The 172,592-nt window shown below is 68.0% G+C and carries 168 protein-coding genes, 1 tRNA gene and 1 pseudogene; 61 read left to right on the forward strand and 109 right to left on the reverse strand.

Going from position 1 to position 172,592, the window contains the following annotated elements; translation table 11 throughout:
* The 7 genes from EIP85_RS07060 to EIP85_RS07090 form a co-directional block, all read right to left on the reverse strand.
* Positions 1 to 1,277: dihydroxy-acid dehydratase (locus tag EIP85_RS07060; protein WP_127901474.1), on the reverse strand; the 1,277-nt coding region annotated here is incomplete at its 3' end.
* Between the two features lie 28 nt (positions 1,278 to 1,305).
* A complete protein-coding gene (gene araD1, locus EIP85_RS07065) occupies positions 1,306 to 2,277 on the reverse strand; it encodes an AraD1 family protein (RefSeq protein ID WP_127901475.1) in 972 nt (323 codons plus the stop codon).
* 133 nt (positions 2,278 to 2,410) lie between these two features.
* A complete protein-coding gene (locus EIP85_RS07070) occupies positions 2,411 to 4,552 on the reverse strand; it encodes a beta-galactosidase (RefSeq protein WP_127901476.1) in 2,142 nt (713 codons plus the stop codon).
* Between the two features lie 23 nt (positions 4,553 to 4,575).
* Positions 4,576 to 5,697 carry an ABC transporter ATP-binding protein gene (locus EIP85_RS07075; protein WP_127901477.1) on the reverse strand — a complete coding sequence of 374 codons (1,122 nt, stop codon included), beginning with the start codon at positions 5,695 to 5,697 and terminating at the stop codon, positions 4,576 to 4,578.
* Positions 5,698 to 5,719: 22 nt separating this feature from the next.
* Complete coding sequence (locus EIP85_RS07080) at positions 5,720 to 6,571, reverse strand: carbohydrate ABC transporter permease (protein WP_127901478.1); 852 nt, start codon at positions 6,569 to 6,571, stop codon at positions 5,720 to 5,722.
* A complete protein-coding gene (locus tag EIP85_RS07085) occupies positions 6,572 to 7,453 on the reverse strand; it encodes a carbohydrate ABC transporter permease (protein ID WP_127901479.1) in 882 nt (293 codons plus the stop codon).
* Between the two features lie 71 nt (positions 7,454 to 7,524).
* Complete coding sequence (locus tag EIP85_RS07090) at positions 7,525 to 8,790, reverse strand: ABC transporter substrate-binding protein (RefSeq protein WP_127901480.1); 1,266 nt, start codon at positions 8,788 to 8,790, stop codon at positions 7,525 to 7,527.
* A gap of 106 nt (positions 8,791 to 8,896) precedes the next feature.
* Here EIP85_RS07090 and EIP85_RS07095 point away from each other — a divergent pair, with 106 nt between their 5' ends.
* Positions 8,897 to 10,093, forward strand: a complete 1,197-nt coding sequence (locus tag EIP85_RS07095; RefSeq protein ID WP_127901481.1) for an ROK family transcriptional regulator — start codon at positions 8,897 to 8,899, stop codon at positions 10,091 to 10,093.
* Between the two features lie 74 nt (positions 10,094 to 10,167).
* Here EIP85_RS07095 and EIP85_RS07100 read toward each other — a convergent pair whose 3' ends face one another.
* The 3 genes from EIP85_RS07100 to EIP85_RS23435 all read right to left on the reverse strand — a co-directional run bounded on the left by EIP85_RS07100 (position 10,168) and on the right by EIP85_RS23435 (position 12,795).
* Positions 10,168 to 11,235 (reverse strand): ABC transporter ATP-binding protein, encoded by a 1,068-nt coding sequence (locus EIP85_RS07100; protein ID WP_127901628.1) that lies wholly within the window; start codon positions 11,233 to 11,235, stop codon positions 10,168 to 10,170.
* A gap of 135 nt (positions 11,236 to 11,370) precedes the next feature.
* Positions 11,371 to 12,216 carry a carbohydrate ABC transporter permease gene (locus tag EIP85_RS07105; RefSeq protein WP_127901482.1) on the reverse strand — a complete coding sequence of 282 codons (846 nt, stop codon included), beginning with the start codon at positions 12,214 to 12,216 and terminating at the stop codon, positions 11,371 to 11,373.
* Between the two features lie 129 nt (positions 12,217 to 12,345).
* On the reverse strand, positions 12,346 to 12,795 hold the full coding sequence (locus tag EIP85_RS23435) for an amidohydrolase family protein (protein ID WP_422067207.1): 450 nt from the start codon (positions 12,793 to 12,795) through the stop codon (positions 12,346 to 12,348).
* A gap of 570 nt (positions 12,796 to 13,365) precedes the next feature.
* Between EIP85_RS23435 and EIP85_RS07115 the strand changes: the two genes are divergently transcribed.
* The 3 genes from EIP85_RS07115 (at position 13,366) to kynU (ending at position 18,117) form a co-directional block, all read left to right on the forward strand.
* Positions 13,366 to 14,319, forward strand: a complete 954-nt coding sequence (locus EIP85_RS07115) for a glycosyltransferase family 2 protein (RefSeq protein WP_127901483.1) — start codon at positions 13,366 to 13,368, stop codon at positions 14,317 to 14,319.
* Positions 14,316 to 16,220 carry an ArnT family glycosyltransferase gene (locus EIP85_RS07120; protein ID WP_127901484.1) on the forward strand — a complete coding sequence of 635 codons (1,905 nt, stop codon included), beginning with the start codon at positions 14,316 to 14,318 and terminating at the stop codon, positions 16,218 to 16,220. The genes EIP85_RS07115 and EIP85_RS07120 overlap by 4 nt, the downstream gene beginning before the upstream one ends.
* A 703-nt stretch (positions 16,221 to 16,923) precedes the next feature.
* A complete protein-coding gene (gene kynU, locus EIP85_RS07130) occupies positions 16,924 to 18,117 on the forward strand; it encodes a kynureninase (RefSeq protein WP_127901485.1) in 1,194 nt (397 codons plus the stop codon).
* Positions 18,118 to 18,150: 33 nt separating this feature from the next.
* Here the strand turns inward: kynU and EIP85_RS07135 are convergent, their stop codons facing one another.
* The 7 genes from EIP85_RS07135 to EIP85_RS07165 form a co-directional block, all read right to left on the reverse strand.
* On the reverse strand, positions 18,151 to 18,693 hold the full coding sequence (locus EIP85_RS07135) for a flavodoxin domain-containing protein (RefSeq protein WP_127901486.1): 543 nt from the start codon (positions 18,691 to 18,693) through the stop codon (positions 18,151 to 18,153).
* An 80-nt stretch (positions 18,694 to 18,773) separates the two neighbouring features.
* Positions 18,774 to 19,550 carry a gamma-glutamyl-gamma-aminobutyrate hydrolase family protein gene (locus EIP85_RS07140; protein WP_127901487.1) on the reverse strand — a complete coding sequence of 259 codons (777 nt, stop codon included), beginning with the start codon at positions 19,548 to 19,550 and terminating at the stop codon, positions 18,774 to 18,776.
* Positions 19,551 to 19,774: 224 nt separating this feature from the next.
* Complete coding sequence (locus tag EIP85_RS07145; protein WP_127901488.1) at positions 19,775 to 20,284, reverse strand: CarD family transcriptional regulator; 510 nt, start codon at positions 20,282 to 20,284, stop codon at positions 19,775 to 19,777.
* 316 nt (positions 20,285 to 20,600) lie between these two features.
* Positions 20,601 to 20,939, reverse strand: a complete 339-nt coding sequence (fdxA, locus tag EIP85_RS07150) for a ferredoxin FdxA (protein WP_127901489.1) — start codon at positions 20,937 to 20,939, stop codon at positions 20,601 to 20,603.
* A gap of 93 nt (positions 20,940 to 21,032) precedes the next feature.
* The gene (locus tag EIP85_RS07155) at positions 21,033 to 21,347 is read right to left on the reverse strand and encodes an RNA-binding S4 domain-containing protein (protein WP_127901490.1); all 315 of its coding nucleotides are present in this window, start codon (positions 21,345 to 21,347) and stop codon (positions 21,033 to 21,035) included.
* A 1-nt stretch (position 21,348) separates the two neighbouring features.
* Entirely contained in the window at positions 21,349 to 24,267 is a 2,919-nt protein-coding gene (locus EIP85_RS07160; RefSeq protein WP_127901491.1) for a helicase-related protein, read from the reverse strand.
* 13 nt (positions 24,268 to 24,280) lie between these two features.
* Positions 24,281 to 24,880: a tetratricopeptide repeat protein gene (locus EIP85_RS07165; RefSeq protein ID WP_241559916.1), complete on the reverse strand. Its 600-nt coding sequence runs from the start codon at positions 24,878 to 24,880 to the stop codon at positions 24,281 to 24,283.
* 42 nt (positions 24,881 to 24,922) lie between these two features.
* Here EIP85_RS07165 and EIP85_RS07170 point away from each other — a divergent pair, with 42 nt between their 5' ends.
* Positions 24,923 to 25,210, forward strand: coding sequence for an SCP2 sterol-binding domain-containing protein (locus EIP85_RS07170; RefSeq protein WP_127901493.1), 288 nt, complete (start codon positions 24,923 to 24,925; stop codon positions 25,208 to 25,210).
* The gene (locus EIP85_RS07175) at positions 25,210 to 26,148 is read left to right on the forward strand and encodes an alpha/beta fold hydrolase (protein ID WP_127901494.1); all 939 of its coding nucleotides are present in this window, start codon (positions 25,210 to 25,212) and stop codon (positions 26,146 to 26,148) included. Before EIP85_RS07170 ends, EIP85_RS07175 begins: the two co-directional genes overlap by 1 nt.
* Positions 26,149 to 26,176: 28 nt before the next feature.
* Here EIP85_RS07175 and EIP85_RS07180 read toward each other — a convergent pair whose 3' ends face one another.
* From EIP85_RS07180 to EIP85_RS07205, 6 genes are all read right to left on the reverse strand, one after another.
* Positions 26,177 to 27,088 carry an NAD(P)-dependent oxidoreductase gene (locus EIP85_RS07180; protein ID WP_164871662.1) on the reverse strand — a complete coding sequence of 304 codons (912 nt, stop codon included), beginning with the start codon at positions 27,086 to 27,088 and terminating at the stop codon, positions 26,177 to 26,179.
* Positions 27,089 to 27,101: 13 nt separating this feature from the next.
* Entirely contained in the window at positions 27,102 to 27,827 is a 726-nt protein-coding gene (locus EIP85_RS07185; RefSeq protein WP_127901496.1) for an Ntn hydrolase family protein, read from the reverse strand.
* A gap of 34 nt (positions 27,828 to 27,861) precedes the next feature.
* Complete coding sequence (locus EIP85_RS07190; protein WP_127901497.1) at positions 27,862 to 28,674, reverse strand: transglutaminase family protein; 813 nt, start codon at positions 28,672 to 28,674, stop codon at positions 27,862 to 27,864.
* Positions 28,671 to 29,624 carry an alpha-E domain-containing protein gene (locus tag EIP85_RS07195; RefSeq protein ID WP_127901498.1) on the reverse strand — a complete coding sequence of 318 codons (954 nt, stop codon included), beginning with the start codon at positions 29,622 to 29,624 and terminating at the stop codon, positions 28,671 to 28,673. Before EIP85_RS07195 ends, EIP85_RS07190 begins: the two co-directional genes overlap by 4 nt.
* A gap of 4 nt (positions 29,625 to 29,628) precedes the next feature.
* Positions 29,629 to 31,044 (reverse strand): circularly permuted type 2 ATP-grasp protein, encoded by a 1,416-nt coding sequence (locus tag EIP85_RS07200; protein WP_127901499.1) that lies wholly within the window; start codon positions 31,042 to 31,044, stop codon positions 29,629 to 29,631.
* A gap of 324 nt (positions 31,045 to 31,368) precedes the next feature.
* A complete protein-coding gene (locus EIP85_RS07205) occupies positions 31,369 to 32,475 on the reverse strand; it encodes a class II histone deacetylase (protein ID WP_127901500.1) in 1,107 nt (368 codons plus the stop codon).
* Between the two features lie 142 nt (positions 32,476 to 32,617).
* Between EIP85_RS07205 and EIP85_RS07210 the strand changes: the two genes are divergently transcribed.
* Both EIP85_RS07210 and EIP85_RS07215 read left to right on the forward strand, forming a co-directional pair.
* The gene (locus EIP85_RS07210) at positions 32,618 to 32,875 is read left to right on the forward strand and encodes a DUF167 domain-containing protein (protein ID WP_127901501.1); all 258 of its coding nucleotides are present in this window, start codon (positions 32,618 to 32,620) and stop codon (positions 32,873 to 32,875) included.
* Between the two features lie 123 nt (positions 32,876 to 32,998).
* Positions 32,999 to 34,243 carry an SAM-dependent methyltransferase gene (locus EIP85_RS07215; RefSeq protein WP_127901502.1) on the forward strand — a complete coding sequence of 415 codons (1,245 nt, stop codon included), beginning with the start codon at positions 32,999 to 33,001 and terminating at the stop codon, positions 34,241 to 34,243.
* Positions 34,244 to 34,393: 150 nt separating this feature from the next.
* Here the strand turns inward: EIP85_RS07215 and EIP85_RS07220 are convergent, their stop codons facing one another.
* The 5 genes from EIP85_RS07220 to EIP85_RS07240 form a co-directional block, all read right to left on the reverse strand.
* Positions 34,394 to 35,020 carry a CPBP family intramembrane glutamic endopeptidase gene (locus EIP85_RS07220; protein WP_127901503.1) on the reverse strand — a complete coding sequence of 209 codons (627 nt, stop codon included), beginning with the start codon at positions 35,018 to 35,020 and terminating at the stop codon, positions 34,394 to 34,396.
* Between the two features lie 21 nt (positions 35,021 to 35,041).
* Entirely contained in the window at positions 35,042 to 36,172 is a 1,131-nt protein-coding gene (locus EIP85_RS07225; RefSeq protein ID WP_127901504.1) for a CaiB/BaiF CoA transferase family protein, read from the reverse strand.
* A gap of 2 nt (positions 36,173 to 36,174) precedes the next feature.
* On the reverse strand, positions 36,175 to 36,879 hold the full coding sequence (locus EIP85_RS07230; protein ID WP_127901505.1) for a DsbA family protein: 705 nt from the start codon (positions 36,877 to 36,879) through the stop codon (positions 36,175 to 36,177).
* Between the two features lie 97 nt (positions 36,880 to 36,976).
* Positions 36,977 to 37,621: a DsbA family protein gene (locus tag EIP85_RS07235; protein ID WP_164871663.1), complete on the reverse strand. Its 645-nt coding sequence runs from the start codon at positions 37,619 to 37,621 to the stop codon at positions 36,977 to 36,979.
* A gap of 7 nt (positions 37,622 to 37,628) precedes the next feature.
* A complete protein-coding gene (locus EIP85_RS07240; protein ID WP_127901507.1) occupies positions 37,629 to 38,147 on the reverse strand; it encodes a DUF721 domain-containing protein in 519 nt (172 codons plus the stop codon).
* Positions 38,148 to 38,247: 100 nt separating this feature from the next.
* Between EIP85_RS07240 and mutY the strand changes: the two genes are divergently transcribed.
* From mutY to cls, 3 genes are read left to right on the forward strand one after another with little or no spacing between them, the layout of a single operon-like run.
* Positions 38,248 to 39,318 carry an A/G-specific adenine glycosylase gene (gene mutY, locus EIP85_RS07245; RefSeq protein ID WP_127901630.1) on the forward strand — a complete coding sequence of 357 codons (1,071 nt, stop codon included), beginning with the start codon at positions 38,248 to 38,250 and terminating at the stop codon, positions 39,316 to 39,318.
* Between the two features lie 55 nt (positions 39,319 to 39,373).
* A complete protein-coding gene (locus tag EIP85_RS07250) occupies positions 39,374 to 40,516 on the forward strand; it encodes an alkane 1-monooxygenase (RefSeq protein ID WP_127901508.1) in 1,143 nt (380 codons plus the stop codon).
* Complete coding sequence (cls, locus tag EIP85_RS07255; RefSeq protein ID WP_127901509.1) at positions 40,513 to 41,952, forward strand: cardiolipin synthase; 1,440 nt, start codon at positions 40,513 to 40,515, stop codon at positions 41,950 to 41,952. Before EIP85_RS07250 ends, cls begins: the two co-directional genes overlap by 4 nt.
* Positions 41,953 to 42,009: 57 nt before the next feature.
* Here the strand turns inward: cls and EIP85_RS07260 are convergent, their stop codons facing one another.
* The 4 genes from EIP85_RS07260 to EIP85_RS07275 form a co-directional block, all read right to left on the reverse strand.
* Positions 42,010 to 43,128: a site-specific DNA-methyltransferase gene (locus tag EIP85_RS07260; RefSeq protein WP_127901510.1), complete on the reverse strand. Its 1,119-nt coding sequence runs from the start codon at positions 43,126 to 43,128 to the stop codon at positions 42,010 to 42,012.
* A gap of 88 nt (positions 43,129 to 43,216) precedes the next feature.
* Positions 43,217 to 43,852 (reverse strand): ribonuclease HII, encoded by a 636-nt coding sequence (locus tag EIP85_RS07265; RefSeq protein WP_127901511.1) that lies wholly within the window; start codon positions 43,850 to 43,852, stop codon positions 43,217 to 43,219.
* Between the two features lie 132 nt (positions 43,853 to 43,984).
* Positions 43,985 to 44,284 (reverse strand): hypothetical protein, encoded by a 300-nt coding sequence (locus tag EIP85_RS07270; protein ID WP_127901512.1) that lies wholly within the window; start codon positions 44,282 to 44,284, stop codon positions 43,985 to 43,987.
* A gap of 42 nt (positions 44,285 to 44,326) precedes the next feature.
* Complete coding sequence (locus EIP85_RS07275; protein ID WP_127901513.1) at positions 44,327 to 44,611, reverse strand: hypothetical protein; 285 nt, start codon at positions 44,609 to 44,611, stop codon at positions 44,327 to 44,329.
* Between the two features lie 202 nt (positions 44,612 to 44,813).
* On the opposite strand from EIP85_RS07275, the gene EIP85_RS07280 reads away from it, so the two are divergent.
* From EIP85_RS07280 to EIP85_RS07305, 6 genes are all read left to right on the forward strand, one after another.
* Positions 44,814 to 45,125: a hypothetical protein gene (locus EIP85_RS07280; RefSeq protein WP_127901514.1), complete on the forward strand. Its 312-nt coding sequence runs from the start codon at positions 44,814 to 44,816 to the stop codon at positions 45,123 to 45,125.
* Positions 45,097 to 45,801 carry a winged helix-turn-helix domain-containing protein gene (locus EIP85_RS07285; RefSeq protein WP_127901515.1) on the forward strand — a complete coding sequence of 235 codons (705 nt, stop codon included), beginning with the start codon at positions 45,097 to 45,099 and terminating at the stop codon, positions 45,799 to 45,801. Before EIP85_RS07280 ends, EIP85_RS07285 begins: the two co-directional genes overlap by 29 nt.
* Positions 45,802 to 45,909: 108 nt before the next feature.
* The gene (locus tag EIP85_RS07290) at positions 45,910 to 47,007 is read left to right on the forward strand and encodes a carboxynorspermidine decarboxylase (protein ID WP_127901516.1); all 1,098 of its coding nucleotides are present in this window, start codon (positions 45,910 to 45,912) and stop codon (positions 47,005 to 47,007) included.
* Positions 47,008 to 47,045: 38 nt separating this feature from the next.
* On the forward strand, positions 47,046 to 48,284 hold the full coding sequence (locus tag EIP85_RS07295) for a saccharopine dehydrogenase family protein (RefSeq protein ID WP_127901517.1): 1,239 nt from the start codon (positions 47,046 to 47,048) through the stop codon (positions 48,282 to 48,284).
* A gap of 115 nt (positions 48,285 to 48,399) precedes the next feature.
* A complete protein-coding gene (locus EIP85_RS07300; protein ID WP_127901631.1) occupies positions 48,400 to 49,647 on the forward strand; it encodes an AGE family epimerase/isomerase in 1,248 nt (415 codons plus the stop codon).
* A gap of 106 nt (positions 49,648 to 49,753) precedes the next feature.
* Complete coding sequence (locus EIP85_RS07305; protein ID WP_127901518.1) at positions 49,754 to 50,134, forward strand: COG4315 family predicted lipoprotein; 381 nt, start codon at positions 49,754 to 49,756, stop codon at positions 50,132 to 50,134.
* Positions 50,135 to 50,240: 106 nt separating this feature from the next.
* Here the strand turns inward: EIP85_RS07305 and EIP85_RS07310 are convergent.
* Positions 50,241 to 50,316, reverse strand: a tRNA-Arg gene (locus EIP85_RS07310).
* A gap of 67 nt (positions 50,317 to 50,383) precedes the next feature.
* Positions 50,384 to 52,270 carry a tetratricopeptide repeat-containing sulfotransferase family protein gene (locus EIP85_RS07315; protein WP_164871664.1) on the reverse strand — a complete coding sequence of 629 codons (1,887 nt, stop codon included), beginning with the start codon at positions 52,268 to 52,270 and terminating at the stop codon, positions 50,384 to 50,386.
* 331 nt (positions 52,271 to 52,601) lie between these two features.
* On the opposite strand from EIP85_RS07315, the gene EIP85_RS07320 reads away from it, so the two are divergent.
* Entirely contained in the window at positions 52,602 to 53,630 is a 1,029-nt protein-coding gene (locus tag EIP85_RS07320; protein ID WP_241559917.1) for a LacI family DNA-binding transcriptional regulator, read from the forward strand.
* Between the two features lie 84 nt (positions 53,631 to 53,714).
* Here the strand turns inward: EIP85_RS07320 and EIP85_RS07325 are convergent, their stop codons facing one another.
* The 5 genes from EIP85_RS07325 to EIP85_RS07345 all read right to left on the reverse strand — a co-directional run bounded on the left by EIP85_RS07325 (position 53,715) and on the right by EIP85_RS07345 (position 56,581).
* Positions 53,715 to 54,032, reverse strand: coding sequence for a hypothetical protein (locus EIP85_RS07325; RefSeq protein WP_127901520.1), 318 nt, complete (start codon positions 54,030 to 54,032; stop codon positions 53,715 to 53,717).
* Positions 54,033 to 54,299: 267 nt separating this feature from the next.
* Positions 54,300 to 54,746, reverse strand: a complete 447-nt coding sequence (locus tag EIP85_RS07330; protein ID WP_127901521.1) for an NUDIX domain-containing protein — start codon at positions 54,744 to 54,746, stop codon at positions 54,300 to 54,302.
* Positions 54,743 to 55,426 carry a glutathione S-transferase family protein gene (locus EIP85_RS07335; RefSeq protein WP_127901522.1) on the reverse strand — a complete coding sequence of 228 codons (684 nt, stop codon included), beginning with the start codon at positions 55,424 to 55,426 and terminating at the stop codon, positions 54,743 to 54,745. Before EIP85_RS07335 ends, EIP85_RS07330 begins: the two co-directional genes overlap by 4 nt.
* The gene (locus EIP85_RS07340) at positions 55,419 to 55,700 is read right to left on the reverse strand and encodes an NfeD family protein (protein ID WP_127901523.1); all 282 of its coding nucleotides are present in this window, start codon (positions 55,698 to 55,700) and stop codon (positions 55,419 to 55,421) included. Before EIP85_RS07340 ends, EIP85_RS07335 begins: the two co-directional genes overlap by 8 nt.
* Complete coding sequence (locus EIP85_RS07345; protein WP_127901524.1) at positions 55,700 to 56,581, reverse strand: SPFH domain-containing protein; 882 nt, start codon at positions 56,579 to 56,581, stop codon at positions 55,700 to 55,702. Before EIP85_RS07345 ends, EIP85_RS07340 begins: the two co-directional genes overlap by 1 nt.
* Before the next feature lie 242 nt (positions 56,582 to 56,823).
* On the opposite strand from EIP85_RS07345, the gene EIP85_RS07350 reads away from it, so the two are divergent.
* From EIP85_RS07350 to pdeM, 5 genes are all read left to right on the forward strand, one after another.
* On the forward strand, positions 56,824 to 58,083 hold the full coding sequence (locus tag EIP85_RS07350) for a DNA polymerase IV (RefSeq protein WP_127901525.1): 1,260 nt from the start codon (positions 56,824 to 56,826) through the stop codon (positions 58,081 to 58,083).
* 101 nt (positions 58,084 to 58,184) lie between these two features.
* Entirely contained in the window at positions 58,185 to 59,306 is a 1,122-nt protein-coding gene (locus EIP85_RS07355) for a THUMP domain-containing class I SAM-dependent RNA methyltransferase (RefSeq protein ID WP_127901526.1), read from the forward strand.
* 46 nt (positions 59,307 to 59,352) lie between these two features.
* Positions 59,353 to 61,794 (forward strand): ligase-associated DNA damage response DEXH box helicase, encoded by a 2,442-nt coding sequence (locus EIP85_RS07360; RefSeq protein ID WP_127901527.1) that lies wholly within the window; start codon positions 59,353 to 59,355, stop codon positions 61,792 to 61,794.
* A 26-nt stretch (positions 61,795 to 61,820) separates the two neighbouring features.
* Positions 61,821 to 64,013 carry a primosomal protein N' gene (locus EIP85_RS07365; RefSeq protein WP_127901528.1) on the forward strand — a complete coding sequence of 731 codons (2,193 nt, stop codon included), beginning with the start codon at positions 61,821 to 61,823 and terminating at the stop codon, positions 64,011 to 64,013.
* A 130-nt stretch (positions 64,014 to 64,143) separates the two neighbouring features.
* On the forward strand, positions 64,144 to 64,842 hold the full coding sequence (pdeM, locus tag EIP85_RS07370) for a ligase-associated DNA damage response endonuclease PdeM (RefSeq protein WP_127901529.1): 699 nt from the start codon (positions 64,144 to 64,146) through the stop codon (positions 64,840 to 64,842).
* A 41-nt stretch (positions 64,843 to 64,883) separates the two neighbouring features.
* On the opposite strand, the pseudogene EIP85_RS23425 reads toward pdeM, so the two are convergent.
* The 18 genes and pseudogenes from EIP85_RS23425 to EIP85_RS07460 all read right to left on the reverse strand — a co-directional run.
* Positions 64,884 to 65,486, reverse strand: a pseudogene (locus tag EIP85_RS23425) (LytTR family DNA-binding domain-containing protein); the annotation flags it as partial.
* A 220-nt stretch (positions 65,487 to 65,706) separates the two neighbouring features.
* Complete coding sequence (folD, locus tag EIP85_RS07380) at positions 65,707 to 66,609, reverse strand: bifunctional methylenetetrahydrofolate dehydrogenase/methenyltetrahydrofolate cyclohydrolase FolD (RefSeq protein ID WP_127901531.1); 903 nt, start codon at positions 66,607 to 66,609, stop codon at positions 65,707 to 65,709.
* Positions 66,610 to 66,621: 12 nt separating this feature from the next.
* Positions 66,622 to 67,512 (reverse strand): bifunctional 5,10-methylenetetrahydrofolate dehydrogenase/5,10-methenyltetrahydrofolate cyclohydrolase, encoded by an 891-nt coding sequence (locus tag EIP85_RS07385; protein WP_127901532.1) that lies wholly within the window; start codon positions 67,510 to 67,512, stop codon positions 66,622 to 66,624.
* Positions 67,509 to 67,826 (reverse strand): chorismate mutase, encoded by a 318-nt coding sequence (locus EIP85_RS07390; protein WP_127901533.1) that lies wholly within the window; start codon positions 67,824 to 67,826, stop codon positions 67,509 to 67,511. The genes EIP85_RS07385 and EIP85_RS07390 overlap by 4 nt, the downstream gene beginning before the upstream one ends.
* Before the next feature lie 105 nt (positions 67,827 to 67,931).
* Entirely contained in the window at positions 67,932 to 69,608 is a 1,677-nt protein-coding gene (locus EIP85_RS07395; RefSeq protein WP_127901534.1) for a formate--tetrahydrofolate ligase, read from the reverse strand.
* A 179-nt stretch (positions 69,609 to 69,787) separates the two neighbouring features.
* The gene (locus EIP85_RS07400) at positions 69,788 to 70,402 is read right to left on the reverse strand and encodes an MOSC domain-containing protein (protein WP_127901535.1); all 615 of its coding nucleotides are present in this window, start codon (positions 70,400 to 70,402) and stop codon (positions 69,788 to 69,790) included.
* The gene (locus EIP85_RS07405; RefSeq protein ID WP_127901536.1) at positions 70,402 to 71,190 is read right to left on the reverse strand and encodes a methyltransferase domain-containing protein; all 789 of its coding nucleotides are present in this window, start codon (positions 71,188 to 71,190) and stop codon (positions 70,402 to 70,404) included. The genes EIP85_RS07400 and EIP85_RS07405 overlap by 1 nt, the downstream gene beginning before the upstream one ends.
* 390 nt (positions 71,191 to 71,580) lie before the next feature.
* A complete protein-coding gene (gene ftsH, locus EIP85_RS07410) occupies positions 71,581 to 73,491 on the reverse strand; it encodes an ATP-dependent zinc metalloprotease FtsH (RefSeq protein WP_127901537.1) in 1,911 nt (636 codons plus the stop codon).
* A gap of 89 nt (positions 73,492 to 73,580) precedes the next feature.
* Entirely contained in the window at positions 73,581 to 74,852 is a 1,272-nt protein-coding gene (gene tilS / locus EIP85_RS07415; protein ID WP_241559918.1) for a tRNA lysidine(34) synthetase TilS, read from the reverse strand.
* 2 nt (positions 74,853 to 74,854) lie between these two features.
* Positions 74,855 to 75,835, reverse strand: coding sequence for a tol-pal system protein YbgF (gene ybgF, locus EIP85_RS07420; RefSeq protein WP_241559919.1), 981 nt, complete (start codon positions 75,833 to 75,835; stop codon positions 74,855 to 74,857).
* An 11-nt stretch (positions 75,836 to 75,846) separates the two neighbouring features.
* Positions 75,847 to 76,374 carry a peptidoglycan-associated lipoprotein Pal gene (gene pal, locus EIP85_RS07425; RefSeq protein WP_127901538.1) on the reverse strand — a complete coding sequence of 176 codons (528 nt, stop codon included), beginning with the start codon at positions 76,372 to 76,374 and terminating at the stop codon, positions 75,847 to 75,849.
* Between the two features lie 100 nt (positions 76,375 to 76,474).
* Positions 76,475 to 77,806, reverse strand: coding sequence for a Tol-Pal system beta propeller repeat protein TolB (tolB, locus tag EIP85_RS07430; protein WP_164871665.1), 1,332 nt, complete (start codon positions 77,804 to 77,806; stop codon positions 76,475 to 76,477).
* Entirely contained in the window at positions 77,806 to 79,008 is a 1,203-nt protein-coding gene (locus EIP85_RS07435) for a hypothetical protein (protein WP_127901540.1), read from the reverse strand. The genes tolB and EIP85_RS07435 overlap by 1 nt, the downstream gene beginning before the upstream one ends.
* Positions 79,009 to 79,017: 9 nt before the next feature.
* On the reverse strand, positions 79,018 to 79,491 hold the full coding sequence (gene tolR / locus EIP85_RS07440) for a protein TolR (RefSeq protein ID WP_127901541.1): 474 nt from the start codon (positions 79,489 to 79,491) through the stop codon (positions 79,018 to 79,020).
* Between the two features lie 3 nt (positions 79,492 to 79,494).
* Positions 79,495 to 80,190, reverse strand: a complete 696-nt coding sequence (tolQ, locus tag EIP85_RS07445) for a protein TolQ (RefSeq protein ID WP_127901542.1) — start codon at positions 80,188 to 80,190, stop codon at positions 79,495 to 79,497.
* A gap of 105 nt (positions 80,191 to 80,295) precedes the next feature.
* Positions 80,296 to 80,697 (reverse strand): tol-pal system-associated acyl-CoA thioesterase, encoded by a 402-nt coding sequence (ybgC, locus tag EIP85_RS07450; protein ID WP_127901543.1) that lies wholly within the window; start codon positions 80,695 to 80,697, stop codon positions 80,296 to 80,298.
* A gap of 57 nt (positions 80,698 to 80,754) precedes the next feature.
* Positions 80,755 to 81,375: a hypothetical protein gene (locus EIP85_RS07455; RefSeq protein ID WP_127901544.1), complete on the reverse strand. Its 621-nt coding sequence runs from the start codon at positions 81,373 to 81,375 to the stop codon at positions 80,755 to 80,757.
* A gap of 134 nt (positions 81,376 to 81,509) precedes the next feature.
* Complete coding sequence (locus tag EIP85_RS07460; RefSeq protein WP_127901545.1) at positions 81,510 to 82,496, reverse strand: 2-hydroxyacid dehydrogenase; 987 nt, start codon at positions 82,494 to 82,496, stop codon at positions 81,510 to 81,512.
* Between the two features lie 156 nt (positions 82,497 to 82,652).
* Between EIP85_RS07460 and EIP85_RS07465 the strand changes: the two genes are divergently transcribed.
* Together EIP85_RS07465 and EIP85_RS07470 are read left to right on the forward strand one after the other, a co-directional pair.
* Positions 82,653 to 83,156 carry an SH3 domain-containing protein gene (locus EIP85_RS07465; protein ID WP_241559920.1) on the forward strand — a complete coding sequence of 168 codons (504 nt, stop codon included), beginning with the start codon at positions 82,653 to 82,655 and terminating at the stop codon, positions 83,154 to 83,156.
* A gap of 174 nt (positions 83,157 to 83,330) precedes the next feature.
* Positions 83,331 to 84,212, forward strand: coding sequence for a cation diffusion facilitator family transporter (locus EIP85_RS07470; protein ID WP_127901547.1), 882 nt, complete (start codon positions 83,331 to 83,333; stop codon positions 84,210 to 84,212).
* Between the two features lie 138 nt (positions 84,213 to 84,350).
* Here EIP85_RS07470 and EIP85_RS07475 read toward each other — a convergent pair whose 3' ends face one another.
* The 5 genes from EIP85_RS07475 to EIP85_RS07495 form a co-directional block, all read right to left on the reverse strand.
* Entirely contained in the window at positions 84,351 to 86,378 is a 2,028-nt protein-coding gene (locus EIP85_RS07475) for a M3 family metallopeptidase (protein WP_127901548.1), read from the reverse strand.
* Between the two features lie 116 nt (positions 86,379 to 86,494).
* Positions 86,495 to 87,553, reverse strand: a complete 1,059-nt coding sequence (locus EIP85_RS07480; protein WP_127901549.1) for a HesA/MoeB/ThiF family protein — start codon at positions 87,551 to 87,553, stop codon at positions 86,495 to 86,497.
* The gene (gene dut, locus EIP85_RS07485; RefSeq protein WP_127901550.1) at positions 87,550 to 88,017 is read right to left on the reverse strand and encodes a dUTP diphosphatase; all 468 of its coding nucleotides are present in this window, start codon (positions 88,015 to 88,017) and stop codon (positions 87,550 to 87,552) included. Before dut ends, EIP85_RS07480 begins: the two co-directional genes overlap by 4 nt.
* Positions 88,018 to 88,066: 49 nt before the next feature.
* Entirely contained in the window at positions 88,067 to 89,263 is a 1,197-nt protein-coding gene (gene coaBC, locus EIP85_RS07490) for a bifunctional phosphopantothenoylcysteine decarboxylase/phosphopantothenate--cysteine ligase CoaBC (protein ID WP_127901551.1), read from the reverse strand.
* A 78-nt stretch (positions 89,264 to 89,341) separates the two neighbouring features.
* Positions 89,342 to 90,220, reverse strand: coding sequence for an RNA polymerase factor sigma-32 (locus tag EIP85_RS07495; protein WP_127901552.1), 879 nt, complete (start codon positions 90,218 to 90,220; stop codon positions 89,342 to 89,344).
* Between the two features lie 248 nt (positions 90,221 to 90,468).
* On the opposite strand from EIP85_RS07495, the gene EIP85_RS07500 reads away from it, so the two are divergent.
* On the forward strand, positions 90,469 to 91,338 hold the full coding sequence (locus tag EIP85_RS07500; RefSeq protein WP_127901553.1) for a glutathione S-transferase: 870 nt from the start codon (positions 90,469 to 90,471) through the stop codon (positions 91,336 to 91,338).
* 4 nt (positions 91,339 to 91,342) lie between these two features.
* Here the strand turns inward: EIP85_RS07500 and EIP85_RS07505 are convergent, their stop codons facing one another.
* The 3 genes from EIP85_RS07505 to proS all read right to left on the reverse strand — a co-directional run bounded on the left by EIP85_RS07505 (position 91,343) and on the right by proS (position 94,813).
* Positions 91,343 to 92,026 carry an ABC transporter ATP-binding protein gene (locus tag EIP85_RS07505; protein ID WP_127901554.1) on the reverse strand — a complete coding sequence of 228 codons (684 nt, stop codon included), beginning with the start codon at positions 92,024 to 92,026 and terminating at the stop codon, positions 91,343 to 91,345.
* Positions 92,019 to 93,305, reverse strand: a complete 1,287-nt coding sequence (locus tag EIP85_RS07510) for a lipoprotein-releasing ABC transporter permease subunit (protein WP_127901555.1) — start codon at positions 93,303 to 93,305, stop codon at positions 92,019 to 92,021. Before EIP85_RS07510 ends, EIP85_RS07505 begins: the two co-directional genes overlap by 8 nt.
* Before the next feature lie 170 nt (positions 93,306 to 93,475).
* Complete coding sequence (gene proS / locus EIP85_RS07515; RefSeq protein ID WP_127901556.1) at positions 93,476 to 94,813, reverse strand: proline--tRNA ligase; 1,338 nt, start codon at positions 94,811 to 94,813, stop codon at positions 93,476 to 93,478.
* Positions 94,814 to 95,122: 309 nt separating this feature from the next.
* Here proS and EIP85_RS07520 point away from each other — a divergent pair, with 309 nt between their 5' ends.
* The 4 genes from EIP85_RS07520 (at position 95,123) to EIP85_RS07535 (ending at position 100,769) form a co-directional block, all read left to right on the forward strand.
* Entirely contained in the window at positions 95,123 to 96,196 is a 1,074-nt protein-coding gene (locus tag EIP85_RS07520) for an AI-2E family transporter (protein WP_127901557.1), read from the forward strand.
* 1 nt (position 96,197) lies between these two features.
* The gene (locus EIP85_RS07525) at positions 96,198 to 96,890 is read left to right on the forward strand and encodes a P-loop NTPase family protein (protein ID WP_127901558.1); all 693 of its coding nucleotides are present in this window, start codon (positions 96,198 to 96,200) and stop codon (positions 96,888 to 96,890) included.
* Between the two features lie 35 nt (positions 96,891 to 96,925).
* Positions 96,926 to 99,100, forward strand: coding sequence for an RNA degradosome polyphosphate kinase (locus tag EIP85_RS07530; protein ID WP_127901559.1), 2,175 nt, complete (start codon positions 96,926 to 96,928; stop codon positions 99,098 to 99,100).
* A gap of 121 nt (positions 99,101 to 99,221) precedes the next feature.
* Entirely contained in the window at positions 99,222 to 100,769 is a 1,548-nt protein-coding gene (locus EIP85_RS07535) for a Ppx/GppA family phosphatase (RefSeq protein ID WP_127901560.1), read from the forward strand.
* Positions 100,770 to 101,211: 442 nt separating this feature from the next.
* Here the strand turns inward: EIP85_RS07535 and EIP85_RS07540 are convergent, their stop codons facing one another.
* The 3 genes from EIP85_RS07540 to EIP85_RS07550 are packed head-to-tail and all read right to left on the reverse strand — an operon-like array spanning position 101,212 to position 103,043.
* The gene (locus EIP85_RS07540; protein ID WP_127901561.1) at positions 101,212 to 101,892 is read right to left on the reverse strand and encodes a molecular chaperone DjiA; all 681 of its coding nucleotides are present in this window, start codon (positions 101,890 to 101,892) and stop codon (positions 101,212 to 101,214) included.
* Positions 101,893 to 101,949: 57 nt separating this feature from the next.
* On the reverse strand, positions 101,950 to 102,435 hold the full coding sequence (locus tag EIP85_RS07545; protein WP_127901562.1) for a GNAT family N-acetyltransferase: 486 nt from the start codon (positions 102,433 to 102,435) through the stop codon (positions 101,950 to 101,952).
* Complete coding sequence (locus tag EIP85_RS07550) at positions 102,432 to 103,043, reverse strand: VOC family protein (protein WP_127901563.1); 612 nt, start codon at positions 103,041 to 103,043, stop codon at positions 102,432 to 102,434. Before EIP85_RS07550 ends, EIP85_RS07545 begins: the two co-directional genes overlap by 4 nt.
* A gap of 103 nt (positions 103,044 to 103,146) precedes the next feature.
* Between EIP85_RS07550 and nhaA the strand changes: the two genes are divergently transcribed.
* On the forward strand, positions 103,147 to 104,370 hold the full coding sequence (nhaA, locus tag EIP85_RS07555) for a Na+/H+ antiporter NhaA (protein WP_127901564.1): 1,224 nt from the start codon (positions 103,147 to 103,149) through the stop codon (positions 104,368 to 104,370).
* Positions 104,371 to 104,395: 25 nt separating this feature from the next.
* On the opposite strand, the gene EIP85_RS07560 is transcribed toward nhaA, so the two are convergent.
* The 3 genes from EIP85_RS07560 to EIP85_RS07570 form a co-directional block, all read right to left on the reverse strand.
* Positions 104,396 to 106,180: a peptidoglycan -binding protein gene (locus EIP85_RS07560; RefSeq protein ID WP_127901565.1), complete on the reverse strand. Its 1,785-nt coding sequence runs from the start codon at positions 106,178 to 106,180 to the stop codon at positions 104,396 to 104,398.
* A gap of 3 nt (positions 106,181 to 106,183) precedes the next feature.
* Positions 106,184 to 107,497, reverse strand: coding sequence for a biopolymer transporter ExbB (locus EIP85_RS07565; RefSeq protein ID WP_127901566.1), 1,314 nt, complete (start codon positions 107,495 to 107,497; stop codon positions 106,184 to 106,186).
* Between the two features lie 83 nt (positions 107,498 to 107,580).
* Positions 107,581 to 108,129, reverse strand: a complete 549-nt coding sequence (locus tag EIP85_RS07570; protein ID WP_127901567.1) for a gamma-glutamylcyclotransferase — start codon at positions 108,127 to 108,129, stop codon at positions 107,581 to 107,583.
* 74 nt (positions 108,130 to 108,203) lie between these two features.
* Here EIP85_RS07570 and EIP85_RS07575 point away from each other — a divergent pair, with 74 nt between their 5' ends.
* A complete protein-coding gene (locus tag EIP85_RS07575) occupies positions 108,204 to 109,196 on the forward strand; it encodes a DUF2125 domain-containing protein (protein ID WP_127901568.1) in 993 nt (330 codons plus the stop codon).
* A gap of 6 nt (positions 109,197 to 109,202) precedes the next feature.
* Here the strand turns inward: EIP85_RS07575 and EIP85_RS07580 are convergent, their stop codons facing one another.
* The 5 genes from EIP85_RS07580 to EIP85_RS07600 all read right to left on the reverse strand — a co-directional run bounded on the left by EIP85_RS07580 (position 109,203) and on the right by EIP85_RS07600 (position 114,358).
* Complete coding sequence (locus EIP85_RS07580; RefSeq protein WP_127901569.1) at positions 109,203 to 110,120, reverse strand: prephenate/arogenate dehydrogenase family protein; 918 nt, start codon at positions 110,118 to 110,120, stop codon at positions 109,203 to 109,205.
* Entirely contained in the window at positions 110,117 to 111,205 is a 1,089-nt protein-coding gene (gene hisC / locus EIP85_RS07585) for a histidinol-phosphate transaminase (RefSeq protein ID WP_127901570.1), read from the reverse strand. The genes EIP85_RS07580 and hisC overlap by 4 nt, the downstream gene beginning before the upstream one ends.
* 130 nt (positions 111,206 to 111,335) lie before the next feature.
* Positions 111,336 to 111,956, reverse strand: a complete 621-nt coding sequence (gene rpsD / locus EIP85_RS07590; protein WP_127901571.1) for a 30S ribosomal protein S4 — start codon at positions 111,954 to 111,956, stop codon at positions 111,336 to 111,338.
* 416 nt (positions 111,957 to 112,372) lie between these two features.
* The gene (gene groL / locus EIP85_RS07595; protein WP_127901572.1) at positions 112,373 to 114,019 is read right to left on the reverse strand and encodes a chaperonin GroEL; all 1,647 of its coding nucleotides are present in this window, start codon (positions 114,017 to 114,019) and stop codon (positions 112,373 to 112,375) included.
* 51 nt (positions 114,020 to 114,070) lie between these two features.
* Positions 114,071 to 114,358, reverse strand: a complete 288-nt coding sequence (locus tag EIP85_RS07600; RefSeq protein ID WP_127901573.1) for a co-chaperone GroES — start codon at positions 114,356 to 114,358, stop codon at positions 114,071 to 114,073.
* A 335-nt stretch (positions 114,359 to 114,693) separates the two neighbouring features.
* Between EIP85_RS07600 and EIP85_RS07605 the strand changes: the two genes are divergently transcribed.
* The 8 genes from EIP85_RS07605 to EIP85_RS07640 all read left to right on the forward strand — a co-directional run bounded on the left by EIP85_RS07605 (position 114,694) and on the right by EIP85_RS07640 (position 121,740).
* Positions 114,694 to 115,674 (forward strand): TraB/GumN family protein, encoded by a 981-nt coding sequence (locus EIP85_RS07605; RefSeq protein ID WP_164871666.1) that lies wholly within the window; start codon positions 114,694 to 114,696, stop codon positions 115,672 to 115,674.
* A gap of 193 nt (positions 115,675 to 115,867) precedes the next feature.
* Positions 115,868 to 116,785 (forward strand): manganese-dependent inorganic pyrophosphatase, encoded by a 918-nt coding sequence (locus EIP85_RS07610; RefSeq protein WP_127901575.1) that lies wholly within the window; start codon positions 115,868 to 115,870, stop codon positions 116,783 to 116,785.
* Between the two features lie 2 nt (positions 116,786 to 116,787).
* Entirely contained in the window at positions 116,788 to 117,672 is an 885-nt protein-coding gene (locus EIP85_RS07615; RefSeq protein WP_127901576.1) for a TIGR01459 family HAD-type hydrolase, read from the forward strand.
* Positions 117,673 to 118,020: 348 nt separating this feature from the next.
* Positions 118,021 to 118,476 (forward strand): MaoC family dehydratase, encoded by a 456-nt coding sequence (locus tag EIP85_RS07620; protein WP_127901577.1) that lies wholly within the window; start codon positions 118,021 to 118,023, stop codon positions 118,474 to 118,476.
* Positions 118,477 to 118,505: 29 nt separating this feature from the next.
* Positions 118,506 to 119,459 carry a bifunctional riboflavin kinase/FAD synthetase gene (locus EIP85_RS07625; RefSeq protein ID WP_127901578.1) on the forward strand — a complete coding sequence of 318 codons (954 nt, stop codon included), beginning with the start codon at positions 118,506 to 118,508 and terminating at the stop codon, positions 119,457 to 119,459.
* Between the two features lie 57 nt (positions 119,460 to 119,516).
* Positions 119,517 to 120,098 (forward strand): GNAT family N-acetyltransferase, encoded by a 582-nt coding sequence (locus tag EIP85_RS07630; protein WP_127901579.1) that lies wholly within the window; start codon positions 119,517 to 119,519, stop codon positions 120,096 to 120,098.
* Between the two features lie 121 nt (positions 120,099 to 120,219).
* On the forward strand, positions 120,220 to 120,687 hold the full coding sequence (locus EIP85_RS07635) for a YcgN family cysteine cluster protein (protein ID WP_127901580.1): 468 nt from the start codon (positions 120,220 to 120,222) through the stop codon (positions 120,685 to 120,687).
* Complete coding sequence (locus EIP85_RS07640) at positions 120,688 to 121,740, forward strand: threonine aldolase family protein (RefSeq protein WP_127901581.1); 1,053 nt, start codon at positions 120,688 to 120,690, stop codon at positions 121,738 to 121,740.
* Positions 121,741 to 121,763: 23 nt separating this feature from the next.
* Here EIP85_RS07640 and EIP85_RS07645 read toward each other — a convergent pair whose 3' ends face one another.
* Together EIP85_RS07645 and EIP85_RS07650 are read right to left on the reverse strand one after the other, a co-directional pair.
* A complete protein-coding gene (locus EIP85_RS07645) occupies positions 121,764 to 122,540 on the reverse strand; it encodes an alpha/beta fold hydrolase (protein ID WP_127901582.1) in 777 nt (258 codons plus the stop codon).
* Positions 122,537 to 123,133: a 2-hydroxychromene-2-carboxylate isomerase gene (locus tag EIP85_RS07650; RefSeq protein ID WP_127901583.1), complete on the reverse strand. Its 597-nt coding sequence runs from the start codon at positions 123,131 to 123,133 to the stop codon at positions 122,537 to 122,539. Before EIP85_RS07650 ends, EIP85_RS07645 begins: the two co-directional genes overlap by 4 nt.
* Positions 123,134 to 123,235: 102 nt before the next feature.
* On the opposite strand from EIP85_RS07650, the gene EIP85_RS07655 reads away from it, so the two are divergent.
* The 4 genes from EIP85_RS07655 to EIP85_RS07670 all read left to right on the forward strand — a co-directional run bounded on the left by EIP85_RS07655 (position 123,236) and on the right by EIP85_RS07670 (position 126,854).
* Complete coding sequence (locus EIP85_RS07655; RefSeq protein ID WP_127901584.1) at positions 123,236 to 124,255, forward strand: ribose-phosphate pyrophosphokinase; 1,020 nt, start codon at positions 123,236 to 123,238, stop codon at positions 124,253 to 124,255.
* Between the two features lie 95 nt (positions 124,256 to 124,350).
* Positions 124,351 to 125,226, forward strand: coding sequence for a methylated-DNA--[protein]-cysteine S-methyltransferase (locus EIP85_RS07660; RefSeq protein ID WP_127901635.1), 876 nt, complete (start codon positions 124,351 to 124,353; stop codon positions 125,224 to 125,226).
* A 134-nt stretch (positions 125,227 to 125,360) separates the two neighbouring features.
* Entirely contained in the window at positions 125,361 to 126,011 is a 651-nt protein-coding gene (locus EIP85_RS07665; protein WP_338325341.1) for a YiaD family glycine zipper/OmpA-like lipoprotein, read from the forward strand.
* Positions 126,012 to 126,086: 75 nt separating this feature from the next.
* Positions 126,087 to 126,854, forward strand: a complete 768-nt coding sequence (locus EIP85_RS07670) for a FadR/GntR family transcriptional regulator (protein WP_127901586.1) — start codon at positions 126,087 to 126,089, stop codon at positions 126,852 to 126,854.
* 352 nt (positions 126,855 to 127,206) lie between these two features.
* On the opposite strand, the gene EIP85_RS07675 is transcribed toward EIP85_RS07670, so the two are convergent.
* From EIP85_RS07675 to EIP85_RS22750, 6 genes are all read right to left on the reverse strand, one after another.
* The gene (locus tag EIP85_RS07675) at positions 127,207 to 127,776 is read right to left on the reverse strand and encodes a F0F1 ATP synthase subunit B (RefSeq protein ID WP_127901587.1); all 570 of its coding nucleotides are present in this window, start codon (positions 127,774 to 127,776) and stop codon (positions 127,207 to 127,209) included.
* A gap of 4 nt (positions 127,777 to 127,780) precedes the next feature.
* Complete coding sequence (locus tag EIP85_RS07680) at positions 127,781 to 128,326, reverse strand: F0F1 ATP synthase subunit B' (RefSeq protein WP_127901588.1); 546 nt, start codon at positions 128,324 to 128,326, stop codon at positions 127,781 to 127,783.
* Between the two features lie 58 nt (positions 128,327 to 128,384).
* Positions 128,385 to 128,621, reverse strand: a complete 237-nt coding sequence (locus EIP85_RS07685; RefSeq protein ID WP_127901589.1) for a F0F1 ATP synthase subunit C — start codon at positions 128,619 to 128,621, stop codon at positions 128,385 to 128,387.
* A 45-nt stretch (positions 128,622 to 128,666) separates the two neighbouring features.
* Positions 128,667 to 129,443 carry a F0F1 ATP synthase subunit A gene (locus EIP85_RS07690; protein WP_127901590.1) on the reverse strand — a complete coding sequence of 259 codons (777 nt, stop codon included), beginning with the start codon at positions 129,441 to 129,443 and terminating at the stop codon, positions 128,667 to 128,669.
* Positions 129,406 to 129,747, reverse strand: coding sequence for an AtpZ/AtpI family protein (locus tag EIP85_RS07695; protein ID WP_127901591.1), 342 nt, complete (start codon positions 129,745 to 129,747; stop codon positions 129,406 to 129,408). Before EIP85_RS07695 ends, EIP85_RS07690 begins: the two co-directional genes overlap by 38 nt.
* Positions 129,748 to 129,809: 62 nt before the next feature.
* Positions 129,810 to 129,956 (reverse strand): hypothetical protein, encoded by a 147-nt coding sequence (locus EIP85_RS22750; protein WP_164871667.1) that lies wholly within the window; start codon positions 129,954 to 129,956, stop codon positions 129,810 to 129,812.
* Between EIP85_RS22750 and EIP85_RS07700 the strand changes: the two genes are divergently transcribed.
* Entirely contained in the window at positions 129,955 to 130,308 is a 354-nt protein-coding gene (locus tag EIP85_RS07700) for an ArsR/SmtB family transcription factor (protein WP_127901592.1), read from the forward strand. The genes EIP85_RS22750 and EIP85_RS07700 overlap by 2 nt on opposite strands.
* 43 nt (positions 130,309 to 130,351) lie before the next feature.
* Here EIP85_RS07700 and EIP85_RS07705 read toward each other — a convergent pair whose 3' ends face one another.
* The gene (locus EIP85_RS07705; RefSeq protein ID WP_277749290.1) at positions 130,352 to 131,245 is read right to left on the reverse strand and encodes a DMT family transporter; all 894 of its coding nucleotides are present in this window, start codon (positions 131,243 to 131,245) and stop codon (positions 130,352 to 130,354) included.
* Complete coding sequence (locus EIP85_RS07710) at positions 131,242 to 132,123, reverse strand: LysR family transcriptional regulator (protein WP_127901637.1); 882 nt, start codon at positions 132,121 to 132,123, stop codon at positions 131,242 to 131,244. Before EIP85_RS07710 ends, EIP85_RS07705 begins: the two co-directional genes overlap by 4 nt.
* 121 nt (positions 132,124 to 132,244) lie before the next feature.
* Between EIP85_RS07710 and EIP85_RS07715 the strand changes: the two genes are divergently transcribed.
* Both EIP85_RS07715 and carB read left to right on the forward strand, forming a co-directional pair.
* Complete coding sequence (locus tag EIP85_RS07715) at positions 132,245 to 132,835, forward strand: FMN-dependent NADH-azoreductase (RefSeq protein WP_127901593.1); 591 nt, start codon at positions 132,245 to 132,247, stop codon at positions 132,833 to 132,835.
* A gap of 276 nt (positions 132,836 to 133,111) precedes the next feature.
* Positions 133,112 to 136,444, forward strand: a complete 3,333-nt coding sequence (gene carB, locus EIP85_RS07720; RefSeq protein ID WP_127901594.1) for a carbamoyl-phosphate synthase large subunit — start codon at positions 133,112 to 133,114, stop codon at positions 136,442 to 136,444.
* 198 nt (positions 136,445 to 136,642) lie between these two features.
* On the opposite strand, the gene EIP85_RS07725 is transcribed toward carB, so the two are convergent.
* A complete protein-coding gene (locus EIP85_RS07725) occupies positions 136,643 to 137,071 on the reverse strand; it encodes a BrnA antitoxin family protein (RefSeq protein WP_127901595.1) in 429 nt (142 codons plus the stop codon).
* 182 nt (positions 137,072 to 137,253) lie between these two features.
* Here EIP85_RS07725 and EIP85_RS07730 point away from each other — a divergent pair, with 182 nt between their 5' ends.
* Entirely contained in the window at positions 137,254 to 137,646 is a 393-nt protein-coding gene (locus EIP85_RS07730) for a rhodanese-like domain-containing protein (protein WP_127901596.1), read from the forward strand.
* A 17-nt stretch (positions 137,647 to 137,663) separates the two neighbouring features.
* Here the strand turns inward: EIP85_RS07730 and EIP85_RS07735 are convergent, their stop codons facing one another.
* The 7 genes from EIP85_RS07735 to bcoG form a co-directional block, all read right to left on the reverse strand.
* Positions 137,664 to 139,265, reverse strand: a complete 1,602-nt coding sequence (locus tag EIP85_RS07735; protein WP_127901597.1) for a GMC family oxidoreductase — start codon at positions 139,263 to 139,265, stop codon at positions 137,664 to 137,666.
* 88 nt (positions 139,266 to 139,353) lie between these two features.
* The gene (locus tag EIP85_RS07740) at positions 139,354 to 140,151 is read right to left on the reverse strand and encodes a carnitinyl-CoA dehydratase (RefSeq protein ID WP_127901598.1); all 798 of its coding nucleotides are present in this window, start codon (positions 140,149 to 140,151) and stop codon (positions 139,354 to 139,356) included.
* On the reverse strand, positions 140,151 to 142,148 hold the full coding sequence (locus tag EIP85_RS07745; RefSeq protein WP_127901599.1) for an acetate--CoA ligase family protein: 1,998 nt from the start codon (positions 142,146 to 142,148) through the stop codon (positions 140,151 to 140,153). The genes EIP85_RS07740 and EIP85_RS07745 overlap by 1 nt, the downstream gene beginning before the upstream one ends.
* Before the next feature lie 244 nt (positions 142,149 to 142,392).
* Positions 142,393 to 143,556 (reverse strand): acyl-CoA dehydrogenase family protein, encoded by a 1,164-nt coding sequence (locus EIP85_RS07750; protein ID WP_127901600.1) that lies wholly within the window; start codon positions 143,554 to 143,556, stop codon positions 142,393 to 142,395.
* Positions 143,556 to 145,016 (reverse strand): carnitine 3-dehydrogenase, encoded by a 1,461-nt coding sequence (locus tag EIP85_RS07755; RefSeq protein ID WP_127901601.1) that lies wholly within the window; start codon positions 145,014 to 145,016, stop codon positions 143,556 to 143,558. Before EIP85_RS07755 ends, EIP85_RS07750 begins: the two co-directional genes overlap by 1 nt.
* A 78-nt stretch (positions 145,017 to 145,094) precedes the next feature.
* A complete protein-coding gene (locus tag EIP85_RS07760; RefSeq protein ID WP_127901602.1) occupies positions 145,095 to 145,712 on the reverse strand; it encodes an HD domain-containing protein in 618 nt (205 codons plus the stop codon).
* A gap of 5 nt (positions 145,713 to 145,717) precedes the next feature.
* Positions 145,718 to 146,632 (reverse strand): 3-dehydrocarnitine:acetyl-CoA trimethylamine transferase BcoG, encoded by a 915-nt coding sequence (gene bcoG / locus EIP85_RS07765; RefSeq protein WP_127901603.1) that lies wholly within the window; start codon positions 146,630 to 146,632, stop codon positions 145,718 to 145,720.
* Between the two features lie 71 nt (positions 146,633 to 146,703).
* Here bcoG and EIP85_RS07770 point away from each other — a divergent pair, with 71 nt between their 5' ends.
* On the forward strand, positions 146,704 to 147,669 hold the full coding sequence (locus tag EIP85_RS07770; protein ID WP_127901604.1) for a GlxA family transcriptional regulator: 966 nt from the start codon (positions 146,704 to 146,706) through the stop codon (positions 147,667 to 147,669).
* 195 nt (positions 147,670 to 147,864) lie between these two features.
* On the opposite strand, the gene EIP85_RS07775 is transcribed toward EIP85_RS07770, so the two are convergent.
* The 4 genes from EIP85_RS07775 to EIP85_RS07790 form a co-directional block, all read right to left on the reverse strand.
* Complete coding sequence (locus tag EIP85_RS07775; protein ID WP_127901605.1) at positions 147,865 to 148,653, reverse strand: ABC transporter permease; 789 nt, start codon at positions 148,651 to 148,653, stop codon at positions 147,865 to 147,867.
* Positions 148,650 to 149,315, reverse strand: a complete 666-nt coding sequence (locus EIP85_RS07780) for an ABC transporter permease (protein ID WP_422067206.1) — start codon at positions 149,313 to 149,315, stop codon at positions 148,650 to 148,652. Before EIP85_RS07780 ends, EIP85_RS07775 begins: the two co-directional genes overlap by 4 nt.
* Positions 149,316 to 149,413: 98 nt before the next feature.
* Positions 149,414 to 150,187 carry a transporter substrate-binding domain-containing protein gene (locus tag EIP85_RS07785; RefSeq protein WP_127901607.1) on the reverse strand — a complete coding sequence of 258 codons (774 nt, stop codon included), beginning with the start codon at positions 150,185 to 150,187 and terminating at the stop codon, positions 149,414 to 149,416.
* A gap of 31 nt (positions 150,188 to 150,218) precedes the next feature.
* Positions 150,219 to 151,022, reverse strand: coding sequence for an ABC transporter ATP-binding protein (locus EIP85_RS07790; RefSeq protein ID WP_127901608.1), 804 nt, complete (start codon positions 151,020 to 151,022; stop codon positions 150,219 to 150,221).
* A 115-nt stretch (positions 151,023 to 151,137) separates the two neighbouring features.
* Here EIP85_RS07790 and EIP85_RS07795 point away from each other — a divergent pair, with 115 nt between their 5' ends.
* From EIP85_RS07795 to EIP85_RS07810, 4 genes are all read left to right on the forward strand, one after another.
* On the forward strand, positions 151,138 to 151,782 hold the full coding sequence (locus EIP85_RS07795; protein ID WP_127901609.1) for a TetR/AcrR family transcriptional regulator: 645 nt from the start codon (positions 151,138 to 151,140) through the stop codon (positions 151,780 to 151,782).
* Between the two features lies 1 nt (position 151,783).
* Positions 151,784 to 153,349 (forward strand): 5-guanidino-2-oxopentanoate decarboxylase, encoded by a 1,566-nt coding sequence (locus EIP85_RS07800; RefSeq protein WP_127901610.1) that lies wholly within the window; start codon positions 151,784 to 151,786, stop codon positions 153,347 to 153,349.
* Positions 153,350 to 153,528: 179 nt separating this feature from the next.
* Positions 153,529 to 154,473: a DnaJ C-terminal domain-containing protein gene (locus tag EIP85_RS07805; RefSeq protein ID WP_127901611.1), complete on the forward strand. Its 945-nt coding sequence runs from the start codon at positions 153,529 to 153,531 to the stop codon at positions 154,471 to 154,473.
* Positions 154,470 to 154,802, forward strand: coding sequence for a chaperone modulator CbpM (locus EIP85_RS07810; RefSeq protein WP_127901612.1), 333 nt, complete (start codon positions 154,470 to 154,472; stop codon positions 154,800 to 154,802). The genes EIP85_RS07805 and EIP85_RS07810 overlap by 4 nt, the downstream gene beginning before the upstream one ends.
* Positions 154,803 to 154,820: 18 nt before the next feature.
* Here the strand turns inward: EIP85_RS07810 and EIP85_RS07815 are convergent, their stop codons facing one another.
* From EIP85_RS07815 to EIP85_RS07830, 4 genes are all read right to left on the reverse strand, one after another.
* Positions 154,821 to 156,281, reverse strand: a complete 1,461-nt coding sequence (locus tag EIP85_RS07815; RefSeq protein WP_127901613.1) for a DHA2 family efflux MFS transporter permease subunit — start codon at positions 156,279 to 156,281, stop codon at positions 154,821 to 154,823.
* A 5-nt stretch (positions 156,282 to 156,286) separates the two neighbouring features.
* A complete protein-coding gene (locus EIP85_RS07820) occupies positions 156,287 to 156,616 on the reverse strand; it encodes a hypothetical protein (protein ID WP_127901614.1) in 330 nt (109 codons plus the stop codon).
* Complete coding sequence (locus tag EIP85_RS07825; RefSeq protein ID WP_127901615.1) at positions 156,613 to 157,176, reverse strand: isochorismatase family protein; 564 nt, start codon at positions 157,174 to 157,176, stop codon at positions 156,613 to 156,615. The genes EIP85_RS07820 and EIP85_RS07825 overlap by 4 nt, the downstream gene beginning before the upstream one ends.
* Positions 157,177 to 157,262: 86 nt before the next feature.
* Entirely contained in the window at positions 157,263 to 157,709 is a 447-nt protein-coding gene (locus EIP85_RS07830) for a MarR family winged helix-turn-helix transcriptional regulator (protein ID WP_127901616.1), read from the reverse strand.
* 259 nt (positions 157,710 to 157,968) lie between these two features.
* Here EIP85_RS07830 and EIP85_RS07835 point away from each other — a divergent pair, with 259 nt between their 5' ends.
* The 7 genes from EIP85_RS07835 to EIP85_RS07865 all read left to right on the forward strand — a co-directional run bounded on the left by EIP85_RS07835 (position 157,969) and on the right by EIP85_RS07865 (position 165,511).
* Positions 157,969 to 158,826 (forward strand): arsenate reductase/protein-tyrosine-phosphatase family protein, encoded by an 858-nt coding sequence (locus tag EIP85_RS07835; RefSeq protein WP_127901617.1) that lies wholly within the window; start codon positions 157,969 to 157,971, stop codon positions 158,824 to 158,826.
* 55 nt (positions 158,827 to 158,881) lie between these two features.
* Positions 158,882 to 160,168 carry an organoarsenical effux MFS transporter ArsJ gene (arsJ, locus tag EIP85_RS07840; RefSeq protein WP_277749291.1) on the forward strand — a complete coding sequence of 429 codons (1,287 nt, stop codon included), beginning with the start codon at positions 158,882 to 158,884 and terminating at the stop codon, positions 160,166 to 160,168.
* A gap of 61 nt (positions 160,169 to 160,229) precedes the next feature.
* On the forward strand, positions 160,230 to 161,321 hold the full coding sequence (locus EIP85_RS07845; protein ID WP_127901618.1) for a methylglyoxal synthase: 1,092 nt from the start codon (positions 160,230 to 160,232) through the stop codon (positions 161,319 to 161,321).
* A gap of 161 nt (positions 161,322 to 161,482) precedes the next feature.
* Positions 161,483 to 162,385, forward strand: coding sequence for an ABC transporter ATP-binding protein (locus EIP85_RS07850; RefSeq protein ID WP_206615479.1), 903 nt, complete (start codon positions 161,483 to 161,485; stop codon positions 162,383 to 162,385).
* The gene (locus EIP85_RS07855; RefSeq protein WP_127901619.1) at positions 162,382 to 163,269 is read left to right on the forward strand and encodes an ABC transporter permease; all 888 of its coding nucleotides are present in this window, start codon (positions 162,382 to 162,384) and stop codon (positions 163,267 to 163,269) included. The genes EIP85_RS07850 and EIP85_RS07855 overlap by 4 nt, the downstream gene beginning before the upstream one ends.
* 61 nt (positions 163,270 to 163,330) lie before the next feature.
* Positions 163,331 to 164,383: an ABC transporter substrate-binding protein gene (locus EIP85_RS07860; RefSeq protein ID WP_127901620.1), complete on the forward strand. Its 1,053-nt coding sequence runs from the start codon at positions 163,331 to 163,333 to the stop codon at positions 164,381 to 164,383.
* Between the two features lie 126 nt (positions 164,384 to 164,509).
* Positions 164,510 to 165,511 (forward strand): ABC transporter substrate-binding protein, encoded by a 1,002-nt coding sequence (locus tag EIP85_RS07865; protein WP_127901621.1) that lies wholly within the window; start codon positions 164,510 to 164,512, stop codon positions 165,509 to 165,511.
* On the opposite strand, the gene EIP85_RS07870 is transcribed toward EIP85_RS07865, so the two are convergent.
* The 3 genes from EIP85_RS07870 to EIP85_RS07880 all read right to left on the reverse strand — a co-directional run bounded on the left by EIP85_RS07870 (position 165,478) and on the right by EIP85_RS07880 (position 168,821).
* Positions 165,478 to 166,905 (reverse strand): sensor histidine kinase N-terminal domain-containing protein, encoded by a 1,428-nt coding sequence (locus tag EIP85_RS07870; RefSeq protein ID WP_127901622.1) that lies wholly within the window; start codon positions 166,903 to 166,905, stop codon positions 165,478 to 165,480. The two genes, EIP85_RS07865 and EIP85_RS07870, sit on opposite strands and share 34 nt — an antisense overlap.
* Positions 166,902 to 167,573: a response regulator transcription factor gene (locus EIP85_RS07875; protein WP_127901623.1), complete on the reverse strand. Its 672-nt coding sequence runs from the start codon at positions 167,571 to 167,573 to the stop codon at positions 166,902 to 166,904. The genes EIP85_RS07870 and EIP85_RS07875 overlap by 4 nt, the downstream gene beginning before the upstream one ends.
* A gap of 174 nt (positions 167,574 to 167,747) precedes the next feature.
* Positions 167,748 to 168,821, reverse strand: a complete 1,074-nt coding sequence (locus EIP85_RS07880) for a helix-turn-helix transcriptional regulator (protein WP_164871669.1) — start codon at positions 168,819 to 168,821, stop codon at positions 167,748 to 167,750.
* A gap of 327 nt (positions 168,822 to 169,148) precedes the next feature.
* Between EIP85_RS07880 and EIP85_RS07885 the strand changes: the two genes are divergently transcribed.
* Positions 169,149 to 170,006: a YHYH protein gene (locus EIP85_RS07885; RefSeq protein WP_127901625.1), complete on the forward strand. Its 858-nt coding sequence runs from the start codon at positions 169,149 to 169,151 to the stop codon at positions 170,004 to 170,006.
* A gap of 52 nt (positions 170,007 to 170,058) precedes the next feature.
* On the opposite strand, the gene EIP85_RS07890 is transcribed toward EIP85_RS07885, so the two are convergent.
* The 4 genes from EIP85_RS07890 to EIP85_RS07905 all read right to left on the reverse strand — a co-directional run.
* On the reverse strand, positions 170,059 to 170,472 hold the full coding sequence (locus EIP85_RS07890; RefSeq protein ID WP_338325342.1) for a DoxX family protein: 414 nt from the start codon (positions 170,470 to 170,472) through the stop codon (positions 170,059 to 170,061).
* Positions 170,465 to 171,241, reverse strand: coding sequence for a molybdopterin-dependent oxidoreductase (locus EIP85_RS07895; protein WP_127901626.1), 777 nt, complete (start codon positions 171,239 to 171,241; stop codon positions 170,465 to 170,467). The genes EIP85_RS07890 and EIP85_RS07895 overlap by 8 nt, the downstream gene beginning before the upstream one ends.
* Complete coding sequence (locus tag EIP85_RS07900; protein WP_127901627.1) at positions 171,242 to 172,087, reverse strand: cytochrome b/b6 domain-containing protein; 846 nt, start codon at positions 172,085 to 172,087, stop codon at positions 171,242 to 171,244. It lies immediately after the preceding gene.
* 57 nt (positions 172,088 to 172,144) lie between these two features.
* On the reverse strand, positions 172,145 to 172,592 hold a 448-nt coding region (locus EIP85_RS07905), incomplete at its 5' end, for a fasciclin domain-containing protein (RefSeq protein ID WP_164871670.1).

Genomic DNA, 172,592 nt, shown 5'->3' on the forward strand with positions numbered 1-172,592 from the left:
TTGTAGTCGTCGATGTCCTCGAAGACCACGGCGCGGCCGCGATGCTGCATCAGATGCGGTGAGGCGGCGGAGGGTTTCAGGACCGCGCCCTTCGGCGCGAGATTGCCCTTCAGGACCGCGATCCCGCCTTGTGGGGTCAGGGCCTTCTCAAGTGGACGAATAACATCTTCGTTGTAGTTGGTGACGTCCTTGACCTCTTCCCAGATCGGTCTGCCGGAAACCGTGAGCGCGTCCTTGTGAAGCTGCCCGCCTTCACCGAGCCGCTTCAGGACGACAGGCAGGCCGCCGGCGTAGAAGAACTCCTCCATCAAATATTTGCCGGAGGGCATGAGGTTCACGATCGTCGCAACGTCGCGGCCAAGCCTGTCCCAGTCGTCGAGCGTCACATCGATACCGACGCGGCCGGCGAGCGCGAGGAGGTGGATCACCGCATTGGTGGAGCCGCCGATCGCGCCGTTGCAGCGGATGGCGTTTTCGAAGGCCTCGCGCGTCAGGATGTCGGAGGGCTTGAGGTCGTCCTTCACCATCTGGACGATCCGCCGCCCGCTCATCTGCGCCATGGTACGGCGGCGCGCATCGACGGCCGGGATCGCCGCGTTGCCTGAAAGCGCCATCCCCAGCGCCTCCGCCATTGAGGCCATCGTGGAGGCCGTACCCATCGTGTTGCAGGTCCCCGAGGACCGCGACATCGCCTGCTCCGCCTCGAGAAAATCTGCCTCTGACATCTCGCCGGCCTTGATCGCCTCCGACATCTGCCAGAGAGCGGTACCGGAGCCGACGCGTTCACCCCTGAACCAGCCGTTCAGCATCGGGCCGCCGGAGACAACGATCGAGGGCAGATCGGTCGACGCCGCGGCCATCATTAGCGATGGTGTGGTCTTGTCGCAGCCGACGAGAAGAACCGCGCCATCCATCGGCTGGCCTCGCATCGCCTCCTCCACCGCCATGGCGGCGAGGTTCCGAAACATCATCGCGGTGGGTCGGAAGGTGTTTTCCGAGGCCGAGAAGGCAGGCACCTCAACGGGGAAGCCGCCGGCCTCCCAGACGCCTGCCTTCACCTTTTCGGCCAGCTCGCGCAGGTGACCGTTACAAGGTGTGAGGTCCGCCCAAGTGTTGAGGATGCCGATCACCGGGCGGCCGTCGAACAGGTCATGCGGGTGGCCCTGGTTCTTCAGCCAGCCACGATGATAGATCGCGTCGCGCGAGGTGCCGGAATACCATTCCTGCGACCGCAGTCGGCGGGGCAAGGGCGCCGGGGTGAAGGTCTTCGTGGTCATCTCTTCGGTCTCCCTGTTTTCGTTCGGATCAGAGCGCGCGGATCTGCACCGCACGTTCGGGATCGCCCGGCAGCACCGTCAGCGGGTTGCGCAGTGGAAGCCCAAAGGGCGGCGCCGAGATTTCGAAGACGTCCCCCTCTTGTGCAGTGAAACCTTGCGAGAAGGAGAGCGTCGCCGTACCGAACATGTGGATGTGCAGGTCGCCGGGCCGCCGGAAGGGCGCGTACTTGAAGTGGTGGTGTTCGAGATTGGCGATGGAATGGGACATGTGATCCTCGCCGGACAGGAATGGCGCGTCGAAGATTACCTCTCCCCCGCGCAGCACGCGGGAGCGGCCCTCAATGTGCCTTGGCAGGTCGCCCACCAACAGCTCCGGCCCGAAGGCGGCCGGACGGAGCTTCGAATGCGCGAGGTAGAGGTAGTTGATCCGCTCGGTCACATGGTCGGAGAACTCGTTGGCGAGCGAGAAGCCGATCCGCCAAGGCTGACCGTTCGGCGCGATCAGGTAATGCCCGGCGATCTCCGGCTCCTCTCCGCCGTCGAGCGCGAAGGCGGGCGAGGCGAGGGTCGCACCGGGGGCCACGGCCTCGGTCCCCGGGCCCTTGTAGAACCACTCTGGCTGCGCACCTGCCTGCCCCGGGACCGGCCGGCCACGCTCAAGTCCGATCCGGAACATCTTGAGAGAGTCCGAGGCCTCGGCCGCCTGTGCCGCATGCATCGCGTCGCGCGCCGAGGCAGAGCCGGTATGGGTGAGCCCGGTGCCGGTCAGATACATCCGCGCGGGTTCCGGATGACGCAGCGGCACGTCGAGCCGGTTCGAGGCCGCGAGCGCTGCGAGGTCCATTTTCTCGCCGCCCTCGGGCAGGATCTCAGCGAGCGGCATTGCACGGCGCACCGCCTCCTCTGCCAGCTCGAAGATGGTGGTGGGTCCGGGCAGCAGGCGCGCAGCCTCGCCCTGGCGGCAGATCACTCCGCCGCCGACCAGTTGTGAAAGATGCATCTCTTAGCCCCGTTTCTGCTTGGCGTAGACGTCGAAGATCACCGCCCCAGATGCGGTACGGGGCCATTGACCGTCGCCAGAAAGGTCATGGCGATTCCGGATACCGAGCATTGGGTCATCCCTTTTTGCTGCCCTAAGCTTGCAGGGCAACGACGTGACAGCCGTAGCCCGGCAGGACAGTCGATCCCTCCCCTCTAAGGTCACTCACCAGCACTTTGCCGTCCGGTATCGACCGAATTATCCGCTCCTCTGCGGAAGTATTAAGGACGAACAAAAGGCGGTTAGTTTCGTTCTCTCGCACCGACACCTCGACCCCCTCCGGCAGATCTTGGATCAAGGGTGTCACGCCGGCGGGACGAAGGATCTGCGCCTCAAAAGCTTCGGCCAATTGGTCGGTCAGATAGGTGCCGATGTAGAAAACCCGCCCCTTGCCAATTGATCTGACGCTGATCGCTGGTTCACTTTCAAGAAAGCGGTTCGACCATGTGCCGACCGCTTCGGCGCCGTCCAGAAGCCTCAAACGCTCGTACATATTGGCCGCGGTGTACTCGGTATTCCCGAACAAGAGCGTGTATTTTCGGGTACTTGACTCCGTAGGTGCCGGGCTCTTCCGACCATTGAGCCCGTAGTCACGAGTGTGGGGAAACAGACCGTCACCGTTGATGGGCGCAAGGCGCCCAAACTCTTCAACCGTGACGCCGGCAAGGTCGGAGAGCGACTTGCCCGGGGCCGGGTCCCGAATGACATGGTTGTCGGCATTGCGCGAACCGGTCCGGGCGGACAGGACCAGAGTCCCGCCGGACCGAACCCACTCTTCAACCCTGCCCGTCCATTCATCTTTCCAGATCAGCCAGTGAGGAACGTAGAAAACCTTTATCGGCGTCAGATCGTCCTCGGGATGGATGAACCCGGCAGCGATGCCCTTTCGGTAGCAATGCGCATATAGGACCAGCGCATCCTCGTGCGGGCTCGGCAGCCCCATCGGATAGGTCGGGTGTACCTCCTGATTGTCGAAGTCGCCTCCGGCGATGCCAACATCCATACGAACATGGGATCCGAGCAAATCTTGCTTGATCGACTTGATCTCGGTGGCAAACTGCATCGCCTCCTCGTAACGACGACGAGGGTGATCATCGTGATCGAGGAGACCCATCCAGTAAATTTCGGCTCCGAAATGGGCTGGCCGCCAACGGAAGAACATTAAGCCGTCGGCGCCCCTGGACACCGACGAAAAGGCCATTCGCCGCATTTCACCCGGCTCCGGGGTCAGGGTCGAAAAGGGCGGCTGCGACCCCATGCCCGACATCTGCTCCGGTACGATAAAGTTGCCAGAATGCCCTCGAGCCGTATCGAGCTGCTGAGCCTGCAGGAGTCCGGGGCCGCCCAGACGCTGCATCTCGTCGTGTAGGAGGGGGTAAAAATCGTACCCCATGAAATCGAGCTCGCGCGTGAAAGGGCCACGGAAGTCGATGTCCACCATCTTTCCGATGTTGTGGAAAATGAACCAGTCAGGGTTCACGGCGCGCAGTATCTCGATCTGATCGCTCTGGAACCGGGCCGTCGCCCAAGCAAGGAACCGGTGGTAGTCGAGAACATGCCCCGGGCTGTTGGAAACAGGCGCCATATCGAAGGGCAACACAACCTGATCGAAGTTCTGGTAGGCTCCAGCCCAGAAATCGCCTCCCCAGGCATGGTTCAGCGCTTCGATCTGTCCGTATTTCTGCTCAAGGAAAATCTGGAATTCGCGACGCGTCGCCTCAGAATAACTGAGCGAAGTTGAAGTGTTCAGTTCATTGTCCGTCTGCCAGCCGACAACATTGGGATTGCTGGCAAAGTGCTCCGCCATGGCACGGGTAATGCGGCGGCTATGCATCCGGTAGACAGGGCTGCAAGTGTCGGCGTGTTGACGCGATCCATGGCTGGCCGGACGACCGTTCACGTCGACCCGCAGGACCTCAGGATAGTGATAGGTTAACCACCGAGGCGGCGTCGCCGTCGGCGTGCAGAGCATCGTCGAGATGCCATGTTTTCCAAGAACCTCGATCGCTCGATCGAAAAGCGAAAAGTCGTATTGGCCTTCACGCGGCTCCATGATGTGCCAGGCAAATTCCGCCATCCGGGTCACGTTGAAACCCGCTGCGGCCATGCGCTCGGCGTCGCGCTCGAGATATGACTCGTCGACATGCTCAGGATAATGCGGCGCACCGAGGAGAAACGTGTCGGTTTCGATGGGGCGCCAGACCGAGATAGGCCGCTGGGAACGCTTGAAATGCATGGAGGAAACTCCGGTCATCTTGATTATTTTCTCGCGGAAAGGGTGCGGTCGCCCGAACCGCCGAACAGGTAGACATCCTTGGCGTCAAACCGCAGTTGGACCTCATCGCCGCCAGCAAGGCGTCGGACCTCGGACAGATGGACGGTCACATCGGTGGTGCCAGTGTCGGACCCGGTGCAAACCAAGGGATTGGCATCTGCATAAAGGATCGTCTCCTTGCCAAGGTATTCGACAAGCCTGACCCGCGCACGGACCTCGCTGCCTTCCCCACCGATACTGATCGCTTCGGGGCGAACGCCTACTGTCAGGATGTCACCGGGCTTGACGGAAGCGTCGGGCGCGAGCCGGCCAGTGATCGTCCCTGCGCCCGGTAAATCCACTGCAGCCTCATTGTTTGTTACCTTGCTTGCCGTCCCTTTGAAGAAGTTCATACGGGGGGCGCCGAGGAAGCCCGCGACGAAGAGGTTGCAAGGGTTGACGTAAAGTTCCTGGGGCGTGCCAACTTGCTCGATCGCGCCCTGATTGAGCACGACGATACGATCAGACATCGTCATCGCTTCGGTCTGATCGTGGGTGACATAGACCATCGTTGCCCCAAGCCGCGTGTGAAGTGTCGAAAGCTCGACCCGCATTTGCGTCCTGAGAGCAGCATCGAGGTTGGAAAGAGGTTCGTCGAAGAGAAATACCGCGGGTGACCGGGTGATAGCTCGACCAATCGCAACCCGCTGCCTTTGCCCGCCCGAAAGTTGCCTGGGCAGCTTCCCGAGTTGATCCTCAAGCCTAAGGATCTGAGCCGCTCTGCGAACCGCTGCGTCGATCTCCGCCTTTGGGCGTCGGAGCATCTTGAGGCCGAAGCCCATGTTCTCTGCCACGGTCATGTGCGGGTAGAGAGCGTAAGACTGGAACACCATCGCGATGTTTCGGTCTCCGGGTTCCAAGTTCGTGACGTCACGACCATCGATCGAAATGCGACCTGAGTGGATCGGCTCAAGACCCGCTATCGTCTTCAGGAGCGTGGACTTGCCACAGCCGGACGGACCGACCATGACAATGAACTCACCCTTCTCGACACTGAGGTTGATGCCCTTCAGAGCGTCATAACCGCCATAGGTTTTGTGGATCTGCTGAAGTTCAAGGCTGGGCATAGGGAATTCCGTTCATATAGCGTCAGCCCTTCACCGCGCCCATTGTCAGGCCCGCGACGAAATGGCGTTGCATGAAGTAAAAGAGAGCGACCGGAGGGATCGCCACGACAATCGTTGCCGCGGAGAGAATGTTCCAGGCGGAGTAGTATTGGCCCCTCAACTGGGCCAGGCCTGCGGTTACCGGTTTTGCGGTGTCTGATACCGTCAGCACGACGGCCCAGAAATAGTCGTTCCAGACGAATGTGAAAATCAGGATTGCCAGCGCCGCGAGAGCTGGGCGAACGAGCGGCAACACGACATGCCGGAGGACCTGCGTCGGCGATGCACCCTCTGCACGAGCGGCCTCGAACAATTCCGATGGGAGTGCCGCAATAAAATTGCGCATGAACAGAGTGGCAAATCCGGTTTGGAATGCCGTGTGGAAGATGATCAGCGCGAAGATGCTGTCATACACCCCGAGAGCAACCATGAGATTGCGAACTGGAATCATCATGATCTGCGCCGGCAGAAAGTTCCCGCCAATGAAGATCGCGAAGACCAGCATGTTGCCCCTGAACCGATAACGAGACAGGACGAAACCGGCGAGCGTTGACAAGATCAGCACCATGATGACCGATGGCACCGTCATCAGGATACTGTTGAGGTAGAAACCGGCCATCGGAGTCTGGGTAAACACGTCCGTGTAGTTGGCGATCAACCCGATGCTTGTGGGAACTCCCCAGAAGTTGCCGGCGGCAATGTCGCTCGCCGTGCGCACTGACGTCAGCATGATGGCGAACATGGGGGCGAGCCAGATAATCAGTATGCCCCATACAATGGCCATATACGCAAACCGGCGGCCTCGGGCATCTTCCTGTATAGGACGCGGATACATCTACGCCTCCCTTTCTGCTTTGATGAGGCGGCTGATGTACCAGACGATGAAAAACAGCATGATGATAAACAAAACCGCTGCGATCGCGGCGCCATAGCCGAACCGGTAAGAGAAGATCGACTCTCGATACATGTCATAGGCCAGCACCGACGAGGATCCGAATGGGCCCCCTTGGGTCATAACCGAAACAAGGTCGAAGGACCGGAGAGCACCAATTGCGGTGATCGCAATCGCGATAAACGTAACTTCCTTCAATTGTGGAAGGATCACGTGAACCAGCATCCGCCATCCCCGAGCGCCATCGACCCGACCGGCTCCGATCAAGTCTTCACTCAGACTGTTCAGCCCGGCGAGATAAAGGATCATACAGAACGCGATCTGTGGCCAAAGAGCGGCCCCGACGACCGCAAAGGTAACAGCATTCGGGTCCGAGAGCACCGCCGGAGCAGCGGCACCGAAGGCGCCGTAAACCAAAGAGAGCAGCCCGAATTGCGGCGTATACACCCATGTAAACACCACGCCGACAGCCACTGAGGCGAGCACAAGCGGCGTGAAGAACAGGGATTTTGCAAAGCGCATTCCGGCGATCTTCTGGTTTACGAGAAGCGCGATCCCGAGCCCAATCGGAGGCGCCAGCATGAACAAGACCAGCCAGATGACATTGTTCGTCAAAGAGACGTAGAACTGTGGATCCTGGAACAACTCGACATAGTTGCCCAGCCCCACCCATTTCATCGGTCCCATTCCATCCCAGCTGTGGAGCGATATCCACAGGGTCTGGACCGAGGACCAGACGATTACCACACCGAACAGCACTGCGGCGGGCAAGATGAAGATGACCGGCCAGAGCCAGCTGCGATTTCGTCGCCAGAAGTCTGTCATGGGAAACCAAGGTATCAGAAATCGGGCGACGCGCGGGGAGAGACGCGTCGCCCTGCCATCAGACGATGTGCTCAGATATTGCCGAACACACGCTGCCGCGTTACCTCAAGACGCTTGAGGATGGCTTCCCGCCGATCCGGGAACGCCATGAACTCTTGGAACCCTTTGAGGCCCGCTTGAGCCATCGCCGGGTCGGTGTCGCGATCATAATACTGCGCCGTACCCTTGACCGAACGAAGGCTGTCCATCGCCTGGTTGATCAGAGGGTTGTTGCCTTTGGGTATGTCATTCCGCGGCGGAACAGCACCGGCAGGTCCAATGAACTTCATGAGGTTCTTAGGTTCATAGAAGTAGGCAAGGAACTCCTTACCCCCATCCGGATTCTTGGCCTTGGACGGAACATGGATTGAGTCAGTAGAGAAGTCCTCGTAGCGCGGGATATCCGCAATCTTCGGGAAGGGCGCATAGGTGAGATAGTCTTTGTCAGCCGCCGGCAAGGCGCTGTTCACGAAAGCGCCAAGGTTCATCATCGCAGCCTTGTGCTGACCAAGCAGTGCTGCCGCATCCTGCCACCCGTAAGATGTCGCATCTTTGAGGAAGAATCCGGCCTTAATCAGTTCCTCCCAATGATCGAAGATCGGCTTCAGGACCGGATCAGTGTATTTGATCTTCCCGTCCATAAGCGCCATGTGCTTCTCAAGGCCGATCGTCCGAAGGCTGAACTGGTCGAACATACCGGCTGCGGGCCAAAGCTCCTTGGTCCCGATGGTCATGGGAACAAGTCCCATGCCCTTTACCTTGTCGTTGAAGGCGAACGTCTCGTCCCAAGTCGTGGGTGGGGTAAGCCCCTTCTCCTTGAAAACGTTTGAAAGGTAGAAGTTACCCCAGAGCGTCCCGTTCAGCGGAAGACCCCAGACCTTGCCCTGGTAAGTGACCGCTGAGATGACCCCACCGAGAACGTCGCGGTAACCCTCCTTGTCAACGAAAGCGGTAAGGTCCGTGAAAAGGCCATGCTTGACAAAGGCCTTCATCCGGTTGCCCGAGAACCAGAAACATACGTCCGGCGCATCCGTAACCAGGAAGTTCCGAATGGCGGTCTTGTACGCCTCGTGGTCGGTGAAGCTGAGCTCGACCTTCGTTCCGCTGGCTGCGGTAAAGCCCTTTACGATATCCTTCAGTCCCGCGCGCACGCCGGCCTCGGGCTGGTTCGCGAAGATCTTGATCTTGCGCCCTTGAGCCAGGGCTGGAGTACCGAGCCCCGTGGCAGCAAGGGCTGCCGTGCCGGCGCCGTATTTGATGAAAGTACGCCGGGAAACCCCAGCCTTGTTTGACTGCATCTCACTCCTCCCGAATCGTGGACTTGCGCCCAGAACAGGTGAAGCCTACGTCTTGGCAGATCAGAAAATCAATGGTTAATTTACCTAACTAACAATCGAGGATCACATGAGCGTGAAAGGCTACCAAGGCACGGCACGCGCTATGAACCGGCGCTCAGTTCTGCATTTGCTGCGGACGGAAGCCGGTCTGAGCCGCGCGGATCTTGCCGAGCGGACTGGACTAAGCCGCGCCTCGATCACGGCCGTTGTCGGCGATTTGATAGATGAGGGCCTGATTTGCGAAGGCGAGGCCAACATTGGTGCACCGGGCCGGCGCCCTGTCCCGCTCGAAATCCGATACAGGTCGCGTCTTGCAGTCGGTATTCGCGTTACATCGGATCATCTCGAGTGTGTTCTGACGGACCTCTCAACGGAAGTCATTGAAGCAATCCACGAGCCTCTCACCAGTTCGGATCCTACCGGAGTTGTCGACGCAGCGGAACGTGCACTCGCACGCCTGACCCCCTTGGCCGAGTCCGTTGGATCAAAGATTACCGGAGTTGGAGTAGGCTTTCCTGGTTCGTTTAACATCGAAACAGGCGAGGTCATACGATCGTTTCGGCTCAACTGGCACAACGTCCCGCTGGCGCAACTCTTGGCCGACCGGATCAATCTGCCTGTTTGGATCGATGACGATACACTTGCGTTCGCCCTAAATCAGCAACTCTTCGGGGCCGGCAAGACCCACCGTACCGTTGGTGTTCTCGCCATCGGAGAGGGGATCTCGTGCGGTTCTATTATCGATGGTCGGGTCCGCAGAGGCGCCCATGGGTTGGCGGGTAAGATCGGGCACCTTCAGATCGACCCGAACGGCCCGGTTTGCGAGTGCGGACGCAGGGGATGCCTACAGGCGTTCTATTCCCTCTCAAGTCTGCAAACCCAATGGGAAAACATCAGCCCTGATGCCAGTCACCTGAGCCTGTCCTTGGCGGCGGCAAAAAATCATCCAGATGCTGTTAGCCTTCTCAGAGATGCTGGCGAAAAGGTCGGACATGAAATGGCGATGTATTGCCGTTTCCTTGACCCCTCGATTCTGATCGTTGGAGGTGAGGCTGCTTTGCTCGGTCCAGCGCTGCTTGACCCTCTTCGTGAGATCATTCGGCTTCACGGTCACATGGATAGATGCGACGTCGTCGTCGACTGGGAAGAACGATCCTGGGCCCGCGGCGCCGCGGCGCTTGCAACCCAGAAGCTATTTGACTTCGAAGCTGTGCAAGGCGCCGTCCTGGCAGGAGCTCCCGACTCCTTCGAATTCTCTGAGTGATGGCACACTGCGTTTGTGACGAATGCCTAAACTATCTGAATGAAGCTTTCTGGGTGCCACTCGTGCCCAATAGCCTACCTCAGCCTCTGTTCTTTGCTGTCGAAGAGTCTTAAATCGCTCGGATCAGCAGTGATCCTTATGACCTCGCCTTGCTGGGGCACCCGCCCGCGATGCGCTTCGACGGTGCATGCCGCGCCGGCGCCGATCTCGCCGTAGAGGTAGGAGACCCCACCGAGGTATTCCGTGAACCTGACGGTAAACGGGACCCCCGGCTCGTCGTCTCGCGCCTCGCGCAGATGCTCGGGCCTTGCACCAAGTGTGACCAAAGTATTCTCGGCAAGTGCATTTTGCAGTTTCGGGCCTGGCAGGCGATGAGGACCGATGTGAAGTTCGCCCGCTTGACCTGTCGTCGCGCTCAGGAAATTCATGCGAGGGGAACCAATGAAGCCGGCTACAAATACATTGTCTGGATCATTGTAGAGATCACTGGGTGCACCAATCTGTTCGATCCGGCCAGCTCGCAGGACCACAATCTTGTCGGCGAGGGTCATTGCCTCTACCTGGTCGTGAGTCACATAGATCATCGTATTGCCGAGCTCCTGATGAAGCTTCGCAATTTCGATGCGCATATCGACCCGGAGCTCGGCATCCAGGTTCGAGAGCGGTTCGTCGAAAAGAAAGACATCCGGGTCACGAACGATCGCGCGTCCGATTGCCACCCGCTGACGCTGCCCGCCGGACAATTGACCTGGACGGCGATCCAGATAGGGTCTCAGCTTCAGAACGTCCGAGGCGGCCTCGACCTTGCGCGTGATCTCGGCCTTTGGGCGTTTTGCGACCTTCAGTCCGAAACTCATGTTCTCAGCCACGGACATGTGCGGGTAGAGGGCATAGCTTTGGAACACCATTGCTACGCCGCGATTAGACGGGGTGGCGAAGGTGACATCGCGGCCAGAAATTTGAATCTTGCCGCTGGTCGACTCCTCAAGCCCCGCGATCACACGCAGTAGCGTGGATTTTCCGCAGCCCGATGGCCCGACGAAGACGACGAACTCGCCGCCATCGATCTCGAGATTGATGTCGTGAAGAACATCAACCGCGCCAAAAGACTTCCGGACATTGGTAAGCCTCAACCCGGCCATCCGGTGAAAGGTCTCGAAGGTATCCACCTGTGTCATCAGTTCTGGTCCTTTCGATCCGTGCCGGCTTCGCGCGGCACACAGCTTCCCAGTGGCGCGGACAAAAGTGCACGCCGGAATTACAATTATTCTTTTGATTCAGCCCTTTACGGCGCCGTTGGCGAGGCCCTCTACAAGGTAGCGCTGGAGGTACACGAACCCGATCGCTACAGGTAGAACGGCAAGTACAGAGGCGGCCGACAGCGATGCCCAGTCGGTCTGGTGGGTACCTTTGAAGATCATGATGCCCGGGGTCAGCGTCCGTCGCGCGTCGTTATTGATAAGCACGTAACCGAACATGAATTCGTTCCAGGCTGCGATGAAGGCAAAGACGGCGGTCGCCAATATGCCCGGCGCGGATAATGGAACAAGAATGCGGAAGATGAACTTTAGCCGCGAGCATCCGTCGACGGTTGCTGCCTCTTCCAGCTCCCGCGGCACTCCGTCGAAGAAGCCCTTCAGCAGGAAAGTGACTAAGGGAACCATGAAGGTGCAATAAACGATGATCAGCGCGCTGTAAGTACTGAGCAGCCCGAGATTGCGCATGAGCACATAGAGCGGCACCAGAAGCAGCACCCCGGGGATCATTTGCGATAGGACCAGTGCAGTGCCCACCACCTTGGTAATCGGCAAATACGTCCAGCGGCTGAGCGCATAACTGGCGAAGATGCCGAGGATCACGGTCAAGATCGTCGAGGCGGTCGCCACGATAATGCTGTTGCGGAAATAGACGGCAAACTGACTGTCGAAGAGCACATGGCGGAAGTTCGCAAGCGTCGGGGCCTTGATCACGAATGTCGGGGTCACACTCATCACCTCGACCTGGGGCTTCAAGGCGGTGTCGAGCATCCACAGAAACGGAAAAAGGCAGAAGATCGCGAAGGCAATCAAAACCCCATAGGTGATCGTGGCGGAGACAATACGGGCTTTGCGGGTGACAACCATCTTGGTGCTCTCCCCTTTTGCGCATTGCGTAGAAGTAGACGATGAAGGCTGTGGCGAGGAGCGACATCGCCATCGAGGCAAGAGCACAGGCTTGCCCGACATCGAAGTCTTGCATCGCGTATTTATAGATCATGATGGGCAGGTCTTTCTTTCGTGGCTCGACGGAACGGTATTGCGCCTTCCTGATCCATGCCAGCAGCGTGATACCTTATCAGCCGCAGCCGGATGACTTCGGTAGCCGCTTATGCGACCTTCTACGATTATTATTACTCGCCGCCGAAAGCGCTGACGGAAAAACTTCGAGTAGCCAGAGACCTTTACCCGGACCCGCTCGGTCTGGGCGAGATCGAGAAGCGCGGTGAAGCCGGGCTGAGCGAGGCCAGCGTCGGGGGAGGGCCGGCCACAATGGTCGATCAGCACCCGGACCGGGATCGATCTGATCCAGGGTGCAAACATGCTGATCTGGTCTCCCTCGCCTGCAGGTTCACAGCCTTCTTCTTGTTCTTTCCATTCTGATCTCTGATCTCCACACAGAGACCGACATCCTTCTGACAACGTCTTGGAGCGCGCATCCAGCATTTGCCGCAGTGGGACACCACCGTTGTAACCTATTGATTTCCATTGCCCCTTATCCGTCAGGTCGTGGGACACCTCAACCTTTGTTTCCTTGGGGCTTTGGACGCTTCTGGGATCCCCCTACGGGCTGCCACTTCCAAACGGAAGCTACTGGTTAGCATTAAGCTTTACCCTCTTATGGTCCAACGCCGTAGAATCGTTGGAAAGGACTGAGAGCTTGGCGAAACCGCCATCTGCCAACTGAGCCCGGTTTGCTCTTTGGCTTGGGGTAGGAAGCAGGCACTTCGATGCAATAATCTAGGCAACGGCGGACCGCACATTTCTTACCGCACAAGCCATCGCCGCATCTGAGCAATTTCCTCGGGAGTCACACCGCGTCGCACTTGGCACCGTACTCACCCAATTCCGAGGCATCCCGGAACGACGCGAGACATGTGCCAATTGGGAAACAATCGCCAACTATCCGCATAGTTGTCTGAATTTCGCCACTTGGGAACGCTCTTTCTGGACCTCTATAGCCGTACCCGGACCGCGCCACGGCCAGCCAGGCAGATAGGGGGAAGTGCTCGACAGATGAAGCTCATCATTCAGATCCCGTGCCACAATGAAGAAGCACAGCTTCCCGCGACGCTCGCTGATCTACCACGCGAAGTCGAGGGTTTCGACAAGGTCGAGTGGCTGATCATCGACGATGGCTCCACCGATCGAACGGTCGATGTCGCCCGGGCGGCTGGCGTCGACCATGTCGTCCGGCTTGGCCATAATCAGGGGCTGGCGACCGCTTTCATGCGCGGGCTCGAGGCCTGCCTGAAACTTGGCGCCGATGTCATCGTCAACACCGACGGCGACAACCAGTACCGCGCCCAAGGAATCCCCGCGCTGACGCGGCCAATCCTGCAGGATGGTGTCCAGATCGTGGTGGGCGCACGGCCGATTTCGACCATCGCACACTTCTCGCTTCCTAAGCGAATTCTTCAGAAGCTTGGAAGTTGGGTCGTTCGGCTGGCCAGCGGCACCGATGTGATTGACGCGCCGAGTGGCTTCCGCGCAATCCACCGGGATGCCGCCATGAAGCTCTACGTCTTCAATTCTCACACCTATACCCTTGAGACGATCATTCAGGCGGGCCGGCAGGGAATCCCCATCACCTCTGTTCCGATCGAGGTCAATCCGCCCACGAGGGAGTCCCGGTTGATCCGTTCGATCCGGCAATATGTGACGCGTTCTGCCGTCACGGTGTTGCGGATTCTTGTGCTGTACAAGCCCTTGAAGTCTTTTGCCCTAATGGCCTTCGTACTGGCGCTGCCTGGGCTGTTGGCGGTGCTGCGGTTCGCGCTCTTCTACCTGGCCGGGAATGGCGAAGGAAAGATCCAGTCGTTGGTCATCGGCAGCGGGCTGATTGCCGCCGCAGCAGTAGTCTTCGTCGGCGGTTTGTTGGCGGATCTAATCGCCGCAAACAGGGTTCTATTGGCCGAAATACGTGCCCGCCAGATAACCGCAGAGATCGAGCGAGCGCGCGGCGCATGAATGAGTTTGCCGAACGCCATGGTACGCGGCTTCTGCTGGCACTTGGCGCGCTGATCCTGGCGGCTGTGCCGTTCGTTTCGACCGGCCCCTTCAGCATCGATGAAGTGATCTATGCCCTTGGCGCCAAGACGTTGGCGACCACCGGCCATTTGGGCATCGCCAACGGCTATGACATGTTCCATGCCGAAGCGCTCAGGCTGTGGCTGTTGAGTGCGGGTCCGGATGGACTGGTCCCGCAATATCCGGTTGGCTCTGCTTTGGCCGGAGCGCCGCTCTATGCGGTTTTTGGGATTCGAGGGCTGATCGGTCTGAATGCAGCGGGCATTGTCGGCACGCTGTTCGTCACTCGGGCGCTGGCGCGGAAGCTCTATTCCGACGAGGGAACTTCACTTCTGGCGCCGATCCTGCTGCTCTTCGGGACCTACACGTTGGAATACGCCTACGGCATCTGGCCACACGGCGTGACTGTCTTCTGTACGGTGACGGCACTTTGGCTTGCGCTCCGGGCTCTCGATGCGACCGGGCGAGCTGGCGCTCTCGATGCCTTCGCCTCCGGGCTTTCGGTGGGAATAGGCTTTCTGTTTCGCCTAGACAGCATATTGATACTGCCGGTGATTGGCGCCAGCGTCATTCTGCTCGGCCGGCGGCCGAAGCTGACGTTGGCCTGGGGTTTGGCCGGGATGCTGCCCGGCCTGGCAGTTGCTTCGGCTGCAAACATTGTCAAGTTCGGCTCACCAAACCCTCTGTCCTATGGTCCGACGCAGGGCGGAGACACGAATGTTGCGAAATACATCGGCCTTGGGACGGCGCTCGTCATTGCTTTACTTCTGCTGATCATTCTGCGCCGTTTCCATAAGACCATCATGCGCCATCACCTTACGTTGGCCGCACTCGCTGCCGCCGCGGTGGCTTTGACGTTCTTCGTTGTTCCTTCCTTCCGACATTGGATAGAGGAGATTGCCCGCGGATTTTATGTGCTGGTCCTCGATATCCGACCGGTGCATGACCCACGGCTCGGCGTAGTCCGGGCGCCGGACGGGACGGTATCCTTTTGGGGACTCTACAAAAAGGCGTTGGGCCAAAGCCTTCCATGGTTGGGCATTCTCGTTGCCCTCGGCGCTAGGCGGCACTCCAAATGCGAGTGGCGCGCCCATATCATCCTGCTTGCTGCCGCCATCCTTTGGATGCTGCCCTTCTTGCCGACGGAATGGCATGGCGGGCTTGGCAGCAATATGCGGTATTTCTTGCCCGTTTTGCCTATGTTGTCAGTGCTGGCAGCACGGCTCTGGTTTGGTGTACTGGATGGAACCAGCCTGAAAGCCCGCGAAATACGGGGTTGGGTCCTGATCGGGGCGGCTCTGGTATTGAGTTGGTCCTACGCCCTGCCATCCGGGCTTGGCGGGGCCGAGCAGATTCTGACTAGCTATGGCCTTGTTGGGATGACGGTTCTGGCGGCGACGACCTATCTACCGCAATCGTGGCGCACCGCGGCACTTGCTCGGGTCCTCGGCCAACGCGGCTTCCTCATCGCCGTGGGGATGTCTGTCGTCCTGGGACCAGTTCTCGACTTGGCTCTATCGCAGTCCCGCCGCGCGATGGCGGCCCGATCTGAAAGGCAAGTTCTGGCGCTTCCCACCCCGTCAATTGTGTTCGCGCCACCCGAAATCACCGCGGACCTGATCGGAAGACCGGGATATCTGGCTGCAGTTCCGGATCAAATTACGGACCGGGTTAACGCCAAGCTGGTAGTCCGCGCGCTCGAAAACGGCTACAGGGTCTTTGTCGCTCGTTGGCTCGTTGCCGACCTGCTCGCCTCCCACAGCGGATTGCGGGCTGCGACGCCGGAAAACCAAACCACTTCCTTGCCGGTGACCGAAATTGTTCTGGCGGCTGGTCGCTGAGGGGTGCGAGCGTCCGAGATCGGCGCTATCTCGGTGCTCTTGCGGACCTCGAGGTAGGACAGGAAGCTACTCCCGGTTCCGAGTTTCGAACGATGCTGGCTACCGAATGTCGCGCGACCGGTCCCGGCACCCGTTCCGCAGGGCGCCCGATCGCCGTTGCGCTCGCAGCGCCCTGCCTGTCGACCGGCGCGGAACCGTGCCCCTCGATCGGCCTCCCCAAGGGGGTTCTGACACCGACAATGGGGTCGCCACTGTAAATGCATTTTGGCCCACATATCATCTTCGCGGCAGCACCGTGCCAAGTTGCAATCCGCGAATCCGATTGCCCCCCTGAACAAAAAGGTCAAACGCCGCGCCTACGTCGCCCGCATGCTTTGCTACGGACAAGCGCCAACGTGGGGCTGGGCCCCTTGCACCCCCCTTCGTAAAGGGCCTTCAAGAAGGTCGTTTTTCTTGTGGTCCCCCCGTCTCCTAACCCATTGACCTCAGGGACTCGGCCTCATCCCCTCCATGGTCAACCTCACTTCTTGTCCTATTGGCCTTCGCGCCCCTTCAAGGACTCCCCTACGGGCTGCCAGCGCGTGTCCCCAAAATCCGGGCGTCTCCGCGGATCGTAAGTTGGCGACATGGCCGCTTTCGTACCTCGAATCCCCCTTGCACCCGTCGGCGTCTCCGCCCAGGGTCCCCGGCAAGGAGACCTGCCATGACCGACTTCGCCAAGACCAAGAGCCTCTTCCACCTGCCCGAGGGCGTCATCTATCTCGACGGGAACTCCCTCGGCCCGCTGCCGAAGTCCGTGCCCGCCCGGCTGGCCGCCACCGCAACCGACGAATGGGGCGAGATGCTGATCACCGGCTGGAACCGCGCCGGCTGGATGGAGATGCCGCGGAAGGTCGGCGACCGGATCGCCCGGCTGATCGGGGCGGAACCCGGCAGCGTGGTGATGGGCGACACGCTTTCGATAAAGGTCTACCAGGCGCTCGCCTCTGCGCTTGAGATGAACCCCGACCGCCGGGTGATCCTCTCGGACACCGGCAATTTCCCCTCCGACCTCTATATCGCCGACGGGCTCGTTCGCAGCCTCGGCCGCGGCTACGAGTTGCGCACCGTCACGCCTGAGGACGTGGAGGCCGCGATCGACGAGAGCGTGGCCGTGACGCTGATCACCGAGGTCGACTACCGCACCGGCCGCAAGCACGACATGAAGAAGCTGACCGCCAAGGCCCATGCGGCCGGCGCGCTGACGGTCTGGGACCTCGCGCATTCAGCGGGCGCCCTGCCTGTCCACCTTGCCGATTGCGGGGCCGATTTCGCCGTCGGCTGCACTTACAAATACCTCAACTCCGGCCCCGGCGGCCCGGCCTTCATCTATGTCGCCCCGCGCCATGCCGAAGCCGCCCGCCCGGCCCTTTCCGGCTGGCTCGGGCATGAGTCGCCCTTCGCCTTCGACCTCGACTACCGGCCCGGCCGGGGGATCGAGCGGATGCGCGTCGGCACGCCGCCGATCCTGCAGCTCGCTGCGCTCGATGCGGCGATGGATGTCTGGGACCTGACGACGATGGAAGAGGTCCGCGCCCGCTCCATCGAGCTGACCGAGCATTTCATAGCCAGGGTCGAGGCCACCTGCCCCAGCCTGACGCTGGCCTCGCCCCGCGATCCCGAGGGGCGCGGCAGCCAGGTCAGCTTCCGCCACCCGGAGGGCTACGCGATCATGCAGGCGCTGATCGCCCGCGGCGTGATCGGCGACTTCCGCGCGCCCGATACGCTGCGCTTCGGCTTCACGCCGCTCTACATCGGCCTCGAGGAGGTCAATGGCGCGGTCGAGATCCTGGCAGAGATCATGGGCAAGGCGCTCTGGGACAGGCCGGAATACAAGGTGAAGGCGCGGGTGACCTGAGGGGCCTCGCCTCACCCTGCTCTCCTCCGCCCGCTATCCGGCCTCGACCGCCTGCCCCGCCCACTCGTCCACCAGCCGCGCCAGGACCGGCCAGTCGGTGTATTCCCGATCCTCGTGGTGATGCACCTCCTGCCCCTTCTGGGCGGCGATCCAGCGCATCGCCCAGGCGCGGAAGAAATCGTATTGGGTGAAACGGAACGCCCCGGCCACATGGGCGACCCGCCCCGGGGCCCAGCCGGTGGCGGCGCGAAAGGCGGCCACGCAGTCTTCCAGCCCCTTCCAGTCCTCCGCATCCGTCCCCGCCGCGGCGAGCGAGACCGACAGGAAAAGCGTAGGCATGGCCGCGAGTTCCTTGGCCGAGGCGCGGGCGAAGTCCACCAGCGCCTCCTGGTACTTCCCGATATGGACGGACCCCGCGAGGATCGCTGCGTCGAAACGGGACAGCGCCAGGCCTTCGGCATCCTCGACGCGCATCAGCTCCACGAAATGGCCGGCATCTGCCAGCCGGTCGGCACAGAAACGGGCGATCTTGCGGGTCTGGCCCTCAGTGCTGGCATAGGCGATGAGAAGTTTCACGGATCCCTCCATGGTGGCTTGCGTCGCCATCAGGATCGGTCCGTTTCGCCGCGCCCGCCTTGCGCTCTCGCAAAGCGTGGTCAGGCGGTCTTCCGGTGTGGTTCCGCCGCGCCGGCCGCCCAGGCGCGCACGGCGTCCCCGAAAGCCTGGAACAGCGGGCGGGAGACGGGATCCTCCCCCGCGCGGTATTCCGGGTGCCATTGCACCGAAAGCGTGAAGCCCGGCGCGTCGCGGACATATATCGCCTCGGGCGTGCCGTCCTCGGCCAGCCCGTCGACCACGATCCGCCCGCCGGCGCGCTTGATGCCCTGACCGTGGAGCGTGTTGGTCATCACGCTTTCCGCCCCGAAGAGCCGCGCGAAGGGACCCCCGGCCGTGAAGCTGACGCGGTGGCGCAGGGCGAATTTCTCTTCCAGCGTACCATCGGGCGGCATGCGATGGTTCATCCGGCCCGGAAGTTCGCGGATCTCGGGATAGAGCGTACCGCCCATCGCGACGTTCACCTCCTGGAAGCCGCGGCAGACGCCCAGGAAAGGCTGCCCCCGCTCGACGCAGGCGCGGATCAGCGGCAGGGTGATGGCATCGCGGCAGCGGTCGAAGGCGCCATGGGCCTCGGTTGCCTCCTCGCCGTATTCCTCGGGGTGGACGTTGGGGCGGCCGCCGGTCAGCAGGAACCCGTCGCAGGCCTCCATCAGATCCTCGATCGAGACGAAGCTCGGATCGGCCGGGATGATCAGCGGCACGCAATCCGAAACCTCGGCCACCGCCTCGGTGTTCATCCGGCCGCCGGCGTGGACCCTGTAGGTCTCGTTCAGGACGGTCGGGTTGCCAATGATGCCGACGACAGGCCGCGCCATTCCAGTTTCCCCGATTTCAACGTGTTACCCCGAAGATAGGCCGCAAGCGATGTGCGGTCGAGGGGGCAGCCGCGCGCAGGCGCTGTGCAGGTGGGCCCTGTCGCAAACTTGTGCATGGAATGGCGCGCGCCCGCACGGGGTGCGCATCCCTTGGGCACGTGTTCGGCCAAAGAAAGGACCGCGCGGGTTGCCCCGCGCGGCCCGATTCATCCTTCGCGACGGTCTTACGCCGCGCGCGAGGTCAGCGCGGAATCCACCGTCTTCTGCGCTTTCATCTCGTCGACGCCGGAAACTGCCGCCACTTCGCGGGTCAGCCGCTCCAGCGCCGCTTCGTACAGCTGACGCTCGGAATAGGACTGCTCGCGCTGATCGTCCGAGCGGTGCAGGTCGCGCACCACCTCGGCGATCGACAGCAGGTCACCGGAGTTGATCTTCTGTTCGTATTCCTGCGCCCGGCGCGACCACATCGCACGCTTCACGCGGGCCTTGCCCTTGAGCGTGTCGAGGGCCTTGGTCACCACATCGGGCGACGAGAGCGACCGCATCCCCACTTCGGTCGCCTTGTGCGTCGGAACGCGCAGTGTCATCTTGTCCTTCTCGAAGGAGATCACAAAGAGTTCCAGGCGCAGCCCGGCGATCTCCTGCTCCTCGATCGACATGATCCGTCCCACGCCATGCGCGGGATAGACCACGAAGTCATTGGGGCGGAATTCGGCTTTCTTGGTCTTGGTCATTCGGCGCTTCCTCGCAGAGACCCCGGTCACCAGCGACAAAAAAATCACCCCGGGATGCAGCTTTCCCGGTGGAGAAACCTCATTTGGCGCTGATAAATCCGTCGCGCGAGAGCGCCGCGCTCCGGATGATGGGCAGGCTTCAAGTTCTTTATGACGGTTATATAGCACAAAATAACGTCGAATCAAAGTGGCGCCGCCGCATGACTCGTCGGACTGCCCACCCGACAGCCACATTTTCACGGGAATGTGAGCCTTCCCGCCGCATAGTTTGTACCCCGGCCTGCCCGATCAGGGTTGACCTCGCGGAAACCGATTCTCAGCCGCCCTCGCCCGGCGCCTCGGAGAAATACTTGGAAAGCTTGTCGGGCTCTCCGTCTCGCTCCGTCGCCTCCGGCAGCGGATCCTTCTTGGTGACGATCACCGGCCAGAGATCGGCGTACTTGCGGTTGAGCTCGACCCATTTCTCCATGTCGGGCTCAGTATCCGGGCGGATCGCGTCGGCCGGGCATTCCGGCTCGCAAACCCCGCAGTCGATGCATTCGTCGGGGTGGATAACCAGCATGTTATCGCCCTCGTAGAAGCAATCCACCGGGCACACTTCGACGCAGTCGGTGTATTTGCAAGCGATGCAATTATCGATCACGACATAGGTCATGCGGGCGTCCCTTACCTTTTCGCGGATGGAACTAGACCAGTGGCCCGTATCATTCAAGCGGGACGGCGGCGAAACCTGCCGCGGCGCAGCGAGCTAGTCGCCCGCGCCCCCTTCCCCAGCCCCGCCCTCCGGCGCAAGATCCTCGTAAAGCGCCTGGGCCTCGGGCGCAGGACCGCGCCTGAGGCCGGTGGCCAGAAGCCGGACCACGCGCACGCGTCCGCCCTGCACGAAGGTCAGCGTATCGCCCGGCGTCACCACATGCGCGGGCTTGACCACCCGCACGGAATTCAACCGCACGGCGCCATCCTGCACCGCCCGCGCCGCGATGCCCCGGGTCTTGAAGAACCGCGCCTGCCACAGCCACTTGTCGAGCCGGATGGTCTCGCGCGGGGCCGGGGCGTCGTGCAATTCAGCTGCGGTCCTTCAGCGCCGCCAGGACGGCGAAGGGATTGTCCGGGTCGATCGTCGCCTCGCGCCGGGGCGGGCGGGATTCGAACTGCTTCGGCCGGTCGTCGCGGCGCGGCTTGCCCTTCGCGCCCCGATCGCCCTTGTCACCGCCGCCCTTCTTGCCGCGCGGCCGGTCCTGCTGACCCTCGCCGCCGTTGCGCGCCTTGCGCGGGCCGCGCCCGGCGTTGTCACCCTCTCCGCCCTGCGCGCCGCGGCGCGGGCCGCGCCGCTCGTTGCTCCGGCGCGGGGCCCAGGTGAAGGTGTAGAAGGTCTCGATCTCCACCGGCTCCGACTCTGCCACCGCTTCGGCCTCTGCAGCAGGTTCAGCCTCTGTCGCCGGCTCGGCCTCGGGGACCGGTTCCGCTTCGGGCACGGCCGCCGATTCGGCTTGCTCCGCGTTCGGGGCGGTGTCCGCAGCTTCCGGGGCCGCGGCCACTTCGGTCCCGGCGGCCTCCGGCGCGGCGTCGACCGGCGCGGCCTCGGCCTGCACCTCCGCTTCGGGCCGAGCCTTCGGGCGCTCGCCCTTCTCGGCCTTGTAGCCCAGCCCGCTCATCAGGTCGGCGAACTGGTCGAGCGTCATGCCGGTGATCGACAGCATGTCCGGCGTCGCTTCGAATCCGCCGCGGCTGTCCTTGGCGCGCAGCAGGTCCGCCAGACGCTCCAGCATGTCGATGCGGATCGCGCGCGCCCCGGCCGGGCGGTAGCCCGAAAGGATGTAATGCTCGCGCGGCACCTCGGGCAGGTTGGGGATCGTCACCAGACCCGGCGGCGGGCTGGCGGGAAAATCGTCAAGCCCCTCGGCCAGCGACCACAGGACGAGCCTGAGCCGCGTCGGCGCGGGCTTCAGCAGCGCCGGAAGGAAGATGGTGAACTGGCCGAAACGCAGCCCGTGCTTCCTCAGCGCCGCCCGCGCCTCCTGGTCGAGCGTCTTGACCTCCTCGGCCACGCCCTCGCGCGGCAGGATGCCGAGCGCCTCGACCATGCGGAAGGCGAACCCGCGGGCAAGGCCGGTCAGCGCCTCGTCCCGGCTCATCGCGAGCAGCGGCTCGAACAGGGTCGATACCTTGCGGTCGACGAAATGCTGCAGCCTGCGGCGCACCTTCTCGGCAACATCGGGGCCGGCTTCCTCGTCGACGAAGGCCTCGACCCGCGGCTTCATCGGCTCGGCGCCCTTCACCAGCTTGCCGACGGCAGTGTTGCCCCACATGAGCCCGCCCTGTTCGGTATAGTCGAACTCGGTATCAGGGGCGTTGTAGAAACGGTCCGCGCGCAGCGAGAATTCCGGCTGCAGCGCCTGGACGGCCGCCTGGCGCAGCGTGCGCGCCTCTTCCGGGCTCGCGGAAGCGTCCTGGTGGAACCGGAACCCTTCCAGGCGGCCGGTGAACTCACCCTCGACGCTCACCTCACCCTTGTCGTTCACCTCGGCCACGAGGGTCTCCTTCTGCTTCAACCGGCGCATCAACACGGACGTACGCCGATCGACGAATCTTTTGGTCAGAACTGCGTGAAGCGCATCCGACAGGCGGTCTTCTACCGCGCGAGTCTCGGCGCGCCAATGACTTTCATCACAAACCCAGCCGCGCCGCTGGGCGACATAGGTCCATGTGCGGATATATGCCAAGCGCCGCGAAATCGCGTCGATATCGCCATCGGTCCGGTCGATCCGGGCAATAGCCTTCGCCAACCAGTCGTCCGGCACCTGCCCGCCCTGGTGCAGGAAGCCGAAGATCCGTGCCAGAAGTGTCGCGTGCTCGGTCTCCGATGCGCCGCGAAAATCCGGGATGCAGCAGACATCCCAGAGAAGCCGCAGGTCGCGTGCATCGCGGATCCGGTCGGCCACCTCCGGCATCGCGCTGAGCGCCTTCAGCGCCACCAGGTCGTCCCCGTCCCGAACCCGGGTCAGCCAGGGCTCCGAAGTGTAGCGCTCCAGCGAGGCGATCAGCCGGTCGGGAGATCCGAAGTCGAGATCCTCGTTGCGCCAGTGCAGCTTCTTCACTGGATCGAAGCGATGCGCCTCGATGGCCGAGATGACCTCGTCACCCAAGGGTCGCGCCTCGCCGGTGACGCCGAAGGTGCCGTCGCGCAGGTGCCGCCCGGCGCGGCCCGCGATCTGGGCCAGCTCCTGCGGGAAGAGCCCACGCACCCGGTGGCCATCGAACTTGGAAAGCGCCGAGAAGGCGACATGGTGGATGTCGAGGTTCAGCCCCATCCCGATGGCGTCGGTGGCCACGAGGTAATCCACGTCCCCGTTCTGGTAGAGCGCGACCTGCGCATTCCGCGTGCGGGGGGAGAGCGCGCCCATCACCACCGCGCAGCCGCCCTTCTGGCGGCGGATCAGCTCTGCGATGGCATAGACGTTCTCCACCGAGAATCCGACGATGGCCGAGCGCGGCGGCATTCGGGAAAGCTTCTTGGAGCCGGTATAGGAGAGGTCCGAGAACCGTTCCTTGCTCGCGAAGGTGACGCCCGGCACCATCGCCGCGATCGCGGGGCGCATGGCGTCGGAGCCGAGGAACATCGTCTCCTTCAGCCCGCGCGCGTTCAGAAGGCGGCTGGTGAAGACATGACCGCGGTCGGCATCCGCGCAAAGCTGGATCTCGTCCACGGCCAGGAAATCCGCGCCAATGTCGATCGGCATCGCCTCGGTGGTGCAGACCCAGTACTGGGTGCGCTCCGGGACGATCCGCTCCTCGCCCGTTACCAGCGCCACGACGGAAGGGCCGCGCGCGGCGACGATGCGGTCATAGACCTCGCGCGCCAGAAGCCGGAGCGGCAGACCGATCACGCCGGTCCGATGCGCCAGCATCCGAGTGATCGCGTCATGGGTCTTGCCCGTGTTCGTGGGCCCGAGGACCGCGGTGACCCGCGCCTGCTGCAGCATGATCCGCCCCGACTCAGAGTTCCTGCCCGGCCGCTTTTTCCTGAAGCTGCCGGATCTCGTCCTGCACAGATTTCAGATGCGGGTGAATGGCAATGGCCATCTTGAACGCCGCCAGCGCGTCCCTGGGCGCGTTCATCGTCTCGAAGATCCGCCCGAGCCCGGCCAGAGCCCTGAAATCATTGGGATTCAACGTCAGCGCCTTGCCGATATCCTTGACCGCCGGGCCGAAAAGGCCAAGCTGGAAATACGCCTCCGCCCGGGCGTTGTAGGCGTCCTCGAAGTCGGGGGCATGGTCGATCAGCGCCGTCAGGTGGTCTACGGCGGTGGCATAATCGCCCTTGTCCATCGCCGTCTGCGCCCGCTCCAGCAGCAGATCCATCGCCGGAGAGCCGGAATTGGACCATTCGCGCAGCAGGTCCGCCTCCGCCTTCCGCCAGGTCGCGGTGTCGGGGGATTTCAGATCCTTGAGCTGCTGGGCCTGCTCCGCCGCCCCCTGCTGGCCCGCGGCATAGGCGGGCGCCGCCAGAAGCCAGCCGGCGAAAAGTGCCGTGACGGCATGATTGAGATATCCGGCGCGAGCACCCATAACAGGATCGAATGTAACCTTCGCCACGGGAAATGCGAGTGCTCCCGCGGTCAATTTCGGAGAAGACCGATGAGCGATGTGATCGACGCGGCGGTGTCCGCCCTACGGGCCCGGCTGAGCGGCGGCTTCGACGGGGTGGCCAAGTTCGTCGTCACCGGCGAGGGCGCGCTGATCATCGACGCCTCCGGCGTGCGCGCCGGCGACGATGAGGCCGACGTGACGCTGACCGCTGATGCCGAGACCTTCAAGGCGATCCTCGACGGCGACCTGAACCCGACCATGGCCTTCATGTCGGGCAAGCTCGCCGTGGATGGCAGCATGGGCCTGGCCATGCAGCTCGGCTCGGCGCTGAGCTGATGGAGGCGGCGCCTCTTCACGCCGCCCTGGCCGACGGACCGCCCGGCGGCGCGGCCTACTGGCTGACCACGGCCGACAGGGTGCGCATCCGCATCGGCGTCTGGCCGGAGGGGGAGAAGGGCACCGTCCTGCTCTTCCCCGGCCGCACCGAATATGTCGAGAAATACGGCCGCGCGGCCGTGGATTTCCGCGCCCGCGGCTATGCAACGGTGGTCATCGACTGGCGCGGACAGGGCCTTGCCGACAGGTCGCTGAAAGACCGAAACGTCGGCCATGTCGACCACTTCTCCGATTTCCAGAAGGATGTCGCCGCGGTGCTGGCGGCGGCCGGAACGCTCGGCCTGCCCCGCCCGTTCTTCCTCGTCAGCCATTCCATGGGCGGCGCCATCGCGCTGCGCTCGCTGATCGAGGGGCTGCCGGTCGCCGCCGCGGTCTTCTCCGCCCCGATGTGGGGCCTCCTTCTCGCGCCCGCAACGCGCCCGGTCGCCTGGGTTCTGGCGAAGGCGAGCCGCACCCTCGGCTTCTCGCACCGCTACGCGCCGAGCACCGGTCCCGTCACCTATGTCGCCTCCGCGCCCCATGCAGACAACGTCCTGACCACAGACGAGCCGATGTGGGACTACATGAAGGCCCAGGTCACCGGCGCGCCAGACCTCGCCCTCGGCGGCCCCAGCCTGAACTGGCTGCACGAGGCGCTGGACGAATGCCGCCGCCTGCGCGCCCTGCCCTCGCCCGCCGTGCCCACGCTCACCGCGCTCGGCTCGAACGAGCGGGTGGTCGATGCCGCGCCGATCCACGAGCGCATGGCCCGCTGGCCCGGCGGCCGGCTGGAGGTCGTGCCCGGCGCCGAGCACGAGATCATGATGGAGCGCCCCGAGACCCGCGACCGCTTCTTCGACGACTGCGCGGCGCTGTTCGAGGCAAACACCGGGGCCTGACCGCCCCTGCGCGGAAAGGGGCGGACCCTCAGACCACCCGCCGCGCCGGATCGAGCCGGCCGTCGAGGTGATCGAGAATGTTTCGCGCCGCCTCCATGCCCATCTGCCTGAAGGCCCCGGCGCTCATCGCCCCCGTATGCGGCGTCAGGATCACGTCGTCGCGCCCCTGCAGCGGGTGGTCGGCCGGCAGCGGCTCCACCTCCGTCGCGTCAAGACCGATGCCGCCAAGGTGCCGGGCCGCGGCCAGCGCCGCCTCGTCGATCAGCCCGCCCCGCGCGGTGTTGAGAACGATAGCCCCTTCCGGCAGCAGCGCGATCTCCGCCGCCCCGATCATCCCCTTCGTCTCGGGCGACAGCGGGCAGTGGAGGCTCAGCACATCCGCCATCGGCAGCGCGCCGGCAAGGCTCTCGGCAATACGGTAGCCCTCGGGCGTCCGCGCGCCGGAAACGCTGCGCGCAAGCACTGTCACCTCCATCCCGAAGGCCGCGGCCAGCGCCGCCACCCGCCGCCCGATGGCGCCAAGGCCGATGATAAGGATCCGCCGCCCGGCCAGATCCGCCGCCTCCAGTTCCGGCCCCTCGCGCCGCCCCGTGGCGGCCATCGCCCGCGCCGCGGGCAGCCGCTTCGCAAGCGCCAGCATCAGCATCAGGGTATGCTCGGCCACCGCCGCGGCGTTGGCCCCGGGGGTGTTGGCCAGCACCACGCCTGCCGCGCGCGCCGCGGCAAGGGGGATATTGTCCACGCCCGTCCCGTGCTTCGCGATCATCCGGACCGGCCCCGCCATCAGCGCCTCGGGCAGCGGCCGGGTGCGCACCAGCACGATCTCGGCCGCCGCCAGTGCCTCGGCCGCCGCTTCGGGCGCAAGTTCCGCCGCCTCGGTCACCTCCAGCCCCGCCGCGCGCAGCATCTCCAGCGCGTCGGGATGAACCGGTTCTGTCACATGCACCCGCATCTCAGACGCGGATCTGGCCGAACGCGTCCCGCAGCGCCTGGCTCCAGGCCTGGCTCATCGCCGCGAAGCCTGCATCCCCGGGCTCGATCCGCCGCCGCGTGGAAACCTTCAGCGCATCCTTCTCGATCACCAGAAGATCCAGCGGCATGCCGACCGAGAGGTTGGAACGCAGGGTCGAATCCATCGACAGCAGAACCGCCTTCTGCGCGTCCTCCAGGCTCGTCTCCATCGTAACCACCCGGTCGAGGATCGGCTTGCCGTACTTGTGCTCGCCGATCTGCAGGAAGGGCGTGTCCTCGGTGGCCTCGATGTAGTTTCCCTCCGGGTAGATCAGGAACATCCGCATGCCCCCGCCCTTGCGCTGCCCCGCCACGATCATAGAGGCGGAGGCCCCGGCCTGCGCCGCGGCGAGCTTCTCGTCGATCTCCAGCCGCGTCTCGGCCAGGGTGCGGCCGACGATATCGGCGACCTTCAGCATCGTTTCGGCCTTCAGGATCGACGTGTCGGGCGTCGCCTCAGGGTCGTCGATCGCATCATGAAGCCGTGCGATCGTGGTCTGAGTGACCGACAGGCTGCCCGCCGTCAGGATCGTGATCACACGATCCCCGGGGGCCTCGAAGACGAACATCTTCCGGTAGGTGGATATGTTGTCCAGCCCCGCGTTGGTGCGGGTATCGGACAGAAGGACCATGCCGCGATCAAGCAGCAGGCCAACGCAGTACGTCATGGGGGACACCCGTCAAAAGGCCGTTGGCGCGACACTATTGCTGGACTGACTGGATCGCAACGGTGACGTCGAGGCTCTCCGATCCCGGACCCCGCGCCACCCCCCGGATCGGCGCCGCATCGCGCGCGTCGAAGCCGGACCCGAGGCGGATGTAGCGCGCATCCGGACAGCAGCGGTTGGCCGGATCGAAGCCGACCCAGCCGAGCGCGGGGACATGGAGCTCCGCCCAGGCATGGGCCGCCTCATGCGGCGTGCCATCGTCGGTCGCCATCAGGTAGCCCGAGACATAGCGCGCCGGCACGTCCTGCGCCCGCGCCGCCGCGATCAGCGCCTGTGCATGGTCCTGGCAGACGCCTTCGCCCCGCGCCAGAGCCTCGGCCGCCGAGGTATGGGCATGGGTGGCGCCGGGCTTGTAGACGATGGCCGCCGCCACCGCGGCGGAAAGCAGGTGCGCCGCCTCCAGCGCATCCTGCGCCCCTGCGACTGCGTCCCGGCCGAGCTCTGCCAGCGCCGCATCGGCCCGTGTCGCGGCCGTCCCGCTCAGATAGACCTGCGGCGGCACGCTCTCGCGGTGGCCCCGAAGGACGCCGGCAAGGTCCGTCGTCTCGACCTCGCCCGAGACCCGCACCGCGATCTCCGACACCGGACCGCGGACCGAGACACCCTGCACCCAGTCCCCCGCCCCGTCGCGGAAGCCGCCGCCGGGCGTGCCGCCCGTGGCCTCCACCTGCCAGCTGAGCACCCGCTGCCCGTCGAAGTTCGACGGCGTCAGCCGGTGGCTCTGCACCACGCCGCGGACCGGCAGCTCGTAACGATAGGTGGTGACATGCAGGACCGAGAGGATCATCGCACGTCCCCGCTCAGATAGGTCTCGTGGATCAGCCCGCCGAGGCCCGCGACATCCCCGATGAACCGGGTCAGGAACTCGTGCAGCCCCTCGTCGAAGACATCCTCCACCGTGGTCTCGACCAACTCCGCCAGAAGCGCCCGCGCCTTGCTCTGCGCCTGCCCGCTGGTGCCGTAACCGCGCGCCAGCCGGTCGAGGTGATCCGTCATACCCTCCACCGAGGAACGCAGCGACCGTGGCGACTGGATGTTCAGAATCAGGAAATGCGCGATCTTGCGGGACGTGACCTCTCCGCCATAGGCCCAGTGGAAGGCGCGATGCGCCGACATCGCCCGCAGCAGCGTCGTCCATTGGTAATTGTCGAGGCCCGAGCCCACGAAATCGATCCCCGGCAGCAGCACGTAGTATTTCACGTCAAGCAGCCGCGCGGTGTTGTCTGCGCGTTCCAGGTAATAACCGAGGTTCAGGAAATCCCAGCCGTCCTTCCTCAGCTGCGTGCCGTCGATCGCCCCCCTCAGCAGCGCCGAGTGCCGCATCGTCCAGTCGGTCAGGAACGACAGGTCCAGTTCCGAGCGCGGCCGCCGCTCCAGCGCGCGGACTTCCTGGAACGCGGTGTTGAGCGTGTCCCAGACCAGCGTCGTCAGCGCCCCGCGCACGATCCGCGCATTCTCCCGCGCCTGCGTGATGCAGGACAGGATCGAGGACGGGTTGTCGCGGTCGAAGAAGAAATAGCTCTCGATGTTGCGCTGCACCGGGTCGCCGTACTTGTGCGCAAAGCCCTCGGCGGTGCCGGAGGCCTGCAGCAGGCTCTCCCATTCGCTGTGGAATCCCTCTCCGGTCGAGGGCAGAAGCGCCATCCGCCCGCCCACGTCCAGAAGGCGCGCCATCGTTTCCGCCCGCTCCATGTAGCGAGTGATCCAGTAGAGGTTATCGGCGGTCCGGCTCAGCATCCCATCACCCCGCCAGCACCCAAGTGTCCTTGACGCCGCCACCCTGCGAGGAGTTGACGACAAGGCTCCCTTCCGTCAGCGCCACGCGGGTCAGCCCGCCCGGCACCAGCTCGATCCGCTCGCCGACAAGGCAATAGGGCCGAAGGTCCACGTGGCGCGGTGCGATCCCCTCCTCGACGAAGGTCGGCACGGTCGAAAGCGCCAGCGTCGGCTGGGCGATGTAATTGCCCGGCTTGGCGCGGATGCGCTCGGCGAAGCTCTCGACCTGCGCCTTGGTGGCCTTGGGGCCGACCAGCATGCCGTAGCCGCCGGAGCCGTGAACTTCCTTCACCACCAGCTCCGGCAGGTTGGCGAGGACATGCTTCAGATCCTCCGCCTTGCCGCATTGCCATGTCGGCACGTTCTGCAGGATCGGCGCCTCGCCGAGGTAGAAGCGGATCATCTCCGGCACGAAGGTATAAATCGCCTTGTCGTCGGCCACGCCCGCGCCGGGGGCAGAGCAGATCGTCACGCCGCCGGACCGGTAGACATCCATCAGCCCCGGCACGCCAAGCGCCGAATCCGGCCGGAAGCACAGCGGATCGAGGTAGGCATCGTCGATCCGCCGATAGATCACGTCGACGCGCTTCGGCCCCTCGGTCGTGCGCATCCAGACGAACTCGCCCTCGACGAAGAGGTCCTGCCCCTCGACCAGCTCGACACCCATGAGGTCGGCCAGGAACGAATGCTCGTAATAGGCGGAATTGAAATGTCCCGGCGTCAGGATCACCACCGTCGGGTCGCGGTCGCATTTCGTCGGTGCCACGCTCTGCAGGGTGCGACGAAGAAGGTCGGGGTAGCGGTCCACCGGCGCGATCCGGTTCTCCCGGAAAAGCGCCGGGAACATCCGCATCATGATCTCGCGGTTCTCCAGCATGTAGGAGACACCAGAGGGCGTGCGGCAGTTGTCTTCCAGAACGAAGAACTCGTCCGGCCCGGTGCGGACAAGGTCGATGCCGACGATATGGGAATAGACGCCGCGCGGCGGCACGAAGCCCGCCACCGCCTTCTCATAGGCCTCGTTCTGGTAGACGAGCCGCGCCGGAATGCGGCCCGCGCGCACGATCTCGCCCCGCCCGTAGATGTCGAGGAGAAAGGCGTTCAGCGCCCGCGCCCGCTGCTTGATCCCGCGTTCCAGCCGCGCCCATTCATGGGCGGTGAAGACACGGGGGAACATGTCGAAGGGGATCAGGCGATCCGGATCGCCGCCCTCGCCATAGACTGCGAAGGTGATGCCGATCCGGCGAAAGAGCGCCTCGGCCTCCGCCTGTTTCAGCGAGCGCAGCTCGGCCGGCATGTCGGCCGTCCAGTTTTCCAGCTGCCGGTAAGGCGGGCGCACGGCCCCTTCCTGGTACATCTCGTTGAAATAGGTCGATGCCATCGTACCCCCGCCGCGCACCAGGCCAGTAAAAAGCCCCGCACTCGCGCCGTAAAGGCCCTCCGCGCGGAACTCGGCGGGATCGGGTGCATCTGCACAAGAATTGGGCAGAATGGTCGATGCCAAGGGGAGCCCCGAGGAGGGCTAGCGTCCGTGCGCGGGTGGGCGCTCAGCGCGACTGGGGTCTGTCCGTTTATGGCGTAAAGAACCCCTTAGGCGTTCTCGCCCGTTGCGGCACCAGAAGCGCCCATTCGTCCGGGCGGACGGGCGCTGGCCCGGCGGGCTAGGCCCGCTGTTTCGGGCCCGGGACCCGTGAAGCCCCTCCGCCTAAGCCTCGCGCCAAGCCTCTTCCATCTCCCCAATCAGCCCCGACAGAAACGCGTCGAACCGGGGCCCCGGCTGGCGCGCGGCGAGCGTCTCGGCCAGGGGATCGGGCGCCGAGATCGCGCTGCCCGACAGCGCCTCCAGCACCGCATGGCCGCAGAACGGCACATAGGCCTCGGAATAGCCTCCCTCGTGGACCAGCACGAGCCGCCCGCCGCAAAGCTCCGCCGCCTCGGCCATCACCCGCCGCGTCATCTCGCGGAAGGTCTCCGCCGTCGCCAGCATCCGTGACAGCGGGTCGACCGCCGAGGCGTCGAACCCGCAGGCGACCACGATCACATCCGGCCGGAAGGCGCGCAGCGCCGGCAGCGCCAGCCGGTCCATCGCCTCGAGGTAGCCCCTGTGCCCGGTCCCCGGCGGCAGGGGAATGTTGAGGTTCGCGCCCCGCCCCGCGCCCTCGCCGCGATCCTTCGCGCTGCCGGTGTTCAGCGGATAGTTCCATTCCTGGTGCAGCGAGATCGTCAGGACATCCGGCCGGTCGTAGAAGATCGCCTCCGTCCCGTTGCCGTGATGCACGTCCCAGTCGAGCACCGCCACGCGGCCGGTAAGCCCCGCGGCCAGCGCCGCCTCGATGGCGATGGCGATATTCGCCAGCAGGCAGAACCCGTTCGGCCAGTCCGGCAGGCAGTGATGCCCCGGCGGGCGCGACAGCGCGTAGGCATTGCCCACCCGCCCCTCCAGCACGTCGAACAGGGCCGCCCGCGCCAGCCCGGCCGAGAGAGCCGCGATCTCGTAGCCGCCCCGACCGAAGGGCGTCCTCAGCCCCAGCTCGCCGCCGCCGGCATCCGACATCGTCTTGAACCTGTCGAGGAAATCCGCCGGATGGACCCGCAGCAGCTCCTCGCGGCTCGCCTCCCGCGCGCCAGAGGCCTTCAGTTCGCCCAGAAGTCCCGTCACCTGCATCAGGTTGACAAGGCGCCGCTTCGTCTCCGGCCCCTCCGGCAGACCCTGCGGCATCGGCTGCACCAGCCCGCCCGCCGGCATGGTCAGCACGTAATTCCCGCCATGATGCCAGAAACAGCGCTCGTCCCAGTAAAATCCCGTCGTCATCCCGCCCCCCGATGCGTGCCGGGGCGGAGACTACGGCCTCCGCCAGCCGGCGTGCAACCGCCCCCCGGGCCAGCCGCCTTCACGGTTTCCCCCGCGCACGGTTCCGCCCTAGACTGCCCCCGCCTGAACCATCCCGAGCCCGATGCCCGACATAGACCTCTCCTCCCGCGCCGAACCGGGCACGGACTTCGCCGTCCGGGTCACGCCGAAGGCATCCCGCAACGCGCTCAGCCTGGACGAGACCGGTGCGATCCGCATCCATGTGACCGCCGTGCCGGAGGCCGGAAAGGCGACGGAGGCCGCGCGAAAACTTCTCGCCCGCGCCCTTGGCGTCGCCCCGAGCCGGCTGTCGCTGATCCGGGGCGCCACGGCCCGCGACAAGGTCTTCCGATTGACTTGACGACGAAAAATCACTCCAAGGGGGCGATTTTTCCACCCCCTTTTCCTTTTCGAACTGTTTTCCTAAGCTAGGTTACTAATTCGTAATGGCGCAGACGCGCGAGGAAAGACCCGGGGGGCAAACATGTGGACGAGCCTGCTTGATGGTATGCTCGGCCGTCTCATTCGGAACGGCGAACTGATTGTGACCTATCCTAACGGGAAGGTCAGACGATACGGAAGAGGCGCGCCGCACGCGGCTGTACACCTGAAGGACGAGACGCTTGTGCGCCGTCTGGTGCTGCATCCGGATCTCGCCCTCGGCGAGGGCTACATGGATGGCAATGTCGAGGTCGAGGGTGACGATCTCGAGGGGCTGCTGGCGCTCGCCATGCAGAACATGGAAGACCAGCCCGCGAACTGGCGCGACCGGCTGTTGCAGTTCAGAAGCTGGTTCCGCTGGGTCGACCAGTTCAACCCGATGGGCCGCGCCCAGCGCAACGTGGCGCATCACTACGACCTCTCGGGCGAGCTCTACGACCTCTTCCTCGACAAGGACCGGCAGTACTCCTGCGCCTATTTCTCCGATCCGGCGATGACGCTGGAGGAGGCGCAGGAGGCCAAGAAGCAGCATATCGCCAAGAAGCTGCTGATCGAGCCCGGCATGCGGGTGCTCGACATCGGCTGCGGCTGGGGCGGCCTGGGCTTGACGCTCGCGCGCGATTTCGGGGCCCAGGTGGTGGGCGTCACGCTCTCGACCGAGCAGCACAAGATCGCCTGCCAGCGCGCCAAGGACGCGGGCCTCGAGGGCCAGGTGGACTTCCGCCTGACCGACTACCGCAACGTCACCGAGCGCTTCGACCGCGTGGTGTCCGTCGGGATGTTCGAACATGTCGGTGTGCCGCATTACCGCGAGTATTTCCGCAACGTCCACGACCGGCTGACCGAGGATGGCGTGGCACTGATCCACTTCATCGGCCGGATGTCGCCGCCCGGCTCCACCAGCCCGTGGATCCTGAAATACATCTTCCCCGGCGGCTATGTCCCGGCGCTGTCAGAGACCATGGCAGCGGTCGAGAAGGAACACCTCTGGGCGACCGACGTCGAGGTCTGGCGGCTGCATTACGCCGAGACGCTGAAGAACTGGCGCGCGCGCTTCATGGCCAACCGCGACAAGGCCAAGGCGCTCTACGACGAGCGCTTCTGCCGGATGTGGCGCTACTACCTTTCCGCCTCTGAAATGAGCTTCCGGCATTTCGGGCAGAACGTGTTCCAGATCCAGCTCGCCCGCCGGCAGGAGGCGGTGCCGCTGACCCGGAATTACCTTTACCCGGCCGAGGCCAAGGCCGCCCGCCGCTCCCGCGCGAACGTCACCGAGGCGGCCGAGTAATCCTGCGCCTCGCTGTGAGAAGGGCAAGCGCCCGCCCGCGGGTGGGCGCTTGAAACAGCGTGGCTCTGTCCGTCTATGGCGTAAAGAAACCCTTCGGTTTGCCGGGGCGGCAGACTCACAAGGAGCGCACCGCGGTCTCGGCCCGGGGCCTCAGAACGGCCGCACCACATCCCCGAGATAGAAGAACGCCCCCAGCCCGACCCCGAAGAGGATCCACCCTGCAACCGCGTGCAGCGCCGAGGCCAGCGCGAAGCTTCCGCGCCACTCGTAGGCCCAGGCGAAGATGATCCCGCCCACGAAGGTCATCAGCGAGACGACCCAGCTCCAGAACATCAGATGCGCGAGCGAGAACACCACTCCGTTCAGCACCAGCCCCGCTGCCCCCTTCGGCAGCATCGCGCCATAGCGGCGGAAGTAGAGCACCCGGAACAGCACCTCCTGCGGCAGCGCCGAGAGGATCGGGTACAGCACCACGATAACCGCGAAGAACGCTGGGTTATGCCGCACCAGGCCAAGGAACTGCCCGGGCACGAAGGCCTCGACAATCGCGGTCGAGACCACCGCCGTCAGCACGCCAAAGCCCGCCAGCAGCCGCCAGTCCAGCCCCCGCCAGCCGCCCCTCAGCTCGGCCCAGGAAAACCCCTGCGTCCGCGTCAGGAGCCAGGCCCCCGCCGCCGTCATCGCAAAGAGCACCGGGAAGAACCAGTGATGCGGCATGGCGACGGCCAGCACCACAGGCAGGATGACGTAGAAGGCAATGAACTCGACCCAACGCATTATTGCCCTCCCGCCGGCGCGCTAGTCCCCGGCGATCTCGTCCTGCCCCTCGCCCAGCGCCGGAGAGGCGCGGTCGAGCGACAGCTCCGCTTCCGAAAAGGTGAAGGGCGAGCGCAGCCCCGGCACGCCCTCGGGCGAGATCTGCAAGCCACGGGCAAGGACCTGGGGATCGGCGAAGACCTCAGCCAGGTCGTTGATCGGCCCTGCGGGCACCCCCTGCGCCTCGCAGGCGGCCAGCAGCTCGGCCTTGGTGAAGGCCCGCGTGGCCTCGGTCAGGCGCCGCGTCATCTCTTCGCGGTTCGTGACCCGGTCGGCATTGGTCCGGTAGGACGGGTCCGAGGCCATCCCCTCCAGCCCCAGAAGCCCGCAGAGCCGCCCGAACTGCCCGTCATTGCCCACGGCCAGGATCACCCAGCCATCGGCGCAATCGAAAACGGCATAGGGGGCAAGGTTCGGATGGGCGTTCCCCATCATCCGCGGTGCCGTGCCCGTGGCGAGGAAGTTCATCGCCTGGTTGGCCATGACCGAAACCGCCACGTCCATCAGCGCCATGTCGATCTGCTGGCCCCGGCCCGTCGTCTGCCGCTGGTGCACGGCGGCGAGGATCGCCGTCGCCGCATAGACCCCGGTGAAGATGTCGGTGACGGCGACGCCCACCTTCTGCGGCTGCCCCTCCGGCGCGCCGGTCACGCTCATCAGCCCGGCCATGCCCTGGATGATGAAGTCGTAGCCCGCCCGCGATGCGTAGGGCCCGCTCTGCCCGAAACCGGTGATCGAGCAATAGATCAGCCGCGGGTTCACCTCGGAAAGACTCGCGTAGTCGAGCCCGTATTTCCTGAGCCCGCCCAGCTTGAAGTTCTCGATCACCACATCCGCGTCGGCGACCAGCCGGCGCACCAGCGCCTGCCCCTCGGCGGTGGTGAAATCCGCCACGACCGAGCGCTTGCCCCGGTTCGCCGCGTGGAAATAGGCCGCCGTCCGCTCGCCCTCATGCTCGATGAAGGGCGGGCCCCAGCGGCGGGTGTCGTCGCCCTCCGGGGCCTCGACCTTGATCACCTCGGCGCCGAGATCGGCAAGGGTCTGGCCAGCCCAGGGGCCGGCCAGGATCCGCGCCAGTTCGACGACCTTCAGCCCCTCGAGCGGTGCGGCCATGCCTATTTTTTCTTCGCCAGTTCGGCGTCAAGGATGCTCGCCATGTGGTCGTAGGACATGTTCTTGTAGGTCGTCCCGTCGATCACGAAGCTCGGCGTGCCCTCGATATGGTCCTTCGCCGTGGTCTCCTGGTACTTCGCAACCAGCGCCTGGGCCATCTTGCCGTCGTTCATGCACTGGTTCAGCTGCTGGTCGGTCATCCCCGCGGTCTTGCCGATCTTGCGGATGTTGGCCACGACCTGGTTCGGGTTGCTGGAGGCCGCCCACTGGTCCTGGGTGTCATAGAGGATGTCGACGATGCCGAAGTAGCGCATCGGCCCGCCGCAATGGGCCATCATCCCGGCCCAGAGGCCGTATTTGTCGAAATAGACCTCGCGGAAGGTGAAGCGCACCTTGCCGGTGTCGATGTAGTTCTTCTTGATCTTCGGCCATTCGGTGGCGTGCCACTCGCGGCAATGGGGACAGGTGAAGGAGCCGTATTCGATCACCGTCACCTTGGCGTCGGGATTGCCGATCGACATGTCGGGCACCTTCGGCAGACCCGGATCGGGCGCCGGGGTCGCGGCGCCCGAGTTGTTGGAGTTGTTGATCATCGTCTGGCCGGTATCCGCCCGCGCGGCCTGCGGCGCTGCGGCCACCCAGCCCGCCACCGCCACCGCGGCGACAAGGGCGACGACCGCGCTCAACGCTGCCGATTTCTTTGCCATTCGTTCACTCTCATCTTTGCCTGTCGGCGTTGTTATCGCCGTTCGGCCGCTTCCATCAAGGGCCGAGTGCCGGCCCCACCCTGCCAGGAGGCCGGCGTCAGCCCAGCCGCGCCAGCTCTGCATCGAGGATCTTCGCGAAATCCGCGTAGCCCATGTTTTCGTAATGCTTGCCGTCGATGATGAAGGTGGGCGTGTATTCCACCTTGTCGACGGCGGCATCCTTCTGGAACTTCGCCACCATCGCCTGCTGCATCTTCTTGTCGGCCATGCAGGCCTTCAGCTCGGCCGGCGTGATCCCCGCCTGCTCGCCGATCTTCTCCAGATTCACGGCCGCCTGGTCCAGCGTCTGGACATCGGTCCATTTGTTCTGCGTGTTGAAGAGCACGTCGACGATCCCGAAATAGCGGATCGGCCCGCCACAGAGCGCCATCGTATCGGCCAGAAGGTCGTATCCGTTGCGATAGGCCGAGCGGAAGGTGAAGCTGATCTTGCCGCTGTCGATATAGGCCTTCTTCAGCTTGGGCCACACGGTGCCATGAAACTCCGCGCAATGCGGGCAGGTGAAGGATCCGTATTCGATCACATGCACCTTGGCGTTCGGGCTGCCGACGGTCATGTCCGGCACCTTGGGCGCGGCCGTGGAGGCGTCGCCCCCGCCGCTCGCGCTGGCCGCCAGCGCGCCTTGCCATAGCCCGCCGGCCAGAATCGCCCCGCCCGCCGTCAGAAGGTTCCGCCTGTTCATCATTTCCTCATTCCCCTTGCGGCGGCTTTCGCGCCAATACGTTCTGGCCCAGCGCCTCCAGCGCCGCCCTCAGCCCTGGGTCCCGGACCGGCCCCGCCGCCTCCGCCGCCGCGCGGCTGGCCACCGGATCGGGCGCCGGCTTGGCCTTCGGCTTGGGCGTGAAGGCCATCCGGCCCTCGGAAAACCCCTCCGGGGCGGTCTGCGTCACCAGCACACGAGAGACCGCGGCATAGCCGTAGCACCCGTTCACGCGGTCCAGGATCCGCTGCTTCTGCATCTCGACGATCGGCGCCATCGCTCCGGTCGTCAGCACCGTCAGCGTCGCCCCCATCGCGCCCTTGCCGTAGCCGAGCTTCACCGGAAGGGCGGCGGCGGCGATATCCTCGCCCACGACCTCCGGCCATTGGGTCAGCAGCTTCGACACAGCGAAGCCCCGGCTCTCGCCGGCCACGCGGATTCGCTCCTTCAAGAGGCCCGAGGCAGGTTCGAAGCCGCGCATGCGGCGGGTGGAAGGCGGTCGCGTCATCCTCTGTCCATTCCTGAGGTCCGGACTATTCTAGGGACAGGGCGGCAGGACGCCAGCGGAAGAAGCAACAGGGAGCTAAAAGTTGCGTGACGCGAAAGCCATGGCGGATGAGGTCGCGGGGAAGATCCTCGCCTGGTACGACGTCCATGCCCGCGAGATGCCCTGGCGCATCGGCCCGGCCGCGCGCGCCGCGGGCACCCGGCCCGATCCCTACCGCGTCTGGCTGTCCGAGGTGATGCTGCAGCAGACCACCGTGGCAGCGGTGCGGGACTACTTCCACCGCTTCACCGCCCGCTGGCCAACGGTGGAGGCACTTGCCGCCGCCGAAGACGCCGATGTCATGGGTGAATGGGCCGGTCTCGGCTATTACGCCCGCGCCCGCAACCTCTTGAAATGCGCCCGTGCCGTGGCCTCCGATCACGGCGGGCGCTTCCCCGGCACCCGAGACGCGCTCCTGACACTTCCCGGCATCGGCCCTTATACCGCCGCCGCCGTCGCCGCCATCGCCCATGACGAGCCCGCGGCGGTGCTCGACGGCAATGTCGAGCGAGTCCTCGCCCGCCTCTTCGCGGTAGAGACGCCGCTGCCAGCCGCCAAGCCCGAGCTCGCCGCCCTCGCCGCTGCCCTCACGCCTGAGGCCCGGCCCGGCGATTACGCCCAGGCGATGATGGACCTCGGCGCCACGATCTGCACACCCAAGAGCCCCACCTGCGGCATCTGCCCCCTGATGGAGCCCTGCGCCGCCCGCGCCGAGGCCATTGCGGCGGACCTTCCCCGCAAGGCCCCCAAGGCCCAGAAACCCACCCGCCTCGGCATCGCCTATCTCGCCCGCCGCGCCGACGGCGCCTGGCTGCTGGAAAGACGCCCGGACCGCGGCCTTCTAGGCGGCATGCTCGGCTGGCCTGGCTCGGACTGGTCCGCCGCCCCGGACCCCGCGCCGCCGCTCGCCGCCGACTGGCGCGATCCCGGCTCCGAGGTCCGTCACACCTTCACCCATTTCCACCTGCGCCTCGCCCTTCGCCTTGCCGAGGTGCCGCTGGGCGCCAACCCCGAACGCGGCGCCTTCGTCGCGGCAGAGCGGTTCCGCCCCGCCGACCTGCCCACGGTGATGCGCAAGGCCTTCGACCTCGCCCGCCCTACCTTCGCCGGGACGACCGCCGCCGGGAATTGAGCAATTCCCGAAAACCGTGTTGAATGCACCCCGGATGGGCAGTTGGAGGCAGACCATGATCCCGGCCGAAGAGGTCTCGCGGCCCCGCAACGCCCTGCCCTTCTGGCTGTCGCTCGGCACCCTGCCCCTCGCCGCGATCGGCGCCACGGCAGGCGGTTGGACCGTCGTCCTGCTGCCGCTCTACACTTGGGGCCTCTTCTCGCTCCTCGACGCGATCACCGGCCGCTTTGACGAGAATGCCGATCCGCAGACCCCGGCCGCGGGCCTCGACTGGTATCGCCTCATCACCCTCGTCTGGGCGCCGCTGCAGTTTCTCACCCTCTTCGGGACGATCTTCTACACCACGCGCTTCGGCCATCTCGCCGCGCCGGAGCTGCTGATCCTCTTCTTCGGGATCGGCGTGATCACCGGCACCATCGGCATCACCTATTCGCACGAGCTGATGCACCAGAAGCCGGCGGCGGAGCGCTGGCTGGGCGACATTCTTCTTGCCATGGTGCTCTACAGCCATTTCCGGTCGGAGCATCTGCGCGTCCACCACCCCTGGGTCGGCACCCCGCGCGATGCGGTCACCGCCCGCTACAACGAGGGGTTCCACCGCTTCTTCCCGCGCGTCCTGGTGGAATGCCACGCCTCCGCCTTCCGGGCCGAGCGCGCCATGCTCGCCCGCGCCAAACGGCGCTGGACCCATCGGTCGAACCCATTCTGGCGCTACTGGGCGCTGCAGGCGCTGATGCTGGCGCTGGCTTTCGCCGCCGGCGGGCCGGAGGGGCTGGGCCTCTTTCTCTTCCAGGCCCTGGTCGCGGTCTGGCAGCTCGAACTCGTCAACTACATCGAGCACTACGGCCTGACCCGCCGCCACCTCGGCCAGGGTCGGTACGAACATGTCCTGCCGCGCCACAGCTGGAACGCCACGCATCGCGCCTCGAACTGGCTGCTGATCAACCTGCAGCGCCATTCGGACCACCATGTGAAGCCCGACCGGCGCTACCCGCTTCTGCAGACCTACTCCGGCAACGAGGCGCCGCAGCTGCCCTTCGGCTATCCGCTGATGACCATGGCCGCGATGGTGCCTCCGCTCTGGAAGCGGATCATGAACCGCCGGGTGAAGGCCTGGCGCAAGCGGCACTACCCCGACATCGCCGACTGGCGGCCCTACAACAAGGCACAGAACCCGATGCCGCGCGGCGCGCCATGAGCGTGATGGGCGAGGCCCTGCTGTTTGCCGTCTACCTGGCGGTTCAGATCGGCGCGCTCCTGGCCGCGCGGGCGATCGTCGCCCATGGCCGCACACCGCAGGGGACCGTCGCCTGGGTCGTTTTCCTCTTCGCCGCGCCCTATTTCGCGCTTCCCGCCTTCCTGATCTTCGGTCACCGCCGCTACCCGGGCTACATCGCCACCCGCCGCGCTCTGAGCCAGGAGATGGCCGCGCTGCGCGAGCTGACCGCCGAACACACGCCAACCCCGGCCGAAGACAGCCTCGAAGACCCCGGCCGCATCCGCGGCTTCGAGCGGCTGGCGGGGGTGGAGCTGTCCTCCGGCAACGCCCTGACGCTGCTGGTCAACGGCGAGGAGGCCTTTCCGGCGATATTCGCCGCCATCGACGCGGCCGAGGATTACATCCTGGCACAGTTCTACGCCCTTGGCGCCGACCACCTGGGCACCGAATTCGCCGAGCGCCTGATCGCCAAGGCCAGGGCGGGGGTGCGGGTCTACCTGCTCTACGACGCGATCGGCAGCCACGTCACCCGCGCTTACCTGGAACACCTGCGCGCGGGCGGCGTGAACGTGCGCAACTTCCACGCCATCCGCCGCTCCCGCGGCCGGCTGCAGGTGAACTTCCGCAATCACCGCAAGATCCTCGTCACCGACGGCAAGGCCGCATTCACCGGCGGGCTGAACCTGTCGGACCTCTACATGGGCCGCGATCCCCGGCTCAGCCCGTGGCGCGACACGATGGTGCGGGTCGAAGGCCCCTGCGCCGCCCAGCTGCAGTTCATCTTCGCCGAGGACTGGCTCTGGTCCTCGGGCGAGAAGCTCGCGCTCGACTGGAATCCGCGCGCCGCCGCCGCCGAGAGCCCGGGCACGGCCAATGCGCTGGTCCTCGCCCCCGGCCCGGCCGACCGGCAGGAAAGCGGCAGCCTCTACTTCGTCAACGCCATCGGCGCCGCCCGGCGCCGGATCTGGATCGCCTCGGCCTATTTCGTGCCCGACGTCGATATCCTCTCGGCCCTGAAGGTCGCGGCGCTCCGGGGGGTCGAGATCCGCATCCTGGTCCCCGACCGGCGCGACCACTGGCTCGTCTGGCTCGCCGCCTTCGCCTATTTCGACGAGGTGAAGGCCGCGGGGGTGGAGGTCTGGCGCTACATGGAGGGGTTTTCCCACCAGAAGGTCATCCTGATCGACGACGACATCGCCTCGGTCGGCTCGATCAACCTTGACAACCGCTCCTGCCGGCTGAATTTCGAGATCACGCTCCTGGCAGCCGACCGCCCCTTCGCGGCCGAGGTGGAGCGGATGCTGACGCGGGATTTCGAGTTTTCAAGCCGGACGCTCCCCAGCCTCTCGCACCAGCCGAGCCACCTGATCCGCTGGGCCGCGCCGGTCGCCCGCCTGCTCGCCCCCGTTCTCTAGGAAAGGCCCCCGGCCCGCGTAGGGTGCGCATTCATTGCGCCGCCCTCGCCGAGCGCCTCAGTGCGCCCGGCCCTCGCCTGCATGCATCTCCGCGCGGATCTGCTGGCGCAGGATGTCGATCGGAATGATCTGCCCCTCGCGCTTGAAGTGCCAGTAGGTCCAGCCGTTGCACGACGGCGCCTTCTCATAGGCCGCGCCGACCTGGTGGATCGACCCGGTCATCTCCGCGCCCGAGAGCGTCCCGTCCGCCCGCACCTTCGCCGTCTGCCCGCGCGGGGAGACCAGCGTCTCGCCGGGCCGCAGCATCCCGCGCTCCACAAGCGTCCCGAACGGCACCCGCGGCTCGGACCGCTTGGACCCAGTCACTTCTAGCGCCGAACGGTCCAGCCGCCGCACCCGGGCGAGCCGCGCCTCGGCGACCTTGCGATAGCTCTCCTCGCGCTCGATCCCGATGAAATCGCGGCCCAGCATCTTCGCCACGGCGCCCGTCGTACCGGTCCCGAAGAACGGATCGAGCACCACGTCGCCGGGGTTCGTCGTGCCCAGGATCACCCGGTGCAGCAGCGCCTCCGGCTTCTGCGTCGGATGCGCCTTCTCGCCATTGTCGTCCTTCAGCCGCTCCGAGCCGGTGCACAGCGGGATCACCCAGTCCGAGCGCATCTGGATCCCCTCGTTGAGGGATTTCAGCGCCTCGTAGTTGAAGGTGTACTTGCTCGCCTCTTCCTTCGACGCCCAGATCAGCGTCTCATGCGCGTTGGTGAAGCGCTTGCCGCGGAAGTTCGGCATCGGGTTCGACTTGCGCCAGACCACGTCGTTCAGGATCCAGAAGCCCTGGTTCTGCAGTTCCGCACCCAGCCGGAACACGTTGTGATAGCTGCCGATCACCCAGATCGCCCCGTTGGGCTTCAAAAGCCGCTTGGCGGCCGAAAGCCAGTCGCGGGTGAACTGGTCATAGGCCGCGAAGCTCGAGAACTGGTCCCAGTGATCATCCACCGCATCGACACGGGAATTGTCCGGCCGGTGCAGGTCGCCCTTGAGCTGCAGGTTGTAGGGCGGATCGGCGAAGATCAGGTCCACCGACGCCTCCGGCAGGCTCCGCATCAGCTCGATGCAATCCCCGCCGAGGATCTGGTTGAGGGGAAGCACGGCCTCCCGTTTCGTGGTCTTGGTCGCCATGTTCTGCCTCTTCAACTTGCGCTTCGCGCTTAAGGCAGAAGATGAGTCATCCCTGATTCGCCGTCAATTTCTTTTTTGAATCAAGAGGTTATGAATTTCCCTTGCACAACATCTTGTGGACCGGCGCGAACGAACGCCTATGGTGTGGGGTCACACCCAAATCTTGCAGCGCCTCGCGGTGCTGCTTTGACGGGTAGCCCGCGTTGCGCTCCCAGCCGTAGCCCGGATGCTGTTGCGCCAAATCCACCATGATCGCGTCGCGGGCCACCTTGGCCACGATCGAGGCCGCTGCGATCGACAGAACCCGCGCGTCGCCCTTCACCACGGCCTCGGCGGGAAGGGTCAGGCCGCGGGGGATCAGGTTGCCGTCGATCAGCACGTGATCGGGCGGCCCGGCAAGCCCTGCCACCGCCCGCTCCATCGCCAGGTGGCTCGCGCGCAGGATGTTGAGGGCGTCGATCTCCGCCACGCTCGCATGGGCGATCGATACCTCGGCCACCGCCGCGATCTCCTCCGCCAGCGCCGCACGCCGCGCGGCGCTCAAAGCCTTTGAATCCCGCAGCCCCTCCGGAATGCGCGCGGGGTCGAGCACGACCGCCGCCGCGGTCACCGGCCCGGCGAGCGGACCGCGCCCGACCTCGTCCACCCCTGCCACTCGTGCGGCGCCGCGGGCCTGCGCCGCGGCCTCGAAGGCATAATCGGGGATCGGGGAAGGGCCGGTCATGGCGGCAGATCACCCGATCCGCCGTCCCGCCGCAAGCCCCCCCCCCGCCTCGACCGCACCGATGCAAAAAGGCCCGGGCTGGGGGACCCGGGCCTTGCACTCGCACTACAACTCTCCGTCAGACGCAGCGCCTTACCGGTCGTACCAGTCCTCGTGCCATTCGTGACGGTGGTGCCAACGTTCCCAGCGGCGGTGGTGATGGTGGCGGTGCCAGCGCCGCGGCGGGGCGATGTAATAGGTCCGGGGCTCGTAAACCCGCGTCCGGCCGTAGCCATAGGGGTTGGTGTTGCCGATGATGGTGCCGAGGATCACACCCCCGGCGAAGGCCCGGCCGCGGCCGTCATTGGCCTGGGCGGGACTGGCGGCCACGCCGACGCTGGCGGCGGTCGCGGCTGCAAGGGCAATGGCCGTGAATTTCGTGCGCAGGGTCATCTCATCTCTCCTCTTGATTTGTCTGGGTATCGGGACGCGGGCTCAGTGCCAGTCGCGGTGGTCCCGCCAGTCGCGGTGGCGCCACCAGTCGCGGCGGTCGCGCTCGCGAAAGCGCGGCTCCGGCATCGGGCGCGCATCGCGATAGGCGACGGTGTGGCGGTGCTCGCCACCGTTGGCGGCATTGGCGATGATCGCCACCGCGGCGGCGCCGGCGAGCAGCTTGATGAACGTGCCGTCATCGGCCCGGGCCGGGGCGGCCGCGAAGCCGGACAGCGCGATGGCCGCCGCGGCGGCGGTGGTCAGCGGAAGCATCCTGAGCTTGGTCATCCTGGGTCCTTTCGGTTACCGGCCCTTGGCGCGTCTTTCGCCTGGCCGGTGCGCGGCGTCGCAGCACGCGGTGCCGCCGATGAACCCGAGATGCGCCCCCTCCCCCCCGCCACGCAATAACGGGGCGCTGTTATGCGATAACAGTGCGGGCAACCGCCCATTGTTATTGAATTTCAAATCCTGAACGGGCAACTCTTCGCCCATGACCCGCAAAACCCGCCTCCGCCCGCTCCTCGCCGCCCCGCTGGTCGCGCTCACGCTCGCCGCGGCGGCACCGGCCCACGCGAACTGCTTCGCCGACTACAAGGCGAAGAAGGAAAACCCGCTGCGCCTCAGCTACGGCGTGATCCAGCTCTCCGGCGGCGCCTGCGCCAGCACGGCGGCCGCCCGGCCAGAAGTTGCGCATCGCATCGCCCGAGGGGGCTGGACCTTGCTCGCGGTCCTGTCCATCTTCGGTCCCGATGGGCTTGCGCAAAGGAAGGCCAATGCCGGGGCCAATTACCTCCGCTACTGAAAGCCTCCGCGCGGGCAACCGCGTGGTGGCCTTCGGCATCATCGCCATCGTCGCCATCCTCGGCGCCGCGGCGGTGTTCCTGTTCCTGAACCTGCCCTCGGCCGACGCCTTCAACACGCGGGTCGAGCAAATCTTTACCCAGAACAACGCGCTGACCACCGGCACCGACATCCAGCTGCTGGAGATCCTCGCCCAGTCCGGCACCGCCTTCGCAGGTGTGCTTGCCTCCTACCGCGAGGTGATCTTCGTCCTGCTGGTCTTTTCCACCGCGCTCCTTGTCGCCTCGCTGGTGTTCCTGGTCACGATCATCTCGCAGAACCGCCGCATCTCGGCGATCCAGGCGACCGGCATCCAGGTCTCCTCGCTACTGATCAGCCGGGCGGAGAACACGGTCTATCTCAACAACCTCGAATTCAAGCTGACGCTGGCCGCGATCGAGACGCTGGCCGCCCTCGCGGAGGCCCGGATGGACGATGACGTGCTCTCCGGCGCCGAGCTGGAGGGCCTGATCTCCGGCAGGCCCGCCTCCGACTGCGAGGAGGCGGCCGGCGCAACCCGCATCAAGCGCCTGCGCGACACGCTCGGCAACCAGATCGTATCCGAGCTGCTGGTCAAGAACATCGCCCGGCGCGGCTACATGCTGGCCGTCGACAAGGACGCGATCCGCATGGTCTGACCGGGGTCCGGGGCAGCTCCCCGGCGCCCCCCATGGCTTGCACCGCCCCGGCGATGCCCCTATACGCCCCCCTTCGACTTGGCCGCTCAGGCTCCGGGGGATTCGCCGATGCTCCAGACGCCCTATTACCTTCTCGACCGCGCCGCGATTGCGCGCAACATGGCCGTGCTCGACCGGCTGCAGGCCGCCTCCGGCGCCCGGGCGCTGCTGGCGCTCAAATGCTTCGCCACATGGCCGGTCTTCGACAGCATGCGCCCGCACATGGCCGGCACGACCTCCTCTTCCCTCTTCGAGCTGCGGCTGGGGCGCGAGAAATTCGGCGGCGAGACGCATGCCTATTCCGTCGCCTGGGCCGATCACGAGATCGACGAGGCGGTGGGCTACGCCGACAAGATCATCTTCAACTCGATCTCCCAGCTCGACCGCCACGGCGCGCGCGCGGCGGGCATCGCCACCGGCCTCCGGCTGAACCCGCGCTTCTCCACCTCGGGCTTCGACCTCGCCGACCCGGCCCGCCCGTTCTCGCGCCTCGGCGAATGGGACGTGACGAAGCTCCTCGCCGTCGCCGACCGGATCTCCGGCGTGATGATCCACTACAACTGCGAGAACGCCGATTTCGCCCTCTTCGACGCACAGCTATCCCGGATCGAGGCGGAATTCGCGCCGCTGCTCGAACAGCTCGACTGGGTCAGCCTCGGCGGCGGCATCCATTTCACCGCGCCCGGCTACCCGGTCGACGACCTCGCCGCCCGGCTCAAGGCCTTCGCCGCCCGCTTCGGCGTTCAGGTCTACCTCGAACCCGGCGAGGCCGCGATCACCAACACCGCCACGCTCGAGGTCACCGTCCTCGACGTGCTGGAGAACGAGAAGAAGCTCGCCATCGTCGACAGCTCGATCGAGGCCCATATGCTCGACCTGCTGATCTACCGCGAAAACGCCAAGCTCGCCCCCAACGCCGGCCCGCACCGCTACATGGTCTGCGGCAAATCCTGCCTCGCCGGCGATATCTTCGGCGAATACGCCTTCCCCGAGCCCCTGAAGATCGGAGACCGCCTCTCCATCCTCGACGCGGCCGGTTACACGATGGTCAAGAAAAACTGGTTCAACGGCGTGAAGATGCCCGCGATCGCGATCCGCGAGCTCGACGGCTCCATCTCGCTCGCCCGCGATTTCGGATACGAGGACTACCGCGCGAGCCTCGGCTGAGGCCCGCCCAGAGACAGGAACGCAAGGAGGTTTCGGCGATGAAACGGAACGTGCTGATCATCGGCGCCGGCGGCGTGGCCCAGGTCGTGGCGCATAAATGCGCGCAAGCCAACGACCGGCTGGGCGATCTGCACATCGCCTCCCGCACCCTGTCGAAATGCCAGGCCGTCATCGCCTCGGTGAAGGAAAAGGGCGCGATGAAGGTGCCGGGCACCTTCGAGGCGCATGAGATCGACGCGATGGACAGCACCGCCGTCGCCGACCTGATCCGCACGACGGGGGCCGAGATCGTCCTCAACCTCGGCTCCGCCTTCGTCAACATGCATGTGCTGAGCGCTTGCATCGAGACCGGCGCGGCCTATGTCGACACCGCGATCCACGAGGAAGCCGACAAGATCTGCGAAACCCCGCCCTGGTACGCCAACTACGAGTGGAAGCGCCGCGCCGCCTGCAAGAAGGCGGGCGTGACCGCGGTCCTCGGCGCCGGCTTCGATCCGGGCGTCGTGAACGCCTATGCCCGCCTCGCGGTCGATGAGTATTTCGACAAGGTCGACGAGATCGACATCATCGACATCAACGCCGGCTCCCACGGCAAATGGTTCGCCACCAACTTCGACCCGGAGATCAACTTCCGCGAGTTCACCGGCCAGGTCTGGTCCTGGCAGAACCGGCAATGGGTCTCCAACCAGATGTTCGAGGTCGGCCACGAATGGGATCTGCCGGTCGTCGGGAAGCAGAAGGCTTACATGACCGGCCATGACGAGGTGCACTCGCTCAGCCAGAACCTCGACGTGCCGACGGTCCGCTTCTGGATGGGCTTCGGCGAGCGCTACATCCAGGTCTTCACCGTGCTGAAAAACCTCGGGCTGCTGTCCGAACAGCCCGTCACCACCGCCGAGGGCGACGAGGTCGTGCCGCTGAAGGTCGTCAAGGCCTGCCTGCCCGACCCGGCCTCCCTCGCGCCGACCTACACCGGCAAGACCTGCATCGGCGATCTGGTGAAGGGCACGAAGGATGGCAAACCGCACGAGGTGCTGATCTACAACGTCGCCGACCATGCCGAGGCCTATGCCGAGGTCGGAAGCCAGGGCATCAGCTACACCGCGGGCGTCCCCGCCGTGGCCGCAGCTCTGCTGATCGCCGACGGCACATGGGACACCGGCGACATGCGCAATATCGAGGACCTGCCGCCCAGGCCCTTCCTGAAGCTTCTGGGCGAGATCGGCCTGCCCTCCCGCATCCGCGACGAGGAGGGCGACCGCCCCCTGCCGCTCTGAGCTCGGCCCCCGGATCCGCGCCATTTCGCCGGACACGCTTGCAAACCGCGGCGTGCTGTCCGATCCATGGCGCGGAACCGCGTTGGGGGGGGAGGCCCGGATGAGCGACAGAACCATGCCCTGGATCGGCACGACCGGAAGCGACCTCACCACCCGGGCGACCCACCGCGACTGGCTGATGGGCGAGGCCCGCGGCCTCATCGCCTTCTTCCAGCGCGAGAGCCTGAACCCGAAGGGCGGCTTCTTCGCCCTTGATGACGCGGGCGATCCCCTGCCGCCTGACGCCGAGGGCCGGCAGGTAAGGCATCTGCATGAGACCACGCGCATGGTCCATTGCTTCGCGCTGGCCCATCTCATGGGCCTGCCGGGCGCCGACCGGATGATCGACCACGGGATGGCCTTCCTCGCCTCCCGCCACCGCGACGCGGAACAGGGCGGCTGGTTCTGGTCGGTCGCGGACGACGGGCCGGTGGACGCCTCCAAGCAGGCCTATGGCCATGCCTTCGTCCTCCTCGCCGGGGCGTCGGCGAAGGTCGTGGGACACCCCGACGCCGACACACTGATCGCGGAGGCGACCGAGGTCATCCGCACCCGCTTCTGGGACGACAACGCCGGCGCCATGACCGAGGAATACACCGCCGACTGGCAGCCCCTCGGCCCCTACCGCGGTCAGAACTCCAACATGCATTCGACCGAGGCCCTCATGGCCGCCTTCGAGGCAACGGGCGACCGGATGTACCTCACCATGGCCGAGCGCATCGCCTCGCTCATCATCGACCGCCACGCCCGCGCCGAGGGCTGGCGCGTGGCCGAGCATTTCCGCGCCGACTGGAGCGTGGACCGCGATTACGAGGGTGACCCGATGTTCCGCCCCGCCGGCACCACCCCCGGCCATGCCCTGGAATGGAGCCGCCTGCTCAACCAGCTTCACGAGCTTGGCGGCCGCCGGCACGGCTGGATGATAGAGGCCGCCCGCGCCCTCTTCCTCCACACCTGCGAGATCGGCTGGGACGCGGCCCGCGGCGGTTTCTACTACACGCTCGACTGGAACGACCGGCCAGGCCGGTCCGACCGCTACTGGTGGCCCTGCGCCGAGGGCATCGGCGCGGCGGCGACCCTGCGCCAGACCGGCGGTGATGCGCGGTTCGAGGAATGGTATCGCCGGATCTGGGATTTCACAGCCCGCCACCTGATCGACCCCAGGGGCAGCTGGCACCCCGAGCTCGACGACGCCCTCGCCCCGGTCTCCCGCGTCTTTGTCGGCAAGCCCGACCTCTACCACGCGCTGCAGGCCTGCCTGATCCCGGTGCTGCCCGCGACCGGCAGCGTCAGCCGGGGCCTGGCCGCGATGGCCGAGGGCTGACCGCGCCCCGCCGCCCGCGCAGTCTCCACTTGGAATCGCGCCCGCCGCGCTACTTTCATGGGCAGGCGGCCCGCAATGGCCGTCACCAAACGCGGAGGAGTACCATATGATACGTCACGTCGCCGTCGTTACCGCACTCGCCATCGCCCTGCCTGCCATGGCATTTGCCGACCCAGCCATGGTCATGAGCAGCGCGAAGGGCAAGATCCTGACCGACGCACAGGGCATGGCGCTCTACACGTTCTCCAAAGATTCCAAGGACAAATCCGCCTGCACCGGCGGCTGCGCCGCGCTCTGGCCGCCGCTCAAGGCCTCCGCCTCCGACAAGGCGACCGGGCACTATTCCGTCTTCAAGCGCCCTGACGGGACCATGCAATGGGCCTATGAGGGCAAACCGCTCTATACCTTCGTCCAGGACAAGAAGAAGGCCGACCCCACCGGCGACGGCTTCCGCGGCGTCTGGCACGTCGCCAAGCCTGCCGGCTGACGATCCGCCTGCCCGCGGCGCGCCGGAGCGTGCGCACAGCAAAGTGTCCGGCCGGGGCAGGCCGGACACGCCACCCCTGTCATGGGATCCGACAACTTAGGGAAAATGGCGGCCCCGATAGGATTCGAACCTATGACCTACCGCTTAGGAGGCGGTCGCTCTATCCCCTGAGCTACGGGGCCGCGCGCTGCCCTTGTGCCGTCAAAACGCGCTCGGCGCAACTGCCCGCGTCTCGGCGACGCGAAACGATCAGCGGGCCAGCCCGTCGAAGGCGCCGGCAAGCTGGTCGGCATATCTCTTCCACGAGGCGGAGCTGCCGCGGTAGACCGCCTGCCGCACCTGCCGCTGAGAGCTTGTCAGCACCCCGCGCCGGTTCCGCTGCGGCTGCAGGCAGGCGTCCTGCCAGTCGAGGCCAAGTCGGCAGACGAGCGTCCGCGTCTCCTCCTCCTGATTCTCGGTGAGGCTGTCGTAATCCACGTCGATCACCTGGCCGGGAAACTCTGCCCGCCAGAAATCCATCAGTTCGGCATAAAGCCGGTAATAGGCCACGACGTCCTTCAGATCGTAGCAATAGCCAAGGCCAGTGGTCGAAAAGTAGTGCCGGAAGTTCGACCAGCAGACCGCCGCGGGATCGCGCGTCACATGCACGATCCGCGCCTCCGGCAGGGCGGCCCGGATCAGCCCTATGTACCTGAAATTATTCGGCATCTTGTCGGTCAGGTACGGGGCAGCCCCGGCCGTGGCCGAGGCCCGCTCCAGATAGGCCGCGCGAAAGGCCTGCAGGGCCTCCGCGGTCGGCGGCTGCGCCCCGGTCGCCAGCGCAGCGCCGAAGCGGTCGACATGGGGCAGCTCGCCGCCGCCGGCCAGTTCGGAATGGCAGGTCAGGATCTGCTCGATCAGCGTCGTCCCCGAGCGTGGCATCCCGAGGATGAAGATCGGGACGACCCCGGCGGGCGTTTCCGGCGCCGGCGCCGATCGCAACCCGGCCGCCGCCGCGCGGATCGAAGCGAAGAAGGCGGCATCCTCAGCGAAGTCATACCCCAGAATGTCCTTGCGCAGGGCATTGCCCTCGCTCAGCCGTGCGAAGGCGGTGCCGAGATCACCGATATCCTCATAGGCCTTGGCCAGCGCGAAACAGAGGTAGCAGCGGTCCTGCGGCCCTGTCCCCTCCGCGGCATAAAGCCCTTCCATAGCCGCCAGTTCCGGCCGGTCCGGCTGGAACTGCACAAGCGCACTCAGATGCCTGTAGGTTTCGGCATGGCCGGGCTGCAGCGCCAGAACCCGCCGATAGCAGGCCTCGGCCTCGTCGAACGCACCCATCCCGTCCAGCGCGATGCCGAGGTTGCGCAGGGTCATCGGGTCATTCGGCGCCAGCTCGAGCGCCCGCCGGTAGCTTTCGACAGCGGCCTCCACCGCGCCCATCTCCTTCAGCGTGTTGCCGAGGTTGATCTGCGCCGACACGTGGCCCGGCGCGAGCGCCAGCGCCCGTCGGTAGCACTCCGCCGCATCCTCCAGATCACCGCGTGTCATCAGGGCCGTACCGAGACTGGAATACGCGCCGGCGTAATCCGGCTTCAGCGCAATCGCCCGGCGCGCCGCCTCGATCGCGCCGTCAATGTCGCCCAGCTCCTGAAGCGCATTGCCGAGATTGCCGAGCGCCTCAGCGAAGTCGGGCTTCAGCGCGATGGCCCGCCGGTAGCACTCCACCGCGGCCTCCAGCTTGCCTTGCTCGAACAGCAGGTTGGCAAGGTTGTTCTGGGTATCGCAATCCTCGGGGTTCAGCGCCGCCGCGCGCTGAAAGGCGGCCTCGGCCTCGGCCCGCCGTCCCAGCCGCAGGTTGATCACGCCCCGCATGTTCCAGAGCGTGAAGGACTCCGGATGCCGCGCCGTCAGGGCCTCAGCCTGGGCAAGCGCCGGCCCCGGCCGGCCCATCTGGAAAAGCTGCGCGATCTGGTCCAGCGCGGCGCGCGGCGGGTCCCCCACCGGCCCCAGCCGGGCAAAGGCCTCCCGGGCGCGCGCATTGCCCGGAAAGGCAGCCAGCACGTCCTGATACAGCCGCCGGGCGGCGTCAAGTTCGCCGCGGCGCTCGCAGGCCTTCGCCCGCAGCAGCGTCTCGCTCACGTTCATCCTGGGCATCGCGGCGGCCTCTCGTCGCCCGGGGTTCTGCAGACAGGCTTCTCCCGGTTTTGGCGTCAAACGCGGCGCGCTGCAACCCTGGCGCGGCGCCAGCCGAACGAAGCCGGGGCGGGAGAGAAAGCAGCGGTGGAAGAGGAAGGCAAGGGGGAGTGAATTTGGCCCACCACTCCCCCTCTGGGTCCAGTTCGTCACGGAAAGAGAGCTTGCAGGACGCGCTGGATTCGTTCCGCCCGTAGGCGTTAGCGGTAACATAGCGATACGGATTGGCTTGGACAAGCGGAAGGTTGGCGCTAACAATAAACAATCTTTGCCCCTAGCCCCGGACGGTTCCGTGACCAGCGATCCCCGCCTCGAACGCCGCACGCTGACGCTGCGGGACGTCTCCGAAGCCTCCGGGGTCAGCGAGATGACGGTAAGCCGGGTGCTGCGCAACCGCGGCGACGTCTCGCCGGCCACCCGCGAACGGGTGCTGACAGCGGCCAAACGGCTCGGCTACGTGCCAAACAAGATCGCGGGCGGGCTCGCCTCGCAGCGGGTGAACCTCGTCGCCGTGATCATCCCGTCGCTCTCGAATATGGTCTTTCCGGAGGTCCTCGCCGGAATCTCCGAGGTGCTGGACGACACCGGCCTGCAGCCGGTCGTCGGCGTCACCAACTACCAGCCGGAGCGCGAGGAGCAGGTGCTTTACGAGATGCTCTCCTGGCGGCCCTCGGGGGTGATCGTGGCGGGGCTGGAGCATACCGACGCCTCCCGCGCCATGCTGAAGAACGCCGGCATCCCGATCGTCGAGATCATGGATGTCGACGGTGAGGCGATCGACTCCGTCGTCGGCATCTCGCATCGCCGCGCCGGCCGGGTGATGGCAGAGGAGATCCTCGCCGCCGGCTACCGCCGCATCGGCTTTCTCGGCACCCAGATGCCGCATGACCACCGCGCGCGGAACCGGCTGGAGGGGTTCACGGCGGTTCTGGCCGAGGCCGGCCTTAAGCTGGAGGACCAGGAATACTACTCCGGCGGCTCGGCCCTGCTGAAGGGGCGCGAAATGACGGCGGCGCTTCTCGCCCGCCGGCCGGACCTCGATTTCCTCTATTATTCCAATGACATGATCGGCGCGGGCGGGCTCCTGCACTGCCTCGACGCCGGCATCGATGTGCCGGGCAAGCTTGGCCTTGCGGGCTTCAATGGGGTGGAGCTGCTTGACGGCTTCCGCGTCAAGCTCGCCACGATGGACGCCTGCCGCTGGGAGGTCGGGCGCAAGGCGGCAGAGATCCTTTCCGGCAAGTCCGGCCCCACCCATGGCGTGCGGATCGAACTCACGCCCCGGCTGGAACGCGGCCAGACCATCCGCGCCCGGCGCTGAGGCCGGCCCGGGACAGCATCAGGCCCCCGCCGCGGATGCAGCGGGGGCCGACCGGTTCCCATCGTAGCAATGTCGGAAGCGGGCCTAGTTGCCGGCCGCCGGGGCCTGGGCCCCGCCTGTCGTGGCCGGCGCAGTGCCGCCCGACGCCTTCGGCGCCGTCGCCGGAGCGGACGGCTTGGTCATAGTACCGGCCGGGGCCGCACCCGGAGCGGCCGGCGCCGAAGTCGTGCTCGGCTGCGCCGCCGGGTTTGGCCCGCCCGAGCCGCTGCCGAAGAACAAAAGGGCCGCGAAGAGCAAGACGAGGAATCCCGCCAGGACGATGACCACGAGACCGCCGCCCGCCATTGTCGGGCCGACACCGCGCTCGGGCCGGCTGTGACGCATGAGATCGGTATCCTGCATGACATCCTCCTTTCCGCATGATGTCTGTCCTCTAGCTAGGAAGTCCCCGCAGACCCGCAACCATCAGCCAAGGGACTCGGCCAGGGCTGGCCGGAATCGCTGCCCGAAACCGGCGGAGGACAGCCGGAAAACCCCGCCCGGCGGGGGATGGCCGGGCAGCAGGCCCGACTTAGCGTGCCACCGCGCGTGCAGGCGCGCCTGCGCCCAGCCCGGGTGTGCCGGTCGCGCAAGACGGGGCAGCGTCACGGGCGACCGTGACCGAAACCCTCAGAAAGGCCCCCAGCCGACGCCCGCCAGCGCGCCCCTCAGCCGGTCCTGAAGGAAGGGCACCGCTTGTGGATGACCAAGGAACGTCTCGACCGCCATCATCCGCCAGCCCTGCCCCTCGTCGCCAAAGCGGACGGCGGCGACCTCCTCGGCCGCGATCTCGGCAAGGTAGAAGACCGTCACGCCCCCCGGCATGTGCTGCGAGGGGTGTTCCGACCGCCAGACCAGCCGGCCCGGCGCGATCCTGAGACCGACCTCCTCCTCGACCTCGCGCAGCGCGCAGTCCTCCGGGCTTTCGCCCGGCTCCCGCCCGCCGCCGGGCAGGTCCCAGAAGCCGGGAAAGGGGATCTCGGGGATATCGTCGCGCAGGATCGTCCGCACCGCGCCGTCGCAGATCAGCCCGACCTTGGCCCCGACGTAAAGCGCGTTGCCCTCGTCATCGGTCACGGAAAATTCCGCGCGAAGACGGCCTTCAGCTCCGGCCGCTCCGCCACCGCCTCGGCCACCGCGAAAAGCTCCGGCAACTCGGCGGCAAACCAGGCCCGGCCCGGCTGCCAATGCGCCATCACGCCCATGTAGATGTCGAGCGCGGTGAACCGCCGCCCCAGCATCCAGGGCCCGCCCCGCGCCCGCACCGCCTCGGAGACCTGCGACCAGAGCCGCGCCTTCTGCTCCGCCACCTCGCGCCGGAAGGTCTCCACCACCGCCGGATCGGACAGGTAATCCTCCGCCCGGTCGGAATAGTTCACCGCCGGGTAGACATTGGCGACAAGGAAGACCAGCCAGCGCAGGAAGGCCGCCCGCTCCGCCGCCCCGGGCCCCGGGACAAGCGCGTCGCTGCCCGCCAGATCGGCCAGGTGCAGCGTCATCGCCGCGCTCTCGGTCATCATCTCGCCCGAGGGCAGCTGAAGGACCGGGATCTGCCTCATCGGGTTGATTTCGCCCAGCGCCGCCCGCGCTGGTTCGGAGGTGTAGATGTCCCCCGCCTCCACCAGTGCATAGGGCATCCCGTAGAAGGCGAGCTGCGCCTCCACGATCGCAGAGCCCCAGCCGGGGTTCTGCCACAGCCGGAAGGGGGCGGGACGCGTCTCGGACGCCGCTCTGTCAGCCGCCGCTCTGTCAGCCATTGTCGTTGATATCCTTCTCCCAGACCTTCACCTGCCCGCGCTTCAGCCCGAAGACCGCGACCAGCCCCAGCCAGGCGATCAGCGACAGCACCGCGAAGACCAGCAGATGCCGCGGCATCGAACCCGCCATCCAGGCCATCGCCGGCAGGCCCAGCCAGTCGATCAGCCCGGTCAGCACCGCGCCGATCGCGAAGCCGAGAAAGACGAAGACCGGCACCAGGATCTCCAGCCCCGCCAGCGCGCAGCCCGCGACGATCCACAGCCACCAGGCCATCACGCCTTCCCCTTCAGCATGTTGAAGGCGTTGCCGAAGGCCTCCACCGCCTGCGCCGGCACGATGACCACCTGCTTGGCGTCGCCCTGCCCCACGGCGGTCAGCGCCTCCACCTGCTTCAGGGCAACCTGGTACTGCGCGGCCTCGATCCCGTTTTCCTTGATCGCGGCCGCCACGACCTGGGTCGCATAGGCCTCCGCCTCCGCCGAGATCCGCCGCGCCTTGGCCTTCTGCTCGGCGGCGTAAAGCTCGGCATCCGCCGACAGTTCCACCGCCCGCTTCTTGCCCTCTGCCTCCGTCACCTGCGCGCGCCGCGCGCGTTCGGCATTGAGCTGCTGCAGCATCGCCGCCCGCGTCGCGTCGTCGAGATTGACGTCGAGGATCTCCGCCCGCGTCACCTCGATCCCCCAGTCGTCGACCAGCGCCGCCACGGATTCGCGGATCTTCTCGGTCAGGCCGGCGCGGTTGGACTGCACGTGATCCAGCTCCATCTTGCCGATCTCGCTCCGCACGATCCCGGCCACGGTGGTGGCGATGGCCGCATCGACATCGCGGATCCGGTAGACGGTCTTCTCCGGCTCGGTGATGCGGTAGAAGACGGAGGTCTCGACCTTCACCAGCACGTTGTCGGTGGTGATCGCATCCTGCATCGCGTTCGGCAGCTGCCGCTCCAGGATCGAGATCTTGTGCGCCACCCGGTCGATATAGGGCACGATGAAGTTGATCCCCGGCCCGAGGACGGTCCGCAGCCGCCCGAAGCGCTCGACCACGTATTTCTGCGACTGCGGCACGATCCTGACCGCGAGATAGACCGTGAGTATCACGAGGAGCGCCAGCGCCAGCGTCACCCCGCCACCGCCGATCACGTTCTGTCCGTCCATCGCATCCTCCGGGAAAAAACCTGCCTCAAATCCCTTCCACTATGCCCGTCCCGCGCGAATCTGACCAGAGCCGAGCGCAGTCTCCTCCACCCTCGTAGGGTGCGCATTCATTGCGCACCGCGCGCCGCCCCGGCCCGAAACAGCGCCCTCCCGCGGACGGCCCCTGCCCCTCCTCTCCGGCTCTTCCAACGCTCCGCCGACACTCCCCACCGCTTCACCACGCTGCTATACTCCATTCCATCATGCCCGCCCTCTGCCGCGACTGCCTCGCCACATTCGAGACCGCCCCCACCGGCCGCTGCCCCTCCTGCCGCAGCCCGCGCCTAGTCGCGCATGACGAGCTCTTCGCGCTGCCCATCGCCCATATCGACTGCGACGCCTTCTATGCCTCGGTCGAGAAACGCGACAACCCGGCGCTGCGCGACCAGCCGGTGATCGTCGGCGGCGGCAAGCGCGGGGTGGTCTCGACCTGCTGCTACATCGCCCGCATCAAGGGCGTCCGCTCCGCCATGCCGATGTTCCAGGCGCTGAAGCTCTGCCCCGACGCCGTCGTCATCCGGCCGCGGATGGAGACCTACGTTGCCGCCTCCCGCCAGATCCGCGCGCTGATGGAGGAGCTGACACCGGCCATCGAGCCCCTCTCGCTCGACGAGGCCTTCCTCGACCTCACCGGCACCGCGCGGCTCCACGGCGCGCCGCCCGCCGTCCTCCTCGCCCGGCTGATCCGGCGGATCGAGGCCGAGGTCGGCGTCTCCGCCTCCATCGGCCTCTCGCACAACAAGTTCCTCGCCAAGATCGCCTCCGACCTCGACAAGCCGAAGGGCTTCGCCACTATCGGCCGGGCCGAGACGCAGGGCTTCCTCGCCGCCCAGCCGGTGCGGCTGATTTGGGGCGTCGGCGCGGCCGGGCAGGAGGCGCTGGCCCGCGCCGGCATCCGCACCATCGCCGATCTTCTGCGCTGGGACCGCAAGGACCTCGGCCAGCGCTTCGGGCAGATGGGCGACCGCCTTTGGCACCTCGCCCGTGGCGAGGATAACCGCCGCGTCACCCGCGACGCCGCCCTGAAGTCGATCTCCAACGAGACCACATTCCCCGAGGACACCGCCGACCGCGACCTGCTCGACGGCCACCTCTGGCGGCTGGCCGAGAAAACCTCCGACCGCGCCAAGGCCCGCGACCTCGCCGGCCGCACGGTGACGCTGAAGCTCAGGCGGGCGAGCTTCACGCTCCTCACCCGCCGCCATTCGCTGCGCGAGCCCACCCAGATGGCCGACACGCTCTACCGCACCGCGCGAGAGCTTCTGGCCCAGGTCACGGAACCCGGGCCCTTCCGCCTGATTGGTGTCGGTCTCTCCGATCTCTGCCCCGCCGACCATGCCGACCGCACCCCGGACCTCCTCGACCCGGACGCCGCCCGGCGCCAGAAGGCCGAACGGGCCGCAGATGCCATCCGCCGCAAGTTCGGCCCCGAGTCGATCCTGAAGGGCCGCGCGCTGCGGTGACCGCCGCGGGGGCTTCGCGCCCCCGCACCCCGCGGGATATTTGGAGACAGGAAAGCCAAAGGTCCCTCGCGCCGGGCGCCGATCCGCGCTATCCCCCGGCGATGACAGACGCGCTCGACATTTTCCTCGCCACCGCCCCCGGGCTCGAGGCCACGCTCGCCGAGGAGGCGCGCGAGGCCGGCTTCGCCGACCCGACCCCGGTTCCCGGCGGCGTCACCACGCGCGGGGACTGGCCAGAGGTCTGGCGCGCCAACCTCGTGCTGCGCGGCGCCTCGCGGGTGCTGGTGCGCATCGGCGGCTTCCGCGCGCTGCACCTCGCCCAGCTCGACAAGCGCGCGCGAAAATTCCCCTGGGCCGAAACCCTCCGCCCCGACGTCGCGGTGAAGGTCGAAGCCACCTGCCGCGCCTCGAAGATCTACCACGCCGGCGCGGCGGCCCAGCGTATCTCCCGCGCCATCGCCGAGACGCTCGGCGCCCCGATCGCCAAGCCCGGCGAGGACACCCCGGCCCTGCGCCTCCTCGCCCGGATCGAGGATGACCTCGTCACCTTCTCGCTCGACACCTCCGGCGCGCCGCTGCACCAGCGCGGCCACAAGCTGGAGGTCGGCAAGGCGCCGATGCGCGAAACTCTCGCCGCGCTCTTCCTGCGGCAATGCGGCTATACGGGGACAGAGCCCGTGGTGGACCCGATGTGCGGCTCCGGCACCTTCATTCTCGAGGCGGCAGAGATCGCCCTCGGCCTCGCCCCCGGCCGCGGCCGCCCCTTCGCCTTCGAGGAGTTCGCGAGCTTCGACGCGAAAGCCTGGGCCGCCCTCCGCACCCCCGCTGCGCCCCGCACGACCGGCCTCCTCTTCCACGGCTCCGACCGCGACCAGGGCGTGATCCGCGCGGCGGAGGCCAACGCCGCCCGCGCGGGCCTGAGCGAGGTCACCCGCTTCACCCGCCAGCCCGCCTCCGAGTTGACGCCGCCCGAGGGCCCGCCCGGCCTCGTCATCGTCAACCCGCCCTACGGCGCCCGGATCGGCGAGAAGAAACCGCTCTTCGCGCTCTACGGCAGCCTCGGCCGCACGCTGACGGAGCGGTTCTCCGGCTGGCGCGCCGCCATCGTCACCTCCGAGCCGCAACTCGCCCATGCCACCGGCCTGCCCTTCCTGCCCGCCGGGCCGCCGATCCCGCATGGCGGGCTGAAGATCCGGCTTTACCAGACCAAGCCGCTTCCCTGACGCATCCCCCGTTCCCGCCGCGCCGCATCCATCCTATCTTCCCCCCATGCCCGCGCTGCCGCCCTCCCTCGACACCTGGTTCGCCGCCCGCGGCTGGAGCCTGCATCCCCATCAGCGCGAGATGCTCGACCGCGCCGCCGACCCCGCGCTCCTCCTCATCGCGCCGACCGGGGGCGGCAAGACGCTGGCCGGGTTCCTGCCGACGCTCGCCGAACTCGCCCCCGGCACCCACAAGGGCCTCCACACCCTCTACATCTCGCCGCTGAAGGCGCTCGCCGCCGACATCCGCCGCAACCTCACCCGCCCGGTGGAGGAGACCGGCCTGCCAATCCGGATCGAGGACCGCACAGGCGACACCTCCTACACCAAACGCCGCCGCCAGCGGGCCGATCCACCGCATATCCTGCTGACCACGCCCGAAAGCCTCGCGCTGCTGCTGACCTACGAGGACGCCCCGCGCATCTTCGCCGGCCTCTCCCGCGTCATCGTCGACGAGATCCACGCGCTGGCGGAATCGAAGCGCGGCGACCAGCTGATGCTGTCCCTCGCCCGCCTCTCCCGCCTCGCCCCCGGCCTCCGCCGCGTCGGCCTCTCGGCGACGGTAGAGGACCCGGCCGCCATCGCCCGCTTCCTCGCCCGCCACCCGGAGCCCTGCGCCGTCCTTCAGGCCGATCCCGGCCCCGACCCCGACATCGCCATGCTCCAAACCCTCGCCCCGCCCCCCTGGGCCGGCGGCGGCGGCCGCTACGCGATCCCGGAGGTGCTGGCCCAGGTCAAGGCACACCGAACCACGCTGATCTTCCACAACACCCGCGCCCAGGCGGAGATCTTCTTCCGCGAGCTCTGGCTGGCCAATACCGAGAACCTCCCCATCGGCATCCACCACGGCTCCCTCGCCCGCGAACAGCGCGAACGGGTGGAACAGGCGATGGTTGAAGGCAAGCTCCGCGCCGTCGTCTGCACCGGCTCGCTCGACCTCGGGATCGACTGGGGCGACGTGGATCTCGTCATCCAGGTCGGCGCGCCGAAGAACGTCAAGCGGCTGGTCCAGCGCATTGGCCGCGCCAACCACCGCTACAACGCGCCCTCCAAGGCCCTCCTCGTCCCCGCCAACCGCTTCGAGATCGTCGAATGCACGGCGGCGCTGGAGGCCGTCCGCGCCCATGACCTCGACGGCGACCCGCGCGGCCCCGGCCCACGGGACGTCCTCTGCCAGCACATCCTTGCCACGGCCGCCGCCGGCCCCTTCGACGCGGGCACGCTTTATGCCGAGGTCACCTCCGCCGGCGCCTATAGCGCCCTAACCCGGGCGGAGTTCTACGCCTGCCTCGACTTCGCCGCCACCGGCGGCTACGCGCTGAAAGCCTATGACCGCTACCAGCGCCTCGTCCTGAAATCCGGCCTCTGGCAGCTCCGCGACCCCCGCACCGCCGCCCAGATTCGCCTCAACCTTGGCACCATCATCGACTCCGAGACCCTCGGCGTCCGCCTCCGCGGCCGTGGTGCGCCGCTGGGCGAGGTCGAGGAATATTTCGCCTCCACCCTCACCCCCGGCGACACCTTCCTGATGGGCGGCGAGGTGGTGCGCTACGAAGGCCTGCGCGAGATGACGGTCGAGGTCTCCCGCGCCCCAGGCCGCACGCCCAAGGTCGCGGTCTTCTCCGGCAGCAAGTTCTCCACCTCCACCCAGCTTTCGCACCGCATCCTCGACCTCTTCCGCCAGCCAGACTGGCCCGAGCTCCCGGCTCACACCGCCCATTGGCTGGCGCTCCAGCGCGAGGTCTCGCGCCTGCCCGAACGCGACCGGCTGCTGATCGAGACCTTTCCGCATGACGGCCGCGCCCATCTCTGCCTCTACGGCTTCGCGGGCCGCGCCGCGCAGCAGACGCTCGGCCTGCTGCTGACCAAGCGGATGGAGGACGAGGGCCTGCACCCGCTGGGCTTCGTCGCCACCGATTACGCCACCCTCATCTGGGGGCTGGACGAGGTGACGGACCCCGCGCCCCTCCTCGACCCGGCAGCCCTCCGCGAAGGCCTCGACACCTGGCTCGCCGGCAACGCGGTGATGAAGCGCACCTTCCGCGCCTCGGCGATCATCGCGGGCCTGATCGACCGCAACACGCCGGGCCGCCGCAAGACCGGGCGGCAGGCGACCTTCTCGTCGGACATCCTCTACGACACGCTGCGCAAATACGACCCCGGCCACCTGCTCCTCGACATCACGCGGGAAGAGGCCCTGCGCGGCCTCGTCTCCTTCGGCCGGATCGAGGAGATGCTTTCCCGCATCGCCAGCCAGAACGACGGCGGCATCGACCACGCCCGCCTCGACCGCGTCACGCCGCTCGCGGCACCCCTCCTCCTCGAACACGGCCGCGTCCCGGTCGAGGGCGCGGCGCGCGAGCGGCTGGTGGCCGAGGCCGCCGAAAGCCTCCTCGCCGCCGCCGGCCTCGCAGAGGCGGACTTGCAGCCCTCCGCGCCGATGGGCTAGCGAGGGGCATGCGGGATGGGCCGGCGATGAGCGACAGTCACTTCGAGGAAGGCGCGCGGGTGGCGGTTCTGACGCTGCAACCGCTCGACCGCCTGCTCGACTACCGCGCGCCGGAAGGCGGCTGCTTCACCGGCGCCTATGTCGAGGTGCCGCTCGGCCCCCGCCGCGTGCTGGGAGTGGTCTGGGGACCGGGCGAGGGCAGCTTCGATGCCGCAAAGCTCCGCCCCGTCACCCGCGTCCTCGACGCCGCACCGATGCGCGAGGAGATGCGGGATTTCCTCGCCCGCGCCGCCGAATACACGCTCACGCCGATGCATGCGATGCTGCGCCTCGCCACCCGCGCCCCGGGTCTCGGCGACACCCCCGCCATGCGCCGCATCTACCGCCTGGGCCAGGCCGAGCCGGAACGCATGACCGACGCCCGCCGCCGCGTGCTGGAGGTGCTGCGCGACCACGGCGGCCTCGCCTTCACCCTGGGCGAGCTGGCCGAGCAGGCCGGCGTAACCCCCTCTGTGGTCAAGGGCCTCGTGACGCAGGGCGCCGTGGCGGAGGAGGAAGCCCCCCGCGACCTCCCCTACCCCCGGCTCGACCCCGAGCTTCCGGGCTCCGACCTCTCCCCCGATCAGGCCACCGCCGCCCGCGCCCTGCGCGAGGCCATCGCGTCCCGCGCCTATGGCACGACGCTGCTGAAAGGCGTCACCGGCTCGGGCAAGACCGAGGTCTACCTCGAAGCCGTCGCCGAATGCCTGCAACATGGCCGGCAGGCCCTCGTGCTTCTCCCCGAGATCGCGCTGACGGCGGGCTTCCTCGCCCGCGTCGAGGACCGCTTCGGCGCGCGCCCCGCCGAATGGCATTCCGGCATCACCGTCACCGAGCGCCGCCGCCTCTGGCGCATGGTCGGCGAGGGCGGCGCGTCGCTGGTGGTCGGCGCCCGCTCCGCGCTCTTCCTGCCGTTCCGCGACCTCGGGCTGATCGTCGTCGACGAGGAACACGACACCTCCTACAAGCAGGAGGACGGGGTGCTCTACAATGCCCGCGACATGGCGGTGCTGCGCGCCTCCATCCTCGGCGCGCAGGTCGTGCTGGCCTCCGCCACCCCCTCGCTCGAGACCTGGGTGAACGCCGATACCGGCAAGTACCGCCGCCTCGACCTGCCCGCCCGCTTCGGCGCGGCGGAACTGCCCGAGATGCGCGCCATCGACATGCGGGCGGAGACCTTGCCGCCCAGCCGCTGGATCTCGCCCACGCTCGCGGGCGCGGTGACGGCGCGCCTCCAGGCCGGCGAGCAGTCGCTCCTGTTCCTGAACCGCCGCGGCTACGCGCCCGTCACCGTCTGCCGCGCCTGCGGCCACCAGATCGGCTGCGACAACTGCGACGCCCGCATGGTGGAGCACCGCTTCCTCAAGCGCCTCGTCTGTCACCAGTGCGGCGAGACGAAGCCGATGCCCACCGCCTGCCCCTCCTGCGGGGTGGAAGGCAAGCTCGCCGCCGTCGGCCCGGGCGTGGAACGCCTGGCCGAGGAGGTGGGCGAGGTCTTCCCCGACGCCCGCGTCGCGGTGCTGTCCTCGGACCTCTTCGGCACCGCCCGGGCGCTGCGCGACCAGATCGAGGCGATTGCCGAGGGCGCGGCCGATATCATCATCGGCACCCAGATCGTCGCCAAGGGCCACAATTTCCCCAACCTGACGCTGGTCGGCGTGATCGACGCCGACCTCGGCCTGCAGGGCTCCGACCTGCGCGCAGCCGAACGCACGTTCCAGACCATGCGACAGGTCGCCGGCCGCGCGGGCCGGGCGGAGAAACGCGGCCTCGCGCTCCTGCAGACGTGCCAGCCCGACCACGCGGTGATCCGCGCCATCCTCTCGGGCGACGAGGAGGGCTTCTGGCGCGCCGAGGCAGAGGAGCGCCGCGCCGCTGGCATGCCCCCCTACGGCCGGATGGCCGGGATCGTCCTCTCCTCGCCCAATGTCCAATCGGTCTTCGACTTCGGCGCAGCCCTCGCCCGCGCCGACGCGCCGCTCCGCGCGATCGGCGCCCATGTCTACGGCCCGGCGGCGGCGCCGATCGCAAGGATCCGCGGCCGCCACCGCGTCCGCCTCCTCGTGAAGGCGGAAAAGACCGTACCCCTGCAGGCAGCCCTCGCCCGCTGGGTCGGCCAGCTCAAGCCCCCGAACGACCTGCGCATGGCGATAGACATCGACCCGCAAAGCTTCCTCTGAAGAGGGTCAGCTTCCGTCCGCGGGTGGGCGCTGGCCCAGCGAGCTGCGCTCGCTGTTTCGGGCCAAAGGACCGCGGTCGCCACGACGATCCCCCTTGCCAAACCGCCCCGAAAGGCTCATCGAACGAAGCATGAACAGCTACAGCTTCACCCTCGCCGGCGCGGCGCTCACGCTTCTGCCCAGTGGCGCGCTCCTCTGGTCCGCCGAGGCGATGTTGGTGGTCTCCGATCTCCACCTCGGCAAGTCAGAGCGTTTCGCCCGGCGCACGGGGACCCTGCTGCCGCCCTACGAGACGCGCGAGACGCTGGCGCGCCTCGACGCCGATATCCAGGCGACCGCCCCCCGCACCGTCCTCTGCCTAGGCGACAGCTTCGACGATGCGGAGGCCGCCGCCGCGCTGGCAGAGGAGGATCTTTCCTGGCTCACCCGGCTGATGGCCGGGCGCAGCTGGCTCTGGATCGAGGGCAACCACGACCCGGGCCCGCTGGCGCTCGGCGGCAGCCACCTGGCCCAGCACCGCGCCGGGCCCCTCACCTTCCGCCATATCGCCGAACCGGGCGCAGAGGCCGAGATCTCCGGCCATTACCACCCCAAGGCCCGCCTCGCCGCGCGCGGCGAAAGCCTGACCCGGCCCTGCCTGCTGCATGACGCGGCCCGCGCGATCCTTCCGGCCTACGGCGCCTATACCGGCGGCCTCTCCTGCGCCGATCCGGTCCTCCTGTCGCTGATGCGCGAGGACGCCCGCGCGGTCCTGCTCGGCGCCCCGCCGCGGGCCGTGCCGCTCATCTCGCTCAGCGGCAGGCCGAGGGCCAGCACCTCCTCGCGGTAGCTCCGGCTCACCGGCACCAGCCGCCCGTTCTTCAGCCGAAGGAACAGCCGCGCCGCCTGCCGCTCCAGCCCCGCCATCGCCGAGCGCGCCACCCAATGCGAGCGGTGGACCCGCATCCCCTCGGTCGCGCCCAGCTCGTCCAGCGCATCGGCGAACCGCATCAGCAGGCTCGCCTCGCCGCGGTCCGTGGTCACCTCGACGTAATGGTCACGGACCGAAAGCGCGACCAGACCGCCCCGCAGGCCGGGATCCAGCCGCTGAACCAGTCGCGGCGGCTCCGGCACAGGCTCGGGCACTGGCTCGGGTTCTGCCAGCGGCTGCGGCACCGCCGGCGCGGGCCCGGCGTCCCTCTGCTCCTGCGCCACGGCCCAGATCGCCGTTTCCAGGATCGAGCAGAGGAAGAGCACCAGCCAGAGCGTGATCAGCGGCAGTCCGCGACTGGCCGCCCCGCTCATCACCATCGCATGGAACAGCCGCACCATCGGGGTGAAGACCGTGGCGAAGCCGATCGAGCCTACCACCCCGCGCGTCCACATGTGCGGCCCTGTCAGCCAGCGCCGCACGCCCGGCCGGCCCGGCCGCGGCACCAGCACGGCGGCCCCGAAGACGCAGGCCCAGAACACAAGCCGACCCGAGATCGGCATCTCTACGTAGGTGCCGAAGGGTCCCGCCAGTGCGATGGTCAGTGAAGCGACGGCCCAGATCGCAAGGGTACGGGGCCGGAACGCTTCGCTCAACCATGAGTAAATGTCAAACAGACGCAAGGCGTTAACTTACACTTTGTCCGGGTGCCTGCCTTCGCAGATACCAACCGCAGCCGGGCCGGACAAGCGCATCTTCGCCTTTAGCGAATGATTTGTTCAATCAGGGCGTGAGTCCCGCCGGCTCGGGCAAGCCCTTGGCCCGGCAGCAGGCCGTCAGCGTGTTCGCCAGGAGGCAGGCGATGGTCATCGGGCCCACCCCGCCGGGCACCGGCGTGATCGCCCCCGCCACCTCGGAGGCCGAGGCGAAATCCACGTCGCCCACCAGCCGGCTCTTGCCCTCGCCCTTCTCCGGCGCGTCGATGCGGTTGATGCCGACATCGATCACGGTGGCGCCCGGCTTGATCCAGTCGCCCTTCACCATCTCCGGCCGCCCGACCGCGGCGACGAGGATATCCGCCCCCCGGCAGACCGCCGGCAGGTCCTTGGTGCGCGAATGCGCGATCGTCACGGTGCAGCTGTCGCCAAGCAGCAGCTGCGCCATCGGTTTTCCGACGATGTTCGACCGGCCGACGACGACCGCATTCAGGCCCGCAAGCTTGCCCAGCCGGTCGCGCAGCAGCATCAGGCAGCCGAGAGGGGTGCAGGGAACCATGCTCTTCTGCCCGGTCCCGAGCAGGCCGACGTTGGAGATGTGGAACCCGTCCACGTCCTTCGCCGGGTCGATGGTATTGATCACCAGCTCGGCGTTCATATGGGCGGGCAGCGGCAGCTGCACCAGGATCCCGTGCACGTCGTCATCGGCGTTCAGCTTGCGCACCAGCGCCAGCAGATCGGCTTCCGAGGTCTCCACCGGCAGCTTGTGCTCGAAGCTCGCCATGCCGGCCTCGACCGTCTGCTTGCCCTTGGAGCGGACATAGACCTGGCTCGCCGGATCCTCGCCCACCAGCACCACCGCAAGACCCGGGGTGATCCCGTGATCTGCCTTCAGCCGCTCCACATGGGCCGCCACCTGCTCGCGCACCCGCGCCGCGAAGGCCTTCCCGTCAATGATCTCCGCCGTCATGTCAAATCCCCCTCATTCCGCGGCCCGGTAGGCCTCGCGGTAATGCTCCATCTGCATCCGCGCGGCGAGCACGGCGTTCTTCATCAGCGTCGCGACCGTCACCGGCCCGACCCCGCCCGGAACCGGCGTGATCCAGCCCGCCACCTCGGCGCAGCTGTCGAAATCGGCGTCGCCCACGGTCTTCGGCCCGTCCGGCCCCTCGATCCGGTTGATGCCGATGTCGATCAGCGCCGCCCCCGGCTTCAGCATCTCCCCGGTCACCAGCCCCGGCCGGCCCGCCGCCACGAAGACCGCGTCCGCCTGCCGCGAATGGACCGAGACCTGCCGCGTCATGTGATGGCAGACCGTCACCGTCGCTCCGAGCCCCATCATCAGGAAGGCGATCGGCTTGCCGACGATCTCGCTGTGGCCGATCACGGTCACGTCGAGCCCCTCGATCTTCAGCGGCAGCGTCTTCAGGATCTCGACGGAGGCGACCGCGGTGCAGGGCCCAAGTGCGAGGTCGTTGTAGACGATGTTCCCGATCGAGGCCGGGTGCATCCCCTCCACGTCCTTCAGCGGGTGGACCGCGCGCTGCAGCGCCTTCACGGGGATATGCTGCGGCAGCGGCCGCTGGATGATGATGCCGTTCACGCGCGGATCGGCATTCAGCCCCTGCAGCACGCCGGTCAGCTGCTCCAGGCTGATCGTGTCGGGATAGTTCCGCGCCTCGAAGCCGACACCGGCGCGCTCTGCCTGCCGGCTCTGGTTGCGGACGTAAAGCTCGGCGGCCGCCACGTCGCCGACCGAGATCGAGACCAGGCGCGGCGCCCAGCCCTCGTTCGTCAGCGCCGCCGCCTCTACCCGCGTCGCCGCAAGCATCCGTGCGGCGATAGCCTTGCCGTCAATGACCGTCGCGCTCATGCCGCATTCCCTTCCGGGGCCGAGGCCCCCAGTTCCACTTCCTCGCGCGCGATCGACCATTCGATCAGCGCCCGCCAGACCGTTTCGGCAAGCTCGGGGTCCAGCCCCGCGTCGCCCGCCGCCTCGCGCACGTTGGCCACCACCGCCTCGACCCGGGGCGTGATGCGTGCCTGCATCCCCTCGCGCGGCTTCAGCGCGACAGCCCGGTCGATCATCGCCGCCCGCCGTGCGAGCTGACCGACGATCGCGCGGTCCAGGGTGTCGATCTCGGCCCTGAGCTCTGCCATCGTGCCGATGGTCTCAAGATCTCTCATCGCGTGTCTCCTGTCCGGCCGCGCACGCCCGCACGCGCCCCGGATCTGCCGGAGAAGAGAGGGGACCGCAACCCTTCGGCAGCGGCCCCCCGTGTTGCTCTGACCTCAGAACAGGCCCTCGACGAAGCCCTCGTCGTCGATCCGGATGACCTCCGCGGCCGGCTGGCGCGGCAGGCCCGGCATGGTCATGATCTCGCCGCAGATCGCGACGATGAACCCGGCCCCGGCCGACAGCCGCACCTCGCGCACCGGCACCGAATGGCCCGTCGGCGCGCCGCGCAGGTTCGGATCGGTGGAGAAGCTGTACTGGGTCTTGGCCATGCAGACCGGCAGGTTGCCGTAGCCCTCGTCCTCCCAGGCCTTCAGCTGGGCGCGGACCGACTTGTCGGCCAGCACCTCGTCGGCGTGGTAGATGCGCTTGGCGATGGTCTCGATCTTCTGGAACAGGCCCATCTCGTCGGGATAGATCGGCGAGAAATTGGCGCTGCCGCTCTCGGCAAGTTGAACCACCTTCTTGGCCAGGTCCTCGATCCCGGCGGAGCCCTGCGCCCAATGCTTGCAGAGGATCGCCTCGGCGCCCTGGCTCGCGACGTAATCCTTCACCGCCTGCACTTCGGCCTCGGTGTCGGTGACGAAGTGGTTGATGGCGACGACGACCGGCACGCCGAAGCTCTTCACGTTGGCGATGTGACGGCCGAGGTTGGGGCAGCCCTTCTTGACCGCCTCGATGTTCTCGGTGCCGAGGTCCGCCTTCGCCACGCCCCCGTTCATCTTCATCGCGCGGACGGTGGCGACGATCACGGCTGCGTCGGGCTTCAGCCCGGCCTTGCGGCACTTGATGTCGAAGAACTTCTCGGCGCCCAGGTCGGCGCCGAAGCCGGCTTCGGTCACGACGTAGTCGGCCAGCCGCAGCGCGGTGTTCGTCGCGATGACGGAGTTGCAGCCATGCGCGATGTTGGCGAACGGGCCGCCGTGGACGAAGGCGGGGTTGTTCTCCAGCGTCTGCACCAGGTTCGGCTGCATCGCGTCCTTCAGCAGCACGGTCATCGCGCCATCGGCCTTGATGTCGCGGCAGTAGACCGGGGTCTTGTCGCGGCGGTAGGCCACGACGATGTCGCCCAGCCGCTTCTGCAGATCGTCGAGGTCATTGGCGAGGCAGAGGATCGCCATGACTTCCGAGGCCACCGTGATGTCGAAGCCGGTCTGGCGCGGGAAACCGTTCGCCACGCCGCCGAGGTTCACCACGATGTCGCGCAGCGCGCGGTCGTTCATGTCCATCACCCGGCGCCAGACGATGCGGCGCGCGTCGATCTCCAGCTCGTTGCCCCAGTAGATGTGGTTGTCGATCATCGCCGAGAGCAGGTTGTGCGCCGAGGTGATCGCGTGGAAGTCGCCGGTGAAGTGGAGGTTCATCTCCTCCATCGGCACGACCTGGGCCATGCCGCCGCCCGCCGCGCCGCCCTTCATCCCGAAGTTCGGACCCAGCGAGGCCTCGCGGATACAGATCATCGCCTTCTTGCCGATCCGGTTCAGACCGTCGCCGAGGCCGACCGTCGTCGTGGTCTTGCCCTCGCCCGCGGGCGTCGGGTTGATCGCGGTGACGAGAACCAGCTTGCCGGTCTTCTTTCCTTCCAGCGACTTGATGAACTCCTGGCCGACCTTCGCCTTGTCATGGCCGTAGGGCAGCAGGTGCTCGTCCGGAATACCAAGCTTCGCGCCGATCTCCTGGATCGGCTTCTTCTTGGCTTCGCGGGCAATTTCGATATCGGTTTTCACGGCCATTTCCATCTCCCTGCCGCCCGGCGCCATTGGCGTTCGGGCCCTGAACTGCCCCGGCTATACCGGCCCGTCCGGTGACGGGGAGGGGCGATTCCGACCCGTTCCGCTCCAAATTCGCCAGAGCCGGTTTCCGATCCGACACCGGCGCATCTGATGGAAGATTTATTCCGACAACAGAATTTTTATTCTGCCGCCTGGCGCGCCCCACGCGCCTCGCCGATATACGCCCAGGCGGGCTGATCCGGCACGAAAAGCCGCAGTTGGTCGCCGATTTGCAGCCGCCCCTCGCGCTCCACCCAGGCGGTGATGCCGCGCCGGCCTGCGGCCGCGGGCTTGAAGGCGCGCCCCTTGCCCGGGCGGGCGGCCTCGATCACCTTCGCGGGAAGCTGGCAGGGCCGGTTCTCCATGTCGACGACCAGCGTCACCCCGTCCGGCCCCTGCAGCCGCGCCGAGGGCGGCAGGTGCGAAAGGTCCGGCATCCCCTCGACCACCACCGTCGCGCCCAGCCAGGCCGGGTCGATCGCGTCGAGTTCCATCGCCGCCGCGATCGCGGCAAGGTCCTCGGCCGAAACCACGGTGAGCTGCCGCGTATTGCGGATCGACGTGTCGCGAGGATAGAGCGCCGCGACGCGCGAGCAGGCCGGGCGCGTCAGCCCGCCATGCGCCTCTCCCACGGGGCCGTCAAAGCCCAGCTCCAGCCTCTCGACCGGGGCAGAGGCCAAGGCCGCGTCCCTGTCGGCCACGGTGCCAAGCCAGGTGACGGTGGCGGCGAAGCGGGTCGGGATCAGCGCGGGCATCAGTCGGGCACCCTCAGCGTGAAGAACGTGCGGCGGAACGGGAAGAGCGCGCCGCCGTCCGGCAGCAGCGGATAGGCGACGGAAAGCGCCTCGTCATAGGCGGCCGTGAACGCCGCGGCCTCGGCAGGCTCGAGCCGCTCCAGGAACGGCCGCATCGCAGTCGACTCCGTGAAGCGCCGCACCGGATGCGCGCCCTCGGTGGGGGCGAGGCGCTGGACGTATTCCGTCTCCCAGGCCGTGACCTCGCCGAGCGGCGAGAGCATCCGCCAGTACCCCTCCGCCGGCAGCACCGGCGCCTGCCAGCCGCTGAAGTCGAAACGATCGGGATGGCGCGAGGTGGCGATGTCGCGCAGGAAGCGGTGCGAGGGGGCACCGTATTGCCGGGGCATCTGCACCGCCAGCACGCCTCCCGGGGCAAGGTAGCCTGCCAGCCGCGTCATCAGGGCCTCATGCGCGCCGAGCCAGTGCAGCGCGGCGTTGGAGAAGATCAGCGCCGGCGCGTGGCGCGGCGCCCAATGGGTGATATCCGCCTCCACCAGCACGTCGTATCGCCCGGTCTCCGCCGCCTTGGCGAGCATGGCCGGCGAATTGTCCACCCCGATCAGCGCGTGCGACGAGAACCGGCTCCCGAGCGTCTCCGCCACCGGCCCGTTGCCGCAGCCGAGATCGATCACAGCCCCTTCGGGCAGACCATGGACCTGGGCGGCAAGGTCGCGCGCCGGGCGCAGGCGAAGATCGGCGAAGCGGGCATAGCGCTCCGGGTTCCAATCGAACGAATTCTCGGACATGGCAGCCTCCCCCTCAAGCGCCGCGCGCACTATCGCAGCCCGGGCGGAGAGGTCAACGGGGGAGCAGGATCAACGACCGCCCCCTGCCCGAAACAGCGGGGCGCGAGCCCCGCCGGGCCAGCGCCCGTCCGCCCCCGTCGCACCTTTGGTGCGCCACGAAACATCGGCACGCCTTCGGCGTGACGGCGGGCGCTATTGGTGAGGTCCCGCCCCGGCACGACGAAGGGGTTCTTTACGCCATAAACGGACAGACCCCAGCCGCAGCCAGCTCCCACCCGCGGACGCTCCCTTGCCCTCTTCCCCGCCCGGATCGGTACCTGCGCATTCATTGCGCACCTTGCCCCCGAAATGAAAAAGGCGGGCCCGAAGGCCCGCCCCCTGCCCCGCCGCTCAGGTCAGCGGCTCGGGCTCCATTCCGCCCTCCGCCTTCGGCGGCTTGGGCTTGGTCTTCGGGATCGTCGTCAGGCTCGGAGAGCCCGGCGCATTGTTCTCGTCGTCGCCGCGCCCCAGGGGCTCGCCGCGGATCACGCGGCCGATCTCCGGCCCGGTCAGCGTCTCGTATTCCAGCAGCCCCTGCGCCAGCCGCTCCAGATCCTCGGCCTTGTCGGTCAGGATCTGCTTGGCCCGCGCATAGCCTTCCTCGACGATCTTGCGCACTTCCTCGTCGATCAGCTCCATCGTCTCGGGCGAATGCGCCGCCCCGCCAGAGTAGCTGCCCAGGTAGCTCTGCTGCTCATTGGCATAGTCGATGTTGCCCAGCCGGTCGGCAAAACCGAACTGCGTCACCATCGCCCGCGCGATCTTGGTCACCTGCTGGATGTCCGAGGCCGCGCCCGAGGTCACGTTTTCCTTGCCGAAGATCAGCTCCTCGGCAACCTTGCCGCCCATCGCCATGGCGATCTTCGACTTGTACTTGGTGTAGGTGACCGAAAGCTGGTCCCGCTCCGGCAGGCTGAGCACGAGGCCCAGCGCCCGGCCGCGCGGAATGATCGTCGCCTTGTGGATCGGGTCGTGCTGCGGAACGTTGAGGCCGACGATCGCGTGCCCCGCCTCGTGATAGGCGGTCAGCTTCTTCTCGTCCTCGGTCATCACCATGGAACGGCGCTCCGCCCCCATCATGACCTTGTCCTTCGCGCTCTCGAAATCCTCCATCGTCACGAAGCGCCGCCCGACCCGCGCGGCCATCAGCGCCGCCTCGTTGACAAGGTTCGCGAGGTCGGCCCCCGAGAAGCCCGGCGTGCCGCGCGCGATGATGCGCAGGTCGACGTCCGGCCCCAGCGGCACCTTGCGCGCATGCACGGACAGGATCTTCTCGCGGCCCTTGATATCGGGGTTCGGCACCTGGATCTGCCGGTCGAAGCGGCCGGGGCGCAGCAGCGCCGGGTCCAGAACGTCCGGCCGGTTGGTCGCGGCGACGATGATGATCCCCTCGTTCGCCTCGAACCCGTCCATCTCGACCAGAAGCTGGTTCAGCGTCTGCTCGCGCTCGTCGTTGCCGCCGCCGTAGCCCACGCCACGCGACCGCCCGACGGCGTCGATCTCGTCGATGAACACGATGCAGGGCGCGTTCTTCTTGGCCTGCTCGAACATGTCGCGCACGCGGCTTGCGCCGACGCCCACGAACATCTCGACGAAATCCGAACCCGAAATCGTGAAGAACGGAACGCCCGCTTCGCCCGCGATGGCGCGCGCCAGAAGCGTCTTACCGGTGCCGGGCGGGCCGACGAGCAGCGCGCCCTTCGGGATCTTGCCACCGAGGCGAGAGAACTTCTGCGGGTTTCGAAGGAACTCGACGATCTCCTCCAGCTCCTCTTTCGCCTCGTCGATGCCCGCCACGTCGTCAAAGGTCACGCGGCCCTGTTTCTCTGTCAGAAGCTTGGCCCGTGACTTGCCGAAGCCCATGGCCCCGCCTTTGCCGCCCCCCTGCATCCGGTTCATGAAGAACAGCCAGATCCCGATCAGCACGATGAACGGCAGCCATACGCCGAGGAGCGACATGAAGCCCGACTGTTCCTGGGGCTTTGCATCCACGATCACATGCTTGGCCAGCAGCTTGTCGGTGACGTTCTCGCCCTGCGGCTTGATCGTCATGTATTGCGAGCCGTCCTTGCCGCGCACCATCACCCGCTCGCCATCGAGCGTGACGCTGGACACATCGCCAGCGTCGAGCTTCTGGATGAAATCCGAATAGGCGACGGTCCGGGTGGCCATCGTCGTTTCCGAACCGCTGAACAGGTTGAAGAGTGCCAGGATCAGAAGAAACAGAACGACCCAGAATGCGATATTACGCGCGTTGCCCACGGGGCTCCTCCTTACAGGCGACAGACGGGATCACTCCCGCACGGGCCGCCGTTATGCTTGCCTCTAAAATAGAGATTAGTCCGGGGCGTTCAATGCGATAAAATCGTGGAGAAATAGTCTTCGCCTCCCCGCGCCAGTTCTGCACGCCATCCCAAGGCCTTGCCGGCCAGCGGCGCGGCGACCAGCGCACCCTCCCGCCAGATCGCCGGCGCGGACAGAAGGCTCGCCCGCGGCAGACCCGCCTCCCGCCAGTCTGGGCAGAGCACGATCCCCGCCTCGCCCAGCGCGCCCACTTCGAGGCCCGAAAGGTCGGTCTCCTCCGGTGCCACGACCCGCCAGCGCCGGTCCCACAGCGCGCCGGGCGCCGACCGCAATTCCTTGACCGCCTGCAGCTCGCGGCAGATTCGCAGCGTGCCCCCCTTGCGGAGGATCTGGCAGCCGTGCAGCGTCATCTCGCGGCCCGCCTCGATCGCGCGCAGCCCCTCGGCCAGGCTCTCGTGCCGCGGGCCGTAATCGGCCGAGGCGACCCAGCTCAGCGCATGGCTCAGAAGCCGGCGCTTCAGCTCGGCGGGAAGGGCAAGAAGGCCCTCGCGCGCCATCACCACGTCGCCCGCCTCCACCACGGCGATCCGGCGCGCCGCCGCCTGGGCCGCAAGCTCCAGCGCTTCCCGCGCCTCGCCAAGGCGTTGCGTGGTGGCCAGAAGCGCCGCGGCATCTATGCCGAGGGGTGCCAGCGCCTCAATCACCTGCCGCACCTGCACCCGCAGGAAACGCGGATCGGCGTTGGAGGGGTCCTCGACCCAGCCATGCCCGCCCGCGCGCAGATAGTCGCGCAGCTCCTCGCGGCCCGCGCCAAGAAGCGGGCGCACCCAGTCCACGCCCCCGGCGCGCCGCCGCGCGGCCATTGCCGAAAGCCCGTCGACGCCCGCGCCGCGGGCTAGCCGCATCACGAAGGTCTCGGCCTGATCGTCGGCGGTATGGGCCAGCGCCACGGCGTCGAGGCCCTCATCCAGCGCCCAGTCGGCCAGAAGCCGGTAGCGCGCCCGCCGCGCCTTGTCCTGCAGGTTTCCGCTTCCGTCCCAGCCCGACCAGGTCAGGGTGCGATGGGCCACGCCCATCCCCTCGCAGACCTCGGCCACCATCGCCGCCTCCGCCCGCGCCGCGGGCCTCAGGCCGTGATCCACCGTCGCCGCGCTGACCGAGGCGCCCCCGGCCCGCGCCCAGCCGCGCGCCAGATGCAGCAGCGCCATCGAATCCCCGCCGCCGGAAACGGCAACGCCCAGCCGGTTGATCCGGCCGGGCGGCAGGGCAGCCTTCATCAGGGCGGCAAGCCGGTCCCCCTTGCCCGTCGGCCCGTCCACCGTCACTTACACCCGAGCGACTGCATCGCCTGCGCGGCATCCACCACCGCGCCCGAGCTCGGGTAGCGGACCGAGACCTGTCCCAGCGTCGTGCAGGCGTCCTTGGTCTGGCCCAGCTTGCCGAGGCTGACACCCAGCTTGGTCAGCGCATCGGGCGCCTTCGGGCCCTTGGGGTAGCTCGAGAAGCTGTTCAGATAGGCCCGCGCCGCATTGGCGGTGTCGCCCATCCGGCTCAGCGCCTGGCCGCGCATGTAAAGCGCCTCTCCGGTCAGCTGCCCGCCGGTATAGGTCTGCGCAAAGGAGGCGAAGAGATCGGCCGCCTTCTTGAAGTCGTTGGCCTCGTAAGCGGCCTTGGCCTTGTCGAAATCGGCCTGCTCGCCCACGGCCAGCGGCGGGCCGCTCTGCCCGCTCTGGTCGGTCGCGTCGCCGCCGCTCCCCGCCGCCGGGGCCGCGGCCGTGGTGCCCGTCGCCGCCGCACCCGCACCGGCGCCAGCGGCCGCGCCGGCGGCCGGCATCGTGCCGCCGCCGATCGGGGTCGCCTTGCCGATCTTCGAGGTGTCGCCGCCCAGCGCATCGGTCAGCCGGAACTGCAGGTCGGCGATCCGGTTGGTGCCGTCGGTCACCACCCGGCTGATCCGGTTCTGCAGCGCCTCGGTCTGCGCCGTCAGCTGCTGCAGCTCGGCCTCGATCGCGTTGATCTGGTCCGGCACGGCAGAGCCCGCGGGCAGGTTGATCACGGTCGTGCCGGTGGGCTGAAGCTCCTGCTTCAGCCCCTCGACCTCTGCCTTGACCCGGTTGAGGTCGGCCTGGATGTCGGCCAGCGTCTGTCGGTCCGGCTTGGGCTTGGCCTGGCTCGGGCTCGCGCTCTTGGCCCCGCCGGCCTGCGTCGTCGCCGTCTGGGCAAAGGCCGCGCCCGAAAGCGCGACCCCTCCCGCGAGGGCCGCCATCGCAAGGATGGCGGCTGCCGATCCGATCCGGCGCATCATCCCCCTCCTCAGCCGCCGGCACCCTGTGACAGGACGGTCACTGCGCGGCGGTTCTGCGACCAGCAGCTCTCGTTGTCACAGGTCGCAACCGGGCGTTCCTTGCCGTAGCTGATGGTACGGATCCGGTTCGAGGCCACACCATGCGCAATCAGGAACTGCGCCGCGGCAGAGGCCCGCCGCGCGCCCAGGGCGAGGTTGTATTCCTCGGTCCCGCGCTCGTCGGTATGGCCTTCCTCGATGATCTTGTACTCGGGGAACTTCGCCAGCCAGGCGGCCTGCTTGGTCAGCGTCGCCTGCGCCTCGGGCGAAAGCGTCGACTGGTCAAGCGTGAAGAACACCCGATCGCCGACGCGCTGGTTGAAATACGCGATCGAGGCGGGGTTGTTCACATCGCCGAGATTGCCCGAGGAGATCCCCCCCGCGCCCCCGGCCCCGCCAGCGCCACCCGCGCCACCGGCGCCGTAGCGGTTGGGGTTGTTACAGGCGGCCAGCCCCAGCGCCGCGACCAGGAGAAGTGCCTTGTTCGTCCACTGCATTTCCCATTCCTTTGTGCTACGGGCCTTTCAGGCCACTATACCATGTTTGCGCAGACTTGTTGAACCATCGCTTCGCGACCGCCCGCGCGGCGGCCGCGACCTATTTCCGCAGCGGCCCCCAGGACGGGTCCGAGGCGCCGCCCTGCGTCGGGACGGGCTTCAGGTTGCGTCCGGAGACGTCGACGGAATAGATCTGGGGCATGCTGTCCGATCCCGGTGCCTCGCGCGTGAACATGATCACGCGACCGTTGGGCGCCCAGGTCGGACCCTCGTCAAGAAACGAAGCCGTGAGCAGCCGCTCGTCGCTCCCGTCGGGCTTCATGACACCGATGTAGAACCGGCCCTGATCCTGCTTGGTGAAGGCGATCAGATCGCCGCGCGGCGACCAGACAGGGGTGGCATACTTGCCCGGCCCGAAGCTGATCCGCGTCGCGCCGCCGCCCCCGGCGGACATGACGTAGATCTGCTGCTGGCCCGAGCGGTCACTCTCGAACACGATCCGCGACCCGTCGGGCGAGTAATCCGGCGCCGTCTCGATCGAGGGCGCCTGGGTCAGCCGCTGCGTCTGCCCGGAGGAGAGGTTGATCGAATAAAGGTCGGTGTTGCCGTCCCTCTCCAGCGAATAGACCGCCGAGCGCCCGTCGGGCGAGAACCGCGGCGCGAAGGTCATCGTGCCGGGCTGGTTGTCCAGCCGCCGCTCCTGCAGCGTGGCAAGGTCCATCATGTAGACATGCGGGAAGCCCGACTGGTAGCTGACGAAGATCACCCGCTGGCCGTCCGGCGAGAAGCGCGGCGCCAGCACGATCGAGCGGCCATCGGTCAGATAGCTGGTGTTGGCCCCGTCGTAATCCATGATCGCGAGGCGGCGCACCCGGTTCGTCTTCGGCCCGCTCTCGGCGACATAGACCACGCGGCTGTCGAAATAGCCGCTCTCGCCGGTGATGCGCGAATAGACCGCATCGGCCACCTTGTGGGCCATCCGCCGCCAGGTATCGACCGGGCCCGCGAATTGCAGCCCCTCGCCCAGCGGCGCGCCGTTGAACACGTCGAAGAGGCGGAACTTCACCACCACCTTGCCGCCCTGCACGCTGACGGCGCCGGTAATCAGCGCCTGCGCGTTGATCGCCTTCCAGTCGGCGTAGCGCACCGGCGCATCGAAATTGGTGACCTTCGAGATGAAGGCCGAGGACGGGATCTGCCGGAAGAGCCCGGTTCCCGTCAGGTCGTCGGCGATCACCCCGGTGATCTGCTGGGCGACCTGCGTCGCCGCCGCGCCATCGGCGATGAACGCGGGAAGCGCGTAGGGCAAGGGTTCGATCACCCCCTGCGTCAGACGCAGCTTGAGGGGCGCCGCCTGGGCCGCCGGGGCGCCGGGCAACGCTAGGCCGGCCAGCGCCAGCGCGAGGATAAGGGCGAGGGGCCGTTTGAACATCATTGGAGCCTCATTCCTTTGGGATCGAACACCATCTGGATATCACGCCATTCCTGGTATTTCGCGGGAGGAAGATTGAAGCCGAGGTCGCTGCCATGCAAGATCGCGGTCCTCGCCTTGCGATAGGCGATCTGTTGCGCCGTCTGGTTGCCGCCTTCGGCAGAGACCAGCTTGATCGTCGAGGGGATGACCTTGCCGTCCGGGCTCAGCTGAAAGTCCACGGTCACCGTAACATCGGCCGAAGGCGAACCCGGATCGATGATCCAGGTGCTCTTGAGCGTGCTCAGAAGCCCCTCCGTATCGGCCGCGCTCACCGGCGGGCCAAGGTGGGTGGACTTGCCCTGCCCGCCCTCGGTCACGCCCGCGCCATTGGTCGCGGACATCGCGGCGGCCAGCGCGGCGTCCACCGCCGAGCTGGTATCGGGCTTGGCCTTCTGCGGCTTGGCCTTCTCCGGCTTGGCGGGCTTCTCGGCCTTCGCCACCTTCTCTTTCGGCGGCTGGGCCGGGGCGGCCGGCGTCTCGGGGCGCAGCTCCGGCCGCGGGCTGACCTTCGGCGCGGTCGACTGGCCGGTCAGCGCCTTGGCCTGCTTCGAGGCCTCCGGCACGATCTGGGTCGAGGCCTCCTTGGGCGCCTGGGCCTGCTTCGGCTTCTGCGGCTTGGCCTGCGTCGCGGTCTTCTCCGGGGCGGCCTCGGGCGTCGGCACGGGGGCGACCGCGGCATCCGGCGCGGGCGCCGGCGCCGGCGTGGGCGCAACCCGCTGCGAGGCCTTGGGCGGCGCAGAGGTATGCACGTCCGGCGAAAGCGTCGCGGCGGCCGGCGGCTTCTCGGGCGTGGGCGCCTTGAGGAATTTCGGCGGCTGCACCCGCGGCTCGGCCGAGGTGATCTGCGGCAGCTTGTCGGGCTTCGGCTCCTGCTTCGGTTTCGGCGCGGGCTTGGGCGAGACCGCCGGCGTGTCCGGCTTCGGCGCCTTCGCGGGCTTGGTCTCCTTCGCCGCCTCCGGCGATTTCACCTTCGTCTGCGGCCGCGCCGGCGGCGGTGCCGCGGCGGCGGTCAGCTGCGCGAACTGCTTGTTCGTGATCAGCGAGACGTCGGACACCTGGATCGGCGGCGCGTCGTTATGCGCGGTCAGGTAGCCCCCGAACAGGAGCCACAGGATCAGGCCGACATGCCCGATACCCGAGATGATCGTCCCTGTGCGCATGGCAGGTGCCTAGCCACCCGTTCCGTTCAGCTTCGGCCCGTTCGGATCGGTGACGAGCCCGATATCGCGGAAACCCCCGGCGTTGAGCGCCCCCATCACCTGGGCGACCCGCGAATAGGGGATCGACCCGTCCGCCCTGAGATAGACCTTGCGGTCCCGCCGCTCCGCCGCCACCGCCCGGAGCTTGGGGACCAGGTCGGTCTCCGAGATCTCGGTCGTCTGCAGCATGATCTTGCCGCCTTTGGCGAGCGTGATCGTCAGCGGCTGCTCCTTCTCGGTGGGCAGCGCCGTCGCCGCCGTCTTCGGCAGCTGGATCGGCACGCCCACGGTCAGCAGCGGCGCCGCCACCATGAAGATGATGAGAAGCACCAGCATCACGTCCACGAAGGGCGTGATGTTGATATCGGCCATCGGGCGGTTGCGCCTGCGCCGCCGCCCCCGGCGACCGCCCCCGCCGCCTGCGCCCATGACCCCCGCGCCCATCGCTCAGGCGTCCAGCTGGCGCGAGAGGATGGTGGCGAATTCGTCGGCGAAGGCCTCGTAGCCCGAAACGACCCGCTCGCTGTCGGCGTTGAGCTTGTTGTAGAAGATCACCGCCGGGATCGCGGCCAGCAGGCCCAGACCCGTGGACAGCAGCGCCTCGGCGATGCCCGGCGCCACCACGGCGAGGTTGGTGTTCTGGCTGATCGCGATCTGCTCGAACGCGTGCTTGATCCCCCAGACCGTGCCGAAGAGCCCGACGAAGGGCGCGGTGGAGCCGACGGTGGCAAGGAAGGCCAGCCCCCGGTTCAGCTCCTCGCCTTCCTTGGCGATCGCCACGTCCATCGAGCGGTCGATTCGCGCCTGCGCGCCGGCGATCAGCCCGCCGTCCTGGCGGTGGCTGCGGCGCCATTCCAGCATGCCCGCGGCAAAGATCTTCTCGCTCGCGCCATCCGGCTGGCTGCCGATCTTCTCGAAAAGCTCGTCCAGCGGCTCGCCCGACCAGAAGGCGCGGTCGAAGATGCCCGCCTCGCCACGCGCGCGGCGCAGCCCGATATGCTTCTGGATGATGATGGCCCAGGACCAGAAAGATGCCAGCAACAGCAGGATCATCACGAATTTCACCGTGATGGTGGCACGCATGAAGAGCGCCAGCATCGAAAAGTCGAGCGCCTGCGCATGCGCAAGTGTCGTCGTATCCATAGATGTCTGCCCGTACGAGGTGAGGCCGCTCTTGCGGCAGCCTTTATTACCACTGATTCTATCTTGCTTTTAGGCAGAATGCCAACACATGCGTGTGACGCGGCATTAACTTTCCTGCAGCCCCGCCATGCGCTGGCGAAGTTCCGCCGGGATGCGCGCGGCGCCCTCCGGCCCGACCGCGACAAGCGTCACCCGCGCCGCGAAAAGCCGCTCGCCGCCCCGCAGCACCGCCTGGTCCAGAAGGATCCGCGCCCCGGTCACGCCAGCCACCCGCGTCTCGACCTCCAGCTGGTCGTCGAACCGCGCCGGGCTGAGGTAATCTGCCTCCAGATGCCGCACGGCAAAGACGATCCCCGCCTCCGCCTTCAGCACCCGCTGATCCACGCCCATCTCGCGCACCAGCTCGCTTCGGGCCCGCTCGATGAACTTGAGGTAATTTGCGTAATAGACGATCCCGGCGAGGTCGGTATCCTCGTAATAGACGCGAAGGGCGAAGCGATGGGACATGCCGCAGGCCTACCCCGCCCGCCCCGCCCCGGCAAGCGCCGCCGCACGCCCCGCACCTCACCCCGCGGCCATCCGCGCGGCCAGCCGCAGCGCGTGGCTCGCATCCCGCGCCTCGGCAGGCATCACCGGGTCATAGACCGCCCGGATGACCGAGGCGATCTCGGGCCGCAGCACGACATGCCCGCCCGCCTCGCCCAGCGCCGGCATGTCGTCGAAGGCGGTATCGGACCACAGAAGGATCACCTGCGCCGCCTGCGCGAGCGCCAGCACCTCGGCCGGAACCTCGGCCAGCGCGGCGTCCATCCTCAGGAACACGAAGGCCGCCCGGATCGCGCCGGTCTCGTCGAAGCGGAAGACGCGGTACTGGTTGGCGCCGGCCTCCGTCAGCCGCACCACCAGCGGCGCCAGATCCTCCACCAGCCGGTCGAGGTTCGGCACGCCGAGCAGTTCGCCCCAGTCCCGGCAGAAGAACACCATCAGGTTCGCGCCCAGCTCCGGATCGGTCTCCGCCATCCTGTGCCCGGCCAGTGCCACGACAGCCTCGATGGCCCCCTTCACCACGCCGAGCGTCGCCGCCTCCACCCCGAAGACCACCGGCACGATCGGCCGCCCCCAGCGCGCGCAGAGGTAGGACCCGTCCGACCGCGTGAAAAGCGCCGCCACCTCATCGGCCGTCATCGCATCCCTCCCTGACACTCCGCCCCGGCGGAAAGGCCGGGCGCCTCCGGCGGGAGTATTTTCGCCAGGAAAAAGCCGCAACCCCCCGCGTCCCGTTTCCTGGCCCGAAACCTCCTGCGGCGCCTGCCGCCCGCTCAGACCATCGAGGGGACGACCTGGTCCGGCGGCCGGTGGCCATCGGCAAAGGTCTTGATGTTGATCAGCACCTTCTCGCCCATCTCCACCCGCCCCTCGACGGTGGCAGAGCCCATATGCGGCAGCAGCACGACATTCGTCAGCTCCCGAAGCCGCGGGTTGATCTCGTGCCCATGTTCGAAGACGTCGAGCCCCGCGCCCGCGATCTCCCCGGCCCTCAGCATCCGGGTCAGCGCATTCTCGTCGATCACCTCGCCGCGCGAGGTATTCACGATCACCGCCGAGGGCTTCATCAGCTTCAGCCGCCGGGCGTTCAGCAGGTGGAAGGTCGAGGGCGTATGCGGACAGTTGACGCTGACGATGTCCATCCGGCTCACCATCTGGTCGAGGCTCTCCCACCAGGTCGCCTCCAGCTCCTCCTCGATCTCCGGGCGCAGGCGGCGGCGGTTGTTGTAATGGATCTGCAGCCCGAAGGCGCGGGCCCGCCGCGCCACCGCCTGGCCGATCCGGCCCATGCCGAGGATCCCCAGCCGCCGCCCGCCAAGCCGGCCGCCCAGATGCGCCATCGGTGCCCAGCCGCGCCAGTCCCCGCGCTGCATCTCGGCAAGGCCCTCCGGGATCTTGCGGATCACGGCAAGGATCAGCGCCATCGCCATGTCGGCGGTATCCTCGGTCATCACGCCGGGGGTGTTGGAGACGAGGATGCCCCGCTGCCGGGCCGAGGCCACGTCGATATGATCCACCCCCGCGCCGTAGTTGGCGATCAGCTTCAGCTTCTCGCCCGCCTGCGCCAGAAGGCCCGCGTCGATCTGGTCGGTGATGCAGGGCACCAGCACGTCGGCCCGCTGCATCGCCGCCGCCAGCGCCGCGCGGTCCATCTTCACATCCGCCTCGTTCAGCTCGACGTCGAAAAGCTCCCGCATCCGCGTCTCGACCACCTCCGGCAACCGTCGCGTCACGACAACACTCAGCCGCTCTGCGGGCATCGTCCTCTCCTTCGGCTTGCATCCGGGCCCTTGCATGGCAAACTGGCGCATAGAGCGGCGCGGCACAAGCGCCGCCGGGCAGAGCATCCGGAGAACCGGAAGGGCCAAGGGCGCATCGCACCAATGCGCGGGCCCGGAGAAAGGCAGGCAAGGGTGATGAAGAGACGAGATTTCCTGGCGTGCTCCGCCGGAGCGGCGGCGGCGTGCCTGGGTCTTCCGGCCGGCGCGGTGGAGCTTGGTCCCGTCACCCACCTTCCGATCCCCCGCTTCGTCTCGCTCAGGGGTCACAAGGGCTATGCCCGCCGCGGCCCCTCGCTGACCCAGCGGATCGACTGGGTCTTCACCCGCGAGGGTATGCCGCTCCGCATCACCGGCGAATTCGACCACTGGCGCCGGGTGGAGGACAAGGACGGCCTCGGCGGCTGGATGCATTACACGCTGATCTCCGGCGTGCGCACCGTGATCGTGACCAAGCCCATGGTCATCCTGCGCGCCCTGCCCGACAACAAGGCCCCGATCACCGCCAAGGCGGAGCAGAACGTGATCGCCCGCCTCCATGCCGCCCGCCACGACTGGTGCCGGATCAGCGCCGATGGCGATGGCGGCTGGGTCGAGAAAACCGCCGTCTGGGGCGTCGGCAAGACCGAGACCTTCGGCTGATCCCGGCGCCCGCCCGGAACCACGGTTTCTCCCACGGTTTTCCCCACGGCTTTCATCGCGTCGCGCGCATTTTGGGGCTGCAGAGCCTGCGCCGGCCGTGCTAGCCCGGCGTTCCCTTCATCGCCGATCCGCTTTACCCTGCCGATCCGTTGCCCCAGACCGGAGCCGCCCGACATGTCGCTTTCGCCCGGCACCCGCCTGAACGCCTCCGCCGGCCTCGCCTCCTCGACCATGGCGGGCATCCTCGTGCTCCTGAAGCTCTGGGCGCTGGCGCAGACCGGGGCGCTGAGCGTGGCGGCCTCGCTTGCCGACAGCGCGATGGATTTCATGATCTCGCTCGGCGCGTTCCTGGCGATTCTCTATGCCGCCCGCCCGCCGGACGAGGATCATGCCTTCGGCCACACCTCGGCCGAGGATCTGGCCGCGCTGGCGCAGTCCGTCTTCGTCACGGTGACCGGCGGGGTGATCGGCTGGGCCGCCGCCGCGCGTCTGCTGTCGCCCGCGCCGGTGGAGCTGCGATCGGAAGGGGCGGGCATGGCGGTGATGGCGCTTTCGATCCTGATGACCGGCGCGCTTCTGGTCTGGCAGCGCCGGGTGGTGCGGCGGACCGGCAGCCGCGTGGTCGCGGCGGATGCGCTGCACTACGCGGGCGACCTGGTCTTCAACCTCGGCGCGCTGATCTCGCTCTGGGCGGCGGCGGCGCTGGGGCTGGGGCAGATCGACTCGGTAGTGGGGCTGGGGGCGGCGGCGCTTCTGATCTTCGGCGCGCTCCGGGTCGGCCGCGGCGCCTGGGACGCGCTGATGGACCGCGCCGCCGATCCCGAGATCGAGGCCGGCATCGCCGCGATCGCCGCCACCTGGCCCGGCGTGCACGGCTATCACGACATCAGGACCCGCACCGCCGGCTCGCGGCTCTTCGTGCAGATCCATATCGAGCTCGACGGCGACCAGCCGCTGTCGGAGGCCCATGCCATCGGCGCCTCCCTCCGCCGCGCCATCCTCGAGGCCTACCCGCAGGCCGACGTCATCATCCACAAGGATGTCGCCCGGGGCTGAGATCCCGCCCCATAGGGTGCGCATTCATTGCGCACCGAACCGCCCCACCACCGGTTAACGCGGCCTTACCCGACCGCGCCGGAATACGGTGCTATTACGGTGCGAAAGCGGTGCCCGATCGGTGCCCCGCAGGCAGCCTCAGACAGGCTCCAGCAGCCCCCGGCCCTTGAGGAGCGGCTCCACCCCCGGCATCCGCCCCCGGAACGCCCGGTAAAGCGCGTCAGCCTCCTCCGATCCGCCCGCCGAAAGCACGTAGCGTTCCAGTTTCTCGGCCACTTCCGGATCGAAGGCATCGCCCGCCTCCTCGAAGGCCGCGAAGGCGTCGGCATCCATCACTTCGGACCACATGTAGCTGTAATAGCCCGAGGAATAGCCGTCGCCCGAGAAGACATGGGCGAAATGCGGGGTGGCGTGGCGCATCCGGATCGCCTTGGGGATCCCCAGCGCGTCAAGCACTTCCGCCTGCTTCTTCATCGGATCCGCGGGCGCCGCGCCGTCGTGGAAGGCAAGATCCACCATGGCCGAGGCGATATATTCCACCGTCGCGAAACCCTGATCGTAAGTGCTTGCTGCCAATACCTTTTCCAGCAGCTCTTCAGGCATCGGCGCGCCGGTCTCGACATGGCGGGCATGGGCGCGCAGCACCTCCGGCACCTCCAGCCAGTGCTCGTAAAGCTGGCTCGGAAGCTCCACGAAGTCGCGGGCCACGGATGTTCCGGAAATGAAAGAATAGGTCACGTCCGACAGCATCTGGTGCAGCGCATGGCCGAATTCGTGAAAAAGCGTCCGCGCGTCGTCATAGCTCAGAAGCGCCGGCTCCCCCTTCGGCGGCTTGGCGAAATTGCAGACATTGGTGACGATGGGCCGGATCTCACCGCCCAGCTTCTTCTGGCTCCGCATGGCGGAACACCAGGCCCCCGACCGCTTCGATCCCCGCGCGAAATAGTCGCCAAGGAAGACCGCCATGTGCCGGCCCTTACGCGTGACCTCCCAGCCGCGCACGTCCGGGTGGTAGAACGGCCCCTCCAATTCCTTGAATTCAAGGCCGAAAAGCCGCCCGGCCACGTCGAAGGCGGCGCCGATCATCGCCTCCAGCCCAAGATAGGGCTTCACCGCCGCCTCGTCGAAATCATGCTCCGCCTTGCGGCGCTTCTCGGCGTAGTAGCGCCAGTCCCAGGCCTCCAGATCGCCGTTGATCCCATCGGCATGCATCATCTCCGTCAGCACCGCCGCGTCCGCCTCAGCCCGCGCCCTGGCCGGGGCCCAGACCTGGAGGAGGAGATCGCGCACCGCCTCCGGCCGCTTCGCCATCTCGGGCTCCAGCTTGTAGGCCGCAAAGCTCGGATAGCCGAGAAGGCTCGCCCGCTCCTCTCGAAGCTTCAGGATCTCTGCCGCGATGCCCCGGTTGTCATGGTCATTGCCGTTCGCGCCCCGTGCCACCCAGGCCTCATGGGCCTTCTCGCGCAGCTCGCGGCGCGGCGAGAACTGCAGGAACGGCACGATCAGCGAGCGGCTGAGCGTCAGCACATGCCCCGCCTGCCCCCGCTCCTCCGCGGCAGAGCGCGCGGCGGCCACCACGAAGCCCGGCAGCCCCTCCAGATCCGCCTCCGCAAGCGGCATCGCCCAGTCGCGCTCCTCCGCCAGCACATTCTGCGAGAAGGCGGTGCCCAGCACGGCCAGCCGGCTCTTCACCGCCGTCAGCCGCTCCGCCGCAGCACCGGTCAGCTCCGCCCCGGCGCGGACGAACATCCGCCGGTAGAGCGTCAGCACCCGAAGCTGCTCGGGTGTCAGGCCGAGGCTCTCCCGGCCCTGCCACAGCGTCTCGATCCGGGAAAAAAGCCCCTTGTTCATGGTCACTTCCGAGGAGAAGGCCGAGAGCTTCGGCGCCAGCTCGCGCTGCAGCGCTTCCCGCGCCGGGGTGCTGTCGGCGCCGGCAAGGTTGAAGAACAGCCCCGCAACGCGGTCAAGCGTGGCCTCCGCCTGCTCCATTGCCTCGATCGTATTGGCAAAGCTCGGCGCGGCGGGATCCGCGGCGATGCGGGCGATATTCTCGCGCGCCTCGGCCAGGGCGGTCTCGAAAGCGGGGGCGAAATCCTCGTCGCGGAGCTGGGCGAAGGGCGGCAGCGCGAAGGCGCCGGTCCAGGGGGTGAGAAGCGGGTTTGTCATGCGCGGTCTCCTTTGGACGACAAGCTAGGCGTCCTCAGGCCGAGAGACCAGATGCCTCGGCACGCCGGGGCCGCCGCTGCCTCCGGCGGGCGTATTCAGGCCAGCAAAAACGGGGGCTAATGCGCCCCGCCGCAGACCGGGCAGTCGGCACGGCGGGAAAGCGTCAGCTTGCGCGTCTCGCCCCAGAGCCCGTCGTAGATCAGAAGCTCGCCCGCCAGCGTCTTGCCAGCGCCGGTGATGTGCTTGATCGCCTCCAGCGCCATCATCGTGCCAAGCACGCCCGGCAGCGGCCCCACGACCCCGGCCTCGGCGCAGCTCGGCACGAGGCCGGGCGCCGGGCGGGTCGGGAAGACGCATTCGTAGCAGGGTGTGCCATGAGCCGGGTCGAAGAGGCTGATCTGCCCTTCCCACTGCGTGATCGCGGCCGAGATGAGCGGCTTTTTCGCCGCCACCGCAGCCCGGTTGATCAGGTAGCGCGTGTCGAAATTGTCCGACCCGTCGAGGATCAGGTCGTAATCGGCGAAAAGCCCCGGCGCATTTTCCGCGTCCAGCCGCATCTGGTGGGGCTTCACCTCGACATGCGGGTTCAGCGCCCGCATCTGCACCTCGGCGGAGGCGACCTTGGCCATGCCGACCCGCGCCTCGGTATGGATCACCTGCCGCTGCAGGTTGGTGGCGTCGACCACGTCGTCATCGACGACCCCGATCGTGCCCGCCCCTGCCGCCGCGAGATAAAGCAGCGAAGGCGCGCCAAGCCCCCCGGCGCCGACCACCAGCACCCGCGCCTCCTTCAGCGCCCGCTGGCCCGGCCCGCCGATCTCGCGCAGGAAGATGTGGCGCGCATAGCGGTCGATCTCGGCATCGCTGAAGGGGCCGCTTTGCGCGGCTGGAGGCGGCGGGGCAGGGTCCGGCGCAGCAGGCGCGGCCCGCGCCTTCAGGCGCTTGAGCCCCAGCGCATAGGCCGCAACCAGCGCCCCGGCGCCCAGCAGCACCACCCAGACCTGCGCCGACCCACCCGTGGCGCGGCGCAGCGGATGGCCCGCCGGCAGCACCAGATGCTCCAGGATCACCAGCGCGAAAAGGATGGCGAGCGTGATCAGCCGCGCCCGCACCGTCGTGCCCATTGCCCAGCCCAGCAGCCACAGGCCGACCGCGATTGCCAGAACCAGGATCATGCCCGCCCCGTGGACCCGAAGCCGCCCGCGCCGCGCCCCGTCTCGGTCAGATCGCCGGCCGCCTCGAACCGCGCCTGCACCACCGGCGCGACCACCGCCTGGGCGATCCGGTCGCCGTGGTGGATCACGTAAGGCTCCGCCCCGAGGTTGATCACGATGATCCCGAGCGGCCCGCGATAGTCGCTGTCGATCGTGCCAGGTGTGTTCGGCAGGCTGATCCCGTGCTTCAGCGCCAGGCCGGAGCGGGGGCGGATCTGCATCTCGAACCCGTCCGGGATCTCCACCCGCAGCCCGGTCGGAACCAGCGCTCGGCCAAGCGGCGCAAGCGTCAGCCCCGCCGCCCGATCCGCCTCGGCAAGATTGGCGCGCAGATCGGCCCCCGCTGCCCCCGGCGTCTCGTAGGCCGGCAGCGGCAGCGCCCGATCGGCGCCCTCGTCCCACAGGACCCGCACCACAGGCCTCATCGCGCGGCCCCTTTTTCGTGGCCCAGATACTCCCGCCGGAGGCGCCACCTCATGCCAGGGCCTCCGCGATCCGGGCTGCGAGCCGCCGCGCCACCTCGCCCTTGGCCAGCCGCGGCCAGCTCTCCACGCCCTCCGCCGTCACCAGCGTCACCTCGTTCTCCGCGCCGCCCATGATCCCGGTCCCCGCGCTCACGTCATTCGCCACGATCCAGTCGCAGCCCTTGCGTTCCCGCTTCGCCCTGGCATGGGCCAGAACGTCATCCGTTTCCGCCGCAAAGCCCACCACGAGGCCGGGCCGTCCCGTATCCATCCGTGCCACGGTGGCCAGGATGTCCGGGTTCTCGGCGAAGTTCAGCGCGGGCGCCTTGCCCGAGCCGTCCTTCTTCATCTTGGAGGCCGCCGCATTCGCCACCCGCCAGTCCGCGACCGCGGCCGCGAAAACCGCCGCATCGGCCGGCAGCGCCGCCTCGACCGCGGCCAGCATCTCCGCCGCCGTTTCCACCCGCACCACATGCACCCCCGCCGGCGGTGGCACCGAGGCCGGGCCGGTGACGAAGGTCACCCGCGCGCCAAGCCCCGCCAGCGCCGCGCCAAGCGCCGCCCCCTGCGCCCCGGAGGAGCGATTGGCGATATATCGCACCGGGTCGATCGGCTCATGCGTCGGGCCAGAGGTGACGACGATGTGCCGCCCGGCAAGCGCCCCCGCCGCCAGCGCCGCCTCGACAGCAGAGACGATCTCCAGCGGTTCCGCCATCCGCCCGGGCCCGTATTCGCCGCAGGCCATGTCGCCTTCGTTCGGCCCGACCGTCAGCACACCGTCGCCCGCCAGCATCGCGAGGTTCCGCTGCAGGGCCGGGTGGGTCCACATCCGCACGTTCATCGCGGGCGCGATTAGCACGCGCTTGTCCGTCGCCATCAGCAGCGTCGAGGCGAGGTCATCCGCATGTCCGCCCGCCATCTTCGCCATCAGATCCGCCGTCGCCGGCGCCACCACGATCAGGTCGGCAGAGCGCGAGAGCTGGATATGCCCCATCTCCGCCTCGTCGGTCAGATCGAAAAGCGCGCGGTAGACCTTCTCGCCCGCAAGCGCGCCGACCGACAGCGGGGTGACGAATTCCTCCGCCGCCCGGGTCAGGACCGGGATGACCGTCGCCCCCCGCTCCTTCAGCCGCCGGATCAGGTCCAGCGCCTTGTAGGCCGCGATACCGCCGCCGATGACCAGAAGAATGCGCTTGCCTGCCAGCATGATATGCCCTCGTGCCGCCTACCCCGGTTCTAGGGCGCGGGCGGGCTTCGCACAATGGCGCGCGGGCAGTGGCGGCGATCAGACGAGGAAATCCTCCAGCGCCCCGCCCTGCGCCTCCAGGCTCTTGCGCATCTTGCCCAGGGCCGCAGCCTCCAGCTGGCGCACGCGCTCCTTCGAGAGCCCAAGCTCCTCGCCAAGGCTTTCCAGCGTGCGCGGCTCGTCGCGCAGCTTGCGCTCGCGCAGGATATACTGCTCGCGCTCCGGCAGGGTCTTCATCGCACCGGCAAGCCAGCCTCGCAGCGTCGCGCTGTCATGCGCGTCGGTCACCAGCTCCTCGGCCTGCGCGCCGTCATCCTCCAGTGCGTCGATCCATTCGCGGCCGTCCTCGCCCACCGACTGCGCGGCATTGAGCGAGAAGTCGGATCCCGAAAGCCGCCCCTCCATCATCTCGACATCGGCCAGGGGCACGCCCACCTCGGTCGCGATCCGCTCGCGCAGCTGGTGCGCGTCGAGCGTCTCGCCCCGCGCCGCCGCCTGCCGCTCCAGCTTGGCCTGCACCCGCTTCATGTTGAAGAAGAGCGCCTTCTGGCTGGAGGTCGACCCGGTCCGGACCATCGACCAGTTCCGCATGACGTAGTCCTGCACCCCGGCCCGGATCCACCAGACGGCATAGGTGGAGAACCGCACGCCGCGATCCGGGTCGAACTTGTCGGCGGCCTTCATCAGGCCCAGTCCGGCCTCCTGGATCAGGTCGTTCATCGGCGCGCCGTAGCGGCGGAACTTGGCGGCGACCGAGATCGCCAGCCGCATATAGGCGTTTATCAGGCGATGCAGCGCCTCTTCGTCGCGTCGATCCCGCCAGGCATAGGCAAGTTCGCGTTCCGTCTCCGCATCCAGCAATTCAGCGGACATGGCCCGGCGCGACATTCTCTGATCAAGTGGAGCGTCCACGGGCATCACAACCCCCTTCCGGCATTCGCCAGCGTAATCTCAGAATAATACGTGGGAACTCTGTCACCAGTTCAAAACATGCAGATGACATGTTTTTTTGTGATCGCTCGCGTCACGTATCTTGAACCATCGCGGATGCTGATGGCTTTCGCCGCAAAACGTCATTTCTCCGCCACGCATGCGCCGCCTATCGTCCGCAGGCCGTCACGCGGCAGACACGGCCGCAACATAGCGGCAAATTCGGAGGGCCGAAAATGACCTATGACCTCGCCATCGGAGATCGCGGCTATTCCAGCTGGTCGCTGCGCGGCTGGCTGCTGCTCGACGCCTTCGGCCTGCCCTACCGCACGCATTTCGCACGGCTTTACACCGACGAGTTGCCGAAGCTCCTCGCCGATTTCGCCCCCGCCCGCACCGTCCCCGCGCTCAAGGCCCCGGACGGCACCGTGATCCCCGACAGCCTCGCCATGGCCGAGGAACTGGCAAGCCGCCACCCCGACGCCGGCCTCTGGCCGGCCGAGCCGCGCCTGCGCGCCGCCGCCCGCACCCTCGCCGCCGAGATGCACTCAAGCTTCATGGCGCTGCGCGACGCCTGCTCGATGAACCTCCGCGCGGCCTTTACGGGCTTCCAGCCCTCCGAGCGGGTTCTGGCCGACATCGCGCGGATCGAGGCGCTCTGGGCCTGGGCCCGCGGTCTTTCCGGCAGCAAGACGCCCTGGCTCTTCGGTGCCTATTCGGCGGCCGACGCCTTCTACGCCCCGGTGGCCGCCCGCATCGCGACCTATGGGCTGCCCGTCGGGCCGGAGGCCCAGGCCTATGTCGCCGCCCATCTCGCCCATCCATCCTTCCGGCGCTGGCGGGCGATGGGGCTGGTCGACGGGCCGGACCAGCCGGCCTATGCCCTGCCGCTCGCCACCCGCCCCTGGCCCGGCCCCGCGCCGCTGGCGGCAGAGGCGGTCGCCAAAGGCCCCTCGGAAAACGCCGCCTGCCCCTATTCCGGCAAGCCCGTCACCCATTTCCTGAAGCTCGACGGCCGGGTCTGGGGCTTCTGCAACGCCTTCTGCCGCGACAAGACCGTGGCCGACCCGGCGGCCTGGCCCGCCTTCACGGCGCTTCTCGGCTGAGGCGTCAGACCGGGGCGATCCGCCCCTCGGCCAGCCGCACCACCCGGTCCATCTGATCGGCAAGCGCAAGGTTGTGCGTCGCGATCAGCGCCGAAAGCCCGGTTTCGCGCACGAGGTCCATCAGCACGCCGAAAACCTGGTCCGAGGTGCCGGGGTCGAGGTTCCCCGTCGGCTCGTCCGCCAGCAGAAGCCGCGGCCCGTTGGCCAGCGCCCGGCAGAACGCCACCCGCTGCTGTTCGCCGCCCGAAAGCGCCGCCGGCCGGTGATCGGCCCGCTTCGCGACGCCGACCCGGCCCAGCAGGTCCATCGCCCGGGTTTCGGCTTCCTTGCGGCTCGCGCCATTGGCGAGCTGCGGCAGCACGATGTTCTCCAGCGCCGTGAACTCCGGCAGCAGGTGATGGAACTGGTAGATGAAGCCCACGTCGCCGCGCCGTGCCATGGTGCGGGCGCGGTCGGGGCGGCCGCTCATCTCCGCGCCGCCGATGGCGACATGGCCCGCGTCCGGCGTGTCGAGGAGGCCAGCGATATGCAGAAGCGTCGACTTGCCCGCCCCGGAGGGCGCGACCATCGCCACCAACTCGCCGGCGGCAAGGGTCAGCGAGGCCCCGGCCAGCACCCGCACCTCGCCCGGCGTGCCCTTCAGATAGGTCTTCTCGACGCCTTCCAGCGCCAGCGCCGCCTCACTCATACCGCAGCGCCTCCACCGGGTTCATCCGTGCCGCCCGGCGGGCGGGGAAGATGGTGATGACGAAGGAAAGGCCCAGCGACAGGATCACCGCCTTGCCCACGTCCCAGAACTCCAGCTTCGCGGGCAGCGAATAGATCCCCCGGATCGAGGGATCCCAGACGCCGCCCCCGGCCCAGTAGTTCACGAAGGAGAAGATCGGGTTGATGTAGATCGCGAAAAGGCAGCCGAGCACGACTCCGATCACCGTCCCCACCAGCCCCGTCGACGCGCCGCAGATGAAGAAGACGCGCAGGATCGACCCCTCCGTCAGCCCCATCGTTCTGAGGATGCCGATGTCGCGCCCCTTGTTCTTCACCAGCATGATCAGGCCCGAGACAATGTTCATCGTCGCGATGGTGACGACGAGCGCGAGGATCACGAACATCACGTTGTCCTCCACCGTCAGCGCCTCGAGGAAGGAGCCGGAGGCATCCTTCCAGGTCCAGGCCATCGCGCCCTGGCCCGCGGCGGCCAGCAGCTTCGGCACCAGCTGGGTGACATGGTCGGGATCGGCGGTCATCACCTCGATCTGGTCGGCGACCCCCTCGCGGTTGAAATAGCTCTGCGCCTCCGCGAAGGGCATATAGACCCGGGTCTGGTCGATGTCCCAGCGCCCGGCAGAGAAGATGTAGACGACCTTGTAGGCCTTCACCCGGGGCGAGACGCCGAAGGCGGTCTTCACCCCCTCGGGCGAGATCAGCCGGACATGGTCGCCCACCGTCACCCCGAGGTTCGCCGCCACCCCCGTGCCCAGCGCGATGCCCTGGTCGAAATTCTTCAGGCTGCCGGTCGCCTTGTCGGAATGGGCGACCAGCGGGATGTTCTCCAGATCCTTCAGCCGGATGCCGTAGACCTGCACGCCGGCGTTGCGACCGTTGGCGGTGGCCATCACCTCGCCCTTGATGAGCGGCGCGGCAGTGGTCACGCCCGGCACCTTCTCCACCCGCGCGGTCATGGCGGCATAGTTCGGGATGGTGCGGCTGAGGCCCCCCTGCCCGTCGGGATGGGCCGCGGCATAGATCGTGGCATGGGCATTGGCGCCCAGGATCGTGTCGACGAACTGCGCCCGGAAGCCCGAGCGCACGGCGAGCGTCGCCACCATCGCGAAGACGGCGAGCGCGATGCCGATCAGGCTGATCCAGGTCATCACGGACACGCCGCCCTCGGCCCGTTTCGCGCGCAGATAGCGCCAGGCGATCATCCATTCGAAGGCGGCGAAGGGGCGCGTGCGGCCGGTCATCAGGGCTCCATCGGGTCCGCGGCAAGGTGGCGAGGCGCCGGCCAAAGGTCAAGGCCGCCCCGATCCCGGGCAGCCACACCTCCGTGTGCGGGCGACGACCCTTTTCACCTTGGCAAGAATATCTCACGGAGATCCGGGGGATATGAAATCCCCCGGCCTTCAACGGAGCCTCACACCCCGGCGTAGATCTCGGCGACCCGGGCCACGGCGGCCTCGGGCGACATCTCCTCGCTCTCGCCGGTCCGGCGCGAGGTCAGCTCCACCTTGCCACTCGCGAGCCCGCGCGGGCCGACGGTGATCCGCCAGGGCAGGCCGATCAGGTCCATCGTGGCGAACTTGGCCCCCGCGCGGTCCTCGCGGTCGTCGTAGAGCGGCTCGAGCCCCTTGGCGAGCAGCGCCTTCTCGATCCCCTCGCAGGCGGCGTCGGTCGCGCCGTCGCCCTGCTTGAGGTTGACGATGCCCACCGGGAAGGGCGTCACGCCCTCGGGCCAGATGATGCCCTTCTCGTCATGGCTCGCCTCGATGATCGCGCCCGCCAGGCGCGAGACGCCGATCCCATGAGAGCCCATGTGAACCGGCACCCGCCCGCCATCGGGCGTGGTCACCATCGCGCCCATCGGCTCGGAATACTTGGTGCCGAAGTAGAAGATCTGCCCCACCTCGATCCCGCGCGAGCTCTTCTGCCGCTCGGCCGGGATCTCGTGGAACAGCGACACGTCATGGGTCTCGTCGGTCCGCGCATAGGGCGTGGTCCATTCCCTGACGATCGCCTCCAGCCCGGCGCGGTCGTCGAAGTCGACCTCGCGGTTGCCGAAGCTCAGGTCGGTGATGGCGCTGTCGTAGAAGACCTCGCTCTCGCCGGTGGAGGCGAGGACGAGGAACTCATGCGTGTCGTCGCCGCCGATCGGGCCGCTATCGGCGCGCATCGGGATCGCCTGCAGGCCCATCCGCTCGTAGGTGCGCAGGTAGCTCACCATATGGCGGTTGTAGGCGTGCATCGCGTCTTCGTAGCTGAGGTCGAAGTTGTAGCCGTCCTTCATCAGGAACTCGCGGCCGCGCATGACGCCGAAGCGCGGGCGGACCTCGTCGCGGAACTTCCACTGGATCTGGTAAAGCGTCATCGGAAGCTGCTTGTAGCTTTCGACATGGGCGCGGAAGATGTCGGTGATCATCTCCTCGTTGGTCGGCCCGAACAGCATGTCGCGCTCGTGCCGGTCGCGAATGCGCAGCATCTCCGGCCCGTAGGCGTCGTAGCGCCCGCTCTCGCGCCAGAGGTCGGCGGGCTGCATCGTCGGCATCAGCACCGGGATATGGCCGGCGCGCTGCTGCTCCTCATGCACGATCCGCTCGATGTTGCGCAGGACCCGGTAGCCGAGCGGCAGCCAGGAATAGATCCCCGCCTGCTGCTGCTTGATCATGCCGGCGCGCAGCATGTAGCGATGGCTGACGATCTGCGCCTCGGCGGGGTTTTCCTTCAGAACGGGCAGGAAGTAGCGGGAAAGACGCATGGAGAACCTGTGTTGAGCTGTCGGAGATGGGCGTTCCGCTTCACCTATGCGATCCGCCATGATCAGGCAAGCGCACCGCGCCCCTCGCGGGAATGAAGCGCCGCCCTGCAGTGCCCGACCGCGGGTGGGCGCCCGGGCGCCCCGGTCCGTCCGTTTATGGTGAAGCTCCCCCAACGTCGCTCTCCACCGCGCGGGTGAAGAAGCGCCCGTGTCGGCCGGCACGGTCCCGGCCCCTTGCCCCCCTCGCCGCGCTTGCACACTGCCCCGCATTCAGCGATGACAGGGGGCGGAAGCCGGCCGGAGCGCGCAATGGGACTGCCCGTCAGAGAGCAGGCGAAATACTGGGGCATCGCCACGGCGGTGTTCCTGCTCGCGCTTTGGTTCCTCGGCGGCGTCATCCTGCCCTTCATGATCGGCGGCGGCATCGCCTATTTCCTCGACCCCGTCGCCGACCGGATCGAGCGGCTCGGCCTCAGCCGCACCGCCGCGACGGTCATCATCACCGCCATCGCGCTTCTGGTCTTCATCCTGCTCGCGCTTCTCGTGCTGCCGACGCTGGCCCAGCAGCTGATCGCGCTGATCAACGCGGTGCCGACGATCATCGCCCAGCTGCAGAAGTTCCTGTCCGAGCGCTTCCCGCAGGTTCTCGACAAGACCAGCGTCGTGCACCAGACGCTGGTCACCTTCGGCGACACGATCAAGGCGCAGGGCGGGGATCTGGCCAACCGGCTGATCTCCTCGGCCCTGTCGGTCATCAACGCTGCGCTCTTCATCGTCGTCGTGCCGGTGGTGGCCTTCTACCTGCTGCTCGACTGGGACCGCATGGTGGCCCATGTCGACGAATGGCTGCCGCGCGACTACCGCGACACGATCCGCGGTCTCGCCCGCGAGATCGACGAGGTGCTGGCCGGCTTCGTGCGCGGCCAGTTCACCGTCTGCGCGATGCTCGGCACCTATTACGCGGTCGCGCTCGCCGTGGTCGGGCTGCAGTTCGGCCTCGTCGTCGGCGCCTTCGCGGGGCTGATCACCTTCATCCCCTACCTCGGCTCGATGACCGGCCTTGCGCTCGGCCTCGGCCTTGCGCTCTTCCAGTTCTGGGGCGAGCCGGGAATGATCGTCGCCGTGGTCGCGATCTTCCTGATCGGCCAGTTCGCCGAGGGCAACATCCTCTCGCCCGCCCTCGTCGGCCATTCGGTCGGGCTGCACCCTGTCTGGCTGCTCTTCGCGCTCTCCGCCTTCGGGGCGATCTTCGGCTTCGTGGGCCTGCTGGTCGCCGTGCCGATCGCGGCCACGATCGGCGTCCTTGCCCGCTTCGGCGTCCGGCAATACCTGGAAAGCGAGCTCTACAAGGGCCGGACCGACGAACGGGACGGGGCCGCCTGAGATGCAGCGCCAGGATCCGCTTCCCCTCCCCCGTGCCCGGGCGGAGGCCTTCTCCCGCGACGATTTCTTCGCCACGCCCGCGAACGCCACCGCGCTCGCCGCGATCGAGGGCTGGCGCGACTGGCCCGAGGGCAAGCTGGTCGTCACCGGGCCGGAGGGCGCGGGAAAGAGCCACCTCGCCCGGATCTGGGCCGAGGAAGCCGGCGCCGCACTCCTCGCCCCCGCCGCCCTGCACACGGCCGACCTGCCCGCACTCGCGGCCGCCGGCGCCGTGGCGCTCGACGATGCCGAAGGCGTGGCCGGGGACCCGGAGGCCGAGCGCGCGCTCTTCCACCTCCACAACCTGATCACCGCCGGGAAGGGCGCTCTTCTGCTGGCGGCAAGCGACGCGCCGAACCGCTGGCCGGTGCGCCTGCCCGATCTCGCCAGCCGTCTGCAGGCGATCCCGCTCGCCCGTCTCGAGGCGCCGGACGAGGCGCTGATCTCCGCCGTCCTCGTCAAGCTCTTCTCCGACCGCCAGCTTGCCCCCGCGCCGGCCGCCGTGGCCTATCTCGCCCGCCACCTGCCGCGCTCGCTGGCGCTCGCCCGCCGCGCGGTGGAGCTGATCGACGCCCGATCGCTTGAGAACCGGCGCGAGATCACCCGTGCGCTTGCCGCCGACGTGCTGGACAGTCTCACCGATGCCGGACCATAATCGCGGCCTCCTCGCCCCGGATCGCGCAAACCATGATGATTGAAGCCGATTTCCTGAAAGCCCCCTTTGTCGAGCCCGCCGATCTTCCCGCCGGGGAGACCGCCGGCCCGAAGCGCTTCTTCAACCGCGAGCTTTCCTGGCTGGAGTTCAACTGGCGCGTGGTGGACGAGGCCCGCAACCCCAGGGTGCCGCTGCTGGAACGCGTCCGGTTCCTGTCGATCTCGGCCACCAACCTCGACGAGTTCTACACCGTCCGCGTCGCCGGTCTGCGGGAACTGGCCCGCGCCGGTGACTCGCTGGTCTCCGTCGACGGGCTGCCGCCCTCCGAGCAGCTCGAACAGATCGACCGCGACGCGCGGCGCCTGCTGCAGGCCCAGCAGGCCACCTGGAACAAGCTGAAGAAAGAGATGGAAGGGGCGGGGATCACCCTTCTCACCCATTCCAAGCTCACCAAGCGCGACCAGACCTTCCTCGACCGCTACTTCCTGGCCCAGGTCTTCCCGGTGCTCTCTCCGCTTGCCATCGACCCGGCCCACCCGTTCCCCTTCATCCCCAACACCGGCTTCTGCCTCGCCCTGCAGCTTGAACGCATCTCCGACCGCCGGCCGCTGCAGGCGCTGCTGCCGATCCCGGCGCAGGTGCCCCGCTTCATCGCGCTCCCGGCGGCTCCGGGCGAACACCGCTTCCTGCCGCTCGAGGAACTCCTCCTCCTCCACCTTTCCTCGCTCTTTCCCGGCTACCGCGACAACGGCCACTGCTCCTTCCGCGTCCTGCGCGACAGCGACATCGAGGTCGAGGACGAGGCAGAGGACCTGGTGCGCGAGTTCGAGGTCGCCCTGAAGCGCCGCCGCCGGGGCGAGGTGATCCGGATGACCATCACTTCCAGCGCGCCGGACGACCTGCGGCGGCTGGTGATGGACGAACTCGGCGTCACCCCCGACGAGGTGATCGAAATCCGCGGCCTGATCGGTGTGGCCGATGTGAAGGAACTTGTCCTCGACGCGCGGCGCGACCTGCAATGGCCCGCCTTCACCCCCCGCGTCCCCGAGCGGGTGCAGGACCACGAGGGCGACATGTTCGCGGCGATCCGCCAGAAGGACATGCTGCTGCACCATCCCTATGAGACCTTCGACATGGTCATCCGCTTCCTCGACCAGGCGGCGCGGGACCCGAACGTGCTGGCGATCAAGCAGACGCTCTACCGCACCTCGAACGAAAGCCCGATCGTCTCCGCGCTCTGCGAGGCGGCGGAGGCGGGCAAGTCCGTCACCGCGCTGGTCGAGCTGAAGGCCCGCTTCGACGAGGCCGCCAACATCCGCCAGTCCCGCCGGCTGGAGCGCGCCGGCGCCCATGTCGTCTACGGCTTTCTGCACCTGAAGACCCACGCGAAGATCTCCACCGTGGTGCGCCGAGAGGGGGGGGAGCTTGTCACCTACACCCATTACGGCACCGGGAACTACCACCCGATCACGGCGCGGATCTATACCGACCTCAGCTTCTTCACCTGCGATCCCTCGCTTGGCCGCGACGCGACGAAGGTGTTCAACTTCCTGTCCGGCTACGCCCAGCCCGAGGGGCTGGAAAACCTCGCCATCTCGCCCATCAACCTGAAGTCGCGGCTGCTGGAGCTGATCGCCGCCGAGGCCGAGCATGCCCGCAAGGGCCGCCCCGCCGCGATCTGGGCCAAGATGAACTCGCTGACCGAGCCGGAAGTGATCGACGCGCTCTACGCCGCCTCCGACGCGGGGGTGAAGATAAGCCTGATCGTGCGCGGCATCTGCATGCTGCGCCCGGGCGTCAAGGGCCTGTCGGAGAACATCCGCGTCAAATCGGTCGTCGGCCGCTTCCTCGAACATTCCCGGATCGTCTGCTTCGGCAATGGTGCGGGGCTGCCCTCGAAGAAGGCGCGCGTCTTCATCTCCTCCGCCGACTGGATGGAACGCAACCTCGACCGCCGGGTCGAGACGCTGCTTGAGATCCGCAACGAGACGGTGAAGGCGCAGATCGTCAGCCAGATCATGGCCGCGAACCTCGCCGACCGGGCGCAGAGCTTCGTGCTGCAGCCCGACGGCAGCTTCCTGCGCGAGCCGCCGCCCGAGACTGGCAGCCTGTTCTCCTGCCACCGCTTCTTCATGGAGAACCCTTCGCTCTCCGGCCGAGGCAGCGCCGGCGCGGCCGACGTGCCCCGCCTCGCCCATGCGGTGGACTGAGGCGCACGCCACCCGCGCCAGGCGCGCCGCCCGCATCCGCTTGCGCCCCATGCGCGAACCGCCGCATTGACGCAGCCCGTCATGGACGGCAGAGTCCCCGCGGAACGACGAAGGACCCCGGATGGACGACTCGCCTGCGCAAGCGCATGACGATTGGGGGCCGTTCGGCCGCCCTCTCTTCGATGACCCCTCGGCCCGTGCGCTCTCCCATGTCGGCGTCATCGATGTCGGCTCGAACTCCGTGCGGATGGTCGTCTTCGACGGCGCCGCCCGCTCTCCGGCCTATTTCTACAACGAGAAGATCCTCTGCGGCCTCGGCAGCGGGCTGGCGGCGACAGGCCGGCTGAACCCCAAGGGGCGGACGCGCGCGCTGGCCGCGCTCAAGCGTTTCGCCATCCTCGCCAAGGGCATGAAGATCTCGCCCCTGACCGCAGTGGCCACCGCCGCCGTGCGCGAGGCCAGCGACGGCGCCGAATTCCAGGCCGAGGTCGAGCGCGAGACCGGCATCAAGCTCTGGGTCATCGACGGGACGGAGGAGGCGCGGCTTTCGGCCCAGGGCGTCATGCTCGGCTGGCCCGGCGCCCGCGGCATCGTCTGCGACATCGGCGGCTCCTCGATGGAACTGGCGGTGATCGACGACGGTCGCATCGGCAAGCGCGTCACCTCGCCGCTCGGTCCGTTCCGGCTGCAGCAGATCGAGGGCGGGCCGAAGGCGGTGAAGAAGCACATCTCCCGGATCGTGAAGGAGCTGAAGGCCGAACTCGCCGTCGATCACGAGAAGCTCTACCTCGTCGGCGGCTCCTGGCGTGCCATCGCCCGGCTCGACATGGAACGCCGCGGCTACCCGCTGACGGTGCTGCACGAATACCGCATGACCAAGGACTCGGTGCTGGAGACGGTCGACTGGATCGCCGCCAACAACCTCTCCGACCTGCGCCAGCGCACCGGCACCTCGGCCGAACGGATGGAGCTGGTGCCGCTCGCCTCCGAAGTGCTCGCCCAGCTCGTCCGCAGCTTCCGCCCGAAGGAGATCGACGTCTCCTCCTACGGCATCCGCGAGGGGCTTCTTTACGAACACATGCCCCAGCGCCTGCGCGCCCGCGACCCGCTGATCGAAAGCTGCCGGTTCTCCGAAGCGACGATGGCCCGCATGCCGGGCTTCGGCAAGAAGCTCTTCGGCTTCCTGGAGCCGCTCTTCAAGCGCGCCCCGCCGGAGCGCCAGCGGCTGATCCGGGCGGCGTGCCTCCTGCACGACACCACTTGGCGCGCCCACCCCGATTACCGGGCCGAGGCCTGTTTCGACAACGCCACCCGCGCCAACCTCGGCGGCCTCGACCATCCCGGCCGGGTGTTTCTCGGGCTGGCGCTCCTGCACCGCTACAAGAACTCGCGCACCGGCTCGCGGCTGGAGCCGCTTTTGCAGCTGCTGACACCCGAGGAGATCACCGACGCCGAGATCCTCGGCAAGGCGATGCGCTTCGGCGCGATGTTCTCGATCGGCGATCCGCAGGAGGTGGGCGCATTGACCGTCCACCCCCGCAAGGGCCTGCTGGAGCTGCGCCTGACCCCGACCGGAGATGCGCTGTTCGGCGAGGTCGCACAGGCCCGCTTCGCCTCCCTCGCCTCCGCGATGAAGCTGCAGACCCAGGTCACCCGCGGCCGGAGCTGACAGCCCCCAGCCAGCGACCACGGAGGGCAACGCCCGACCGCGGGTGGGCGCATACCACGTCCCCGGTCTGTCCGTTTACGGTGAAGCTCCCCCTTCGCCGTTCTCCCCCGCAAGGCTGAAGAAGCGCCCGCCCGTGCGGGGGGCCGGGCGCTGCCCGGTGGTGCTTCGCACCACGCATCGGGCGGGGGCCAATCCCTTCTCCCACCGCCGTAGGGTGCGCATTCATTGCGCACCACCCTGCCCCTCCACTCCGCGACCACGGAGGGCAACGCCCGACCGCGGGTGGGCGCCAACCACGCCCCAGGTCTGTCCCTTTATGCTAAAGCTCCCCCGCCGCCGTTCCTCGCCGCGCGGGTGAAGAAGCGCCCGCCCGTCCGGGCGGTCGGGCGCTGCCCGGCGTCACTTCGTGCCGCGCATCGGGCGGGCGCCGCGCCTCCGGGCCTCAGGCCACCCGCGCCCGGCTGATCTCCTCCCATGCCTCGTTGACCGCCAGCAGCCGCCGCTCGGCCAGCTTCACGGCCTCCTTGGGCACGCCCCGGGCGATCAGCCGGTCGGGGTGGCTGTCGCGCACCGCCTGCTTCCAGGCCGCGCGGATCTCCTCCATCGCGGCGTCATGCGCGACACCCAGCACGTCATAGGGATCGCGCGGAGCGTCGGGCACGTAGCGCGCGCGCATCCCCCGGAAGATCCGCTCGCCCAGCCCGAGGTTCTCCGCCACCGCCTTCAGGAACGCGTCCTCGTTCGGGTGGTACTGCCCGTCCGCCACCGCGATGTGAAAGAGCCCTTCGAGGAGGTCCGTCAGCACCTCGTCCTCGCCCTCGAACATGCCTCGGATCCGGCGGGCATAGGTCTCGAACCCCGCCACGTCCTGCCGGGCGAGGTTGAAGACCCGGGCGGCATTGGCCTCCTCCGCCTCCGGGATCACGAAAACCTCGCGGAAGGCCGCCACCTCGTCGCGGGTGACGTGACCGTCGGCCTTGGCCATCTTCGCGCCGAGCGCGATCACCGCGATCGTGAAGGCGACCGAGCGGTCCGGGCGCTCGGCCCGGGTGAAGATCGCAGCCAGCCCCTCGCCCTTGGCAAGGGCGGCGACGGCCTCGATGATGCGGGTCCAGATCGACATGTGCGAAGCATAACCGCCTCCGCGTCCGGCGTCAGCCACAAGGCGGTGTTTTCTGCGTCAGCACAGGATCTTCTGCATCAGCACCAGATCCATCCAGCGCCCGAACTTCCAGCCCACCTCGGGCAGCACCGCGATCTCGGCATAGCCCAGCGCGGCGTGGAAGGCCCGCCCGGCCGGGTTCTCGGCGCTGACCCCGGCCCAGAGCGAATGCACCCCGCGCGCCTCGGCATGGGCCTCGATCGCCGCCATCAGCGTCCGGCCCACGCCCCGCCCGCGCGCGGCGGGGGCAAGGATGATCGTATGCTCCATCGTCCGCGCATAGCCCGGCCCGTTTCGAAAGGCGCCGTAGGTGGCAAAGCCCAGAAGCTCCTCCTCCACCGCGACGAGGAAGGGATGGCCCGCGGCGGCTTTCTCCTCCAGCGTCGCGGCGAGCCCCTCGGGCGTCTTCTCCGCGGTGGTGAAGGTCACCGCGGTGTCGCGGATGATCGGGTTCCAGATCGTGGCGATGCCGGCGCAGTCCGCCGGGACGGCCGCGCGGATCATGCAAGCACCCGCACGCCATGCGGCGTCTCGATCTCGGCGCTGAGCGCCTTCTCCGCCCCCGACACGATCTCCACCCGCGGATCGCGCAGGCGCCCGGCCAGCGCCTCCCGCAGGCCCGCGGCCTCGGGATGCGCGACAAGGAGACGCAGCAGCCGGCAGCCCCGCGCCTGAAGGCGGGGCGCCGGATGGGCGCTGCCGTTCCACTGGATCACCGCCGGAAAAGCGCCGTCGAAGGGTAGCCTGCCGTCCACCGGTACCGCCATCCGCCAGCTCAGGTCGCCCCGGGTGAAGGCCATCGGCACGCCCACACCCTCCGGCCCTCGCGCCACCTCGGCCTCCAGTTCGCCCGTGCGGACGATCCAGTTGGTCAGCCGCGGCGCCCCGGAAAAGCTGTCCATGTCGAACCAGCGCGGCCGCCCCGGCCCCTCGGCCTCCGGGTCGACCGCGATCACCTCCAGGTAGACATCGTCCAGCGCGAGAAGCGCGTTATGCGTCCCCATCGCGGCATGCCGCCCGCCGGGCTGCAGGGCGACGCCCAGTACCTCCTCCACGCGGGCCCGGCCCGCCTCCAGCCCTTCGGCCGTCACCGCGATATGGTCGAGTTCCATGGTCCTTCCCCTGATCCGGCGTCATCCTAATCGACGCCCACGCCTTCACAAGGCCCCCTCCTTGGCCTATCTCGACCTGAGAGTTCCCGACCGAGAGACGCCGATGCCCACCACCAGCGCCCTCAGCCGACTGATGAAAAGCGATGCCGCCGGCGGCATCCTTCTGCTGATCGCCGCCGCCCTTGCGATGGTGGTGGCCAATTCGTCGCTCGCGCCGACCTACAACCACCTGCTGGACGTGAAGCTTTCCGTCCTGGTGGAGGGGCACGGCCTGTCCAAACCGCTGATCCTCTGGATCAACGACGGGTTGATGGCGGTGTTCTTCTTCCTGATCGGGCTGGAACTGAAGCGCGAGATGATCGAGGGCAAGCTGAAGAACCCGCGCGACGTGGTGCTCCCCGGCCTCGCCGCGGTCGGCGGCATGGCGGTGCCGGCGCTGATCTACCTCGCCTTCAACGCCAATCATCCCGCGACGATCCAGGGCTGGGCGATCCCGGCCGCGACTGACATCGCCTTCGCCGTCGGCATCCTGGCGCTTCTGGGCAAGCGCGTGCCCCCGGCGCTGAAGATCTTCCTGCTGACGCTCGCCATCCTCGACGACATGGGCGCGATCATCATCATCGCGCTTTTCTACACGCAGGAGCTGCATGTCGATTTCCTGCTGATGGCGATCGTGCCGCTCGCGCTGCTCTGGTGGCGGCACGAACGCCAGGCGCACCGGATCGCGCCGACGATCCTGCTCGGCACCGTGCTCTGGGTGCTGGTGCTCGAAAGCGGCATCCACCCGACGATCGCGGGGGTGATCACCGCCTTCTTCATCCCGCTGAAGGACCGCTTCGGCAAATCGCCGCTCCACGCGGTGGAACACGGGCTGACGCCCTACGTCTATTTCCTGATCGTGCCGATCTTCGCCTTCGCCAATGCCGGGGTCTCGCTGTCGGGGCTGAGCGCGGATGACATGCTCTCCGCCCTGCCCCTCGGGATCGCCGCGGGGCTGGTGCTCGGCAAGCAGATCGGGGTCTTCGCCACCACCTGGGCGCTGGTGAAATCCGGCGCCGCGCGGCTGCCCCACGGGGTCGGCTGGCGCCATATCTGGGGGCTGTCCCTGCTCGCCGGGATCGGCTTCACCATGTCGCTCTTCATCGGCTCGCTGAGCTTCGACGACGCGCTGCACCTCAACGAGGTCCGCTTCGGCGTGCTCTCCGGCTCGGCGATCTCGGCGGTGCTGGGCTTCCTCCTGCTGCGCGCCGCGCCCTCGGCGGCGGAGATGGAGGCGAAGCACGAAGCGCCAAAGGCCACCGCCGAGAAGACAGCCGCCGCCGAATAGGGGAATAGCCCCCCGCGCGGCACCCCTACTTCGTGGTCAGCTTCAGCTCGATCCGCCGGTTCTGTGCCCGTGCCGCGGCCGTGTCGCCCTTGGCCACCGGCTGGTACTGGCCGAAGCCCGTCGCCGCCAGCCGGTTCGGCGGGAACCCCTGCGCGATCATGTAGCGCACGACCGAAAGCGCGCGGGCCTGGCTAAGCTCCCAGTTGTCCTTGTACTGACCATTGCCGGACAGCGGCGTGCTGTCGGTATAGCCGTTCACCTGCAGGATCCAGTTGATCCCCGCCGGGATCTGCTTGGCCACGTCCTTCAGCACCGAGGCCACATCCGCGATCTGGCTCTTGCCGGCATCCGACAGCTGCGCCGAGGCCGGCGGGAACAGCACTTCCGAGGAGAAGACGAAGCGGTCGCCCACCACTTTCACCCCGGGCACACCCGCCAGCACCTTGGAGATCTTGCCGAAGAACTCCGACCGGTAGCCTTCTAGCTGCTTGTTCTGCTCGGCCAGCAGCTTGGCCTTCTCCGCCTCCAGGTCGGCGCGCTTCTTCTGCTCCGCCGCCACCTGCGCCAGCGCGGCGTTAAGCTGGCTGCCGAGGCTGTCAATCTGCACCTTGTCCTTCTGGTCCTTCGCGGCGGAGGCGTCGAGCGTCGCCTGCAGCGAGGCAAGCTGCCCCCGCATCGCGACAAGCTGCGCGTTCAGCAGCGCCACCTTGCGTTCCGCATCGGCCGATTTCGTCTTCTCCTTCGACAGCGCCGATTTCGCGACGGCCAGCAGCGCCGCCTGCTTCTGCGCCTCGGTCAGCTTGGCCTGCGCCTCCTGCTCCGCCGTCGACTTCGCCGCCTGCGCCGCGGCAAGAAGCGTCAGCGTATCCTCCGCGCGCTTCCTCTGCTGTTCCAGCGCCAGCGACATCGCCGTCAGCTCATCCTGCGAGTTCTTCAGCTTCTGGCGCAGCGCCTCCTCGGCGGCCTGATCCGCCAGCCGCTGCTTTTCCTGCGCGGTCAGCTTGTCCTGCGCGCCCGAAAGCTGCTTCTTCAGCGCCTCCGCCGCGGCCTCCTCGGCCAGCCGCTTCTTCTCGGCATCCGAAAGGTTCGACTGCAGCGTGCTGACCTGCTGGCCCAGATCGGCATTGGTGGCCTTAGACTTGTCGAGCGCCGCCACCAGCGCGGCCAGCGAGGCGTCCTTGCTCGAAACCTGCGACTTGAGGCTGGCGATCAGCGCCTGAAGCGCATCGCTGCGGGCCGCCGCCAGCCGCGCCGCCTGCGTCTGCGCGTCGATCTCCTTGCGGGCCTTGGCCACGGCCAGCTCCAGCGCCTGCTGCTCGGTCTGAAGCTTGTCGCGCGCGGCGGTCAGGTCCTTCACCTGCTGGCCGAGGTCGGCGGCCTGCCCCCGCGCCTTGTCCCGCGCGGCCAGAAGGCTCGCCACCTGCTGTTCGAAATCGGTGATCTTCGCCCGCGCCGCGGCAAGGTCGTTCTTGCGGGCCTGAAGCTGCGTGTTCAGCGTCGCGATCAGCGCCGCCTGCTGGTCGGACTTGCTCTGCGCCTCGGCCAGCTGGTTGCTGAGCTTGCCCGCCTCGGCATGCGCCTTGGCCGCATCGGCCTTCGCCATCCCCAGCGCGTCGGCCAGGCTCTGCAGCTGCCCCGAAAGCTGGTCGAGCTGCGTCCCCTGGGTCGAGATCGTCTGGCGCAGCACGAACTGCACGATCAGGAAGATCGTCAGCACGAACATCAGGACCAGCAGAAGCGAGCTGAACGCGTCGACGAAGCCGGGCCAGATCGGCGCCTCTCCCCGGCTTCCGCGGCGGGAGAGTCCCATCGCCTACTCCCGTCCCACCGCGTAGCCGCCGCGCGAAAGCTGGCGGATCGCGGCTGTCAGGGCGGCGATGTCGCCGCGCAGGTCGTTCACGCTCTCCTGCCGGCCGGCGGAAAGCTCCTCCAGGATGCGCAGCAGCTGCACGTCGATCGAGCGCAGCCGCATCCGGCTCTCGGCATCGACATGTTCGCCGCCCTCCCCCTCGCGCGACTGCAGGGTAGAGGCCAGCCGCTCCTGCGCCCGCGCCGCCCGGTCCTGGCCCTCGACCGCGCGGTCGAGGCCGGCGGCAATCCGGTCCTGACGGTGGACGGAGGTCTCCAGCGCCTCCACCATCCGCTCCTGCACCCCCGCGCCACGATCCTGCGCCTCGGCCAGCCGGGCAAGCGCGCTGGCAGTGCCCGCCACGCCCTCCAGCCGCGAATTCAGCCGCCCGATCCCGTCGATCAGCGCGGAAAGCCGCTGCTCCACCGCCACCCGCGAGCCCTCTGACTGGGCAAAGAGCTGCTGCAGGCTCTCGATCTGCTCGGCCATATGGTCAAGCACGCCGACGACGACGCCCTGATCGAACCCGCCCTCGCCATCGCTGCCGGCAAAGCTGATCCGGGTGATGGAGGACAGCCATTCCTCCAGCTCGCGGTAGAAGCGGTTCTGGCCGTGGCTGGCGAACAGCTCCTCCAGCCCGACGATCAGCGACCCGAAAAGCCCGATGAGCGAGGAGGAGAACGCCATCCCCATCCCGCCAAGCTGGCTCTGCAGCCCGCCCATCAGCTTCTCGAAGACCTGCGTCGCGGTCTCGCCCTCCTTAGGGGCGAGGTTGCGGATCGTCTCGACGACGGCTGGAACGGTCGTGGCAAGGCCCCAGAACGTCCCCAGAAGACCAAGGAAGATCAACAGGTTGCCGATATAGCGCGTGATGTCCCGCGCCTCGTCGATCCGGGTCGCGACCGAATCGAGGATCGAGGTCGTGGCCGTCCCGCTGATCTGGCTGCGCGCGCTGCGCGAGCGCAGAAGCGTGGCGAGCGAGACCAGCAGCTCCGGCGCGCGGAAATTGTCGTGCCCCGGCACCTGGTTGACGAAATCCTCGATCCAGCGGGCCGAGAAGAACAGCTGGATCACCTGCCAGAAGCAGGAGATGACGCCGATCGCGAAGACGGCAAGGATCACCGCGTTCAGCCCCGGGTTGGCATGGTAGATGATCGAGATCCGGTCCCGGGCGAACCAGGCGCCTGCGACGACCAGCACCAGAACGATGATCATCATCGCAACCTGGCGCACGGGTCGTGAAAAATTCGCGGCGGCCTCGCGCCCGGCTCGGTCCATCTCGTCGGTTCCAGCCCTTGGAATGCGGCCCGACAATAGGCGGCAGCGCGCCCGCTGCCAACCGGCAATCATCGGTTAACGGTTCAGCCCCGCGGGATTTTCCCGATCTCGCCTACCCTCCGGGCAAGCCAGGCCAGATCCGCGTCGGCGATGCCCAGCTCCTCGAGATGCCGCGCGGTGTTCACCAGATACTCCGCATTCGGCCCCTTCCCGCCGACCGCATGCGCGATCACCTCGGCCTGCGCCTCAAGGCTCATGCCGCCCGCATATTGCCCGTGCTCGGGGTCGATCACGAAGGTCACGGCGTCGACCACGCGCCCATCGCGAAAGGAGACCTCCTGCCGCGTCTCGAAATAGGCGGACGAGATCAGCTCCCGCTCCCTGAGCGCCGCCAGCGTCTCCACCTCCGCGCCATCCTCCACCCGGAAGGCCACGCCGTCGCAATGCGCCCCCGCCCGCGCGTCGAGCGCAAGGACCAGGCCCGGCGCCTCGACCGTGCCGCGGTGATGGATCGAATGCATGCAGAACGACCGGTGCCAGCCCTCCAGCCGGGCGATCTGCCGCTCGGCCACCGGAAAGCCCGGATGCCAGATCAGCGATCCGTAGCCGAACACCCAAAGCGGTTCCGTCATGCCGCACCCCTTCCCGCTGGCTCTCGCACGGCGCCCCTTGTAGACAGCAGGGACGGGCAAGGGAAAGGGCAGAGATGCGGATTCTGACCGTCGTCGTGATCCTCGCGGCCGCGCTCTGGGGCGGCTGGTGGTTCATCGGCTCGCGCGCCGAGACCCGCGCGGTCAAGGCCTTCTTCGCGGCCGAGACGGCCCAGGGCCGCACCGCGACTTATTCGAGCCTCGGGGTCGAGGGCTTCCCCAACCGCTTCGACCTGACGGTGAACGACGTGGCGCTCGGCGATCCTGCGGCGGGGGTGACCTGGCGCGCGCCCTTCGCGCAGGTTCTCGCGCTCTCCTACAACCCCTACCATTACATCGCGGCCCTCCCCCACCGGCAGGAACTGCAGACCCCGGCGGGCACCTTCACCCTGACCTCGACGAAGATGGAGGCGAGCGTGAAATTCGCCGCCGGCCTCTCCTTCGCGCTGCGCGAATTCATCGCCGTGGTGCAGGACCCGGGCCTCGCCTCCTCCCTCGGCTGGTCCGTGAAGGCGCAGAGCCTGCGCCTCGCCGCCCGCCGCCTTCCCTCCCGCAAGACCGCGCAGGAGATCGGGCTGGAGGCCGACCAGATCACCCCCGACGCCGCCCTCAAGGCCCGGCTCGACCCGGCAGGCGCGCTCCCCGCCGCGGCCTCGCAGGCCTATCTGGATGCCGAGGCCGGCTTCGACGCGCCCATCAACCGTCACATCGGCCGCAAACCGCCGCACCTGACCGACCTCACCGTGAAGGACGCGCATCTGAGCTGGGGGCCGATGCGTCTCTCGCTTCACGGCAAGCTGACGGTGGACGCCTCTGGCAGGGCGAACGGCACGCTCGACATCAAGGCAAAGGACTGGCGCACGCTGGTGCCGATGGCCGAAGGCCTCGGCCTGATCCAGCCCGCGCAGGCGCCAACCCTGACGAACATGCTCACGGAGCTCTCGAAGGGCTCCGCCAATCCCGATGAGGTAGAGATCCCGATCTCCCTCGCCCAGGGCTGGATGAGCATCGGCCCCCTGCCCCTCGGCCCGGCGCCGTTGCTGCGCTGAGGCGGCTCAGCCGCCCTTGGAACGCCCGAAGTCCGGCGCCGCGGTGTCCTGCCCGGCCTCGATGATGCCGCGCCGGATCGCCCGCGTGCGGGTGAAATAGTCGAAAAGATGCTCTCCGTCCCCGGTGCGGATCGCGCGCTGAAGGGCAAAGAGCTCCTCTGTGAACCGGCCGAGAATCTCCAGCGTCGCCTCCCGGTTGGTCAGGAACACGTCGCGCCACATCGTCGGGTCGGAGGCCGCGATCCGGGTGAAATCCCGGAACCCCGCAGCGGAATACTTGATGACCTCGCTGTCCGTCACCCGGCGCAGGTCGTCGGCCACGCCCACCATCGTGTAGGCGATCAGGTGCGGCGCGTGTGAGGTCACGGCCAGCACCAGGTCGTGATGCGCCGCGTCCATCTCGTCGACATGCGCGCCCATCGCCTCGACCAGCGCGCGGAGCTTCGCGACGGCCTCCGCATCGGCCTCCGGCAGCGGCGTCAGCAGCCACCAGCGGTTGACGAAGAGCGTCGGAAAGCCCGAGCGCGGCCCGGAATGCTCGGTCCCCGCCAGCGGGTGGCCAGGGATGAAATGCACGCCCTCCGGCATCTCCGGCGCCACCGCCTCGATCACCGCCTGCTTGACGGAACCGACATCGGTGACGGTCGCGCCCGGCTTCAGATGCGGCGCGATCTCGCGCGCCACATCCGCCATCGCCCCCACCGGCACGGCGAGAACCACAAGGTCGGCGCCCTGCACGGCCTCGGCCGCGGTCTCGTGCACCGTGTCGCAAAGCCCCAGCTCCAGCGCCACCGCCCGCGTCTCGGCCGTGCGCGCATGGCCCGCGATCGTGCCCACCAGCCCCTTCTCGCGCATCGCCAGCGCCATCGACCCCGCGATCAGGCCCAGCCCGATCAGCGCCACCTTGTCGTAGCTCACGCTCATCCCTGCCGTCCCTTGAACTCGGCCACGGCGCGGGCGACCCGGCGGCAGCTCTCCTCGTCCCCCACGGTGATGCGCAGGCAGTGCGGCAGCCCGTAGCTCGCCACCCGCCGCACGATCAGCCCCTGCGACTTCAGGAAGCCGTCGCAGGCCTCCGCCTCCGCCGCATCGCCAAGACGGGCGAGGACGAAATTGGTCATCGACGTGTCGGAGGGCACGCCCGCCTCGGCCAGCGCCTCCGCCAACCAGCGCCGCATCCGGGCGTTCTCGGCCCGGCAATGGTCGACGTAGGCCTGGTCGCGCACCGCCGCCTCGGCGACCTCCAGCTGCGTGCCCGAAAGGTTGAACGGCCCGCGGATCCGGTTCAGCACGTCGATGATCGCGCGCGGCCCGTAGCCCCAGCCGATCCGGAGCCCGCCGAGCCCGTAGATCTTCGAAAAGGTCCGCGTCATCACCACGTTCTCGCGGCGCGAGACGAGTCCGGCATGGCCGTCGAACCCGTCCACGAACTCGGCATAGGCCCCGTCGAGCACCAGGATCGCCTGAGCCGGCAGCCCGGCGGCCAGCCGCTCCACCTCCGCCTCGCCGATCATCGTGCCGGTCGGGTTGTTCGGGTTGGCGAGGAAGACGAGCTTCGTGCGCTCGGTGCAGGCCGCCAGAAGCGCATCGACATCCGTCACCCGCTCCCGCTCCGGCACGGCGACGGGCGTCGCGCCCACCGCACGGGCGGAGATGTCATACATCAGGAAGCCGTGCTCGGTCCTCAGCACCTCGTCGCCGGGGCCGGCATAGGCCTGGCAGAGGAAGGTGATGATCTCGTCCGATCCCACCCCGCAGATGATCCGCGCCGGATCGAGCCCGTGGACCTCGCCGATCGCGCCGCGCAGACCCGCGTGGTCGGTCGAGGGGTAGCGGTGCAGGGTCTCGGCGGCGCGTGCATAGGCGGCCTTGGCCTTGGCCGAGGGTCCGAACGGATTCTCGTTCGAGGACAGCTTCACCACGTCGTTGTGGCCCGCGATATGCGACTGCCCGCCCTCGTAGAGCGCGATGTCCATGATGCCGGGCTGCGGGCGGATGGCGTCTGCCATGGTCTTCTCCGATGGATCGGGGCGGTTCTAGCGGCGGGCCGGGGTTAAGGGAAGCGGCATGTCGGGAAAACGGAAAAGGGCCGCACCGGATGGTGCGGCCCTCCAAAGGCATGACCCATCCGTAGGGGGATCAGTTCTTGGCGTAATATTCGACGACGAGGTTCGGTTCCATGTGCACCGGGTAGGGCACGTCGCCCAGCCCCGGGGTGCGCACGAAGGTCGCCGTCATCTTCGAATGGTCGGCCTCGATGTAGTCGGGCACGTCACGCTCGGCGAGGCCGACGGCCTCCAGCACGATGGCGAGCTGCTTCGACTTGGCGCGCACCTCGATCACGTCGCCTTCCTTCACGCGGAACGAGGGGATGTTGGTGCGGCGGCCGTTCACGGTCACATGGCCGTGGTTCACGAACTGGCGGGCGGCGAACATGGTCGGCACGAACTTGGCGCGGTAGACGACCGCGTCCAGACGGCGCTCCAGCAGGCCGATGAGGTTCTCGCCGGTGTCGCCCTTGACCCGTTCGGCCTCGGCGAAGACGCGGCGGAACTGCTTCTCGGTCACGTCGCCGTAGTAGCCCTTCAGCTTCTGCTTGGCGCGCAGCTGCGTGCCGAAGTCCGAGAGCTTCTGCTTGCGGCGCTGGCCGTGCTGGCCCGGGCCGTATTCGCGCTTGTTGACCGGGGACTTCGGACGGCCCCAGATGTTCTCGCCCATGCGGCGGTCGATCTTGTACTTGGCAGAGGTGCGTTTGGTCACCGCTGTTCTCCTTCTCGAGGCCCCAATGGGGCGATATGAAGGGCGTTGTCCTCTTCCTCGGCCCGGATCGGGCTTCGGACGACAGGCATCCCCTCGCGGGGGCCCCCAACACCAAATGAATGCCCGGCCACGAGGGCCGGGACAGCGGGGCTTATACAGGCGCGGACGGGGGAGTCAACGGGCGGGAGCGTAAGGGGAAAGGAATAAAGGCCCCCAAGCTCCCCCGGCCCGAAACAGCGGTGCGCAGCACCGCCGGGCCAGCGCCCGTCCGCCCCCAAGGGCGGGCCCGGCCCCTCCTCACCACGAAGCCCGTAGGGTGCGCATTCATTGCGCACCGTCCACCGCCCCCCCCCGCACAAACGAAAAGGGGCGGCAGATGCCGCCCCTTCCCGATCTCTCTGGCCAGATGGCCGGGATTACATCATCCCGCCCATGCCGCCCATGCCGCCCATGTCGGGGGCACCGGCGCCAGCGCCTTCCTTGGCCGGCTTGTCGGCGATCATCGCTTCCGTGGTGATCAGCAGACCGGCGACCGAGGCCGCATCCTCAAGCGCGGTGCGCACGACCTTCGCCGGGTCGATGACACCGAACTTGAACATGTCGCCATATTCTTCGGTCTGGGCGTTGAAGCCGAACTTCAGGTCGGTCGATTCGCGCACCTTGCCCGCAACCACCGAACCGTCCACGCCCGCGTTCTGGGCGATCTGGCGCAGCGGCGCTTCCAGCGCCTTGCGGACGATGACGACACCGGCGTCCTGGTCGGCGTTCGCGCCCTTGACACCTTCCAGCGCCTTGCCGGCCTGGATCAGCGCCACGCCGCCGCCGACAACGATGCCTTCCTGAACGGCGGCACGGGTCGCGTTGAGCGCGTCATCGACGCGGTCCTTGCGCTCCTTCACTTCGACTTCGGTCATGCCGCCAACGCGGATGACAGCCACACCGCCGGCGAGCTTCGCCACGCGTTCCTGCAGCTTCTCGCGGTCGTAGTCCGAGGTGGTTTCCTCGATCTGCGCACGGATCTGGGACACGCGGGCCTCGATCTCGGCCTTGTCGCCAGCGCCGTCGACGATGGTGGTGTCATCCTTCTTGATGACGACCTTCTTCGCCGTGCCGAGCATGTCGATCGTGACGTTCTCCAGCTTCATGCCGAGGTCGTCCGAGATCACCTGGCCGCCGGTCAGGATCGCGATGTCCTGCAGCATGGCCTTGCGGCGGTCGCCGAAGCCCGGGGCCTTCACGGCGGCGATCTTCAGGCCGCCACGCAGCTTGTTGACCACGAGGGTCGCCAGCGCTTCGCCTTCGACGTCTTCCGCGATGATCAGCAGCGGCTTCTGCGACTGGATGACGGATTCCAGCAGCGGCACCATCGGCTGCAGCGACGAGAGCTTCTTCTCGTGCAGCAGGATGAGGCAGTCTTCCAGATCCGCGGTCATCTTGTCGGCGTTGGTGACGAAGTAGGGGCTCAGGTAGCCGCGGTCGAACTGCATGCCTTCGACGACCTCGGTCTCGGTCTCCAGGCCCTTGTTCTCCTCGACGGTGATGACACCCTCGTTGCCGACCTTCTGCATCGCGTCGGCGATCTGGCGGCCGATCTCGGTCTCGCCGTTGGCGGAGATGGTGCCGACCTGGGCAACCTCGGCGCTATCGGACACCGGGCGCGCGGCGGCCTTGATCGCTTCCACGACCTTGGCGCAGGCCAGGTCGATGCCGCGCTTCAGGTCCATCGGGTTCATGCCGGCCGCGACCGACTTCATGCCTTCCTTGACGATGGCCTGGGCCAGAACCGTCGCGGTCGTGGTGCCGTCGCCGGCCTCGTCGTTGGTGCGGGAAGCGACTTCCTTCACCATCTGGGCGCCCATGTTCTCGAACTTGTCCGAGAGCTCGACTTCCTTCGCGACGGTCACGCCGTCCTTGGTGATGCGCGGCGCGCCGAAGCTCTTCTCGATCACCACGTTGCGGCCCTTCGGGCCCAGCGTCACCTTCACCGCATCGGCGAGGATGTTGACGCCACGCAGCATGCGCTCGCGGGCATCGGATTCGAATTTGACGTCCTTGGCAGCCATATTGCTGTGCTCCTGGTTGTCGTTAAATTGGGTAAAAGGTCAGCGGCGGTCTCAGGCGATGATGCCGAGAATGTCGCTTTCCTTCATGATCAGCAGTTCGGCCCCGTCGATGGTGACCTCGGTGCCCGACCACTTGCCGAACAGGATGCGGTCACCTGCCTTGACGGCCGGGGCGATCAGTTCGCCCGAATCCTTGCGCGCGCCTTCGCCGACGGAGATGACTTCGCCTTCGGCCGGCTTTTCCTTGGCGGAATCGGGGATGATCAGCCCGCCCTTGGTCTTTTCCTCGCCTTCCACGCGGCGGACGAGCACGCGATCGTGCAGCGGTTTGAATGCCATGGTGAACTCCCTAGGGTCCAAGTTTATCCGTATTAGCACTCACTCCTCGCGAGTGCTAACGCAGCGGATGTAGAGACCGTCCCGGAGCATGTCAACTCCCGCCCGGGTAATTTCCGGGCTGCTCGCGGAAGCCGGCGCACCAGCCCCCGGCGCCCCCGGGCGAAGGGGCGACGGCAGGGGGTGTTTCATCCCTGCCGGGGATTCGCAACCAGACCCCGCGCCCGCGCCCTGTCCCTGCCACCCGCCGCCCGCCCCGCCTGCGCCACAGGAGGGCCTTGGCATCGCCCCGGCGTGCTGGCACCCTCCGCCGACCCGCCCCGACCGGAGCACCGCCAGTGCCGCGCCTTCTCGTCCTGCTGTTCCTGCTCCTCGCCGCCCCCGCCGGCGCGATCGAGGCGGCCTGCCAGGGCCACGACCTCCTCGCCCATGCCAGCGCCGCCGAAAAGGCCGCGCTCGTGGGGGACGTGCCCTATCCCGACGGCAACTTCTGGCAGGCCCGCAAGGGGGCGACCACGATCACGCTCGCCGGGACCTACCACCTCAACGATCCCCGCTTCGACGCCATCGTGCCGAAGCTCGTGCCCTATCTCGATGCCGCCTCCGCACTCCTCGTCGAGGCCGGCCCCGACCAGATGCAGGCGATGAAGGATCATCTGGCCGCCCATCCCGAGATGCTGGTCAACACCAGCGGGCCGACGCTGCCCGAGGCGCTCTCTCCCGCCGAGTGGTCGCGGCTGTCGGCCGAGCTGAAGGCCCGCGGCGTCCCGCCCTTCTTCGCCGCCAAGATGCAGCCCTGGTACGTGGCGGTGCTGATCGGCCTGCCCGCCTGCCACGGGGTGAAGACGGCAGAGATGGGGCTCGACCGCCGGCTGATGGCGAAGGCCGAGGCGGCGCATGTCCCGATCCTGTCGCTGGAACCCTGGCAGACCACGCTCGACGCCTTCGACCGGCTCGGCGAAGCGGGCCAGCTTGCCATGCTGCGCCAGGCGCTGGCGCCGGGAACAAACCAGGACGACCTCAACACCACGATGCTCGACGCCTATTTCCGGGGCGACCGCCAGCTGATGTGGTCGTGGAGCCGCAAGCTTGCCCTCGCCGCCCCGGGCGCAAGCGAGACGGCCAATGCCGCCGATTTCGCCCGGCTTCAGCGGCTCCTTCTCACCGACCGCAACCGCGCCTGGATGAAGCCGCTTCTCGCCGCGGCGAAGGGCAGAACCGTCTTCGTCGCCGTCGGCGCGGCGCATCTGGGGGACCGCGACGGGCTCCTGAACCTGCTGCACGAGCGGGGCTTCACCCTGACCCGGCTGCCGTTCTGAGGCGGCGTTCAGAGGCGGCCTTCCGAGACGAAGGGCCCGCGCGGGGGCGCCGCCCCCGCACCCCCGGAGTATATGCACCTGGAAAAGTCAGGGGCGCAAAGGCGGCGGCGGATGCGCGCGCGGCGCCCGTGACATCCCATGCTGCACCGCCTATAAGGCGCGCGAAAAACAGCCATCCGCACGGAAGCACGCCATGATCAAGGTCTTCGGCCACAAGTCCCCCGACACCGACGCCACCTGCTCGCCCATCGTCTGGGCCTGGTACCTGACCGAGGTGAAGGGCACCCCCGCCCGCCCCGTCCTGCTCGGCGAGCCGAACACCGAGGCCGCCTTCGTGCTGAAGCGCTGCGGCATCGAGAAGCCCGAGATCATCGCCGACGTGGCGGCGGGCGAGGCCTGCGTCGTCGTCGACACCAACAACCCGGCCGAACTGCCGCCCTCGATCAACGAGGCGAACGTGCTGCAGATCATCGACCACCACATGCTGGCCGGCGGGCTGAAGACCAAGGGCCCGATCGACATCACCATCCGCCCGCTCGCCTGCACCGCCACCGTGATGTTCGACCTGATGGGCGCGGATGCCGCTAAGATGCCGGAAAGCATCAAGCGCGCGATGCTCTCCTGCATCCTCTCCGACACGCTGGAATTCCGCTCCCCCACCACCACCGCGCATGACCGCGCCGTGGCCGAGGGGCTGGCGCGCGATCTCGGCGTCTCGATCCCGGCCTATGCCGAGGAGCTCTTCGCCGCCAAGTCCGACGTCTCCGCCTTCTCCGACGCGGCGCTCCTCCGGATGGACTCGAAGGAATACGAGGTCGCGGGCAAGCAGCTCCGCGTCTCGGTGCTGGAGACGACCGCCCCGAAGGTGCTTCTGGACCGCAAGGAAAGCCTGATGGCCTCCATGCCCGCGGTGGCGGCCGAAGACGGCGCCGACCAGGTCCTGCTCTTCATCATCGACATCCTGAAGGAAGAGGCGACGCTGCTGGTCCCGAACGCGCTGGTGAAGGACATCGCCGAGGCGAGCTTCGCCTGCACGGTGACCGGCGACACCGTGGTCCTGCCGGGCATCATGAGCCGCAAGAAACAGATCATTCCCGCGCTGAAGCTCTGACCATGACCCGCATCATCGGAAAGCTCGCCGAAATCTCGGAGGGCTACAGCGCGCTCGTCTGCGACCTCTGGGGGTGCCTGCACAACGGCCACGAACCCTTCCCCGAGGCCGTGGCTGCGCTGCAGTCCTTCCGTGCCACCGGCGGCCGCGTCGCGCTCGTCACCAACGCGCCCCGCCCGGCGGCCAGCGTGATCCGTCAGCTCGACCGAATGGGCGTGCCGCATGACGCCTATGACGTCGTCGTCTCCTCCGGCGACGCCGCGCAGGAGGCGCTGGTCGCCGGCCTCGTCGGCCGCCGCGTCTACCATATCGGCGCGCCTAAGGACGAACCCTTCTTCACCGAGATGACCGAGGGCGCCGAGCGCCTCTCCTCGATCACCCGCGTGCCGATGGACGAGGCCGAGGGCGTCGTCTGCACCGGCCTCGTCGACGACCAGACCGAGACGCCGGAGGCCTACCGCGCCGTGCTCCTAGACGCGAAGACCCGCGGGCTGCCGATGCTCTGCGCCAACCCCGACATCGTCGTTGACTTCGGCGACCGGCGGGCCTGGTGCGCCGGGGCGCTGGCGCGCGATTACGAGGATCTCGGCGGCCGCGCGCTCTATTTCGGCAAGCCCCACGCCCCGATCTACCTGCTGGCGCGGCGCCGGCTGGGCGAGATCCTCGGGCGCGAGCTGAAGGACGACGCGATCCTCGGCATCGGCGACGGCATCGACACCGACATCCGCGGCGGCATCGCCGAGGGGATCGACACGCTCTTCGTCACCGGCGGAATCAACGCCTCCGACTTCGGCCCCGACCCGCGCGCGCCCGATGCCCTGAAGCTCGAACACTGGCTGGCCGAACGCAGCCTCAGCCCGACGGCAGCCATCCCGAAGCTGGCGTAGGCCGGGACGCTCCCCCTTCTTCTTGGCCCAAATACTCCCTTTCGGCCCGAAACAGCGTCGCGCAGCTACGCCGGGCCAGCGCCCGTCCGCCCCGAAGGGCGGGCGCTTCGGGTGAGTCTGCCGCCCCGGCAAAAAGAAGGGGTTATTTTCGCCATAAACGGACAGACACTCCTCGCCGCGAGCGCCCACCCGCGGACAGGCACTGCCCCTCCGCCCCGCCTCTCGTGAATCGCAGAGCATCATTATTATAATTTTGTGCTGCTATATATAATTAAATTACCCTCCCATCTTGCGCGCGCCCCTCCGTCCGCTTATGCTGCACCGCAACATCCCGGAGGGACGCACCCGATGCTCGACAGGCCCAACGACAACCTGCCCCGAGGCACGATCTGCATCGAGGACCTCGAGATCGGCATGACCCGCGCGCTGCAAAAGCGCCTCACCGACCGCGACATCGAACTCTTCGCCGAGATCTCGACCGACCATAACCCGGTCCATCTCGACGACGCCTACGCCCGCGACACGATCTTCGAGGGCCGCATCGCCCACGGCATGCTCACGGCGGGGCTGATCTCCGCCGTCATCGGCGAGCAGCTTCCCGGCCACGGCTCCGTCTACCTCGGCCAGAGCCTGACCTTTCTCGCCCCCGTCCGCCCCGGGGACCTGGTCCGCGCCGAAGTCGAGGTCCTCTCCATCGACCACGCCCGACGCCGGGTCGCCCTTGATTGTCGCTGCCTTGTGGGCGATACGGTCGTGCTGAAGGGCGAGGCGCTGGTGCGGGCGCCAAGCCGGAAATTCGACTGACGGCGGGCCCGCCCGCCCATGGCGGGACGATGCGGATTCTGAAGTCTTGGCAAGGGGTTGACGGGCGCGGTCTGGAACAGGCCGATCGTGGCGCCTCCGTCGCCATGGGCAATTTCGACGGCGTCCACCTCGGCCACCAGGCGGTCATCGGGCTGGCGCGCGACCGGGCCCGCGCGCTCGGCGCCCCGCTCGGCGTCGTCACCTTCGAACCGCACCCGCGCGAATTCTTCGCCCCCGCGGCGCCCCCGTTCCGGCTGATGAACGCCGAGGCGCGCGACCACCGGATGGAAAAGCTCGGCGTCGAACGGCTCTACGAGCTTCCCTTCACCGCGGACCTCGCCGCCATGTCGCCCCGCGCCTTTGCCGAGGACGTCCTCGCCCGCGGCCTCGGCATCTCGCATGTCGTCGTGGGCAGCGATTTCTGCTTCGGCAAGGGCCGCACGGGCACCGCGGCGGACCTCGCCGCCCTCGGGCAGGAGCTGGGCTTCACCACCACCATCGCCGAACTCGTCGGCGACGCGGGGGACGAGATCTCCTCCACCGCGATCCGCGAGGCCCTCTCCGCCGGCCGGCCCGGCGACGCGGCGCGGATGCTCGGCCACTGGCACCGCATCGAGGGCCCGGTGATCCATGGCGAGAAGCGCGGCCGCGACCTCGGCTACCCGACCGCCAACATGGACATCTCCGGCCTCCACCCGCCCCGCTTCGGGGTCTATGCGGTGAAGGTCGACGTGCTCTCCGGCCCGAACATCGGCACCTATGACGGCGCGGCCTCGCTCGGCATCCGCCCGATGTTCGGCGAGAACCTCCCGAACCTCGAAACCTTCCTGCTGGACTTCGCGGGCGACCTCTACGGCGCCGACCTCTCCGTCGCGCTGGTGGAGTTTCTCAGGCCCGAGCTGAAGTTCACCGGACTGCCCGAACTCATCGCGCAGATGGAGGAAGACTGCACCCGCGCCCGCGAGATCCTCGCCGGGGTCTGAGGCCCGCTTGACGCCTGCCCTGGCCGCGAACAATATGGGAACATCTTGGAGGTTCTCATGTCCGACGCCCTCACCTTCGCCCCGCTGACGCCAGACCGCATTCCGGACTGGGAGGCGCTCTTCGGCCCCTCCGGCGCCTGCTACGGCTGCTGGTGCACGCATTACCGCCTCCGCTCCAAGATCCGCCAGGACATGCCGGACGCGGAGCGCCACGCCCTGATGGTCGCCCGCATCCGCTCCGGCCCGCCGCCGGGGCTTCTGGCCTATCGCGGCGCCTCGGCGATCGGCTGGATGCAGATCGGCCCGCGCGCCGACGTACCGGAATGGAACAACCCGCGCCGCGCCACCACGCCCCTGCCCGACGCCCCGGCCGACGATGCCTCGGTCTGGGCCATCTCCTGCTTCTTCTTCGCCCGCCCCGAGCGCGGCCGCGGCCTGAGCCACCCGATGCTCGCCGCCGGCATCGCCCACGCTCGCGCCTCCGGCGCCCGCCTGCTGGAGGCGGCACCGATGGACCAGGCCAGGCAATCGAAATCCATCGGCCTCTACGTCGGCTCCACCCGCGTCTTCGAAAAGGCCGGGTTTCGCGAGGTCGCCCGCCAGAAGCCGGGCCGCCCCCTGATGCGGCTGGAGCTTTAGGCCGAGGAACGGAACGGCGCGCTGCCCCCGCCTTCGCCGCCCCCGGAATATTTGGACCAAGGTGAAAGAAGCACGCGGAGGGGCCTTTTCTTTCCCGCCCCGCCGCGCCACTTTGCCGGCCATGAAAGACCCGATCCCCCGCGACCACCTGCGTCCCCGTTTCTGGGAAAAGCCGCTGACCTCCCTGACCCCCCGCGAATGGGAGGCCCTCTGCGACGGCTGCGGCAAATGCTGCCTGAACAAGCTCGAGGACGAGGAGACCGGCGAGGTCGCCTTCACCCGTCTCGCCTGCCGCCTGCTCGACGGCGAAACCTGCCGCTGCTCCCAGTACGATATCCGCCGGCAGTTCGTGCCGGAATGCGTGTTCCTCACCCCGAAGACGATCAAGGACGTGGCCTACTGGCTGCCGAAGACCTGCGCCTACCGCCTGCGCTGGCGGGACGAGCCGCTGCCGGACTGGCATCCGCTGCTGACCGGCGATCCCGAAAGCGTCCATGCCGCAGGCGAGTCGGTGCGCGGCTGGACGGTGCCGGAATTCGAGGTGCCGGAAGAGGATTGGGAAGACTACGTGATCGAAGGGGAACCCTGAATGTTTTTCATCTCCGACAATGCCTCGGCCGCCGCGCCCGAGGTCATGGCCGCGCTGGCCGCCGCCAATGACGGCCATGCCATGCCCTATGGCGCCGACGCGCTGACCGCGCATGTGCGCAACCGCATCCGCACCCTCTTCGAGGCGCCGGAGGCGGCGGTCTACCTCGTCGCCACCGGCACCGGGGCGAATGCGCTGGCGCTCGGGCTGATGTGCCCGCCCTTCGCCACCGTCTTCTGCCATCACAAGGCCCATATCGCCGTCGACGAATGCGGCGCAGGCGAATTCTACACCGCCGGGGCGAAGCTGGTCCCCACCGGCGAGGCCGACGGCAAGATCTCGCCCGAGGCGCTCGCCCGCACCATCGCCGAGATCGCGCACCCGGACGTGCACCACCTGCGCCCGGGAATGCTGAGCCTGACGAACCTCACCGAGCAGGGCACCGTCTACACCCCGGCCGAGGTCGCGGCCCTGACCGACGTCGCAAAGGCGCGCGGCCTGCCCAGCCACATGGACGGCGCCCGCTTCGCCAACGCGCTGGTCGCCACCGGCGCCACCCCGGCAGAGATGACCTGGAAATCCGGCATCGACGTCCTGAGCTTCGGCGGCACCAAGAACGGGCTGATGGGGGCCGAGGCGGTGGTGATCTTCGATCCCGCCAAGGCGCTGGAGTTCGAGCTGCGGCGGATGCGCGGCGGCCATCTCTTCTCCAAGCACCGCTATCTCGCGGCGCAGATGGCGGCCTATCTGGAGGATGACCTCTGGCTCCGCCTCGCCCGGAACGCCAACGCGATGGGCCAGCGCCTCGCCGCCGCCATCGCGGCAGCCCCCGGTGGCAGGCTCGACCCGCAGCCGGCCGCGAACCTGATGTTCGCGGCCCTGCCCCGCGCGACCCACCGCAAGGTCCGCCAGGCCGGCGCGGCCTATTACATGATGAGCGACGACAGCCTGACCGAGGGCGCGGATGACACGCCCCTGACCGCCCGCTTCGTCGCCTCCTGGTCGACGACCGAGGCCGAGGTGGATCGCTTCGCCGAGCTGATCCGCGGCTGATCGCGGGCCGGGTCCGGCGCGGATCAGGCGGTCAGGAACCGCCCGATCTCGCCCGCGACCTCTGCTACATGGGTGACGGGCAGCATGTGGCCCGCCCCAGCCACCACGGCCCGGCGCGCCTGCGGCAGCCGCGCCGCCAGCGCCGCCGCGATGGCCGGAACGATCGCGGGCGAGGCTCCACCCTCGATCAGCAGCACCGGGCAGGCGAGGCCCTCCAGCCGCCCGGGCGCCAGCAGCCCGCCGCAATCCTCCATCAGCGCCGGGTTGGCCGCCGGGATCAGGTGGATACGCTCCGCAATATAACGGCGCTGGCGCTCGGGCAGGCGCGCCCAGTCCTCTCCCGTCCCCCAGTCTGCGGTGAAAAGCGCCGCCGCGCGCTCAGCCTCGCCCGCTGCAATGGCTTGGGCGAAATCGGTGTGCGCGGTCAGATGCGGGGCGACCTCGGGCGAACCCGCCGCCCGGGCGGCGGCGAAAAGCGTGGGCTCGATCAGCACCAGCCGGCGCACGCGGCCCGGATGGTTCAGCGCCAGCCGCAGCGCCACCACCGCACCGAAGGAATGGCCGATCACGTCGACCCGATCCCCCGGCAGCGCCTGGAGCGCGATCGCTTCCGAGCTTTCCGTCGGATCGGTCCCCGCCACCCAGTCCGGCGCCGTGCCGTGGCCGATCAGGTCGCAGCAGGTCAGCGTGACGCTCTCCGCCAGCGCGGCGCCGATCCCCGCCCATTCCCCGGCATGAGCCAGCGAGCAATGAAGCGCCAGCGCATTCAGCGGCCCATGGCCGTAATGACGCGTGCTCACAGCTTGCCGGCCAGGTGCAGGTCCAGGTCCTCCAGCCGGTCCTGACCCCAGAACCGCTCTTCGCCCACGATGTAGAAGGGCGCGCCGAAGACGCCGCGGTTCACCGCCTCCTCCAGGTTCTTCACATAGGTCTCCGCCCCCAGGAGAAGGCCCGACGACGCCAGCCCCGGATCGAAGCCCGCGCGCGAAAGCACGTCGCGGATCACCTCGTCCTCGGCCACGTCGCGCTCCTCCGCCCAGCAGGCCCGGGTGAACCCATGCACCAGCGCGCCCATGTCGCCGCCGCCAGTCTCCTGCGCCGCGATGATCGCATAGGAGGAGGGCGCCGAGTTCGTCGGGAAGAACGCAGGCTTGAGGTTGATCTCCATCCCCAGCTTCGCCGCCTGGCGCCGCAGCTCCTGCAGCCGGTATTCCTGCCGGCTCTGGTGGCGGTCCTTCGGCGGCGTACCACCGGTGCGCGAAAACAGCGCCGAGATGTCTACCGGCTTGTAGCGCACAGAGGCGCCGTGGCGGGCCGCGATCTCCTCCAGCCGCTCGCCCGCAAGGTAGGTATAGGGCGAGATGGTGGAGAAAAAGTAATCGATTTGCTTCATTTGCGCGCGCGCTCCACTGCCTCTGTTTGCAAGACCGTAGCCCGGTGCTAAGCGGTGTCAACGTTACGAATCCGTCATGCGACCTCTGCCAAGGACCCCGATATGGCTGCCATGAGCGAACCGAAGCTGATCTCCGGAAACGCGAACAAACCCCTTGCCCAGGCGATCGCGCGCCGGATGTCGATGCACCGCGGCATGTCCGTCGACCTCGTCGACGCACGGGTCGAGCGTTTCAACGACCAGGAGATCTTCGTCGAAGTCTTCGAGAACGTCCGCGGCGAGGACATGTTCATCATCCAGTCGACCTCGAACCCGGCGAACGACAACCTTATGGAACTCCTGATCATGACCGATGCGCTGCGCCGCTCCTCGGCCTCGCGCATCACCGCCGTGATCCCCTATTTCGGCTACGCACGGCAGGACCGCCGCACCAAGGCGCGCACGCCGATCTCCTCCAAGCTGGTGGCGAACCTCATCACCCAGGCCGGGATCGAGCGGGTGCTGACCCTCGACCTGCACGCCGCCCAGATCCAGGGCTTCTTCGACATCCCGGTCGACAACCTCTACGCCGCCCCGGTCTTCGCGCTGGATATCGAACACCACTTCAAGGGCCAGCTTCAGGGTGTCACCGTGGTCTCGCCGGATGTCGGCGGCGTCGGCCGGGCGCGCGAGCTCGCCCAGCGGATCGGCTGCGGCCTCGCCATCGTCGACAAGCGCCGCGTGCGCCCCGGCGAAGTGGCCGAGATGACGGTGATCGGCGACGTGCAGGGCCAGACCTGCATCATCGTCGACGACATCTGCGACACCGCCGGCACTCTGGTGAAGGCGGCGGACCTGCTGATCAGCACCGGCGCGAAGGAGGTCCACGCCTATATCACCCACGGCGTCCTCTCCGGCCCGGCGGTGGAACGGGTGACCAATTCCAAGCTGAAGAGCCTGGTGATCACCGACTCGATCGGCCAGCCCGAGCCGGTGAAGCGCGCGCCCAACATCCGCATCGTGCCGACCGCGCCGATGTTCGCCCAGGCGATCCTGAACATCTGGAACGGCACCTCCGTCTCCTCGCTCTTCGAGGTCGACACGCTGGTTCCGATCTACGAGGGCATGTACTCCCGCCAGTAACCGGCCCGGACGTGCCGAAGCCGCAGGAACCGGGTCGTGACAGCGGCGCAGCGGGGCTAGATTGGGGGCAAAGGAGCCCCCAGATGCCCGAAGACATGACCGCCGGACGCCCCGGCCCCGCCAATATCGGCACCGATACCGACAGCCCCGCCTACCACTACCGCGTCATCGGCCGCGCGCTGGAAGAGATCGACGCCGGCGGCGCCCAGCTTTCGCTGGACGAGCTGGCCTCCCGCATGGGCATGAGCCCGGCGCATTTCCAGCGCGTCTTCAGCCGCTGGGTCGGCGTCTCGCCTAAGCGCTACCAGCAATACCTGACGCTGGACCTCGCCCGCCGGATGCTGGCCGAGCGTCACACGGTGCTCGAGACCGCGCTGGAGGCCGGCCTCTCCGGCACCGGCCGCCTGCACGACCTGTTTCTCCGCTGGGAGGCGATGAGCCCCGGCGATTACGCCCGCGGCGGCGCGGGGCTGACGATCTTCTGGGGCTGGTTCGAAAGCCCCTTCGGCCCGGCGCTGGTAATGGGAACGGAGAAGGGCATCTGCGGCATTGGCTTCGCGGCGGAGACCGGGGCCGAGGCGGCGATGGCCGACCTCCTCGCCCGCTGGCCCCGCGCCGATTTCGTCGAGGATCCCACCCGCCTCGCCCCCTGGGCGCTCGCCGCCTTCGGCGCGGACGCGGCCGATCCGGTGCCGCTCTACCTCATCGGCGCGCCGTTCCAGATCAAGGTCTGGGAGGCGCTGCTGCGGGTTCCCACCGGCCATGTGACCACCTATACCGACATCGCCCGCGCCGTCGGCCACCCGACCGCGCAGCGCGCCGTGGGCACCGCCGTGGGCCGCAACCCGATCAGCTTCCTGATCCCCTGCCACCGCGCGCTCAGAACCACGGGCGCCCTCGGCGGCTACCACTGGGGCCTGCCCGTCAAGCGCGCGATCCTGGCCTGGGAGGCGGCCCGCGCCGGCCTCTGACGCCGCGGCGCCGCGAGACGTGAACACACCACGCGCCGCCCGGCCCCGGCACGGTCTGGCAGGGCTGCCCCCACTCCGGTATAACGCCCGAAAGCCCCGGAAGGGGGCGATCGAGACGAGCGGAGCTGCACCTGATGAAATCTGCCTTCCTCCTGGCCGCCGCGGGGGCGCTCGCCCTCTCCGGCTGCATGTCGAACAACGGCGCCTACAACCCGAACGCCAATGCCGAGACCGGCGCAATGGCGGGCGCGGTCGTGGGCGGGCTCGCGGGCGCCCTTTCGGGCGGGCACAGCAAGCTCGGCAACGCCGCGCTCGGCGCGGTGGCGGGCGGGGTGGTGGGCGCCATCGCCGGTGGCACGCTCGACCATCAGGCGCGCGAGCTGCGCTCCTCCCTCGGCAGCAACGCCACCGTGCAGAACACCGGCAGCGAGCTGGTGGTGACCCTGCCCGAGGACATCCTCTTCGCGACCGACAGCACGGCGGTCCGCCCGGGCCTGCAGCGCGAGCTGGGCAAGCTGGCCCAGAACCTGAACAACAACCCCGACAGCAAGATCACCATCGTCGGCCATACCGACAACACCGGCCCGGCCGCGCACAACCAGACCCTCTCCTTCCGCCGCGCCCAGGCGGTCGAGGGCATCCTGATGGACGACGGCGTCCGCCCCGACCGGCTGCTGGCCTATGGCAAGGGCGAAAGCGACCCCGTCGCGACCAATCTGACGGCCGCGGGCCGGGCCCAGAACCGCCGGGTGGAGATCCACATCCACCCGCTGAATCAGGGCTGATCGGTCCCGGGCCCGCTTTCGGTGGATTGACCTCTGCGGGTCCGGTCATATGATCTGACCAATTCGAGGTCGGACATGCCGTTTCAGAGAGTCATGCCAGAGAAACTTTCCGCCGCAGTCGTCCGGCAGATCGAGCTGCTGATCCTGCGCGGCGTGCTGCGCCCGGGCGACCGCCTGCCCTCGGAGCGCGCGCTCTCCGACCAGCTCGGCGTCTCCCGCCCCTCCCTGCGCGAGGCGGTGGCGGAGTTGGAGGAGCATGGCCTCCTCGCCGCCCGGCCCGGCGCCGGGATCTACGTGGCCGAGGTTCTCGGCTCCGCCTTCTCGCCCGCCCTGGTCGAACTCTTCGCCCAGCATGACGAGGCGGTCTTCGACTACATCGACTTCCGCCGCGACATGGAGGGCCTCGCCGCCGAACGCGCGGCGACGCTGGGTTCCGAGACCGACCTGAAGGTGGTGGCCAGCGTCTTCGCCAAGATGGAGGCCGCCCACCAGAAGCGCAGCACGGCCGAGGAGGCCCGGCTGGACGCCGAGTTCCACATGGCGATCATCGAGGCCAGCCACAACGTCATCATGCTGCACATGATGCGCTCGATGTTCGATCTCCTGCGCGAGGGCGTCTTCTACAACCGCCAGGTCATGTTCAAGCAGCGCACCACGCGGCTGGCCCTTCTCGACCAGCACCGCGCGATCAACGAGGGCGTCCAGAGCCGCGACCCCGCCGCCGCCCGCGCCGCGGTGCAGGCCCACCTGGACTTCGTCGCAGGCGCCCTGCAGGCCCAGCAGAAGGCGATGCGGAACGAGGACGTCGCCCGCCAGCGCTACGAGCACGAAAAGGCAAGGTAGCCTCTGCATGGAGCAGGGCCAGCGCCCGTCCGCGGGTGGGCGCTGACAGCGGCCGAGATCTGTCCGTTTATGGCGTAAAGAACCCTTCGGTTGGCCGGGTCGTGGCCCCGCCCGAAACGCGGCACGCAGGGCCGCCGGGCAGCGCCCGACCGCCCCCCGGGCGGGCGCTTCTTCACCCTCGCGGCGGGGAATGATGAAGGGAGATCTCCACCATAAACGGACAGACCGAAGCCGGGGCAGGCGCCCCCCCGCGGTCGGGCCCTGCCCTCCGCCGCGCCAGATCCCCCCCCCATAACGAAAAGACCCGGCCGCCTGGGCCGGGTCCCTCCAATCCGTCTTGGCGTGCTGCGCGTCAGTTCAGCCGGGCGCCCACATCCGCGATCGAATCCTCGATCAGCTTGTTCGCCGCCGTCGCCGACATCTGCCCGCTCAGCACATCCGCCGCCGCGGCAACCGCCACGGCCACGGCCCGGTCCTTCACCTCGCGCAGGGCCGCCTTCTCGGCAGAGCCGATCTGCTCCTCCGCCGCGGCCAGCCGCCGCGCGATGGAGGCCTTCAGATCCGCCTTCGCCTGCTCGGCGGCCTGCTCGGCCTCCTCGCGGGCCTGGGCGACGATGCGCTCGGCCTGGGCCTCGACTTCCTTCTGCTTGCGCTCGTAGGACGCCAGGATCGCCTGGGCCTCCTCGCGCAGCATCCGGGCTTCGTCCAGGTCCACCCGGATCTGCTGGGCCCGCTTGTCGAGCATGCCGCCCAGCATCCCCGGCACCTTCAGGTAGATCAGCGCGCCGACGAAGATCAGGAAGGCGATCAGCACGATGAAGGGCGGGTTGGCCAGCGAGAAGAAGGCGTGATGCTCCTCCGCCGCCATCGCCGGGCCCGCCACCAGGGCCGCCGCCACGCTCAGGATCGACAGTTTCTTCATCGCCTCACCCCTTCAGCCGGCTGTCCACGGCCGCCTTGATCGCCGCCGCATCGGCGGTCCCGCCGAGCGCGGCGACGATATCGCCGGCAGTTTCATGCGCGACCTCGGTGACAGCCGCCACCGCCTGGTCGCGGATCTCGCCGATCCGCTTCTCCGACTCCGCCGACTTCGCGGCGATCTCGCGATCGGCCACGGCCGTCGCCGCATCCAGGTCCTTCTGGATCGCGGCCCGGGTCTCGCCGACGATGCGCAGCGCCTCGGCCCGGGCATCGGCCAGGGCCTGGTTGTAGGCGGCTTCCGCGCTGACGGCCTTCGCCTTCAGCTCTTCGGCCGCAGCGATGTCGCGCTCGATCGTATTCTTGCGCTCGGACAGGATCCCGCCGATGCGCGGCAGGGCCAGCTTCGAGACGATCAGGAACACCAGCACGAGCGCCACCGCCAGCCAGAAGATCTGGTTGGCATAGGTGGAGAAGTCGAGCTGCGGCATCCCGCCCTTCGACGCGGCTTCCGCGGCGGCCCCTGCCGCCGCCTGAACGGCCTCTGTTGCCATCACTTCCTCCGTGGGGATCGAGTTCCGGCCGGGTCACCCGGCCGAGAGATCGCTCGCCTCAGAGCGCGAACATCAGCAGAAGCGCGACCAGGAACGAGAAGATGCCGAAGGCTTCCGAGAAGGCGATACCGATGAAGAGCATCGCGGTCTGGCCCGGGGCCGCCGACGGGTTGCGCAGCGCGCCCGACAGGAAGTTGCCGATGATAACACCCACGCCGATGGCGGCGCCGCCCATGCCGACGCAGGCGAGGCCCGCACCGATGTAAGCGCCCATGGTCACGAGATTGCCGGTCATTTCAGGTTCTCCTTGGGATTGGAAATTCTGGGAAAGGGATAGGGATCAGTGGCCCGGATGCAGCGCATCCTTGAGGTAGACCACGGTGAGGATGGTGAAGACGTAGGCCTGCACGAAGGCCACGATGATCTCCAGCGCATACATGCCGGCGATGGCGAGCACCGAAACCGGCGAGATCAGCGCCACCACGGCGAAGCCCGCGAAGACCTCGAACACCGCGTGGCCGGCCATCATGTTGCCGCCAAGTCGGATCGAGTGGCTGACGGGCCGCACGAAGTAGGACAGAAGCTCGATCACCGCCAGAACCGGGCGCAGCGGCGCGGGCGCCGCGCTTACCCAGAAAAGCTTCAGGAACCCGCCGCCGTGGCGGATGAAGCCGGTGATGGTGACGGTCAGGAACACCGCGATCGCCATCACCCCGGTGATCGCGAACTGCGCCATCACCGAGAAGCTGAACGGGATCAGCGCCAGGAAGTTGCAGGTGACGATGAACATGAAGATCGTCACGATATAGGGGAAGAAGGCCATGCCGTCCTTGCCGGCCACGTCCTCGATCATGTCGCGCACGAAGTTGTAGGCCAGCTCGCCCACCGACTGCATCCGCCCCGGGACCATCGCCCGCGCCGAGGTGCCCAGCACCAGAAGCGAGAAGATCACCAGAACCGCGATCGCCATCCACAGCGTCTGGTTGGTCACCGTGTACCAATGCAGCGTGTGCCCGCCGAACAGCGGGTGGATGGTGAACTGCTCCATCGGATGGATCTGCACGCCGCCGGAAGATGCGTCAGCCACTCTCGTCCCCTTCGTCCCCGGCCACGGCATTCTCCGCGGCCTTTTTCGACATGTCCCGGGCGGTTCCGAGCATGACGTTCACGCCTGCCCCGAAGCCCAGCAATGTAAACAGCACCAGGAATACGGGCATTGTGCCGAACAGCCAGTCCAGCCCCCATCCGATGCCGAAACCGATCAGAAGACCGGTCACAAGCTCGACGATCATCTGCCAGGCAACGCCCGCCTGGCTGATCCCCTGCGCCTGTCTGCGCCGCCGGGGCCGGAAGCTTTTCTTGGCCTTGGCGATCCGCTGGTCGAGCCGCCTGAGCCGCTCGTCGTCATCCGGTTCCGCCATGGCCTGGGCCCCCTCGGACAGTCGGGCGGAACCTACGGTGAGGCCCCGCGCGAGTCAAGCAGTCACGAAGCCGCGAGATTTTCGCGCAACAGCATGATATCACGCCACAATCCCGTCCGCTTGCGCGAATGCCGCAGCCCCGCGGCCCGCCCGCGATATTCAACCGCACGGTTGACGATCCCGCGCCTTGGGGCGAAAATCGCGGCCATGAGCACCCCGCCCCCCGCCGCCCTCGACCGCGCCTTCGCCGCCCTCGCCGACCCGACCCGGCGGGCGATCCTGACGCTGCTGCTGGAAGACGACATGGCGGTGACCGACGTGGCAGAGCCCTTCGAGATGTCGCTCGCCGCCATCTCCAAGCATCTCGCCGTGCTGGCGGAGGCCGGGCTGATCAGCCAGGAAAAGCGCGGCCGCGTCAAATGGTGCAAGCTGGAACCCGACGCGCTCCGCCCCGCCTCGATCTGGATGCAGGGCTTCGGGCAGTTCGAGCCGGTGAACCTCGACGCCTTCGAACGCTTCCTGGCGACGGAACTGGCCGAGCTGCCGCCCGAGGCGCCCTGACCCCGCGCCCGGCCCCGCCGCCCGAGGCGCCCGGTCCCTGCCCTCAATCCTCCTTCAGCAGGATGAGAAGCGCCAGCGCCGTCAGCCCCACGCCCACCGCCACCATTCCCGGCGGGTGGCCGTGGCCCAGCGCGATCTGCCACAGCATCACCCAGGACGGCACCAGGTAGGTGTAGGCCATCACCTTCGCCGAGGGCAGGACCATGGTGGCATATTGCAGCAGCACGAAGGTCACCGCGCTCGCGAACACCGCGAGGTAGAGAAGCGCCACCCAGACCACCGTCGGCAGCGCCAGCCAGGGCGTCGCGCGCAGCGCCGGCCAGCCGAAGCCGCCCAGCACCAGCGTGCCGGCCACCAGCATGCCGAAGGTGAAGACCACCGGCGCCTCGCCCCGGTTCAGCTTGCGCACCATCGGCGTGTAAAGCGCATGAAAGCTGCAGCCGAAGAGATAGATCGCCTCGCCCCGGCCAAGGTGAAAGGCCGCGGCGGCGGAAAGATCGCCCCGAAAGATCACCCAGAGCGCGCCGAAGGCCCCCATCGCCAGCGCAAGGCCCATCCGCCGCGTCGTCACCTGCCGCAGAAGCAGCCATCCGAAGACCGCCGACATCACCGGCGTCAGCGTGAAGATCGCCGCGGCAGAGACCGGCGGCGCCGTCTTAAGCCCGTAGAACATCAGCACGAAATACCCGGCGAAGAGCCCGCCCAGCACCAGGTAGCGCCAGGGCGCGCGCGCCGCCTCGCGCGGCAGCCCGGTCGTCGCCAGCGCCACCACCCCGATCACCACCCCCGCGATGACGAAGCGCGCCGCCGACAGCGCCTCTGGCGCGATCAGGTTCGCCGCCATCGAGCCGAGCGAGAACGACCCGCCGAGGATGGCCGAGAAGGCCAGCATCGCCAGATGCCCGCGCCCCGCCGGGCTGAGGCCGGAAAGGCTCACCCCGCGCGCCAGGATCTGGCCTGCTCCTTGAGATAGGCGAGGAAGCTCTGCACCTTGATCGTGCGGTGCAGGTCGACATGGGTGACGAGCCACAGCTCCACCTCCCACTCCCGCCGCGGCGGCAGCACCTGGACAAGGCCCTTTCGCCGCGCGGCCTCGGCCACCTGCAGGAAGCCCAGCCCCGCGCCCGCCGCCACCGCCGCGATGATGGCGCGGGATTCGCTGGCGTGGAAGATCACCGCCTCCGGCGGCACCGTCTTGGCCAGCCAGCGGTTGAATGGCGCCCGGCTGGCGTCGCTCGCCGGGCCGACGAAATGGTGGCCGGCCAGCGCCGCCTCGTCGGCGGGCAGGCCCCGCCGGGCGATGTAGTCCTCCGATCCGTAAAGCGCGAACGCCTGGCGCAGGAAGGGCTGGACGACGTTATCGGGCTCGTCCGGCGCCTGGCCCGCGCGGATCGCCACATGCGCCTCGCCATATTCCAGCCGGAACACCCGCGCGTCGGTCAGGTAGCGCACCGTCAGCCCCGGATGCGCCGCCTGGAAAGAGGCCAGCACCGGCGCGATCAGCGGCGCAAGGTCCGGCAGCGAGGTCACAAGAAGCTCTCCCGTCACCGCCTGCTCGCGGCCCCGGCTGCGGGCGACGAACTGCGCCAGCTCGTCCTCCGTCGCATGGCCCACGGCCAGCAGGTCCTGCCCCGCCTCGGTCGGCGTGTAGCCGCGGCTGTGGCGCTGGAAGAGCTTCACGCCCAGCCGCTTCTCCAGCGCGTCGATGTGGCGGATGACCGTGGCGTGATGCACCCCCAGCACCTCTGAGGCGGCAGAGACCGTCCCCAGCCGGGCGACCTGATAAGCGGTCCGGATCTCGTCCCAGCTGTCCAAGGAAACCATTGTGCACCTGCTCACATCCCCCCTGCATCCTTCAAGATTGCACTCCGGGCCGCAAGGACGATCTAAGCTGCATTCCAGGGCCGCAAAGCCTCCTCCCCGAAAGGACACCGAAATGACCGCCATCCTCCGCGTTGAAGCCTCCATCAAGGGCGAAGCCTCCGTCTCGCGCAAGCTGACCGATCGCCTGATCGCCCGTCTGCTCGACGCCGATCCGAACGCCTCGCTCGTCAGCCGCGACCTCTCCGCCGGCATCCGCCCGATCGACGCCGACTGGATCGGTGCCGTCTACACCCCCGCCGAAAGCCGCAGCCCGGCCCAGGCCGAAGCCGCCGCCTATGCCGACGCCCTGCTGGCCGAGGTGAAGGCCGCCGACGTGATCGTGATCGGCCTGCCGGTCTACAACTTCGGCGTTCCCGCGCAGATGAAGAACTGGTTCGACCAGCTCGCCCGCCGCGGCGAGACCTTCGTCTACACCGAATCCGGCCCGAAGGGCCTGCTCGCCGGCAAGAAGGCGATCATCGCGATGGCCTCCGACGGCACGCCGAAGGGCTCGCCGATCGATTTCGCCTCGGGCTACGTGAAGCACATGCTGGGCTTCTTCGGCATCACCGAGATCGAGACGGTGGCCGCCGACGCGATCGCGCTGGCGCCCGACACCGCGCTGCCGAACGCGCTCGACGCCGTGAACGCGCTGGTCTTCTAAGACCGCGCAAGGCTTGCGACCCAAGGCCCTCCTCCCACCCGGGAGGAGGGTATTTTTGTCCCCACCTCCCGCCTTTCACCCGGGCCCGGATATCCCCGCCGCTGACGCCGCCCGGCCGCCGCCCGCCCGCCACGGGCGCGGTGCAGGGCGCCAGCACCCCTCCGGCGGCCCCTGCCGCAGCTTTGTTCATGGCCGGAACGCCCCCCGGACCGACAGGGGTTGCGCCCTGCTCGCCCATGGCTATAACCCCGGCAATTTGCGCAAACGGGGGCTGACATGCCGAAGAGAACCGATATCGACTCGATCATGATCATCGGTGCCGGTCCCATCGTCATCGGGCAGGCCTGCGAGTTCGACTACTCCGGTGCCCAGGCCTGCAAGGCGCTGCGCGAAGAGGGCTACCGCGTCATCCTGGTGAACTCCAACCCGGCCACGATCATGACCGACCCGGGGCTCGCCGACGCGACCTATATCGAACCCATCACCCCCGAGGTCGTCGCCCGCATCATCGCAGAGGAGCGTCCCGACGCGCTGCTGCCCACCATGGGCGGCCAGACCGGGCTGAACACCTCGCTCGCGCTGGCCGACATGGGCGTGCTGGAAAAATATGGCGTCGAGCTGATCGGCGCCAACCGCACCGCCATCGAGATGGCCGAGGACCGCAAGCTCTTCCGCGAGGCGATGGACCGCATCGGGCTGGAAAACCCCCGCGCCACCATCGTCTCCGCGCCGAAACTGCCGAACGGCAAGTTCGACCTCAAGGCCGGCGTGGCCGAGGCGATGGCCGCGCTGGAAGACATCGGCCTTCCCGCCATCATCCGCCCCGCCTTCACGCTGGGCGGCACCGGCGGCGGCGTCGCCTATAACCGGGACGATTTCGAACGCATCGTCCACGGCGGGCTCGACGCCTCGCCCGCAGGCCAGGTCCTGATCGACGAGTCGCTCCTCGGCTGGAAGGAATACGAGATGGAGGTCGTGCGCGACCGCGCCGACAACGCCATCATCGTCTGCGCCATCGAGAACGTCGACCCGATGGGCGTCCATACCGGCGATTCGATCACCGTCGCCCCGGCGCTGACCCTGACCGACAAGGAATACCAGATCATGCGCAACGGCTCGATCGCCGTTCTGCGCGAGATCGGGGTGGAGACCGGCGGCTCCAACGTGCAATGGGCGATCAACCCCAAGGACGGCCGCATGGTCGTCATCGAGATGAACCCCCGCGTCTCCCGCTCCTCGGCGCTGGCGTCGAAGGCCACCGGCTTCCCGATCGCCAAGATCGCGGCCAAGCTCGCCGTCGGCTACACGCTGGACGAACTCGACAACGACATCACCAAGGTCACGCCCGCCTCCTTCGAGCCGACCATCGACTATGTCGTCACCAAGATCCCCCGCTTCGCCTTCGAGAAGTTCCCCGGCTCGAAGCCCGAACTCACCACCGCGATGAAATCGGTGGGCGAGGCGATGGCCATCGGCCGCACCATCCACGAGAGCCTCCAGAAGGCCCTCGCCTCGCTCGAAACCGGCCTCACCGGCTTTGACGAGATCGCCATCGAGGGCGCGCCCGACAAGGCCTCGATCATGAAGGCGCTGACCGCCCAGACGCCGGACCGCCTGCGCGTCATCGCCCAGGCCATGCGCAACGGCCTGAGCAATGACGAGATTCAGCACGCCACGTCTTTCGATCCCTGGTTCCTCGCCCGCATCCGCGAGATCATCGAGGCCGAGGCCGAGGTCCGCGCGAACGGCCTGCCGGTGACCGAGGATGGCCTGCGCCAGCTGAAGATGATGGGCTTCACCGACGCCCGCCTCGCCACGCTGACCGGCCGGGAAGAGGACCAGGTCCGCCGCGCCCGCCGCAACCTTGGCGTCACCGCGGTCTTCAAGCGCATCGACACCTGCGCGGCAGAGTTCGAGGCCCAGACCCCCTACATGTACTCGACCTACGAAGTCCCCGCGATGGGCGAGGTCGAATGCGAGGCCCGCCCCTCCGACCGCAAGAAGGTGGTCATCCTCGGCGGCGGCCCGAACCGGATCGGCCAGGGGATCGAGTTCGACTACTGCTGCTGCCACGCCTGCTTCGCGCTGACCGAGGCGGGGTACGAGACCATCATGGTCAACTGCAACCCCGAGACGGTCTCGACCGACTACGACACCTCCGACCGGCTCTATTTCGAACCGCTGACGCTGGAGCATGTGCTGGAGATCCTGCGTGTCGAACAGGAAGCAGGCCACCTGCACGGCGTCATCGTCCAGTTCGGCGGCCAGACGCCGCTGAAGCTCGCCAACGCGCTGCATGACGAGGGCATCCCGATCCTCGGCACCACGCCCGACGCGATCGACCTCGCCGAGGACCGCGAGCGGTTCCAGAAGCTCCTCAACGACCTGAAGCTGAACCAGCCCAAGAACGGCCTCGCCGCTTCGCGCGACCAGGCCTTCGCCATCGCCGGCGACGTCGGCTACCCGCTGGTGATCCGCCCCTCCTACGTCCTCGGCGGCCGCGCGATGGAGATCGTCCGCGACGATGCCCAGCTCGAACGCTACATCCGCGAGGCGGTGCATGTCTCGGGCAAGAACCCCGTGCTGCTCGACAGCTACCTGACCAACGCGATCGAGGTCGACGTCGATGCGCTCTGCGACGGCACCTCGGTCCATGTCGCGGGGATCATGGAGCATATCGAGGAAGCGGGCGTCCACTCGGGCGACTCGGCCTGCTGCCTGCCGCCCCACTCGCTGCCCGACGAGATCATCGCCGAGCTGAAGCGCCAGACCGAGGCGCTCGCGAAGGGCCTCAACGTCGTCGGCCTGATGAACGTGCAGTTCGCGGTCAAGGACGGTACGATCTACGTGCTGGAAGTGAACCCCCGCGCCTCGCGGACGGTCCCCTTCGTCGCCAAGGCCACCGACAGCGCCATCGCCTCCATCGCCGCGCGCATCATGGCGGGCGAAAAGCTCTCCGCCTTCCCGATGCGCGCGCCCTATCCCGAGGGCGTCGGCCCCGACACGCCGCTGCCGCTGGCCGACCCGCTGACGCTCGCCAATCCGAAGACCCCGTGGTTCTCGGTGAAAGAGGCCGTCATGCCCTTCGCCCGCTTCCCCGGCGTCGACACGCTGCTTGGGCCAGAGATGCGCTCGACCGGCGAGGTCATGGGCTGGGACCGCTCCTTCCCGCTGGCCTTCCTGAAGGCCGAGATGGGTGCCGGCACCCATCTGCCGGAAACGGGCCGCGTCTTCGTCTCGATCCAGAACAGCGACAAGACCCCGGTGATGGCCGAGGCCTGCCGCGAAATGATCGCGATGGGCTTCACCCTCATCGCGACCCAGGGCACCGCGGCCTTCCTCGAGGCCGCCGGCGCCCCCTGCGAGCGCGTGAACAAGGTCTACGAGGGCCGTCCGAACATCGTCGACCGCCTGAAGAACGGCGACATCGCGCTGGTCTTCAACACCACCGAGGGCACGCAGTCGATCAAGGACAGCAGCGAGATCCGCTCGGTCGCCCTGATGGACCGCATCCCCTACTTCACCACGGCAGCCGGCGCCATCGCCTCCGTCGCGGCGATCAAGGCGCGCCGCGAAGGCGAAATCGGGGTCAGGACGCTTCAGGGGTGAGCGGCGGCCCCGCCCACATCCCCCCGTAGGGTGCGCATTCATTGCGCACCTGACCACCTCGCCACCCCACGACCACAGGGGGCCGCGCCCGTCCGGGCGGTCGGGCGCTGCCCGGTGTCGCTGCGCGACACGCATCGGGCGGGGCTGCACGCCACCCCAGCGCCGTAGGGTGCGCATTCATTGCGCACCGCCCCCCCCTCACACCCCCTTCCGTCCGAAACTCCGCGCCAGCGCCACCAGCTGCTCGTCGCCGTCATAGGCCTCGTCCCACTCCGGCTTCTTCGTCGCGAACAGCCCCTCCGGCCCGAACAGCTCGTTATGCTCCGGCCCGTGGATCAGCCGCATCAGCCGCCCGTACATCCAGATCTTCAGCACGTCGTTGATCCGCGGATGCACGCCCCGCCCCATGGCGCGGAAGAACTTCATCACGCTCTCGTCCAGGTACAGCGTCACCTTCTCGCGCTTGCCCTCGCGCGGCCCCAGCCCGATCTCGTTCCAGGCCGCGGGCAGCCCCCAGCCGCGCCACAGCGTGTTGGCGATCTCCCATTCCACCCGCTTCTGGGCGACCGACATGAAGTAGTAATACTCGAGCTTCTTCTCGCTCATCTTCGGCGGTGCGTCTGCCATCGACCCCTCCTCTTCGCGCCGCCCAGACTGCCGCAGGAAGGGTTAACACCGCGTCACGCCACCGTCCCCGAATACGGTGCTTTTTCGGTAGGAAAGCGGTAGGGAAACGGTAGGCCGAATTTACCGCTCCTCTTCCATTCGAATTCTCGCATATAAGAGGGGCGAAACAGAGGGAGACCGACATGCCCGTAACCGTGAAAGCCCTGCTGGAGGCCGCCAATGCCGCGGTGCCCCGCATCACCGTGGCCGAGGCGCAGGCGAAGATCGCCGCCGGCGCGCTCGTCCTCGACATCCGCGACGCGCCGGAGGTCGAGCAAAGCGGCAAGGTTGAAGGCGCGCTGCACGTGCCCCGCGGCATGCTGGAGTTCCGCGCCGACCCCGCAACCCCCTATCACAACAAGGAATTTCGGGCCGACCGGCCGATCGTCCTCTACTGCGCCTCAGGCGGTCGGGCGGCGCTTGCCGGCAAGCTTCTGAAGGACATGGGCTATGCCGAGGTGTTCAATCTCGGCGGCTTCAAGGACTGGGCCGAGACCGGCGCCCCGGTGGAAAGCCCGCTCGATCGCGGCATGTAAGCCCTTGATCTGAAAGGCTATGGGGCGTCGGACAGGATCAGTTCGGCGCCCTTCCACCCCACCATCATCGAAGGCGCATTGGTATTTCCCGCGATGATCGAGGGAAAAACCGAGGCATCGCAAACCCTTAGCCCCTCGACGCCCCGCACCTTCAGCCGCGCATCCACCACCGCGCCCATCCGGCAGGTGCAGGACGGATGGAAGACCGTCCCCGACCGCGCCCGGATATCCGCAACCAGATCCTCGTCCGCCACGACGGCCGGCCCCGGGCGCAGCTCCTCCGCGATCAGCCCTGCCAGCGGCGCCTGCCGCGCGATATGGCGCAAGTATTTGACCGCCAACAACATTTCCTCGATGTCATGCTCTGTCGAGAAGGCATTGGCGGTGATCTTCGGATGCTGAAGCGGGTCAGGAGAGGCGATCCGGATCTCCCCTCGGCTGGTCGGCCGGCAGTTCGAAAGCCCCAGCGACATCCCCGGAAACGGATCCGGGTTCAGGATCGGCCGCTCGCCGTCCCGCGGCAGGAGCGTCGAAAAAGCCTGGAAATACAACTGCATGTTGGGCCGGTCGAGCTCCGGCGAGGTGCGGAAGAATCCGCCGCCATGGTTGATAGACTTTGCAAGCGGCCCATGCCCACCGGCAAAATATTTCAATCCTGCCAACACCTTGCCCCACCAGGGCCGAAGCTCCTGGTTATAGGTCGGCACCTTCATCCGATAGGTGTAGTTGATGCCCTGATGGTCGGTCAGATTGGCGCCGACCTGGTCGTTCTCAACCACCACCGGCAGGCCCAGAGACTGCAGCAGATCCCCCGGCCCGATCCCGGAAAGTTGCAGCAATTGCGGGGAGTTGATCGCCCCGCCGGACAGGATCACCTCGCCCCGCGCCCGCGCCTGAAGCACCGCATTGCCACGCCGGTACTCTACCCCCACGGCCCGGCCGCCCTCGATCAGGACCCGGGTGACCTGCGCCCCGGTCACGACCTTCAGGTTCCCCCGCCGCATCGCCGGCCGCAGGAAGGCGCGCGCGGCCGAATTGCGCCGGGCGGACCGGATCGTCATCTGGTACCCGCCCACGCCCTCCTGATTTTCACCATTGAAATCAGCGTTATAGGGAAGTCCCGTCGCCTGGCAGGCAGCGATGTAATCGCCCACCAGCGGGTGCAGCCCGCGCCGGTTGGCGGAAATGAAAAGCGGCCCGCCCGCCCCGCGCCAGGCGTCCGCGCCGGCCTCGTTGTCCTCCATCGCGCGATAGGCGGCGAGCACCTCGTCCCAGCCCCAGCCGGAATTCCCAGCCGCGGCCCAGTCCTCGTAATCCTTCCGGTTTCCACGGATATAGACCATCGCGTTGATCGAGGAGGAACCGCCCAGAACCTTCCCCCGTGGCCAGTGATCACGCTGACCGGCAAGGCCCGGATCGGGCTCCGCCTTGTAAAGCCAGTTGACGCTGGGATCGAAGTAGAGCTTGCCGTAACCCAATGGCATGTGGACAAAAAATCGCCGATCCGTGCCGCCCGCCTCGATCAGCAGGACCTTGTACCGGCCCGAGGCCGACAGCCGGTCGGCCAGCACGCAGCCGGCCGATCCCGCACCCACGATGATGAAGTCTGTCTCGTCCATCGGGCCAACCTAGCGGGCGCCGTGGCGGTCTCAGGCCAGTGGGCGACGCGCCTGCGTCGCTTTCCGGCGGAGGCCGCCTCGGGGCGACTTACTGCCCCTTCCAGACCGGGTCGCGCTTCTCGGCGAAGGCTCGGGCGCCTTCCAGCTGATCCTCGGAGGAATAGAGCCGGTCGACGGTGGCGAACTGCCGCTTGGTGATGCGGTTGAGCCCGTCCTGAAACCGCAGCGCCTCGGCCTCGCGGACCACCTCCTTGATCGCGGCGTAAACCAGCGGCGGCCCGCTTTCCAGCAGCCGGGCCAGATCCCAGGCCTTCGCCATAAGATCTTGCTGTGTCGTGATTTCCTTCAGCAGGCCCCAGCGAAGCGCCTCCTCCGCATCGAACCAGCGGCCGGTCAGCAGCAGGTCCATCGCAACGTGATAGGGGATCCGTTTCGGAAGCTTCAGCGAGGCCGCATCCGCCACCGTGCCGGAGCGGATCTCCGGCAGTGCGAAGGTGGCGTTCTCCGAGGCGAGGATCAGGTCGCAGCTCAGCGCCAGTTCGAGCCCGCCCCCGCAGCAGATGCCATTCACCGCGGCGATCACAGGCTTGTTGAGGTTCGGCAGTTCCTGCAGCCCGCCGAATCCGCCCACGCCGTAGTCGCCGTCGACCGCGTCGCCCGCCGCGGCGGCTTTCAAGTCCCAGCCGGGGCAGAAGAACTTCTCGCCCTCGGCCCGCAGGATCGCAACGCGGAGGCTGTCGTCATCGCGAAAGTCACGGAAGGTCAGCCCCATGATCCGGCTGGTGACGAGGTCGATCGCATTGGCCTTGGGCCGGTCCAGCGTCACCTCCAGAATGCCGCCCTCGCGGCGGGTCTTGATCGGGCCTTCGCTCCGGTTCCAGTCCATCATACGTCCTCCCAGATCACTGCATCCACCGCCACCGCGCCCTTTTCCTTCAGGATCAGCGGGTTGATTTCAATTTCCTCCAGCCGCGGATCGCGGACGAAGGCCGCCTGAAGAGCCATCACCGAGGCAATCGCCGCCCCCACATCCGCCTTCGGCCGCCCGCGATAGCCATCGAGAAGCGGCCAGAGCCGCAGGCGCTTCAGCGCCTGGGCGACCTCGCCCTCCTCTGCCGGCAGAACTAGCGTCACGGTATCGGCCAGAAGCTCTGCCGTCACCCCGCCGAGCCCGAGCGTCAGCGTCGCGCCATAGACCGGATCACGGCGCAGGCCGATCAGCAGTTCCGCCACCGCGCCCGAAACCATCTCTTCGGCCAGATACCCCTCCGCGCCCGGCATCTCCGCCTGGCCGTCGAGCGACGACAGCCCCAGGCGCACCGCCCCGGCCTCCGTCTTGTGCGCAAAACCGAGCCCCTTGAGCGCCAGCGGCGGCGTCAGCCCCGCGGCGAGCGGCGCCAGCTCTGCCAGCGTCGCGGCCCGCACACCGCGCGGCACTGCGACGCCCGCCTCGGCAAGGCGCGCCTTGGCCTCCGCCTCCGGCACCAGCTTCGGCGCCTGCCGCCGGGTGACGGCCAGCGGACGCCAGCCCGCCCGCCCGGGCGGCGTGGTGGCGGCGGAAAGCGCGGAAAGCGCGGTCTCCAGCCCCATCAGCGGCGCGATACCGTTGCCGATCATCTCGTCCGCCAGCGCCTCGTCGAAATTCTCCGGGAGCGACGCGACCGGGAAGGCCGGCTTCCCCGTCGCGCGCCCCGCCGCCGCGATCGCGTCGAGCGCCGGCCCGAAGGAGGACGGATCGCAGCGATCTGGCCGCGGCGGATCGATGACGAAAATGCCAGCGTCATAGCCCGCCAGCATGGTGGAGAAGACGTCCGTTGTCCTTGGCCCGTCACCCCAGATGAAAGTGTGATAATCCAATGGGTTGGCAATTGCGACGATGGGGCCGAGGATCTCGCCCAGCCGCGTGCGCTGCTCCTCGGACGGCGGCGCGAAGTCAAGGCCCTTGCCGGCCGCCAGGTCGGCGACAAGCCCCGCCTCGCCGCCGGAGCAGGAAAGCGAGCAGACCCGCCGCCCGACGAGCGGCCCGTGGACGTGGTAGATCTTCAGCGTCTCCAGCAGCTCCGGCAGGGTCGCGACCTCAGCCACCCCAGCCTGGCGGAGGAACGCCGACGATGCAGCCCCCCCTCCGGCAAGAGAGGCCGTATGCGAGGCCGCGGCCGACCGCGCGGCCTCGGTCTTTCCGGACTTGATCGCGACGATCCCCTTGCCCGCCGCCCGCGCCGCCTCCGCCAGGGCGGCGAACCCCGGGGCGTCGTCGATCCCCTCGACATAGAGGCCAAGCGCCGTCACCCGCTCATCGGCCAGAAGCGCGCCGGCCAGTTCGGCCAGCCCAACCTGCGCGGCATTGCCGAGGCAGGCGACATAGGCCACCGGCAGGCCCCGCGCCTGCATGGTCAGGTTGATGACGATGTTGGAGCTCTGCGACAGCAGCGCCACGCCCCGCTCCACCCGCCGTCCGCCGTGCTGGTCCGGCCAGAGCAGCGCGCCGTCGAGGTAGTTGATCACCCCGTAGCAGTTCGGCCCGAGGATCGGCATCTGCCCCGCGGCACGGACGAGACCCGCCTGCAATTCCGGCTCCCCCGCCTCCGTCCAGCCGGAAGCGAAACAGATCGCCCCGCCCGCGCCCATGGCCGAAAGCTCCGCAACCACGCCGAGCGTGGCGTGCCGGTTGACGCCGACGAAGGTCGCGTCCGGCGCCGAGGGCAGGGCTGACAGGCTGGGGAAGGCCGGCAGCCCGCCGATCTCCTTCCGCGTCGGGTGGACAGGCCAGACGGGACCCTCAAACCCCATCTTCCGGCATTGGTCGATCACGTTCTCCGCCCAGGTGGAGCCGAGAACAGCAATGGAGGCGGGCCGCAAGAGGCGGGAAAGGTCGCGGCTCATGGCTGGCACCCGGGGCTCCGCCCCGGACCCCGGGATATTTCTGGGCAGAAAACGAGAGTGCCCGGCCCTCGCGGGGACGGCCGGGCACCATTTCCTGCCGCGGTCATCGGCATCCCTGCCTGTACCGCCGGACCATGCTGGCCCAGATTTGTGAACGGAAGATTATCGACCAAGATCGCGCTCATTTTCTGCCTGCAAATATCCTCCGGGGGTCCGGGGGTGGAAACCCCCCGGCGCCGCGCTCTCAGCCGCCATGCGGCCGAAGCAGCTCCCGGCTGATGATATGCCTTTGGATTTCCGAGGTTCCTTCCCAGATCCGCTCCACCCGCGCATCGCGCCAGATGCGTTCCAACGGCAGCTCGTCCATCAGGCCCATGCCGCCGTGGATCTGGATCGCCTCGTCGGCGATCATCGCCAGGACCTCGGTCGCCTTCAGCTTCGCCATCGACATATCGGCCTCGGTGACCGTGCCCTGGTCGAATTTCCAGCCGGCCTCGCGGGTCAGAAGCTCCGCTGCCTTCAGCTCCATCGCCATGTCGGCGAGCTTGAAGCTGACGCCCTGGAACTTCCCGATCTGCTGGCCGAACTGGCGCCGCTCGGCGGCATATTCGACGGCATGGCCCAGCGCCCGCTCCGCACGGCCGAGGCAGGTGGACGCCACCTGCAGCCGCGTCGCGCCGAGCCAGGTATTGGCGACTTCGAAACCCTTGTGAACCTCGCCAAGGATCGCGGAGGCGGGCAGCCGGCAGTCGTCGAATTCCAGCACCGCGTTGGTGTAGCCGCGATGCGAGACATTGCGGTAGCCGTCGCGGACGGTGAAGCCCGGGGTGCCCTTGTCCACGAAGAAGGCGGTGATGAGCTTCTTCGGGCCGCGGGGCGTCTCCTCCTCGCCCGTCGCCACGAAGACGATGGCGAAATCCGCCAGGTCCGCGTGGGAGATGAAGTGCTTAGTGCCGTTCAGCACCCAGTCGTCGCCGTCCTTCCGGGCGGAGGCCTTCATGCCGCGCAGGTCGGAGCCCGCGCCCGGCTCGGTCATCGCGAGGCAGTCCCATTTCTCGCCGCGAATGCAGGGGAAAAGGTAGCGCTCGCGTTGCTCGGGCGTCCCGGCGAGAAGGATGTTCGAGGGCCGCGCGACACAGGTCCAGTGCAGCGCGTAATTGGCCCGGCCCAGCTCCTTCTCGTAGAGCAGCCAGGTGAGGGTATCGAGGCCGGCGCCGCCGACCTCCTCGGGCATATTGGCAGCGTAAAGGCCTGCCTCGATTGCCTTTTTCTGAATCTCCCGGATCAGCTCGGGGCGCAGGTGGCCGGTGCGTTCCACCTCCGCCTCATGCGGGTAAAGCTCGTTCTCGACGAAGGCGCGGGTGGTCTCGACGATAAGGCTCTGTTCTTCGGAGAGTCCAAAATCCATCACGATCTCCTCTGGCCGACGTGGCGCCCGGCGGCTTCGGGGCGAGGAAGCGCACTGTGCGCCTCGGCGATGGGCATCAGCTTCGCCAGCACCGCCGGCGCGGCGGGGCAGGTCTTGCCGGCCTTCATGTCGACGTGGAGGAGCATCTGCTCGACCGTGGAGACAGGCTCGCCCGCCTTCTCGATCCGGATGAAGATGTGAAGGCGCTTCTCGTCGGCGCCGAGGACCTGGATCGTGCCGGTCAGCGCATCGCCCAGCTTCGCCTCGCCGAGATGCATGATGTGGCTCTCGGCGGTGTAGTAGGAGTGGCCGCCCGCGACGTAATCGAGGTTCGCGCCGATCAGGCGAAGGAAGGCGTCGGAGGTCTCGGAACCGGCGAAGAGATAGCGGCTTTCGGTCATGTGGCCGTTGTAGTCGATCCAGCCGGGCAGCACGCGCATCTGCGCCATGGGCATCGGCGCGGCGGTCTCCGACCTCGGATCGGGGAGCGCGGCACGGAGCATTTCATCGTGCTCTTTCAAGACCTTGCCGGCGCCCCAGTTGCGATCCTTCAGGACCCGGAGAAAGCCGATCAGGTTGCCGTCGCGGATCCGTTCCAGTTCCCGGATCGAGTACTTGCCCGATTGCGCGTCGGACTGGCCGGCGATCAGGTCAACCAGTTCGTCGTTGAATTCCGGCACATCCATGAGCTTGGTCCAGGGCCAGGTCAGGCAGGGGCCGAACTGGGCCAGGAAGTGCTTCATGCCGGCTTCGCCGCCGGCGATGCGGTAGGTCTCGAAGAGGCCCATCTGGCCCCAGCGGAGACCGAAGCCCATTCGGATGGCTTCGTCGATTTCCTCGGTGGTGGCGATGCCGTCCTTCACCAGCCAGAGCGCCTCGCGCCAGACGGCCTCGAGGAAGCGGTCGGCGATGTGGGCGTCGATCTCCTTGCGGACATGGAGCGGGAACATGCCGATGGCGCGAAGCGTTTCCTTCGCATTTTCAACCACTTCCGGAGAGGTCGCGGGCGAGGGCACCAGCTCTGCCAGCGGCAGCAGATAGACCGGGTTGAACGGGTGGGCGACGAAGATCGCGGACGGGTTGGAGGCGCCCTGCTGCAGCTCTGACGGCTTGAAGCCGGAGGTGGAGGATCCGATGGGTGTCTGGGGTGCGAATTGTTGAATTTGTGCAAAAACACGGTGTTTGAGGTCGAGTCGCTCGGACACCGATTCCTGGATGTAATCGGTGCCGGTCACGGCCTCTTCCAGCGTCTTGGCGAAGCTCAGCTCGCCTTCTGGCGGGAGCGGCACGTCAGAGAGCGCAGGCAGAGATGCACGCGCGTTCGCGAGTACTTCGCCGATCTTGCGCGGCGCCTCGGGGTCGGGATCGAAGACCCGCACCGCCCAGCCGTTAAGAAGGAAACGCGCGGCCCAGCCGCCGCCGATGACGCCACCACCAATGATTGCCGCTGTCCGGGCCATGTTCGATCTGTCCTGATTTGACGGTCTGATACCGTTATTGCACCGTTTTAGCACCGCTTTCGCACCGTATCGGACCGCTCAGGCCCGGTGCGCGGCCTCTTCCGCATCGACCAGCGCCACCCGCGCGCCGGCGCGGATCACCCCGGGGTCGTAGGCCTTGCGGGCGAAGACCTCCCGCACCATCGGGCGGAAGAACTCGACGCCGAACGTGTCATAGGCCGGATCGAAGCTCGACTGGTCCCAGAGCTCGCAGAAGGCCGCGCAATCCTCGAAATACGGATGGTCGCGGTAAGCCTCGCGGCTGTTGCGATCGCCGCCGAGGTGATGGGCGTAGTAGAGGCGCTGGAAGTCGCCGTGCTTTTCCACCACCCAGGTGCACTGCTCGCGCACGAAGGGCTTCAGCACCGCGGCGGCATATTCGTCGTGATTGTAGGGGGCATAGATGTCGCCGATGTCATGCAGCAGCGCGGAGACGACCCAGTCGATATCCGCCCCCGCGCGCCAGGCGCGGGTGGCACTTTGCAGCGAATGGCCGAGCCGGGTGATCTGGTAGCCGGAGAGGCTTTCGTCCAGCTCGACCAGCGCCTTCAGCAGCCGGTCGGCAGTGCCGGCGGCATATTCCGTCTCGTGCTCGTTGAGGAAGGCGTAGTCTTCCGCGTCGCCATCCTTCATCGCGGTGAACTTGACCTTTTCCATGACGGTCAGCCCTTCGGCGCCCGCTTCAGCAGGCCGAGCTTCTCGCGCACGGCCGCCGGGCCGATGACCCTGGCCCCCAGCCGCTCGACGATGCCGGCGGCGCGGTCGACGAGCTGGGCGTTGGTGGCAAGCACCCCCTTGTCGAGGAAGAGGTTGTCCTCCAGTCCGACCCGGACGTTGCCGCCCGCCAGCACAGAGGCCGCGACATAGGGCATCTGGTTGCGGCCGAGCGAGAAGGCCGACCAGTGCCAGTCCTGGGGCACGTTGTTGACCATCGCCATGAAGGTGTTGAGGTCGTCCGGCGCGCCCCAGGGCACGCCCATGCAGAGCTGCACCAGCGCCGGCCCCTTCAGCACGCCTTCCTTCACCAGTTCCTTGGCGAACCAGAGGTGGCCGGTGTCGAAGGCCTCGATCTCGGGCCTCACCCCAAGCTCGGTCATCATCGCGCCCATGGCGCGCAGCATGCCGGGCGTGTTGGTCATCACGTAATCGGCCTCGGCGAAGTTCATCGTGCCGCAGTCGAGGGTGCAGATCTCCGGCAGGCATTCGGCGACGTGGCGCACGCGCTCTGCCGCGCCGGCCATGTCGGTGCCCTCAACGCGCAGCGGCAGCGGCTGTTCCGTGGGCCCGAAGACCATGTCGCCGCCCATCCCGGCGGTGAGGTTCAGCACGACATCCACTTCGCTTTCGCGGATCCGGTCGGTGACCTCGCGGTAGAGCTTCGGGTCGCGCGAGGGCTTGCCGGTTTCGGGGTCGCGGACATGGCAATGGACGACGGCGGCGCCGGCGCGGGCGGCCTCGATCGCGCTTTCCGCGATCTGGGCGGGCGAGCGCGGCACATGTGGCGAGCGATCCTGCGTGCCGCCGGAGCCGGTGACGGCGCAGGTGATGAAGACCTCTCGGTTCATGGTGAGCGGCATGGTGTTCTCCCTCTTTCGGCGCGGAGGTTAACAGGCTTGCGGCGCCATGTTTCACGATTTACGAAATGCGAATGGCAGAAAGCGAAACCCTTTTCACGGCCTCGTCGGAGGCGCTGGATATCGCCTTCCTGGTGCTGCCGCAGGCTTCGATCCTGGAGGTGGCCTCGACGCTGGACCCTCTGCGTTCGGCCAACCGGCACCTGGGGCGGGCGGCGTTCCGCTGGCGCGTGGTGTCGCCCGACGGGCGGCCGGTGGCCCTGACCTGCGGGCTGGAGCTGCCGGCGACGGGGGGGCTTTCGGCGGCGGAGGGGGCGGATGTGCTGATCGTCATCGCCGGGTTCCGCCAGTCCGAGGTGGTGACGCGGGCGCTTCTGCGCGAGCTGGGGCGGATCGGGCCACGGTTCCGGGCGCTGGGGGGGATCGACGCGGGGGCCTGGGTGCTGGCGCGGGCCGGGCTTCTCGACGGGCACCGCGCGACGGTGCATTGGGAGGATCTGGAGGATTTCTCGGCCGCCTATCCGGGGGTGGAGGTGCTGCCGGACCGCTACGTGATCTCGAAGGGGCGGTGGACGGCCGGGGGCGCGGCGCCCGCGCTCGACATGATGCTGCAGCTGATCCGGGCGCGGCACGGGGCGGCGCTGGCGATACAGGTGGCGGGGTCCTTCATCACCAGCCCGCGGGCGGGGGCGGAGCCGCAGACGACCCAGCCGGTGTCGGGGCGCGATCCGCGCGTGGCGGCGGCGATCGCGCGGATGGAGGCGCGGATCGAGGCGCCGGAGCCGACCGAGGCCACGGCGCGGGCGGTGGGGCTGACGGCGCGGCGGCTGGAGGGGCTGTTCCGGGCCGAACTGGGGATGGGCCCGGGGGCCTATGGGCGGGACCTGCGGCTGCAGGCGGCGCGGCGGCTGGTGACGGACACGCGGCATCCGCTGCAGGTGGTGGCCCTGCGCACCGGCTTCAGCTCTCAGGCGGCGTTCTCGCGGGCGTTCCGGCAGAGGTTCGGGGTCAGTGCCTCGGCGCTCAGGCGCGGGGCGTGAGGGGGGCGTTTTGCGCGGAGAGGAGGGTCGGCGCCCGTCCGCGGGTGGGCGCTGGCGGCGGCTCGGGTCTGTCCGTTTATGGTTTCAACACCCCCTCAGGTGTGCCGGGGCGGGGACTCACCAGAAGCGCCCGCCCTTGGGGGCGGACGGGCGCTGGCCCGGCGTCGCTGCGCGCCACTGTTCGGGCCGGGGCGGTCAGCCGAGCTTGGAGGGCACCTGATTCTCGACGATGCGGAACAGCAGCACGATCAGGCCGGTGATCACCATGTAGGTCAGCGCCAGCAGCAGGAGCGGCGGGTAGATGATATAGGTGTCCTGGCGGATGTGCAGGCTGACCTGATAGAGGTCGAGCACCGTGATCGTGGCGATCAGCGGCGTCGATTTGAGCTGCATCACCGTCTCGCCGCCGATGGTCGGCAGCACCCGGCGGATCGCCTGCGGAAGCCAGATCCGGCGCAGGATGGTTCCGCGGGACATGCCGTAGGCGCGGGCGGCCTCGAGCTGGCCCTTGGGCACGCCGAGGAAGGCGCCGCGCATCACCTCGCCCTCGTAGCCCGCGAAGCTCAGCGTCAGGGCGAAGAGCGCGTAGGGCCACGACTGGCGCAGGATCTCCCACGCCGCGGACTGGCGGATCCAGGGGAACTCCGGAAAGACCGAGCCGAGGCCGTAGTAAAAGAACCAGAGTTGCAGAAGCAGCGGGGTGCCGCGGATGACGGAGCAGAAGCCCTTGGCGGGCAGCGCCAGGTACCAGGGCCCGGAGGCCTGGGCGAGGCCGAGCCAGATCGCCAGGAACAGGCCCACGGCCCAGCTGACGACCAGCATCCAGATCGTCGTCCAGAGCCCGGCGAGGATCAGGCCGTTGTTGATGTAATCGGGCAGCCAGCTCCAGTCGAGCGTCCACCAGAGCCAGCCGAAGAAGGCCACGGCAAGGGCGAGAAGCACCAGCCGGTGGGTCTTCATCATCGGCGCGAAGAAGGCCTTCATATGCCGCCCCCCCGGATCCCGGGCTGGCCGCGCCGCGCCCAGCGTTCGGCCATAGCGAAGAGCCGACCGGAGGCGACGGAGATCACCATGTAAAGAACCCCGGCGGCGGTGAAGAACAGCATGAACGCCTTGGTCGTTCCGCCGGCCTGCAGCGAGGTCTCGGTCAGCTCGTTGAAGCCGATGACGGCGAGAAGGGCCGTGTCCTTCGTCAGGTTCAGCCAGAGGTTCGCCATGCCGGGCAGCGCGTAGCCCAGCATCTGCGGCAGCGTCACCCGCCGGGCGACCTGCAGCGCGCTCATGCCATAGGCGCGCGCGGCCTCCACCTGGCCATGCGGCACGGCGAGGATCGCGCCGCGCAGGACCTCGGTCATGTAGGCCCCGAGGACGAAGCCGAGGACCACCGTGCCGACCAGAATCGGCGGCAGGTCGATCCGGCCATAGCCCATGCCGGTGAGGACCTGGTTCACCACTTCGGGCACCAGGTAGAAGAGAATGAGGATTTCGATCAGTTCCGGGATCGCGCGGACGCAGGTGGTGTAGACGGCCATGAGGTCCTTCGTCACCGGACCGCCGTAAAGCTTGCCGTAGGCGCCCATCACACCGATCACGGTGCCCAGGATATAGGCGCCGACGGCCACTTCCATCGTATGCGCAAGGCCCACCAGAAGAGGCCCCCCCCAACCGGGGGGGGAATAAGCCAACAGGCCCAGCGCGTGGCCCGGTTCAAACAGCCCGAGCAGCCAGTTCATACCGGCGGGCCTTAGTTGCCGTAGATGTTGAAGTTGAAGTACTTCTTGGTGATCTTGTCGTATTCGCCGCTCTTGCGAACGTCCGCGATCCCCTTGTTGAACTCGGCGCGGAGCTTGCTGTCCGACTTGCGGAAGCCGGCGCCGATGCCGGTGCCCAGCGTCTCGTTGTCATAGGGCAGCACGCCCACGAGCTTGCAGCAGGACTTGCCCGACGGCGTGGCGAGGAACCCTTCCAGCGCGAACTGGTCGGCGATGGTCGCGTCGATCCGGCCGGCGGCGAGGTCCTGGTCGACCTGGTCCTGGGTCTGGTAGGTCTTCAGCGTCGCGGTCTTGCCGAAGAACTTCTTGGCATAGGCCTGGTTGGTGGTGCCGATTTCGACGCCGATGGTCAGGCCCTTCATGCCTTCCGGGGTCGCCTTGTAAGTCGCGCTCTTCGGAGCGACGACAGCGGCCGGGGTCACGTAGTACTTGTTGGAGAAGTCGATGACCTTCTCGCGCTTCTTGGTGATCGACATCGAGGCCATGATGACGTCGATCTGGCCGGCGTTCAGCGCCGGGATGATGCCGTCCCAGGCCACCGCCTTGACGACGCAGTCAAGGTGCTGGTCCTTGCAGATCGCGTGCATCAGGTCGATTTCCCAGCCGGACCACTTGCCCGAGCTGTCGAGCGTGGAGAACGGCGGGTAGGGTTCGGCGGCAACGCCGACCTTGATCGTCTTGGCTTGCGCCACACCGCTTACAGCCACCGCGGCCATCGCGGCCAGCGCCAGAATTTGTTTTTTCATTTTTCAGTCCTTCCTGTTGGTCTTGGGCCGGTCAGGCCACGGTCTTCAGAAACTGCTTGAGCCGTTCGGATTTCGGGTCACCGAAGAGCTGGTCCGGCGGACCCTCTTCCTCGATCTGCCCGTTGTAAAGGTAGATCACGTGGTCGGAAACCTCCCGCGCGAACCGCATCTCGTGGGTGACGAGGATCATCGTGCGCCCCTCGTCGGCAAGGCCACGGATCACGTTCAGCACCTCGCCCACCAGTTCGGGGTCGAGCGCCGAGGTCGGTTCGTCGAAGAGCATCGCGCGCGGTTCGATCGCCAGCGCGCGGGCGATGGCGGCGCGCTGCTGCTGGCCGCCGGACATGAAGGCGGGATAGACATCGGCCTTTTCGGCAAGCCCGACGCGGGCGAGAAGCTTCTCGGCCCGGGCGGTCGCCTCTTCCTTCGGCACGCCGAGGACATGGACGGGAACCTCGATCAGGTTCTGCATCACCGTCATATGGGTCCAGAGGTTGAAGGACTGGAACACCATGCCGAGGCTGCGGCGCAGCTTCTCGATCTGCTTGCGGGAGGCGGGGCTGCCATCCGCGTTCATCCGGATCTCCTCGCCGCCGATGGTGATGCGGCCGGAGGTCGGGGTTTCAAGGAAGTTGATGCATCGCAGCATCGTCGATTTTCCGGAACCAGACCCGCCGATGATCGCGACCACGTCGCCCTCGCGGGCGGTGAGCGATACACCCTTTAGCACCTCGAGCGGGCCGAAATACTTGTGCAGGTCCTGGATGCGGATCGCGTCCGCGCGCGGGGCCGATGAGCCCCCGTTTTTCGTGCCGTTCGTCGTGCCTTCGGCCATCCAGGCCTCTCTCCGTCACAATTTGGTTGTATTAACACCCGGGGCGGATAATTCTGCAAGCGTATAATTGTCGGGTTGGAGCCCGGTTTGATCGCATGATCGTGATAATCGTCAAGTGACTGAAAGCAGGCGGAAATTCCGCCGGGAGGGCGAGGCGCAGCGGCAGGGAGACCTGATCGCGGCCGCGCTGGACCTGATCGCGGAGGGCGGCCCGCAGGCGGCAACGGTGCGCGCGATCGCCGATCGCGCCGGCGTGACGCCGGGGCTGATCCGGCATTATTTCCACCGCAAGGAAGACCTGATCGCGGCGGCCTATTCGGCCTTCGCGGAGCAGATGACGGCCGATCACCGCACCATGCTGGAGGGGGCTGGGCCGGACCCTCTTGCCCGGCTCTCTCGCTACGTCGACCGGGCGCTGAGGCCGCCGCTGACCGATCCGCGGCAGGTCGCGCTCTGGGCCGGGTTCCTGCACCTGGTGCAGAGCGATCCGGAGATGCGCGCGGTCCATCGCACCGCCTACAGCGCCTTTCGCGAGGAATTGCGGCTGCTCATCGAGGCCGCCTTCGCGGCGGAGGGGCGGACGGCGGACGCGGCGCGGCTGCGGGTCGAGGCCACCGCCTGCAACGCGCTGATCGACGGGCTCTGGCTCGAAGGGCTTGTGCTGAGTGAAGAATTCACAGAAGCCGAGCTGGCGCGGCTGGGGGTTGCCAAGATCGGGGCGCTGCTGGATCTGCCGCTGGAACGCTATCTGGAGGAGTGACATGGCAAGCATCGGAGAGGCGCTGGTCCGCGGCCTGAAGGCGCGCGGGGTGGAGGTGGTCTTTGGCATTCCCGGCGTCCACACGATCGAGCTGTACCGCGGGCTGCCGCGGTCCGGCATCCGGCATGTGACGCCACGTCACGAAGGAGCCGCTGCCTTCATGGCGGACGGCTATGCCCGAATTTCAGGCAAGCCGGGGGTGGCCTTCGTCATCACCGGGCCTGGCCTAACCAATGCGCTGACGCCGATGGCGCAGGCGCGGGCCGATTCGGTGCCCGTCCTTGTCGTCTCGGGCGCGAACGAGGCGGCGAGCACGGGCCGCGGGCTCGGCTATCTGCACGAGCTTCCCGACCAGTTGGCCCTCGCCCGCACAGTGGCCGTCTTCGCCGAGGAGATCGGCGAGGCGGCGGCGCTGGCCCCGGCGCTGGAGGCGGGGTTTGCCGCGCTTCAGGGGCGCGGCGGGCCGGTGCATCTGCAGGTGCCGACGAATGTCATGCCGCTGCCCTGCCCCGATCTGCCCGCGCCGGGCGCCGTCCCGGCCCCGGCGGCGCCGGATCCGGCGGCCGTTGCCGAGGCCGTGGCGCGGCTTGGCGGGGCAAAGCGGCCCGTGATCCTTGCCGGCGGCGGGGCGAAGCGGGCGGAGGCGGCGCTGCGCGCGGTGGCAGAGGCGCTCGATGCGCCGGTCGTCGAGACGGCGAACGCGCGGGGGCTGATGCACCGCCATCCGCTGGTGGTGCCGGCGAGCCCGAGCCTGGAGGCGGTGCGGGCGCTGATCGCGGAGGCGGATGCAGTGCTCGCCGTGGGCACGGAGCTGGGGCTGACGGATTACGACATGTACCGCCGCGGCGGCCTGCCGGATCTGTCGTCCATGGTGCGGATCGATGTCGACGGGCTTCAGCTTGCCCGGCATCCGGCCGGGGTCGCGATCTGCGCCGACGCCGGCGCGGCGCTGGCGGCGCTGGCGGCGGGGCTGACGGGGCGGGCGGGCGACGGGGTCCGGCGCGCGCAGGCGGCGCGGCAGGCGGCGCGGGCGGAGCTGTCGCCCGGGGACCGCGCGCGGCTGGAGATGCTGGAGGCGATCCGCGCGGCGCTGCCGGGCGCGATCGTGGTCGGCGACAGCACGCAGCCGGTCTATGCCGGGAACCTCTATTACGACCACGACCGCCCCGGCGGCTGGTTCAATGCCGCGACAGGCTTCGGCGCCCTCGGCTATGGCCCGCCGGCGGCGATCGGGGCGGCCGTGGCCGCCCCGCAGGCGCCGGTCGTCTGCCTGACCGGGGACGGTGGGCTGCAGTTCAGCCTCGCCGAGCTGATGACGGCGATGGACGAGGGCGTCGACGTGACCTTCGTGGTCTGGAACAACCACGGCTATCGCGAGATCGCCGAGGCGATGTCGGCCGCCGGCACCGAGGTTCTGGGCTGCGACCCGACGCCGCCGCTTTTCGAGCCGATGGCGGCCGCGGCGCGGATGCCCTTCGTCACCATCCCGGCAACGCCCGACGCGCTGGCCGCGGCGCTGCGCGCCCCGCGCAAGGGGCCGAGGATGATCGAGGTGAAGGCGGGGTAAGCGTCCTTCCCCGGCCCGGAGCAAAGGCGCGCAGCGCCGCCGGGCCAGCGCCCGTCCGCGGACGGCCCCTGGCCCTTGTCGGTGTGGGATTGCGCTCTTTGCGCCAGATCATGGCGGGATGGCGGGCTCTGGCATTCCCTCGCCCCATCGGGAATGATCGCCCCGAGAAGGAGACACCGATGGCCGACGATCCCTATGCCGCCCTGGGCCTGACGAAGTCCGCGACCGACGCGGAGATCAAGCGCGCCTACAAGAAGATCGTGCGCGAGAGCCACCCCGACCTCAATCCCGGCGACGCGCGGGCAGAGGCGCGATTCAAGGCGGCCTCGGCAGCGCATGACCTGCTCAAGGACCCCGAGACCCGGCGCCGCTTCGACGCGGGCGAGATCGACGCCACCGGCCGCGAGCGCCCCGAGCGGCGGTTTTACCGCGACTTCTCGGGCCAGGCGGGCAATGCCTACCAGGGCGGCCATCCGGGCTTCGAGCCGGGCGGCGACCCGGCCGATATCTTCGCCGATTTCCTGCGCCAGCGCGGCGGTTTCGGCGGCATGGGGGGCGGCGGAGGCGGCGGGCGCGGCTTCAAGGCCAAGGGGCCGGATGCGCGCTATTCGCTTGAGATCGGCTTTCTCGAGGCCGCGCGCGGCGGCGCCAAGCGCATCACCCTGCCCGGCGGCGCCAATCTGGAGGTGAAGATTCCCGCCGGGGCCTATGACGGGCAGATGCTGCGCCTGCGCGGCCGGGGCGGTGAGGGGCTTGGCGGCGGGCCGGCGGGCGACGCGCTGATCACGCTTACCGTCAAGCCGCATCCGCATTTCCGCCGCGAGGGGGCGGACATCCTGCTGACGCTGCCGATCACGATTGACGAGGCCGTGCTCGGAGCCAAGGTGGAGGCGCCGACCATCGACGGGCCGGTGAGCCTGACGATCCCGAAGGGAGCGAGCTCCGGCCGGGTACTGCGGCTGCGCGGACGCGGGGTCCAGGGTCCCGGCGGCGAGGCCCGGGGCGACCAGCTCGTCACCCTCTCCATCGTCGCGCCGTCGAAGCCGGACGCGGAGCTGACCGAGTTCCTGGAGGGCTGGCGCAAGCGCGCCGCCGAGAACCCGCGCAGGGGGATGATGCCATGAGCGAGCATCTGACGAGCGAGGAGATCCTGACCGCCGTGCCCCGGCTGACGCGGCTCCGGCTGGAGGCCTGGGTGGGGGCGCGCGTCGTCTCTCCGGTCGAGACCGCCGGCGGGCGCGGCTTCCGCCAGGTCGACGTGGCGCGGCTGACGCTGGCCTGCGAGCTTTCCGACGAGTTCGAGCTGGCCGACGATGCGCTGGCCCTCGTTCTCGACCTCGTTGACCGGCTGCACCGGGCCGAGGCGGAGCTGGACGCGCTGGCAGAGATCCTCGCCGGCGAGCCGGAAGCCGTGCGGCGGCGGATCGGGGATGCGCTCGCCGCACGGATGTAGGTCCGCACGGACCCCGGCTCAGCCTTGCTTCGCCTTCGCCGCCAGTTGCAAGGGGAGGCGCAGGGCGGAAAGGCAGGTGCAGGCCTGCAGCGCGCAGAGCGCGAGGAAGGCCAGCCCATAGGCCCGTTGCACGCCCGCGCCGCCCGCATGGGGGCCAAGTTGCCAGGCCAGGAAGGTGGCCAGAAGCGTCGTCATCGTCGGGCCGCCCAGGCGCTGGACGATGTTGAGCGAGGTCGTGGCCATCGGGATCTGCCGCTGCTCGACGGAGGCATAGGCCGCCGTCATCGAGGGCAGCCCGACCCCCGCCATCCCCAGCCCGCGCAGGAAAAGCGTGGGCATCAGCACGTAAAGGCTCAGCCCCTCGCGGGCGAGATAGAGGAAGGGCAGCGTGGCCAGAAGCGCCAGCCCCGCCCCGCCGGTGGAGACGGCGCGGATCCCGAATCGGTCGGTCAGCCGCCCCATCAGCGGATAGGTCACCATCATCCCCAGCCCGATCGGGGCAAGCATCCAGCCCATCTGGCCCGGCGCGCGGCCGCAGGCCTCGATCAGGAAGGCGGGGATCAGCATCTGGCCGGCGAACTGCGCGCCGTTCGACAGGAACTGGGTGGTGACGGCGGCGGAGAAGGTCCGCCCCCGGAACAGCTGGATGTCGACCAGCGCGCCGTCGCCCTTGCGCCGGGCGGAGGCGACGAACCCCGCCATCATCGCCAGCCCCAGGGCGACCGCGGCCTGCCCCAGCCCCTGCCCGATCCGCCCCGCGCCGAACAGGAACAGCGCAAGCCCGGGCGACAGCAGGAGGAGCCCGGTCCAGTCCAGCCGGCGCGGCTGCGCCTCCTCCGTGTCGCGCGGCAGGAAGAGGGTGGCCAGCGTGAAGGCCAGCAGCCCGACTGGCAGGTTCACCAGGAACAGCCAGCGCCATGAAGCGTATTGCAGGATCGCCCCCGCGATCACCGGGCCGAAGACCGGGGCGAGGAGCACGGGGAAGGCCATGTAGCCCGCCACCCGCGCCATGTGCCGCCCCGCCGCGCGCGCGATCATCATCTGCGCCATCGGTGCCAGCAGCCCGCCGCTGACCCCCTGCAGCACGCGGAAGGCGATGAGCGAGCCCGGCGACCAGGCCAGCGCGCAAAGTGCGGAGGTTGCGGTGAAGCCGGCGAAACACCACAGGTAGACCGCCCTGGCGCCGATCCGGTCGACCAGCCAGCCGTTCAGCGGCAAGACCAGCGTCAGCGCCAGCAGGTAACCGCTGGTCACCCATTGCACGGTGGCGAGGCTGGAATGGAGGTCGGTGGCGAGGCTCGAGAGCGAGACGTTGACGATGGTCGCGTCGAGCTGCGCCAGAAGGCCGCCGAAAAGCGCGACGCCGGCGATCTTCCAGACGGCGGGATCGAGCCGGTCCTCCGCCGCCGCCTGCCCCTCGGCCGTCCCGCGCCCCGTCTCCGTCCGCGTCGCGGCGCTGTCGCTGTCGCGCCGGGTCATTCGGGTCAGTCCTTCCCGGCGAGGTCGCCACCGTGGAAGCGGCCGAAGAGCCGGGCGGAGATCACCCCCATCGCCAGCACGCCGATCCCGAAGGCCAGCGCATTGTCGGGCGCATGAAGATCGAACCGGCCAACCCGGATGATGAGCAGATAGGCCACGAAGAAATTCGCAAAGCCCCAGAGGGCGTTGATCGTGGCCGAGGAGAGCCCCTCCCCCGGCGGCGTGGCGAAGGGGCTCTGGAACGGGCGCCCGGTGACGCCGCTGACGAAATGCGGGATCCCATTGGTCAGGAAGACGCCGCCGAAGAGATAGGCCAGATCGGCAAGCGGGGTCATGCCGCCTCCCCCTCCATGAGCGCGATCACCTCGGCGGTGGTGCCGGACTCACCGATCCGCGGGAAGACGCGGGCGAGCGACCAGTCATGTGCGTCGGCGGCGAGGTCGGTCATCGCATCGGAGGCCAGCGTGACGTTGTAGCCCAGTTCGAAGGCCTGGCGGGCGGTGACCTCGACGCCGATGCTGGTGGCCACGCCCACGACGACGACTTGTGTGACGCCCTCGGCCCTCAGCCGCGCGTCGAGATCGGTGCGGGTGAAGGCGCCCGGGGTCTTCTTCGTCACCAGGATGTCGCCGGGCTGGCGGTCGAGTTCGGGGATCAGCTCGGCCCAGTCGGCGGGAAGGTCGCCGAAGCGGCGCTGCTGCTCGGTCCGGCCAGGGGGGATGCCGTCGACATTGACCAGCACGACCGGCAGGCCCCTGGCGCGGAAGGCCCGGGCCAGGGCGCTGGCATTGGCGATGACGCCCGCCACCGGATGGGCGGTGGGCAGGGCCACGATGCCCTTCTGCAGGTCGATGACGATTAGCGCGGTGCTGGGGTCGAGTGTGGTGACGGTCACGGGGAAATCCTTCCGGTGTCTGTGATGTAACCTCGGGTTGGGTCCCGCCGCGCGGGACCCGGGGCGACGCGCCCGGGGGCGCGGGTCTATCCGGCCTCGCCCAGCCGCCGGATCAGGCCGATCGAGGAGAAGAGCAGCGCGCGATCCTCCGGCGACAGCTCCTCCAGCGCGGCGACGAGCCATTTCTGCTTGGCGGCGCTGCGCTTTCGGCGGGCCTCGATCCCCTCTGCCGTCAGCGCGAAGAGAACCTGGCGGCCATCGGTCGGATGCGGCTGGCGGGCGACGAGCCCGTCACGCTCCAGCTCGGCCAGGGTGGCGCCCATGGACTGCGGCTTCACCCCTTCTGCGCGGGCGAGATCGGCCGTGGTCGTCGGCCCGGCGGCCTGCAGCCGCGCGAGGGCGGAGGTCTGCGACCAGGTCAGGCCGTCTGGGTTCGATTCCGCCCGCAGCCGGCGCAGGAGCTGGCCGATGGCGAGCGAGAGCTCTGTCACCGCGATATCGAGCGGCAGGGCGGGGTCGGTGAGATCGGTCATGGGGCGGGGGTATATCTCAACAGCCTAACTTGCAAGTTAGACTGTCTAATATTTCCGTGACCGGCGTCCGTCCCCTCCCCGCCCCGGCCGCGCGCCCCGGCCCTTGACCTCGCCGGTGGCGGCCTGCTGACGGTGAAGGCAGACGACAACCGCGCGCTGGCCTTCGATCCCGCCGGGCCGCGAATCCGCTGAGGCGCCGGGCGGGGCCGTTGCAAAACCTTCATTAGGGAGCGCTAGACGATTCCATTATTCATGATTCATGGAATCGTCAGCCGCCTCCACCGCCTTCGCCACCCTCGGCCACGAGGGGCGCCTCGCCGTCTTCCGGCTTCTCATGCGCCATGCGCCGCAGGGCGTCGTGGCCGGAGAGATCGCCGGGGCGCTGGGGCTGAAGGCGAACACCGCCTCGGTCTACCTCAAGGCCCTGGCGCAGGCCGGGCTGATCCGGGCGGAGCGGGAGGGGCGCTGCGTCCTCTATGCCGCTGATCTGGGCGGCACGGCCGGGCTGATCGGGTATTTCCTGGCCGACTGCTGCCGCGGGCGGCCGGATCTCTGCCTGCCCTCCCCCGCCCCCGCCCCCGCCCCCGAGGCGGCCAACACCGCCGCGCCGCGCCGGTTCAACGTGCTCTTCCTCTGCTCGGGCAATTCCGCCCGCTCGATCTTCGCCGAGGCGATTCTGGCGGAGCTGGGCGCGGGCCGCTTCTCCGCCTGGTCCGCCGGCACGCAGCCGCGCGGCGGGCTGCACCCGATGGCCGTCGAGGTGCTGAGGCGGAACGGGCACGACCTTTCGCGCCTGCGCCCCAAGCCCGCGTCGGAGTTCCGCCGGCCCGGCGCGCCCGTCTTCGATTTCGTCTTCACCGTCTGCGACACCGCCGCGCACGAGGATTGCGCGGCCTGGCCGGGCCAGCCGATCACCGCCCATTGGGGCCTGCCCGATCCCACCCGCGCCGACGGGACGGACACCGAGCGCGCGATCGCCTTCGCGCGGAGCTATGGCGCGCTCAACCGCCGCATCGCCGCCTTCGTCGCCCTGCCGGTGTCGGCGCTGGAACGGGTCGCGCTGCAGCACCGGCTGGACGGGATCGGGCGCGGCGAGACGGATGGAGACACGGCATGACCCGGACCGCGGTCAACGGCGCCGGCCGGACACGCAGGCCGGTGGCGGGGTCGCCGTGAGCGCGCCCGCGCGGGACCCCGGCCCGGCCCGCCCCGGCGCGCTGGCCGCCTATGCGACGGTGACGGCGGCCTATTGGGCCTTCATGCTGTCGGATGGCGCGCTGCGGATGCTGGTGCTGCTGCACTTCGACCGGCTCGGCTTCACGCCGATCCAGATCGCCTGGCTGTTCCTGGGCTACGAAGTGGCCGGGATCGCGACGAACCTTTCCGCCGGCTGGCTGGCGCTGCGCTTCGGTCTGACGGCGACGCTTTACGCCGGGCTCGCGCTGCAGGTGGCCGCGCTGGCAGCGCTGGCGCGGCTCGATCCGGGCTGGGGGATCGCCGCCTCCGTCGCCTATGTGATGGCGGCGCAGGCGCTGTCGGGCGTGGCCAAGGACTTGACGAAGATGTCCTCCAAGAGCGCGGTCAAGCTGCTGGCGCCGGGCGCGGAGGGCGGGCTGTTCCGCTGGGTTGCGGTGCTGACCGGATCGAAGAACGCGGTGAAGGGGGTGGGCTTCTTCCTCGGCGCGGCGCTGCTGGCGGGCGTGGGGTTCAGGCCCGCGATCTGCGCGATGGCGCTGGCGCTGGCCGCGATCCTGCTGGCCGCCGCGCTCTTCATGCCGCCCGGCCTGCCCGCCGGGAAGAAGGGCGCGCGCTTCGGCGAGGTCTTCTCGCGCGATCCGCGCATCAACCGCCTTTCCGCCGCGCGGCTGTTCCTTTTCGGCGCGCGGGATGTCTGGTTCGTCGTCGGCATCCCGGTCTATTTCGAGGCCGCACTGTCCGACGGAACGGCGGCGGGGCACCGGCTTGCCTTCTTCCTTGTCGGCGGGTTCATGGCGCTCTGGGTGATCGGCTATGGCGCGGTACAGGCGCTTGCGCCGAGGCTCCTGCGCGCGCGCGACCGCCCGGAGCCCGAGATCGCCGCCGCCGCCCGGCGCTGGGTGGGCGGGCTGACGCTGATCCCCCTTGCGCTTGCCGTCCTCGCGGCCGTCGGAGGCGCTCCGTCCGACGGGCTGACGCTGGTGCTCGCGCTTGGGCTTCTTCTCTTCGGCTTCGTCTTCGCGGTGAATTCCTCGCTCCATTCCTACCTGATCCTCGCCTTCACCAGCGCCGAGCGGGTGACGATGGACGTGGGGTTCTACTACATGTCCAATGCCGCGGGCCGCCTTCTGGGCACGCTGCTGTCGGGTCTGAGCTACCAGCTGGGCGGGCTGCCGCTCTGCCTCGCCACGGCGGGCGCGCTGGCGGGGCTCAGCTGGCTCTCGCTCGGCCGGCGCGCTGGCGATACCGGCCAAGCCGCTTGACAGCGCGGCCAAGGACGACAACCACCAAGGCAGGACCCGGGCCAGAGAAGGACGCGGCAGCATGGCTTTCGACTTCATCCTGATGCTCACCGCGGCGGACCGCACCATTCCCGACGCCGCCGCCCGGCTGGAGGAGGCACTGGAGGGCGGCGTCCGCCATATCGGCTTCAAGGACGTGGGCCTGCCTTTCGCCGAACTGCGCGGGCTGGCCGAGACGATCCGCGCCTCCGGCGGACGGTCCTACCTCGAGGTGGTCAGCCTCGATGCGGCAAGCGAACTGGCCTCCGCCCGCGCGGCGGTGGACCTGGACGTGGACTGCCTGCTTGGCGGCACGCGGGCGGCGGAGGTGACGGAGATCACCCGCGACCATCCGCTGCGCTACTATCCCTTCCCGGGGCGCATCACCGGCCATCCGAGCGTGCTGGAGGGCAGCGCAGAGGAAATCGCCGCCTCGGCCCGGCGGCTGGCGGATCTGGAGCATGTGCACGGGCTCGACCTGCTCGCCTACCGCTTCGGCGGCGACGTGCCGGAGCTGATGCGGACAACCTGCGCGGCGGTGGCAAAGCCGGTGATCATGGCCGGCAGCATCGACAGCGCGGCGCGGGTGGAGGCGGCGGCGGCGGCCGGGGCGGCGGGCTTCACCGTCGGCACCGCGGCGCTTGCCGGCGCCTTCCCGGCCGAGGGCGCGGGCTTTGCCGCGCAGGTCCGGGCGATCCTCGACATCACCGCCCGGGCGCGCAGCCGCTCGACCGCGCCGCGGCGGTTGGCGCTGGTCGCGCATGACGAGCGCAAGGCACATCTGCGGGCCTGGGTGCTGCGGCACGCCAGGGCCCTTGCGGGCCACCGGCTGATCTGCACGGGCGGCACCGGCGCGATGATCCGCGCGGCGGCGCCGGGGCTGCAGGTGCGCCGGCTTCAGCGCGGCGCGCGCGGCGGCGACCAGCAGCTTGGCGCGCTGATCGCGACCGGCGAGCTCGACGCGGTGATCTTCTTCGCCGAGCCCTCCGCACCGCATGGCAGCGACGTCGACCTGCAGGCGCTGACGCGACTCGCGATCATGCACGACACGCCGATCGCCTTCAGCCCCTCGGCGGCGGATACGCTTGCGGCGGCGCTGCTGACGCGCGGGCAGGGCCAGGCGGGAGAGGGCTGACCCCCCTGTTTTTCGGCAGCCTTGCAGGGCCGGGACCCGGCCGCTGAGAAGAAGTCTGCGCCGAGCGTCAGTTGAAAGGCAGTTGAAAGCTGCGCCCGCTACAAGGGTTCCCGAGATCCGCGGTCAGACCACGTCGGGGCCGCGGCAAGGGAGGATGACGCGTGACCGATACCGGACCCGCGCCCGCGCCGATGGCGAGCGGGCGCCAGGGCTCTGCCACCCGCACCGATGGTGCAGGCGGCGTTGAGCTCCGCAATGTGACAAAACGCTTCGTGACGCCGACGGGCGCGGCAATGACCGCGATCCGCGACGTGACGCTGACCGTCGAACCGGGGCAGTTCTGCGCCGTCGTCGGGCCGACAGGCTGCGGCAAGTCGACGACGCTGACGCTGGCGGCGGGGCTGGAGATGCCCTCGGCCGGCAGCGTCCGGGTCTCCGGCGAGCCGGTGACCGGGATCACCAAGGGGGCGAGCTTCGTTTTCCAGAGCGACGCGCTGCTGCCGTGGAAGCCGGTGCTGGACAACGTGGCCCTGGGGCCGATGTTCCGCGGCATGAACAAGGCCGAGGCAAAGGAACGGGCCCGCGACTGGCTGCGGACCGTCGGACTCGCCGGGTTCGAGCAGCACTATCCCCACCAGCTTTCGGGCGGGATGCGCAAGCGGGTGAGCCTTGCGGCCGCGCTCATCAACGAGCCCTCGATGCTGCTGATGGACGAGCCGTTCTCGGCGCTGGACGTGCAGACCCGGGCGATCATGTCGAACGAACTGCTGACCCTCTGGGACCGGCAGAAGCCCTCGGTGATCTTCGTCACCCACGACCTGGAAGAGGCGATCGGGCTGGCCGACAAGGTGGTAGTGATCACCGCCGGCCCCGGCACGGTAAAGGCCGAGTTCGAGATCGACCTGCCGCGCCCGCGCGGCGACGTGCAGTCGATCCGGTTCAACAAGCGTTTCCTCGAGCTTTACCAGCAGATCTGGGAGGCCTTGCGCGAGGAAGTTGACGAAGCCTATGCCCGCACGTCGCGCACCGCGGACCGGGCCCAAGCAGCAGGAGGCCGGGTATGAGCGCCGAAGCCCTTTCCACGGGCGCCGGCATGGCCGCCGCCTCGGACGAAGCGACGCTGGCCGCAGCAGCCCGCGCGCGGGTCCAGAAACGCAAGCGCGAGGTGATCCTCGGCCAGGTGACGGTGCTCTTCGTCATTGTCGCCGGCTGGCAGGTCGCCGCCCTGACCGGGGTGATCGACCCGTTCTTCTTCGGCTCGCCCTGGGGCATCGTCGTGCGGCTTTACGACTGGATGCTGAACGGCACCGCCTACGGGTCGTTCTGGCTGCAGATCTGGGTGACGCTGGAGGAATCGATCCTCGGCTTCATCGTCGGCGTGGTCAGCGGCATCATCTGCGGCGTGGCCCTGGGCGAGATCCCCTATCTGGCCGATGTCTTCGGGCCCTATATCAAGATCGTCAACGCGCTGCCGCGGATCGTGCTGGGCTCGATCTTCGTGATGTGGCTCGGGCTCGGGCTGCCGTCGAAGGTGCTGCTGGCCGCCGTTCTGGTGTTCTTCGTGGTCTTCTTCAACGCCTTCCAGGGCGTGCGCAGCGTCGACCGCAACCTGATTTCCAACGCCCGCATCCTCGGCGCCTCACGGCTGCAGGTGGTGCGCCACGTCGTCTTCCCCTCGGCCATGACCTGGATCATCGCGAGCCTGCACGTCGCCCTCGGCTTCTCGATCATCGGGGCGATCGTGGGCGAGTTCCTCGGCTCGGAGAAGGGCCTCGGCCTCGTCATCGCAACCGCGCAGAACACCTTCGACGCGAACGGCGTCTTCGGCGCGATGCTGGTGATCGGGCTGCTGGCGCTCTCGGCCGAATGGGTGATGGCCAAGCTGGAGAAGCGTCTTCTCGCCTGGCAGCCGAAGGGCAATGGCGACAGCACTATTCAGGGTCTTTGACCGGCAAGAGAACCGGCGGCCCAAACCAATCCAGTCCTGGATGAAACGGAGGAGGTATCCTATGAAACTGACGAAACTCGCGAGCTCTCTCGCCCTTGCCACGGCGATTGCCGTGCCGAGCGCGGCGATGCTCTCGGCCCCGGTGTCGGCCGAGACCATGCCGACCGTGACCATGATGGTCGGCGGCATCGACAAGCAGATCTACCTCTACTACGAACTGGCTCAGCGCCTGGGCTTCTACAAGAAGTATGGCATCAACATGAAGCTCTCGACCGAGCAGGCCGGTGGCGTCGGGGCCGAGGACGCGATGGTTTCGGGTCAGGTGGCCATGGCCGGCGCCTGGTATGTCCACACGATCGACTTCCAGCAGAAGGGCAAGGACGTCATCGACATCATCCAGCTCGGCGTGGCGCCGGGTGAGCGGATCATGTGCAAGACCGGCTCCAACATCAAATCGCCGGCCGACTGGAAGGGCAAGCATGTCGGCGTGACCGACCTCGGTTCCGGCACCGACGACCTGACGAGCTATGTTTCGGCGCGCGCCGGGCTGACCTCGAAGGACTACACCAAGATCGCCGCTGGCGCCGGCCAGACGATGATCGCCGCGCTGAAGTTCGGCAAAGCGGTCTGCGGGATGACCTCGCAGCCGACGGTGAACGCGATCGAGAAGCTCGGCGTCGGCTATTCGGCGATCGATCTTTCGACCGGTGCGGGCGTGCAGAAGTGGCTTGGCGGCGACTTCCCGGCCTCCAGCGTTCTGGCGCGGGCTGACTGGGTGAAGAAGCATCCGAAGGAAACCCAGGCCGTCGTCGACGCGCTTGTGGCGACGCTGAACTGGATGAAGCATCACACCGCGGCGGATGTCGCCAATGAACTGCCGACCGATTTCGTCTCCAACCAGCTGACCTCGAAGGCCGAATACATCAAGGCGCTGAAGACGGACTGGGGCCAGTTCAACCTCGATGGTCTCGGGATCATGCCGAAGAACGGGCCGCAGACGGTCTATAACGTCGAGAAGGCTGCCGGCAAGATCAAGGGCATCAAGGTCGACCTCGCCAACACCTACACCAACAAGTACGTGGAAGCGGCGATCAAGGCGGAACACCTGAACTGAGTTCTCCCCTGCGGGCCGGCTTGTCCGGCCCGTTGCAAGACGTGTCCGGGCGCTCGACTACGGGCGCCCGGACATGCAGTATGAAGATGGCGCAAAGCCACTGGTGAGGGCCGAGGGAGGAAACGGATGCCGCTGACCTGGCGGAGGCGCCTTGGCGTCGCATGCGCGATCGCGGGGGTGCTTCTCGGGATGGCCGCGAGGGCGGAGACGGTCTCGCTGATGGTCGGCGGTGCCGAGAAGCAGATTTATCTGCCGGTCGTGCTGGCCGACAGGCTGGGGTATTTCGCCGACGAGGGGCTGGACGTCCGGTTGCTGTCGGAACCCGCGGGCGTCGAGGCGGCGGACGAGATGCTGGCCGGCGCAGTACAGGGCGTGATCGGTTTTTACGACCACAACATCCAGCTTCAGAGTCTCGGCAAATACACGGAATCGGTCGTCCAGTTCTCCCGCGTTCCGGGGGAGGTGGAGCTGGTGTCGAACAAGCACCCCGAGATCCGCTCGATCGCGGATCTGAAAGGGCACCACGTCGGGGTCACGGGCCTCGGCTCCTCCACGGATTTCCTGACCGAGTTCCTGCTGGTGAAGGCGGGGCTGAAGCTCTTCGACGTGACGCCCGTGCCGGTCGGGGCGGGCGACACGCTGATCGCGGCGCTGAACAAGGACCAGATCCAGGCGGCGATGACGACGGAGCCGACGGTGGCCCGGCTGGTCAGCTCGGGCAAGGCGCGGGTGCTGGTGGACCTGCGCACCGTGAAGGGGACGGAGGCGGCGCTTGGCGGGCCCTACCCTGCCGCCTGCCTCTACATGGAGACGAGCTGGGTCGAGACCCACCCGGAGACGGTGCAGAAGCTCGCCAACGCGCTGGTGAAGACGCTGCACTACATCGCGGATCACAGTGCCGAGGAGATCGCCGACCATATGCCCAGCGATTACTTCGCCGGCGGGCGGGCAATGTATGTCTCGGCCCTCGCCGCGGGCAAGGAGATGTTCACGCCGGACGGGCGGATGCCGAAGGACGGACCCAAGACGGTGCTTGGCGTGCTTTCACGGTTCATGCCGGGGGTGCGGCCCAACACGATCGACCTTGCGCGGACCTATACCACCAGGTTCGTCGACGCCGTGCCCTGATCCTCCTGCCAGAGCGGCAGGGTCACCGCCACCGCAAAGCCGTTGCCGCCCGGCACCTCGGGAAGCTCGACCTTGCCGCCCGACATCTCGGCGATCTCGGCGACGATGGTGAGGCCGAGCCCGCTTCCCCCGGCGCCGGCGCTGCGGCCACGGCGGAACCGGCTGAAGAGCCGCTCGCGCTCGGCGCGGGGAACGCCGGGGCCGTTGTCGCGCACGGTGATCACGCCCATGCCGTCCGCGACCTCGGCCGAGAGGGTCGCCACGGCGCCCCGGCCGGCGTGCTGGATGGCGTTGTCGACGAGGTTCACGACCATCTCGCGAACCAGAAGCTCGTTCGCGGCGACGGTGCAGGGCGTCTCGGCTTCCAGGGCCAGGTCAACGCCGCAATCGAGAGCCCGGGGCGCGATATCGGCCACAACGGCGCGCAAAAGCTCGCGCATATCCACGGGTCCCGCGGCGGGCCGGGCGCGTTCGTATTCGACGCGGCCAAGGGTGAGAAGCTGGTTCGTCACCCGCGTCATCGAGCTCACGCTCTGGTCGATCTTGTCGAGCACCTCGCGGACCTGCGCATCGGACTTGCTGCGGCGGCCGACGCCGATCTGGGTCTTCAGGATCGCGAGCGGGGTGCGCATCTGGTGCGCGGCCCCGTCGAGGAAGCGCTGCTGCCGGTCGAGATAGGCGCCGAGGCGGGCCATGTGATCATTCACCGCGGTAACGAGGGGCTGGAGTTCCTGCTGCACCTCGCCCGGGTCGAAGGGCTCCACCGACTGCGGCGGGCGGTCGAGCACGGCGCGGCGGAGGCGCAGGATCGGCCGCAGCTCCACCGTGATGCCGAACCAGATCGAGATCGCCGCGGCGAGCATCAGCGCCGCCTGCTCGATGAAACCGCGCAGCCAGAGCGCCCGCACCAGCGCGTCGCGCGCCTTCAGCGTCTCGCCCACCGTGACCGAAACGCTGGAGATCCCGTCCGGGGTGATCACCGGCTGGCGGAGGGAGACGGCATGCATGGCTTCCGTTCGGAACATCGTATCGAAGCCCTCGACCCGGCCATCGGTCGGCTTGCGGGAGGGGGGCGTCAGGCCGGGGAACCCCGCGATCAGCACGCCCTTGTCGTCGAAGACGGCATAGGCGACCTCGTCATGTGCATCGCTGGCGAAGATCTCCAGCGCCGCCGGCGGGATGACCACGCCCACCGCACCCTCCCGGTAGCGCACTTCCTCTGCGATCATGCGGGCCGAGGAGGTGAGGTCGCGGTCCATGAACAGCATCGCCTGCCGCCAGGCCGTGCGATAGGAGAGCCAGAGGCTCGCCGCCAGCACCAACACCATCGGCACGGCCAGCCAGGCCATGAGGTTGAGCCGGAGGCTCCAGGTCGCGCGGGGCGACGGGGTCATTGGGCGTCCTGCCGCAGGATGTATCCGAAGCCGCGCAGCGTCGCGATGGAGACGGGCGTGCCCTCCAGCTTGCGGCGGAGGCGGTGGACAACGACCTCGATCGCGGAGGGGCTTACGTCTTCCTCGAAGCCATAGGTCGCCTCGAGCAGCGCCTCCTTGCTGACGGCCATGCCGGCGCGGCGGATCAGGGTTTCGAGGATCGTATGCTCCCGGCGCGACAGGGCGAGCGGCGCCCCGGCGAGACTGAAGAGCCGGGCCCCCTCGTCAAAGGAGAGCGGGCCGAAGCTGAGCGTCTGGCTGACCGGCGCCTTCCGGCGGCGCAGGAGCGCGCGAATGCGGGCCTCCAGCTCCTCGACCTCGAAGGGTTTGGTGACATAGTCGTCGGCGCCGGCATCCAGCCCGGCGACGCGGCTTTTCACCGCCTCCTCGGCGGTCAGGATCAGGATCGGCGCCTCGCAGCCTGTCTTGCGGAGATGGCGGACAACCTCGATCCCGCCAATGCCGGGCAGGCCGAGATCGACGATGGCGAGATCGTAGAGGTCCGCGTCGACCCCCTGCAGAACCGTCTCCCCGTCCGGGACGGTGTCGACCACATAGGCATCCCGCCGGAGGAGGCGGGCGAGCCATTCGGCCAGGTTCAGGTTATCCTCGACGATCAGTAGGCGCATCCGGTTCCTCCCAGCCGACCCTCGGCCGGTGCAGGAGGCGGGTCAAGCGCCCCGACGTGCCGGGCCCCGAAATTAGCCCCGGTTGCAGGCCGTCCGCGGATGCGGCGGGACCGGCGCCGGTACGACGCGCAATCGGTGCGGGGCGCGTTGCGGCATCCTTCGCGGGCAGATGTCTCACCCCAGGCCGGTTTCAGAGAACTTGCCGAACCACCCCGCAAGGACATCCTCATGGGGGACCTCGGCCGACGCGATGATGCGCGTGCCCCCGAGAGACGAGGGGGTTTCCCCGAAGTGCTCCTTGATCAACCGGTGCAGGTGCCCCGCGTCACAGAAGCCCCACCGCTCTGCCACCGCCGAGACCCGGCCCCGCGCCTGCGGTTGCGTTGCGAGGTCGCGCACCGCGCGTTCGAGCCTGCGCATGCGGATGAAGGTCGCGACGCCTCCTTCTTCGGGAAACAGGCGATAGAGGCCGGCGCGGGACAGGTCGAAGGCGGCGCAGATGTCCTTCACGCCCCAGCCCGCACGGTCGAGCCGTGCCTCGATGAAGCCTTCGATGGACAGGCGAAGCGCCTTCAGGCACGCCTCCGACCGGTGGCAGGTCCGGGGCGAAATCGTCAGGGCGGCGACCACGGCCGCAAACCGGCGCGCCTCGTCTGCGGCATCGGCCTGGCTCATGCCGTCAAGCTTGTGAAACTGTCCGAGGAGCGCGCTGTGCAGGACACGCCCTGTGGCGGTATCTGCCGGCACGGACATGAACTGGGCATGCCGCGAACGATCGTAGCCGATTGCCGCATGCGGGATGAGCGCGCCGACGGTGGAGACCCCGGCCGTCGCGTTCACGAAGGCCCGGGACATGTCGATGATCTGGACCGAGCCGGCACGATGAGCGGTATCGAGGTCCCCCGCGCGACCTTGGCCGCTTCCCGTCAGGTAGGTTTCGACCAGCAGGAAGTCGTTATCCTGTCCCTTCAGCCGGCGTGGCACATGCTCGAACACAAGGTCGTTGAAACGCGCCTTCGAGAACAGCAGGCAGTCCAGCTGCCATACGTCCCAGCTGCCGTCATAGGTCGCGCCGGTTTGCCGATCCAGATCGTAGAAGGGGCGCAGCAGCTCGCGCTGCGCGTCGAATCTGTGATTGGGGGCAAGGCCCCGAAAGTCGGTCCGGCTGAACTTGAGCGGGGCGAACCCCTTGTCCGGAACCTGTGCCAGATCGACACGGCGGCGTTCACGGCCCGGCGCGGCGCTCATCTTTCGCTGATGAACAAGACCCATCGCCGCCAACCAGAACCAGACAATACATCCAACTCTTTAGCCTCGCAGAACCCTTCACGACAAGCACGGAACGAGAATGGGCGGACAGCCGGTCCAGGGATGGCGGCTTGGGGCCTGCCGGATCGAGGCCGAGAAATTTCCCTGAACCGCGTCGTTTGAGACGTCTGTCCATGGATCGACGGGCCGTGTCCGTTAATTTGCGCCCAGCGTTTTCGTCATCCGGACGGTGCCGTGGCGGGAGTACCGGCATGCGTCCCGCCACCCGAGACCAGATCAAACGGACCAAGCCGAAGGGAGAGAACCTTGCACCGTATCCTTGTAGCCTGCGCCTTGTTCGCCATGGCAGCCACCCCTGCCCTTGCCCATACCGGCACGCGGGAACCTCTCGGCGATGGCAAGATCTCGTCGACACCCCGGGTCGGGTACCTGATGTCCTGCCCGACGCGCGGAAGCGGCCGGGGGGCTTTCCGGGACGGACCCTGGATTGACGGCAAGTACTGGTATCCCGGTGACAAGATCTCGGTCGAAGGTCACATAAGCTGGTCTTCGGCGCGTTTCTCGGTCTCCACGGTGACGCGCAACGGCACGTCCTGGCGCAAGATATCGGGGAACGGACTGCCCGTGAAAGCCACGACGGGGCGCTTCCCGATCTCTTCATCGGACCCCGCCTACAACTATGACCGCAATCCCAATTCGGTGCGGAGCGTCCGGATCAACATGATGGTTCCGGCCGATCCGAAGAAGGCGGCTTCCGCCTCCTGCGTGCCTATGGGGATGATCGGTGTCGCGCTTGACGGCGTCGCAATCTTCAATGCCATCGACGCCGGAGGACGCGACGCGCCTGCCCACGAAGTGCAGGACAGCTGCCACGGCCATCCGGAGCGGAGCGGCGAGTATCACTATCACGGGCCCAGCCCCTGCATGCCCGGGATCAACGGCAAGGCCCAACTGGTCGGCTACGCGCTTGACGGGTTCGGGATCTATTCGCTGCGTGACGCAAAAGGCCACCTCATGACCGACGCCAAGCTCGACGCCTGCCATGGGACCACGAGCACGGTCATGTGGAACGGCAAGCCCACGCGCATCTATCACTACGTGATGACCGACGAGTATCCCTACTCGATCGGCTGCTTCCGGGGCACGCCGATCCGGACAAGATGATCCGGCCGCTCGTCCGGGTGCGCACCGTGGCGGCCCGGAGGGGGGCGCGGGTTCAGCCGCGCGGGCGGGTCCCCGCCCGCCGGCCGAGCGCATAGCGGCCCGGCCCGGCGGCGGCCAGCACCAGCAGGCCGCCGGCGAGGGACCAGTTCTTGACCACGATGGTCACCTGCCAGGGGTCGGCGCGCAGCTGCCAGTGGAACCAGCTTGTGAAGATGCAGTAGCCCGCCATCACCACCGCCCAGATGGCGACGCCCGGCCCCAGCACCAGCCCCACCGCCGCGGCGAGGTCGAAGGCGGCCACCGGCCAGACAAGCCAGCCCGGAAGGCCGAGCCAGCCGATCATCTGCGCCACCGGCGCCGGATCGACGACCTTCTGAATCGCCCCGGCGAGAAACAGGAAGGCCAGCAGCAGCCGGCCGACGAGGTTCACGACGTCCCGCATCCGGTCGGACACGCGCTCAGACACCGGCATACCACTCATAGCCGCGATCCTCCCAATACCCGCCCTTGCCGCCGCGGATCCCCGCGAAATCCGGCACCAGCGTGATCGACTTGATGTATTTCGCCATCTTGTAGCCCAGCTGACGCTCTACCCGGAGGCGCAGCGGCGCGCCGTTGGCAACCGGCAGGGGCGCGCCGTTCATCGACCAGGCGAGGATCGTCTGCGGGTGGCGGGCCGATCGCAGGTCGATGCTTTCGTAGTAATACTGCGGACCGCTCAACCCGGTGGTGAGCGCGTCGAAACAGTGAAACACGGCGTAGCGCGCCGCGGGCTTCACCCTCGCCCGGTCGAGCAGGTGCGACAGGCGCACACCCTTCCATTTGGCGATGCAGGACCAGCCCTCGACGCAGTCGTGCCGGGTGATCTGGGTCTGCTGCGGCATTGCCTTGATGTCGGCCAGCGACAGCGTGAGCGGCGTCTCGACCGCGCCCCCGAGGGTCAGCCGGTAATCCGCGAACCCTGCCTTTTTCAGCGCAAGATAATCGGCGGCCTGCGGGTCGGTGGAGCCGTTCGGCCGCATCGGCTGACGGATGTCGGCCTCCGTATAGGTCCGGGCCAGCGCGTCGCGGCCCTGGAGCAGGCGCTGGGCTCGTTCGGTCAGCCGGTTGGCCGAGATCAGCACGTCGCGCGCCGGGTCATCCGGGTTCGACAGAAAGTCGAAGGTCTTGCAGCCCGTCAGCGACAGGCTGGCCAGCGTACCCGCCCCGAGGCGCAGAAGGGTGCGGCGTTCCATCTATTCCTCCTCTGCCGCGGCGTGGCCGCGGATCCGATAGCGCCCGGTCAGCATCGAGCGCATCTCGTTCAGTGGCCCGGCCGCTAGCACCATGACGATGTGGACGACGAAGAAGGACACGATCAGGAGCATGCCCAGGAAATGCAGGCTGCGCGCCGTCTGCCGCCCGCCGAAGAGGTCGAGAAGCCAGGGCCAGGCCGCGTCCATTCCCGGCGACATCGTCAGCCCTGTCAGGATCATCAGCGGGAAAAGCCCGGCGAGGACCACGAAATAGGTCAGCCGCTGCAGCGGGCTGTAGCGCCGCCCGTGCGGCAGCGGCCCGCCGAGATGGGCGCGGATGTCGGCCCCGAGACCGCGCAGATCACGCCGCCCGGGCCAGATGTCGCGGCGAAGATGACCGTTCAGAAGGCTGGCCAACGCCCAGACCGCCAGCGTCGCCACCAGCAGCCAGGCGAAGAAGAAATGCACCACCCGCCCGGTCGCCAGGTCCTGCTCTGACGGAATCGTGGCCCAGGCCGGGAAGGCGCGTGCCTGCTGCGCGCCGTCAGGTCCGCTCAGCCCCAGCACGCCGGTGGTGTCGAGATCGCGGCCGAAGACCTGCGTGACCCCCCTGAGCGGCGCGGCGCCCTGCCCGCCTTCCGCGCCGATCCTGAGAACCGCATTGTCGAACCCCTGAGACATCCCGGATTGCCGGCCGAGGTAGAGCGCCGGGTGGGCGTTGAAGATCTGCAGCCCCGACAGCAGCAGGAAGAACACGCAGATTGCCCAGAGCCAGTGCGTGATGCGTGTCCACGGCCCGTGCCGCCGGATCACCTCGCCAGGCTGTTTCAGCTCGGTCTCTCGCATGGCGGGCCTCCCTTATCTTGGAGGGCTGCCCGTTGCCGGACAGCCCCATCGCCTGCCTCAGCTCTTCGGCAGCATCACGGTGTCGATCACGTGGATCACGCCATTCGACTGCATCACGTCGGGGATCGTGACCTTGGCCGTGTCGCCGTTCTGGTCCTTCAGGTAGAGGTGGCCGCCCTTCATCATCGCCTCAAGCGTGCAGCCGCCGAGCGTCTCGATCTTGGCCATGCCGCCATGCGCCTTGGCCATCGCCTCGATCTTGGCCGCGGTCTCGTCCCCCTTCGCCACGTGACATTCGAGGATCTTCTGAAGCTTGGCCTTGTTCTCGGGCTTCAGCAGCGTGGCGACGGTGCCCTTCGGCAGCTTCGCGAAGGCCTCGTTGGTCGGAGCGAAGACGGTGAACGGGCCCTTGCCCTCCAGCGTCTTGACGAGGCCCGCGGCCTTCACCGCGGCAACGAGGGTGGTGTGATCCTTGGAGTTCACCGCGTTCTGGATGATGTTCTTG

This window comes from Solirhodobacter olei (genome assembly GCF_004010155.1).
GTDB lineage: Bacteria > Pseudomonadota > Alphaproteobacteria > Rhodobacterales > Rhodobacteraceae > Solirhodobacter > Solirhodobacter olei.

Excerpts from the sequence above, each read along its gene's own strand:
- araD1 (WP_127901475.1), bottom strand. The coding sequence starts at position 2,277 with ATGCATCTTTCACAACTGGTCGGCGGCGGAGTGATCTGCCGCCAGGGC.
- EIP85_RS07070 (WP_127901476.1), bottom strand. The coding sequence starts at position 4,552 with ATGCATTTCAAGCGTTCCCAGCGGCCTATCTCGGTCTGGCGCCCCATC.
- EIP85_RS07075 (WP_127901477.1), bottom strand. The coding sequence starts at position 5,697 with ATGCCCAGCCTTGAACTTCAGCAGATCCACAAAACCTATGGCGGTTAT.
- EIP85_RS07080 (WP_127901478.1), bottom strand. The coding sequence starts at position 6,571 with ATGTATCCGCGTCCTATACAGGAAGATGCCCGAGGCCGCCGGTTTGCG.
- EIP85_RS07085 (WP_127901479.1), bottom strand. The coding sequence starts at position 7,453 with ATGACAGACTTCTGGCGACGAAATCGCAGCTGGCTCTGGCCGGTCATC.
- EIP85_RS07090 (WP_127901480.1), bottom strand. The coding sequence starts at position 8,790 with ATGCAGTCAAACAAGGCTGGGGTTTCCCGGCGTACTTTCATCAAATAC.
- EIP85_RS07095 (WP_127901481.1), top strand. The coding sequence starts at position 8,897 with ATGAGCGTGAAAGGCTACCAAGGCACGGCACGCGCTATGAACCGGCGC.
- EIP85_RS07100 (WP_127901628.1), bottom strand. The coding sequence starts at position 11,235 with ATGGCCGGGTTGAGGCTTACCAATGTCCGGAAGTCTTTTGGCGCGGTT.
- EIP85_RS07105 (WP_127901482.1), bottom strand. The coding sequence starts at position 12,216 with ATGGTTGTCACCCGCAAAGCCCGTATTGTCTCCGCCACGATCACCTAT.
- EIP85_RS23435 (WP_422067207.1), bottom strand. The coding sequence starts at position 12,795 with ATGCTGGATGCGCGCTCCAAGACGTTGTCAGAAGGATGTCGGTCTCTG.
- EIP85_RS07115 (WP_127901483.1), top strand. The coding sequence starts at position 13,366 with ATGAAGCTCATCATTCAGATCCCGTGCCACAATGAAGAAGCACAGCTT.
- EIP85_RS07120 (WP_127901484.1), top strand. The coding sequence starts at position 14,316 with ATGAATGAGTTTGCCGAACGCCATGGTACGCGGCTTCTGCTGGCACTT.
- kynU (WP_127901485.1), top strand. The coding sequence starts at position 16,924 with ATGACCGACTTCGCCAAGACCAAGAGCCTCTTCCACCTGCCCGAGGGC.
- EIP85_RS07140 (WP_127901487.1), bottom strand. The coding sequence starts at position 19,550 with ATGGCGCGGCCTGTCGTCGGCATCATTGGCAACCCGACCGTCCTGAAC.
- EIP85_RS07145 (WP_127901488.1), bottom strand. The coding sequence starts at position 20,284 with ATGACCAAGACCAAGAAAGCCGAATTCCGCCCCAATGACTTCGTGGTC.
- fdxA (WP_127901489.1), bottom strand. The coding sequence starts at position 20,939 with ATGACCTATGTCGTGATCGATAATTGCATCGCTTGCAAATACACCGAC.
- EIP85_RS07160 (WP_127901491.1), bottom strand. The coding sequence starts at position 24,267 with ATGCTGCAGCAGGCGCGGGTCACCGCGGTCCTCGGGCCCACGAACACG.
- EIP85_RS07170 (WP_127901493.1), top strand. The coding sequence starts at position 24,923 with ATGAGCGATGTGATCGACGCGGCGGTGTCCGCCCTACGGGCCCGGCTG.
- EIP85_RS07175 (WP_127901494.1), top strand. The coding sequence starts at position 25,210 with ATGGAGGCGGCGCCTCTTCACGCCGCCCTGGCCGACGGACCGCCCGGC.
- EIP85_RS07185 (WP_127901496.1), bottom strand. The coding sequence starts at position 27,827 with ATGACGTACTGCGTTGGCCTGCTGCTTGATCGCGGCATGGTCCTTCTG.
- EIP85_RS07190 (WP_127901497.1), bottom strand. The coding sequence starts at position 28,674 with ATGATCCTCTCGGTCCTGCATGTCACCACCTATCGTTACGAGCTGCCG.
- EIP85_RS07195 (WP_127901498.1), bottom strand. The coding sequence starts at position 29,624 with ATGCTGAGCCGGACCGCCGATAACCTCTACTGGATCACTCGCTACATG.
- EIP85_RS07200 (WP_127901499.1), bottom strand. The coding sequence starts at position 31,044 with ATGGCATCGACCTATTTCAACGAGATGTACCAGGAAGGGGCCGTGCGC.
- EIP85_RS07205 (WP_127901500.1), bottom strand. The coding sequence starts at position 32,475 with ATGACGACGGGATTTTACTGGGACGAGCGCTGTTTCTGGCATCATGGC.
- EIP85_RS07210 (WP_127901501.1), top strand. The coding sequence starts at position 32,618 with ATGCCCGACATAGACCTCTCCTCCCGCGCCGAACCGGGCACGGACTTC.
- EIP85_RS07215 (WP_127901502.1), top strand. The coding sequence starts at position 32,999 with ATGTGGACGAGCCTGCTTGATGGTATGCTCGGCCGTCTCATTCGGAAC.
- EIP85_RS07220 (WP_127901503.1), bottom strand. The coding sequence starts at position 35,020 with ATGCGTTGGGTCGAGTTCATTGCCTTCTACGTCATCCTGCCTGTGGTG.
- EIP85_RS07225 (WP_127901504.1), bottom strand. The coding sequence starts at position 36,172 with ATGGCCGCACCGCTCGAGGGGCTGAAGGTCGTCGAACTGGCGCGGATC.
- EIP85_RS07230 (WP_127901505.1), bottom strand. The coding sequence starts at position 36,879 with ATGGCAAAGAAATCGGCAGCGTTGAGCGCGGTCGTCGCCCTTGTCGCC.
- EIP85_RS07235 (WP_164871663.1), bottom strand. The coding sequence starts at position 37,621 with ATGAACAGGCGGAACCTTCTGACGGCGGGCGGGGCGATTCTGGCCGGC.
- EIP85_RS07240 (WP_127901507.1), bottom strand. The coding sequence starts at position 38,147 with ATGACGCGACCGCCTTCCACCCGCCGCATGCGCGGCTTCGAACCTGCC.
- mutY (WP_127901630.1), top strand. The coding sequence starts at position 38,248 with ATGGCGGATGAGGTCGCGGGGAAGATCCTCGCCTGGTACGACGTCCAT.
- EIP85_RS07250 (WP_127901508.1), top strand. The coding sequence starts at position 39,374 with ATGATCCCGGCCGAAGAGGTCTCGCGGCCCCGCAACGCCCTGCCCTTC.
- cls (WP_127901509.1), top strand. The coding sequence starts at position 40,513 with ATGAGCGTGATGGGCGAGGCCCTGCTGTTTGCCGTCTACCTGGCGGTT.
- EIP85_RS07260 (WP_127901510.1), bottom strand. The coding sequence starts at position 43,128 with ATGGCGACCAAGACCACGAAACGGGAGGCCGTGCTTCCCCTCAACCAG.
- EIP85_RS07265 (WP_127901511.1), bottom strand. The coding sequence starts at position 43,852 with ATGACCGGCCCTTCCCCGATCCCCGATTATGCCTTCGAGGCCGCGGCG.
- EIP85_RS07270 (WP_127901512.1), bottom strand. The coding sequence starts at position 44,284 with ATGACCCTGCGCACGAAATTCACGGCCATTGCCCTTGCAGCCGCGACC.
- EIP85_RS07275 (WP_127901513.1), bottom strand. The coding sequence starts at position 44,611 with ATGACCAAGCTCAGGATGCTTCCGCTGACCACCGCCGCCGCGGCGGCC.
- EIP85_RS07280 (WP_127901514.1), top strand. The coding sequence starts at position 44,814 with ATGACCCGCAAAACCCGCCTCCGCCCGCTCCTCGCCGCCCCGCTGGTC.
- EIP85_RS07285 (WP_127901515.1), top strand. The coding sequence starts at position 45,097 with ATGCCGGGGCCAATTACCTCCGCTACTGAAAGCCTCCGCGCGGGCAAC.
- EIP85_RS07290 (WP_127901516.1), top strand. The coding sequence starts at position 45,910 with ATGCTCCAGACGCCCTATTACCTTCTCGACCGCGCCGCGATTGCGCGC.
- EIP85_RS07295 (WP_127901517.1), top strand. The coding sequence starts at position 47,046 with ATGAAACGGAACGTGCTGATCATCGGCGCCGGCGGCGTGGCCCAGGTC.
- EIP85_RS07300 (WP_127901631.1), top strand. The coding sequence starts at position 48,400 with ATGCCCTGGATCGGCACGACCGGAAGCGACCTCACCACCCGGGCGACC.
- EIP85_RS07305 (WP_127901518.1), top strand. The coding sequence starts at position 49,754 with ATGATACGTCACGTCGCCGTCGTTACCGCACTCGCCATCGCCCTGCCT.
- EIP85_RS07315 (WP_164871664.1), bottom strand. The coding sequence starts at position 52,270 with ATGCCCAGGATGAACGTGAGCGAGACGCTGCTGCGGGCGAAGGCCTGC.
- EIP85_RS07325 (WP_127901520.1), bottom strand. The coding sequence starts at position 54,032 with ATGCAGGATACCGATCTCATGCGTCACAGCCGGCCCGAGCGCGGTGTC.
- EIP85_RS07335 (WP_127901522.1), bottom strand. The coding sequence starts at position 55,426 with ATGGCTGACAGAGCGGCGGCTGACAGAGCGGCGTCCGAGACGCGTCCC.
- EIP85_RS07340 (WP_127901523.1), bottom strand. The coding sequence starts at position 55,700 with ATGGCCTGGTGGCTGTGGATCGTCGCGGGCTGCGCGCTGGCGGGGCTG.
- EIP85_RS07345 (WP_127901524.1), bottom strand. The coding sequence starts at position 56,581 with ATGGACGGACAGAACGTGATCGGCGGTGGCGGGGTGACGCTGGCGCTG.
- EIP85_RS07350 (WP_127901525.1), top strand. The coding sequence starts at position 56,824 with ATGCCCGCCCTCTGCCGCGACTGCCTCGCCACATTCGAGACCGCCCCC.
- EIP85_RS07355 (WP_127901526.1), top strand. The coding sequence starts at position 58,185 with ATGACAGACGCGCTCGACATTTTCCTCGCCACCGCCCCCGGGCTCGAG.
- EIP85_RS07360 (WP_127901527.1), top strand. The coding sequence starts at position 59,353 with ATGCCCGCGCTGCCGCCCTCCCTCGACACCTGGTTCGCCGCCCGCGGC.
- EIP85_RS07365 (WP_127901528.1), top strand. The coding sequence starts at position 61,821 with ATGAGCGACAGTCACTTCGAGGAAGGCGCGCGGGTGGCGGTTCTGACG.
- pdeM (WP_127901529.1), top strand. The coding sequence starts at position 64,144 with ATGAACAGCTACAGCTTCACCCTCGCCGGCGCGGCGCTCACGCTTCTG.
- folD (WP_127901531.1), bottom strand. The coding sequence starts at position 66,609 with ATGACGGCGGAGATCATTGACGGGAAGGCCTTCGCGGCGCGGGTGCGC.
- EIP85_RS07385 (WP_127901532.1), bottom strand. The coding sequence starts at position 67,512 with ATGAGCGCGACGGTCATTGACGGCAAGGCTATCGCCGCACGGATGCTT.
- EIP85_RS07390 (WP_127901533.1), bottom strand. The coding sequence starts at position 67,826 with ATGAGAGATCTTGAGACCATCGGCACGATGGCAGAGCTCAGGGCCGAG.
- EIP85_RS07395 (WP_127901534.1), bottom strand. The coding sequence starts at position 69,608 with ATGGCCGTGAAAACCGATATCGAAATTGCCCGCGAAGCCAAGAAGAAG.
- EIP85_RS07400 (WP_127901535.1), bottom strand. The coding sequence starts at position 70,402 with ATGCCCGCGCTGATCCCGACCCGCTTCGCCGCCACCGTCACCTGGCTT.
- EIP85_RS07405 (WP_127901536.1), bottom strand. The coding sequence starts at position 71,190 with ATGTCCGAGAATTCGTTCGATTGGAACCCGGAGCGCTATGCCCGCTTC.
- ybgF (WP_241559919.1), bottom strand. The coding sequence starts at position 75,835 with ATGCGCCGGATCGGATCGGCAGCCGCCATCCTTGCGATGGCGGCCCTC.
- pal (WP_127901538.1), bottom strand. The coding sequence starts at position 76,374 with ATGCAGTGGACGAACAAGGCACTTCTCCTGGTCGCGGCGCTGGGGCTG.
- tolB (WP_164871665.1), bottom strand. The coding sequence starts at position 77,806 with ATGTTCAAACGGCCCCTCGCCCTTATCCTCGCGCTGGCGCTGGCCGGC.
- EIP85_RS07435 (WP_127901540.1), bottom strand. The coding sequence starts at position 79,008 with ATGCGCACAGGGACGATCATCTCGGGTATCGGGCATGTCGGCCTGATC.
- tolR (WP_127901541.1), bottom strand. The coding sequence starts at position 79,491 with ATGGGCGCGGGGGTCATGGGCGCAGGCGGCGGGGGCGGTCGCCGGGGG.
- tolQ (WP_127901542.1), bottom strand. The coding sequence starts at position 80,190 with ATGGATACGACGACACTTGCGCATGCGCAGGCGCTCGACTTTTCGATG.
- ybgC (WP_127901543.1), bottom strand. The coding sequence starts at position 80,697 with ATGTCCCATCGCTTCGCCCTTCGCGTCTATTACGAGGATACCGACCTC.
- EIP85_RS07455 (WP_127901544.1), bottom strand. The coding sequence starts at position 81,375 with ATGACGGCCGATGAGGTGGCGGCGCTTTTCACGCGGTCGGACGGGTCC.
- EIP85_RS07460 (WP_127901545.1), bottom strand. The coding sequence starts at position 82,496 with ATGCCCGCAGAGCGGCTGAGTGTTGTCGTGACGCGACGGTTGCCGGAG.
- EIP85_RS07465 (WP_241559920.1), top strand. The coding sequence starts at position 82,653 with ATGAAGAGACGAGATTTCCTGGCGTGCTCCGCCGGAGCGGCGGCGGCG.
- EIP85_RS07470 (WP_127901547.1), top strand. The coding sequence starts at position 83,331 with ATGTCGCTTTCGCCCGGCACCCGCCTGAACGCCTCCGCCGGCCTCGCC.
- EIP85_RS07475 (WP_127901548.1), bottom strand. The coding sequence starts at position 86,378 with ATGACAAACCCGCTTCTCACCCCCTGGACCGGCGCCTTCGCGCTGCCG.
- EIP85_RS07480 (WP_127901549.1), bottom strand. The coding sequence starts at position 87,553 with ATGATCCTGGTTCTGGCAATCGCGGTCGGCCTGTGGCTGCTGGGCTGG.
- dut (WP_127901550.1), bottom strand. The coding sequence starts at position 88,017 with ATGAGGCCTGTGGTGCGGGTCCTGTGGGACGAGGGCGCCGATCGGGCG.
- coaBC (WP_127901551.1), bottom strand. The coding sequence starts at position 89,263 with ATGCTGGCAGGCAAGCGCATTCTTCTGGTCATCGGCGGCGGTATCGCG.
- EIP85_RS07495 (WP_127901552.1), bottom strand. The coding sequence starts at position 90,220 with ATGCCCGTGGACGCTCCACTTGATCAGAGAATGTCGCGCCGGGCCATG.
- EIP85_RS07500 (WP_127901553.1), top strand. The coding sequence starts at position 90,469 with ATGACCTATGACCTCGCCATCGGAGATCGCGGCTATTCCAGCTGGTCG.
- EIP85_RS07505 (WP_127901554.1), bottom strand. The coding sequence starts at position 92,026 with ATGAGTGAGGCGGCGCTGGCGCTGGAAGGCGTCGAGAAGACCTATCTG.
- EIP85_RS07510 (WP_127901555.1), bottom strand. The coding sequence starts at position 93,305 with ATGACCGGCCGCACGCGCCCCTTCGCCGCCTTCGAATGGATGATCGCC.
- proS (WP_127901556.1), bottom strand. The coding sequence starts at position 94,813 with ATGCGTCTTTCCCGCTACTTCCTGCCCGTTCTGAAGGAAAACCCCGCC.
- EIP85_RS07520 (WP_127901557.1), top strand. The coding sequence starts at position 95,123 with ATGGGACTGCCCGTCAGAGAGCAGGCGAAATACTGGGGCATCGCCACG.
- EIP85_RS07525 (WP_127901558.1), top strand. The coding sequence starts at position 96,198 with ATGCAGCGCCAGGATCCGCTTCCCCTCCCCCGTGCCCGGGCGGAGGCC.
- EIP85_RS07530 (WP_127901559.1), top strand. The coding sequence starts at position 96,926 with ATGATTGAAGCCGATTTCCTGAAAGCCCCCTTTGTCGAGCCCGCCGAT.
- EIP85_RS07535 (WP_127901560.1), top strand. The coding sequence starts at position 99,222 with ATGGACGACTCGCCTGCGCAAGCGCATGACGATTGGGGGCCGTTCGGC.
- EIP85_RS07540 (WP_127901561.1), bottom strand. The coding sequence starts at position 101,892 with ATGTCGATCTGGACCCGCATCATCGAGGCCGTCGCCGCCCTTGCCAAG.
- EIP85_RS07545 (WP_127901562.1), bottom strand. The coding sequence starts at position 102,435 with ATGATCCGCGCGGCCGTCCCGGCGGACTGCGCCGGCATCGCCACGATC.
- EIP85_RS07550 (WP_127901563.1), bottom strand. The coding sequence starts at position 103,043 with ATGGAACTCGACCATATCGCGGTGACGGCCGAAGGGCTGGAGGCGGGC.
- nhaA (WP_127901564.1), top strand. The coding sequence starts at position 103,147 with ATGCCCACCACCAGCGCCCTCAGCCGACTGATGAAAAGCGATGCCGCC.
- EIP85_RS07560 (WP_127901565.1), bottom strand. The coding sequence starts at position 106,180 with ATGGGACTCTCCCGCCGCGGAAGCCGGGGAGAGGCGCCGATCTGGCCC.
- EIP85_RS07565 (WP_127901566.1), bottom strand. The coding sequence starts at position 107,497 with ATGGACCGAGCCGGGCGCGAGGCCGCCGCGAATTTTTCACGACCCGTG.
- EIP85_RS07570 (WP_127901567.1), bottom strand. The coding sequence starts at position 108,129 with ATGACGGAACCGCTTTGGGTGTTCGGCTACGGATCGCTGATCTGGCAT.
- EIP85_RS07575 (WP_127901568.1), top strand. The coding sequence starts at position 108,204 with ATGCGGATTCTGACCGTCGTCGTGATCCTCGCGGCCGCGCTCTGGGGC.
- EIP85_RS07580 (WP_127901569.1), bottom strand. The coding sequence starts at position 110,120 with ATGAGCGTGAGCTACGACAAGGTGGCGCTGATCGGGCTGGGCCTGATC.
- hisC (WP_127901570.1), bottom strand. The coding sequence starts at position 111,205 with ATGGCAGACGCCATCCGCCCGCAGCCCGGCATCATGGACATCGCGCTC.
- groL (WP_127901572.1), bottom strand. The coding sequence starts at position 114,019 with ATGGCTGCCAAGGACGTCAAATTCGAATCCGATGCCCGCGAGCGCATG.
- EIP85_RS07600 (WP_127901573.1), bottom strand. The coding sequence starts at position 114,358 with ATGGCATTCAAACCGCTGCACGATCGCGTGCTCGTCCGCCGCGTGGAA.
- EIP85_RS07610 (WP_127901575.1), top strand. The coding sequence starts at position 115,868 with ATGATCAAGGTCTTCGGCCACAAGTCCCCCGACACCGACGCCACCTGC.
- EIP85_RS07615 (WP_127901576.1), top strand. The coding sequence starts at position 116,788 with ATGACCCGCATCATCGGAAAGCTCGCCGAAATCTCGGAGGGCTACAGC.
- EIP85_RS07620 (WP_127901577.1), top strand. The coding sequence starts at position 118,021 with ATGCTCGACAGGCCCAACGACAACCTGCCCCGAGGCACGATCTGCATC.
- EIP85_RS07625 (WP_127901578.1), top strand. The coding sequence starts at position 118,506 with ATGCGGATTCTGAAGTCTTGGCAAGGGGTTGACGGGCGCGGTCTGGAA.
- EIP85_RS07630 (WP_127901579.1), top strand. The coding sequence starts at position 119,517 with ATGTCCGACGCCCTCACCTTCGCCCCGCTGACGCCAGACCGCATTCCG.
- EIP85_RS07635 (WP_127901580.1), top strand. The coding sequence starts at position 120,220 with ATGAAAGACCCGATCCCCCGCGACCACCTGCGTCCCCGTTTCTGGGAA.
- EIP85_RS07640 (WP_127901581.1), top strand. The coding sequence starts at position 120,688 with ATGTTTTTCATCTCCGACAATGCCTCGGCCGCCGCGCCCGAGGTCATG.
- EIP85_RS07650 (WP_127901583.1), bottom strand. The coding sequence starts at position 123,133 with ATGAAGCAAATCGATTACTTTTTCTCCACCATCTCGCCCTATACCTAC.
- EIP85_RS07655 (WP_127901584.1), top strand. The coding sequence starts at position 123,236 with ATGGCTGCCATGAGCGAACCGAAGCTGATCTCCGGAAACGCGAACAAA.
- EIP85_RS07660 (WP_127901635.1), top strand. The coding sequence starts at position 124,351 with ATGACCGCCGGACGCCCCGGCCCCGCCAATATCGGCACCGATACCGAC.
- EIP85_RS07665 (WP_338325341.1), top strand. The coding sequence starts at position 125,361 with ATGAAATCTGCCTTCCTCCTGGCCGCCGCGGGGGCGCTCGCCCTCTCC.
- EIP85_RS07670 (WP_127901586.1), top strand. The coding sequence starts at position 126,087 with ATGCCGTTTCAGAGAGTCATGCCAGAGAAACTTTCCGCCGCAGTCGTC.
- EIP85_RS07675 (WP_127901587.1), bottom strand. The coding sequence starts at position 127,776 with ATGAAGAAACTGTCGATCCTGAGCGTGGCGGCGGCCCTGGTGGCGGGC.
- EIP85_RS07680 (WP_127901588.1), bottom strand. The coding sequence starts at position 128,326 with ATGGCAACAGAGGCCGTTCAGGCGGCGGCAGGGGCCGCCGCGGAAGCC.
- EIP85_RS07685 (WP_127901589.1), bottom strand. The coding sequence starts at position 128,621 with ATGACCGGCAATCTCGTGACCATGGGCGCTTACATCGGTGCGGGCCTC.
- EIP85_RS07690 (WP_127901590.1), bottom strand. The coding sequence starts at position 129,443 with ATGCCGTGGCCGGGGACGAAGGGGACGAGAGTGGCTGACGCATCTTCC.
- EIP85_RS07695 (WP_127901591.1), bottom strand. The coding sequence starts at position 129,747 with ATGGCGGAACCGGATGACGACGAGCGGCTCAGGCGGCTCGACCAGCGG.
- EIP85_RS07700 (WP_127901592.1), top strand. The coding sequence starts at position 129,955 with ATGAGCACCCCGCCCCCCGCCGCCCTCGACCGCGCCTTCGCCGCCCTC.
- EIP85_RS22750 (WP_164871667.1), bottom strand. The coding sequence starts at position 129,956 with ATGGCCGCGATTTTCGCCCCAAGGCGCGGGATCGTCAACCGTGCGGTT.
- EIP85_RS07715 (WP_127901593.1), top strand. The coding sequence starts at position 132,245 with ATGACCGCCATCCTCCGCGTTGAAGCCTCCATCAAGGGCGAAGCCTCC.
- carB (WP_127901594.1), top strand. The coding sequence starts at position 133,112 with ATGCCGAAGAGAACCGATATCGACTCGATCATGATCATCGGTGCCGGT.
- EIP85_RS07725 (WP_127901595.1), bottom strand. The coding sequence starts at position 137,071 with ATGGCAGACGCACCGCCGAAGATGAGCGAGAAGAAGCTCGAGTATTAC.
- EIP85_RS07730 (WP_127901596.1), top strand. The coding sequence starts at position 137,254 with ATGCCCGTAACCGTGAAAGCCCTGCTGGAGGCCGCCAATGCCGCGGTG.
- EIP85_RS07735 (WP_127901597.1), bottom strand. The coding sequence starts at position 139,265 with ATGGACGAGACAGACTTCATCATCGTGGGTGCGGGATCGGCCGGCTGC.
- EIP85_RS07740 (WP_127901598.1), bottom strand. The coding sequence starts at position 140,151 with ATGGACTGGAACCGGAGCGAAGGCCCGATCAAGACCCGCCGCGAGGGC.
- EIP85_RS07745 (WP_127901599.1), bottom strand. The coding sequence starts at position 142,148 with ATGAGCCGCGACCTTTCCCGCCTCTTGCGGCCCGCCTCCATTGCTGTT.
- EIP85_RS07750 (WP_127901600.1), bottom strand. The coding sequence starts at position 143,556 with ATGGATTTTGGACTCTCCGAAGAACAGAGCCTTATCGTCGAGACCACC.
- EIP85_RS07755 (WP_127901601.1), bottom strand. The coding sequence starts at position 145,016 with ATGGCCCGGACAGCGGCAATCATTGGTGGTGGCGTCATCGGCGGCGGC.
- EIP85_RS07760 (WP_127901602.1), bottom strand. The coding sequence starts at position 145,712 with ATGGAAAAGGTCAAGTTCACCGCGATGAAGGATGGCGACGCGGAAGAC.
- bcoG (WP_127901603.1), bottom strand. The coding sequence starts at position 146,632 with ATGCCGCTCACCATGAACCGAGAGGTCTTCATCACCTGCGCCGTCACC.
- EIP85_RS07770 (WP_127901604.1), top strand. The coding sequence starts at position 146,704 with ATGGCAGAAAGCGAAACCCTTTTCACGGCCTCGTCGGAGGCGCTGGAT.
- EIP85_RS07775 (WP_127901605.1), bottom strand. The coding sequence starts at position 148,653 with ATGAAGGCCTTCTTCGCGCCGATGATGAAGACCCACCGGCTGGTGCTT.
- EIP85_RS07785 (WP_127901607.1), bottom strand. The coding sequence starts at position 150,187 with ATGAAAAAACAAATTCTGGCGCTGGCCGCGATGGCCGCGGTGGCTGTA.
- EIP85_RS07790 (WP_127901608.1), bottom strand. The coding sequence starts at position 151,022 with ATGGCCGAAGGCACGACGAACGGCACGAAAAACGGGGGCTCATCGGCC.
- EIP85_RS07800 (WP_127901610.1), top strand. The coding sequence starts at position 151,784 with ATGGCAAGCATCGGAGAGGCGCTGGTCCGCGGCCTGAAGGCGCGCGGG.
- EIP85_RS07805 (WP_127901611.1), top strand. The coding sequence starts at position 153,529 with ATGGCCGACGATCCCTATGCCGCCCTGGGCCTGACGAAGTCCGCGACC.
- EIP85_RS07810 (WP_127901612.1), top strand. The coding sequence starts at position 154,470 with ATGAGCGAGCATCTGACGAGCGAGGAGATCCTGACCGCCGTGCCCCGG.
- EIP85_RS07815 (WP_127901613.1), bottom strand. The coding sequence starts at position 156,281 with ATGACCCGGCGCGACAGCGACAGCGCCGCGACGCGGACGGAGACGGGG.
- EIP85_RS07820 (WP_127901614.1), bottom strand. The coding sequence starts at position 156,616 with ATGACCCCGCTTGCCGATCTGGCCTATCTCTTCGGCGGCGTCTTCCTG.
- EIP85_RS07830 (WP_127901616.1), bottom strand. The coding sequence starts at position 157,709 with ATGACCGATCTCACCGACCCCGCCCTGCCGCTCGATATCGCGGTGACA.
- EIP85_RS07835 (WP_127901617.1), top strand. The coding sequence starts at position 157,969 with ATGGAATCGTCAGCCGCCTCCACCGCCTTCGCCACCCTCGGCCACGAG.
- EIP85_RS07845 (WP_127901618.1), top strand. The coding sequence starts at position 160,230 with ATGGCTTTCGACTTCATCCTGATGCTCACCGCGGCGGACCGCACCATT.
- EIP85_RS07855 (WP_127901619.1), top strand. The coding sequence starts at position 162,382 with ATGAGCGCCGAAGCCCTTTCCACGGGCGCCGGCATGGCCGCCGCCTCG.
- EIP85_RS07860 (WP_127901620.1), top strand. The coding sequence starts at position 163,331 with ATGAAACTGACGAAACTCGCGAGCTCTCTCGCCCTTGCCACGGCGATT.
- EIP85_RS07865 (WP_127901621.1), top strand. The coding sequence starts at position 164,510 with ATGCCGCTGACCTGGCGGAGGCGCCTTGGCGTCGCATGCGCGATCGCG.
- EIP85_RS07870 (WP_127901622.1), bottom strand. The coding sequence starts at position 166,905 with ATGACCCCGTCGCCCCGCGCGACCTGGAGCCTCCGGCTCAACCTCATG.
- EIP85_RS07875 (WP_127901623.1), bottom strand. The coding sequence starts at position 167,573 with ATGCGCCTACTGATCGTCGAGGATAACCTGAACCTGGCCGAATGGCTC.
- EIP85_RS07880 (WP_164871669.1), bottom strand. The coding sequence starts at position 168,821 with ATGAGCGCCGCGCCGGGCCGTGAACGCCGCCGTGTCGATCTGGCACAG.
- EIP85_RS07895 (WP_127901626.1), bottom strand. The coding sequence starts at position 171,241 with ATGGAACGCCGCACCCTTCTGCGCCTCGGGGCGGGTACGCTGGCCAGC.
- EIP85_RS07900 (WP_127901627.1), bottom strand. The coding sequence starts at position 172,087 with ATGCGAGAGACCGAGCTGAAACAGCCTGGCGAGGTGATCCGGCGGCAC.